Genomic DNA, 223,453 nt, shown 5'->3' on the forward strand with positions numbered 1-223,453 from the left:
TAACGGGGGCCGTGTTCGACCTCCGAGAGCCTTTTCTGCACGTCCATTTTCGCGCGATCGGCACCGACAAGCATGATCCTGCCCGCCGGGTCATAGAACGCGCCTTGACGCGCGAAGGGCTTGTCAAAGCCCGCGGTACCCTTCGACGGGTAGATCCTCGGGACGCGCGATCTGAGGTGGCGGCAGGCCAGATAGACCGTCTCGGAAATGTACCCAGAGTCCACGAGGGTGGCGAAGATCGTCACCTCGTGCTTTCCGTCTTCGGTCACCCAAGTGCCGGTTAGAAGCTCCTCCAGCTGGCGCCACGGCTCAGGGCCGGAGGTGTCGCCGAACAGAATCTTGTGGTCGAGGACCCACGACTCTCCGGTCGCGGCATGTCCGATGATGGTCGCCTCGATTCTGTTTCCCTGAACGTCGCACCCGCATGTCAACGCAACGACTTGATCGGGGATCAGGTCGAGGCTGATCTGTTCTGCCCGGGCCTGTAGGTCCCCGTCCGACAAGGACAGTTCCTCTGCCGAGGTCGAGAGCCCAAGGACCAGATTGTGGAACGCCTGCAGCGCGCCGGAAGCCAAGGCGGCTTCGTATTCCTGAACAATCTCGGATAGCGCCTTCCGAGGGTTGGCGAAGGCGGACAGGTGGAACGAGACGGTGCCGGGCTCGCCTTCTGCATTTGCCTCCCAAAACCCGCTGAGGAGCATTTCTTGGCGTTGGGCCTCGTGAATCTTCTCCAGACATGCCGGGCATTCGAGGTGTGCTGTCTGGGGTTTGCCCTTCGTCCACCGAAGCTCGTCAAAGCCGAATGTCGATATCCCGCCGCAGTGAGGGCATGACGTCCTGTATTCGCGCTGGTCGCCACGATTGAACCATGTCTCAATTCGGCTGCCGCGAAATGTCGGGGTCGAGGCGAGGATGATCTTTTTCGTCTCTGGAAAAGAGGTGGTTCTCGCAATACTTAGCTGCACTGGATCCCCTTCTCCGTTTCCGGTGCCGGATCCTGCGGATTGGGCGAAGCGATCGACCTCGTCGAGGAACAAATATTTTATGGACTTCGATGCCAGATCTTCGGCTTTGTGGGAACTGCCGCTGTGCAGTGTGCCGCCGTCGAAGTTCAGCCGATTTAGGGGGCCGTCGATCCTTGGCAGCGCGCGACAGCCCGCGAAGAGCGGCACAAGCCTAGTCTGCACGTAGCTCTCAACCGCTGAGGTTGTCGGCTGCACCAGAAGCATGGGGCCGGGCTCGTTGGCGACGAGATAAGAGATCGCCGAGTCCATGAGCAACGATTTTCCGATTTGGGCCGCTGTCTTAAGGACGAGGGTTGTTGTCCTAGGATTGTACACCTCATCAAGGATGGCCTTTTGATAAGGGAACAGCTTGATGGGGCCGGGGATGGCGACTGCAGATGCCGGAAGCTCGAGGTTTTTCTCTACCCATTCACCCGGAGTGATGCGCTTCGGCGGGACAAGCGCGGCGAGCATCGCCTTAAGAATATCGTCCGCGTCATTGGTCGCGCGCATGCTTGGGAATATCCTCTAGGTCGGCGAGCGTGCCGAGGGCATCGCGTAGCTCGTCGTCAATGATCCGCGCGATTGATGCCGCGTCCTGCAGGCCGATGAGGCGTGTCGAGACGCGGATCGGCACGGAAAACAGGGCCTGTCGAACGCGGGCCGCGAAGTTGGCACCTGCGCGGCGAGCCGCTTCCCTGTCGATCAGGTTGCCGCGCTCCTTTTCGACAGCCAGCGTCATTTTCGCTGCCTTAGCCTCCTCCGATTGTATCTTGGCCAATGCGAGCCGCTCACTCGCATCGTTGCGCGCATGGATCTTGCCGCCGTTCTCGCCTCGTGGCGTGATGCCGAGGCCCGCAAGGCTGCTGTCCTTGTCGCCTCCAGCTGCGGCGCCCATGGCCTTGCCCACGTCGATCGACGCGATCAATTCCGGCATCACCATGTCGACCAATTCGGAGTCGTAGCGCCCGGGCTCAACCTGGGGCAGCATTTCGCGGATCTTGCGGGCTACCGTCTGGTATGACAGGCCGTATTTGGTTGCGATCTCCTTCGGCCCCATCGTGCCGGGTGATACAGCTTTCGATGGCTTCGTCGGTTTCGTCGTGCTTTTGGACATGGCTCGGAGCGCCTCGGAGGGAACTGGGTGTCCACTTTTGGACCCCTAGCGCCGTAACGACGGCTGCTAAGTAACTGATATTTCGTGAAAAAATGACCAGACCGAACGAAAGAAGTGGGGCCGCGGACCGCAACGCATATCAGCTATGCGCTAGGAGGACCCCAGACGCGTATGACAACGCGTCGAGCCATGCGCTCATTGCGTGGGTGGTTGATGTCGCATGATACAAGTCAGACGCTGCTTCACGTCGTGGCCGGTGATGTCCGGTTGATGCGTCGTGCATGTACACGATGACATCAGGTCAGCTGACACAGGGGGCGGGGGCCGGGCTATCCCCACACCTACAGGGGCGGCAGGTGTGGGGGTCGCCGTGGTCGAGGGCATCACCGATGACCAGACCAAACTGATGTCTCAACTGATCGGTTGACAGCGCAGCTACCGGGCGGGCCGGAGGGCGACTCGTGCGCTAATCGCACAACCATTGTCACAAGGTATCGTGCACCTACACGATAGGGGCCGGGGCCGGGCTTCAACGCCGGTTGTCGAGGGCAGCCTGCACCGCAGTGCCCAGCCGCTCCGAGAGCGAGCGCGTTGCCGTCCGCTTCCACAGCTCTTGGACCGGCCCGGGCTGAGCCAGCGACGTCGCCGGGTGTTCACCGTAGATCGCCTTGATAGGCTTCCTCGCCGAACCCTTGCGGACTGCGATGAATGATCCACCGTTGGCCTTGACCTGGAACGCCTTCGGCAGGCGGAGCGCGGTTGACTTGCCCGGGTTGAGCCGGTGCACCGATGCCGAGAGGCCGCTGCCCTTGCTGATGGACGCGCCAGCCACGTTCGCGATGCCGATCCGCAGCTTGCTCACCCGCCATGTGGCCGTGAGCGTGGCCGCGCTGGAGCCTTGCACGAGAGGCGTGGCGTCGCGGAACCGCGACTGAGGAATGCCCATGTCAGCCGCCATCGCAACCATGGTTTCGCGCCGGGCATCACGCGCCGCGCCGTCAACGCCTGCCCGGATCGCCTTCACGATCTCACCGTTGCTCAGTGTGGCCATGGCCGCGGTGAGCGGGCCGAAGTCAGCCTGAACATGCATGGACACGTTGGCCATGGCGCTATCCTGAGAAGCCCTGCGACTTCACGCCGAAGCCGACGGCCCGGAGCGCGATCTTCAGGTCAAGCATTGTCCAGCCGGGCGCATAGACGAGAGCCGCCTCGTTCAGCATTCCACCCGTCGCGACGGACAGATTGACCGGGCCGTTGGCGCCGGATGCCGCCGTGTTGATGCGGTGCACGTTCACAAATCGCGGCTTCTGAGATCCATCGGTCGCCGCCGGGTCCGACAGCTTGACCATGCCAGCATCGGGGCCGGTGTCGGCCTCTCCGAGCACAGCGCCGGTCGGGAGGATCTGGCCAGCCGCGATGACGCGCGGGACGGTGGAATAGGAGCCCTCGCCGGATTGGAGGAACAGCGGAATGTGCACGAGGGAGTCGACGGTGCCCTGATGGGCACGCTCATTCGGGACGGACATGGTTCAGGATCCTTGATCAGGCCGCGCGGGCCGGGTTGTGAGGGTTGCCAGTGTTGTCCAGCCACTGCCAGCGGCGCGGATCCCATGACCACGATCCGAAAGCCTGCGGAGGCTCGGGCCGGAGGAATTTGGCGACGATGCGAGCCGCCGGGATGTGCGCGCGGGCCTGAACCCACTTTGCCGCCGAAAGACCATCGGTCGCATAGTCGGCCAACTCGACCTTGGGCAGCCGCCGCGAAGCAAAGTCGGCTCGGCAATTGGCCGCGATGTCGAAGTCGCGACAGACCTCCTCGAGGCGTTCCAATGGGATAATCTCAGCCGCCAGCCGTTCACGGGTTGAGGGCTCATTCTTCGCCACCAGGTCGGCATGCGAGGCCGTGGCTTGGTCGAGACGTTCCTGCAGCAGCCGCGCATGGAACGCGTCGATCTTGGCCTGTTCGACTCGCTCTTCCGGGGACAGGGTCGAGTAGACGCCGGGCTCGGCATCATCGGTCGAGAGGGCAGCGTCGGCCATAGCCTCAGCGTCTGCGGCGGCTGCCGTGTGTTTCGTTCGGGACATGGGGTGTTCTCCAGCGCCATAGCGCAAATGGCCCGCGCCGGAGAGCCGGGCAGGGTGGTTAGGTTCAGGTTGTGAGGATGGCGGACCCGTCCCACCCATAGACCGGACAAGGTCTTATCAATAAGGACGGGTCCGCAATTGTCGAGATCCAGCAAGGACGAACCGGCTCAATCGACTATTCAAGAATACAGCCGATCCGCTATCTCGTCAAACTGAGAAAAGCGCGTGATATCAACGGGTTGTCACTTTTATTATATTGACAGCGTGTCAGTATTCAGGGGCACCTATAAGAAAGTCTTACTTGGCAAGGATCGGTTAAACTATCGCCAGAAATAAGCCTAGGACGGGCGATCTCGACTTCTCCGGCATCACCCTAGCCGAGGTGCTGTCAATTGCCGTCCTGCCCCCGTTTCCCGGTCACGGCGGGAGAATGCCGAGCGACCTGGAGCGGATCAAACTGACTTGCGAGAGATCCCGGGACGTGGTCCGCTCAGGTGACATGACGTTGGGGGAACCATGATCCAGAAGTCTCTTGCCGCCGCACTCTTCGCCTTGGCCCTTGCCGCGCCAGCCCAAGCCCAACAGCGTATGGTCTGGGTCCAAGGGCCGGTTATCAGCATCGCGGTTGTCGGCTCGGGTGGAAGTGCGAGCCGCCAATTGCAGGTCAATATCGCTGGAAATTCATTCACGAACGCAGGTGGTGTCGCTACTGGAGCCTTCGCTGGTCTGGTGACCGTGCTGTCCGGGGCATACTTCGCCCGGCAACCGGTTTGCGCTGGAATCTATAACGGCAATATCACGCTGGTTCAGGTCAGCCGGAACCCTGATCCTTGCGGACCAGCAGCGCGCCGCTGACCATCGCTCCGTCGTCGCTCCACCGTCGCTCCGCCTTGCAGCTGCTAGCTATCGGGCGACTGATCGGGAGCCGGTTGCATGACCACGCCGGGTGCGCTGGGTGCCGGGTATCTAGTGGCACCGTGTCAGCCGCGCTCACTCTCAGGTGGTGCCGATATGGGCTTGTCCCGCCGTCCCATTTGTCCCCCTGTTTTGGTGCACTCGCTATACAGGAGCTATATACGGGGTGCGCATGTCACGCTGTCATGTATATCCGGCCTATTATATGTACCTCCCGTATATCTCTATTATTAGGGGACATAGGGGACAGAGTATAAGAATATGAGTTATGGTTTTGATTATACTGGACAATTCCCGTCTCTTTTTCGGTCCCATGAGAGATCTGGTGACAGGGACCGTGGGACATAATTACACGCTGTCCGTGACGTCGTGTCGGAATTTACACGCTGTCCGTGACGTCGTGTCGGCCCGCAAATAGTGAAGACTGTTGGTCTGTCCCCGAAACGTGCTTTCCTGAAAATGGTCCCTACCCGCAGGGGCCAGATCGGAGGCACCGAAGCGCCCCCGATCGTCGCGGCAATCACATGGTCGTCGCCTTGGTGAAGGCTTCTTCGGCCTCGTCCAGAGGTCGGAGGTAGACACCCCACGGCCTCACCCCGGTCTCGGGATCGGCGGGGCCGCGCGACCCTTTCCCCTTGTATCCCGGCGCCACCATGCCGATCCGAACAAGCTCGGGGAATAGCTGGCTCCATTTCGTATGGTAGCGCTCGCCGTGAAGCTTGGTGCCGTCCCGGTAGCGGCTCAGGATCTCCTTGCTGTCGAGGAAGATACGGCCCTTCTCGTCACCGTCCCGGTGCCACAGTTCCTGCTCTCGCAGTTCATCGGCGACCCAGTCCTGCCACGCCGGGCGATTGTGATCGATCTGGTTCTGCAGTTCCTCGGTCACATACGGCTTGTGCAGGTCCGTCGTGATCTGGCGCCGGAGGAGGTGGTGCAAGAGCGCCTCGTACCCTCCGTTCTCCAGTTCAACCATCATGGCCTTGAAGAAGCCCGTGTCCTGCGTCCGCTTCGGGGACACCCTGCAAATTGTCCACCTCCGCTCGCCTACAACGGCGGGGATCGCCGCGTCTGCGTTGGTGGTGACCAGCAACCGGGCGAATTTCCGGGCCGGTGCGGCATCAACCCCCTTGCGCTCGATCTGACCTTCGTCGGCGGAGATCAGATCCTTAAGCTTGTTCTCAGCCTTCTTATCTTTCGACCAGAACGCTTCTTCACCCTGTATCAGAAGGGCATTGCTCTGGGACGCATTGAACCTGCCGAGAAGGTGTTCCGAGCTAGACATGGACGTGTAGTGGTTGCCGAGGAGCCGACCGATCACCTTGCCGAAGATCGTCTTGCCCGTGCCGTGCTCTTTCGAGACTAGCGCCACGGCCACACTGGGCTTTTCCATGGGTGTCTGGAAGATCGACGCCAGCCAGTCCCATATCCAAGTGTCGAGCGCCTTGTCGCCGCTGCAGATGGTATTGAGGACGTGGTCCGTGAACATGTCGAAACTGCCGCCGGGCTTCTCCTTCACCCCCCAGCCCATCCAAGTGTTGAAGGCCGTTCCGCATTCGGCCTGCGGCTTGCCCGGGAGGAACTCGCTCGTTTCGTATTTCCGGGCGACCTTGCTCGCGAGCCAAGCGCTGGCGACCTGGATCGGCTTGCGCGTCTCCTCATCCGATTCCGGGGCATCAACGTCGCGGGAGCCGTGTGCGAGGCTCGCCGCCTTGCTGTCCACATAGAAGACGTCCTCCCCCCTGTGCTGCCTGAAATGCTCATAGGATGAGAGCGTGAACCGGCGGATGCCTCGCGAGTCTTCGACGATTGTCGCGACCTTCGATGCGCCCTCCATGCTCACCCGCGCATATTTGCGATTGTACCGGAGGAACCATCCGCGCAACGTCGTGGGCTCGGCTTCGGGCTCGGTGGCTTTGCCGCCCGCGGTGCGCGTCTGGGGTGCGCCTGCGTCGTCCTCATCGGTCACGGCATTGAACTGCCCAGCGCCGATCACGCGCTTCGACCATCCGGGCGGCAAAGTCCTCTTGCGAGCGAAGCGCTCAACAATATCGCGGATCTCGCCGACCATCTCCTCATCGACGCCGTTCTCGCGGAACAGCTCCTCGAACAGGCCGACCGCCGTGTCCATGGAGAGGTTGTAATCGATCAGCAGGTTGGAGCGCTGCATGATGAACGGTCGGCGCGTTCCTTCGGAACCCGCGCCCGCCTCGCGCCACTCGGATGCCAGCCACGCCTTCATTTCCATGATGGCGTCGAGGCTGTCCTCTTCCTCCTGCACGAGGCGCGCGCCCTCGGTCGTGAACTGGCGCTCCAGATCGGTCTCATCAAGCACGCGCTGCGGCACGGCCACGGCCTCGGCACCATCGAGGAACCCGAAGCGCTTGGGCAGCGGATCCTTGCCGCCACCCTCGATCGCCGGACGCGCGGTATAGATCACCTGACTCGGGCGCCACACCGAGGCGTCAACATGGCGCTCGCCCATCTTGTCGCCGCCGACCCATCGGCGCATTCCGGCCTGTGTGACCTCGGCATCAAGCCAAAAGAACAGGCGAATCTTCCCGATCCCGGCCTTGAGCCCAAAGCCCGCCGTGAGCATGTAAAAACACCGGACCTTATGGAACTCCGGCGGCAGGAAGGATCGACCCAACCGCACGATCTCCTCAGGCTCCTTCATCGGGTCGAAGAGGTCCGGATCGAACGGCAAGCTGTCCATGTCGAACGAGGTCCAGCGCCTCGGCACCTCGCGAAGGGTGGCCGTGCCGCGCTTCGTGTCGGCCAGGTCAATGCCGTCCGCAGGGTGTCCCCACACGATGGAAGTCCGGGGGTCCTTGGACAGGGTGCCGATGAGGATGCCGAGGCTGTTCAGGTCAGTGACCGGCGCGATCTCAAAGGAGAACCGCTTGGCGTTCTCATAGCCTTTGGTGACCTTGCCGGACTTGGTCTTCGGATCCCATTTGATGGTCTTCCGGAGTTCAGGGCCCTTCGACCTCAATACCGTGACGGTGTCGGACTGATCCGGGGTTGATACGCTGTCTGAAATAGGGTAAGTCATTGTCTTGCTTTGTGAATGCGGGCCGGTGCGAGGGTGATTGCCTCGCCCGGCCCTTCTTTTTGTCGCCCGCTCGTGCGGCGACGTTGGTCTCGTGGTTACGCCGTGAACTCGACCCGTTTGGCGAAACGCTGGTAATCTTCGAAAGTCTCAATCGATGCCGCGTCTGGGACGTCTCCGCGCACCGTCCAACGCTGGAGATCCATCACGCTGCGCGCCGGACTGCACCCCAGCCTAGCGCCGCGCCCGATGGTAACGCCGGGGCCGACTTTGACCGGTCCGGAGATGGTGACACCGTCCAACACGCGCGCGCCGAGGCCGATGACCGACTGTCCTCCGACGCGGACCCCGGCGCCCAGTTGCGCCCCTGCCGCCACCACGCTTTCGGCGGCTAAGACCGTGCCATCGCTGATCGTCGCGCCATTGCGAATTGTTGCACCCCGACCGACCTTGACGCCACGGCCTAGGACCACGCCGCGGTCGACTAGGGCATGGGCGTGAACCTCGGAACCGTCGCCGATCACCGCCGATTGATCGATCTGGGCCGCAAGGTGGATGAAGCAAGCGGCACCAATTCGGAACCCCTGTTGCCGCAACGCGTCGACCTTGTTGCACCCGTAATCCATGGTCATGTTCTCCTGTTCTGTGAGGGGTTGCGATCAAGCCGCTATCGACGCGCGCGGATCAAACCGGCTGAGATCTCGGCCCATCAGGTGAGCGAGGAAGCCCCCGGCGCCCGTCTCCAGCTGGGCCTCGATGGCGTTGAACTCGTCCAGCGTGCGCCCGAACCGGCCCGCCGTGATGGGCACTAGCTCAGGCCAATCCGGGGTAGCCCCCGGCGCGGCGGAGAGCATGAAGCGCTGGTAGTTGATCTGAGGCCGGTAATCCCGCTGCGGCCGCACGGCCTCGCCTGCCAGCAACCGCCGAAGCTTCGCCAGTCGCGGCTTGGTGCCGGTGTCGAGAGCTAGCGTCGCGTGACCGATCAGCAGGTCGCGCGACGGGATAGGACCGCCATAGAGGATCGGATCGACGTTGTAGCTGTGCGAACCGGCAAGGCGACGGATGATCCGGGCCAAGAGCAAGGGCACGTCGCTGTCGCCGGTTTCAAGCACCAGTGCCGTACCGGGCCGCTCCGCCGGGCGTTGCACCATCTGAGCCAGCCAATCGAGCACATAGGCGGTCTGGGCTTCTGATCCGCTGGCAATCCGGTCGCGGATAAAGCGCTCGATCAGTGACCAATCGGCCCGACCATCCGGCGCCACGGCCCAGCCGCTCCAGCTGTTCCAGAAGAGCCCCTGATCGCCAGGTGCGAGATCCGGGGTGAACAGGACACCCGCCGGGAAGATCCTCTTGCCGGGCCACGCCTGCCACAGAGCCCTGATTTCCGCTTTGCAGGTGAAGCCGTCGCCGATGACGTCGATCGTCTTCGCGCCGGGGCCGATGGTCAGAAAGTCCCGAACAGACCACAGGCTGTAGGGCAGGCCGTGCCGGGTCCGCAGGATCTGGAGGCCGCGCGACGTGAAGGCGAAGGCATGCTCCAGCCCGAAGGCCTGCAGGTGCGGGATGACATGGGGGTTGCGGTCCCAGAAATGGGGGTCGATCTGCATCAGGGTTCCTTGAAGGGTGCGCGGGGCTGCCGCGATCAGAAGGCGTTGTGTCGGCTGTAGGTCGCGAGCGTCTCGCCATCGGGCCGGGCCATGCCGCACCAGACGGCGGAGGATCCGAGAACGGCCCTGATGCGCTCGGCATCAAGCCTCATCGCCAGCCGGAACCCGACCACGATCGCCGCTTCGATGGGGCCGACCGCGGCGCGACAGGCGCGGCGCGCATGGTCGAGGATCTCGCCGACGCGGCCCGGCTTTGCCTCGCCACGGATCAGGGCGTGACGGGAGAGGTTGGCATCAAGGCGGGCGAAGGTCCGGCCCCGAACCTGGATGGGAGCCCAGCGGCAGCCGCCGGTCCTTTGGATCTCGATTGCCCGGGTCTCCTCCGGGTTCTCTTCCCGCCAGCGCTCGGCATCGCGAGCCACAAGCCACTCCGTCACCGTGTAAGGGCACCGGGCCGCGTCTGGGCCTATGGACTGGGTGAGTCGCCGCGATAGGGCGTCCGGCTCGAGCCCTGCCCGGCGCGCGATATTGGCGAGGAGCGAGACGATAGAGGCGGGGGTGATGGTGTAGCCGTGGCGGGCAGCGCGGGCCTTCAGGCGGTCGGCGGCTGCGATGAGGTCGGCGAGGGCAGGGGCATGCATGGTGGTGTGTCCGGTCTTCTGGGTCTCCGTGCGCCGTCGTCAATCTTCAAGCTTGTGGGCCGCGCATGCCCGGTGGAGGGGAAGGGGCGCGACCTAGAGGCCGCGCACCGTGATGTTCCAAGCGGCGCCGGGGTCGCCCTCAATCGCCGCGATAACAAGGTCGCTCGACGTCTCAAGAATGAAGCCGTGCGTGCCGGGGTCGCTGGCGGGGCTGATTTCCAACCTGACCTTGCCGGGTTGGGGCTGAGGTTCGGCCCGGCGCGCGGCCTCTTCTTCGGCCCGCTCGTGCCGTTCGATGATCTCGCGAAGCTCATCGTGGTGCTTGCGAAGGGCGTCCAAAGGCAACGCCGCAGCGAAGGCCTGCACAGCGCTCGTGAGCGCCCGGCCTGCCGGGCTATCGGCGAGGCGCCGCGCCGCGTCGTGGTCGAGGTCTAGGCCGTCAATCTGCAGGGTCATGACAGGCTCCGTCGATCGCGCGGCGCCTGAGCGTTGACGGCTTCGGCGATTTCGAGGGCGCGGCGGCTGCCGGGCTCGTTGACCTCAGCCGAGGCTTCCGACCAAAGCTCAGTCGAGAGGCCGGACATGGCGGCACCGAGGAGCGCCTTGGACAGGGTCGCCAATGCCTCTTCGTTCGCCTCGGCACCCGCCATGAGACGGAGTTGAGCCCCGACAAATAGGGAGATACCGAACAGTTCGTCTTCGATCACCTCTTGCAGGCGTTCGGTCGCCCCATGAAGGGCAAGGGTCGTGGCCGGGGTGATGAGGTAACGGACGCCAGCGGGGAGGCTTGCGGCGAGCGCGGCCTCGGCAGCGGGGATCAGGGCCGTCTGTTTGCGCTTGCTCATGCTGCCGCTCCCGTGCGCGGGGTATATGCCGGGAGGTTTTCGCAGAACCTGTGGATCTCGCTCACCCGGACGAATGCCCGGCCACCCATCTTGACGGCCTTCAGCTGACCTGAGTTCAGCAAATCATAGAATTTGCCACGCGAAACATGCAAAGCTTCCATCGCTTTGCCAGCGGGAAGAAGAGGAGATTCGATTTCCTTAACGACTGTAGGCAAGAGACACTCTCCATAGAGCGCTGAGGCTGTACATAAGACCTCAGATGACTATGGACGGAAGAATATCATTGAGCACAGGGCAAGTATAGTGACACGGTGTCATTTCTGCATCACTGCGGTGTAATCCGTGTTTACATTGTGCGCCATCAAACGAAAGGCCCGCGCGGCGGGGTGCCGGGCGAGCCTTGTCGGGCCAACTATGTGAGCGCGGGGGTTACCGCAGGAAGCGCCCGTCCTCCGACCAGAGGAACCCAGCCGCCGAAATCATATGGTCAGTCACCAGAATGACCGGATCGCCTTCTTCGGGGGCGCTGTGTTCGATGAACCATGCCCGGGCTCGGGACTTGGCCTCTGCTGAAAGCTCCTCAAAAGAGAAGCCCCAAACCTCGATCGTCATTGCTACAGGCATCGGTTCACCCGCGATAAGAGTTGAAGGGAGCGAGGCCGATCGCGGCCCCGGCAATGAGCGACGTCGCGGCGATGATGGCCGCGCCGACAGGATTGCGGGCCGTGTAGACATTGGCCGACAGGATCGCGGCCCAAAGGGCGCGGCTGCCGTTCACGGCCTGCAACACGGCAAGGCAGGCAGAGAAGCCTAGAACAAGGCCAAGCGGTCCTAGGATCAACCCACCGAAGCCAGTGGCGACGACGATTGACAGAAAGTTGATGGCGCGGACGGTCTCGCTCATTGCACGCTCCGCCGTGCCGCCTGCCCAACTGCAGCCGACTGCATGCGGGCACCTGCAAGGTGCTGCCGCCATATGTCGCCCAAGGCCCTTTCAATGCGCGCCGCGACCTCAAAGCCGGTCCCATCATGGACCGGCAAGCAAGCGCCCGATTCGTCATGAAGCTTGAAGACGCTCGCCGCATGGGCCGCGAATTGGAAACGGTGCGCGCCGATATGCGCGGTGCCCTCAGTGATTCCGCCGGGCATGGCGTGAGTCTCGATCTTCGTCCGCATTTGGTCCCCAGTGCATAAGGAAGGACACAAGGGGGTCGGCGAAGGTCGAGAAACTCAGCGTTTTCAATGGGTTGGGGGAAGGAAGTGGAGGCCTCGCCCGGAATCGAACCGGGGTGCAAGGATTTGCAGTCCTCTGCGTAACCACTCCGCCACGAGGCCGTCCGAGGTAACGCCGGCAAGCCGGCGCGGAGTGGGCTCGCTCTAGCATGGTGATCCCGGCATCGCAACCGAGCTTGGAGGACGGACGAGGTGCCTTGCCTTCCGTCCGGCACACCCGCTAAGACGAAACAGCGCGGCCATCTGAGTGCGGCGCTTCGAGGACATCGCGATGATCGATTACGCGCGCGCCCGCAGAACCATGGTCGACACGCAGATTCGCGTGAACGACGTCACCGACCACAGAATCGTCGACGCCCTGTCGTCCGTCCCGCGCGAGACCTTCGTGCCAGAGGGCCGGCGTGATCTCGCTTATATCGACGATGACGTCATGGTGTCCGATGGCACTGGCACGCCGCGCTACATTCTGGAGCCCATGGCGCTTGCAAAGATGCTTCAGGCCGCGGCGATCGAGCCCGGCGAATCCGTCCTCGATGTCGGCACGGCAACCGGCTACTCCGCCGCGGTTCTTTCTCAGTTCGCCGCCAGGGTCGTGGCTCTCGAGGAAGACGGCGCGCTCGCAGGTCTGGCCCGCCAAAATCTGGCCGGTCTCACCAATGTGGAGCTGATCGAGGGCCCGCTTGCAGCTGGCGCTCAGGCCATGGCGCCGTTCAACGTCATTCTGTTGCAGGGGGCCGTCGAAATCGTGCCGTCCGCGCTCACCAGCCAGCTGGCTGAGGGCGGGCGCCTGGTGGCCGTCGTCGGCAAGGGGCGGTCGGCGAAATGTCTGGTGCACAGCCGCCTCGGCAGCGAAATCAGTGTCCGGCAGGTCTTCGATGCCGCCATTCCGGCTCTGCCCGGCTTTGCCGCCACACGCGAGTTCATTTTCTGACAAAGAGTGTGTCTTTCGCACCGCACTCGCCGACTTAACGTGGCCTAAGCCATCGCGGGCCTTCCATCGCTTTCGTGATTTCGTTAACGAATCAATCATTAGGCTCTGGGCAGTGGCGGACAGCCCGGAGTGACGCCAAAATGCAGGTGTTTCGTATGACCGGAGCCACGTTGAATCGTGTAGGCTCCGCGGCGCTACTTTCCGCCGCGATCCTTTCGCCTATCGCGCTCTCCGCTTCCGCGCGGGCCCAATCCATCGAGCAGACGCTCATTCAGGCGTACCGCAACAATCCAGACCTGAATGCCGCTCGCGCCGGCGTTCGTGTGGCCAACGAAGGCGTACCGGCTGCCCTTTCGGGCTACCGCCCGTCGGTCACCGCGACCGTGACGGCTGCCGGGCAATATGCCGAGTCGAGCCGCGGAGCTACGCCCTACACCAACAGCCCGTTGAGTGGCGCCCAGTCCACGGTGCGCACATTTCCGCGTGCCGCGTCCTTATCGGTTACTCAACCGCTTTTCGACGGCAACCGGACGACCAACACGGTTCGACAAGCCGACCAGAACGTGATGGTGGCCCGGGAAACGCTCCGAAATACCGAACAGACTGTTCTGCTCGCTTCGGCTACGGCCCACATGAACGTGCTGCGCGAGCAGGCCGTGCTCGACCTGCGGCGACGCAATGTTGAGGTGCTTCGCGAGCAGCTCCGCGCGACGCGCGATCGTTTCTCGGTCGGTGAAGTGACGCGTACGGATGTGGCGCTTGCGGAATCGGCCTTGCAGGCCGCCGTTGCAACCGCAAGCGGCGCCGAATCCGATCTGGCTAACTCGCGGTCGGTTTATGTACAGCAGGTCGGAACACCTCCCGCTCGCTTGTCGCCCGCCCGTACGATCGAACGGCTGCTGCCGGGCGCGTTGGAGCCGGCCATCATCGCCGGCCAGTCCGAGCATCCTGCGATTCGAGGCGCCCGGCACGGTGCTGACGCACAGCTTCTCCAAGTGCGTATCGCTGAATCTGCACTTTATCCCACGCTCGGCTTGAGTGCGACCCTGACAAGGGCTGCCGAGCAGGCCCAGACAAGCGGCCAGTCGATGTCGGCCAATGTGGGCGTCACGCTCACCATTCCGATCTTCGCCAACGGTGGCCGCGATTACGCGACGATTCGCTCGGCCAAGGAAACGTTTGGCCAGCGCCGCATCCAGATCGAGACGGCTCAGGCGAGCGTCCGGCAGGCCGTTTCGCAGTCATGGGCAGCGCTCGCTGCTGCCAAGGCACAGATCCAGGCCGCCGAGGTTCAGGTCCGTGCCCAGGAGATTGCGGTCAACGGTATCCGCGAGGAATACAAGGTCGGTCAGCGCACGATCATCGACGTGCTGAATGCGACCCAGAACCTCACCGAAGCGCGCGTTGCTCTCGTTCGCGCCCAGCGCGACCGGGTCGTGCTGTCCTACTCGGTTCTCTCCGCCATGGGCCGCCTCAACGGTTCGCGTCTGGCCCTTGCCACCGAGATATTCGATCCGACCCAGCATTATCAGCAGGTGCGCGATCTGTGGTCAGGCGTGCGGACGCCGGACGGTCGCTGACCGCCGCAAGAGTCTCTTAAATCTTTATCCCCAATCGTAAGGCCCGCTGACAGACCGTTGGCGGGCCTTACGATTGGCCGCGGCACGACTCCCGTGCATAGTTCCAGTTGTTGATTCGCATCGATTCCGGCTGCGCCCCGTGCCTTCGCACCGGCCATCGATCAGCGGCTGCAAGGTAGGAATTGGATGTCACAGGCGGCCAAGGCAAACGAACCGTCGATGGAGGAAATCCTGGCCTCGATTCGACGGATCATCGCCGATGACGAGCCTCAGAAGCCGGCAGCCAAGGCCCCGGCCGCCGCGCCTCCTGCCGCTGCGCCGCCTGCCGCTGCCGAAGAGGCCCCGAAATCCCAGGACGATATCGACGCGCTGCTCGCAGGCTTCGATGCGATGGACGTGGAGCCGGAGCCACCGCCGCCCCCTCCTCCGCCGCCAGTGGTCAAGGCAGCACCTCCGCCGCCGCCGCCCCGGGCCCCCGAGCCCGACATCCTTGAACTCACCAAGGATGATGCGGTGCCGGACATGGTCGGCATGATCAAGCCGATCGCGCAGCGGGCCGATATCGCGTTCATGGATGCGGTTGAGCCCCCGCCGCCACCGCCGCAGCGTCACTATGCGCCGCCGCCCGAACCGGTTGCTGCCGGTCAGCCGCTGCTGTCGGCGGATGCCCATGCTGCTGTCGGCGCGGCCTTCGGGTCGCTCGCCAACACCATGCTGTCGAACAATGCCCGCACCATCGAAGACCTGATCAAGGACATGCTCAGGCCGATGCTGAAGAACTGGCTCGATGACAATCTGCCGCAACTGGTGGAGCGTCTTGTCCGGGCAGAGATCGAGCGGGTCTCGCGCGGCGGCCCGCAGCGCTGAGCCTCAGCGCGCCCAGAGGGCGCCAAGCCGCGAGCGGAACCAGAACACCAGCATTGGCATCAGGATCGCCGCCATCGTGAACAGCGGTGGCGCGCCGAAATGGTCGTAGATCCAGCTGGCCGCTGCCACCCCGACCGTTTGCCCCGCAAAGAACGAGAAGGCGAAGGTTGAGAGCGCCGCGCCGCGGGCTTCCGGATTGATCTGCGTCGCATTGCTCTGCAGCGAATTGTGCAGCAGGACGAAGCCCAGTCCGCCAGCAGTCAGCGCGATCGCGACAACCCAGAGCGGCGGCGTCAGCGCAAGCAGCCCGAAGCTGGCCATCAGGAAGAATGCCGCACTGCCGACCAGTGTCTGCTGGCCGAAGCGGCGCAGCAACATCGGTGCGAATAGCGAATAGGATGCGGCACCCGCGGCGCTGAGCGCCGTCAGGAGGCCGATCGCCGTGTAGCTGACGCCATAGGCCTGGCGCAGATGCGCGCCGACAAACGCCATGGCACCGATATGGATGGCTGCCTCGAGCGTGACCGTGCCGAGGAGCAGACGGGCTGCAGAACTCGTGCGGATCTGCAGGATCTGCAGGAATGCACCGCGAAGACCGCCCTCCGGAACAGCAGTCCGGCGCGACAAGACGGGATTGACCCTGAGCTGGACCCCGAGCACGGCACCCGCAAGGATCAGCAATGTCCCGACCAGCACAAAGGCCGCGTGCCATCCGAAGGCATCTGCCAGGAGGCCGCCGATCGCCTGGCCGCTGATGGCCCCCATGCTCATGAACATGGCATAGCGCGCCATCACGGCCTGGCGATGGGCAAACGGGATGGTGTCGCCAATGAAGGCCAGACAGTTCGGGATGATCGCGGCGCCCGTCAGGCCGGCGAGGAAGCGAAACGTCGCCAACTGGCCGAGGCTGGTCGCATAGGCGGAAAACAGCGTGAACAGCCCGCAGAGGAAGGCGCCGGCAGCGATCATGCGCACCTTCCCGTAACGGTCGCCGAGCGGTCCTGTCAGCAGCTGGAACCCGCCATAGGCCACCGAATAGGTGGTGACGACGATCGCCGCCGATCCGGGCGTTGTCTGGAAGGCATCGGCAATCTTGGGAAGCAGCGGGTCGCAGAAGCGCAGTGCCGAAGACGAGGCGAAGGACGCCATGCCCAGCACGAACAGCGCCCGCCAGGGAACGGCGCCCGTCTCGTCATCAATCGCTGCAACCGCCATCAGGCAGCTATGCGGTCAAGGCTTGCGCAACGGCAAGCGGCGAGGGCGCATGGCAGAAATGTTGACTTCTGGCCGGCAGCGCGGCTTTGGTGCGCTCCCCGACAATGCCGCGTCTGAGCGCCGTCCGCGCCGACGCCCCGACCGACCGGAACGCCATGCTCGAGAAGACCTATACGCCGAAGGATATCGAGGCCCGCATGTCGGCGGCCTGGGAAAAAGCCGAGGCCTTCAAGGCCGGTCGGGCCGACCGCGCCGGCGCCGATCCATTCTGCATCGTCATTCCGCCGCCCAATGTCACCGGCTCGCTGCATATGGGCCACGCGCTCAACAACACGTTGCAGGACGTGCTCTGCCGTTACGAGCGCATGCGCGGCAAGGACGTTCTCTGGCAGCCCGGCACCGATCACGCCGGCATCGCCACCCAGATGGTGGTCGAGCGCAAGCTGGCTGCCGAGAACAAGACCGACCGCCGCACCATGGGCCGTGAGGCGTTCCTGAAGTCGGTCTGGGCCTGGAAGGAAGAATCCGGCGGCACGATAGTCAACCAGTTGAAGCGCCTCGGCGCCTCCTGCGACTGGTCACGCGAGCGGTTCACCATGGATGAGGGCCTGTCCAAGGCCGTGCTCAAGGTGTTCGTCGATCTCTACAAGCAGGGGCTGATCTACAAGGACAAGCGGCTGGTCAACTGGGACCCGAAGCTGCTGACCGCCATTTCCGACCTTGAGGTCGTCCAGACCGAGGTCAACGGCAACCTCTGGTATTTCCGCTATCCCGTCGAGGGCGTGGCCTATGATGCCGAGAACCCGTCGACCTATGTGACGGTGGCGACGACCCGTCCCGAGACGCTTCTCGGCGACACCGGCGTGGCCGTTCATCCCGATGACGAGCGCTTCCGCGAACTGATCGGCCGTAATGTCGTGGTGCCGATCTCCGGCCGGCTGATTCCGATCGTCGCCGACGAATATTCCGACCCGGAAAAGGGCTCCGGCGCCGTGAAGATCACGCCTGCGCACGATTTCAACGACTTCGAGGTCGGCAAGCGCCACGACCTCAGGGCGATCAACATTTTCACCGTCGAGGCCAAGGTCGATCTCACGGACAATCAGGACTTTCTTGAGGGCCTCGAGGCCACGCCGCTGCAGCAGGACCTTTGGGGCCAGTTGCACGGTCTTGATCGCTTCGAAGCGCGCAAGCTGATCGTCAAGATCATGGAGGAGGGCGGTTTCCTCGCCAAGATCGAGCCGCACCGCCACACCGTGCCGCATGGCGATCGCGGCGGTGTGCCGGTGGAGCCCTTCCTCACCGACCAATGGTATGTCGACGCCAAGACGCTGGCTCAGGCGCCGCTCGAAGCCGTGCGCTCGGGCCGTACCGTCTTCGTGCCGAAGAACTGGGAAAAGACCTTTTTCGAATGGATGGAGAACATCCAGCCCTGGTGCGTGTCGCGCCAGCTGTGGTGGGGCCACCAGATCCCGGCATGGTACGGGCCCGACGGCAAGGTCTTCGTCGAGGCGAGCGAGGACGAAGCCTACGAGGCCGCCTTGCCGATCTATGTGCAGGAGGAAATCCTCACGGAAGATCAGGCCTATCGCCTCGCCAGCGAACCCGAGAACCGCGGCGACTTCCTGAAGCGCGACGAGGACGTGCTGGACACGTGGTTCTCCTCCGCGCTCTGGCCGTTCTCGACGCTCGGCTGGCCAGATGACACGGCGGAAGTGAAGCGCTTCTACCAGACGGACGTGCTGGTCACCGGCTTCGACATCATCTTCTTCTGGGTCGCCCGCATGATGATGATGGGCGAGCGTTTCATGGACGAGACGCCGTTCCACACGGTCTACATCCACGCCCTCGTCCGTGACGAGAAGGGCGCCAAGATGTCGAAGTCGAAGGGCAACGTCATCGACCCGCTCGACTTGATCGACCAGTTCGGCGCCGACGCCCTGCGCTTCACTCTGGCCGCCATGGCAGCGCAAGGCCGCGACATCAAGCTCGCGACCAGCCGTGTCGAGGGCTATCGCAACTTCGCGACCAAGCTCTGGAATGCCGCTCGTTTCGCCGAGATGAACGAGTGCAAGCGGGTTGCGACCTTCGATCCGGCCAAGGTGCAGTCCACGCTGGCGAAGTGGATCGTCGGCGAAACCGCCAAGGCGGTCGGTGACATCGAGGCCGGCATCCAGACTTACAAGTTCAATGAAGCTGCAGGCGCCGCCTACCGCTTCGTCTGGAACATCTTCTGTGACTGGTTCCTCGAATTCGCCAAGCCGGTGTTCACCGGCAGCGACGAAGCCGCAAAGGCCGAGATCCGGGCGGCCACCGCCTGGACGCTCGACCAGATCCTGAAACTGCTTCACCCGTTCATGCCCTTCATTACCGAGGAACTGTGGGCAGTGACGGGAGAGGAAGGGCCGGCGCGTGCAGGGGTTCTGGCGCTGGGAGAATGGCCGGTCCTGAGCGGTCTCGAAGACCCGGAGGCCGAGGCCGAGATCGGTTGGCTGGTCGACACCATCACCGCCATCCGCTCGATCCGCGCCGAGATGAACGTCGCGCCCGGCGCGCAACTGCCGCTGGTTCTGGTGGGTGCCTCGGCACGGACCCAGGAGCGTGCTGTCCGCTATGGCGACCTGCTCAATCGCTTGGCCCGTCTGTCCGACGTCACCAAGGCTGATGCCGCGCCGAAGGGCTCGGTGCAGATCGTCGTCCGAGGCGAGACCATCGCGCTGCCGCTGTCCGGGATCGTTGATGTCGCCGCCGAGACCGTCCGTCTCGGGAAGGCGCTCAAGGAGGCCGAGGGCGACATCGCGCGCTGCGATGCCAAGCTCAACAATCCGAACTTCATGGCGCGCGCCGCTGATGACGTGGTCGATGAACAGCGCGACAAGCGCGCGGAAGCGGTGGAGCGCAAGGCCAAGGTGGAAGCCGCGCTGGCAAGGCTCAGCGACCTCGCCTGACTCCTTCTTGACCATCTGACAGATCGACATGGGGCGCCAGGTAACACCGGCGCCTTTCTCTTTGTCGGTGCCTCTGCCTTATCGCGCGGGGCGCTGTTTTCGTCTCCTTTTTGCAACACCTCAAAACTGCGTATGGCCGCAGCCATTGTTCACCATAATCCGCCGCAATCCCGCCACAGCCCAAAGCGACGAGTTTCCCTGCAAATGCTGGGATTTCGGCATGGGCGCTCTCTTTTCGCAGGCGTGGTCAGTCGAGTTGATGCCTTTTCAAGCTCTCCGGTCGATGTCAGGTCTTTCCCCAACGCTTCTCCATGCGGAAGCGATGACGGCACAGTCATGGGGAACGAAATGACCGCACCGACGTTTGATAAGGCGAAGCTTCCGTCCAGGCACGTCACGGAGGGTCCGAGCCGCGCTCCCCATCGCTCATACCTCTATGCGATGGGCCTTACCTCCAAGCAGATCCACCAGCCATTCGTTGGCGTTGCGACCTGCTGGAACGAGGCGGCTCCGTGCAACATTGCGCTGATGCGTCAGGCTCAGGCGGTGAAGAAGGGCGTCGAGTCCGCGCAGGGCACGCCGCGCGAGTTCTGCACGATCACTGTCACCGACGGCATCGCCATGGGCCACGCGGGCATGAAGGCCTCGCTGCCCTCGCGCGAGATCATCGCCGACTCCGTCGAGCTCTCCATGCGTGGCCATGCCTATGACGCGCTGGTCGGCCTTGCTGGCTGCGACAAGTCGCTGCCCGGCATGATGATGGCCATGGTGCGCCTCAACGTGCCGTCCATCTTCATCTATGGCGGCTCGATCCTGCCAGGCACGTTCCGCGGCAAACAGGTCACCGTCCAGGATCTGTTCGAAGCGGTCGGCAGGCATTCGGTCGGCGAGATGTCGGCCGAAGACCTGGACGAGCTTGAGCGCGTCGGCGCGCCGTCCGCCGGCGCCTGTGGCGCCCAGTTCACCGCCAACACGATGGCGACTGTGTCGGAAGCCATCGGCTTGGCGCTGCCCTATTCGGCCGGCGCACCGGCCCCATACGATATCCGCGACGCCTTCTGTTACGCCGCCGGCGAGAAGGTGATGGAACTCATCGCCAAGGGCATTCGCCCGCGCGATATCGTCACCAGGAAGGCCTTGGAAAATGCCGCGACCGTGGTCGCCGCCTCGGGCGGGTCGACCAATGCGGCGTTGCATCTGCCGGCCATGGCGCATGAGTGCGGCATCAAGTTCGACCTGTTCGACGTCGCCGAGATCTTCAAGAAGACGCCTTACATCGCCGACCTGAAGCCAGGCGGCAAATATGTCGCCAAGGACATGTTCGAGGCAGGCGGCATTCCGCTTCTGATGAAGGCGCTGCTCGACGGCGGCTTCCTCCATGGTGACTGCATGACGGTCACCGGCCGCACGATTGCCGAGAACCTGGCTTCGGTGAAATGGAACCCGGACCAGGATGTCGTCTATCCGACGTCGAAGCCGCTGACCAAGACCGGCGGCGTCGTCGGCCTGAAGGGCAATCTGGCGCCTGCCGGTGCGATCGTGAAGGTCGCTGGCATGAAGAAGCTCAGGTTCAAGGGGCCAGCCCGCTGCTTCGACCGCGAGGAAGAGTGCTTCGCAGCCGTCACCGCCCGCACCATCAAGGACGGCGAGGTCATCGTGATCCGCTATGAGGGCCCCAAGGGCGGCCCCGGCATGCGCGAGATGTTGGCGACCACGGCGGCGCTCTACGGCCAGGGCATGGGCGACAAGGTGGCGCTCATCACCGATGGCCGGTTCTCCGGTGCGACCCGTGGCTTCTGCATCGGCCATGTCGGGCCGGAGGCTCAGGTCGGCGGTCCGATCGCGCTTCTTCGCGACGGTGACATGATTGAGATCGATGCCGTCAAAGGAACGCTCAAAGTTCGCCTTACGGCCGCCGAATTGCGGGCGCGTAAGAAGGAGTGGCAGGGCCCGAAACCCACCGAGTACGGGTCGGGCGCCATCTGGAAATACGCTCAGCAGGTCGGCCCAGCGGTCGATGGAGCCGTGACCCACCCGGGTGCGGCAGGGGAAAAGCACGTCTATGCCGATGTCTGACGCCTTCAAGGTTCGCGCATTCGTCCTGGCGCTGGTGGTGGCTCTTAGCCCCGCCGTGCCGACGGGTGCGCTTGCCTTCGATGGCGTGCCGCGCACAGACGACCGCTCGCCGCTGGAAGCGTTCCGGGCAGGCGCGCGGGCGCTGCGCGACGGCCGGACGGATGAAGCGGTGTCGGCGCTTCAGTTCGCCGCGAATGGTGGCCATGCCGCATCCGCCTGGAAGCTCGGGCGGATGTATATGGACGGCGACGGCGTCGCCCAGAACGACCTCAAGGCCTTCGAGACCTTCCGCCGCATCACAATCGAGCGCGGCGACGAAAGCCCGAACTCGCCGGACGCCCGGTTCATTTCGTCCGCCTTCGTGGCGATGGGCAATTATCTGATCGAAGGCATTCCGAACACCTATGTGCGGGCCAATCCGCAGCGGGCCTTCGAACTCTATTTCTACGCGGCCTCCACCTTCGGCGACGCCGATGGCCAGTTCCGCCTTGGCCGCCTGCTGCTCGAAGGGCAGGGGACCACGCGCGATCCCCGCCAGGCGGCGCGCTGGTTGTCGCTGGCCGCCGGCAAAAGCCATTACAAGGCGCAGGCCGTGCTTGGCCACATGCTGTTCACCGGCGCCGGTGTGCCGCGCCAGGCACCGCGCGGCCTGATGTTCCTGACGCTGGCCAAGGAAGCGGCGAGCGAAGAGGATACCTGGGTCACTGTCATGTATGACGAGGCCATGCGGTCGGCCTCCGATGATGAGCGCGGCGTGGCGCTGCGCATGGTGGAAGCCTGGCTCAAGACGGCGCCAAGGCGCTGAGGACGGTATGAACGCGCAGGACATCCAGGCGCGCTTCGCTCCTCAGGGGCTCGATCATCCCGCAGAGCGGCTTGGCCCCTGGCGCTTCCTGCGCACCTTGATCCGCAACCCTCTCGAGACCTGGCCGCGAGCGCTCTTCGAGGAACGCTCGATGCGCCTCGACTTTGCCGGTCGGCCGCTGCTGTTCGTCATGGATCCGGCCGCCGTTGACGATGTGCTTGTCGGCAAGGCTGACATCTTCCCCAAGGCGCCGATTGTCCAGAGGGCCATCGGAGCCGCCGTTGGCACCAAGTCGATCTTTACGGCCGAGGGCGCCGACTGGCGCTGGCAGCGCCGGGCCTCATCCCCACCGTTCCGCCATGGCACCATCCTCGGCTTTGTGCCGGCCTTCGCGGAAGCCGCCGAGGCAACGGCCCGGGACCTCGCCGGCAAGGGCCAGGGGACGGTCGACATCGCCGAGGCGATGATGAAGACGACCTTCGATGTGATCGTCGAGACCATGCTGTCGGGCAGGGGCGGCTTCGACATCGAGCGCTTCGGCACCGAGATCACCCGCTACTTCGATACGATCGGCTGGGTCGCGGCCTATGCGGTGCTCGGCCTGCCGCAATGGGTCCCCTATCCAGGCCGCAAGGGCGCCCGCGCCGGCAACGGCTTCCTGCGCAAGGAGATGGCGCGCGTCGTCGCCGAGCGCCGGGCCCATCCCGGTGAGGTGCCGGATCTGCTCGACTTCATGATCGCCGCCAAGGATCCAGAGACCGGCCGCGCCATGACGGATGCCGAACTGGCCGACAATCTCCTGACCTTCGTCGTCGCCGGCCATGAGACGACCGCGCTGGCACTCACCTGGGCGATCTGGCTGACCGCCAATGCCCCCGAGGTCGAGCGCAAGGTGCTGGACGAGGTGGCATCGGTTGCTGGTGATGGCCCGATCGAGGCTTCCCATGTCGAGGCGCTTGTCTACTGCAAGCAGGTGATCCAGGAGGCGATGCGGCTCTATCCGCCGGCGCCGCTGATCCCGCGCATTTCGACCGAGGCGACGACTCTCGGCGAGGACCAGATCTTCGCCAACATGCCGGTCTATGTGCCGGTCTACGCCATTCATCGCCACAAGCGCCTGTGGGACGAGCCGGAAGCCTTCGCGCCCGAGCGGTTCCGGCCCGATCTCGCCCGCGCGCTGCACCGTGGCGCCTATCTGCCGTTCGGTGCGGGCCCGCGCATCTGCATCGGCGCGGCCTTCGCCCAGATCGAGGCTGTCGTGATCTTCGCGACCCTGATGCGCGCCGTCCGCTTCACGCCTATCCCGGACCACCGGCCGATGCCGACGACGCGGCTGACGCTTCGCCCTGAGGGCGGCATGCCGATGACGGTCGCGCGGCGCTAGAGCCTCAGACCCTGATCTCGCACCAGACCGGCACGTGGTCGCTCGGCTTCTCGAAGCCGCGCACATGCTTGTCGATGCCAGCCGTCACCAGCCGGTCGGCGGCCTGGGGTGACAGCATCAGATGGTCGATCCGGATGCCATTATTTCTGGGCCAGGCGCCCGCCTGATAGTCCCAGAACGAATAAAGCTCCGCGGACGTGTCGCAGGCGCGGATGGCATCGGTAAAACCGAGCGCCGCCAGTTCACGCAGCTTGCCACGGGATTCCGGCTGAAACAGGGCGTCATTGACCCAGTCCTTCGGGTTCCTGGCATCGATAGGCATGGGAATGACATTGTAGTCGCCGCACAGCAGGAACGGCTCCTCGAGCGTCAGCCGGTTGCGGGCATGGGCGATCAGGCGGTTCATCCAGCCGATCTTGTAGGGAAACTTCTCCGTGCCGAGCGGATTGCCGTTCGGCAGATAGAGACTGCCAATCCGCACGGCGCCCGCCGGTGTCGACACCACCGCTTCCAGATAGCGCGCCTGTTCGTCGGCATCGTCGCCAGGAAGCCGAGGGGTCACGTCCTCAAGCGGCAGTTTCGACAGGATCGCCACGCCATTGTAGGTCTTCTGCCCATGGGTCGCGACATTGTAGCCCGCCGCCTCGAAGGCCTCCCGCGGAAACGCCTCGTCGACGCATTTCAGCTCTTGCAGACAAACGACATCGGGGTTGCGCTCCTTCAACCAGGAGATGGTGTTCTCGACGCGGATCTTGATGGAATTGACGTTCCACGTGGCGATGATCATGGCGCTCTCGCGATTCTGGCTTCGACCACCTTAGCGCGACCGGGGGGACATGGGCGATGTGGATCGACACGGAAGCGGATCTGAAGGCCCTCTATGGCACGGTGGGAGAGGCCTCCGTTCTGAAGGAGACCACCAGCCTCACGCCGGAATACCGGGCCCTGATCGCGGCCTCGCCGTTCTGCGTGCTGGCGACGGTCGGCCCCGAGGGCCTTGATGCGACGCCGCGCGGCGATGCGCCGGGCTTCGTCGATGTGCTTGATGAACGCACCCTGGTCATGCCCGACCGGCGCGGCAACAACCGCATCGACAGCCTGCGCAATGTGGTCCGCGACCCGCGCGTCGGCCTGCTGTTCCTGGTTCCTGGGGTCAACGAGACCCTGCGCCTCAACGGGACGGCGCGCATCTCCGCTGATCCAGCTCTGCTTGGCCGCTACGCCGTGGACGGCAAGATCCCGGTGACCGCGCTCGTCATCACCATCACAGAGGTGTTCTTCCAGTGTGCCCGGGCGCTCCACCGCTCCGCGCTCTGGGACGCTGCGCGCCACCGCTCAAGGCGGGAGCTGCCTTCGGCCGGGGATATGCTGAAGGGCGCCTCGGCGGGCCAGGCTGGCGGGGCTGAGTATGACAATGGTCTGGAAGAGCGCCACAAGCAGACGCTCTACTGAGCTTCAGACGGTGAAGCTCGTGCCGCATCCGCAACTTGCGGTTGCGTTGGGGTTCTCCAGCTTGAATGCCGAGCCGATCAGGTCTTCCACCCAGTCGAGCCGGGTACCGGCCATATAGGGCAGGGAAATCTCGTCGACGAGGACGGTCGCGCCCGCCTTTTCGATCACCAGATCGTCGTCGTTCCGGTCAGTGGTGAAATCAAATTTATATTGGAAACCGGAGCACCCGCCGCCCTCCACCGAGATGCGCAGCATCGATCCAGGCGGCTCGGTGCCCAGGATTTTCGAGATGCGCTCGGCGGCGCGATCGGTGACGGTGACGGCTTCGGTCATGTCTGTCTCCCCGGTTCAAGGCCGGAAACACGGCTTCGCTCCTTGCAGGAGCCATGCCCAATAGGTATGTGCGCCTGTGGCAGGGGTCAACGGGTACATCTGCCCGCAATTGGTGCCCGTTCGGGGATCGCATGGCCGTCGCGAGCTACTTCTATCCGCCACTGGCGCCCTATGCCTCGGATTCACGGCAGAGCCGGGGCCGGCTGGTCGCCGAGCCGGTCTCGCCGACCCGCACCGAGTTTCACCGCGACCGCGACCGCATCGTGCACGCGACGGCCTTCCGGCGGCTGAAGCACAAGACCCAGGTCTTCGTCGCCCCCGAGGGCGATCATTACCGCACGCGGCTGACCCATACGATCGAAGTGGCGCAGATCGCCCGCTCGCTCGCCCGGGCGCTGGGTCTGGACGAGGATCTGGCCGAAACCCTGGCGCTCGCCCACGATCTCGGCCACACGCCGTTCGGCCATACCGGTGAGGACGCGCTCGACGAGGTCATGCGGCCCTATGGTGGCTTCGACCACAATGCCCAGTCGCTGCGCATCGTCACCCGGCTGGAGCGGCGCTATGCCGGCTTCGACGGGCTCAACCTCTGCTGGGAGAGCCTGGAGGGGCTGGTCAAGCACAATGGCCCGCTGCTCGAACCGGACGGCCAGCCGATCCCGAAATATCGCGAACGCGGTATTCCCGTTGCAATCCTCGAATATGACGCGCTGAATCCGCTGGATCTTGGCTCGCATGCCAGCGCCGAGGCGCAGGCTGCGGCCATTGCCGACGATATCGCCTATGACGCGGCCGATATCGACGACGGCCTGAGGGCTGGGCTCTTCGCCCTCGACGACCTCGGCCACGCGGTTCCGCTAGCCGGAGCTTTCCTGGAACAGATCAGAGACCTCTATCCGGCTCTCGACAAGGCGCGCGAGATCAACGAACTGACGCGGCGGGTGATCACCCGGCTGGTCGAGGACGTCATCACCGAGGCGACCCGTGCCATCGCCGAGGTGCAACCTGAGACGGTCGATGACATCCGCGGTTGTGGTCGCACGCTGGTCCAGTTCTCCGAGCAGATCCGCGACTATGACCGCGGCATCAAGGATTTCCTATTCGCCAATGTCTATCGCCATGCCCGGGTCATCCCGGTCCGGCGCGAGGCGGCGATGGTGGTCAAGGACCTGTTCAAGGCCTTCTTCGATCACCCCGTCGCCATGCCGCCGCTGTGGTCGGCGGATATCGCCGACCTCGATGAAGCCCGCCGCGCGCGCCGTGTCGCCGACTTCATTGCCGGCATGACCGATCGCTACGCGCTCGACGAGCACCGCCGGCTGTTTGATCGCACTCCCGATCTGCGGTAGAGCCGGCCTCCGTCTATCTCAGGGTCCGGAATGAACATCTTCGCTGCCTTCACCGCCCATGTCCGCGAGGCCGTGGCTTCGCTTGCCGCCGACGGCATCGTTCTGGGGCAGGCCGCCCTTGATCGCGTCGTGGTCGAGGCGCCGCGCGATCCGACCCACGGCGATCTCGCGACCAATGCGGCGATGGTGCTCTCGAAGGATGCCGGCATGAAGCCGCGCGACCTTGCCGACAAGATCGCGGCCAAGCTTGCCGTTCTGCCCGACGTCGCCAAGGTCGACATTGCAGGCCCGGGCTTCATCAACCTGACCCTCACGCAGAGTGTCTGGCCGAAGGTGCTCGAGGCCGCGGTCCGCGAAGGCCAGGGCTTTGGCCGTGGCGCGGTCGGCAACGGGCAGATGGTCAATGTCGAATATGTCTCGGCGAACCCCACCGGCCCGATGCATGTCGGCCATTGCCGGGGCGCGGTGTTCGGCGATGCGCTGGCGAACCTTCTGGACGCTGGCGGCTATTCGGTCACCCGCGAATATTACATCAACGATGCCGGCGCCCAGGTTCAGGTGCTCGGCCGCTCGGCCTATCTGCGCTACCGCGAGGCGCTCGGCGAGACGATCACCATCCCGGAGGGGCTCTATCCCGGCGATTATCTGAAGCCGGTTGGCGAGGAACTCGTCGCTCGCCATGGCCGGAGCCTGCTGGATGCGCCCGAAGTCGAATGGCTGCCGATCTGCCGGGATGCGGCGATCGACCTGATGATGGCGGAGATCCGCGGCGATCTGGCCGCTCTGAACGTGCGTCACGCCGTCTTCTTCTCGGAACGCTCGCTGCAGGCCCCGGTCGACAAGGTGCGCGCGGCCATCGAGACCCTGCGCGCCCAGGGCAACATCTACGAGGGTGTGCTGGAGCGGCCCAAGGGCGCCGATGACGACGAATGGGAAGAGCGCGAGCAGACCCTGTTCCGCTCGACGGCCTTCGGCGACGATGTCGACCGTCCGCTGATGAAGTCGGACGGCTCCTACACCTATTTCGCCTCCGATATCGCCTATCACCAGGACAAGGCGGCGCGTGGCTTCGGATCCCAGATCGACGTCTGGGGCGCCGATCACGGCGGCTATGTGAAGCGCATGCAGGCGGCGATCAAGGCGATCTCCGGTGGCAAGGCGAGCCTCGACGTCAAGCTGGTCCAGCTGGTCCGCCTGTTCCGCAATGGCGAGCCTGTGCGCATGTCGAAGCGCTCCGGCGACTTCGTCACGCTGCGCGAGGTTGTCGAGGAGGTCGGTCCGGACGCCGTCCGCTTCATGATGCTCTATCGCAAGAATGATGCGACGCTCGACTTCGACCTTGCCAAGGTCGTCGAGCAGTCAAAGGACAACCCGGTCTTCTACGTCCAATATGCCCATGCCCGTTGCCGGTCGATCCTGCGCAATGCCAGGGAGGCCATGCCGGATCTCGATCTGTCGCCATCGGCGCTGGGTGACGCTGAGCTCGCCAGGCTCGACGATTCCGGCGAGATTGGCATCATCCAGAGGCTTGCCCAGTACCCGCGCCTGATCGAGACGGCGGCCCAGGCCCATGAGCCGCACCGCGTCGCCTTCTACCTCTACGAGCTTGCCTCCGACTTCCACTCGCAGTGGAACAGGGGAAAAGATTCGCCGCATTTACGCTTCATTATCGAAAATGATCCACTAATGACGACGGCGCGCCTTGCGCTGGTCCAGGGTATCGTGGCCGTTCTGAAGTCGGGACTTGCGATCCTTGGTGTTGAGGCCGTCGAAGAGATGCGTTGATCGCGCCGCGCGTGCTAATGTCGCGGGGCCAACCGACGGCGAGGCCCATGGCCAACGATTCTACTGTGCGCAGCTATCGCGACTATGACGCCTACGAGCGCCAGGACGAGCCAGCGGAGCCCGTCCGCAGGGCGCCTGCGGGCGATCCGTTGGCCGAGCTTGCCCGCATCATGGGGCAGGACAATTCCTATGCCGATCTCTTGAAGAGTGTGGCCCGGACGCGCGGCGATGCCGCGCGCACCGAACCGACCTTCGAGAGTGCACCGCCGCTGGCGGCCGGTGCCGATCATCACGATGATGCGGATGAGATCGATATTCCCGCCATGCCGCTGAGCGGTGCTGGCGAGCCTGAGGCCGTCGACTGGGACGATCTCGAGGCCGAGCTTGAGACTTACGCCCGGTCCGGTGCCGGTCATCATCCCGCAGGCCGTCCGGCCGCTGCTCCGGCGCCTGGTGCCGAGGCCGTCGGTCAGCATGAGCCGATGTTCGACGAGGACGAGGATCGCCATGTTGCGGCGCCGGCGTCCGAGGGATTGCGTGGCACCTATCAGCCCGAGATCGGCAACGAGATCGACGAACTGGAGCGGCTGCTGCGCGAGCACGATGCCGCAGCGCAGCCGTCCGGTCACGGCCGTCAGAACGAGGCCTATGCGCAGTCCGCCGGGATCGCGCCCTATGCCGTCGCAGGCGCCGCCGCTGTCGGCCTGGGAGCCGCTGCCTGGCAGGTCACACGTCCGGCCGCCGTTGCGGCTCCGGCCTCTGAGCCCGCCTATGCCGACGATGCTCACGTCCCGGCGCGCGACATCGACTATTCCGAGCCGGTTGCACCGCGCAGGCGCCGTGCTGGCGTGACCGCGGTTCTGGCCGTGGTCGGCCTGTCTGTTCTCGGCGGCGGCGGTGTCCTTGGTTACCGTGCCTTGACCGGTTCGGCCGGCATGGCCGGTGAGCCGCGCACCGTGCGCGCCAATCCCGAGCCGGTGCGCGTCCCCGTGCAGCAGGCACAGGACCCGAAGCCGGTGACCGATCGTGTTCCCGGTGGCGAGCGCGTCGTGTCCCGCGAGGAGCGTCCGGTCACCCCACGCGAGCAGGCATCCCAGGTTCAGGTTCCGCCGCAACCCCGCGTCATTCCGCTGGCAACCGCGCCCGCAGCGCCCACACCCGCGCCGATCGGCAGCGTCATCGATCCGGGCCAGCCACCCATTCGCAATGTCCAGGCCGTGCCGGTTCCAGGCGGCTCGCCCCAGTCGATCGTGGCCCTGCGCCAGACCGGGCCTGAACCGATCAATCCCGGCGAGGAGCCGCGCCGCGTCCGCACCGTTCCGGTCGGTCCCGACAATGCGCTGTCCGGCCAGGCACTGCGTCCGGCGGTGTCGAGCCCGCTCGTGGCCAGCCCGTCGCCCGTATCCAGCCTGCCGGTGTCCAGCCCGTCACCCATGTCCGTGGTGCCGAGCGCCCCGGCCCAGCCGCAGGCCGCAGCGCCCGCCCTGGCCGCCGCAGATGCCCGGCCGGCATCGGCGCCCGCGCCGCAGCCCCGCCCGGTCGTCACCCAGCGGATCATTCCGCCGGCCCAGGCTGAAGCCAATCGCCAGCAGCAGGCTGCCCAGCGCTCGGTCGTGCCCGCGGCCAACGCGCCGCTGAGCCTGGCGCCCCAGCGCACCGCCGCGCTCGCTCCGCAACAGACTCAGGCGGCCCCCGTGACCACCGCCTCGACGTCAGGTTCCGGCAGCTTCGTCCAGATCTCGTCGCACCAGTCGGAGAGCGAGGCGCGCAACGCCTTTGCCAGCGCCCAGCGCCGCTATTCGGTGCTGCAGGGCCGCCAGCCGAACATCCGGTCGGCGGAAATCCCGGGCCGCGGTACGTGGCATCGCCTGCGGGTTGGCCCGTTCTCCCGCGCCGAGGCCCAGAGCTTCTGCGAACGGCTGAAGTCATCCGGCGGCTCCTGCGTGATCAACTGAGCGATCATGGCCGTCCATGCCGTGATCCTCGGCTGTGCCGGCACAGCCCTGACGCCTGACGAGATCGCCTTCTACCGCGATCTCGATCCCTGGGGCCTCATCCTGTTCCGGCGCAATTGCGCCGATCCCGACCAGATCCGACGCCTCGTCGACAGTTTCCGCGCGATCAGCGGGCGGGCTGACGCGCCCGTCCTGATCGACCAGGAGGGCGGCCGGGTGCAGCGGCTCGGACCGCCGCACTGGCCGAAATATCCGGCAGGCCGGACCTTCTCCCGCATTGCCGCCAATGATCCCATGCTCGGCCGCGAGATGGCGCGCCTCGGCGCCCGCCTGATCGCGCATGACCTGAAGGCGCTGGGCATCAATGTCGACTGCCTGCCGGTGCTCGACGTGCCGGTTCCCGGCGCCCACGACATCATCGGCGACCGCGCCTATGCCGAGGGCCCGGACCCTGTGGCAGCCTTTGGACGGGCGGCTGCCGAGGGCCTGATGGCCGGCGGCGTCCTGCCGGTCATCAAGCACATTCCTGGCCACGGACGGGCAGGGGCCGACAGCCATGCTGCACTGCCGGTCGTCGATGCCGCGCGCGAGACGCTGGAAGCGACCGACTTCAAGCCGTTCCGCACCCTGACCGACATGCCGCTCGCGATGACCGCCCATGTCGTCTATTCGGCGATCGACGCCAAGCGCCCGGCGACCACCTCGCGCACGGTGATGCGCCAGATCATCCGCGGCTCCATCGGCTATGACGGGCTCGTCATGACCGACGACCTCTCGATGAACGCGCTGTCCGGCACGCTCGCCGAGCGCACCGGCGCCGCTCTTGCCGCCGGCTGCGACATGGGCCTCCACTGCAACGGCAAGCTCGCCGAGATGGTCGAGGTCGCCTCGGCCACACCCGTGCTCGCCGGCAAGGCACGCCGGCGCGCGGAGGCGGCACTCGCCCGCATCCGCCACGAGGTCGAGCCCTTCGATCAGCCGGAAGCCGCCAGTCGCTTCTTCGACATCCTGAAGCGCGCGGAGGTTGCGTCATCCACAGCCTTCGCGGCGGGCCACGCGCTCAGCGTCTGAATTTTTCGACAAGCCTTTGGACTTTGCCCGGCCCATGCGGCATTTTCCCGCCATGGCCAAGGGAACCGACCGTGTCGCACCGCGCGCGCTGCCGTTCGACGCAGTCGATCGCGGCGAGGCGGAGCCGTCTTTCGTCGTCGACGTCGACGGTTTCGAGGGCCCGCTCGACATGCTGCTGGCGCTCGCGCGCACCCAGAAGGTCGATCTCGCCAAGATCTCGATCCTCGCGCTTGCCACGCAATATCTGAGCTTCATCGACGAAGCCCGGAAGATGCGGCTGGAGCTTGCCGCCGACTATCTGGTGATGGCGGCCTGGCTGGCCTATCTCAAGTCGCGCCTGATGCTGCCCAATCCCGGCAAGAGCGATGAGCCCTCCGGCCTGGAAATGGCCGAGGTTCTGGCGTTCCGCCTGCAGCGCCTGCAGGCCATGCGGGAAGCTGCCGCCACCTTGATGAACCGCCATCGCCTTGGCCGCGACGTCTTCGCGCGCGGCGCGCCGGAGCCGGTCGTGGCGGTGGCGCAGAGCCGCTGGGACGCGACGATCTACGATCTTCTGACCGCCTATGCCCAGCAGCGCCAGAAGAGCGCGCTGTCCTATGTCCATGTCGCCAAGCGGCAGGTCTGGTCGCTGGGCGAGGCCCGGGAGATCCTGGAGCGGCTGATCGGCACGGCCATGGACTGGACACCGCTCGATGCCTTCCTGATCCAGTATCTGACCACCGACGAGCGCCGGGCGACCGTGCTGGCATCGAGCTTTGCCTCCTCGCTCGAATTGATCAGGGAAGGTGTCCTTGAGGTTCACCAGGACCGGCCGCTGTCGCCGCTCTTCATGCGCAGGCGCCGCGAACCCTCCGGTTCCGCTCCGCCGCGGACGTGATAGAAGCGGCCAGATGAGTTCAGGCGATCCCCATTCAGGGCCCGGCGACCACGAACCGTCCTTCGGCAACCCTCTCGGGATCGTCGAGGGACCGGTTGAGCAATTGCGCATAGTCGAGGCGCTGCTGTTCGCGGCCTCCGAGCCTCTGAGCGAGGAGCAGCTGGCCGAGCGCCTGCCGCGCGGCGCCGATCTGCGTTGGCTGCTGGTCACGCTCCAGGCGTTCTATTCGTCCCGTGGCGTCAATCTTGTCCGGGTTGGCGGAAAATGGACCTTCCGCACCGCCGAGGACCTCAGCTTTCTCCTGCACAAGGAAACGGTGGACGAGCGCAAGCTGTCGCGCGCCGCCCTCGAGACCCTGGCGATCGTTGCCTATCACCAGCCGGTGACGCGCGCCGAGATCGAGGAGGTGAGGGGGGTCGCGGTTGCCAAGGGCACGCTCGACCTTCTGCTCGAGACGGGCTGGCTGCGTATCCGCGGCCGCCGCAAGGCCCCCGGCCGCCCCGTCACCTTTGGCACGACCCAGGCCTTTCTCGAACATTTCGGCCTGGAGGCCATTGGCGATCTGCCGGGCCTCGACGACCTGAAGGCCGCCGGCCTGCTCGATGGCCGCCTGCCGCCTGGCTTCCAGATCCCCATGCCCTCCGACGATCCGACACTCCGCGACGACGAGGAGCCGGACGACCAGGGCCATCTCGACCTGTCGCTGATGCCCGGCCTCGACGATGACGAGGCTGCCCGATGACATTTCCCGGCATCGAGGCCGCCGCGCGCTGGGGCCGCCGCGGCACGGCAGGACCTGCCATCGCGCAGTCGCTCGGTTTCGACCGGGTCTCGCATGCCTATGGCAAGGTGCGTGCGCTGGACGATGTCACGCTGGCCATCGAACCTGGCGAGATCGTTTGCCTGCTTGGCCCATCAGGCTGCGGCAAGACGACGCTGCTGCGCATCGCCTCCGGCATCGAGCAGCCGATCGCTGGCCGCGTGCTGATGGATGGTCGCGAGGTCGCCGGCCCCGGCGGGTTCGTGCCGCCCGAGCGGCGCGGCATCGGCCTGGTTTTCCAGGATTTCGCGCTGTTTCCTCATCTCACCAACCTTGCCAACGTCATGTTCGGCCTCAAGGCGCTGCCAAAGGCGGAAGCCGAGCGCGTGGCGCGCCTGGCGCTCGACCGTGTGGGCCTTGCCGCCCATGCGATGGATTATCCCCATGCCCTGTCGGGCGGCGAGCAGCAGCGGGTGGCGCTGGCGCGCGCTGTCGCGCCGCGCCCCGGCATCCTCCTCATGGACGAGCCCTTCTCGGGCCTCGACAGCCGGCTGCGCGACCTGATCCGCGAGGAAACGCTCGCCGTCATGCGCGAGACGCGCGCCACCTGCATCGTCGTGACCCATGACCCCGAGGAGGCCATGCGCATGGCCGACCGCATCGTGCTGATGCGCGCGGGCCGGATCGTCCAGCAGGGTAGCGCAGGCGATCTCTATCGCCGGCCGATCGACCTCGACGCAGCCCGATTCTTCTCCGATATCAACGAGGTGCCCGGCATCGTCCGTGGCGGGAAGCTTGTCACGCCGGTGGGCTATTTCGCCGCACCGGGCTTTGCCGAGGGGGCCGTTGCCCTGGCCGCGATCCGTCCGCAGGCCATCTTCGCAAGGCCTCCGGGCATGTGTGTTCCGGGCCGTCTGATCGCCAAACGCTTCCTCGGTGAGGTCGATTTCCTCGAAATCGCGGTGGACGGTCTCGACCAGCCGCTCAAGGCGCGGGTGCGCTCCGCGGAAACCTTGATCGAAGGTCGTGACATCGGCGTTGACGTTGCTGCATCCGAAGTCCTTGTTTTTGCCGTACCCGAAGCATAGTTTCCCCCCGACGCGGCTGACACGCCGCAAACGAAACGTGCCGCGCGCCAGGTCGCTCATGACCGCGCAGCGGCTACCGAGGAGTGAATGATGGGTTCCTTTAGCGCTTGGCACTGGATTTTGGTGGCCATCGTCGTGCTGCTCCTGTTCGGTCGCGGCAAGATTTCCGAGTTCATGGGCGATGCCGCCAAGGGCATCAAGGCCTTCAAGAAGGGCATGGCAGAGGACGATACGGTCACTCCGCCGGCGCCGCCCGCCGCGACGCCGCCCTCGACCACGATCGACCATCACCCGGTCGCTCCGCAGACGCCCGAGACGGCTGCTGCCCAGCCGTCGTCTCCCGCCCAGGCCCCCAAGGCCAGCTGAACCGACAAGTGGCCGGTTGGCATTGGCCGCGGGCTGTTCCTGTCCAAGGCCGGTGCTCCGGACGGTGAGATGATATGTTCGACCTGAGTTGGGGCGAAATCGCCCTGATCGGCGTAGTGGCGCTGGTCGTGATCGGTCCGAAGGAATTGCCCGGCGTCCTGCGCGGGCTTGGTCAGGCTTTGACCAAGCTCAGGCGCATGGCGTCGGATTTCCAGTACCAGTTCAACCAGGCCTTGCAGGAGGCGGAGGTCGACAAGGTCAAGTCGTCGCTGTCGAGCGTGACCGACAGCGTCTCGACAACGACGCCGGCGTTCAATCCGATCGATTACGCCCGCGAGCAGATCAAGTCGGCTGTGGACGACGTGAAGGGCACCACGACGCCGGCGCCCGCCGCGCCGTCCGCCAACCTCGTCGGCCCGGTGACGCCAGATGTCGCGGCACAGATCCCGGTTCCGCCGAGCTATTCGGCCGATCCGAACTCGATCCAGAATGCCTTCTCGACCCCTGTGACACCCCCGGCGCCGCCGCCGGTTGTCGAAAGCCCCGCCGAGCCCGAGCCGAAGAAGCAGCGCTCGCGCGCCAAGGCCGCGCCCGCCGAAAGCGCGCCGCCTGAATCCATCCCCGCTGCCGTTGAGCCTGAGCCGGCTCCGGTCAAGCCGAAGCGTGCCCGGAAGACCGCGGAATGACTCTCGCCGACACCAAGGACGACAAGATCAAGCGGGACGAAGAGGCGATCGACGCCTCCAAGGCGCCGCTGATCGAGCATCTGATCGAACTGCGCACACGCCTGATCAAGGCCATGCTCGGGTTCCTGGTCTGCTTCATCTTGTCGTTCGTCTTCGCCAAACAGGTGTTCCAGATCCTCATGCTGCCCTACGAATGGGCGGCGGATTATCTGAAGATTCCGCGCTCGGAAGTGCGCCTGATCTATACGGCGCCGCTGGAATATTTCTTCACCCAGCTGAAGATCGGCATGTTCGGTGGCGCCTTCCTGGCCTTCCCGGTCATTGCGATCCAGCTCTACAAGTTCGTCGCGCCCGGCCTCTACAGCCACGAGAAGGATGCCTTCCGTCCCTATCTGATCTGGACGCCGATCTGCTTCTTTGCCGGCGGCCTGTTCGTCGTGCTGTTCGTCATGCGCGCGCTGATGCTGTTCTCGCTCGGCATGCAGCAGGCGCCGACCGATACCGCCGCGGCCATCCAGTATCTCGGCCGGGTCGAGGACTATCTCAGCCTCATCATGACGCTGGTCTTCGCCTTCGGCATTTCGTTCCAGCTGCCGGTGATCATCGCGCTGCTCGGACAGATCGGCCTGGTCGACACCAAGTTCCTGCGGGCCCAGCGGCGCTATTTCATCGTCATCGCCTTCATCATCGCGGCGGTGCTCACCCCGCCCGACGTGATCAGCCAGCTGTCGCTCGCGATCCCGCTCTGTCTGCTCTACGAGGTCGGCATCTTCGTCGTCGGCCGGATGGAGAAGGGCATGGTCGATTCCGAGGCGGAAGCCGAAGAGGAAGCCGCCAAGGAGGCTGCCAAGCAGGCTGCTGCCGAGGCCGAAGCTGCTGCTGCTGCTGCTGCTGCCGCCGCCGCAACGCCCCCGGTCGATCCGGCGCCGCTCGCCATCGAGCACAAGCCTGGCGATCCGCCCCCGGAGCCGCCCAAGACCGGCGCCTGATCCACCGGCGCCTGATCCACCGGCGCCTGACCTGATGCCGGCCGGACTTCCGGCCGGTTCAGTCACTTATCGCCGTTGACCACGGCCCTTCCCGAGAGCGCGCCCACGGCGCCACGAGGTAGCGATGTCCATTATCGACAGCATCAAGACGACCGTCATCGTTCCGGTTCATCGCGAGGGCTATCCGTTCATCGCGATTGCCGGTGCCGGCACGCTGTTGCTGCTCTGGTTCGGGGCCTGGCTCACCTGGCCGATGCTGGCCCTGCTGGTCTGGGTGATCTTCTTCTTCCGCGATCCCGTCCGGGTCACGCCGGTGCGCGACGGCCTTGTCATCGCGCCGGCCGATGGCCGGGTGTCGCTGGTGTCGAACGTCGTCCCGCCGGTCGAGCTCGGCCTCGGCACGGCGCCGCTGCCGCGCGTCTCGATCTTCATGTCGGTGTTCGATTGCCACGTGAACCGCGCGCCCATCGCCGGCACGATCACCAAGATGGCCTATCGTCCCGGCAAATTCCTCAATGCCGATCTCGACAAGGCCTCCGAGGACAATGAGCGCAACGGCCTCGCCATCAAGACCGCCCATGGCGATTTCGGCGTCGTGCAGATCGCCGGCCTGATCGCCCGGCGCATCGTCTGGTGGGTCGGCGAAAACCAGCCGATCGCCACCGGCGAGCGATTCGGCATGATCCGCTTCGGGTCCCGCGTCGACGTCTATTTCCCCGAGGGCGCGCGTCCGCTGGTCTCGGTCGGCCAGCGGTCGATCGCCGGTGAGACGGTGCTGGCCGACATGACATCGGCCGAGCCGTCCCGCGCCGTGCGTATCGGCTGACGTGATCGCAAATCCCGGCTAAGGTCGCGTCATGTCATCGCTGTTCCAGCCCTTCGCGCCCGACCAGAACGAGCCGCCTCGCCGGCGTTTCCGGCCGGTGCCGCTGCGTCTCCTCATCCCGAACCTGATCACGCTGCTGGCGCTCTGCGCCGGTCTGAGCGCGATCCGCATGGCGTTCGAGGGCCGGATCGACTTCGCGGTCTATCTGATCCTGGCTGGCGCCGTGCTCGATTCGATGGACGGGCGCATCGCGCGCATGCTCAAGGGCACGTCCAAGTTTGGTGCCGAGCTCGACAGCCTTGCCGATTTCGTGTCGTTCGGCGCGGTGCCCGTGCTGGTGCTCTATCTCTGGGGCATGAAGGATGCAGGCCCGATCGGCTGGATTGCCGTCCTGGTCTTCGCGATCTGCGGCGCGCTGCGGCTTGCCCGGTTCAACGTGCAGATCGACGACCCGAACCAGCCGGCCTGGATGGCCAATTACTTCACTGGCGTGCCTATCCCGGCCGGTGCCATCCTCGTCATGCTGCCGATCTATGTCGAGCATGTGGGCGTGCCGCACTGGACGATCCATCCGCTGCTGGTCACCGCCTATACGATCGTGATCGCCCTCTTGATGGTGTCGCGGCTGCCGGTCTTCTCCGGCAAGAAGCTGACCGCGAGGATCCCGCGCGAGCGGGTCCTGCCGCTCTTTGTGCTCGCAATTGCCTTCGTCGCGCTGCTTGTCAGCTATCCCTGGGCGACAATGGCTTTCGGAACGCTCGCCTATCTCGTGTCGCTGCCGTTCGGCGTCCGCAAGGCGCGGGAATTGGCAAGAGCGGATGCCATGGCCGCGGCCCCGCCGCCGGTGTCCGATGCGCCGCCGGAGACACCCCCGGCAGCCTGATCAAGGTCAGGGCTTGCGCCAGCGGGAGATGGCCGCAACGCGCTCGCAGAGCGGTGCCCAGGGAAATGATTTGCGCAGCGCCGAGAAGGCTTCGGAATCCGATTGCGGCATGAGCCGGCCCAGCAGCGCCACCATCTCGTCCGCGCCGACCTCGGCCGGCATGCGGAAGCGATCCGGGATGGGGAGCAATGACTGCGCGTCGGCCATGGATGGTCTCCGAGGTTTACCTGCGGACAACTCGCTCACACTTGCATGCACGTCAGTCTGAAGCCTGACATCGAGAGGTTAACGAAGGGTGAAGCCTGCGACCGTTAACGGTACGCCGACAGTGCCCGATTCTCGCTGATGCCGCTGTGCGCGATTGCCACATCTGCGGTCCACAACGCGCACTGTACCCGGTGGTTCCCCGTCGAATCGCCTCTTCGCGCGGCCTTTGCCCATTTTCCAGGCTTGCCGCCGCATCGGGCGGGCTCCAAGATCGCCTGCGAAGAGGTGGGGCATGACGATTGCGCTGGCGGCCGACTGGGACCGCGCCGCTGCACGGGCCGGGACCGCGGGTGCCATGCAACGCGCCCACGGCGTCGGGCGCCTGTCGTTCCTGCGCCGCGGCGACGTGACGGCCATCCACGATTCGTATCAGGAAGCGGCGCTGCGCCTGCGCATGCCGAAACCCGAGCGCGGCGGCCCGCTCGAGGTCGTGATCATCAACACGGCCGGGGGCCTGACCGGCGGCGACCGTTTCGACCTCTCAATCGATGCCGGTCCCCAGACCCGCGCCGTGGTCACCACGCAGGCCGCCGAGAAGGTCTATCGGTCCAGCGGCGACAAGGGCCGGTTTCATACCACGATCAAAGTGGGCGAGGGCGCCTCGCTCGACTGGCTGCCGCAGGAGGCGATCCTGTTCGACGGTTCTGCGCTCGACCGGCGGCTCGACGTCACCATGGCCACCGATTCGACGTTCCTGGCCGTCGAGGCCGTGGTCTTCGGACGTCTGGCGCGTGGCGAGACGGTCGACAGAGCCTTCCTGTTCGACCGCTGGCGCATCCGCCGGGGTGGCCGGCTGGTCTATGCCGAGGGCCTGGCAGTGGAGGGCGATCTCGCCGACCAGATTGCCCGCAAGGCGGCGGCCGGTGCCGGCCTTGCCATTGCCAGCGTCGTGCTGGCCAGCCCCGATGCTGAGACGAAGCTCGAGGCGCTGCGCGCCGTGCTCGACGCCGCCGCGGCTGACGATGTCGAATCCGGGGCCAGCGCCTTCGACGGCCTCTTGACCTTGAGGCTTGTCTCGGCCGATCCCTTCTCCCTGAGGAAGCTCCTCGTGACGCTGCTCGAACACCTGCGCGGGCCGCTTCCCCGCGTCTGGTCCTGCTGAGGAAATGCCATGAACCTGTCCCCGCGCGAGAAGGACAAACTGCTCATCTCGATGGCCGCCATGGTGGCGCGTCGCAGGCTGGAACGGGGCGTGAAGCTCAATTACCCCGAGGCGATTGCCTTGATCACCGACTATGTGGTCGAGGGCGCGCGCGACGGCCGCATGGTCGCCGACCTGATGGAGGCGGGCGCCCATGTCATCACCCGCGATCAGGTGATGAGCGGCATTGCCGAGATGATCCACGACATCCAAGTCGAGGCCACCTTTCCCGACGGCACCAAGCTCGTCACAGTCCATAATCCCATTCGCTGATCCGGAGGCCATCATGTCCCACCTGCGCTCCAAGCTTGCCCTCCTTGCCGTGGTCGCCGCCAGCTTCGCCTCGACGGCCGCCGAAGCCCATACCGGCATTGGCTCCACCTCGGCCTTCACGGCTGGCCTGATCCATCCCCTGAGCGGCGCCGATCACATCCTCGCCATGGTGGCGGTCGGCCTCTGGGCGGGCCTGCGCGGTGGACCGGCGCTCTGGGTCTGGCCGGCAACTTTTGTCGGCGCGATGCTCGCCGGCGGCGCGCTCGGCATGGCCGGCATGGGCCTGCCCTTCGTTGAGCAGGGCATTCTCGCCTCGGTTCTGGCGCTGGGGGTTGCTGCGGCCCTGGCACTTCGGCCCTCAGTTGCCCTCGGCATGGCGCTGATCGCGCTGGCCGGCCTGTTCCACGGTCATGCCCACGGCACGGAAGTGCCGGCGGACGCCTCTGGCCTCACCTACGCGGCCGGCTTCGCGCTGGCGACTGCTGCTCTTCATGCCGCCGGCATTGCCGCAACAGTGGGCGCAACCCGCTTCGCGCTCCCGGTCGTCGCCCGCATCGCCGGTGCGGTCACTGCGCTCGCCGGTCTCGGCCTGATGATCGCGGGGACCTGACATGATCCCCGGCGAAATCATCACGCCCGAGGGCACGCTGGAGCTCAATGCCGGGCAGAACAGCGTCACGCTTGTCGTGTCGAACACCGGCGACCGTCCTGTCCAGGTCGGCTCGCACTACCATTTCTTCGAGACCAATCCCGGCCTCGACTTCGACCGCGCGCTGGCGCGCGGGATGCGGCTCGACATTCCCGCCGGCACCGCCGTGCGCTTCGAGCCCGGCCAGACCCGCGAAGTGACGCTCGTGCCCTATCGCGGTGCCAAGACCGTCTATGGCTTCCGCCAGGACGTGATGGGCAAGCTCTGACAAGGCCCTGAGGAGAGACGCATGCCCTATCGCATTTCCCGGGCTTCCTATGCCGGCATGTTCGGCCCAACCGTGGGCGACAAGGTCCGTTTGGCCGACACCGAATTGTTCGTCGAGGTCGAGAAGGATTTCACCCTCTATGGCGAGGAGGTGAAGTTCGGCGGCGGCAAGGTGATCCGCGACGGCATGGGCCAGAGCCAGATGACCAACAAGGCCGGTGCGGTCGACACCGTCATCACCAATGTGCTGATCATCGACCACTGGGGCATCGTGAAGGCCGATGTCGGCCTGAAGAACGGCCGCATCGCCGCCATCGGCAAGGCCGGCAACCCGGACGTCCAGCCGGGCGTCGACATCATCATCGGCCCGGGCACGGAAGCGATCGGCGGCGAGGGCAAGATCCTGACCGCCGGCGGCATCGACACCCACATCCATTTCATCTGCCCGCAGCAGATCGAGGAGGCCCTGATGGCCGGCCTCACCACCATGCTCGGCGGCGGCACGGGGCCGGCCTCGGGCACCACAGCCACCACCTGCACGCCGGGCCCGTTCCACCTGACGCGCATGCTGCAGGCGGCCGAAGCCTTCCCGATGAACCTCGCCTTTGCCGGCAAGGGCAATGCCTCGCTGCCGGACGCGCTGGTCGAGCAGATCGAGGCCGGCGCCTGCGCGCTGAAGCTGCACGAGGACTGGGGCACGACTCCGGCGGCCATCGACAATTGCCTGAGCGTTGCCGACGACTACGACGTGCAGGTGATGATCCACACCGACACGCTGAATGAATCCGGCTTCGTCGATGACACGATCGCCGCGCTCAAGGGCCGCACGATCCACGCCTTCCACACCGAAGGCGCCGGTGGCGGCCACGCCCCAGATATCATCAAGGTGGCGATGATCGAGAACGTCATCCCGTCCTCGACCAATCCGACCATGCCCTACACCGTGAACACGCTCGAGGAACATCTCGACATGCTCATGGTCTGCCACCACCTCTCGCCCTCGATCGCCGAGGACGTGGCATTTGCCGAAAGCCGCATCCGCAAGGAGACGATCGCGGCCGAGGACATCCTTCACGACATGGGCGCGCTGTCGATCCTCTCCTCCGACAGCCAGGCCATGGGCCGCATCGGCGAGGTGATCATCCGCACCTTCCAGACCGCCCACAAGATGAAGATCCAGCGTGGGCCGCTGGCGGAGGATGTCGGCACAGGCGCCGACAATTTCCGGGTCAAGCGCTACATCGCCAAGGTGACGATCAATCCCGCGATTGCCCATGGCCTGTCGAAGCACATCGGCTCTGTGGAAGTCGGCAAGCTTGCCGATCTCGCGCTGTGGGAGCCGAAATTCTTCGGCATCAAGCCCTCGCTGGTGCTGAAATGCGGCACGATCGCAGCCGCCCCCATGGGCGACCCGAACGCTTCGATCCCGACGCCGCAGCCGATGCATTACCGCCCGATGTTCGGCGCCTTCGGCAAGGCCATGACGGCCTCATCCGTCACCTTCGTCTCCAAGGCCTTCTACGAGCGCGGCGGCCACAAGGAACTCGGCCTCGACCGGATCGTCCTGCCGGTGGAAAACACCCGCGGCGGCATTTCCAAGAAGAGCCTGATCCATAACAGCGCGACACCCCATATCGAGGTCCATCCCGAGACCTACGAGGTGAGGGCGGATGGCGAACTGCTGACCTGTGAACCGGCGAAGGAGCTGCCGATGGCGCAGCGCTATTTCCTGTTCTGACGATCTCTGTGCCGGCTGCTAGGCGCCGAACTCGGCATGGTCGTCGGCGATCCGCTTCAAGGCGGACTTGGCGCAGTCATGGAGCCAACCGGGCGTCTGGCCTTCGGCATGAAGGCGCGCCTTCTCCGCCAGGCGCGGATTGTCGGCGTGGCAATTGGCGACTTCACGGCCCATGAGGCGCAACATGCGGGCGCGCAACAGCAGATCGAGATCGTGCTTGGCCTCGATCTTCCGGCTGCTGGGTGACAGGCGCCGCACCAGAATGCCGCTGGCCTCCTTGTAATGCGGGTCTGGCGCGCGAGCGCGGCCGCGCGCAATCCTGTTGAGGTGCAGAGTCGTGTCGCTCGGTCGATGGGTTCGGTTCCACGCCGATGAGACGATCGCCTTCGCCTCGCGGACCACCGGTCCGCCGAGCCATTCGGCATGGGCGACAAGGCGCGGCCGCCCGAGACTGCCGGTGCCGCGGTGGCTTGCCTTGAACGCCACATCATGGTGGGAGTCCGGCAGGGCGTCGATCAGCGCCTTGCGGAAGCGTGGCGACGGCTGCTGGGTCGCCAGGCCATCAAGCTTCTCCCAGAAATGCCGGCGCTGGTCGTTCGACAAGGCAAGAGCCTTGCGCAGCCAGGCATTGTCGCGATCGAGGACCACCGGCTCGGGCTGGCAGAGCCCATCGCGATAGCCGTCCAGGATCAGGGTGCAGATCCGCTTGCCACCCAGTTCGTCATCCTTGCCAGCGGTCTTGACGGCCAGTATCGCGCTGCATGCGAGCCGCACGAGGTCCAGCGCATAGGGCATCGTCGCGGCTTCGTCGAAGTCATTGACGCCCCAGATCAGTCGGCCCTCCAGGTCGCGCCATGTCCCGAAATTCTCAAGGTGGACATCGCCGATCGCGAGGACCTGCGGCAGATCGGCGAGTTCGGGGCAATCGGCAAGAATCGTCTCTGCCCACCTCCAATAGGTCGCACGCAGGAAGGAGAACGGGTCGTGGACCATTTTCTCGTGCTTTTTCTCGAGATCGTCTTTGACCAGCCCGCTGCCGATCTGGTCGCGCAACCAAGCTTCATAGGCAGTTGTTGACTGATGGATGTTCATCGTCGCCGTCTCCCGTTATGCGCGAGTTGATCCCGGATAGCGTTCCTTTGCAAAGGCTCGATTACGCTAGGTTAGGTTGACGCCAACAATCCCTGTGGCAGAGATAGGGTCATGATCCGCGCCACCACAGTCCGTCCGCCCCATTCCTTCGCAGAGACCGCCGTGATTGATCGCGTGGTGCTCGATTATGACGACCGGCACCGCCGGCGCATGACCATGGAGGGCGTCGAGGGCACGGAATTCCTGCTCGACCTCGCCGAGGCCATCCCGCTGGTCTCCGATTGCGGCCTGGAATTGGAGAATGGCCGGATCGTCCAGGTCGTGGCCGCTGCCGAGCCGCTGGTGGAGATCCGCACCACCGATCCGAACCACATGGTCCGCGTCGCCTGGCATCTCGGCAACCGGCACCTGCCGACCCAGATCATGGGCTCGAAGCTCCGGATCCGCCGCGACCATGTCATCGAGGACATGGTGCGTGGCCTCGGCGCCAAGGTGGTGCTGATCGAGGCGCCCTTCGATCCAGAGGGCGGCGCCTATGGCCATGGCACGGTGACCGGTCATGACCATGGGCACGGGCATGACCATGGCCATCACGACCATGGCCACGGCAAGCATGATCATGCCGATCACGGCCATTCCCATGCGCCGAAGCCTGCCGCGCGCGACGTCTTGAGCGTCAAGACCGCCGAGCACGTCCACGACGATGCCTGTGGCTGCGGTCATGACCACAGCCACGACCATCACGGCCACGATCACCACGACCATGATCACAAGGGTCACGACCATCACCACGGTCACGGCCATTCCCACGGCCACAAGCATGGCTGACGGATTTCGGCCGGGGGCGCTCTACCGGCTCCTGGCCTGGCTCTCGCCCTCCTATCCGGTCGGTGCCTTCAGCTATTCCCACGGCATCGAATGGGCCGTGGAGACCGGCGATATCGCCAGTCTCGGCAGCCTGACCGACTGGCTGGAGGTGGTGCTGCGCCATGGCTCGGGCCTGGCCGATGCGACCTTCTTCGCCCATGCCCATCGGGCCGTCGCGGCGGGCGATCTGGCCGCGCTGACCGAGGTGGCCGAACTGGCGGTGGCCTTCCAGCCCTCGAAAGAGCGCAGGCTGGAGACGACCGCGCAGGGCAATGCCTTCATGATGGCGACCGAAGCCGCCTGGCCGGCTGCGCCACTGGCTCTTGTGCGGCAGGCCTGGGACGGGCCGGTGGCCTATCCTGTGGCCGTCGGCGCGGCAACCGCCGCCCACGACATCGACCTTGCCATGGCGCTCCACGCCTACCTCCATGCGGTCGCCGCCAATCTGGTCTCGGCCGCGGTGCGCCTCGTGCCGCTCGGCCAGACCGACGGGCAGCGGGCGCTCTCAGCGCTCGAGCCGATCCTGGAGGCCACAGCCGAGGCGGCGCTCCGAACCTCCCTCGAGGATCTCGGCGGCCATGCACTGCGCTCCGATCTGGCGTCGATGCGCCACGAAACCCAATATACCCGCCTGTTCAGGAGCTGATCCGATGACGAGCCCCGCCCAGAAATCGCCCCATGGCCCGCTGCGCATCGGCATTGGCGGCCCCGTCGGCTCCGGCAAGACGGCGCTGATGGACGCGCTCTGCAAGCGCCTGAAATCAACCTACGAGATCGCCGCCATCACCAACGACATCTACACCAAGTGGGATGCCGAATATCTCATGCGCTCCGGCGCGCTGCCGACCGAGCGGATCATGGGCGTGGAGACCGGCGGCTGCCCGCACACCGCCATCCGCGAGGATGCCTCGATCAATCTGGCGGCAGTGGCCGAGATGCGCGCCAAGTTCCCCGAGCTCGATCTCATCCTGATCGAATCGGGCGGCGACAATCTCGCCGCGACCTTCTCGCCGGAACTCGCCGACCTGACGATCTATGTGATCGACGTGGCGGCGGGCGAGAAGATCCCGTCCAAGGGCGGGCCCGGCATCACCCGGTCCGATCTTCTGGTGATCAACAAGACCGACCTCGCCCCCATGGTCGGCGCCAATCTCGACAATATGGCTGTCGATTCCAGGCGGATGCGCGGCGCGCGGCCGTTCATCTTCACGAACATCAAGACCGGGGCAGGGGTCGAGGACGTGGCCCTCTTCGTTGAGTCGAAGGGCGGCCTGAAAGCCGGCTGAGTTGGCAGGCGATCCCCAAGTCCCTGGCGGACCTGCGACCATTTCGCTTTTCTGGGATCGATCCAAAGTCCACTATGCGCGCGTGGACTGGCGCCAAGACGCCAGCCAGACGATCCCCGAGGAGACGGCTCAATGACCACCCAGCCCCGCTTCATCCGCCTGGCCACCGGCGACAATGTCGTCGTCGCCGTCGACACGATCGATGCCGGCAAGCGTGTTGACGGCGTCTCGGCAACCGCGCGGGTGCCCAAGGGCCACAAGATGGCGATGCAGCCAATCGCCAAGGACGCGCCGGTGGTCAAATATGGCCAGATCATCGGCTTTGCGTCCGAGGACATCACGCCCGGCGCCTGGGTCCACACCCACAATTGCGCATTCGCGACCTTCGACCGCGATTATGCCTTCGCCCAAGGCGCCGAGCCCGAGGCGATCCTGCCATTGGCTGACCGCGCGACCTTCCAGGGCTTCCGCCGGCCGACGGGGCGCGCCGGCACGCGCAATTACATCGCGATCCTCACCTCGGTGAACTGCTCGGCCTCGGTCGCCCGCTTCATCGCCGAGGCGGTCAACCGGTCCGGCATGCTGGACGCCTATCCCAATGTCGACGGCGTCATTCCTCTGGTCCATGGCACGGGCTGCGGCCTGGCAGGCGAGGGGGCAGGCTTCGACATTCTGGAGCGCACCATCTGGGGCTATGCCACCAATCCCAACGTCTCCGCTGTCCTCATCGTGGGTCTCGGATGCGAGGTGTTCCAGATCCCCGGCCTGATGAAGCGCTACGGCATCCATCCCGGCGCGCATTTCCAGTCGATGACCATCCAGGAGACCGGCGGCACCAAGAAGTCGATCGAGGCCGGCATGGCGCGGATCGCCGAGATGCTGCCGATCGTCAACCAGACCAAGCGCGAGACGCTGCCGGCCTCCGAACTCTGCCTGGCGCTCCAGTGCGGCGGCTCCGACGGCTATTCCGGCATCACCGCCAATCCGGCGCTCGGCAAGGCGGTCGATATCCTGGTGAAGCATGGCGGCACGGCGGTGCTCTCCGAAACGCCGGAAATCTATGGCGCCGAGCACCTGCTCACCCGCCGCGCCGAGAGCCGTGAGGTCGGCGAAAAGCTCGTTGGCATCATCAAGTGGTGGGAGGACTACACCGCCAAGAACCATGGCTCGATGGACAACAATCCCTCGCCCGGCAACAAGGCGGGCGGCCTCACCACCATTCTGGAGAAGTCGCTGGGTGCCGCCGCCAAGGGCGGATCGACGACGCTGCGCGCCGTCTATCACTATGCCGAGAAGGTCGACCGCGCCGGCTTCGTCTATATGGACACGCCCGGCTACGATCCGGTGGCCGCCACAGGCCAGGTTGCGGGAGGCTGCAACATGCTCACCTTCACCACCGGCCGCGGCTCGGCCTATGGCTGCAAACCGACGCCCTCGATCAAGCTTGCGACCAATTCCGACATCTACACCCGCATGATCGACGACATGGACATCAATTGCGGCGATGTCCTGGATGGCGTGTCGCTGGATGAGAAGGGCCAGGAGATCTTCGAGCTGATCCTGAAGACGGCATCGGGCGAGAAGACCAAGTCTGAGCTGCTCGGTTATGGCGACAACGAGTTCGTGCCCTGGCAGATCGGCGCCACCATGTGATCGCCAGCGGGTTTTCGCCGTCCTTTGGTTGGTTTCGCAACTAATTTGGTTGCGAAGCCCGCGGGCTGGTCGCTAACCTCCGGTGATCGAAGACCAAGAGGCGCCGAAGAGCGCCCAACCGGCACAAGCCGTCCCGAGGAACCGACCCATGACCTCCAAGATACCCCTGTCGCAAAAGATCCTGACCCGCCGTCACGCACTGGCCCTGGCCGGTGCCGCCATTGCCGCTCCTGCCACCCTGCGCTCGGGCTTCGCCCAGGCCCCGCAGGTGACGCTGCGCATGCATCACTTCCTGCCGCCCGTGGCCAATGCCCATGCTCGCTTCCTGCTGCCCTGGTCGAAGAAGGTCGAGGCCGAATCCGGTGGCCGCATCAAGATCGACATCTTCCCGGCCATGCAGCTCGGTGGCGCGCCGCCCCAGCTGTTCGATCAGGCCCGCGACGGCGTGGCCGACATCGTCTGGACCCTGCCGGGCAACACGCCGGGCCGCTTCCCGTCGGTGGAAGCGATGGAACTGCCCTTCATCGCGGGCAAGCGCGGCGTCACCAATTCGCGCGCCATGGCCGAACTGGCCCCGACCCATTTCGTCAAGGAGTTCAGCGAAGTCCACACTCTCTGCCTGTGGGCGCATGACCATGGCCTGATCCATTCGAACAAGCCTGTCCGCAGCCTGGACGACATGAAGGGCCTGAAGCTCCGCTTCCCGACCCGCCAGGCCGGCGAAGCGCTGCGGGCGCTTGGCGCCACCGCCATCGGCATGCCGGTGCCCCAGGTGCCGGAGGCGCTGGCGCAAGGGGTCATCGATGGCGCGGTCGTGCCGTGGGAGGTTGTGCCGTCGCTGCGCCTGCACGAACTGGTGCGCAACCACACCGAATTCCCGGGCTCGCCGACGCTCTACACGGCCACCTTCATCCTCGCGATGAACAAGCCGAAATATGAGGGCCTGCCGGCCGACCTGAAGAAGGTGATCGACGACAATTCCGGCATGGTTGCCGCCGTCATGGCCGGCGCCATGTGGGACGAGCGCGGAACGGCGGTGGCCGAGATGGTCAAGGCACGGCCGCGCAACACCATCATCCAGCTGTCGGCGGACGAGGTCGCCAAGTGGCGCACCGCCACCAAGCCGGTCGAGGAAGCCTGGATCAAGTCCATGAAGGAGCGCAATATCGACGGTCAGAAGCTGGTCGACGACGTGCGCGCGGCTGTCGCCAAGAACATGAATGCCTGATCCTCGATGACGTCCAATGAGCATGATGGCGCGGGTCCCGCCCGCGCGGCGGTGGACAGGGTCGGCGCAATTGCGCGGACCCTGGCCATTTTCGGCGGGGCGCTGATGCTGGTCACCGCCGTGATGGTGACGCTGTCGGTCGGCGGCCGCTGGGCGCTGAGGTCGGCCATTCCCGGCGATTTCGAGCTGGTGCAGATCGCAACCGCGGTTGCGGTCTTTTCGTTCCTGCCGCTCTGCCAGCTCGGGCGCGGCAATGTCTTCGTCGATACGTTCACGCTTCGCGCGCCTGACTGGTTCAACCGCTCGCTCGATATGCTCTGGGACCTGGTCTATGCCGGCTTTGCCTGGCTGATTGCCTGGCGCCTGGCGCTCGGCGCCTATGACGCCATCTCGTCGAAAACCAGTTCCATGGTCCTGGCCTTCCCGATCGGCTGGGCCATTGCGGCCTGCGCGGTCATGGCGGCCTTCCTCGGGCTCGTCACGCTCCTGACCATGATGAAACTCGGACGGGGCGGACGATGAGCGGGGCAGGCGTCGCTCTCACCGGCTTCCTCGGCATGCTGGTACTCCTCGGCCTGCGCATGCCGATCGGGCTTGCCATGCTGACCGTCGGATCGCTGGGCTATGTGCATTTCACGAGCCTGCCGATCTTCATGAACTATCTGAAGACCACGCCCTATCACCTGTTCGCCAATTACACGCTCTCGGTCATCCCGCTGTTCATCCTGATGGGCGCGCTGGCCGAGAAGTCCGGTCTGTCGACCGCTTTGTTCCGGGCGGCGGCGGCCTTCCTCGGGCACAGGCGCGGCGGGCTCGGCATGGCGCTGATTGGGGCCTGCACCGGCTTTGGTGCGATCTGCGGCTCGTCGGTCGCCACCACTGCGACATTCGGGCGGGCGACCCTGCCGGAATTCAAGCGCTACAATTACGATCCGGGCTTCGCCACCGGCATGATCGCGGTCGGCGGCACGCTCGGCATTCTCATCCCGCCATCGGTGATCCTGGTCGTCTATGCGATCACCACCCAGCAGAACATCGCCAAACTGTTCATGGCGGCGCTGATCCCGGGCTTGATGGCGGCGGTTTTCTACTGCGTCGTCATCGCCATCGTGGTCCGGCTGCGGCCGGAGGCGGGGCCGGCCCTGCCGCGCATCGGCTGGGCCGAGCGGCTGTCGGTCGCCGTCACGGTCTGGCCGGTCATGCTGATCGCAATCATTGTGGTTGGCGGCATCTATGGCGGCATCTTCACGCCGACAGAGGGCGCATCCGTCGGCTGCATCGCCATGCTGGCGGTCGGTCTGCTGCAGGGCACGCTCGGCTGGGCCGAGATCAAGCAGTCGATCATCCAGACGGCCGAGACCTCGGCGATGATCTTCATGATCCTGCTCGGCGCCGAGGTGTTCAACGGCTTCCTGGCGCTGTCGCAGCTGCCGGACATGGCGGCGCAGATGGTCGCCCAGTCAGGGCTTCCGGGCTATGGCGTGATCGTCGCGCTGCTGATTTTCTACATCATCCTCGGCGGTGTCATGGACGAACTCGCCATGATCCTCCTGACACTGCCGATCTTCTTCCCGATCGTGACGGCGCTCGACCTCGGCATGCCGGCCGATGATATCGCCATCTGGTTCGGCATTCTCGTGCTGATGGTGGTCGGCATCGGGCTCACCGCGCCGCCGATCGGGCTGAATGTCTTCGTCATCTCGGCCATTGCCCGCGACGTGCCGATCACGCGCACCTATCGCGGCGTGCTGCCCTTCGTGATGGCGGATGTCGTGAGGCTCGCCCTTGTGGTGGCGTTCCCGGCGCTGGCGCTCTGGCTGGTGAACTGGCTGACCTGAATGCGGTCAGCCGCCTGCCGACAGGCGGCGTGCGTTGGCCTTGACCTTGCGGGTCGCCGGCTTGGTGGCGGCAACGCCGATCTTCATCAGGCCGTGGGCGATGTCGTCGGGCGAAACCTGACCCATGGCCGAGCGCATGACGAAACGGCTGGCTTCCGCCGCCGCCGCGAACGAGCCTTCGGCCGCCGCGTCCATCTTCTCGGTGACCATGCGCATGGCCTCCGCGTGATTCTTGCTATCCGACATGGCGGACGGATCGGCCAGCATGGTCATGCGGTGGGCGATCGTCAGGCTGGCGGCCATGGCGGCCGAGGCCGAGACGCTTGCTGCTTGCCAGGCGGCTTCCGTGAAGCGCGGCATGTACCAATTGAACAATCGGGCGTCCTCGTTCGTCCGGTTAACTTGCAGCCGGGCCAATGACTTTGCGACCATTCGCGCCAAATGCAAGCGAAGGTGTTCGGAATGACTAAGGATGTCCCGCATTTTTCCGTGAAGGATCCCGACTACGAGGCGCGGGGACGGCGCAGTTTCGCCAACCAGACCCTGATGACGACGCTGGGTGCAGCACTTGGCGATGTCCAGCCTGGCCATGTCGAGATCGTCATGCCCTTCGCGCCGCAAATCCTCCAGCAGCACGGCTTCGTCCATGCCGGCGCCATTTCGGCCATTGTCGACACGGCCTGCGGCTTTGCCGCCATGACGCTGATGCCCAAAGGGGCAGGCGTGCTCACCACCGAGTTCAAGATCAACCTGATGTCGCCAGCCAAGGGCGAGCGGTTCATCGCGGTCGGCCGCGTCATCAGGCCCGGCAACAAGCTGATCATCACGCTCGGCGAGTGCTTTGCCGAGACCGACGGCAAGCGCAAGCTGATCGCCCTGATGACCGCCTCGATGATGGTCATGGACACACCCGGCATCGTCGACTGACGCCAACAAGGAGACAAGGGCCATGACCGACCTGACGATCGAGCGCAACGGGCCGGTGACGACGCTGATCCGCACGCGCTCGGCGGCACGCAATGCGATGAACCCGGAAGGCGCCATCGCGCTGTTTGAGGCGCTCAAAGCCTTCGATGCCGACGAGACCGCCAGTGTGGCCGTGCTCTGGGGCGCAGGCGGGGCTTTCTGTGCCGGCTTCGACCTCAAGGTTGCGGCCACCGGCGAGACCGACACGGTCGGCGGCGGGCTGGACATCCCGGACGGCGAGGGCGTCTGGCCGCGCGGTCCGATGGGACCGACCCGGCTCATGCTGTCGAAGCCGGTGATCGCGGCCATTGCCGGACCGGCGGTCGCAGGTGGCATGGAGATCGCGCTCTGGTGCGACCTGCGGGTCATGGAGGAGGACGCCTATATGGGCGTCTATTGCAGGCGGTGGGGCGTGCCGCTGATCGATGGCGGCACCGTGCGCCTGCCGCGCATCGTCGGCCAGGGCCGGGCGCTCGACCTCATTCTCACAGGGCGCAAGGTGGAGGCCGAGGAGGCACTCCGCATCGGGCTTGCCGACCGGGTGGTGCCGAAGGGAACGTCACGGGAGGCGGCTGAAGCGCTGGCGCATGAGATCGCCCGCTTCCCGCAGGGCTGCCTGCGCTCCGACCGGGCGTCAGCCTATGCGCAATGGGATCTCAGCATCGAGGACGCGCTGCGCAACGAATGGCGGACGTCCTCGCCCATGGTCGCCAAGGAAGGCGCGGCCGGCGCCGCCCGCTTCGCCGCCGGCAAGGGGCGCGGCGGCGATTTCGGCAATATCTAGCTGGCCAGCAGCGTTGCCTTGATGACGTTGTCGCCAATGCCCAGCCGCTTTGCCGTATCGACGATCGCGTCCCAGGTGCCGTCCGACAGCGGCACGCCGTCCTTCAGCTTCTTCGCCTTGCCGCGCGCCTCGGTCTCGCCCGGCACCAGAACCTCGCCGCCCGCTTCCACCGGCCGCGAACTCTTGTAATAGGCGACATAATCGGCGCATTCGGCCGGGAAGAAGCCATCGGGATCGACGATCTTCGGGTCGATATAGATCGACATCATGCCGTTGCAGAACCTCTTGCCAGGGCCGGTTGCGCCAGCGCCCGTCAGCGCGCCGCCGAGGATCTCGCACATGAAGGCAAGGCCGGAGCCCTTGTGGTCGCCAAAGGCGCGGATGGCGCCAGGACCGGCCTGCGGGTCGCGTGGGCCTGGACCTGAGGGGTAGGGGCCGTAGAGCACGGCCGGGTCATTGCTCTTGGAGCCATCCGGCGAGATCAGCGCGTCGCCGGGGATCGGCTTGCCGCCAAAGGAGGCCACCAGCACCTTGCCCTCGGCAACCAGCGAGGTCGCGAAATCGAGCAGCAGCGGCGATTGGCCGTCCGGCCGCGGCACGCCGATGCAATAGGGGGCGGTCGAGATCCGCCGGTCGACGCCGCCATGGGGTGCGACCAGGATGGATCCGACCACATTGACAAAATGGATCGAGACCAGGCCCTCGGCCGCCGCCATCTCGGCGAAATCGCCGATCCGGCCGAGATGGCCGGCATGGCGCAGCGCCACAGCCGCGAGGCCCTGGGCCTTCGCCTTGGCAATACCGATCCGCACAGCCTGCGGCCCCACCGTCTGACCAAAGCCGTAATGGCCGTCGAGCACCGCGAGCGAAGGCGTGTCGACCACCGCCGTCACCTCCTTGCCGGCCTCCACCTTGCCCTCGGCCAACCAGTCGACATAGCGCGGCACGCGCGCAACGCCATGGCTGTCATGGCCCGCGAGATTGGCCTCGGTCAGATAATGGCCAATGCGGCCAGCCTCCGCCTTGTCGCAGCCCGCAGCTTCAAAAATGGATGTGACCAGCGCCACAAGGCGCCCAGCATCGACCAAGGCCATACGATTCCTCCCGGATTTTTTCCGATGATGGACGGAGCGGCGCGCGATGCAAAGTCCCGCCTGTTGACGGGGAGGATTGCACCATCCGGCCCCTTCCGGCGGGCCGGCCTGTCGGTCTAGGCTCGCCACCCCGGAGGACCGCCATGACCAAGCCCATTCCCGCCTTCACCGCTGCCCGCCTGACCCGCCCCGATGGCGCGGTCATCCAGTACGAGACGGCGGGCGAGGGGCCGGCCATCGTCTTCGCCCATGGTCTCGGCGGCAATCATTTGAGCTGGTGGCAGACAGCGCCGGTCTTCGCCGCCGATCATCGAGTGGTGGTCCTGTCGCACCGCGGCTTCCCGCCCTCGACGACGCCCGGCGGCGTGCCGGAACCAACCCTCTATGCGAGCGACCTCGTGGCACTGCTGGACCATCTCGGCATCGACAAGGCGGTGATTGCCGGCCAGTCGATGGGCGGCTGGACCGCGGTCGAGACAGCGCTCCTGGCGCCTGAGCGGGTCGCCGGCCTCGTCATGGCCTGCACCACCGGCTCGTTCGACTATGACCGGTTTGATGATGCCGAGGTGAAGATCTGGCGCAAGGCCATGCCGGCTTTCATCGCCGATCTGGCGTCACGCGGTATTCATCGCGCCGCCGGCGCCCGCATGGCGGAGGACAATCCGCCTCTGCATGCGCTCTATCAGGCGATCGATCGCCTGTCGCTCGGGCTGAACAAGGAAGAAGTCGGCAACCGCATCCGCGCCATGCGGACCCGTGGCGCCGCGGACGCCGCCCGGATCACCTGTCCGGTCCAGTTCATCATCGGCACCGAAGACCCGCTGATCTGCCCGCGCGGCATCGAACTGGTGGCGGCAACACTGCCCAACGCCAAGTGCCACGTCGTCGCCGGCGCCGGCCATTCCGTCTATTTCGAGAACGCGCTGCTCTTCAACCAGATCGTCGATGAGTTCCTCAACGGGATCGGTTGGTAGTAGCGTTGGGTGTTGCCTGCGGCAATCGGGGTGCAGACCCGCCGTCATGCCCGGGCTTGTCCCGGGCATCCACGCCTTCAACTGGGTTCACAGGGGACGAAAGACGTGGATGCCCGCCACGAGGGCGGGCATGACGACTGGTGAGGGGGCCGCTTGTGCGGACGTCGCTCAGTTGCCGAGGAACTGCCGCGGCGCCACGGGGGCTTCCTTCATCAGAAGGATCGACACGCGGCGATTGGCGGCGAGATAGGGATCGTCCGGGAACATCGGCTCGGTATCGGCCTTGCCGGTGACGGCGAAGATGCGGTCGCCTGGCAGACCGTTCTCCTGCAGGACCATGCGCACGGCATTGGCGCGGTCGGCCGTCAGATCCCACGCGCCATAGCCGGGCTGGCCGAGCACGCGGGTGCTGGAAGTATGACCGGTAATCGTCACGCGGTTCGACAGCTGGCGAAGCGCCGGCGTGAGGGCGGCGATCAGCTGCCGCGTGCGCTCATAGGGTTCGCGCCCGTCGGGCGGGAACATGGCACGGCCGTCCTGATCGACGATCTGGATGTCGAGGCCGTCGGGCCGTTCTTCCATGATGACGTTCTTGGAGATCTCGGCGATCTCCGGCATGGCCTGCATGGCCTGGCGCAGGCTTGCGGCGGCAAGCGCCATCTGGCGGTCGATCGCCTGCTTGAGCGCATCGGGATCGGCCATCTGCAATTGCGGGCCGGGGCGGTCGGTTGGCGATTCCGGGGTGGTCGAGACGTTCTGGATCTGCGGGCGCGTCGGAATGCCGTTCAGCTCGATCATGCCGGTCAGTGCGGTGTTGCTGGTCGTGCCGAAGGCTTCGCGGAACGAGCCGGTCATCATGTGCTTCTTGCGCTCGTCCTGGTTGGACGAGGCGACGATGACGACGAAGAATGACATCAGCAGTGCCATCAGGTCGGCGAAGGTGACGAACCAGCCGTGACCGCCGTGACCGCCACCGTCCTTGCGCTTGGCCATGGGATCCTCAGGCCGGCTCGGCCAGCGAGTGGCGATCGTGCTCGGTCAGATAGGCGAGCAGCATTTCCTTGATCACCTGCGGACTCTTTTGATTGCGGATCTGCACCACGCCATCGATGATGATCTGGCGGGCGATATCCTCTTCCACCATCTTCACGTGGCACTTGTCGGCAATCGGCATGCAGACGAAGTTGGCGACCACGGCGCCGTAGAGGGTCGCGATCAAGGCCATGGCCATGATCGGGCCGAGCTTGGTCGGATCGGTCATGTTGGCGAACATGTTGACCATGCCCAGCAGCGTGCCGATCATGCCGAAGGCCGGTGCGCAATCGCCGATCGAGCGATAGATCTTCTGCGCCTCGTCCAGCTGCATGTAGATGTTGTCCTTGTCCGTCTCCATCGTCTGGCGGATGAAGTCGGCGTCGTAGCCATCGGCGATATAGCGCACGCCCTGGGCGAGCACCGGATCGTTGATCGTCAGCTTTTCCAGCGCGTTCGGGCCCTGTTTGCGGGCGACGTCGGCGATATTGGCGATTTCCTCGACGAGGTCGCGGTGCTGGATGGTGCGCATGGCAAGCGCGCATTTGAAGCCCATCGGCAGGCCATGCATGACGACATGCAGCGGATAGCGCGTCAGGGTCGCGACAGCCGCGCCACCGAAGATGATGATCACCGCGTGCTTGTCGTAATATTGGCCGAAATTGCCGCCATCGATCATGATCAGGATGATGATGACGGCAGCGGCGCCGACAAGTCCGATGACTGTTGCGATATCCATAAGTGTCTCCGCGCAGCGCGCGTTGGCCCTGTTGACTTGAACCCTAGGCGAGGCGGCTTAAAAGGGGCTTAAGGTTGAAGCATCGTTGAACCCAACGGTGGTTCTTGCGACGATTTGTCGATGGCGCCGACGAGAGCGCCGCTTGAAGGGGAGTGCCTATCCATGCCGAAGACGCTCGCGGCCGCCTGCGCCGTCCTCGCACTGACCATTCTCTCCGGGTGTTCGACGGCTGCGCCGCCGGCTCCTCCCGGCCCGCCGGTCGCCAATGCCACGCCGCCGCCGCTGCCGCGCGATCCGGCGCTGGGACAGGCGCCGGCCGAGACGCCGGCTGCCACAGGCCGCCGTGGGCGGGCCCGCGCCGCCCAGCAGAACTGAGCCATCGGGCGGGCCGGCACGCGTGCCTGCCTCGATTTCGACACGGGATGCGGCTTGTTAATGCCGTATCGCCGGTCCCGGAGGAGCGCCTTGCCTGATTTCCGCCTTCACTGCTTCGCCCAGTCCGGCAACGCCAACAAGGTGGCGTTGATGTTGAATCTGGCGGGGCTCGATTGGGAGCCGGTGCCGGTGCAGTTCTTCGCTGGCGCCACCCGCGATCCGGCCTGGCGCGCCGAGGTCAATCCGATGGGCGAGGCGCCGGTGCTGGAACATGACGGGCGCCGTCTGTCGCAATCCGGCGTGATCCTGACCTATCTCGCGCGCCGTTCGGGCAAGTTCGGGCCGGCGAACGAGGATGAGGAACTGGAAATCCTGCGCTGGATCCTGTTCGACAACCACAAATACACCAGCTACTTCGCCACCCACCGGTTCATGTTCTCGCTCGCCGGCAAGCCAGCCGATCCGGCCGTGCTCGGCTTCATGCGGGCGCGCACGGAGACGGCGCTCGGCATTGTCGAGCAGCACCTGGCCGGGCGAAGCTTCATCGTGGCGGAGCGGCCGACCATCGCCGACCTGTCGCTCGCCGGCTATATGTTCTATCCGACCGAGGAAACCGGCTTCGATCTCTCTGTATCCCACCCCAATATCGACGCCTGGCGCCAGCGGATCGCCGCCATGCCCGGCTTCAAGCCTCCCTATGAGTTGATGCCGGCGGCTCAGCCCGCCTCATGATCGGAATGTCCATGCGCCTCGTGTGCCTTTTCGCCTCGTCCCTGACGCTCGCCGGCTGCATGACCAGTTCGGACTTGCCCACGCCGCTGGCGCAGGCGCCCGCCCAGCCTGTTCCGGTCCAGGCCGTGACCAGCACGGCTCTGCCGCCCGTGGGTGGATCGAGCCAGGTGGCGATGCAGTCCGGCGCGTCCACGACCACAACGACCACCAGCACGGCACCGCCCGTCACGACCTCGGCTCTGATGGGCCGGGCGCCGGGTGCCCGCGAGAGCGCGAGCCTGAGCAACGTCAGCCATGTGCGCTCGGGCGCCGCCACCAGCGGCAGCCCTCTCGGCGGCACGATCGTGTCGGGCCAGCAGGCTGGCGCCATTCCGAGCGTCGTCGATCGCAACCGCGAACCGGTGCGCGTGCGCCGGACCGCGCCCGTCGACCCGCTGGGTCCCGGCACGGCGCCGCCGATCATCGCGCCGGAGCTGCGCGACCAGACCGGCAACACGCTGCGCAACCGCCAGCGCGTCGATTTCTGACTTGGTTTCAACGGGCATCGGCTGCTGAAACACGGATTGTGAGCCGGCGTGACGCCGGTGCAGCCTCGCAGTGACACAAGACGGCACTCTCAGGAGCCCGCCATGTCGTCACACAGCATCACCCGACCGCTCGGTCAGCGGATCCGGCCGCTCGGCCTTGCGGCCGCTCTGCTCCTGTCGGCGCCATTGCCCGCCGCCGCTCAGGCCAGCCTTCCGCCGTGTTCCATGGGCGACCGCGACTTTCGCGATGACGCGACCCTGGCTGCAGCGCGCCATATGTCGCAGCGCCACATCAGTCTCAGCCCGCTGACCTGCCAGACCGTTGAGAATCAGGTTCATCCGCTCGGGTCGAGCGAATTGCAGGTGCTCAGGGCCAAGGTCTTCGAGAGCGCCAGCGAAGGGCAGGGTGTCCAGCAGAGCGTCAATCTCATCGTGCTGACGCGCAGATCCCAGGGTCAGGAAATGGTCTTGGCGCGTTTCCTCGTGCCTTACGACGTCTCGCGGGACGAGCCCTATTTCTTTCCCATGGTGAACAAGGTCGGCGACGGCTTCGTGCTCCAGCTCGGCGAGCGCATCCGCACCGCTTACCGGATCACGGGCGAGAACGTCACGCCGTTCGACAGCCATGCTTGGGCCGGTGACGCAGGCATCGCAGCCGGCAGCCGCTGGGTGGCCGGTCAGGTGCGCAGGGTCGATTTCATGCAGATGATCGGCTTCCTCTCGGTTTTCCGCTCGGGTTCGGACGATCCTGCAACACCCGGAAGCGCCTTTGACACCGGCAAGGCCGTACAGGTGGCGCTTGCCTTCGAGGGCGACCGGCTCGTTGGCCGCGAGCCTACGGTCGTCGAGTCGCAGTTCATCCAGGACGTCGAGGACTGGACGGCAATGGTCGAGAGCCAGGAAGAGGCGCGCAAGGCGCGCCGGCGCCTGCCGCCGCGCACCGAACCCTGCGAGATTTCCGGATGGTCGGTCGATGCCGATCCGGCCGGGCTGAATGTCCGCGCCGAGCCTTCCGCCCGTTCGCGCGTCGTCGGCATCGTGCCGCCCGCCTGGGTCGCGCCCGGTCGCGACGGCGACGCCGGCCAAACCTATCGCGCCGAGTTCAGGATCGCCGGCTATCGCGACGGCTGGTTCCTGATCCGCTCGATCAAAGCACCGGGCGCCGAATATGGCGAGCGATATCCCCGTTCGCGCCCGCAGCCCCATCGCGGTCAGGGATGGGTGTCGGCGCGCATGGTCGGCGCGGCGCTCGCCAATGCCAATCTGCCCGTGGGGCAGCTCCTTCAGGCGCCAAGCCGGCATGCGGCGGTCAGGCCGGTCCGTCGTACCAACGGTGAGCCAGCCGGCGCCGGCGACGTGATCCAGCGCCTGCATGCCTGTTCCGGCGGCTTTGGCCTCATCGAGATCGAAGGCGTGCGCGGCTGGTGGAGCGGCCTCTGCTCGAACCAGGTGACCAATTGCAGCTGACGGGCTTGTCATTGCGTGACGGCGCTCCGCCGGGCTATACGGCGTCACCTCTTACAGCAGGCGATGACAGTGGCGGACAATAGCAAGGACAAGGGCGGCATCGGCGAAACCGTCCGCGTGGTCATCCACGCGCTGCTCATCGCCCTGGTCATCCGGACATTCCTGTTCCAGCCGTTCAACATCCCCTCCGGCTCGATGAAGGATACGCTGCTGGTCGGCGATTATCTGTTCGTGTCGAAATTCGCCTACGGCTATTCGAAGTTCTCGCTGCCCTTCTCGCCCAATCTGTTCCAGGGGCGGATCATGGGATCGGTGCCGTCGCGCGGCGATGTCGTGGTGTTCCGCCTGCCGCGCGAGCCTGATGTCGACTATATCAAGCGCGTGATCGGCCTGCCGGGCGAGAAGATCCAGGTGATTGGCGGCGTCGTCCACATCAATGGCGTGGCGGTCAAGCGCGAGCGCGTCGACGACTTCGTCGAGGTGGAGGACGGTCGCGAGACGCGCACAAGGCGCTATCGCGAGACCCTGCCGAACGGTGTCGTCCACTACACGCTCGATCTCTACGAGAACGGCTTCTACGACAACACGCCGGTCTATGAAGTGCCGGCCGGCCATCTGTTCATGATGGGCGATAACCGCGACAACTCGACCGACAGCCGCGTGCTCAGCCAGGTCGGTCCCATCCCCCTCGACAATCTCGTCGGCCGGGCGGAGCTCCTGTTCTTCTCCATCGAGGAGGGCGAGCGCGCCTGGGCGTTCTGGCGCTGGCCGTGGTCGATCCGCTGGACCCGGCTTGCCAATCTCGTCCGGTAACGCGGCCTTGGCTCCCGGGCGCAAGGCGAAACCGACGCGGCCCAGCGTGGAAGAGGTCGAGGCACGCCTTGGTCACATCTTCTCCGACAAGAGCCTGCTCGACCGGGCTCTGACCCATCCGAGCGCGGTCAGCGGTACCGACAAGCGCGACAAGTCCTATCAGCGGCTGGAGTTTCTCGGCGACCGTGTCCTCGGCCTGACTGTCGCGGACCTGCTCTACCGCACCATGCCGGCCGACGACGAGGGCACGCTGTCGCGCCGCCTGTCGGATTTGGTGCGTGCCGAAACCTGCGCCGAGGTCGCCGCCGAACTCGATCTCGGCCAGGCGATCAAGGTCGGCCCGAGCGAGAGCCGCACCGTTGTCGGCGCCCGTGCCAGCGTGCTCGCAGATCTCTGCGAGGCGGTGATCGGCGCGATCTATCTCGATGCCGGCTGGGGCGCGGCGGAAGCTTTCGTGACCCGGCTATGGTTGTCGAGGCTCGCTGCAGGCCCCGCGCTCCAGCGCGATGCCAAGAGCGCGCTGCAGGAATGGGCGCAGGGGCGCGGCCTGCCGACCCCGGTCTATCGCGTCAGCGAGCGAACCGGGCCGGACCATCAGCCGATCTTCACCATGGCCGTAGTCATTCCCGGCATCGAGGACGGTTTCGGCCAGGGCGCCGCCAAGCGCCAGGCGGAGATCGCCGCAGCGACCTTCGTGCTGAAACGCGAGGGCGTCTGGCCTGACGACACGAAGGGCGGAACGCCATGAGCGACCAGACGAACCCGAGCGACCAGACGAACCCGAGCGACAAGACCGTCGCGGACGATCCAACCCGTTGCGGCTTCGTCGCCCTGATCGGTGCGCCCAATGCCGGCAAGTCGACTCTGGTCAATGCACTGGTCGGCGCCAAGGTGACGATCGTTTCGCACAAGGTGCAGACGACGCGCGCGCTGGTGCGTGGCATCGTCATGGAGGGCCAGGCCCAGATCGTGCTGGTCGACACGCCCGGCCTGTTCTCGCCGAAGCGTCGGCTCGACCGCGCCATGGTGACGGCCGCCTGGGGCGGCGCCGCCGATGCCGACCGCGTTCTGGTGCTAATCGACGTGCGCAAGGGCGTCGACGAGCAGGTCGAGGCCATGTTCGAGAAGCTTGGCGATGTCCGCCAGCCCAAGGACTTGGTGCTGAACAAGGTCGACCTTCTGGATCGCCCGAAGCTGCTCGACCTGGCCGCCGATATCAACACGCGCACCCGCTTCGAGAAGACCTTCATGGTGTCCGCCACGACCGGTTCGGGCGTTGCCGATCTCAGGCGCCATCTCGCCGAGATCGTGCCGGCTGGCCCCTGGCACTATCCGGAAGACGAGATTTCCGACGTCCCGGCCCGGATGCTGGCGGCCGAGATCACCCGCGAGAAGCTCTATCACCGCCTGCACGACGAGTTGCCCTACGATTCGACCGTCGAGACCGAGGCCTATGAGGAGCGCAAGGACGGCTCGATCCGCATCGAGCAGACGATCTATGTCGTGCGCGAAGGCCAGCGGAAGATCATGCTCGGCAAGGGCGGCGAGACGATCAAGGCAATCTCCAAGGGCTCGCGAGAAGAGCTGAGCCGCCTGTTCGAGGTTCCGGTACACTTGTTCCTCACCATCAAGGTGCGTGAGGACTGGGGCAACGATCCCGAGCGCTACGAGCGCATGGGTCTCGAATTTCCAAAAGGCAGGTGACGATCATGCTGACCGCGATCTCGTCGAAGAAGACCACCACGCTCTATCGCTACATCACCGGCCCGGACGACAGCGCGTTCTGCCACCGGATCAGCGAGGCCATCAACAAGGGCTGGCAGCTCTATGGCCAGCCGACCCTGACCTTTGATCCGGTCAAGGGCCGGGTCATCTGCGGCCAGGCGATCATGCGCGAGGTCGAGGGCATTTCCTATTCGCCCGACCTCAAGCTCTCGGATTACTGATAAGCCGCCATGCAGTGGACCGACGACGGCATCGTGCTCGGCGTCCGGCTCCACGGCGAGACGAGCGTGATCCTGGAGCTGTTCACCCGGGAGCACGGCCGCCACCTCGGCCTGTTGCGCGGTGGGCGCTCGCGGCGCAACCAGGCCATGCTCCAGCCCGGCAACACGGTGCTGGCCACCTGGACCGCCAGGCTTGACGAGCATCTCGGCAATTACACGATCGAACCGACCATCTCGCGGGCCGCGCGGTTGATGGAGGCGAGGGCAGGGGTCGCCGGCATCACCCATCTCTCGGCGCTTGCCCGTCTGATGCCCGAGCGCGAGGCGAGCCCCGGCCTGTTTGACGTGCTGACCATCATCGCCGATGCCTTGCCGGATGCGAGCCTTGCCGCGCCGCTGATCGTCCGGCTGGAACTTGAAGTGCTGCAGGACCTGGGCTTCGGTCTCGATCTGACCGAATGCGCATCGACCGGCCAGACCACGGATCTCATCTATGTCTCGCCAAAGACCGGCAGAGCCGTATCGCGGGAGGCGGGCGAGCCGTGGAAGGACCGCTTGTTCGCACTGCCAGCCTTCCTGTCCGGGGAGGGGCCGATGGACCGCGACGCAGTCCTCGCGGGCTTCCGCCTGACCGGCCATTTCCTGTCGCGCCACGTCTTCGAACCGCGCGGCCTGACCATGCCGGATGCCCGCGAGGCGTTCCTGCGCGCCTATGGCTGACGGACGGCGCTTGCCAGAGCCCAAGGGCTCGCTTAATCCCGCTTGCTATCGGGGTTGACCGGCGGAATCGCAGTCGGCTTCCCGTCCGTTGCGACCGAGACCGTCATGCACGACATCCGCTGGATCCGAGACAACCCGCAGGCCTTCGACCAGGGGCTTGCCGCACGCGGCCGCGAACCGCTGTCCTCGGCGCTCATCGCCCTCGACGATGCCCGCAAGGCAGCGGTCGGCACGCTCCAGGCCTGCCAGGAGCGCCGCAATGCCGCGTCGAAGGAGATCGGCCAGGCCATGGGCGCCAAGGACATGGCGCGGGCCGATAGCCTGAAGGCGGAAGTGGCCGCGCTGAAGGACCGGATGGCGGAAGCCGAAATCGCAGAGAAGAAGGCCAATGCCGATCTGACAGCAGCCCTCGAAGTGCTCCCCAATCTGCCTCTCGCCGAAGTGCCGCTCGGCCCTGACGAGAGCGCCAATGTCGAGCATCACCGCTTTGGCGCTCCGCGCCAGGTGACCAATGCCCGCGAGCATTTCGAGCTCGGCGAGGCCCTGGGCCAGATGGATTTCGAGGTCGCGGCCAAGCTCTCGGGCTCGCGCTTCGTCGTGCTGAAGAAGCATCTCGCCCGCATGGAAAGGGCGCTGTCGCAGTTCATGCTCGATCTCCACACCGACACGCACGGCTATACCGAGGTCAACCCGCCGGTCCTGGTGAAGAGCGATGCCGTCTACGGCACGTCGCAATTGCCCAAGGCGGCCGAGGACATGTTCCGGACCGAACAGGGCCTCTGGCTCACCCCGACCGCCGAGGTGACGCTGACCAATCTCGTTGCCCAGGAGATCGTGGCCGAGGAGGTCCTGCCGCTCAGGCTCACCGCCGGCACCCAATGCTTCCGGTCCGAGGCGGGTGCTGCCGGCCGTGACACCCGCGGCATGCTGCGCCAGCACCAGTTCCTCAAGGTCGAGCTGGTCTCGATCACCGCGCCGGAACAGTCCAACGACGAACACGAGCGCATGCTCGCCTGCGCCGAGGAAGTGCTGAAGCGCCTCGATCTCCATTATCGCGTGGTGACGCTCTGCACCGGCGACATGGGCTTCTCGGCTCGCAAGACCTATGACATCGAGGTCTGGCTGCCGGGCCAGAAGGCGTTCCGCGAAATCTCGTCCTGCTCCACCTGCGGCGATTTCCAGGCCCGCCGGATGAACGCGCGCTACCGGCCCAAGGCCGTCGATGGCAAGGCGGGCAGCCCGCAATTCGTCCACACGCTGAACGGTTCCGGCACGGCGGTTGGTCGTGCGCTGATCGCGGTGATGGAAACCTACCAGCAGGACGGCGGCGGCATTGCCGTTCCCGCCGTCCTTCAGCCCTATATGGGCGGCCTCCAGATGATCGAGAAAGCCTGATGCGGATCCTGGTCACCAATGACGACGGCATCCACGCAGCCGGCCTGCGCACCGCCGAGCGGATCGCACGCTCGCTCTCCGACGATGTCTGGATCGTGGCGCCCGAGACCGACCAGTCCGGCGTCTCGCATTCGCTGTCGCTCAACGATCCCCTGCGGCTGCGCGAGGTCGGCGAGAACCAATATGCGGTGAAGGGTACGCCGACCGATTGCGTGATCATGGCGGTGAAGCACCTGATGGCCGGCGAGCCGCCTGACCTCGTGCTCTCCGGCGTCAACAAGGGCCAGAACGTCGCGGAGGACGTTACCTATTCGGGCACGATCGCCGGCGCGATGGAGGGCACGATCCTCGGCATCCGCTCGATCGCGCTCTCCCAGGCCTATGGCCCCGAGACGCGCCATCAGGTGCCGTTCGAGACGGCTGAAGCCCATGCCCCCGGCGTCATCCGCACCATTCTGGAAGAGGGTCTGCCCAAGGGGACGCTGGTCAATATCAACTTCCCCAACCGCAAGCCCTCCGATGTCCGGGGCATCAAGGTGACGGCCCAGGGGCGGCGCGACCAGGAAATCCTGACGATCGATCCCCGCCATGATGGCCGCGGCAATCCCTATTTCTGGATCGCTTTCTCGCGGAAGCCCCAGCGCCTCGAGCTTGGCACCGACATCTGGGCGCTGTCGGAAGGCTGCATCTCGGTGACGCCGCTGGAGATCAACCTGACCGACGAGCCGACCATGACGCGGCTCGCCGCTGTCTTTGCCGGCGACCGGCCGCCGGGCACCTGAAGGACCAGCCATGAACGACGGCCCCGGACCGGACCATTTCCTGGCGGCGGCCGAATTCGTTCTGATGCTCCGGCAGAAGGGCCTGAGCGACAACAAAGTGCTGCGGGCCATGGAACAGGTGCCGCGGGTGCCGTTCCTCAGCCCAGGCCTGTTCGCGCTCGCCGACGACGATGTCGCGCTGCCGATCGCCTGCGGCCAGTCGATCCTCGCCCCCTCGCTGACCGGATCGATGATCGAGGCGCTGGATGTTCAGGCCCATCATCGCGTGCTGCAGATCGGCACCGGCTCCGGCTATGCGGCGGCGGTGCTGGCAAGGCTTGCCGCTCAGGTGGTCACGATCGACCGCTGGCGGACGCTGGCCGACCAGGCGCATATCCGGCTCCGCGGCCTGGGCTATGAGACGATCGAGGTGGTGTTCGGCGACGGAATGGGTGGCCATCCGCTGCGCAAGCCCTTCGACCGCATCATGGCCACCTGTGCGCTTCCCGAACTCTCGCCGGGCCTGATCGGGCAGCTGGCACCCGGCGGCATCGTGGTTGCGCCGATCGGCACGGGCCAGGACGTCGAGATCGTCCGCGTCGAGGCCGGTCCGACAGGCGTTGCCAGCCGGTCACTCGGCAAGGCGGTGATCGCGCCGGCGGTTCCCGGCATGGCCCGCAGGCTCTGAGCGGCTCTGACGCACCGGCGCGGACAATCGACCGGTCGTTTACGTTTTTCTTTGGCGCGCAAACCGAACCTTAACCTGAACGGGTCTTAATCATCACGTCTCAAGTTGCGTACCGCGTGAGAGTGCCAATGCGTGCCCGTGCGTTTTTCGGATTGTCGAAAGCAGCCCTTCTCGTGGCTGTTTCGGGTCTGACTGCTGCCTGCAGTTCGGACATGGCCCGGTTCGACGAAAATCCCTTTCGATCCGGCAACGTGGCCCAAAGCCCGCGCCAGGAGGTCGTTGCCTCGGTGCCGACCGCGCGTGTCGACAGCGCGCCGCTCTCGCCAGCCAATGATATCGCAGCGCCGGTCCGCCGGCAGGGTGCAGTCGAGAGTTCGCCCTTTGGCAGCAATTCGGCGGATCCGGGTCTCACCACTGGCACGGTGACACAGCGCTCGACCTTCGGTTCGTCCAATCCGCAGACGCCCGCTGTCCGCCAGATGGCCGCTGCGCGGGCAACCGGCGCCCAGCCGGTCGCCGGCAGTTCAAACGGCTGGTCGGCAGCCGGCGGCACCACCATTCAGGCGAGCTCCGGCGACACGGTCGACAGCCTGTCACGCCGTTATGGCGTGCCGGCGCCCGCCATCGCCCAGGCGAACGGCCTGTCGGCCGGGCAGGGGCTTTCCCCCGGCCAGTCGGTGGTCATCCCCACCTATTCGATCGGTTCCACCCAACAGCGCGCCCCGGTGGCAGCGGCTCCGGCCCCGGTCCAGGCCGCAGCCCCGGCTGCGCCCGTCCGTCAGGTCCGCACCATCGAGCTGCCGCGCGCGCCCGCGCCGGTGGCGACGGCCCGCAACGAGGCCGCAACGGCTCCTGTGCCTGCCGCTCGTGCCGGTTGGCAGGTCGGTGCGCAGCCGCGGGCAGCCGCGCCGTCACAGCCGGTCGCTCAGGCCCAGCCGGTCGCACCGACGCGCCAGGCGACCCGCCCGGTGTCCCACACGGTCGCCATGGGTGAGAACCTCGCCTCGATCGCCACGCGCTACGGCACGACGCCAGCCGAAATCGCACGCACCAACAATATCCCGTCGGGCCGTCCGGTCCGCATCGGCCAGAGCCTGCGTCTCCCCGGCGCGGGTCAGGTCGCCCAGGCGCAACCGGCACCCGATCGGCGAGAACAGGCTCAGCGCACCGTTGCCCAGGTTCAGGCGACGCCTGCCGGCCAGCGCGCCGACCAGCGCGCGACCGCCGCGATCCCACCGGCTCAGCCGGCCGCCCGCGAGGCAGCCCCCGCTCTTGCTGCAGCCCAGACCCAGCCGGCGCCGGCACCCGCCCAGGCGGCGCAGCCGGCTCCGGCCCAGGCTGCTGCGGCCCCGGCCGCAGCTCCGGCCGCCGCATCGAGCGAGCCGCAGTTCCGCTGGCCGGTGCGTGGCCGGGTGATCACCAGCTTCCGGGCCGGCACCAATGACGGCATCAAGATGGCGGTTCCCGAGGGCACGCCGATCAAGGCGGCCGAAGATGGCGTCGTTGCCTATGCCGGCAACGAATTGCGCGGTTATGGCAATCTGGTCCTGGTGCGCCATTCCAACGGCTTCGTCACCGCCTACGCCCACAACAGCAATATCAGCGTGCGGCGCGGCGAACAGGTGCGCCGTGGCCAGACGATCGCCGCCGCCGGCCAGACCGGCAACGTGTCGTCGCCGCAGCTTCACTTCGAGATCCGGCGCGGCGCGACGCCCGTCGACCCCATGACCTATCTCGGCTCCAACTGAGCCGGCACGTCTAGTCGATCGGTCCTCTCCTGCGACCTCCAAAGGGACCGGTCATCTTCGGGGCGGCACGGCGGTGCCGCCCCTTCTCTTTTCAGGACGTCAGATCCGGTGGCCGATGCGGCCCGCCAGATCCTGGATGAACTGCCAGGCGACGCGGCCCGAGCGCGAGCCACGCGTGGTCGCCCATTCCAGAGCCTCTGCGCGGATCGCCTCGTCGTCGTAACGGATGCCGAAATGGCGGGCGTAGCCGAAGACCATGGCGAGATATTCGTCCTGGCTGCACTTGTGGAAACCGAGCCACAGGCCGAACCGGTCCGACAGCGAGACCTTCTCTTCCACCGCCTCGCCAGGATTGATCGAGGTCGAGCGCTCGTTCTCCATCATGTCGCGCGGCAGGAGATGCCGGCGGTTGGACGTCGCGTAGAACAGCACATTGTCCGGACGGCCCTCGATTCCGCCTTCCAGAACGGCCTTCAGCGACTTGTAGGACGTGTCATTGGCGTCGAAGGACAGGTCGTCGCAGAACACGATGAAGCGGTAGTCGGAAGACCGCATCAGCGCCATCAGGCCGGGCAGGGTCTCGATGTCCTCGCGGTGGATCTCGACCAGCTTCAGGATCGCGCGGCCACCACTGGCGACCAGGCTCTGGTTGACGGTCGCATGCGCGGCCTTGACCAGCGACGACTTTCCCATGCCGCGGGCGCCCCACAGCAGCGCATTGTTGGCCGGCAGGCCGGTCGCGAAGCGCTGGGTGTTGTCGATCAGCGTGTCGCGCGCCCGGTCGATGCCGTGCAGCAGGACCATCTCGACGCGGTTGACCCTGGCGACAGGCTCAAGCCTCGGCCCAACCGGGTTCCAGACATAGGCATCGGCCAGCGCCAGATCGGGCACGGACGGGCTCGGAGGGCTCAAGCGCTCAAGCGCCGTTGCGATGCGGGCAAGGGTCTCGGCAAAGGGGGCAGCAAGGCGGGCAAGCTCGTCAGACACGTCAGGTCACTCCGGTCGTTTCGACCGTCCCTTGCACCACCGGAGCAACGCTTTCAATCGTGGTGCTGGCATGATGGCCTCAAAGCGTCCATATGGGGCCTTGCGAACCGGCCGCGGGCGTTGCAATCGACGCCTTGCTGGCTATAGTCCGCGCCCGATTTCCAAGTTCCCGACGCGTCCGCCGAGGGAGTTCCCGAAGAGGATCGTCCATGTTCATTACCCCGGCTTTCGCACAGGCGACCGGAGCGGGATCCACCAACGACATTCTCATGTCGATGCTGCCTTTCGTGCTCATCTTCGTCATCATGTACTTCCTGATCCTCCGCCCGCAGCAGAAGCGGGTGAAGGCCCAGCAGGAGATGATTTCGAATCTGCGCCGTGGCGACCAGGTGACCCTGACCGGCGGCGTGATCGGCAAGATCACCAAGGTTGTCGACGATGCGACGATCGAGATCGAAATTGCCGACAATGTCCGCATCCGTGCGGCGCGTCAGTTCGTCGCGGAAGTTCGCTCGAAGGGCGAACCGGCCGACGAGAAGTAATGCCCGGATCGCGGCAGGCCATCCGGCCTGCCGTTTCGATCGCCTGAGGACCAAGGTTCGATGCTGAACTTCGCGCGCTGGAAATCGTCGCTCATCCTGATCACCGCTTTGGTGACCATGCTGCTGGCGGCCCCCAATGTCATGCCGCAAGCCTGGGTCGACAAGCTGCCAAGGGTGCTGCGCACGCATATGACGCTGGGCCTGGATCTGCAGGGCGGCGTGCATCTGCTGCTGCAGGTCGATGCCGATGCTGTCCGCCGCGACAAGATGGAAGCGCTGCGCGACGATGTCCGCCGCGTTCTCCGCGACGCGCGCGTGCTGGTCCAGAGCATCAATTTCCAGGGCAATGGCGTCATCGTGCGCCTGCGCGAGGGCCAGAACGCCGAACTCGCCAACACCGAACTGCGCAAGCTGCCCCAGCCGCTCGGCGGCCTGTTCGCCACCACCGGCCAGTTCGACTACGAGGTCACCCGCCAGGGCGATGCCTTCACGGTGATCGCCACCGAGGCGGGCCTCCGCGACCGCATTTCCCGCGCCGTCACACAGTCGATCGAGATCGTCCGCCGCCGTATCGACCAGCTCGGCACCACCGAGCCGGTGATCCAGCGCCAGGGCATCGACCGCATCCTGCTGCAGGTTCCCGGTGAAAAGGACCCACAGCGGCTGAAGGACATTCTCGGACAGACCGCCAAGCTGGAATTCCGCCTCGTCGACCAGTCGATGCGCGCCGAGGAAGCGCTGGCTGGCCGCGCGCCCGCCGATTCCGTCGTGATGTATGAAGAGGTCAAGGACGGCAACCGTATCGTCTCGCAGACGCCCTACCTGATCCAGCGCCGGGTGATCGTGGCAGGCGACGATCTGGTTGATGCCCAGGCCGCGTTCAGCGCCCAGCAGGCGGAGTGGATCGTCAATTTCCGCTTCAACTCGATCGGCGGCTCGAAGTTCGCTCGGGCGACTCAGGAAAACGTCAACCGGCCCTTCGCCATCATCCTCGACAACAAGGTGGTCTCGGCTCCCGTCATCCGTGAGCCGATCCTCGGCGGCTCGGGCCAGATCTCCGGCCGCTTCACCGCCGAAAGCTCGGCCAATCTGGCGCTCCTGCTGCGGGCCGGTGCGCTGCCGGCGCCGCTCACCGTCGTCGAGGAGCGCACCGTCGGTGCCTCGCTCGGTGCCGACTCGATTGCGTCCGGCGCCCAGGCGGCAATCATCGGCTCGATCTTCGTGCTGATCTTCATGTTCGCGACCTATGGCTTCTTCGGCCTGCTCGCCAACATCGCCGTCATCGTCCATGTGATCATGATGTTCGGCCTGTTGAGCCTCATGGGATCGACGCTGACGCTGCCTGGCATTGCCGGCGTCGTGCTGACCGTCGGCATGGCGGTCGATGCCAACGTGCTGATCTACGAGCGCATCCGCGAGGAGGCGCGTCTCGGCCGGTCGGTCATTGCCTCCCTGGACGCCGGTTTCACCAAGGCGATCGGCACGATCGTCGACGCCAACGTGACCCAGCTCCTGACCGCCATCATCCTGTTCTTCCTCGGCACCGGGCCGGTCAAGGGCTTCGCCCTGACGCTCGGCCTCGGCATCGTGACCACCATGTTCACCGCGGTGACGTTCACGCGCTATCTCGTCGTCCTCTGGCTGCGTTGGGCCAAGCCCGCACGCATCCCTTTGTGATCGCAGGAGTTTCTAGCTGTGCGCCTTCTGCGACTGGTTCCCGACGACACCAAATTCGGCTTCATGCGCTTCCGTCCGTGGGCGTTTCTGGCGTCCACGCTCGTGTCCGTTTTCACGGTCATCGGCTTCCTGACGCTCGGCCTGCATGTCGGCATCGACTTCAAGGGCGGCACGCTGGTCGAGCTTCAGACCAAGCAGGGTTCCGCCAATATCTCCGAACTGCGCACCCGGTTGGCGGCTGCCAATCTCGGTGAGTTGCAACTGCAGGAATTCGGCGGCCCGAATCTGGTCCTGGTGCGCTACGGCGAGCAGCCGGGTGGTGAGCAGGGCCAGCAGGCGGCGCTCCGCCGCGTGCGCGCGGTGATCGACGCCGATTATGAGGTCCGCCGCACCGAGGTCGTCGGTCCGACAGTGTCAGCGGAACTGGTGCAGATGTCGGTCATCGGCGTCATGCTGTCGATCCTGGTGGTGCTGATCTATCTCTGGTTCCGCTTCGAATGGCAGTTCGCGGTGGGCGCCATGGTGGCGACAGTCCATGACGTCGTGGCCATTATCGCCTTCTATGTCATCACGCGGTCCGACTTCGACATCACGTCGATCGCCTCGGTGCTGACGATCATCGGCTATTCGCTGAACGATACCGTCGTCATCTACGACCGCATCCGCGAGATGCTGCGCAAGCACAAGAAGATGCCGATCGGCGAGCTGCTCGATGTCGCGATCAATTCGACCCTGTCGCGCACGGTGATGACCGCCTCGACGACCTTCCTGGCGCTGCTCGGCCTGTTCTTCTTCGGTGGCGAGGTGATCCGCGGCTTCACGGCCTCCATGCTGGTGGGCGTGATCATCGGCACCTATTCGTCGATCTTCATCGCGGCACCGGTGCTGATCTATCTCGGCCTGCGGTCCGGCGGCTTCGGCGCAACCGCGCCGCGCGACGAGTCGTCGGCGGAGCCGGCGCTGCAGAAGGCCAAAGCCTGACGTGCCGCGCGGCGAACCCCTGCAGAAGCTCTACGAGGGGTTCGTACCCGGCCGGTTTCCGATCGATGCCTATGGCCGCGGCGGTTTCCGCTTCGCCGAGATGAGCCATCGCGGCTCGGTGCTGGCGCTGCCCTCCGGGATTCGTGCCTGGGACGTGACCGCGCCCGGGGAATTGACGGCCGAGAGCCTCGGGCTGGTGCTGGCCGAGGCGGCTGAGATCGATTTCCTGCTGATTGGGACTGGTGTCGCGCCTGTCCTGTTGTCCGATGCCATTGCCTGGCCGCTGCGCGACGCGCGGATCGGTTTCGACGTGATGGCGACGGGGGCGGCGGCCCGCACCTTCAACATCATGCTGGGCGAGCGCCGCCGTGTTGCCGCTGCCCTGATTGCGGTGGACTGAATGGCGGCCGGCGCCGCCCCTGAGCCGGATCTCGCCAAGGCCTTTGCCGCCTGCGACGATCTCGTCCGCGCGGCCGACAAGGACCGCTGGCTCGCCAATCTCTTCGTGCCCGAGCCGTTCCGCGCCGATTTCATGGCGCTGCATGCCTTCAACGCCGAGATTGCGGCAACCCGCGACCGCGTATCCGAGCCGCTGCCCGGCGAGGTGAGGCTGCAATGGTGGCGCGATGTGCTGGGAGCGGAGGGCCGGCGCGAGGCGACGGGGCATCCAGTTGCGGCCGCCCTTCTGGACGTGATTGCCCGTCGTCGGTTACCCGCCAAGCCTCTGATCGACCTGATCGATGCGCGGATCTTCGATCTCTACGACGATCTCGTGCCGACCGTCGGCGATCTCGAAGGCTATTGCGGCGAGACATCCTCGGCGCTGATGCAGCTTGGCGCCCTGATCCTGGCCGATGGACGCGATCCCGGTTCGGCGGATCTCGCGGGCCATGCCGGTATCGCCTATGCGGTGGCGGGGCTTCTGAGGTCCTTCGCCCTGCACGCGGCGCGCGGCCAGGTGTTCATCCCGGCCGACATTCTGGCGGAGACCGGCACGAGCCGTGAGGATGTGATGTCGGGGAAGGCAGGGGCGGCCGTGATGGCGGCGCTCGGGCGGATGCGAGACGTCGGTCTCGATCATTGCGCGCAGGCCGAAGCTCTGGTCGCCCAGGCACCCGGCGAGGTCAGGGCGGCATTCCTGCCGCTGGCTCTGGCCCGACTCTATCTCGACCGCATGGACCGGCTCATCGCCGATCCGTTCGGCACGCGATTGGACGTGCCGCAATGGCGGCGTCAGTGGAGCCTGTGGCGCACGGCCGTCAGGACGCGCTGACGCCCGCAGTCGCTATCAGGCTTCGACTTCGGCCGCCTTGCGGGCCAGGAATTCGATCTCACCGCGCTGGAAGCCCATATCGGCCAGCGACCGGTCGTCGAGCTGGGTCAGCTCCGACTTGGTGCGCTGATAGACGGCATAGGCGTGCAGGCGGGACACAAGGGCGTTGAACAGGTACAGCATGGTCTAATCTCCAGGATCAAGTCGGCTTCAGTCCCGGCTTTCTGCCCCTAGAGATAATCCTCATCTCGCAGATGCGAAGAGATTATGTTGCACTGCAGCTATGCAGGATTTGCGCAGATTAACCAAGGCCTTGGGTGATCCAGCCGTCAGCCTGCCATCCAATAGGCGACTGAACCCGCGGCAACGGCCCCCAGAGAACCGCCGGCGACGACCAGTCCGAACCGTCGGCTGCCCAGGATCACGGCATAGGCCGTCTTGGCCAGCGTGTTGGCGCTCGCACCGATCAGGATCGCGGTGGCGGCAGTCGCTGTTGCGAGACCGGACGGAACCATGCTGCCCACGGCGACCGTGGTCGCATCGACATCGGCCAATGCGCTCAGGGCCGAGGCTATGAACAGTCCCTTCTCGCCGAACCAGGCGGAGGCGGCGCGGGCGGCAAATCCGCAGGCACCGAGAAGCAGTGCCGTCTGCAGGATCTGCGAGAGATCGAAGGGATTGACGTCTTTGGTCCGGCTCCCGCCCTGCGACGTCGTTCGCCCGACCAGCAGGGCGGCAAGCGCCATGACCAGGGCTGCGGCGGCCAGAGCCGGAATGACAGTCGGCGCCAGGGCGGGCACCAGCAGCACGGCAAGGCCCGCGGTTCGGACATGGGCGACGGCGCCTGCTGCAAGCGTCGCAGCCGCCAGCAAGGTCGCGGACGCAGGCGTTGCGGTCTCGCTGATCGACTGCCTGGCATTTGTCACCGTCGTGGCCGTCGACGACAGGAGACCGCCGATCGCGCCTGCGATCAGGGCACCATGGGTCGCTCCGAAGACCCGCGCTGCGAGATAGCCGAGATAGGATATTCCGGCGAGGAGGATCGCCAGAAGCCATATGCGCGATGGCGAGATGCCGCCAAAGGGGCCGATCGGCTGAGCCGGTACCAGCGGAAGGACGATCACCGTCATCACCAGCAGGACGATGGCCGAGCGCAGTTCGGGCCAGGTCACCTTGCGCATCAGGCCGTGCAAGGCTTCGCGGCTCGCGAGCACCGCGGTCAGGGTCACGCCGCCGGCCGCTGCGATCCGCATGTCGCCAAGGATCGCGAGAGCTCCCATCGCGAAAGTGAGCATGGCGGCGACCAGCGAGGTGACGCTGAAATTCTGCTCGGCCACCGCCTCGCGCAGCTTGAAGACGGTCATGGCGGCGGTGAGGCCGAGGAACAGTCCGGCAATCACCAGGCCGTGGTTACCGCCGCCCGTGGCCAGGGCAAGTTCAAGCAGGCCTGCCGCCCCACCCAGCATGCCGACCAGCGTGAAGGTCCTGAGGCCCGCCGTACGCTGCCCGGCCGCCTCGTCACGCTCCTGCCAATGCCGCTCGACACCCACGAGTGCGCCAATGGCGGCCGCGAGCGCGAAGCGCTGGAACAACTCGATATCGCTCATGCGGGCAAAGGCTTTGAGGCGAGGGGGGGCCGCAAACCCTAGTCTATTCGGCCGCTTCCGTCTTCGGCTTCATCGGCCGGCGCTCCAGCACCTCGGCCAGGAACCGACCGGTATGGCTGCGCTTGGCCCTGGCGATCTCCTCGGGCGGGCCGACTGCCACGACCTCGCCGCCGCCATCGCCGCCTTCGGGGCCCATATCGATCACCCAGTCGGCGGTCTTGATGACCTCGAGATTGTGCTCGATGACGACGACCGAATTGCCCTGGTTGACCAGTTCGTGCAGCACTTCCAGGAGCTTGGCGACATCGTGGAAATGCAGGCCGGTGGTCGGCTCGTCGAGAATGTAGAGCGTGCGCCCCGTGGAGCGGCGCGACAATTCCTTCGACAGCTTGACCCGCTGCGCCTCGCCGCCTGACAGCGTGGTCGCCTGCTGTCCCACATGGATATAGCCGAGACCGACTTCCGACAGCGTCCTCAAGATATCGCGCACCCGCGGCACCGCCTTGAAGAACTCCACGCCCTCGTCCACCGTCATGTCGAGCACGTCGGCGATCGACTTGTTCTTGAACACGACCTCCAGCGTCTCGCGGTTGTAACGCTTGCCCTTGCAGACGTCGCAGGTGACATAGACGTCGGGCAGGAAGTGCATCTCGATCTTGATGACGCCGTCGCCCTGGCAGGCCTCGCAGCGCCCGCCCTTGACGTTGAACGAGAAGCGCCCGGCCTCGTAGCCACGCGCCTTTGCTTCCGGCAGGCCTGAAAACCATTCGCGGATCGGCGTGAAGGCGCCGGTATAGGTTGCCGGGTTCGAGCGCGGCGTCCGGCCGATCGGTGACTGGTCGATGTCGATCACCTTGTCCAGATGCTCGATGCCCTCGATCCGGTCATAGGGGGCAGGAGCATCGCTCGCCCCGTTCAGCTTGCGCGCCACCGCCTTGTAGAGCGTGTCGATCAGCAGGGTCGACTTGCCGCCACCCGACACGCCGGTGATGCAGGTGAAGGTGCCGAGCGGGATCTCGACATCGACATTCTTGAGATTGTTGCCGCGCGCATTGACGATCTTCAGAGACCGGCCCTTCTGCGGCTTCCGGCGCTTCGGCGTCGGCACGAACATGGCCCCGGTCAGATATTTGCCGGTGAGCGAGTTCGGATCCGCCATCACCTCCGCCGGCGTACCCTCCGACACGATCCGGCCGCCATGGATGCCGGCGCCCGGCCCGACATCGACGACGTAGTCCGCCTGAAGGATCGCGTCCTCGTCGTGCTCGACCACGATCACCGTATTGCCGAGATCGCGCAGCCGCTTCAGCGTGCCGAGCAGCCGCTCGTTGTCGCGCTGGTGCAGGCCGATGGAGGGCTCGTCCAGCACATAGAGCACGCCGGTGAGGCCTGAGCCGATCTGGCTCGCCAGCCGGATGCGCTGGCTCTCGCCACCCGACAGCGTGCCGGAATTGCGCCCGAGCGTCAGATATTCCAGGCCGACATCGACGAGGAAGCGCAGCCGCTCGCGGATTTCCTTGAGAATGCGGACCGCGATCTCGTTCTGCTTGGACGTCAGCTTCTCGGGCAGGGCCGCGAACCACTCATTGGCGACCCTGACCGAGAGCTGCGAGACCATGCCGATATGCTCACCGCCGATCTTCACAGCCAGCGCCTCTGGCTTCAGGCGGTAGCCCTGGCAGGCTTTGCAGGGCACGGATGACACGTAGCGGGAGATTTCCTCACGCGCCCAGTCGCTCTCGGTCTCCTTCAGGCGGCGCTCCAGATTGCGCACCACGCCCTCGAAGGTCTTCGAGGTCTCGTAGGACCGAAGCCCATCGTCATATTTGAAGGTGACGACCTCCTCGCCGGTGCCGAACAGGATCGCCTTCTGGGCGACCTCCGGCAGCTTGTGCCAGGGCACGGTCAGCGAGAAGCCGTAGTGCTTCGACAAGGCATCGAGCGTCTGGGTGTAGAAGGGCGAGGTGGACTTGGCCCAGGGGCCGATCGCGCCCTTGCGCAGGCTCAGGTCCTTGTCGGGCACGACCAGATCGGCATCGACCCGCTGCTCCACGCCGAGACCGTCGCAGGCAGGACACGCGCCGAACGGATTGTTGAAGGAGAAAAGCCGGGGCTCGATCTCCGAAATGGTGAAGCCGGAGACCGGGCAGGCGAATTTCTCCGAGAACAGCAGCCGCATCGGCTCGCCGCCCTCGGTCTTGGTGTCGGCGAATTCGATCACGGCGATGCCGTCGGCAAGCTTCAGCGCGGTCTCGAAGGAATCGGCGAGCCGGGTCGCCATGTCGTCGCGCACCACCACGCGATCGACCACCACGTCGATGTCATGCTTCAGCTTCTTGTCGAGCGGTGGCACGTCGGCGATCTCGTAGAACGTGCCGTCGACCTTGACGCGCTGGAAGCCCTTCTTCTGCCAGTCGGCGAGCTCCTTGCGATATTCGCCCTTGCGGCCACGCACTGCGGGCGCCAGCAGGTAGAGCCTGGAGCCGTCCGGCAGCGCCAGGGTCTTGTCGACCATCTGGCTGACCGTCTGGCTCTCGATCGGCAGGCCGGTGGCGGGTGAGTAGGGCACACCGACGCGCGCCCACAGGAGGCGCATGTAGTCGTGGATCTCGGTGACGGTGCCGACAGTGGAGCGCGGGTTCTTCGAGGTGGTCTTCTGCTCGATGGAAATGGCCGGCGACAGGCCGTCGATCTGGTCGACGTCCGGCTTCTGCATCATTTCCAGGAACTGGCGGGCATAGGCCGAGAGGCTCTCGACATAGCGACGCTGGCCCTCGGCATAGATCGTGTCGAAGGCAAGCGACGACTTGCCGGAGCCCGACAGGCCCGTGAAAACGACCAGCGAATCCCGGGGAATGGCCAGATCGACATTCTTCAGGTTGTGCTCGCGCGCACCCCGGATGGTGATCTGGCGCTGGTCACGCCTGCGCACGTCGTCGCGAAACTTGTCGAACAGGTCGGTCATGGTCGATCGCTTGTCGGTCCGGGCCCGGATGGAAGCCCTGTTACGCAATGGCGCGGCAAAGGGATCGCGCGAGACGCGGCACCCAGCCCCAAGGTAGAAACGCGGCTACCCCGCCGCCAGTAGCAAGGCGCGGCAGATTGGCAGCTGTGCACAGGTTCGGCCCCGTGCACAGCCGAATTTCGGTGAATCAGCTTGGTTCCACGCTAGCCGGACTTGCGCGGGCCATCAAGAACAAATATAGAACAAGGCGGATTAGGTGGGGATACCGCTCTCTGTTCGGGCTTCGTCACGTGACGCCGGGGCCTGGACGTGGGAAGCCTCGCCACAACGGATTCGACGGGCCGCAGCGCGACCCGGCAGGAGGAGAGCGCCCATGGCTGGCAGCGTCAACAAGGTCATTCTGGTCGGCAATCTCGGCAAGGACCCGGAAGTCCGCTCGTTCCAGAACGGCGGACGGGTCTGCAAGTTCTCGATCGCGACATCGGAGAACTGGCGCGACAAGGCCTCGGGCGAGCGCAAGGAAAAGACCGAGTGGCATAATGTCGTGATCTTCAACGAGAACCTCGTGAAGGTCGCCGAGCAATACCTGAAGAAGGGCTCGAAGGTTTATGTCGAGGGCCAGCTGGAGACCCGCAAGGCCTCCGACAGCTCGGGCGGGCCTGAGCGCTATTTCACCGAGGTTGTGCTCCGGCCGTTCCGCGGCGAGATGACCCTGCTCGACAGCCGCAACAGCGGCGGTTCCTCCGACTATGGCGATGACAGCTTCGGCTCGTCGGGTGCCATGGAGAACCGTTCCGGCATGGGCCGCGCCGAGGCGCCGCGCCGATCGGCTGCCCCCGCCGGTGGCGGCGGCCGCATGGACGATGACGAGATCCCGTTCTGAGCGGGTTCCAGCAAACGGCCGGGGCATCCGCGGCTGTCTCGGTCCGTCCTGCATTCGAAGCCGACATCGGCTTCATCATGGCGGCCGAACGGCTTCCGGCCTACGAGCGTATGATCGGCCGGTGGAGCGAAGAGCGCCACACGGCCGCTCTTGGCTCCGGCGATTTCGCCTATCTCATCGGTCTGGACGGCGAGGGCAGGGCGGCGGGCTTCGCTATCCTGCGCGATCTCCGGGACCCCTCCGACAATATCGGCCTTCAGCGCATTGTGGCGGTCGACGCCGCCAAGGGCTTCGGCCGGCCATTCCTCGCCGCGGTTGTCGATTGGGTTTTCGCCGAAACCGCCTGCCACCGGCTTTGCCTCGAAGTCTTCACCGACAATGCCCGTGCCCGCCACGTCTATCGCTCGCTCGGCTTCGTCGAGGAGGGGCTGATGCGCGAGGTGGTCAAGCGTCGTGACGGCACGCGCGCCGACCAGATGCTGATGTCGGTTCTCAGGTCAGAGTGGCGCGGTAACGCCTGAGCCTGGTGCCTCGAGCCTGGACCGAAACCGGCACAATCGCTCCCGCGCGGCACCCCAAGCCCAATCCCATCCTCGGTCATCGATTTCAGCAACAACCCTGCTTGACGCAACGTAGTGTAATGTGTATTCACATTACATCATCGATTTCCCGAGGCCACCATGACTCTCGCCCCGCTCCTCAATGCGCCGCTCGCCGTCCAGATCCATGCTCTGGCTGCCCTCAGCCTCGTCCCGTTGACCGCTCTCCAGTTCTATCGGCGGAAGTCCGGCCTCTATCACCGCGTCATCGGTTGGGCCTGGGTGGTCTTGATGGCCATCACGGCAGTCAGTTCGTTCTGGCTCCACGGCATCCGGGTGATCGGGCCCTTCAGCCCGATCCATGTCCTGTCGATCATCACGCTCGTGATCCTCGTCCTTGGCATTCGGGCGCGCCGCCAGAATCGCATCAGCGCCCACCGCAAGCACATGATCGGAGTGGCCCTCGGTTGGGCGGCCGCCGGCGCCTTCACGCTGCTGCCGGGGCGCCTGATGCTGCAGGTCGTGACGGGCTGATCGGCGGACCCGAATCGGCCGAAATCGGGGAGGCGTGGCGGCGTGCCATCACCTTTCTTCGATGTATGTCGATAAGTGGCTGAAAACGTGCATGAAATGCCGGTGGATTTCTGGCCGAATAGGTTGGAGATGTCGGGCGGAATCGGCTAGAACCTGAGCCATCCTGCGGGCGTTCTGCCCGCGCCACCGGATCGCTCATTTTGGCTGACGAAAACGACAAGACGGCGGGTTCCCCGCCCTCCGACCCCAGCAATATCCGCCTGATCTCGATCACCGACGAGATGCGGCGGTCCTATCTCGACTACGCCATGAGCGTGATCGTGTCGCGCGCGCTGCCCGATGCCCGCGACGGCCTGAAGCCGGTGCACCGGCGCATCCTCTATGCCATGCACGAGGCGGGCTATGAGTGGAACAAGCCCTACCGCAAGTCGGCCCGCGTTGTCGGCGACGTCATGGGTAAATATCACCCCCACGGCAATCTCGCGATCTACGACGCGCTGGTGCGTCTCGCCCAGGACTTCTCGCTGCGTCTGCCGCTGATCGAAGGCCAGGGCAATTTCGGCTCTGTCGATGGCGATCCGCCGGCGGCCGAACGCTACACCGAGGTGCGTCTGGAGAAGGTCTCGGGCGAAATGCTCGGCGACATCGACATGAACACCGTCGATTTCCGCGACAATTACGACGGTTCCGAGAGCGAGCCGACGGTGTTGCCGTCGCGCTTCCCGAACCTCCTGGTCAATGGCGGCGGCGGTATCGCGGTCGGCATGGCGACCAACATCCCGCCGCACAATCTCGGCGAGGTCATCGACGCCTGCTCGGCCTATCTCGACAATCCGGAAATCGACATCGAGGACCTGATTGCGATCATCCCCGGCCCGGATTTCCCCACCGGCGGCCTGATCCTCGGCCGCTCCGGCATCCGCCAGGCCTATCTCACCGGCCGCGGCTCCATCGTCATGCGCGCCAAGACCTCCATCGAGGAGGTGCGCCGCGAGCGCGAGGCGATCATCGTTCACGAGATCCCGTATCAGGTGAACAAGGCGACGATGATCGAGAAGATGGCGGAACTCGTGCGCGAAAAGCGCGTCGAGGGCATTGCCGAGCTTCGTGACGAGAGCGACCGCGACGGTATGCGCGTGGTCATCGAGCTGAAGCGTGACGCCGTCGCCGACGTCGTCTTGAACCAGCTCTATCGCTACACCTCGCTGCAGCAGAGCTTCGGCGCCAACATGGTGGCGCTGAACGGCGGCCGCCCGGAGGTGATGAACCTCAAGGACCTGATCGTCGCCTTCATCACCTTCCGCGAGGAAGTGGTGTCCAGGCGGACGAAGTTCCTGCTCAACAAGGCGCGCGAGCGCGCCCATGTCTTGTGCGGCCTGGCGACCGCGGTTGCCAATATCGACGAGATGATCCGCATCATCCGGACCGCGCCCGATCCGGCCACCGCCCGCGAGCGCCTGATGGCGCCGGACTGGCCGGCCCAGGATATCGCACCGCTGATCAAGCTGGTCGACGATCCGCGCTATCCGATGAACGAGGACGGCACCTACAAGCTGTCGGATGCCCAGGCTCGCGCCATCCTCGACCTGCGCCTGCAGCGCCTCACAGCCCTCGGCCGCGAGGAAATCGGCGACGAGTTGAAGAAGCTCGCCGAAGAGATCGTCGATTATCTGGAAATCCTGCGCTCGCGTGCGCGCGTCCAGCAGATCATCCGTGACGAGCTCGCCAAGGTGAAGGACGAGTTCGCCACCCCCCGCAAGACCGAGATCATCGAATCCTTCGGCGATCTCGAGGACGAGGACCTGATCCAGCGCGAGGACATGGTCGTCACCGTCAGCCATGCCGGCTATGTCAAGCGCGTGCCGCTCTCGACCTATCGGGCGCAGCGCCGCGGCGGCAAGGGCCGGTCCGGCATGCAGACCCGCGACGAGGATTTCGTCACGCGGCTCTTCGTGGCCAACACCCACACGCCGATGCTGTTCTTCTCCTCGCTCGGCAAGGTCTACAAGCTGAAGGTCTGGCGCCTGCCGCTGACCACGCCTCAGGCGCGTGGCAAGGCCTTCGTCAACATCCTGCCGCTGGAGCAGAACGAGCGCATCACCACGATCCTGCCGCTTCCGGAGGACGAGGAGACCTGGGGCACGCTGGACGCAATGTTTGCGACCACCCGCGGTACGGTCCGGCGCAACAAGCTGTCCGACTTCGTTCAGGTCAATCGCAACGGCAAGATCGCGATGAAGCTCGACGAGGGCGAGGGCATCGTCAATGTCGCGGTCTGCACCGAGGCTGACGACGTGCTGCTGACCACCGATGGCGGCCAGTGCATCCGCTTCCCCGTCGACGAGGTCCGCGTGTTCAAGGGCCGCGATTCCATGGGCGTGCGCGGCATATCGCTGGCCGATGGCGACAAGATCATCTCGATGACGGTGCTGCGCCACTTCGACGCCAATTCGGAGGAGCGCTCGGCCTATCTGAAGATGAGCCGCGCGGTCACCGGCGAAGAGGGCGACGACGAGGAGAGCGTCGGCTCCGGCGAGCTGTCGACCGAGCGCTATGCCGAAATGTCGGCGGCCGAGCAGGTCGTGCTCACCCTGTCCGAGAATGGCTACGGCAAGCGGACCTCGTCGTTCGAGTACCGGATCACCGGTCGCGGCGGCAAGGGCATCACCGCCATGGTGGTCAACGAGCGCAACGGCCGCCTGATCGCGTCCTTCCCCGTGGAGGACAAGGACCAGATCATGCTGGTGACCGACGGCGGTCAGTTGATCCGCTGCCCGGTCCAGGGCATCCGCGTCGCCGGCCGCTCGACCCAGGGCGTCATCGTCTTCGATACGCACGAGACCGAGAAGGTCGTCTCCGTTGAACGCATCACCGATGAAGGTGAGGACGACGAGACTGACGCCGGCGACGAGACTGCCGGCGAGCCGGCCGCATCCTGATCGAAAAAACGGCCAGGGCGCTTGCCGCCCTGGCCGTTCAGATCAGCGGGACTGACCAACGGCCTCAGTCGACCTTGGTCCTGAGGATCGCCAGTGCCAGGGCCTGCGCACGCGGCACCAGGCTGTCGACATCGAGCACTTCTTCGACCGTATGGGCATTGGCCCCGACCGGCCCGACACCGCAGATGGTCGGCGTGCCGACACTCGCGGTGAAGCCTGAATCGGCGCAGCCGCCGGAAAATTCGCCAGATACCGCCAGCCCTGCATCAGAGGCCGCCGACTGGTAGCCCTCGAAGAATGCCTTGGAGATCTCGGTTTCGACCACGGGCGCGAACTCGCCTTTGATCTCGAATTTCGCCGTGGTGCCCGGCACGGTGGCGGTTGCCATGATCTTTTCGATGGCATCAAGCGTGGCCTTGCGGTCGGCCGGCTGGATGTAGCGCATGTCGATCTCACCCTGCGCATGCGGCGCGGTGGTGTTCACCGACTGGCCGCCCGAGACCAGGCCGACATTCAGTGTCACACCCTTGGCGAGATCGGTCAGCGCGTGGATCGCCACGATCTTGTGGGCCATCTCTCCGATGGCCGAGATGCCGGCGGCGAAATTGCCGCCGGAATGGGCGGCCTTGCCAAAGATGTCGAAGCGCATGAACACGCCGCCCTTGCGGCCGGTGACCACATTGCCGGAGGGTCTGCCGGGCTCGGAATTGTAGACGGCGCGGGCGGCGCGGCCTTCGCGCTCGATCACCGGGCGTGACGAGGGCGAGGCGATTTCCTCGTCCGATGTGATCAGCACCTTGATCGGGCAGGGCGCCCCGCCGAACTTCTTGAAGGCAGCCGCGACGAAGACATTCATCACCAGCCCGCCCTTCATGTCGGCGACGCCCGGGCCATAGGCCTTGTTGCCCTCGAGCGAGAAGGGCCGGCGGCCAACCTCGCCTTTGGGGAACACGGTGTCGCGGTGACCCATCAGCAGCACCGGCTTCTCATTGGTGCCCGGCTCGCCGACGCTTGCATGGATCGCGTCGCCGAACACTTCATGCGGTTCGCGCCAGTTGGAGATGTCGTGGGCGTCGAAGAACTCCTGGAACCGGGTGCCGACCGCATCGACGCCGGTCTTGTCGTAGGAACCGGAATCGATGTTCACCACCTCGCGTAGAAGGTCCAACATCTGGTCCTTCTGTTCGGCGAGCCATCCAGTTATCTGGGCTTCGGTGGGGGTGGACATGGTCATTCTCCTGAAGGGCTGCCATTCTTGTAGTTCGTGCCCTCCAGCGCAACGCGGGCACGGGCATGGTTCCCTTGCGCCAATCCTTCATCCTCGCTAAGCGGATGCCCATGACGAAACGCGTCGCTCTCTACACGGGTTCCTTCGATCCCGTCACCAATGGCCACCTTGATGTGGTCCGCCACGCCTGCCGTCTGGCCGACGAGCTGGTGATCGGCATCGGGGTCCATCCCGGCAAGGCGCCGATGTTCTCGGCAGACGAGCGCATGGCGCTGCTGCAGGAGGTCTGCGGACCGATTGCTGCGGCCGAGAACTGCATCCTAAAGATCAATACATTCGACGATCTCGCGATCTGGGCGGCCAAGCGCGTCGGGGCAACCTTGTTCATCCGCGGTCTGCGCGACGGCACCGACCTGGACTATGAGATGCAGATGGCCGGCATGAATGCGGGAATGGCGCCCGACGTGCAGACGGTGTTCCTGCCGGCATCTCCGACCGTTCGCCCCATCACCGCCACGCTTGTGCGTCAGATCGCTCAGATGGGCGGCGATGTCACAAGCTTCGTGCCGCCCGCCGTTGCCCGGGCGCTGGCGGTGAAACTCAAGAAGACCTGACGCCGTTTGTTCAGCCTCAAGGCCATCCCTTTCCCTCCGGAGACCTTCCCGTGACCCGTCGCCTCTTCCTCGCCCAGGCGCTTGCCGCACCGACGCTTCTTTCCGGCCTTGCATCGGCCCATGCCCAGGCAATCCGCCTGCCGGCCGGCCTCGATGCCGAAAACACGCTCGTCATCGAGCTCAAGGACGGGCCGGTGATCATTCGCCTGCGGCCCGATCTCGCGCCGAAGCATGTCGAGCGCATCAAGGTTCTGGCCCGTCAGGGCTTCTACAACGGCATCGTGTTCCACCGCGTGATCGAGGGCTTCATGGCCCAGACCGGCGATCCGCAGGGCACCGGCATGGGCGGCTCGCAGCTTCCGAATGTCCCCGCCGAGTTCTCGCGCGAGCCCTTCGTGCGCGGCACGCTCGGCATGGCGCGTTCGCAGTCGCCGAACTCGGCCAATTCGCAGTTCTTCATCTGCTTCGCCGAATCCTCGTTCCTGAACGGCCAGTACACCGTGTTCGGCCAGGTCGTGCAGGGCATGGACCTCGTCGACAAGATCAAGCGCGGCGATCCGCGCGCCAATGGCACGGTCTCCGCGCCGCCCGACCGCATGGTGCGCGTGCGCATCGCTTCCGACATCCGCTAATCGAAACACCCACCAAGGACTTGTCTTATGGCCCTCGATCCCGAAAACACCATGATCCTCGAGACGACGAAGGGACGGGTGGTCATTGCCATGCGCCCGGATCTCGCTCCCGGCCACGTCGATCACATCAAGAAGCTCGTTCGCGAAGGCTTCTATGACGGCATCGTCTTCCACCGCGTCATCGACGGCTTCATGGCTCAGACCGGCTGCCCGCACGGCACCGGCACCGGCGGCTCGAAGTACCCGGACCTGAAGGCCGAGTTCAACGCCGAGCCCCATGTCCGCGGCATCACCTCGATGGCGCGTGCGCAGAACCCGAATTCGGCCAATTCGCAGTTCTTCATCGTGTTCGAGGACGCCCGCTTCCTCGACAAGCAGTACACCGTCTGGGGCAAGGTCGTGGACGGCATGGACAATGTCGACACGATCAAGCGCGGCGAGCCCGTGCGCGATCCCGACAAGATCGTGGTCGCCAAGATTGCGGCTGACGACACAGCCACCTATGGCGACGTCATCGCCAAGCTCTGATCCATCGTGTTAGGGACGCGGCGCCCGGAGCGATCCGGGCGCCGTTTTCTTTTGTTCAGGCCCTGAGGCCCATGCGCGTCGATCTGTTCGATTTCGACCTGCCGCCCGACCGGATCGCGCTCCGGCCGGCGAACCCGCGCGACTCCGCCCGGATGATGGTGGTCGGCGAGCAGGGGATCGACGATCGGATCATGCGCGACCTGCCGGATCTCCTGCAGCCCGGCGACGCGCTCGTGCTGAACGATACCCGCGTGATCCCGGCCCAGCTCGAGGGCATCCGCGAGCGCGACGGCCAGACCGCGACAATCTCGGCGACCCTGCACAAGCGGCTTGCCCCCGATCGCTGGCTCGCCTTCGTGCGTGGCGCCAAGAAACTGCATCCCGGTGACCGCGTCGAGTTTGGGGCCAAGGCCGAGGCCTGTCTGCTCGGCGCGCTGCCCGCGACCGTGATCTCCAAGGACGATGACGGCGTCGTCTTCGCCTTCGACTTGTCCGGCATTCATCTCGACGAAGCCATCGGCCGGGTCGGCCATGTGCCGCTTCCGCCCTATATCGCGTCCAAGCGTCCGGAGGACGCGCAGGACCGGCTCGATTACCAGACGGTCTTTGCCCGCGATGAGGGCTCGGTCGCAGCGCCCACGGCCGGGCTGCACCTGACGCCGGACCTGATGGAACGGCTGAAGGCCCGCGGCGTCGAACTGCATTTCGTCACCCTGCATGTCGGTGCCGGCACCTTCCTGCCAGTGAAGGCCGACGATACGGCCGACCACCGGATGCATGCCGAGTTTGGCGAGGTAACGGCTGCTACCGCGGCAGCGCTGAATGCGGTGCATGCCCGCGGCAACCGGATCATCGCGGTCGGCACGACATCGCTGCGGCTGATCGAGAGCGCGGCGGCCGAGGATGGCACGATCCATCCCTTTGCTGCCGAAACCGCCATCTTCATCACGCCGGGCTACCGGTTCCGCGCTGTCGACCGGCTGGTGACCAATTTTCACCTGCCGCGCTCCACACTGTTCATGCTGGTCTCGGCCTTTGCCGGGCTTGATCGCATGAGAGCGGCCTATGCCCGCGCCATCGAAACCGGCTATCGCTTCTATTCCTACGGCGACGGCTCGCTGCTGACGCGCGCGGAGGCCTAAGATCCCGTGACCGATCCGACCGGCTTTTCCTTCGAGATCACCGCCCGCGATGGCGCTGCCCGCACCGGCCTCATCACCACGCCGCGCGGACACATCCGCACGCCCGCCTTCATGCCGGTCGGCACCCAGGCGACGGTGAAGGGCATGTATATGGATCAGGTCAAGGCGCTCGGTGCCGACGTGATCCTCGGCAACACCTATCATCTCATGCTGCGGCCGGGAGCCGAACGGGTCGCGGCGCTCGGCGGTCTCCATCAGTTCGGCGGCTGGAAGGGTCCGATCCTCACCGATTCCGGCGGCTTCCAGGTCATGTCGCTGGCCAAGCTCCGCAAGCTGACGGAACAGGGCGTCACCTTTGCCAGCCATATCGACGGCTCCCGCTTCGAGCTGACGCCGGAGCGCTCGATCGAGATCCAGGGCCTGCTCGGCGCCGATATCCAGATGCAGCTCGACGAATGTGTGTCGCTGCCGAACGACCGCGCGACGATCGAGAAGTCCACGCATCTGTCGCTGCGCTGGGCCGAGCGCTCGAAACGCGCCTTCGAGACCCAACCGAAGGGCAGGGCGCTGTTCGGCATCGTCCAGGGCGGCGATATCCCGGATCTCCGTGTCGAGAGCGCCAAGGCGCTGACCGACATGGACTTTCCCGGCTATTCGATCGGCGGACTGGCGGTCGGCGAGCCGCAGGCGGTGATGCTCGCCATGATCGAGACGGTCATGCCGCATCTGCCCGATGCCAAGCCGCATTACCTGATGGGTGTCGGCACGCCGGACGACCTGCTGGGCGCAGTGGCGTGCGGCGTCGACATGTTCGATTGCGTCATGCCGACCCGCAATGGCCGTCACGGCCAGGCCTTTTCGCGCTTCGGCAAGATCAATTTCCGCAATGCCCGCCACGCCGCCGATCCCCGGCCGATCGACGAGGCGTCATCCTGCCCCGCAGCGCGCGACTATTCCCGCGCATATCTGCACCATCTGATCCGCACAGAGGAAATGCTCGGCTCGATGCTCGTGACCTGGATCAACCTCGCCTATTACCAGGACCTGATGGCAGGAGCTCGTGCGGCGATCGCCGCCGGCCGCTACGCCGATTATGCGGCGGAGGTTCGCGAAGGCTGGGCTCGGGGCGATATCGAGCCTATGGCGGTGTAGCAGCGCTTGCTTTGGCGCGAATGGTGTGTCTGGCGGAGCTTGGCCTGTTGGCCCGGCTTTGGCACGTTCGAGCAGCTGGCGCACTCTTCACCTCGCCCCGTTGGGGAGAGGTGAAGGCCGCGCGCGCCGGATGATCAGAAAGCTCGACCATCATCGCCTGCCGGCAGACAGACAACTGCCCATCACGGAATCTCGAAATCCGACGCCTTCCACGGCACCTTCGGATAGTGCGGATCCATGTTCTCCAGCGTATCGCGCACCACCGCCGCCACAATGCAGTTGCGCGCCCATTTGCGGTCGGCCGGCACGATGTGCCAAGGCGCGTGCTCGGTGGAGCAGCGCCCGAGCGCCAGCTCATAGGCCTTCTGGAACTCGCCCCAGAGCAGGCGGTCTTCCAGGTCGCCGGCATTGAACTTCCAATGCTTGGTCTTGTCGTCGAGCCGCTCCTGCAGGCGCTCCGCCTGCTCCTTCTTCGAGATGTGCAGCATGAATTTCAGGATGATCGTGCCATTGTCGACCAGGAGCTTCTCGAAGGCGTTGATCTGGTCATAGCGCGCCTCGATGGCCTCCTTCGGCGCGAATTTCCGCACGCGGGCGATCAGCACATCCTCGTAATGCGAGCGGTTGAAGATGCCGATCGTGCCGCGCCTTGGGGCGGCATGGTGCACGCGCCAGAGATAATCGCGTGCCAGTTCGTCCTCGCTCGGCTTCTTGAAGGCCGTCACCGAGACCCCGAGCGGGCCGGTCTGGTTGAACACGCCGCGGATCGTGCCGTCCTTGCCGGCCGTGTCGGTGCCCTGCAGGACAACCAGCAGCGAGCGCTTGCCTTCGGCATAGAGCCGGTCCTGCAGCCGGTCGATCTCGACGATATCCTCAGCCAGTTGGGCGCGTGCCTTGTCCTCCTTGCCGAGGAAATCGACCTCGCGCGGGTCGATCCGGTCGAGCTTCACCTTGCCGCCGGGCTTCACGACGAGATGCTTGATGTGCTTCGGGCAGGAATGCATGGGAACACCATTTGTCGAAACGCCTCAGCCATTGATCAGCCGGCAATGGGCCTTTGGCAAGGGCAGAGCATTGTGGATGGTCACGGCCCTGTGATGGGTGATCGCCAACGCGGTGCATCCGGGAATGGTTCCCACGGGTTTCCACGTCACAAGCGGCCGTCTGGGCCGCGTCAGGGACGGGAGCCCCACCATGCGCACGACATCGATCTTCCTGATTGCAGCGGCAACGATCGGCTTGGCAACAGCGGCATCCGCACAGTCCTATGACAGTTGGCCGGTGCTGCAGAACCCGTTTCCGAGCACGGGCGGCGGCGGCTTCATGATCGATGGCTATGATCCGGTGGTGGCCGACGGCCGGTGCCGGACCAATTTCAGCGCCATCGATCCCAACGGCACGGTCTACCGCAACCGCGTGGTGTTCGACGCCGTTCCGACCGAGGGCGGGATCCTCTGCACCAACGGCCGTTGGCAGGCGCTCGATGGCAGCGCAGCTGGCACGACGCCGTTCCAGGTCTTCATCAAGGACGGGGTGGTGCGCCGGCTACCCTGACCGGCTAGCGCTTGTAGACGACCTTGCGGCGGCGCTGGATCGGCGCGATCAGCATCCGTCCGCCGAGCCAGCCGGCGCCGAAACCGGACAATGCCAGGACCAGCCCTTCGACCGTCACCGGCACGGCCGGCTCGAAGGCCTGCGCCGCGCGTCGGGCGATGTCGGGGTCATGGTTCTGCGCAAAACTGGCGATCCGCCAGAAGGGACCGGCCGCCTCGTAGTCCTGCAACTGCTTCTGCAGCGTGCCGACACGGACGATATCGCCGCTGATCGCCTCGCCGCGCTCGCGCACGAACGGATCGGCATTGGCGGTCAGCCGCCGGATGCCCTCATCGCGGCTGATATGGGAGCGCGCCGCATCGGCGTCGAACTCGGCGATGATCCGCGCGAGCTCGTCGATCGCGCCGCCCAGCCGCTGCCGGTATTGCTGGGCAAATTCCGGCAATTGGGAAGCGGCCACGCCGGCAAACAGGGCCAGGAAGAAGACGATCCGCCTGAGGATCATCGCGGCCTCCGGGTTGGCGGGGCCGGCTTGTTCGGGCCGGCCCGCATGAGGGTCACATCGCCTCGAAGCGAATGTCCTGCGCGCCTTCCAGCAGCACCTTGCGGCCGAGCGCGTAGAGGTTTTCCAGCCCGGTGGTCAGCGTGAGGAAGTGGTTGCCGGAGAGCTGGCCGGCCTTGGAGGCGAACTGCACACCGCCATAGGCGAGCAGGATCTCGGTTTCGCTGACCCCACCCGGATAGAGGATGAAATGGCCCGGCGCCGGATAGCTGGTGTTGTTCTCGTAGCCCACGCCGAAATCGAGATCGCCCAGCGGCACCCACACGCCTTCGCCGCTCCAGCGCACATGGATGATCTTCGAAACGAAGGGCAGGTGCTTGATGAAGGCCGCGCAGGTCTTTGGCGCGGCTTCCGTCTCGAGCTTGCCGGTGAAGGTGAACGGGCCGGCGGTGACTTTCAGGATCGACATTGCGGTCTCCAAGGGGGCGTCGCGTCGACGCCGACAGGTTGGGCGGCGAAAGTGCCGTGTGCCGGGCGTTCGCGCAAGCCTCACTCAGCTCTGGAACGGCGTGAAAACCGCGACAAGCTCATTGGCATCGCCGGGATAGGCGAGTTCCACCGAGGTTACGGGGCAGCCATCGCTCCAGGTTCGGCGCTCGATGACGAGACAGGCAGTGCCATGTGAGAGCGATAGCGCCTCGGCGGTGGCCGCATCGGCCCCGACCGCGCGTATCCGGTGTTCGGCAGCGGTCCACGGCACGCGCGCCTTCAGCCAGGTGCCGGGAGGCAGATCGAGGAAGGGCTCGGACGTGGCGTCGGGAACGGTTGCGAGATCGATGATCCGCCGTTCGAGGCAGAAGGGCCGGCTGCCGGCAAAATGGCGCACGTGCAGGACCAGAACCGAGGTCGGACCCTCATGGATGAGCCGCTTCAGATCGGACTTGGTGGCAAGCCGCGTCGCGCGGCTCAGGACTTCGAAACGATAGGGCACGCCCAGCGCGGCCACTTCCGCGCCGATATCGGGAATGGCGAGTACGGCCGATTGGGCAGGTGGCTGCGACACGAAACTGCCGGCCTTGCGCCGCCGCTCAATCAGGCCTGCTCGTGCAAGCTCGCCCAAAGCCTTGTTCATCGTCATGCGCGAACAACCATAGGCGAGCGCAAGCTCTTCCTCCGCCGGCAACTTGTACCCCGGCGGCCATTCCCCGGACCGTATCCGCCCCTCGATCTCGCCGAGGATGCGCTGATGCAGGGACAGAGGAGGGGAGGAGGCGTTCATGATTTTCCGTTGAGAGGCGGCCGGAACGGCTTGTCATCGCCATCGTTATGTCTATACATAATAACATGAGATGAACGCGCCTGCCAGCGCGATGACAGGAGTGATCCTCATGCCGGACATCGTGCTGCATCCTGGACAGACCCCACTTGCCGACTGGCGCGCGATCTATCGCCATGCCGGCGCACGGCTCGACGGCGCCTGCTGGCCGAAGGTCGAGGCCGCCGCTGCCGCCGTTGCCCGCATCGTCGCCAAGGGTGAGCCGGTCTATGGGATCAATACCGGCTTTGGAAAACTGGCCAGTGTGCGCATCGAGGCGGCCGATCTCGCTACTCTGCAGCGGAACATCGTGCTCTCCCATGCCGCTGGCGTCGGCGAACCCATGGCGCCCGCTGTGGTCCGCCTGATGATGGCGCTGAAGCTCGCAAGCCTCGCCCAGGGCGCCTCCGGTATCCGGCCGGCCACGTTGCAACTGCTCGAAGCCATGCTGGTCAAGGACGTCATCCCCTTCGTGCCCTGCCAGGGGTCGGTGGGTGCGTCCGGCGACCTCGCGCCGCTCGCCCATATGACGGCGGTGATGATCGGGGTTGGGCGTGCGCTCACCCCCGAGGGTTGGGTTTCGGCGGAAGAGGCGCTCGGCAGGGCAGGGCTCACGCCTGCCGAACTTGGTCCCAAGGAAGGCCTGGCGCTGCTCAACGGCACGCAATTCTCCACCGCCTATGCACTGGCCGGCCTGTTCGAAGCGGAAGTGCTGTTCCAGTCGGCCCTCGTCACTGGCGCGCTATCGACCGATGCCGCCAAGGGCTCGGATGCGCCCTTCGACCCGCGCATCCATGCGCTGCGCCGCCATCGCGGCCAGATCGAGACCGCCGATACCCTGCGTGCCCTGATGGCTGGGAGCGCCATCCGCGCCTCCCATCTCGTCGGCGACGAGCGCGTGCAGGATCCCTATTGCCTGCGCTGCCAGCCGCAGGTGATGGGGGCTGCGCTGGACATCCTGCGCCAAGCGGCCGCAACGCTGGAGACCGAGGCCAATGGTGTCTCCGACAATCCGCTGATCTTCCCGGAGGACGACACGGCGCTGTCCGGCGGCAATTTCCACGCTGAACCGGTGGCCTTCGCCGCCGACATGATCGCCTTGGCCGTCTGCGAGATCGGCTCGCTCGCCGAGCGGCGCATCGCCATGCTTGTCGATCCGGCACTCTCCGGCCTGCCGGCTTTCCTCACCCCGAGGCCCGGGCTCAATTCCGGTTTCATGATCCCGCAGGTGACGGCGGCGGCGCTGGTCTCCGAGAACAAGCAGCGCGCCTATCCGGCGAGCGTCGATTCAATCCCGACCTCCGCCAACCAGGAGGATCATGTCTCCATGGCCGCCCATGGCGCCCGCCGGCTGATCCCCATGGTGGAGAATGCCTCCGCCGTCATCGCCATCGAATTGCTGGCCGCCGCACAAGGCTGCGACTTCCATCAGCCGCTCGCCTCCAGCAGCCCACTTGAAGCCGTGCGCCGGCTCGTCAGGTCGCAAGTGCCGACCCTTGACCACGACCGGCACTTCCATCCCGATATGGCCGCAGCCATCGATCTCGTCCGCACCGGCGCGGTCGCCAGCGCCGTCGCGCCCCTCCATCTCCCCGTCCTGTCCGGAGCCGCCTCATGACCCGCATCGACAATGCCCGCGTGATCCGCGCGCCCCATGGCACCGAACTCTCGGCCAAGAGCTGGCTCACCGAAGCGCCGCTGCGCATGCTGATGAACAATCTCGATCCGGGCGTCGCCGAAAAGCCCGGCGAGCTCGTGGTCTATGGCGGCATCGGCCGCGCCGCCCGCGACTGGGAGAGTTTCGACCGGATCTGCGCTGCGCTGCGCGGGCTCGAGGCGGACGAGACCCTGCTGGTCCAGTCCGGCAAGCCGGTTGGCGTGTTCAGGACCCATGCCGATGCGCCGCGCGTGCTGATCGCCAATTCCAACCTGGTGCCGCACTGGGCGACCTGGGAGCATTTCAACGAGCTCGATCGCAAGGGCCTGATGATGTACGGCCAGATGACGGCCGGCTCCTGGATCTATATCGGCAGCCAGGGCATCGTGCAGGGCACTTACGAGACCTTCGTCGAGATGGGCCGCCAGCACTATAACGGCGATCTCTCCGGCCGCTGGATCCTGACCGCCGGCCTCGGCGGCATGGGTGGCGCCCAGACCCTGGCCGCCACCATGGCGGGCGCCTCCTGCCTTGCGGTCGAATGCCGCCCGTCCTCCATCGAGTTTCGGCTCCGCACCGGCTATGTCGACGTCCAGGCTCGCGACCTCGACCATGCGCTGGAGATCATCGAGGACGCCAAGCGCACGAAGAAGGCGGTCTCCGTGGCGCTCCTCGGCAATGCGGCGGATGTCTTCCCCGAGCTCTACCGGCGCGGCGTCCGCCCGGATTGCGTCACCGACCAGACCTCGGCCCATGATCCCGTCAACGGCTACCTGCCCAAGGGCTGGACGCTGGACGACTGGGAGCGCAAGCGCGAGAGCGATCCGGCCGGCGTGACCAAGGCGTCCAAGGCCTCCATGGCGACCCATGTGCGCGCCATGCTCGACTTCCACAAGGCCGGCGTGCCGACCGTCGATTATGGCAACAACATCCGACAGATGGCGCTGGAGGAGGGGGTCGCCGACGCCTTTGCCTTCCCGGGCTTCGTGCCGGCCTATATCCGCCCGCTGTTCTGCCGCGGCATCGGCCCGTTCCGCTGGGCGGCGCTCTCGGGCGATCCGGAGGATATCTACAAGACCGACGCCAAGGTGAAGGAGCTGCTGCCGGACAACAAGCACCTGCACAACTGGCTCGACATGGCGCGCGAGCGCATCAAGTTCCAGGGCCTGCCGGCGCGCATCTGCTGGGTCGGGCTCGGCGACCGCCACCGCCTCGGCCTCGCCTTCAACGAGATGGTGGCGAAGGGCGAGCTGAAGGCACCGGTGGTGATCGGCCGTGACCACCTCGATTCAGGCTCGGTCGCATCGCCCAACCGCGAGACGGAATCCATGCGTGACGGCACCGATGCCGTCTCCGACTGGCCGCTGCTCAATGCCCTGCTCAATTGCGCGTCCGGCGCCACCTGGGTGTCGCTGCATCACGGAGGCGGCGTCGGCATGGGCTTCTCCCAGCATGCCGGCATGGTCATCGTCGCCGATGGCACGCCGGAAGCGGCGAAGCGGCTGGAGCGGGTACTTTGGAACGATCCGGCCACCGGCGTCATGCGCCATGCCGATGCCGGCTACGAGGACGCGATCGCCTGCGCGCGGGAGCACCAACTCAACCTGCCGGGCATTCTCGGCTGAGCCTGCTGAAACAGAAAAGGCCGCCCGAGGGCGGCCTCTTCGATGCACGACCAAGCTTTGGTCAGTAGCGAGCGACGACGGCCGACGGACCCGTCGAGAACAGATAGTTCACGCCCAGCTTGACCGTATGCACATCGGACTGAACCGTGCCCACATAGATGGGACCGAGGGTGCGCGTGCCGAAATTGTAGTAGTTATATTCGATCTTGGCGGTCCAGTTCTGCGTGATCGCATATTCGTAGCCGGCGCCAAGGGTCCAGCCGACCCGGCTATATTTCTCCGCTACCCCGCCGATCGTTGTTGCGAAGGAAGCGCCCTGGAAGCCGAGACCGCCAGTCAGGTAGAAGAGCGACCGGTCGACAGCAACGCCGGCCCGCGTGCGCAGGGAGCCGAGCATATGTGTCCTATAGAGGACGTCATTGTTGAAGACATTCACGTTCCGGCCTGAGATCGCAGCAAAGGCGAGATCGGCTTCGACGCCCAGAACGATGTTGTTGACCTGGTAATTGAAGCCAAGCTGGCCACCGATCAGCGGCCCCGATGTATTGGCAGGAAACGGCCCAAGCCCCGGGTCAATGCCAGTGCTGCGACCAAAGCCGTAGCCGGCATGGGCGCCGATATAGAACCCGGTCCAGTTGAACGCCGGAGCGACCACGGCCGCCGCGACCGGAGACCGCGGCGCACCCAGATCGGCAGCAGCGGCGGCGCCTGCGAATGCGACCAGTGCGGTGCTGGCGAGCAGAATGGATTTCATCGGAGAGCCCTCGTTGCTGATACCGATAGAAGATCGAAACGCCGATTTGCACAAGACAGGTAGCGTCCCGTAACGTCAATTGACTTTGAATGTTGCCGCGCAGACACGGATACTGGGTTGGCACGCTGCCGCGGCATCAGTGCTTGACCTTCACTCCATAGGCCACGCCATCGCGACCGGGATCGGCTCCGCCTTCCAGCGTGCCCTCGGGTGTCACGCGGATGCCGTGGACCACGCCGAAATAATAGCTGGCCGGGTTGCGGATCACCTCATAGCCCATGGCCTCCAGGGGCTCGGTGGTCCAGCGCGGAATGCGGTTGGTCACGTCGATGGCGTCCGAGGTCGCCGAGAAGCGCGGCGCGGTAACTGCTTCCTGCATGTCCATGCCGAAATCGACCACGTTGAGGATCGCCTGCAGCACGCCCATGACGATCTGCGTGCCACCCGGCGCGCCGATCACCAGTTCCACCTTGCCCTCGTTGAAGACGATGGTCGGGCACATGGCGGAGAAGCGGCTCTTGCCCGGCGCGATCGAGCCGGCGCGGCCGGGGCGCGGGTCGAACACGCCCATGCAGCCATTGTACATGAAGCCCAGACCTTCCGTGATCACGCCGGAGGGCATGCCGAGCGAATGGGTGACGGTGACGCAATTGCCTTGTGCGTCGACCACGCTGACATGGGTCGTGTCCTTCGGCACCTCGTTGGCCTTGTAGCGCGGCACATGCGCCTTGATGCCGGCGCGGATCTCGGCGGCAGCGGCCTCCGCCGACTGGCGCGACAGCAGGAGGTCGACCGGAATGTCGACGAAGCGGGGATCACCGACATGGGCGTCCTTGTCGATGGTCGAGCGCTTCATGGTCTCGCAGACCACGCGGATATATTCCGGCGAGTTGTGACCCATCGTCTTCAGGTCGAAATGCTCGAGAATGCCGAGCATCTGCAACAGCATGATGCCGCCGCCGGGCGGCTGGTTGGTGGCGATCCGCCGGCCGCGATAGGTGCCTTCCATGGGCGCGTGGCGGATCGGCTCGTAGCGCGCGAGATCGTCTGCGCCCATCAGCGCGCCATGGGCTTCCATGTCGGCGGCGATCGTCTGTCCGATCGCGCCGGTGTAGAAATCCTCGGCACCGACCTCGGCGATGCGCTTCAGGGTCGCGGCATAGCCGGGATTGGTGATGGTCTCGCCGAGGCGGCGCGGCGTGCCGTCGGGCCTCAGATAGAGCCCGCGGCCCTCCGCGGTGAACTTCACCCGGTCGTGGTTGGAGGCGCGCCCGAGGCTCCCCTCGTCGTTCCAGAAGCCATAGACGGCTGGACGCACCATCCAGCCCTTTTCGGCAAAGCGGATCGCCGGCTGGAAGAGATCGCGCCACAGCAGCTTGCCATGGGTGGCGTGCGCGGTAGCGAAGGCCTTCAAGGTCGCGGGAACAGCAATCGAGCCATAGCCGACATCGTTCACCGCGCCCTTCAGGATGAAGCCGAAGCCGTCACGCGTCTCGCCCTCGATCAGGTCAGCCCACATGGTGGGGGTCGCCTTCAGAGGGGCGGGGGCATGGAAATCGACATATTCGTGGACGCCCGCGTCCGGCTTGTAGATCCCCATCGAGCCGAAGCCTGCAATGCCGCACATCAGTGGATCGACCACCGTCTGGACCAGGGCAGCGGCAATCGCCGCATCCACCGCATTGCCGCCCGCCTTCAGGATCAGCGCGCCGGCTTCCGCTGCCTCGGGCTGGGCCGCGACGATCATCGCATTGACGTCGGATTGGATTGTCATCGGGTCGTTTCCTGCGGTCGCGTTGTTATTAAGCCGGCTCAGCGCCAGCGCTGCATGTAGAAGCGCGGGTTCTCGTCGGGCCAGGCGCGGAAGGCCAGATCGCTGGTGAAGGCGGCCACCGACGGGTTGGTGTAGAGCGGCAGAATGTAGACGTTGTCGGCGATCTTGCGCAGGATCTGGCCATAGAGGCGCTTGCGCTCCTCCGGATCGATCGTCCGTGACGCCTGGTCGGCCCAGGCCTTGATCTCCGCGTCCTGCACCATGTCGTCGCCGAGGTGGGTGAAGAACGGATTGATCATCGCCGACGCGTCATTGACCGAATAGGAGCCCCAGGACGTGTCGACGAACCGCGCCTGGCCCTTGTGTTGCCGGTCGCGCACGGCGGAATAGGCCATGAACTGCAGCCGCGTGCGAATGCCGGACGCCGTCAGGAAACCATTCAGCGCCTCGATCCGCGGCCGCGACCGGAAGCCGAGGATCTCGGTGTCGAACCCGTTGGGAAATCCCGCTTCCGTCAGCAAGGCCTTGGCGCGGACGGGATCATAGGCATAGCGCTGGACATCGGTCGTGCAGCCGACCTGCGTCTCGAAACAGAAGGCGTGCCAGACCCGCGATCCGGCCCCGATCAGGTTCGCAACGATCGCCTCGCGGTTGATCGCATGGGCCACCGCCTGGCGCACGCGCAGGTCCTGGAACGGATTGGCGCCCGAGCGGCCCTGCACGTCGAATTGCAGGAAGATGATCCGCATGGTCTCGGAGGCCAGCATCGAGATGTTCGGCACGCTGGCGAGCTGGCGCCCGGCATCCTCGGGCAATTGCCCGATCCAGTCGACGCGGCCCGCCATCAGCTCGGCCATCTGGGTGGCGGCATCAGGAATGACGCGCATCACCACCCGGGGAATGGCCGGCCGCCCCTTGGGACTATCGGCCATATAGGTCGGGTTGGCGTCGAACTGGCCCTCCTTGCCGGGCTCCCAGCGCGTGAATCGATAAGGCCCGGTGCCGATCAGGCGGGCAGCCGGAACAAGCCGGTCAGCGCCGGCGTCCTTGTAGAAATCGACCGGAAGGATGGCGATGGGACCGGCGAGATATTCGATCGCGGCGGGGAAGGGGGCCTTCAGGATCAGCCGCACCTGGTGGCTGGCAGTCTTCTCGGCGCGCTCGATCCAGTTGACGTTGGACGGATTGGTCACCTTGTTCGCGGGATCGATGACGTAGTTGATCGTGTAGACCACGTCGTCGGCGGAGAAGGCCCGGCCGTCGTGGAATGTCACGTCGGTGCGTAGATCCAGCTCCAGCGTCGTAGGGTCGATCCAGCGCCAGGCCGTCGCGAGCAGGGGCTTGTAGGCGGACGTGTCGGGGTCGCGGTGGATCAGCGTGTCCCAGACCATCTGACCGATGAACAGCACGCCCTCGCGGAAGGAATTGTAATAGGGCTCGCCGGAAGCGATCGAGAAGGTCGAGACCCAGCGCAGCGTATTGTCCCGCTTTCCAGCTGTCGCCGGAAGCGGCGCGGCCAGCATGAGCGCCACGACAAGTGTGGCCAGTCTGCTGAGTGCCATCATCATGAGCCGATCCCGTCCCGGTTTTTTGTCGCGTCAGCGATCATCGGGGCAGGAGGGCGCGGATTGCAAACGCTTATGCTGTGTTGGCCCCCGTCCTTGCGGCAGACGACATATGCGTCAGGCAGCCTATGCGCCTGGCAGAGCGCTACTGGGTGCGCCGCCTCTGGCGCCGGATACGGCGGCGACGCGGCTGCGGCGCGGGACGCGACGGTTGGCGCTGGGGCGTTGGCCGAGGGGTGCCGCGGACCTGTGAATCCTGCAGGCCACGTTGCCGATTGGCCGGACTTGGCCGCATCGGCCCCTCGCGTCCGGCCTCGACGCCCTGCGCGTTCTCATCGTCCGCCGACATGCCGCCGCCCATCGCGCCACCGGACGAACTGGAACCGCCGGCTCCGCCATCCGGCTGGACCGGCGGCAGCTGGGCGAGGGCAGGCCCCGTGACCGCCAGTGCGGCCATGAGGGTGAAGAGGTGGCGGCGGTCGATCATGTGGCACATCCCGTTTCTGGCAGGCTCCGACTGTGGAGAGCCCAACGCGTGCCGGCCGCGATCGTTCCCGCGCAGGTTGTCTGGTTGATCCAACAAACTGATGCGCCGGCGCAACAGGCCATCCTCCCATTCGCCCGCTCCTGCCTGCTGCGTTGCCGTGCCGCATTTCTGGGCATAGCGTGATTGTGCAGTGCATCGATTCGCGTGTGCCTCCGGCCGCGTTTCGACATCAGGGCCGTGCATCCTCCCATGATAACTCGGCCCGGAGCCTCTCCCTCCGGGCCGCTTTGTCTCGAGTGCACGGCAGCAACGAACCGTCGCCAGCCCGCATTTCGCCTCGGCCGGACTGCATGGCCGCAAATTCTGACGCGCCTTGGAACGTCTCCGCGAAGCCGACGTTCGCAGCAAGTCCGGAGGGTCCGGCTGGGGGTTTCCTAACGCGAGAGGATTGTGTGATGGCTGCGAAGATCAAAGTGCTCGATGACATGTTTCTTGACATGCTCAAGGATGTCTATTTTGCCGAAAAGCAGATCCTGAAAACCCTGCCAAAGATGGCGAAGGCGGCCAATTCGGCGGAACTCAAGGCGGCGTTCGAAAAGCACCGTGACGAGACCGAAGGCCAGGTCGATCGCATCGAGAACGTGTTCGAGATCCTTGGCGCTCCTGCGCGCGGCAAGACTTGCGATGCCATCCTCGGCATCATCGAGGAGGGCAAGGCGGTAATGGAGGATTTCGGCGACAGCCCGGCGCTGGATGCCGGCCTGCTCGCCACCGCCCAGGCCGTCGAACATTATGAGATGGCCCGCTACGGCACGCTGATCGCCTGGGCCAAGCAGCTTGGCCAGCAGGACGCCGCCAAGCTTTTGATGCAGACGCTTGAGGAAGAGGAAAAGACCGACAAGGACCTTACCTCGCTCGCCAACTCGTCCGTCAATGCCAGCGCGGCGGCGACCAGCAAGGCGGCTTGAGCGAAGCCGTCTGGACAGTGCTTCCTCGGCCGCGCGAGCGGTCGAGGATCACCTGCGGCCATAGCGCCCGAATGCCCATCTGATCTTTGGCAGGGCGGGTCAGAACGATGCTGGCGGTCTCACCGAGCGGACCGACTGTCGTCGATCACTGGATGGTGGCAGGCCGCGCGCCGGCCGTCGGCGAGGTCACGGAGGTCAGGCGCCTCCGTGCGACACCGCTGGTCGGCCGCGGGACAGCGCAGGTGAAAATGACAGCCGGGGGGCGGCGCGAGCGGCGAGGGCAGTTCGCCGCTGATCGGCCGGAAGCTGACGAGTTCGTCGCCCGTCGTCACGAGCTTGGGCACGCTGTCGAGCAGCGCGCGCGTGTAGTGATGGGCGGGGCGCGTGTAGATGTCCTGGGTAGGGCCGATCTCGACAATGCGCCCCAGATACATGATGGCCACCCGGTCGCAGATGTGCCGGACGACCCCGAGGTCATGGCTGATGAACAGCATGGTGAGGTTGAGCTCACGCCGCAGCTTTAGGAACAGATTGATGATCTGGGCCTGGATCGACACGTCGAGCGAGGCGACCGGCTCGTCGCAGACCAGGATGTCGGGCTGCATGGCGAGCGCCCGCGCGATGGCGATTCGCTGGCGCTGGCCACCGGAAAACTGATGCGGAAACCGGTCTGCGGCATCGGCCGGCAAGCCGACGGCCGAGAGCCAACGGGCGACCTCGTCGCGCGCCTCGGCGCGTCGGATCAGGCCGTGGGCGATCGGCCCCTCCGCAATGGTCGCGCCGATCCGGAAACGCGGATCGAGCGAGCCGAACGGGTCCTGGAAGATCATCTGCACGCGCGTCGTCGTTTTCACCCGGCGCCGCGCTCCCCCCATGACGGGTTCGCCGTGGACATAGGCCTCGCCATCGCTCGGCGGGTGAATGCCGGCAATGACCCGGCCAAGGGTGGACTTGCCGCAACCGGACTCGCCGACGAGACCGAGCACATCGCCCGGGGAGATATCGAGGCTGACACGGTCGACCGCATGGACGGTCCGGTTCTCGACCTCAGCCCCGAAAAGCCCCGCGATACGCTCGCCGATCGACGGCGTCGGCGCGAAGCGCCTTGAGACGTTCCGGACCTCGACGATCGCGGTGCTCATGAAACCGGCTCCACGTGCGGATGATGGCACCGCCAGCGGCGATCGAGCATCTGCGTCGGCTCGGGCTCGGCTTCGCAGGCCGCATCCGCCCGCAAGCATCTGGGCGCGAAGGCACAGCCCGGCGGCAACGCCATCATCGACGGGGGTGCGCCCGGAACCTGCACCAGGTCCTCGCCTGCAACGGCCTTGGCGGGCAGGGAATCGAGCAATCCCCTGGTGTAGGGGTGGCGCGGCTCCGACAGAACCTGCCGGATCGGACCTTCCTCGATCACGCGGCCCGCATACATGACGATGATGCGGGAGGCGAGGGAGGAGACCGTCGCCAGATCATGGCTGATCCAGATGAGCGCCGTGCCGGTATCGCGTGCCAGCGCCCGCATCTCGGTGAGGATCTGGGCCTGGACCGACACGTCGAGAGCGGTCGTCGGTTCGTCGCAGATGATCAGCTTTGGCCTGTTGAGCAAGGCGGTGGCAATGGCCACGCGCTGGCGCATGCCGCCAGAGAACTGGTGGGGATAGGCGTCGAGCCGGCGTGCGGCGTCCGGAATTCCGACCAGGGTCAGAACCTCCGCCACGCGGGCCCGCGCCGCCGCGGCGCTGACATTCTCGTGGGCGTGGATGGCCAGCGCCATCTGGTCGCCAATGCGCAGGACAGGATTGAGCGTCGCAGCCGGGTCCTGGAAGACCATGGCGATCTCCCGGCCGCGCATGGCGCGCAGATCGCGGGCGGGCAGGCCGACAAGTTCGCGCCCGGCGAGCCGGACCGAGCCGCCGGTGATGCGCCCGGGTGGATCAATCAGACCGAGGATGGAAAAGCCCGTCACGCTCTTGCCCGATCCGGATTCACCGACCAGGCCGAGAATCTCGCCAGCCTCGACATGGAAGCTGACCCCGCGCACGGCGCGCACGAGGCCGGCCCGCGTCGGGAATTCCGTGGTCAGGCCCTCGACGACGAGAAGGGGGGCGCTCATCGCCTGAGCCGCGGGTTGAGCTGGTCGCGCACCTGGTCGCCGACGAGATTGATCGCGGAGATCAGCACGATCAGCGCGATGCCGGGATAGATGGAAATCCAGTAGCGGCCGGACAGCAGGTATTGAAATCCGTTGGCGATCAGCATGCCGAGCGATGGCTCGTTCACGGGCAGACCGAGACCCAGGAAGGAGAGGGTGGCTTCCAGCGCGATCGAATTGGCCACCTGCACCGTGGCGACGACGATCAGCGGGGGCATGCAATTGGGCAGGATATGGCGGAGCACGACCACGTGTGGCTTCAGCGGCGTCGACAGGGCCGCCTCGACATAGTCCTTCGACCGTTCGGTCGAGGCAGCGCCATGGGCGGTTCGGGCGAAATAGGCATATTGCGCCGTCACCAGCGCTGCCACGAGTTGCCACTTGCCCTGGCCGAGGACCGCAGCAAGCACCAGGGCGAGAAGGATGGCCGGAAAGGAGAGCTGCAGGTCGATGAAGCGCATGATCAACGCCTCGATGCGGCCGCCGAGATAGGCTGCAAAGGTGCCAAGCGTCACGCCCAGCGAGAAGGCGATCACGCCGGCGGCGAGGCCGATCTCGATCGACACGCGAAGTCCGTAGAGGATCGCCGAGAGGACGTCGCGGCCTTGGCCGTCGGTCCCGAGCCAGTGGGTCATGCCCGTGCCGGGACTGACGAAGCCGGGCGGCCGACGGGCGTCGGACAGGCGCAGACTGGCCATGTCGTAGGGGTTCTGCGGGGTGATCCAGGGCGCCACAAACGACACGGCGATGATGATGACGACGATGGCGAGCGCGACCACCGCGACGCGGTTGACGCGAAACTCGCTCCAGAACTGTGCGACCGGACTCGTCGTCATGACGCCGCTTTCAACCTGAGGCGTGGGTCGAGGGCGACATAGAGGATATCGATGGTGAGATTGATGAGGATGAAGAAGAAGGCGACCAGCATGAGGTAGGCGACCATGACGGGCCGGTCGAGCGTGTTGATGGAATCGATGATCAGCTTTCCGACGCCTGGCCAGGAGAAGATCGTCTCGGTGACGACAGCGAAAGCGAGGGTCGAGCCGAATTCGAGGCCGAACACGGTCACGATGGGAATGGCGATCAGGCGCAGCACGTGCCGACGCAGGATCGTCGCCTCGCTTTCACCCGCGGCGCGCGCGAACTTCACGGTATCGGTGAGCATGATCTCGCGGGTGCCGGCGCGGGCGAGGCGCACCATCATGGCGAACTTGAACAGGGCGAGATTGAGCGCCGGCAGGAACAGGTGCTGCCAGCCGTTGGCGGTCAGGAAACTCCAGGAGACGCCGAACATCTCCCGCGTCTCGCCGCGGCTGCCGGCGGGCAGGATTCCAAGCTGCACCGCGAAGATGAAGATCAACACGAGGCCGATCCAGAAGGTGGGGACCGAGAAGCCCAGGATCGATACGCCCATGATGGCGCGGGCTGCGAGACTGTCGGGACGATAGCCGGCATACATCCCGAGCGGGACACCGGCGAGGGTCGCGCCGACAACGGCGACCAGTGTCAGTTCCAGCGTCGCCGGCAGCCGCGAGAGGATGAGCGGCAGGACCGGCGAACCGAAGACGAAGGACCGGCCGAAATCGCCCTGGATGAGCCGACCGAGGAAATCGACATATTGCCGCCAGATCGGCTGGTCGAGGCCGTAGGTGCGGATGGCCTCCTCGCGGATCTGCTGGGTGGCGTCGGGGGAGATCAGCACATCGATCGGGTTTCCCACCGCATAGACGCCGCAGAAGACCAGTACCGAGATGACCAGCATCACGACGATGGCTTGCAGCAGGCGTTGGATGATGAAACCGAGCATGGATCAGGCCCAGCCTTCCGCGATGACCGATCGCGTTTCCTCCACCGCGACGTCCCAGATGGCCAGCATGTCCGCGTCGGACCGCTGATAGAGGCCGCCGTAATTGCCGTCACCGAGCATGGCCTTCTTCGCGCCCGGATCCAGCTGTTGGAAACGCTGGAGATCGAGCATCGGCTTTTGTTCGGAGGGCGCCGCGACATTCGGCAACCGCGTCCACGGGAAATTCTCCATCCAGGAGGCGTGGGACGCCACGGGATCAATGGCCTGGACCTTGGCGAAGGTCTTCGGCGCATTCCACCAATTGTGCCACTTCACCTGGCAGCCGCGATTGCGGTCGAGCCACTCGAGGATTGCGCCGTGGGCCGGCGAATTGCCACCATGGCCGTTGACGAGCGTGATGTGCCGGAAGCCGGAGCGGACCATGCCGTCGAGGACGTCGACGAGGATGGCGCACAAGGTCGACAGGCGCAGCGTCACTGTCCCCGGATAGTCGACGAAGCTCGGCGTGAAGCCGTAGTTCACCACCGGAAAGACCGGTATGGCGAGCGGCGCGGCGGCCTCGACAGCCACCCGCTCCGCCAGAATTGAATCGACACACAGGCTCAGTCCGGCGTGCTGCTCCGTCGAACCAATCGGCAGGATCGCGCGCAGGTCGGCACGGGATCTGGCCTCGACCTGCATCCAGTTCATCTCGGCGACACGCATGGCGGCCTTACTCCCCCGTATCGCCAGAATGGAACATGCCAAGCACGACCTTCGCCATCAGCATGGACAACTGCTCGCGCTCGATCAGGGAGAGCGGCTCCAGCATCTCCTCCTCCAGCGCGATGAAGCGCGGCATGGCCTCGGCCAGAAGGTCCCGGCCGGCCTGCGTGAGGTGCAGCGGCTGGGCCCGGCGATCCGTAGCATCGGCCCCGCGCCCCACGAGGCCGCGCTTGCCGAGCAGCCCGACGGCGCGGCTGAGCGTGTTCTTCGGGAAGGCGGTCGAGGAGGCGATCTCCGAGGCGGTCACGCCGTCCATGATGCCGAGGCTGTAGAGAATGACGAATTCGGCGCGCGACAGGCCGTAGCGTTCCTCGATCCAGCCGTAGAGCGGCTGGTTGTAGCGCAGCGCAAGATAGTTGAACCGGGCCGCGAAGCCGCAGGGGTTCTTCCACAGCCGCGCATGGGTAAAGACGTCGAGACGCCGTTCGGGACTTGCGACCTCTGGTTCGGCGATGCGCTGGGCTGCGACAGTTGGTTCCAAACAGAACTTCCCTTGTTATGCCGCTGATTATATCGGCAGGAAATGGTTCCACAAGGGATTGACTAGGTGGTGTGCACGCCTTTTGAATGGGCATTGACGGGTGATGCCCGCTTCCGGCCCCCGGTATCCCGACCAGGAGATTCCCATGCGAATTCTCAGACGTTCCCTGATGCTCGGCCTGCTCGGCGTCGCGACCCTATTCTCCGGCACGGCGCCGTCCGCCAATGCCCAGACCCTGACCATTGGCGTTCGCGGCGGTCCCGACTCGATCGATCCGCATTTCACGGCGACTGGCACCCATGCCGAGGCCCTGAAGCACGTCTTCGACACGCTGGTCTGGTCCGGCCGTGGCTTGGAACTGGAGCCGCGTCTTGCCGAAAGCTGGCGCGCCATCGACGCCACGACCTGGGAATTCAAGCTGCGTCGCGGAGTCAAATTCCACGACGGATCCGACTTCACGGCAGAGGACGTCAAGTTCTCTATCGAGCGGATTCCCTTGGTTGCCGGGCCCAATCCGACGACGATCTATGTCCGCCGCGTCAAGGAAACGCGCATCATCGATGCCCACACGGTCCATGTCGTCACCGACGGGCCGGCACCGAACCTGCCGAACGATTTCATCCGGCTGTTCATCGTTTCGTCCAAGGCGGCGGCGGGCCTGACGCGCGAGAATGCCAACGAAGCCTTCAATTCCGGCCGCGCCGCCATCGGCACCGGTCCTTACCGGTATGTCTCGTGGCAGCCGCGCGGCGAGCTCGTGCTCGCCCGGTTCGACGGCTACTGGGGCCCGAAGGAGCCGTGGGAGCGCCATGTTCGCCGCGAGATCCCGAACGATGCGGCCCGCGTCGCGCAGCTGCGCGCTGGCCAGCTCGATCTCATCACCCGCGTCCCTGCCTCGGATGTCCCGACGCTGCGTCGCGATAGCCGGCTCACCTTGCAGACGGTCGACACGGTCTATGTCTTCAACCTCGAGATGGATGTCCGTGAGCGGCCAAACGGCCTGACCGCCAAGGATGGCTCGGCCCTGCCGGCCAATCCGCTCCGCGACCTCCGGGTCCGCCAGGCCATCGATCTTGCGATCGACCGCCCGACGCTCGCCGAGGTCGCCATGGAAGGGCTCGGCAAGCCGGTGAACCAGTTGGTGACCTCCACCATCTTCGGTTACAACACGGCGCTTCCGGCGCAGCGCCATGATCCGGCCGAGGCCAAGCGCCTCCTCGCGGCGGCAGGTTATCCCAACGGCTTCCGCATCCCCTTCGCCTTCACCAACGACCGCCTGCCGGGCGACCGCGACGTCGGCACGGCCATCGCCCAGATGCTGGCCGCCGTCGGGATCGAGGCGCAGCCGAATGGCATGCCGGCTGCCGTGTTCTTCCCCGCGCGCACCCGCGGCGAACTCTCCATGTCGATGTCCGGTTGGGGCACGCTGACCGGCGAGGCGCACTACACCCTGTCCTCGCTTGCCCATTCCAACGATCGCGAGCGGCGGATGGGCGCGTTCAATGTGCTTGGCTACGCCAATCCGCAGGTGGACAAGCTTCTGCAAGACGCGGCGATCGAGATGGACGAGGCGAAGCGCCGCAAGCTCCTCGAGGACGCCAATGCCCTGGTCGATGCCGACAAGCAGCGCCTGCCGATCGTCGCGGTCTCCTCCGCCTGGGCCATGAACAAGGCCAAGGTGACATTGTCGCCACGGGTGGACGAGGACACGCTCGCCATGGACATCCGTCCGGCGCGATGACCCGATGCAACGGCGGCCGTCGGGCCGCCGTTTTCGCTCGCATGAAGGACAGGCCGATGGCCGAGACACCCATCCTCATCTGGGGCGCCGGCGCCATCGGCGGGACGCTCGGCGCCTATTGGGCGCGTGCCGGGATGCCGGTGGTGCTGGTCGATCAGGTCGCCGACCATGTCGAGGCCTGCCGCAGCCGCGGCCTGCACATTTCCGGTCCCATCGAGGATTTCACCCAGGTCGTGCCGGCGCTAACGCCGGACCAGGTGACCGGCCGCTTTGACATCATCGTCCTGGCCGTGAAGGCGCAGGCGACCGAGGCGGCCCTGCAACAGCTGTCGCCGCACTTGTCCGCAAACGGCTATGTCCTCTCCGCCCAGAACGGCCTCAACGAGCTCACCATTGCCGACGCGGTCGGCAAGGAGCGGACGATGGGCTGTTTCGTCAATTTCGGCGCCGACTGGCACGGACCTGGCGAGATCCTGTTCGGCAACCGCGCCGCTGTCGTGGTCGGCGAGATCGACGGCTCCGTGCGGGATCGGACAAAGGCAATGCACGAGCGCCTGATGGTCTTTGAGCCGGCGGCGGTGCTCACCGACAACATCTGGGGCTATCTGTGGGGCAAGCTCGCCTATGGCGCGATGCTCTTCGCCACGGCGCTCAACAATGACTCGATGGCGGAGAATCTCGCCGATCCGCGCCGGACTGTCGTCTTCGAACAGCTCGGCCGCGAGGTCATGGCGGTCGCGAAGGCGCGGGGCGTCGTCCCCGTCGGCTTCAACGGCTTCGACCCCGAGCTCTTCGCGCCCGGGGCATCCGAAGCGGGGGCGCGAGCCTCCATCGCGGCTTTGGCCGAATTCAACCGCCACACCGCCAAGACCCATTCGGGAATCTGGCGCGACCTCGCGGTGCGCAAGCGGCGCACCGAAATCGACCCGCAGATCGGGGTGATCGCCAGGCTCGGCGCAGAGGTCGGCGTCGACACGCCGGCAATCGCCAAGCTGGTGGAACTGATCCACGCCATCGAGGACGGCTCGAAGCCCATGGCCATGACGACATTCCAGGAGCTGATCGACACATGCAGATCAACCTGACCGGCCGCGTTGCTCTCGTCACCGGAGCCGCCCAAGGCATTGGCCAGGCCATCGCGCTGGGCCTGCGCGCAGCGGGAGCCACCGTCATCGTCGCCGATCTCGATGCCGACAGGCTCGGCGCGTTCGCGAAGGCCCAGGGCTTCAACGCCCGCGTCATCGACGTGTCCGACAGGGCCGCCGCCCATACCGCCGTGGACGACGTCGTCGCGGCGCACGGGCGGATCGACATTCTGGTCAATGCCGCCGGTGGCGTGCGCGGGCAGGTCGGGCGCCCGATCGCGGCCGTGTCCGAGGATGAATGGCGCGTGTTGTTCGAAGCCAATGTCGATGGTGTCTTCTGGCTGGCCCAGGCCGTCAGCGCTCCGATGGCGAAGGCGGGGCATGGCCGTATTGTCAATATCGCATCGGGCGCCGGGCTCCGCCCGAGCCTCACCGGCATCCAGGCCTATACCGCGGCCAAACATGCGCTGGTAGGGCTCACCAAGCAGCTCAGTCAGGACCTCGGGCCGTCAGGCATCACCTGCAACGCCGTGGCGCCGGGATTCGTGCGCTCCAACCCGGCGACAGAGCGGCAATGGAACGCCTATGGCCTGGACGGCCAGAAGCGTCTTGTCGAATCCATCCATGTCCGGCGCCTCGGCACGGCCGACGACATTGCTCACGCCGTGCTGTTCCTCGCCAGCGATCAGGCTGGCTGGATCAGTGGCCAGATCCTGTCGGTGGATGGCGGTCGCTCCTGAGGCGGTCCCGCTGCTGCCGGCGGGCCGGCCGGCCTCTGCCCGGAAGGTGCCGGATCAACGCACGACGACTGCGGACTCGGTTGCAACTCTGATGCTGGCGCGCCGCGCGGGATCGGGTGGCTTCGAACGCGAGGCCGTCCAGGTGACTTCGGGGCCCTACGTCGCACGCGTGTTGCCAAGGCGTGGTCGCGAGCCACGTGCTGTTTCAGACGCGAGCCAGTCGAGGCCAAGCTGTTTCTAGACAGGCGTGAGCTTCGTGATGCGGCTCGGATTGATCTCGGCGAGGAAGATGTTGCCGCTCCGGTCGCCCCAGATGCCGTGGGCGCCGTTCAGCACCGGTCGGCAGGAGCCGACAAGATTGCCGTCACGATCGTAGCGCGACAGCCGTGGGACCTGGTCCGTCACGAAGATGGACCCGTCGGCGTCGCTCCAGACATCCATGGCCCGCGGCAGGTCCGGCCAGGCGTCCAGCGGCTGCCCGTCGGCCGAAAAGAGCTGAAGGCGGTCGTTCTCGCGGTCCGTCACGAGCACGCGGCCGTCTGCGTCCACCCAGACACCATGCGGCGTGCTGAACTCGCCTGGCGCTTTGCCGCGCCGGCCAAAGCTGCGGATACGATCACCCGCTGCCGAGAAATGCTGGACACGCGAGGCGCCGTATCCGTCGGCAACATAGAAGCTGCCATCCGCCGCGAAGGCGACGGAGGAGGGATGGGAGAAGGGCTCGCCGGGGGTCTCCGGTGACCCGATCCTCCTTATCACCGTGCCGTCGCGGGTGAAGGTGACGAGGCGGTGGGCATCCCGGTCAACGACGACGATGTGATCCTCGGGATCCACCGCCAGCATATGGGCATCAAGGACGTCCTTCGCGCCGAAGGACCTGACGACCCGCCCCTGCGGGTCGAGCTCGATCACGGGGTCCGCGGGTTCATCCACCAAGGGGTCGAGCCGCAACAGCACATAGACATGGCCGCGACTGTCGCAGGCGACGTCACTGACGACAGCGCGTCCGCGGTCAAAACCGCCGAAGGGGCGTTCGACACGGTAGCGCTGCGGTCCCAACGAGACGAAGAGGCTCCTTGAGCCCGATTCAGAGGTCATGGCGGCGCTCCAGGAGCTTGTGGCTAGGGGCTAGATCGAGGCCATCCGCTTCAGGCCCACCAGCCGGTCGCAGACGATCAGGGCAACGATAGTTCCAAGGATGAGCAGTGCGGAGATCGCGGCAACCGTCGGGTCGGGCGACATCTCGACCTGATTGAGGAGCTGGATCGGCAGCGTTTTGGTGCGCACGTCCACAAGGAAGATCGAGACCGGATAATTGTCGAAGGAGGCGATGAAGGCGAAGAGCCCGCCGCTGACAAAGCCCGGCAGGATGTTCGGCACCAGCACCGTCCACAGGGCGGCTGGATAGGAGCGGCCAAGCATGCGGGCGGCGTCCACCATGGCGAAGTCGAACAGCGACAGGCTCGCCAGCACCGTGCGCATGATGAAGGGCATAGTGATGACGACATGGGCGATGAGCAGGGTCGTGTAGGTGTCGCGCAGGCCGAAATCCCTTGCCGCCTGAAGGAAGGCGATGCCAAGCACGAGGCCCGGCAACATCAGCGGCGAGGCCATGAAGGTCGCGACCGCCTTGGCGCCGGGGATCATGCCCCGCGTGATTGCGATGGCGCAGAGCGTACCCAGCATCAGCGAGATGGCCGTGGACAGGGCGGCAATCTGGGTGGAAAGCCAGACAGCCTGAAGCAGCGAGTCAGCCTTGCCGAGGGATGCGTACCACCGCAGCGAGAAGCCGGGCGGCGGAAAGGCGAAAACCGCCGAGGAGGAGAAGGACACCGTCAGGACGATGAGGATCGGCAGGAAGAGAAAGGCGATGACGAGGCCGAGAACGAGACGGCAGAAGAGCGAACCGAACAGGGCCATGGGTCAGCGCCTCTCTCCGCCCGGCGTCCGGACGAGGTAGGAGGAGGCGAGGATCAGCGCCGCCGAGATGACCAGCATGATCACCGCCATGCTTGCTCCCAGCTGGAAGTCGCGGATGTTCAGATAGGCCTTGGCCATCACCTGCGACATGGTCATGAAGCGGTCGCCGACAAGCAGGCCGGGCGTCACATAGGCTGCCACCGAGATTGAGAAGACCAGGGTCCCACCGGCAATGATGCCCGGCATGGTGAGAGGCAGGGTCACCCGCAGGAAGGTGTGGACCGGGCCGGCGCCGAGCGATGCGGACGCGTCGAGCAGCCGCGGGTCCAGCATGCGCATGACCGAATAGAGCGGCAGGATCATGAAGGGCAGGAAGACGTTGACCATGCCGAAATAGAGGCTGAATTCGGTGAAGACGAGCCGCATGGGGCGCTCGATGAAGCCGAGATTGACCAGCAGGAAATTGATGATGCCATCGCGGCGCATCATGATGGTCAGGCCGAAGGTCTTCACGACGATGGACACGGTCAGCGGCAGGAAGATCAGCGCGAAGAGGATCACCTGCCAGGCGCCCCGGATGCGGGCCAGCGCCCAGGCGGCGGGGTATCCAATGGCAAGGCATGCCGCTGTGGTGATGCAGGCAAGCTGAAGCGAATTGCCGATGATCCCGATATAATAGGGATCCCCCAGCACCTTGCGGTAACCGGCCAGGCTGAAGCCGTTCCGGTCGACGAAGCTCTCGCCGACCAGCATCAGAACCGGAACCGCGAAGGCGAGCGCCATGAAGACAAGCCCCGGCACGGCGATCAGTGCCTTGGCGTCGAATTGCGGGCGCGAGATCGGAGCGGATGGCACCGCGATGTCGTCCCTTGCGAGCGTCATTGGGGTGCCTCGGCGGGCGCCGGGAAGAGGCGGCTGTCCTCAATGCGCCAGCGCACGGTCATCTCGGTGCCCGGCTCGACCTGGTCCGGCAGCCGGTTGAGCTCGACATGCAGGCGATCCGTCTCCCGCGACGTGCGGAAATGCAGGAGGGTGCGGGAGCCGAAATAGATGACCTCGGCCACGGTGCCACGCACCATGTTGTAATCGCTGGCCGGCCCTTCGCCCGCCGCGATCGCCTCGGGCCGGACGCCTACGACAACCTTGCTGCCGACCAGGAAATTCCCCGGCGCTCGGATCAGGCCGAAAGGCGTATCGATCTCGACCAGGCCGTCTTGGCCGCCTTTCACGACGCCGGCAATCCGGCTCGACTGTCCCACGAACTCCATCGTGTAGAGCGATTTCGGCCGGGCATAGACCTCCGACGGCGTGCCCAGATGCTCGATCCGCCCTTCGTTCATCACGGCGATGCGGTCACTCATGACCAGTGCTTCGTCCTGGTCATGGGTGACGAAGATCGATGTGATCCCGAGATTGCGCAGGATGTGGCGCAGCTCGATCTGCATGGTCTCGCGCAGTTTGCGGTCGAGGGCCGAGAAGGGCTCGTCAAGCAGGAGGAGGCTCGGCTCGACCACGATCGCACGGGCCACCGCGATGCGCTGCTGCTGGCCGCCGGAGAGCGCGGTGACGGCGCGGTCGGCGAAGGCCTCCATCCGCACGAGGCCAAGCGCCTCGGTGACCTTCTTCGCTTGGTCGGCTCTCGGCACGCCCTTGGCTTTCAGGCCATAGGCGATGTTCTCCGCGACCGTCAGATGCGGAAAGAGCGCGTAGTTCTGGAACACCACGCCGATATTGCGCCGATGGGCGGCGACCCGCGTGAGGTCGCGTCCGCCCACCTCGATGGCGCCCTGGTCAGGCGTCAGGAGGCCCGCGATCAGGCGGAGCAAAGTGGTCTTGCCGCAGCCCGATGGACCGAGCAGCGACACGAACTCGGCCCGGCCCACGGCGAGACTCAGGCTGTCGAGGACAGTGGAGGCCCCGAAACGCTTGATGACGTTCGAAACCGCCAGATAGCTCGGTTCCCGCTCTGCCTCGGTCGCCGGCGGCATCGCCGTCGCCTGCTGGCTCATCGCGAGGAGACTTCCCGCTCGAACCGCTCGATCATCGCGTTCCGGTTGTCGGCGAAATATTCCCAGTCGAGGGCGATGAGCTCGGGGAAGGTGATGCCCGGAGGCAGCACCGTCTTGGCATTGGTGGGCTTGGACCAGAAGGTGCGGGCGATGAGGGCCTGCGTTTCCGGATTGAGCATCTCGTTGATGAAGGCGATGCCGAGATCCTGATTGGGGCCGCCTTCCACCAGCGCGACGCCCGCCGGCATGGCGAGCACGCCTTCCTTCGGCAGCCCCTGATCGACCGGCGCGCCCTGGGCCTTGCGGAACAGCGTGGTGCGCGAATCCGGAGCCATATAGAGGTCGCACTCGCCGGTCTCCAGCAGCTGCTGGGCCTGCGGCGCGTTTGACGAGACCTGAATGACGTTGGGGCGCAATTCCTTCAGTCGCTCGATGCCCGCACCCCATTCCTTCAGGGCCTGGTCGAGAGGCTTCTTGGTGGCGTAGGAGGCGGCGGCGACAAGCGGTGCCACCGCCTGGGTGATCCGCATCGAGATCATGATGATGCGCTCGCGGAATTTGCGGTCCCAGGCGTCGTTGTAGGAGGCGAGACCCTGCGGCAAGGCACGGCTGTTGTAGGAGAACGAGCACATGGGCTGGCACCAGTTCGCCCACATGGCGTCGCGCGGCTTCGCGGCGGCCGGAACATCGGCGAGGTTGGTGATGTCGGCGGGGAGCTTGCGAATCACCTTCTCGCGCTCGGCGAGGACGAGGACCGGATCGTCCATCATGGTCACCGTCATGGTCGGACGGGCCTTGTTGGCGCGGATCTTCTCGAGGTTGATCAGCGAGTTGGTCCCCTCGAAGAGGATCTTCATGTTGTGCTTGCGCTCGATGACGGGAAACAGGATGTCCGTCAGACCCGGAGAGGCCGGCCCACCCACGAAGATCTCGCGGGTCTGACCGCGCACGATATTGGGGAACCCGGTCACTGCGACGAGCGAACCGGCTGCGAATGTACGGCGCGAAATGCGGGTCGGGGAGGCCATTCTGCGTCATCCTTGCGTGAGGTGGCGGCGTTGCGCTCGACCAGGAATACTCGCAAGCGCCGTGCCAGCCGAAGCCGGAGGTGACGTTGGGTTAGATCAGCGTGGCATGGACCGCATTGAACGGCGTTGGGAACCGCTGGAGAGGTGTGATCATGGGGTAGGGGGGACGGGCGATGAAGCGTCCGCCGCCTGCTGCGCCGACGACAGCCGAGCCGTCGAAAACCTGTTGTCCCCGCAGGAAGGTTGCAACCGGATAGCCTTGGGTCTGGTAGCCCTCGTAGGGCGTGTAGTCGCCCCCGTGATGCATCAGCGCATTGGTGAGCGTGACCGTCTTTTGCGGATCCCACAGGATGAAATCGGCATCGCTGCCGACCGCAAGGCAACCCTTCTGCGGAAATAGGCCGAAGAGTTTGGCTGGATTCGTACTGGTGAGCCGCACGAAGGTCGGCAGATCGATGCGGCCCTTGGAGACGCCTTCTGTGAAAAGGACGGGAAGCCGTGCCGCAAGCCCGGGGATGCCATTGGGCACCTTGTTGAAAGGAGCCGGGTCCCCGGCGAACTTCTTGCCCTTGGGATCGTCGAAGCGGGTCGGAGAATGATCCGATGATATGACCTCGATCACACCCCGCTTCAGATAACCCCACAGCGCCTCCTGGTCGGCTTCGGTGCGTGCCGGGGGCCCAAAGATGAACTTCGCACCTTCGAAGCCCGGTCTGTCGAGGTCGTCGGCCGTCAACGTCAGATAGTGGACGCAGGTCTCGCCCCAGACCTTGAGGCCGCGGGCCTGCGCCCGGGCGATCTCCTCGGCGGACTGGGCCCCCGACACATGGAAGATCTGGATGGGCACATCGAGCGCCTCGGCGAGGGCGATGATTCTGGACACTGCCTCCCGCTCGGCGATCATCGGCTTGGCATATGCATGATATTTAGGCGTTGTCAGGCCTGCCGAGACCAGTTGCTCTGTCAGCCAGGCGATGAGGTCGTGGTTCTCCGCATGGACGCAGACCAGCGCCTGGTTGCGGCGGGCGGCCGCCAGCACGCGCAGCACCTCGCGGTCATCGAGACGAACTCCGTCATAGGTCATGAAGACCTTCACCGACCGGCAGCCTTCGGCGATCAGCTGCGGCAGTTCGACCTCCAGGACCTCGGGAGTGGGGTCGGTGACAGTCAGGTGGAAGGAGTAGTCGACCCGCGCCTTCTCAGCCTTGACGCGATAGTCGGCAGCAACCTGCGCGAGCGAGCCGCCCTTCGGTTGCCAGACGAAGCACACGACGGTCGTGGTGCCGCCGGCCGCCGCCGAGGCCGTGCCACTGTCAAAGCCATCGCACATTTCCGGCCCGAGGCCGGTCTGGTCGAGATGGACGTGGGTATCGACCCCGCCCGGCAGGACCAGCATGTCCTTTGCGTCGACGACCTCGGCACTGTCCCCGAGGTCGTAACCGATAGCTGCGACCACGCCGTCCTTGATCGCCAGATCGGCCTGGTAGACTTCGCTGGCCGTCACGATCCTGCCGCCACGAACAATCGTGTCGTATGTTGCCATCGGTCGCTCCTCCTGCCGCGACATCGCGGCGCTGCAGGGTGTCTGGCCAGCAACAGCCGTGCCGACGCTCGCTTGCACGGGCGAATGGAGGCGCCGGGGAGGCGGCGTCCGTGAATGGTGGGACCTGTCGCGCCAGGGGACCTGTTGATGGCGACGTCACCGCTTGTGCAGCCTGCACCAAGGCAACCACTTCAAGCCGGAGCGCCACCTCACCGGCAGGCAGGCACGCAAGGCCCGCCGCCTTCCGCTCTGGTCTGGCGGTGCGAGGCTTGCCCGGCTTGATGCAAGCCGGGGGGCAGATCAGAGGCGATTTTGGTTGGTGTGATAGCCCCCCGAGGCATGACCCCTGATACCCGGCGATATCCGTCGGGGCGGGAGGGCTAGACGCCGCGGAACAGAGCGAGGCCCCAGGGCGAGAATTTCAGCGGCAGATGGAAGTGCTCGGACGCATCGGTGATGATGAACCGGAAGGGCAGGTCATCCAGAAACGGGCTGTCCTGGCCAGATGTTCTATAGAAGGCACCCACGGCGAAGAGGGCCTGGTAGGTGCCGGGTACGATACCCGCGCCCTCCACAACCGGATGGTCCAACGTCCCATGGACGCCAAGCCGGCCTTCGGCGATCAGGGCTGGTTCCGGTGACAGGCGATGGATCGTCACGCCCATGCCAAGAGCGGCGCGTCCGGTGACAACATCAACGGCATGGAGCGAAATTCCGCCGGGCATCTCAGTGTCCTCACGAGGCTTTGGCCAAAGTCCTGATCCGCTCGCCATCCGGCGGCAGGAAACTGCGATCGAAGATCCGACCGCTTTCGGGCCTGGCCGGCAGGTCCTTCACGGCGGTGATCAGATCGATCGCCTCATCGAGACGCAAGGGATCGATGTCGCCAAGTCCGAGCCGTGCTCCCTCGGGATGGGCCATTTCGAGCGCAAGCGTGCCCATCAATCGAGCTTTGTTGGCCGCGACATCGATGGTTGGATCGCGCCGCCGAACTGCCTCGACCGCCGCATCAGGGTCGGCAATCACATCCTTCACCGCGCGATTGACCGCTGAGACGAAGCCCCGGACGGTGTCCGGCCGCTCCGCGACGAGGTCAGGCGACGCGATAATCGCCGCGCCACACAAAGCGGGCACATGCTGGCGCCATTCGAAATGTCGAAGGTCGGCCGGCGCGATGCCGGCCTCGATGGCAGCCGAGGCCAGAGTGTTGACGAAGCCGAACAGGCCGGCCGCCTCGCCGCGCAGGATCGCGGCTGTGAGGTCGCGGTGGTGACGCCGGTCCTCGATGATCGCGATGCCCGAGGCATCGAGGCCGGTCGCGCGGATGAACTCGGGAAACATCCGCAGTGCCGCATCGTTCGGATGGGTCAACAGGTGCTGGCCCGCCAGGTCTTTCGGCGTCCGGATCGGTCCATCCGCGGCAACGGCGATCGTGTAGGGCGACGCATTGTGCATGATGAAGACGGCGACAGGATTGGCCGCATCCGGTCGGGCGCCGTGCAGCTCGATCAGCGCATTCATGTCGCCATAGCCGATGTCATAGGCGCCGCTGGCCACTTTCGGCACGGCATTGGCGAGCGTGTCTCCCGGGGTGAAGACGACCTCGATGCCGTGGTCTGCGAAATAGCCACGGTCCTCGGCCACGAAGAACCAGGCCTGCGGGCCTGACAGAAACGTATTGAGGATGACCCGGAGCGGGCTTGGCATGGGTTCGATCCTCAATCGGCGTTCAAGGCGGTTTCGCGCGTGCGCTTGAAGCTCGGCAAGGCCATGAGCACGAACATGCCCACAGTCAGGACCAGCAGGGTCAGGCTGATCGGGCGTTGGTAGAACGGCTCGAGACTGCCGCCGGACAGGATGAGCGCCCGCTTCAGGTTTTCTTCCATCATGGGCCCAAGGATGAACCCCAGGAGCAGCGGCGTCGGCTCGAAACCCAGCTTGATCATCAGATAGCCGATGATGCCGAAGCCGACCGCCAGATAGACGTCGAAGGCCGAATTGTTGATCGAATAGACGCCGATGCAGCAGAAGAACAGGATCGCCGGATAGAGCAGGCGATAGGGCACCTGGAGCAGCTTCACCCACAGGCCGACCAGCGGCAGGTTGAGGATGACCAGCAGGAAGTTGCCGATCCACATGGACGCGATCATGCCCCAGAACAGGGTCGCATGTTCGGTCATGACCTTTGGGCTCGGCGCGATACCCTGGATGGTCATGGCGCCGGCCATGACCGCCATGATGGCATTCGACGGCACGCCAAGCGTCAGCAGCGGCACGAAGGAGGTCTGGGCACCGGCATTGTTGGCGGCCTCGGGGGCCGCGACACCTTCCACAGCGCCTTGGCCGAAACGCTCCGGTTCGGACGACAGCTTCTTCTCGATCGCATAGGCGCCGAAGGAGGCGAGCAGCGCGCCGCCGCCGGGCAACACCCCCAGGATCGAGCCGATGGCTGTTCCGCGCAGCGTCGGGCCGACCGAGCGCCTGAGCTCGTCGCGATTGGGGAACAGGTCACGCATGGCGACCGGCGCGACGCGCGCAAGATGACCTTCCAGATTGAGGATGATCTCGGAAATGCCGAACAATCCGACAGCCAGGGCCACGAAATTCACCCCCTCGGCGAGAGCTGGAACTCCGAAGGTCAGCCTCGGCATGGGGGAATTGGCGTCCGGCCCGACCAGACCGAGATAGACCCCGACCAGGATCATGACGATCGCCTTTACCACCGATCCCGAAGCCAGGATCACCGAGGCGACGAGGCCGAGCAGCATGAGCGAGAAATATTCGGCCGGGCCGAAGCGCAGCGCGAGCTGGGCCATCAGCGGCCCGGCAATGGCAATCAGGAGCGTGGCGAGCGAGCCGGCCACGAAGGAGGCCAGCGCCGCAATGGACAGGGCCGCGCCGGCCCGGCCCTTCTGGGCCATCGCATAGCCGTCGAGAACGGTTGCGACCGAGGAGGCCTCGCCTGGCAACTTGACGAGGATCGCGGTGGTCGAGCCGCCATATTGGGCGCCGTAATAGATGCCGGCGAGCATGATCAGCGAGGTGGCCGGCGGCAGGTGGAAGGTCACCGGCAGCAGCATCGACATCGTCGCGACGGCCCCGATGCCGGGCAACACGCCGATGAGCGTGCCGAGCAGCACGCCGACAAAGCAGAACAGGATATTGACCGGCGTGATGGCGACCGAGAAGCCGAGCGCGATGTTCGAGACCAGATCCATCGATCACCTCGGCCAGATCGGGATTGCGAGCTTGAGCCCGATGATGAAGACGAGCACGGCGCCCGCAGCGAGCAGACCGGCCAGGATCGGCGTCTCGCGCGGTCGCGAGATGGAACTGGCAAGGCTGGCGATCACGGTCATGGCGACCACGGCGATGACCATGCCGAGGCGGTCGATCATGAGGCCGAAGGCCGCCGTGGCCGCCGAGATGGCCAGGGTCGGCCGCCAGTGGAGATCCGGAAACGGCGGATGATCACGAAAGGCCGCGAGCGCGGTCATCACCGCACCGGTGCCGACCAGAGCCCAGGCAACCAGCCGCGGCAGGTAGCCTGGACCCATATCGTTGGCGACACCCATGTCGAGATTGCCGATGGCGAACAGTCCGCCGGCACCCAGGAGGACGACCAGCAGCCCGGAAGCCACTTCGATATTGAAGATCCGGCCCATGATCGCCCTCATCGTGGTCAGCGCTCCTGTGCGCCGGCCTCAATGATCAGGGGGCGCCAGACCTCGATCTGATCGGCGACGAACTTGGTATAATCCGCGGTGCTCATTGGCTTGCGCTCGACACCCCAGGATTGCAGCCGCTCCTGGACGGCGGGCAGGGCGATCGCGTTGGCCACAGCGGCATGGATGGCTGCAGTCACCGGCGCCGGCATGCCGGCCGGTCCCGATATGCCGAGCCAGTTTTCGAGCACGAGATCCATGCCCTGTTCGCGGAAGGTCGGAACCTCCGGGGCCTGCGAAATCCGTTCGGGCGCCGCGACGCCGACAGCGATCGCCTCATTGGCCCGCAGCATCGGGACATTCTGGGCCACCAGATCGAAGAAGCAGGACAGGACGCCGGCCTTGAAGTCCTGGATCGCCGGCGCGGTGCCGCGATAGGGCACGTGGACCACGTTGATGCCGGCGCGCCGTTTCAAGGCCTCGCCCAGCACGTGATGGATCGAGCCGACGCCCGACGAGCCATATTTGAGCTGGCCCGGCTGCGCCTTGGCCCGGTCGATGAACTCCTTCAGCGTCTTGATGCCGAGCGACGGCTGGACGAACAGGCCAGGCGCCGACGCGCCGATATAGGCGACATGGGTGAAGTCCTTGACCGTGTCGTAGGGCATCTGCCGGAACTGGGTCGGCGAGATGGTGAAGGGCGCATTGTTGGCAAGCAGCAGCGTGTGGCCGTCGGCCGCTTCCTTCTTGACGATGTCGGCGGCAAGCGTTCCGCCGGCACCGGCGCGGTTGTCGATCAGGAATTGCTGGCCAAGCTTCTCGGACATGTACTGGCCGAGCAGGCGGGCGACGATGTCGCTGGTGCCACCCGGCGGGAAGGTCACGAGGATGCGGACCGGCTTGGTCGGCCAGACGGCCTGTCCGGAGGCAAGGCCCGGTGCGGCCAGCGAGGCGGCACCGGCCAGGATCATGGTGCGGCGGGAGAGGCGGTTCATCATGGTTCCTCGTCCTTGATCAGGCGGTTGGGAGGATAGGGAAGGGACCGAAATGCCGGATCAGGCGCCCTCGGGTGACGGCGATGACCTCATTGAGGGCGCAGGCCCTCTCCGTGTCGGGATCGTTGCCCATCCGGGCGTCGAGGTCACGGAAGATGTCGGACAGCGCGCCGTGGCGATGAAGCGCGACGATGTAGGGAAAGCCGAAACGGGCGCGATAGGCGCGGTTGGCCGTGTCGAGGCGGGCGAGGTCGCCGGGGGACAGCCGGTCGAGACCGAGGCGGCCTTGCTCGCCCGTCGATTCCGCCGTCATGCGTCCAGCCCGGGCCTCTGCGCCTGCGAGCTCCGGATGGCCGCCGAGGAGCCTGAGTTGATCGCCGATGTCGGCGGTTTGGATGGTGGATGCCAGGGCGTCCAGCAGAGCGTCGACGCTCGAGAATGGCCGCCGGCCGATCGCGCGCTCGGCGAGCCACGGCGCATTCTCGATGAAAGGGGCCACCAGACGGGATGCTACCTGCGGGCTTGCCGCATTGATCTCGGACAGCAGGTCAGTCGCCGCGCCGGCGCTGGATCGTCCAGAAGGTGAGGCTGCCGTCCGGGTGCTCATGGCAGCAGGATGAGCGAGGTCCGCATTGCCCGCCATCACAAAATCAGCGATGCTCCATTCGCATTTTAAGAATGGATGACCATGTCGCTTCAACTGGTGCCGAGAGCCCTGCGCTATGTCGAGGAAGTCGCGCGCCATGGTTCGATCCAGGCGGCATCGCGCGAACTGGGCATTGCGGCGTCGGCGATCGACCGCCAGATCCTGATGATCGAGCAGGAGCTGGGCGCGCCGCTGTTCGAACGGCAATCGACCGGCATGCGCCCGACGCCGGTCGGTGGTCTGGTCGTCTCGCTCGCCAGGCGCTGGCGCAGCGATGCCGGGGGACTGTTCACCGCCGTTCGTCAGATGAAGGGCCTCGATATCGGCCACGTCAGGCTGGCGGCCATGGACAGCCACGCCAATGGGCTGCTGCCCGCCCTTCTGGCCACGGTCAGCGCCGCCTATCCGAAAGTGGCGCTCGAGGTCGACATCCTGTCGACCGATGCGGCGGTCGAGGCGCTGGTGGATGACCGCGCCGATCTCGCGCTCATCTTCAACCTGAGGGCCCGGCGCGAACTGCATGTCCTGTGGTCGGTGGATCTGCCTCTGGGATGTACGGTGGCGCCGGGCCATGCGCTGGCCGGGCGGTCGTCGGTGTCGCTGAAGGAGGCTGTGGCCTACCCGATCGCCACCCAGAGCCGGTCGCTGGCGATCCGCCGCTATCTGGAGGACAAGCACGCCTGGATGTTCTCCGAGCGCGACCCGCCCGTCGTCACCAATTCGCTGCAGCTGGTCAAACGTCTGGCGGTCAGTGGCGCCTATGCCGCCATCACGTCGGAACTCGACATGGCTCCGGAGATCCTGGCGGGAGATCTGGTCTTCGTGCCGATTTCCGACGAGGGAGCACGGCCACAGACGATCTCGATCGCCATCAGCGCCCGGCGCCCGCTACCACGGCTGGCGCAGATCGTGGCCGATCTCGCCCAAGGCGAGATCCTGACGGTGCTCAGAGCGGTCAGGAGCCGCATTTCCGGCACGGCCATTACCGCTTCAACATCATGAGCCTGAGTGGATGGAAACGCACCGCAGTCGCTGCATTGCAGGCCAAAATGGCGAGCGGGGAGGGGATCGAGCCCTTGACCACATGACGCCGCCCCAGTCCTGCAAGGAGCCGATTGCGCAGCGAGGTCAGGCGGCAGTTTCGCCTCGACCTCATGTGTTCCTTCGCCGAGATTGATCTCGGCAACATCCCGCGATGCGCAGAACGGTTGGTCCGATCAGCGAATGTGTCCAAGGTTCGCTTGGCCGATTGCCCTATTCCGACAATTGCACCTGCGTGCCGACGACGCCGATATTGTTCGGCACTGGTACGTCCGTCGCGCCGTAGCTGGAATTCATGATGAGGTTTGGCCCGGCGTCGAGCTCCATCCAGCGGGCGACGATGATGGTGTAGGCCGACTGGTCAGCGACCGGCTTGTTGGCGTCAACCCTGAGGCGTCCGTTCGGCAGGTAGATCGTGCCGAGCAGAAGGCGAGCGTCGTCGCTCGAGATCAGGTGACGGCGTCCGACGGGAGCCGCCCGGTCTTCGAAGAAGAGAAGGGAAGCCAGCGCGCCATCGCGCGGCGCCGACAGGCTGATCGTGCTCTGCGCTGCGAAGCGGATCGTGCTGGCGTTGCCGGTCAGATAGAAGCCAACGTAGCTTCCGCTCAGCGACGCGCCACCGTCGACCCAGAGAGAGCCGTCCTTGATGATGTACTCGCCGGGCGCCAGGCGCACATTGGCACCCTGGGTGATCTTCAGACCGCCGCAATAGACGCCGGGCCGCAAGGTCATGCTGATACCGGAGACAACGAGGTTGGTCTGGTTGCAGCCGCCGACGTAAGGCGCCGGCCGAGCGCTCAGCGGGTCGCGGAGCTGCGCTTCGTGACGGCTGCCGGAGTTCATTTCCTTCAGGGCTACCGGTTTGGCCGATCGATGACTGCAGAGGCCTTGACGGAGCTTTGGCGCCAGAAGCAGGGTGTCCATATTGGCCAGAGGCGTGCGCATTGAGCCCGAGTGCTCGGTGCCCTGCGTCACGAGTTGGCACGTCTCTGCCATAGCCGTGCGCTGCTACTAACATACCGCGTCGCTCACCGGCCCTTCGGCAGTTGACAGTTCCTATGCCGCCGGGAGATACCTTGACCAAGGGGTCCTTCCGCGACGTCCCCGTGAGGCGACAGCCCAAAGTTCGCGTCCCAACCTCCATCCCAGGAGCCGGACGCTATGCCGTCAACCACCGAAATCACCGTATCCCAGCTCTCCCGTCGTATCGGCTTGCCCGACGCGCCGACCATCATCGACGTCCGCATTGACGACGACGTCGCGATCGACCCGAGGATGATCCCTGGATCGATCAGGCGAGACTTCCGGACCGTCACAGTTTGGGCCAAGACGTTCACCGGCCAATCGGTCGTGGTGAGTTGCCAGAGGGGCCTCAAGCTCAGCCAGGGCGTCGTCGCATGGCTCCGGCACGAGGGCGTCGAGGCCGACAGCCTGGAGGGTGGCTTCGAGGCGTGGCGGGACGCCGGAGCTCTGCTCGTTACCCCCGACAAGGTACCTCAGCCTGACAGCCAGGGCCGGACCGTCTGGGTCACCAGGGCTCGCCCCAAGGTGGACCGCATCGCCTGCCCATGGCTCATCCGGCGCTTCATCGACCCATCGGCGGTCTTCCTGTTCGTCGCGCCAGCCGAGGTCACGGCGGTCGCTGATCGCTTCGCGGCCACCCCCTTCGATGTCGATGGCGTCTTCTGGACCCACAGGGGCGACACCTGCACCTTCGACACCATGCTGACGGAGTTCGGCCTGAAGTCCGTGACGCTGGACCGGCTGGCGACCATCGTCCGGGCGGCCGATACCGCGCGTCTGGACCTCGTGCCCGAGGCTGCCGGCTTCCTGGCCGCGTCGCTCGGCCTGTCGCGGATGTTCCGGGATGACCTCGAACAGCTGGACGCGGGAATGCTGCTCTACGACAGCTTCTACCGCTGGTGCCGAGACGCCACCGACGAGACGCACAACTGGCCGACCCCGACCAGCGGGGCCTGATCACCATGACCATTGTGTCTGCAACGGACGCGGCCGACGCGGCCTCCATCGCTCACCCCACGCCTGGCGAGGCGTTCTCCGTCTTCGCCAAGATCGGGTTCCTGAGCTTTGGCGGCCCTGCCGGCCAGATTGCCCTCATGCACAAGGTGCTGGTTGAGGAGAAGCGGTGGGTCTCGGAGGAGCGGTTCCTCCATGCCCTGAACTACTGCATGCTGTTGCCGGGTCCCGAGGCGCAGCAGCTCGCCACCTATATCGGCTGGCTGCTCCACGGCGTCAGGGGCGGCATCGTCGCCGGCACGCTCTTCGTCATCCCTGGGTTCCTGGTCATCCTGGGGCTCAGTTCGGTCTACGCCCTGTACCAGGGGACAGCGCCGGTCGATGCCGTGTTCTTCGGCCTGAAGGCTGCGGTCCTCGCCGTCGTCATCGAGGCGGTGCTCCGGGTCGGCAAGCGGGCGCTCAAGAACCGGTTCATGATCGGGCTGGCAACCGCGTCCTTCGTGGCCATCTTTGCCTTCCAGGTGCCGTTCCCCATCATCATCCTGGCAGCGGGTGTCATCGGCTATGTGGGCACCCGCCTGAGGCCTGAACTGTTCAAGGGGGAGGGCACGGCGGTGCCAAGGTGATCGATGGCGCCTTCCTGGAGCTTCGGGAGCCGGAGGTGCAGCCGGGCTGGGGACGGGCTGCCAAGGTCCTCCTGATCTGGGGTACGCTGTGGGTCGCGCCTGTGGCGCTGCTGGCCTGGGTGTTTGGCGGGCACAGCGTGTTCATGTCCATCGCAGGCTTCTTCTCCCAGATGGCGGTGGTGACCTTCGGGGGCGCTTACGCGGTGCTCTCCTACGTCGCCCAGGCGGCTGTGACCGGCTTCGGCTGGCTCAAGCCCGGAGAGATGCTGGATGGGCTCGCCATGGCCGAGACCACGCCCGGTCCTCTGATCCTCGTGCTGGTCTATGTCGGCTTCCTGGCAGCCTTCCGGGCACCTCCCGGCATCGATCCGCTGCTCAGCGGCATCATCGGGGCCACCCTTACGACCTGGGTGACCTTCGTGCCGTGCTTCCTGTGGATCTTCCTCGGGGCGCCCTATATCGAGACGCTGAGGTCCAACAAGGCGCTGTCCGGGGCGCTGACGGCGATTACCGCGTCAGTGGTGGGCGTGATCCTCAACCTTGCCGTCTGGTTCGGCCTCCACGTCATCTTCCGGAAGGTCGGCCTTCTCTCGGCGGGACCTCTCGCCATCGCGTGGCCGGAGTTCACATCGCTCGACCCCTATGCTGCTGTCCTGGCGGTTGCGGCGGCGGTGGCGATGTTCCGGTTCAAGGTCGGCATGATCCCCGTCCTGGCCGGCGCTGCGGTGGCCGGGCTGGCTCTTCGGCTCCTGGTGGGAGGGGGAACGTAAGGGGTAGGCGGAACGCCGTCAGGTCAGTTCCCGCAGGCTGACCGCGATGAGTGTGACCCCGGCCAATAGGTCGATCACCCGTGCCGCTTTCTCGACGGCTTCTCCGTGCCGGGCCGTCAGGTCGATGAAGCGGTCACGGGCGAAAACCGATGGCAACGCCCTGTCCGCCCCAGGTGACGATCGGGTCGGATCCGATTGATCAAGGGCTGGGCATCCGGAGAGATTGCGCATCTTTTCGGCCGGATTGCGTTTGATCTCGCGGCAATCCAGATCGTCCGATGAGCACGGAGGTCGGTCTGGAGCCGGACCTGACGTGCGATTTGGCTCTTGACCTTGCTATCGTGGGAAGGTCTATGAATGCGGTTGTGGCGTTCGACCTTGCCACTATGGATGCTTGATGTCGGTAGTGCTGAACCATCTGCAGCGAGTCTTGGCTATGGCGATCGTCATGATCGCTCTCGCAGCCTTTGATCGCCCGGCAATGGCTCATGGAGCCGGTGGTCATCACCACCATGGCCCGGATGTCCACGCCACCAGCGTCTCCAAGCATGTCCATCACGACGTCAAGCCGGTCATTGTGGCAGCAAGGGCTGCCGACGGTATGACCGTGACCCAGGCCATGCCCCCATGCCTGCCTGGCTGCTGCCAAGGGGCGGCCGGCATGTGCTGCGGTGCGCTTCTGTCTGAAGCCGCGACCTGCGGTCCCACCAGTCGGACGATGAGCACAGCCGCGCCGGAACGCTCAGCCGGTGGCCCATCGACTCTATCCGAGCGATTGCCACGCCCTCCACGAACCTTCGCCTGACGATGCGCGCTGCCTGAGGCGGCGCGCGGCCCGTGCCGTTTTTGCGGCATTGCGTCTTGTGAAGGACCGTTTCCATGGAATTCCGCACCTTGATTGCGGCGGGCTGCTTGCTCGCTGCGAGCGTCGTCGTCGGCCGAGCCCATGATGGGCATGATCATGCCCCACCCCCTGTCGTCGCCGATAGCGTCGCCGCGCCCCGTGGTGAGGCCGCCTCGGATGCGTTCGAACTGGTCGCGTCGCTGCGCAATGGCGAACTCATCGTCTTCATCGACGACTTCGCCACCAACGCACCTGTGACATCGGCGACTGTCGAGGTCGACACGCCCGCGGGCACCCTTGCCCTTTCTCCCAGGGCCGATGGCGGCTTTGGCGCGCCTGTCGCGTGGGCAACGACACCAAGTCGGAAAGACCTGATCATCACGGTGACCGCCGGCGACGTGATCGACATCCTGACAACGGCGCTGGATGTGCCGGCCGAGGCCGTCGCCGCACCGCCAGTTTCCCAGTCAGGCTGGCGCAATCTTCAAGCTGTTGCTCACGCTGTTCGCGACCGCCTCGAACCGCTGTCCGCAGCCATCCTGCCGGCAGGGCTTGGTCTGATCGCCGGCATCCTCCTGACGTTGCTGTTCCGTCGGCGGGGGACCCGGATTGCAGGTCTCGCACTGATGCTGCTGGCCGGCACCGGCTCACCGCCTGCCAAGGCGCATGACGGCCACGACCACGGCCCAGCCACGCCGGTCGTTTCGGTGACCGGCGATCTTGCCCGGCGCCTGCCTGATGGGACGATCTTCGTCCCTAAGCCAACGCAGCGCATTCTCGCCATCCGGACCGCAATGTCCGCAGAGGCCCAGCACCGCCGGGTAGTCGAACTGCCGGCGCGCGTCATTCCCGATCCGAACGCAAGCGGCTATGTCCAGGCCTCTGCAGGCGGTCGGATCGAGCCGCCGGAGGGTGGCTTTCCAAGGCTTGGTACCCGTGTGTCGCGTGGCGATGTGCTCGCGTTCGTGTCACCGCCGCTCCAGGCGATCGATCGCAGCGACATGCGCCAGCGGCAGAGCGAGCTCGATCAGGCCATCGCGGTGGCTGAGCGCCGGATCCTGCGGTTCGAAACGCTCGCTCGCAGCGGAGCGGGAACCCAGGTCCAGCTCGACGAGGCGCGTCTCGAGCTTCAAGGCCTTCGTGATCGCCGCGCAGCCCTCGACCAGGCCCGCCGCGAGCCGGAACCGCTCGTCGCACCTGTTGCCGGCGTCATCGCGGATTCGTCGGCCGTGACCGGGCAGATGATCCAGCCCAGCGCCGTGGTGTTCCAGATCGTCGATCCAGACCGGCTCTGGCTGGAAGCCTCCAGTTTCGAGGCGCTGCCCGGGATTGGCAACGCGACCGCCAGAACCGCGAATGGAACGTCTCTCGGGCTGGCCTACCAGGGCGCGGGTCTTGCCAGCCGCAACCAGGCGGTTTCGGTCCACTTTGCTGTCACCGCGGGGAGCACCGTTATTCGCCTCGGCCAGTTCGTGACCGTACTGGCGTCCCTTCACGATGAGATCAGTGGCATCGCGATCCCGCGAGCGAGCCTGGTGCGTGCCACCAACGGGCAGACGATCATCTACGTACATCGCTCGGCGGAACGGTTCGAGCCGCGCCAGGTACGGTTCGTGCCGCTCGATGGCGACAGGGTCCTTGTGCAGGCCGGCCTTGAGGCTGGCCAGCGCGTGGTGACCCAGGGTGCCGAACTCATCGATCAGGTCAGGTGAGGCGCGGCCATGTTCACCTTCCTTGTCACACAATCGCTGCGCAACCGGATGCTCGTGCTGGCGCTGGCGGCCGGCCTCATCGTGCTCGGCGTCATCAGCATCGGCCGCCTGCCGGTCGATGTCTTCCCCGACCTCAACCGGCCAACTGTCACAATCATGACCGAGGCCGAGGGGCTCGCGCCGCCCGAGGTCGAGCAGCTCGTCAGCTATCCGATCGAAACCCAGATGAACGGATTGCCCGGCGTTCGCCGTGTGCGCTCCGTGTCGGGCGTCGGTCTGTCGATCGTCTATGTCGAGTTCGACTGGGGAACGGAGATTTTCAGAAACCGCCAGCAGGTTGCTGAACGGCTTTCGTTGGTGCGCGACCAGCTTCCGGCCTCGGCCGTGCCGCAGATGGGGCCCGTCAGCTCCATCATGGGCCAGATCCTCATGGTCGCCGTCACGGGCGATGTGGCCTCGCCAATGGATTTGCGCGATGCGGCCGACTTCCTCATCAGGCCCCGCCTGCTCACCATTCCAGGTGTCGCCCAGGTCATTCCGATGGGTGGGGAGGTCCGCCAGTACAGGGTGGCTCCGAACCCGGCGGCGCTTCGTGCCTTCGGCGTCGGCTATGAGCAGGTGGAACGGGCGCTCGCCCTGTTCGGTACCAATGCCGGTGGCGGCTTTTCCGACCAGAATGCGCGCGAATTTCTTATCCGCAATGTCGGCAGGACGACCAGTATCGATGACCTGCGCAATCTGGTCGTGGCCAGCTCGGACGGACGCCAAGTGTATCTCCGACAGGTTGCGGACGTCGATTTCGCTGCGCGGGTCAAGCGCGGCGATGCCGGCTTCATGGGGCGTTCTGCTGTCATCGTGTCGATCGAAAAGCAGCCGAATGTCGATACGATCAGGCTGACGCGCGAAGTTGAGGCGGCCCTGAAGGAGCTTGCCGGCGCGCTGCCCAATGGCATCCGCGCAAGCGACCTGGTGTTCCGCCAGGCGAACTTCATCGAGACGTCGATCCGCAACGTCGAGACGGTGCTGCTGGAAGCCATTCTCGTGGTCGCTGTCGTGCTGTTCGTCTTTCTTTTGAACGTGCGCACCACCGTGATCTCGCTCACCGCTATCCCGCTGTCGATCCTTGCCACCGCAGTGGTGTTTCACCTGGCCGGCCTGTCGATCAACACGATGACGCTCGGCGGCCTCGCCATCGCCATCGGCGAGCTCGTCGATGACGCGGTCGTGGATGTGGAGAACATCTTCCGGCGCCTGCGCGAGAACCGGGCCAAAGGCAATCCACGCAGCGTCTTCGACGTGGTGATCTCGGCCTCGCAGGAGGTCCGCTCGGGGATCGTCTATGCGACGTCGATCATCGTGCTGGTGTTCATTCCCCTGTTCGCCCTCTCCGGCATCGAGGGGCGCCTGTTCGCGCCGCTGGGACAGGCCTACATCATCTCGATCCTCGCGAGCCTCGTGGTCTCGATCACCGTGACCCCGGTCCTGGCCTATTTCCTCCTGCCCGGACTGAAGCGGCTGGACCATCGCGAAAGCTGGCTCATCCGGCTGCTCAAGCGGGGCAATGCCGGGGTGCTGGCGGTGGCACTGCGGCGCCCCCGGGCGCTGATGGCCATGACGGTTCTCGCTGTGATGGCCGCAGGAACCGGCGCGGTGTTGCTGCCACGGTCCTTCCTGCCCGCGTTCAACGAGGGCAGTTTCACCATCAACATGGTGTTCAATCCCGGCATATCGCTGTCGGAGAGCCATCGCGTCGGTCTTATCGCCGAGCGGCTTCTCATGGACATGCCGGAGGTCCGCGTGATCGGGCGGCGCACCGGCCGCGCCGAGCTCGACGAACATGCCGAGGGCGTCCACTCCTCCGATATCGAGCTTGAGCTGAAGCCCGGTGGTCGCCCCAGGGTGGACATCATTGCCGACCTTCGCACACGCCTCGCGGTCCTGCCGGTCGCGGTCAATGTCGGTCAGCCGATCTCGCACCGGCTTGATCACATGCTCTCGGGCGTCCGCGCCGAGATCGCGATCAAACTGTTCGGTGACGACCTCGATACATTGCGCAGCAGCGCCGAAACGCTGCGTGCGCGCCTCGCCACGGTTCCCGGACTGACCGACCTTCAGGTCGAGAAGCAGGTGCGGATCCCACAGCTCGATATCCGCGTCGATTACGGCCGGGCTGCCCTTTACGGCATCCAGCCCGCCGCCCTGGTGGACCAGCTTGGCCGGCTGTCCAATGGCCGGGTCGTGTCGCGCGTGGTGGATGGCGCCCGCCGCTTCGATGTGGTGATGCGCCTGCCGGATCGGCTGCGTACCACGCAGGGCCTGGGCGATCTCCTGATCGAGACGCCATCGGGATGGGTGCCTGCCCGGCAGATCGCCGATATTCGCGAGACCGACGGCCCCAACCAGATCCTGCGGGAAAACGGGCGGCGGCGGATCATCGTGCAGGCCAATTCCGACGGCCGAACCGACATGGCCAGCATCGTTGCGGCCATCCGGCGGGAGATCGCCGGAGCGACGCTGCCATCGGAGATATCCATCAGTCTGGAAGGGACATTCCAGGCGCAGGAAGAAGCGACCCGCACCATCGGACTTCTGTCGCTGATGTCGCTCGCCATGGTGTTTGCGATCCTCTACAGCCGCTACCGCTCGGCCCTGCTCGCGATCATCATCATCGGCAGCGTGCCGCTGGCCTTGATCGGCAGCGTCGCGGCCCTGTGGCTGGCGGGGCAGACCCTTTCGGTTGCGTCGATGATCGGGTTCATCACGCTGACCGGCATTGCCGCACGCAACGGCATCCTGAAGATCAGCCACATCATCAATCTGGCGATCCACGAGGGACTGCCGTTCGATCGGGACCTGGTGGTCCGGGGAAGTCTCGAGCGTCTGCCCCCCGTGCTGATGACGGCGTTCTCCGCCGGCGTTGCCCTGGTGCCCCTGCTGATCGGCGCCGACGCACCGGGCAAGGAGATCCTGCACCCGGTCGCCGTGACGATCTTTGGCGGCCTGATCAGCGCCACCCTGCTCGATGCAGTCCTGACCCCGGTCCTGGTGCTTCGCTATGGCCGGGCAGCGGTCGAGCGCCTGGTCGCCGATGCCACCGCACAACCCGCGTCACCCAGCATCGGCACTGCCGCCGAAGCTTACTGAAGGAGAGAAAGATGATCCTGAGAACATTCGCATTCTGGGGTGCATTGATGATGGCCGGCGTCGCACAGGCGCACGCCCCGGGCGTCGGTCCCAACGGTGGGCGTCAGGTCGATGCCGGCTCCGTCCATATGGAGATGGTCGTCAGGGGCGACGCACTGACGATCTACCTGCACGACCACAGCGACAAGCCGGTTGCCACGGCCGGAGGCCAGGGTGTCGCCATTCTCGCGATCGATGGCCGCACTCAGCGCATCCCGCTCGCTCCCGCAGGTGGAAACGCGCTCAAGGGCACAGCGACCGCGCCCCTTCCGCCGCAGCCCAAGGGGGCCGTTCAGGTGACCTTGGCCAGCGGCGGAACAGTGCAGGGCCGCTTCAACTGATTGTCACGTCAAACAACGAGGAAACAGCCATCACATTCCCAAACCCCCTCCTTGCCGTCGCAGGCGTCCTGCTGATGGCAGGCTTCGCCTCGGCAGCTCGGCTGAGGCCGGTCGCGACACTTCAGTGTGAATTGAGTCATTCAAACTGACGCAACGACCGAGGCACGATCTTTTGGCGGGCCTGGACATATGCAGTGCGCCGCCAAAAGCGGCATTGACGGCGGTGTCCTAAGCGGACGCTTTCGCGATGCCGTGCCAGTTGACCGACAGCGCACAGACGACGTCAGGGACGAAGGACGATCTTGGCGGCCGGCGTCGTGCCGGCGTCGATGGCTTCGAAGGCCGCGGCGCCCGCGCTCAGCGGCCGTTCCTCGAACCAGCCGAGCCCACCCAGGCGCCGGTCGCTGAGCGCCGCGACGGTGTGAGCGAAATCGACCGGCGTGTAGCAATAGGTACCGGTCAGCGTGATCTCCTGGAGGGTGATCTTGCGGATGTCGAGACCCTCGTGGCCCGGCAGCAGGCCGGCATGGACGATGACACCGCCTGGGCGAACCATAGCGCAGGCCGCCGCCCGGCTGGAACGGGCGCCGACAGCGTCGATGACGAGGTCGATGGAGTTCTCGGCCGGCTCGCCATCCGTTCCGGGTTCGTAGACCGCGAAGCCTTCGCCACTGGCGATCGTCTGGCGTCGGAGCGGGTTCGGCTCGCCAATGCGGATGTCGGCCGCGCCGAAGAGACGGCTGACCAGGGCCGCAGCAAGGCCGATCGCGCCGCCGCCGAGGATGGCCACGCGAGCGGTCGCGAAGGGTTGCTGAAGCTTCTGTGCTCCGAGCCACACCGCATGCCAGGAGACCGCGATGGGCTCTGCCAGCGCCGCGTGTTCGATCGGCAGGCTGTCGGGGATCGCCACGACATTACGCTCGGGGATGCGGACGAACTCAGCAAAGGCGCCGGGCCGCGGCGGCATGGAGAGGATCTGCCGCGAGGGCGAGAGATGTGGGCGCCCCGCAATCGCGGAGGGGCAGGCGGGATCGATGACCAGCGGATTGATCGTCACGCGCTGGCCATCGCGCGGTCCGCCGACGATCCGCCCCGCGGCCTCATGGCCGAGGATCAGCGGCGCGGGGCGTCGGGCGTCGTGCCCGTGATAGGCATGCATGTCCGAACCGCAGATGCCGACCGCCTCGACGCGGACGATAACCTCTCCCGCTTCGGGGACGGGGTCGGGTTCGTCACGAAAGGCGAGGCTGTGCGGGGCCGTGTAGACGAGCGCCTTCATGGGCAGGATTCCGTATCACTTGGCGGTGAAGCCGCCATCGACCGCGAGGGTCTGGCCGGTCACATAGGCAGAGGCGTCCGAAGCGAGGAACACGGTCGCCCCAGTGAGGTCCGACAATTCGCCGTTCCGGCCGATCGCGGTCTGCTCCGCATTGCGGGCCGAGCGCTCTGGATCGGCAAAGACCGGGGCGGTGAGGGGAGTTGGGAAGAACCCCGGCGCGATGGCATTGCAGGTAATACCGCGGCGCGACCACGCCTCGGCAGTGGCGCGGGTCAATTGGACCACGCCGCCCTTGCCGGCACCGTAGGGCGCGCTGTTGGGAAAGGCGCGATAGCTCTGCAGCGACGCGATGTTGATGATGCGGCCCCACCCGCGGTCCGCCATGGCCGGCGCCAGCACCTGGGTGAGCAGGAAGGGTGCCCGCAGGTGCAGGGCCATGTGCAGATCGAAACCCTCGGCCGTGACCTCGGTGAAGGGCTGCCGCAGATTCACCCCTGCGGCATTGACGAGGATGTCGGGAGACAGGTCCTGCGCCGCCAGCGTCTCCGTGACTGTCGTTGCACAGGTGGGGGTCGCAAGATCGACGACGAGGCGGCTGGCCTTGATGGCGTCTGCCTGAAGGCTCGCGACGGCTGCGGCTGTCTCCTCCGCACGGCGCGCGGCGAGCACGACCATCGCCCCCGCCTCGCCGAGGGCACGGGCCATGGCAAGGCCGATGCCGCTGTTGCCGCCGGTCACCAGAGCGGTGCGGCCTGTGAGGTCGAAGAGCGCTGTGAGGCGGAACATGGCTCAGGTCTCGACTGGCCGTCCGAGATCGAAGGCGCGGTCGCCTGAGAACTTCGCCAGCCGCACATCCGAGGTGCGGGCATGGGCCTCCATCCCCTCCAGCCGCGAGATGCGGGCCGAGAGCGGTGCGATCACCGTGCAGGCCTCGCGGGTCATCTGCTGCCAGGTCAGCGGCTTCAGGAACTTGTGCACCGAGAGGCCGGCGGAATAGCGCGCGGCGAACTTCGTGGGGAGGATGTGGTTCGGCCCCGAGGCCTTGTCGCCGAAGGCGACGTTGGTCTCCTCGCCGAGAAACAGCGAGCCGTAATTGGTCAGGTTGGCGTGCCACCAGGCGAGATCGGCGCAATGGACCTCCAGGTGTTCGCAGGCATAGGTGTCGGACACCGCCACCATCTCCTCGCGGCTGTCGCACAGGACGACCTCGCCATAGTCCCGCCAGGCTGCGGCCGCCGCATCGCGCGCTGTCGGCGGCAGCTTGTCGATGAGCAGCGGCATCTGCCGCGACACCTCCTCGGCGACCGCCCGCGAATTGGTGATCAGCCAGGCCGGGCTTTCGTGGCCATGCTCGGCCTGTCCCACGAGATCGGTGGCGACGATCATGGGGTCGCAGGTCTCGTCGGCGATGACGCAGACCTCGGAGGGGCCGGCGAAGACGTCGATGCCGACCTTGCCGAACAGCATGCGCTTGGCCTCGGCGACGAACTTGTTGCCTGGCCCCACGATGATGTCGGCCTTCCGGCCGGTGAAGAGACCGTAGGTCATGGCGGCGATGGCCTGGACGCCACCGAGGCACATGATGACGTCGGCCCCGGCGACCGTCATGGCATAGAGCACCTCGGGATGGATGCCCTCGCCGCGATAGGGAGCCGAGCACGCGACGACGGTCTTCACACCCGCCGCCTTGGCGGTCGCGATCGACATGTAGGCGGAAGCGATGTGGGCGTAGCGGCCGGTCGGCACATAGCAGCCGGCGGTGTTGACCGGGACGAGCTTCTGGCCAAGCGTCAGACCGGGGGTGATCTCCAGCGAGAAGTCCTGGACAGAGGCGCGCTGGGCTTCGGCGAACCGGCGGACCTGAGCGGCCGCGAAGGCAATGTCGTCCTTCACCGATGCCGGCACCTCGGCGATGCGGGCGGCGATGGCCTCCGGGCTCATCAAGATGTCGCCGGACCATTTGTCGAGGCTGAGCGCATAGTCGCGAACGGCGCGCTCGCCGCCGGTCTCGATGGCCGCCAGCATGTCGGTCACGACCTTTCGGGCGGTGTCCGTCTCCGTTTCGGGCGTCTTCGTCGCCGTTTTCAGGTGGGTGATGGCCATGGCTGATTGCCTCCGGGAAACGTCACTCGGCATGCGCACGGGCCAGGTCCTGGCCCGTGCAGGTTTGGGATCGACGCGGTGCTCAGCGCCGGTCGAACTCGGTGGCGAAGGCGCGCAGCTGCGGGTTTGCCGCCACCCGCTTCAGGAAGTCGTCACTGATATAGCTGGCGGCCGCGGGGTTGGCGGGGATCGTGCCCACCTCGGCGGCGAACTTGCCGATCTCGCCGAACCAGCCGTCCACGACGGAGGGTGTGGCGCCGTTGCGGGCCATGATCCGGAGCTGCTCGTCGAGCCCGAAGGTCGGCCGCAGCGCGAACTCCTGGTCCATAGCCCGCTCCGAGACCTCAAGGCCGCCCTGCTTGTAGAAGTCCAGCGCCAGTCGCCGCGCCTCGGCGGGGTTGGCCTTGGCCCATGACCAGCCGCGCAGGTAGACCGCCAGGAACTTGGCCACATCGTCCGGGCGCTCCTTTGCGAAGTCCGAACGCACGATCAGCGCGCCAGGGACGATGGCGTTGGCCTCGGCCCCTGAGCACAGGTAGCGGGCGTTGGCGCGCTCTTCCAGCGTATAGGTATTCGGCGCCCAGACGCCGGCGATGTCGCCATTGTTGGAGGTCAGCGCGGTGATGATCTGCGCCTGGCCGAGATTGACGAACTGCATGTCGGCGGCGTTGACGCCGAGGCGTTCGAGGCAGCGGCGTGCCGCGAAATGCACGGTCGAGTTGGTGGTCAGCAACAGGCGCTGGCCGCGCAGCGAGGCCGGGTTGGCGCGGATGGCGTCGAACCGGTCGCCGCGCACCATCACCGCATTGGTCTTCGACTCGTCGTTGGTAATGCCGATCGTCATGATGTTGAACCGCACCGCGCCAAGGACGGCCGGCACAGAGCCTGTGCCACCGACGTCCCATGAGCGAGCCGCGGCGGCGGCAACCTGCGGCGCGCCAGCCGGGAAGGTGGAGAAGTTCGGGTTGAGCCCGGCCTGGGCCCACCAGCCCTTCACGGTGGCGTAGTGGAACGGCAGCGCCCAGTAGAGCGAGGGCTGGTAACTGACGCCGATGGCGGCAGGCGCCTGGGCCGCCGCGGGTGTTGTTGCGAGGCCGAGTGCGAGGGCCATTGCGGCCAGGGTCTTTTTCATCATGTTCCTCCCGGGTGTTGGTGGCGGGACCCGCTCCGTACCGGGGCGGTGTCGTGCCGTTCGGCTGCGGTTGATCCGCAGGCCACTGCTTCGAGGCTTTCGCGGACGATGTCCGCGATCAGGTCGCACTCCTCGTCGGTGAGCGACACCGGCGTGCGGATGTCGCAGAGGGTCCCGAGGATGCGATGGCTGTCGTCGAGCCCGCTCTGGCCCGGCGCGTAGCGCCAGTGACGTGGTGCGCTCGTGAAACCGGCCTGCTCAGCCGCACCGAACCACTTGATCGGCAGGCCGCGGGCCCGCGCGAGATCGAGGACGGCCATGATCTCCTGAGGCGACAGGCCGGGCAGGGAGAACTGGATCGAGGTCGCGGTGAAATGCTCCTGGGGCGGGCGGAGTGGCAGCCGCACGGCCTGCGCGCGGGCGAGACCTGCCGCGATGCGCCGGTAGATGGTGTTCCAGCGCTCGACACGTTCGGGCAGATCGTGAAGCTGCGGCCGCAGAACCGCTGCCGCCAGAGCCGTCATGCGGAGGCTGAAATTGGGTGTCCGCTCCGTCCAGTGCGCCATGATCTCGGGCGAAGGCGGATCGAGATGCTGCTGGTGCAACATGTAGCTGCCGGAATGCAGGATGGCGCGGGCCGCCAGATCAGGGTCGTCGACCACGAGAAAGCCGCCCTCACCGGCGTTCAGGTGCTTGTAGGTTTGCGCGCTGAACGCCGCGGCAACGCCGAAAGTCCCGATCGTCTGCTCGCCCCAGCGTGCGCCGAGCGCATGGGCGCAATCCTCGACAAGCAGCAGGCCGAGGTCGTCACAGGCCGCCATCACGGCGTCCATGTCGGCGAGGTGGCCGCGCATGTGCGACAGCATGAGCACGCGGGCGCCACTGTCGCGCGCCTTCCGCCGGAGGTCGGCGACGTCGATCTTATAGTCGGGGCCGATGGCAACGATGACGGGCCGCGCGCCCGTATGGACAATGGCGCCCGGCACCGGGGCGAGAGTGAAGGCATTGACGAGGACAGGCTCGTCGGGGCACACGTCGAGCACCTTCAGCGCCAGGAACAGGGCGCCGCCGCCGGAATTCACCGCGATGCAGTGCCGGCGCCCGACAAGGGCCGCGAACTCGCGTTCGAGCAGCGCCGCATCGGCCTGATCCGCGCCGAGCTCGCCATAGCGGAAAAGCCGCCCCGACCGCATGAGCTCGACGGCGCGCGCGATCCCGGCCTCCGGCACGGGGGGAGGTTCGGTCAGGTCGCGGGTCAGGCGGCGCGGCTCAGACACCCAACGGACCCTTCTCCTCGCGCAGCGACCGCCAGATGTGGGTGCGCAGATGGACGAAAGAGTCCAGGTCCATCACGTCCTCGATCTTGCTGAAGCTGTCCCAGTTCTCCGCCTGGCGGATCGTCCTGACGTCGATGATCTCCTTGATGCGCCCTGGACGCCGGGTCATGATCGCGACACGGTCAGCCAGATAGACGGCCTCTTCCACGGCATGGGTGATGAAGAGGACGGTGCGCGGATTGACCCGGGCCAGCCGCACCAGCTCCTCCTGCATGACGACACGCGTCTGGGCGTCGAGCGCGCCGAAGGGCTCGTCCATCAGCAGCACCTCGGGATCGAGAACATAGGCGCGGGCAATGGCGACGCGCTGCTGCATGCCGCCCGACAGCTGATGCGGGAACGCCTCCGCGTGGCTCTCGAGGTTCATCAGCTTGAGAGCGCTTGCGATCAGCTCGTCGCGCTGGTCCTTTGGCAGGTTCTTGTTGCGCAGGCCGAGATCGATGTTGGCCCGCACGGTCTTCCACGGGAACAGCGCGAACTGCTGGAAGACGACGGCCCTGTCCGGGCCTGGCTGGGTCACCGTCCTGCCGCTGACGCTGACGATGCCGGAGCTCGGTGCCTCGAAGCCCGCCGCCATCCTCAGACAAGTGGTCTTGCCGCAGCCCGACGGGCCGACGATCGCCACGAATTCACGTTCCGCGATATCGAGATTGATATCGTCGAGAACCTTCACGCCGGAGTTCTCCGGCCCGAAGACCTTGTTGACACCCTGGAAGCGGATCGATCCCATCTGGCGCGTCCTCAGTTTTCGAGCCCGCGCCGGCGGCGCAGCCAGCCTTCGCCCTGGCGCAGGGCCATGTCGATGGCCATGCCGACCACGCCGATCGCGATCATTCCGCTCATGACGGTTGCGGTCTGAACGCTGCCCTGGGCCTGCACCATCATGAAGCCAACGCCGGCGGCGGCGACGATGAGTTCTGCGCCGACAAGCGACTGCCAGCCGAGGCCGGCCGAGACGCGCAGCCCCGCGATGATCGAGGGCACGGCGGCCGGCAGAAGGATCTCCACGATCATTCTCATGTGGCCGGTGCCCAGCATGCGCGCGGCCTCGATCAGCCGCGGCTCGACGAAACGCGCGCCGCGATAGGCGTTGATCAGGCAGGGCGGGAAGGCGCCTGCAAAGATGATCATGACCGGTCCGCCCACGCCCGTGCCGAACCAGAGGGCCGCGAAGGGCACCCAAGCGATGGGTGCGATGAAGCGAAGGCCGTCGAAGATCGGCGTGACGATGTCATCGAGCAGGCGGAACCAGCCCATGAGCAGTCCGAGCGGAATGCCGACAGCCGCCGCAAGGACCACGCCATAGGCATAGCGCTGGAAGCTCGAGGCGAGATGAACCGGCAGGGTGGCTCCCGCGAAGGGCGAGGTCAGCAGCGTCAGGAACCGGCTGGCGACCTCCAGCGGCGAGGGCAGAAACTGCCGCGGCACAAAACCCGTCGCAGTCAGCAGCGTCCAAAGCCCGATGATCAGCGTCACGCCGAGGAGACCCCAGCCCAGCCTTTGCGAAAGAGACAGCGCGGACTGCTTCATCGCCTAGTCCCTCGCCGCGACATTCCAGGCGAGCGCGCGGCGCTCCACCTGTCCGAGAAGCCATGTCGTCGCCCAGCCAAGGAGGCCGACGGCCACCATCCCGACGAGGATCATGCCTGGATAGATGTCCTGCTGGGCCATGTTCAGGATGAAGCCGAGGCCAACCAGCGCCCCCACCAGTTCGGCCGCGACGAGCGTCGTCCAGCTTGCCTGCAGGGACAGCCTGAGCCCCGTGAAGATCATGGGGGCGGCGGCCGGCGCGATGATCTCGTGGACCATCCGCCAGCGTGGCGTGCCGAGCATCCGGGCCGCCTCGATGACCGGCCGGTCGATGTTGCGCACACCGGCGAAGGCGTTGATCACCGAGGGTACGAAGGCGGCGAACCAGATGACCATGATCTTGGCCGCATCGCCGAGGCCCAGCCACAGGATGGCAAGCGGGATCCATGCGAGCGGCGGAATGGGTCGAATGATGAGGAAGATCGGGTTGATACAGGCCTCCACACGCCGGTCCCAGCCCATCCACAGTCCGAGCGGGATGCCTGTCGCCACCGCCACGGCGAAGCCCATCACCACCAGTTTCAGGCTGTGCACCGCGTGCTGCGCAAGACCAGCGCCGGCATAACCCCGGGTGAGGATCTGGTTGAGAGAGACCCAGAATTCCGCCGGCGATGGAAAGCGCGCCGAGCCGACGAGCCCCGTCACGGAGGTCAGCAGCCACCACGTGACGCCGACCGCGCCCACCGTCGCCAGGCCGATTGTTGCCCTGCGCCCGAGCATACGGGTCGCCTCCCTGATGCGCTCTTTATGAAAGCGCTTACATTCATTGCGACATAGCCGGTGAGGCTTGTCAACGCAGATAATACCGTATTGTGTCGATCCACCGATCATTGCGACTGAAACAAATTTCAGTCATGGATGAAGCATGAAGTCCAACCGCAAGGCCCGGATCATTGATGTCGCCCGCGACGCCGGCGTGTCTGCGGCGACCGTCTCGCGAGCCCTGTCACACCCGCAACTGCTCAATGCCGAGACATTGGCCCGCGTCCGCCAGAGCGCCCTGCGCCTCGGTTATCGCCCGGATGCCGCCGCGCGCGCCCTGGCCTCGGGGCGCTCCATGACGATCGGCGCCGTGGTGCCGACCCTCGACAACGCCATTTTCTCGCGCGCCCTGCAGAGCATGCAGGCGGTTCTCGCCGGGAGGGGCTACCAGCTCCTCGTTTCCTCCCACGACTACAATGCCGCCGCGGAGGCCGAAGCGGTGAAGATGCTGGTCGGCCGCGGCGTTGACGGGCTCATGCTGGTGGGGGCCGAGCGAGCCCCCGAGACGGAGGCCATCCTCGCCGACACCCACGTCCCTGTGGTCCTGACCTGGCGCGGCATGGCCGGCCATGCGGCCGTCGTGGTCGACAACGAGAGGGCAGGAGCGCTGGCGGCGCGGCATCTCGTTGAGCTCGGCCATCGGAGGATCGGGGTCATGACGGGCAGCCACGCCTTCAACGACCGCCAGCGCGCCCGCCAGGACGGCGCGCGGGCATTCCTGGCTGCCGCGGGCCTGCCCGTCCCGGATTGGCTCGCAATCCAGGTTCCGACCACGTTGGCCGGTGGGCGCTCCGGCTGCGCGAGCCTTCTGGGTCTTGCCGAGCCGCCGACCGCCATCATCGGCGGCATTGACCTGATCGCCATCGGCTGCATGGTCGAGGCACAGGCGCGGGGACTGTCCGTCCCGGACGATCTCTCCGTGGTCGGCATCGATGACCTGGACATGTCGGCCCACCTGTCTCCGCCGCTCACGACGGTGCACGTGCCGACGGCCCGGATCGGCACGACCTGCGCCGAGATGATCTGCGACCTTATCGAGGAGAAGCCGACCGAGGGGGAGGTTGAACTACCGGTCGATCTCGTCGTCCGGCGATCTACTGTCAGTCGCACTGTGGCTTGAGCACACTTGGCGACGTGGTTGGGGTCGATGTCGCGCCTCGCGTCGCCAATGCAGATATGGGGTCACTTGCGAAAGCGGACCTGGCAGCAGTGCGGGCGGTGCCCTGACATAAGACCAGAGTTGCGTGGAACGCGCCGCGGGGCATCCAATGAGCGAAGGTTCAACTCCTGCGTCATCTGCGCCGTACCAGGCCCCGAGTGTGAATCGGGCAATTCACGCTGAAGCTCCGCCTGGGCGCCTTGGCACTGGGCAGCCAGATGAGCCGGAAAGCCTCGGCCTGTTGCTCGAATCGTGATCCCGGTTGTGACCCTGGGACCATTGCCGCTTCGACGTCATGTGACCGAGAGGATGGAAACTCACCGCAGCCGCTGCATTGCAGGCTAAAATGGTGAGCGGGGAGGGGATCGAACCCTCGACCACATGATTAAAAGTCACGTGCTCTACCGCTGAGCTACCCGCCCATCCGGCGGGGGGTTTGGCGGATCGCGGCCGGGAAGTCAACGCGTCCTGGCCGCGACCTCGCGTCTCAAAGCGAGAAGCCGCCATCCGCGATGTGGATCGTGCCGGTGGTGTAGGCGCTCTCGTCCGCTGCCAGATAGACCGCGAGCCAGGCGATTTCTTCCGCCGTCCCGAGCCGTCCGATCGGCTGGCGGTCGATGAAGGCCTGGCGGGTGGCGGCCTCGGTCTGCTTGGTGGCCTTGGCCAGCGCCGTGATCCGGTCGTCGAGCGAGGGCGACTGGATCGTGCCCGGGCAGATGGCATTGGCGCGGATGCCCTTGCGGATGAAATCGGCGGCCACAGACTTGGTCAGCCCGATCACCGCTGCCTTGGAGGACCCATAGGCATAGCGGTTCGGTATGCCGCGCACCGACGAGGCGCCCGACGCGATATTGATGATCGAGCCGGCGCCTCGCTCCAGCATGCCCGGCAGGAAGGCCTTGATCGTGCGGTGCATCGACGTGACGTTGAGGTCGAAGGAGCGGGCCCAGTCGGCTTCCGACGTGTCCAGCACATTGCCGTGGTGCACCCAGCCCGCCGCGTTCACCAGAATATCGATCTGTCCGATCTTGGCCGCCAGCGCATCCACCGCACGCGTCGATGTGACGTCGAGCTTCAGCTTCTTCGCCTTCTTGATGCCCTCGAGCCGCGCCTTGTCGATATCGGTCGCATAGACGGTCGCGCCCTCGGCCACGAAGGCCTCCGCGATCGCCCGGCCGATGCCGTGCCCCGCCGCCGTCACGAGTGCGATCTTGCCCTGAAGCCGCTTGGCCATGCCGATATCCTCCTCTGCCGCCTCGTTCATCCCGGGCGTCCTGACGCCAAGAGGTGGCATGGCGGGAAGGGGCCTGTCCAGCGGGCGAGCTATCCGCCGAACCGCTGGGAGAGTTGCGTGTCGTAGCCCTTGAGATCGGTCAGCACCCGTTCGAGCAGGGCCGGGTCGCGCAGACGGATCGCCGTTGCGGCGACATCAAGGGCTGCAAAGACGGCTTCCGTCAGCCGCCGGTAGTCGGAATCCGACGAGAGGTCGGCATTGGCGAAGCTTTCGCAACGTTTGACCGCATAGCGATAGACTGCCGCCTTGGCGATGATGTCGCCGCGCACCTCGCCACGGGTCAGATCCGGAGCGGTCCGCCGCATCGCCTGCAGGGGCCCAAGCACGGTGCTCGCCTCGTCGAGGCATTCGACAATGCCGTAGAACCCTGCCGCACGGCGCAGGTTCATCCAGTCGCGCTTCAGCGGCAGAATGGTCTCGAGCGCTGCGTCGGCACGGCCATCGGCAAGGTCGTCGGCCGCCCGCTTGAGCCGCGCGCCGGTCCCTGCGATCAGTTCGGGAAACAGGTTGATCTGGCCAAACAGGGCCGGCGGCTTGTCGCGCACCAGCGTGCTGATCTGCGCCCAGAGCTGCGTCAGCTTCTTCAGCGACGCCTCGGCATCCTCGTTGCGGCCGGCACGCAGCAGCGTGGTGGTGGTGCGGTACTGGACCTGCGCCTCGCCGAGGCGGGCAAGGAACGGTTCGAGCGCATTTGCCCGCGCGCCCGAGGGGGCGCCGATCAGGGCGGACATGAGAGCTGCGAGCAGCAGGAAAGGCCGGATAGGTGAAATCACGGGCCGCACCATAGCGGATGTATCCGGCGCGTACATCCTGTGCCGCACGCTCAGGAGCCTTTCAGAAAATGATCGAGTGCGCTCCGCGTCGGCATGCCCTTGCGGCCGCCGAATTCAGTGCATTTGAGCGCCGCTGCTGCGCTGGCAAAGCGGATGGCCCGGCCAAGCGGTTGCGCCTCGGCGAGTGCGACGGCCAGCGCCCCATGCCAGGTGTCGCCGGCACCAAGCGTGTCGACAGCATTCACCGCGAAAGCCGGCACGTGATGGACGCGGCCGCCCTCCATGTACCAGCAGCCGCGCGGCCCATCGGTGACGATCAGGATATTGACCGCCGCGGCCGCAGCCTGAGCGAGCGCGACCGGCAGATCGTGAATACCGGTGAATTCGCGCAGCGCCTGGGCCGAGAACCCGACATGGCTGGCAAGCCCGATCACCTCGGGTCTCGTCGGCTTGCGGTCGGCGTCCAGCACGGACGGTTTGCCGGCTTTGCGCGCTTCGGCCAGCACGGCCAGCGCGGCCTCGATCCAGCGCGTATCGGTATGGGCGGCATCCATCCACTGGCCGAGATCGGCCGGGAACCAGTCGGTGCCGGCCGGGATCGTGTCGTCGGAATAGCTGACCACCATGCGCTCGCCGGCGGGATCGACCATCACCGCTGAGACCGGCGACCGATGGCCGGCAAACAATCTGATGCCGCTGGTGTCGACACCCTCGTCATGGAACTCGGCGAGGATCGATTGTGCCACCGGATCATCGCCCAGCCGCGCGATCAGGCGAACGTCGCAGCCAAGCCGGGCGCAGGCGGTCGCGGCATTGCCGGCGAGCCCGCCGCCGGATGTGGTCAGGGCCTTCGAACGATATTTCAGCGCCTCGCTCGGCATGACATCGACAGAATAAATGAAATCCAGCGTGGTGATGCCGGCTGCAACGATCCGGGTCATGAATTGGGTCTCGTTCCCACATAGAGCGCCGACAGCGCCAGGCAGATGCCGGAGGCGGCAATGCCGATCGGCGGCGCGGTCAGCCAGACCAGGCCCCAGGAGAAAGCCATCGAACCGATCGCAATCATCTTGATCCGCGGCGCGATGGCGCCGCTTTCGCGCCAGCGCAGCACGGGCGGCCCGAGCTTGGGATGATGGACCAGCCAGTGTTCGAAGCGCGGCGACGAGCGCGTGAAGCACCAGGCCGCCATGATCAGGAACACCGTGCCAGGAATGCCCGGCAGGATCACGCCGATCACGCCGATGGCGGTGAACACCCAGCCGACGCAGAAGAGGACCCAGTTCCAGGTGCGCCGGACCATCTCTAGCCTGCCTTGACGAGGCGGATCGCCTCATGCCGTCCGAAGAGATAGAGAAGATCGCGCAGGGCCTCGCCGCGTGGGCCTTCCAGCTTCGGATCGGTCTCGACGATCAGCTTGGCGTCATTGCGGGCGATTTCGATCAGCGGCGCGTGGTGCTCGAGCCGCGCCACGCGGAAGCCGGGCAGGCCCGATTGCTTGGTGCCGAGCAGGTCGCCTTCGCCGCGCAATTTCAGGTCTTCCTCCGCGATGCGGAATCCGTCCTCGGTTTCCCGCATGATGTCCAGCCGCTTCGCCGATGTCTCGCCGAGCGGGCCCTTGTAGATCAGGATGCAGGTCGAGGCGGTCTCGCCGCGGCCGATCCGCCCGCGCAGCTGGTGGAGCTGGGCAAGGCCGAAGCGTTCGGCATGGTCGATCACCATGATGGAGGCCGCCGGCACGTCGACACCGACCTCGATCACCGTGGTGGCGACCAGAAGGCGGGCATCGCCCGACTGGAAGCGGGCCATCGCGGCATCCTTGTCGGGGCCCTTCATCTGCCCGTGAACCAGGGCCACGGCCTCGGCGAAGCGCTGGCGGAACATCTGGTAGCGCTCTTCCGCCGCGGCGAGATCGCCGGCCGCGCTGTCGGGATCCTCGGATTCGGCGACCAGCGGGCAGACCCAATAGACCTGCCGACCGGCCTCCAGCGCCCGGCCCACGCCATCGATGATGTCGGGGAGCTTCTCCAGCGAGATGACGCGGGTATCGACCGGCTTGCGGCCTGCCGGCTTCTCGGTCAGCTGCGACGACTCCATGTCACCGAAATAGGTCAGCACCAGGGTGCGCGGAATGGGAGTCGCCGTCATCACCAAAAGGTCCACCGCCTCGCCCTTGGCGGCGAGCGCCAGGCGCTGATGGACGCCGAACCGGTGCTGCTCGTCGATCACCGCCAGGCCCAGGTCGTGGAACCGAACGCTCTCCTGGAACAGCGCGTGCGTCCCGACCACGATCGGGATCGTGCCGGAGGCCAACCCCGCCAGGATCGCCTCGCGTTCGCGGCCCTTCTCACGCCCTGTGAGAATGGCGACCTCAAGCCCGACCGAGCCGGCAAGCGCCTTGAGCGTCTTCGCATGCTGGCGGGCCAGCAATTCTGTCGGCGCCATCAGGGCCGATTGCCGGCCGGTCTCGGCGGCCGCCGCCATGGCCATCAGCGCGACCACGGTCTTGCCGGAGCCGACATCGCCCTGCAGCAGCCGGAGCATCCGCGTTTCGGCTCCCATGTCCGCGGCGATTTCGGCGACCGCCTTCTGCTGCGATCCCGTCAGCGCGAAGGGCAGGGCGGCCGCGAGCCTTGCGCGAAGCGCCCCGTCGCCGACATTGCGCCGGCCGGCCGGGCGCCGGAGATTGGCGCGCACAAGCGCCAGCGCCAGCTGGTTCGCCACCAGTTCGTCATAGGCAAGCCTCGACCAGGCCGGCCCCTCGGGCGCGAAATCGCGGATATCGGCCGGCGCATGCAGGGTCCGGAGTGCGGTCGCAAAATCCGGCCAGGCCTTCTGGCTGACGAGATGCGCATCCAGCCATTCCGGAAGTTTCGGCAGCCGGGTGAGCGCTGCTTCCTCCGCTCGCCGGATCAGGCCGGCGCCGAGACCCTCGGTCATCGGATAGACCGGCTCGATCAGCGGCATGGTGGCGAATTGCTCCGCCGTCATGACGCGATCGGGGTGGACCATCTGGCGAATGCCGTCGAACAGCTCGATCGTGCCTGAGACGATCCGCGTCTCGCCGACCGGGCACATCTGTTCCATGCGCGCCTTGTGGGCATAGAACCAGACGAGCGTCAGGTCGCCGGTCTCATCCGAGGTCAGGATCCGGTAGGGCGCGCGGCTCTTCGAGGCTGGCGGCGCGCGATGCTTCTCGATCAGCACCTCGACAGTGACAATCGTGCCTGGCACCGCCTCGGCCAGCGTCGGCCGGGCCCTGCGGTCGATGATGCCCGACGGCAGATGCAGCAACAGATCGACCACCCGCGGCGCCGCTTCCGTGCCGAGCAGCCGTTGGTACAGGGCCTCCAACTTGGCGCCGACGCCTTTGAGCGTGACGAGGGGGGCAAAGAGTGGATCGAGTCGCGCTGGACGCATGGCGGGAATGTATCGACAACTTGTCCCACTGACAGGGGCTTTGGCGTTTGCTAGTCAGTCGGCGTGAACCGGGCGGCGCCGACAAGGGCGTCCCCGGCTTTTGCCGTTTTCATCCGCGAGGCCCGCCATGACCGGAACCACCCGTTCTTCCGCCGATCTCGATCCGCGCCGCCGCAAGATCCTGTTCCGCTCCTGGCATCGCGGCACTCGCGAGATGGACCTGATCATGGGCCGCTATGCCGATGTCCATATCGGTGAGTTCTCCGAGGCCGAGCTCGACGATTTCGAGCGGCTGATCGAGGTGCCGGACCGTGACCTGTTCGCCTGGGTCACCGACAAGGCTGACACCCCGGCCAATTACGACACCGCCGTGTTCCGCTCGCTGAAGACCTTCCACACCGAGGGACGCGGAGCCTGGGTCGGCTGATGGCCAAACGTTCGCCTGCCGATGTCGTCGCCTCGCGCGGCCGCCTGACCCTTGGCGGCGTGCCGCAGGGCTTCGATGCGCTCGTCATCGCCGATCTCGCCCGCCAGCTCCACGCCAAGGGCAACCAGGCTTCGCCCGAACTGGTGGTGGTCTGCCGCGACGGCCCGCGCATGCAGGCGCTGGAGGCAGCCCTCGGCTTCTTCGCGCCCTCGATCGAGATCCTGACGTTCCCGGCCTGGGACTGCCAGCCCTATGACCGCGCCTCGCCGAACGGCGCGCTGATGGCCAGGCGCATGCTGACCTTGTCGAGGCTTGCCCGCGTCACCGGACGCGCCACGCCGGCGATCGTGCTGACCACCATCAATGCCGCGCTCCAGCGCGTGCCGGCCCGCGCCTTTGTCGGCGCGCAATCGCTGTCGGCTGCCCCCGGCAATGTGCTCTCCATGGCGCAGCTCGGGTCCTGGCTCGAGGTCAACGGCTATCTCCGCACCTCCACCGTCCGCGATGTCGGCGAATATGCGGTGCGCGGCGGCATTCTAGACCTGCATCCGCCGGGCCTGGAGCTGCCGATCCGGCTCGATTTCTTCGGCGACACGCTGGGATCGATCCGCACCTTCGATCCCGAGAGCCAGCGCACCTCCGGGAGCCTGCGTCGGCTCGACCTCGTGCCGACCTCGGAAGTGCAGATCACCACCGAGACCATGGTGAAGTTCCGCCTGGCCTATGTCCGTGCCTTCGGTGGCTCGACCAAGGGCGATCAGCTCTATGAGGCCGTCTCGGAGGGCCGCCGCCATCCGGGCGTCGAGCACTGGCTGCCGCTGTTCACCGACCGGCTCGATACGATCTTCGACTATCTGCCGGGCTCCGGCGTGGTGCTGGAAAACCAGGTGGAGGAGGCCGCCAAGGAGCGGCTCACCACCGTTGCCGACCATTACGATGCGCGAAAGTCGGCGCTCGACCACGATCCCGCCCACACCTCCTACAAGCCGCTGCCGCCGGACCTGCTCTATCTGACGGAGAAGGAATGGGACGCCGTCCGCGGCGCGGAATCCGTCGTCAAGCTGTCGCCCTTCGCGCTGGCAGGCGCGTCTTCAGGCCAGATGATCGATCTGGAGGGCCGGCGCGGGCGCTCGTTTGCCGCCGAACGCGCCGACGAGAACGCCAATGTCTTCGACGCCGTGGTCGCCCATGTCGCCGAGCTCCGGAAGGAGAAGAAGCGGGTTATCCTCGCCGCGTGGTCCGACGGGTCGCGCGAGCGCCTGTCGCAGATCCTGGCCGACCACGACCTGAAGAACCTGAAGACCGTCGAGAGCTGGACGGTTGCCCAGGCTTTGCGCGGCGACGAGATCGCGCTCGCCGTCCTCGGCATCGAGGAGGGTTTCGAGACGCCCGACATCGCCATCATCGGCGAGCAGGACATTCTCGGCGACCGCCTCGTCAGGACCCAGAAGAAGCGCAAGCGCGCGCAGGATTTCATCCTCGAGGCGACCAGCCTCTCGGCCGGCGACCTCGTCGTCCATGTCGATCACGGCATCGGCCGGTTCATCGGGCTGAAGACGGTGACCGCCGTCGGCGCGCCGCATGATTGCGTCGAGATCCACTATGCCGGCGGCGACAAGCTGTTCCTGCCGGTGGAGAATATTGAGCTCCTGTCGCGCTATGGCTCGGAGGATACCGAGGCCCAGCTCGACCGGCTCGGCGGCGGCTCCTGGCAGGCGCGCAAGGCGCGGATGAAGAAGCGCATCCTCGAGATGGCGGCCGGTCTCATCAAGATCGCCGCGGCTCGGGCGCTGCGCGAAGCACCGAAGCTCGTCGCGCCCGACGGCGCCTATGACGAATTCGCGGCGCGCTTCCCCTATGACGAGACCGAGGACCAGCTCTTCGCCATCGAGGCGGTGCTGGAGGATCTGGGCGCCGGCAAGCCGATGGACCGCCTGGTCTGCGGCGATGTCGGCTTCGGCAAGACCGAAGTGGCGCTGCGCGCGGCCTTCGCTGCGGTCATGAGCGGCAAGCAGGTGGCGGTCGTGGTTCCCACCACGCTGCTTGCCCGCCAGCACTTCAAGACCTTCACCGAGCGCTTCAAGGGCTTGCCGATCAATGTGGCGCAGGCGTCCCGCATGGTCGGCTCGGCCGATCTCGCGGCCGCCAAGAAGGGCCTCACCGAGGGCACGGTCGACATCGTCGTCGGCACCCATGCGCTGCTCGGCAAGGCGATCGAGTTCAAGGATCTCGGCCTCGTCATCGTCGACGAGGAGCAGCATTTCGGCGTCGGCCACAAGGAGCGCCTCAAGCAGCTGCGCGCCGAGGTCCATGTCCTGACGCTGACCGCAACCCCGATCCCGCGGACCCTGCAGCTCGCCATGACCGGCGTGCGCGATCTCTCGATCATCGCGACGCCGCCGGTCGACCGGCTGGCTGTGCGCTCCTTCGTGACGCCCTTCGACCCGCTGATCATCCGGGAGGCGCTGCTGCGCGAACGCTATCGCGGCGGCCAGGCGTTCTTCGTCTGCCCGCGCATCGAGGATCTCGGCGAGGTCGAGGCCTTCCTGCGCGACCATGTGCCGGAGGCGAAGTTCATCGTCGCCCATGGCCAGATGACGCCGACGGAACTCGAGGACCGCATTGGTGCCTTCTATGACGGCAAGGTCGACATCCTCGTCTCCACGACGATCGTCGAGTCCGGGTTGGACATCCCCTCGGCCAACACGCTGATCGTCTGGCGCGCCGACATGTTCGGGCTTGCCCAGCTCTACCAGCTGCGCGGCCGCGTCGGCCGCTCCAAGACCCGCGCCTATGCCCTGTTCACGCTGCCGGAGAACAAGCCGGTGACGCCGCAGGCCGAACGCCGCCTGAAGGTTCTGCAATCGCTCGACACGCTGGGTGCAGGCTTCCAGCTCGCCTCCCACGATCTCGACATCCGCGGCGCCGGCAACCTGCTCGGCGACGAGCAGTCGGGCCATATCAAGGAGGTCGGCTACGAGCTCTACCAGCAGATGCTTGAAGAGGCGGTCGCCCTGATGAAGCAGGGCTTCGTTGAGGACACGGTGGCCGACAAGTGGTCGCCGCAGATCACGGTCGGCACGCCGATCCTGATCCCGGAGACCTATGTCGAGGACCTGACGCTCCGGCTGCAACTCTATCGCCGCCTCGGCGATCTTGAGACCGACGAGGAGATCGATTCCTTCGCCGCCGAGATGATCGACCGGTTCGGCCCGCTGCCGCCGGAAGTCGAGCATCTGGTCAAGGTCGCGGTCATCAAGGCCTATTGCCGCAGAGCCAATGTCGACAAGGTCGATTCCGGTCCGCGCGGCATCGTCATGTCGTTCCGCGACGGCAAGTTCGCCAATCCGGCCGGCCTCGTCCGCTATATCGGCGAGCAGGGGTCGCTCGCGAAGGTGCGCCCCGACCAGAAGATCGTCTTCATCCGCGACTGGTCGCGCGCCGAGGACCGGCTGAAGGGCACAACCGTGATCCTGCGCAATCTCGTCAAGATCGCCGAGACGAAGAAGGCGGCGTGACGGGGAGGGCGGTGCGCGAAATCGTTCGCCCGTCCGGTGATAGACTTGCCGCCGGGTTCGCATGTCCCGGCGAGGACCGGGATGTCTTGTCAGGTCAAGAGAGACGCGCTTTGATGATGCGGGGCCTTGGAGAGGCAATGATTACACTTCGAAATGCAGGATTTGGTGCCGCCGCGCTCGCCCTGATCGCCATGGCGGCCTTCGGGCAGACGTCGGCTCACGCGCAAAACCCGCCGCCGATCACCCGGCCGCCGACCATCCATCCGCCGATCACCCGGCCGCCGACCATCCAGCCGCCGAGAACCCAGCCGCCGAGAACCCAACCGCCGACCATCCAGCCTCGCAGGCAACCGTAGAGCCTGCCCTGCCGCGCAACCGGTCGTGCCCGCCGGGCGAACGGGGCCCTGCCAAGCCCTGACAGCACACCCCATCCGTCATGCCTGGGCTTGTCCCGGGCATCCACGCCTTCATATAGCCACCAGACGAACCGGGGGCGCGCCCCCGCAACCCCGCCGGAGACCCGTTTCCGGACCTCTCCACGACAGCTCCGGCAAAATGTCGCGGGAACGGCGGGCTTTCGCAGGGGTTGGCAGGCGTCAGCAGGAAAGAGGTGTCGCTCGTGTTCCACGACGAATCGCGTTCAAGGCCGCCGGGCGTCGAGATCGAGGGCCATGCCATCGTCTCGGCCGACGGGAATATCTCTGAGGCCGATGGCACGATGCCGAAGGCTCTGATGAACGAGGCCGACTGGGCTCTGTTCCAGTCTGCCCTCGACCGGGCGGCCATCGTGGTGCTGGGCCGTCTCGGCCATCAGGCCCATCCCAATCCCGGCCGGCGCAGGCTGGTGCTGACCGGTTCGGTGGTGGGGCTCGTGGCCGATCCGGCCGACCCTCTCGCCTGGTGCTGGAACCCGGCAACGCTCGCCTTCGAGGACGTGCTGGAACGCCTGGAGATTGCTGCGGGCACCGTGGCGGTCACCGGCGGGACCCGGGTGTTCGATCACTTCCTCGGGATCGGTTACGATCGTTTCGCGCTCTCGACCGCGACAAAAGTCCTGATTCCGGACGGCCGTCCCTGCTTCACCTCCGACCGACCCGAACCGGTACTGGAGCGCCATGGCCTGGTCTCGGAAGGCGGTCGCCTGATCGACGCCGTTAACGATGTCACAGCCGCGCTGTGGACGCGGCGACACGCCGCCGGGACGGTTTGACCCGGACCCTAGCGAGCGGGCCGAGGGATGCCTATTATTGATCCAACCCCGGCTGAGGGGGACGGCATGATTCTCGCATCCGCTATCCTTGAGCCCTTTCGGGCGTGCCGGGCACGCCGGCACGCAAGTGACACATGACGACAGACGCAACGCCAGACAGAGACCGCAAGCCAGTGCGCCAGGATCCCCGGATGGCCGGCAAGCGGGACGAGCGCGACCAGGATCCGGGCGGGCCCGGCACCTCGGTCATCACCAAGACCAAGCCGCAGACAAAGCGGCCCAGCCTCTATCGCGTCCTGCTGCTCAACGACGACTACACGCCCATGGAGTTCGTGGTCCACGTGCTCCAGAAGTTCTTCAACAAGGACACCGACGCCGCCACCCGCATCATGCTGCACGTCCATCAGAACGGCGTCGGCGAATGCGGCACCTTCACCTACGAAGTCGCCGAGACCAAGGTGACCCAGGTCATGGATTTCGCCCGTAAGAACCAGCATCCGCTGCAATGCGTGATGGAAAAGAAGTGACGATCCCGCCGTTCCGCCTTCCATCGATGCACTGAACGCTCAAGAGGTTCCCTTGCCCTCATTCTCACGCAGCCTGGAACAATCGCTCCATCGGGCGCTGGCGCTCGCCAACGAACGTCGCCACGAATATGCGACGCTCGAGCATCTGCTGCTGGCCCTGATCGAGGACCAGGACGCAGCCGCCGTCATGAAGGCCTGCTCGGTCGATCTCGACAAGCTGAAGCGCAGCCTGGTCGGCTATATCGATGCGGAGCTCGAAAACCTGATCACCGACGGCTCGGAGGATTCCAAGCCGACGGCCGGATTCCAGCGCGTCATCCAGCGCGCGGTCATCCACGTCCAGTCGTCCGGCCGCGAGGAAGTGACGGGCGCAAATGTCCTCGTTGCGATCTTCGCCGAGCGCGAGAGCCACGCCGCCTATTTCCTGCAGGAGCAGGACATGACCCGCTACGACGCGGTCAATTATATCTCCCACGGCATCGCCAAGCGGGCAGGTTTGTCCGAGCCGCGCGCGCCGAAGGGTGCCGACGAGCCCGAGGAGACCAAGGGCAGCGGCGAGAAGACCTCCGACGACAAGAAGAAGGGCGACGCTCTCGACACCTATTGCGTCAATCTGAACAAGAAGGCGCGCGAGGGCCGGATCGATCCGCTGATCGGCCGTGACAGCGAGATCAGCCGCACCATCCAGGTGCTGTGCCGCCGTCAGAAGAACAATCCGCTGCTGGTCGGCGATCCCGGCGTCGGCAAGACCGCCATCGCCGAGGGCCTGGCCAAGCGCATCGTCGAGAACGACGTGCCGGACGTGCTGCGCGAGGCGACCGTCTTCTCGCTCGACATGGGCACGCTGCTCGCCGGCACCCGCTATCGCGGCGATTTCGAGGAGCGCCTGAAGCAGGTGATCAAGGAGGTGGAGGCCCACCCCAACGCGATCATGTTCATCGACGAAATCCACACGGTGATCGGTGCTGGCGCGACCTCGGGTGGCGCGATGGATGCGTCCAACCTTTTGAAGCCGGCGCTCGCCCAGGGCACGCTGCGCTGCATCGGCTCGCCCACCTACAAGGAATACCGCCAGTATTTCGAGAAGGACCGGGCCCTTGTCCGTCGCTTCCAGAAGATCGACGTCAACGAGCCGTCGGTGTCCGATGCGATCGAGATCCTGAAGGGCCTCAAGGTCGCCTTCGAGACCTATCACAAGTTGCGCTACACCAACGAGGCCATCAAGGCCGCAGTGGAACTGTCGGCACGCTACATCCATGACCGGAAATTGCCCGACAAGGCGATCGACGTGATCGACGAGAGCGGCGCGGCGCAGATGCTGGTGCCCGAGGGCAAGCGCAAGAAGACGATCGGCATCAAGGAGATCGAGGCGGTCATCGCGACCATGGCTCGCATCCCGCCGAAGACCGTCTCCAAGGACGATGCCGAGGTTCTGCGCAATATCGAGACCACGCTGAAGCGTGTGGTCTATGGCCAGGACAAGGCGATCGAGGCGCTGTCGGCCTCGATCAAGCTTGCCCGCGCAGGCCTCCGCGAACCTGAAAAGCCGATCGGCAATTACCTGTTCTCGGGGCCGACCGGCGTCGGCAAGACCGAGGTCGCCAAGCAGCTTGCCGCTGTCCTTGGTGTCCAGCTGCTGCGCTTCGACATGTCGGAATATATGGAGCGCCACACAGTCTCGCGGCTGATCGGCGCGCCTCCCGGTTATGTCGGCTTCGACCAGGGCGGCCTGCTGACCGATGGCATCGACCAGAATCCCTATTGCGTCCTCCTCCTCGACGAGATCGAGAAGGCGCATCCGGATCTGTTCAACATCCTTCTGCAGATCATGGATCACGGCAAGCTGACCGATCACAACGGCAAGCAGGTCGATTTCCGCAATGTCATCTTGATCATGACGACCAATGCGGGCGCCTCCGACCTTGCAAAGCCGGCGATCGGCTTCACCCGCACCAAGCGGACCGGCGACGATACGGATGCGATCAACCGGCTGTTCGCGCCGGAATTCCGCAACCGGCTCGATTCGGTCATCGCCTTCGGCCATCTCTCGTCCGAGGTGATCGGCAGCGTGGTCGAGAAGTTCGTCATGCAGCTCGAAGCGCAGCTGGCCGATCGCCAGGTGACGATTGAACTGTCGCCCGATGCGAAGGAATGGCTGGTCGAGCGCGGCTATGACGAGCAGATGGGCGCGCGGCCCATGTCGCGCGTCATCCAAGAGTATATCAAGAAGCCCTTGGCTGAGGATTTGTTGTTTGGCCGGCTAAAGAACGGCGGCCACACGCGGGTTGTCGTGGTCAAGGACGACGAGGGCTTCCCGATCCTCGGCTTCGAGTATCCCAAAGGTCCGGTGACCCCGAAGCAGGAGCCTGTGGTTCCCGACATCCTGAAGATCGCAAAGAATGCCGCGACCAAGAAGAAGGCGGCGGCGGCCCGTGCCAAGCGCAAGCCGAAGGGCGACGGCGGCGGTACGGGCGGGACCCCGGCCTCCGGTGGTCCCAAGCGGCCCTCCGGCTCGGTGCCGAAGGTGCCGCTGAAGGCCGACTGACCGCATCGCCTCTCGACCAGAACCCCGGCCTCGCGCCGGGGTTTTGTCGTTCAGGGCGCTGGGAGATGGGCCGCATGCATGGTGGGGGCTTGCCATGGGCGGGTCTCTCGCCGACTGATCGTGACATGATCGAACCTGCACCCATTGGCCCCCGTGCAACGGCTGCTGGCTGGTACGCCAGTGGGCTGAAGGCGGCGCTCGGCCTGCCGGCCGTGATCCTGGCCGCAACCTTCATCGGCATCGGTTCGGTCTGCGCCGGCTTCGGCATGCCGCTCGCCTGGGCGATGATGGCAACCGTGCTGATCTGGGCCGGGCCGGCTCACCTGATCCTGGTCGGCGGGCTGGGGTCCGGTGCGTCCTGGTTCGCGATTGCGCTCGCCGTGGGCCTGTCATCGGTGCGCCTCCTGCCGATGACCATGTCGCTGATGCCCTATCTCAAGGCCGGCAGCCGCCGGACGCCAGTCTTGCTTGCCTGCGGCCATCTGGTGGCGATCTCGATCTGGGTCGAGGGCCTGCGCCTGCTGCCGCGGGTCGCACCCGCCGGCCGAATCCCGTTCTTCTTGGGCCTCGGCACCGGCTATCTCTGTTCGGCGACCTCAGCGACGGCGATGGGCTATGTGCTCTCCGGTACCATCCCGCATGCCTTTGCGGCTGGCTTGCTGTTCCTGACGCCGATCTTCTTCCTCCTGTCGCTGCTCACCACCGCGCGGCTCCTGTCGGATCGCCTGGCGATCGGCGCGGGCTTTGCCGGGCTGCTGGCCGCATCCCTGCTGGGTGACGGGCTCGACCTGCTCTGGGCCGGTCTCGGCGGCGGAACGCTGGCCTACGCGGCCGCCCGTCTCACCAGCCGGAAGGCTGTCGCCGAATGACCTTCTTCGGCTCCGACATCATGCCCTATGTGGCGCTCATCATCTGCGGCTTCCTGCCGAGCGAGATCTGGCGCTGGCTGGCCGTGCTAGTCGGCCGCGGGCTCGACGAAACGTCGGAACTGCTGACCTGGGTGCGCGCGGTCGCCACTGCGACGCTGGCAGCCGTTGTCGCCAAGCTCGCCTTCTTCCCCGCGGGTGCGCTGGCCACCGTGCCGACGGGATGGCGCGTGGCAGCACTTGCCTCCGGCGTGGTGGTCTTCTTCGTCTTCCGGCGGTCGGTCCTGCTGGGTGTCGTCGTCGGCGAAGCTATCCTGGTCGGCAGCGCCTGGTATCTCGGACTGGGGCCGGCCCGCTAGCGATCAGCCGCCGGCCTGCATGGCTGTCAGAGCCGCCCGGATCGTCGCGGCATGCTTGGCCAGGATGTCCTTGTTCTCCATCGCGCCGGTGTGCGGGCGCAGCGACACTCCGGTCCAGCGCGGCAGGACATGGACGTGGATGTGGAACACGACCTGGCCCCCGGCGGCCTCGTTGAACTGCTGAACGGTGATGCCATCGGCCGCCATGGCCTTCATCACGCCCTTGGCGACGAACTGGGCCGCCTTGGCGAGTTCGGCGAGCTCATTCGGGTCGATGTCGAGGATGTTGCGGGCCGGCGTCTTGGGGATCACCAGCACATGGCCATCGGCGCGCGGCATGATGTCCATGAAGGCGAGCACCTTGTCGGTCTCGTAGACCGTCTCGGCCGGCATCTCGCCGCGCAGGATCTTGGCGAACACATTGGACGGGTCATAGGCGGTCACGGACATGGCAAAACCCTCGCGCGGACAGGCGCGAGGGTTTCGCAATCATCGGCTGCGCCGTCAAGCGGCGCGATGGCTCTTACCAGTAGCCGCGGCGGCGCCAGACACGGCGGCGCCAGAACCGGCGGCGGCGACGCCAGCGCCAGTACTGCATCTCCTGCGGGGCTTCTGCGGTAGCGCCCGCGGCAGGCGCGGCCGAGGCCGGAGCCGCGACGGGGGCGGCCTCGGCGCCTGACAGGCCGGCGGAGGCGGCAAGCGCCACGCCACCGGCGAGGGTTGCGAACAACATGCGACGGTCGAGCATGGGGGCTCCTCTGGTTGGGGTTCGAAGGATCCAGCGGTGTGCCGGACTGTCATTCACGCTAGCAGCCGTCTGGCCCGGCAATGCGTCGCCGGGCGGCCTCGGCTGTTTCCGAAAACGCCGACGCGGAAACACTCCCGCGCCGGCTCATCGGCTTACCAGTAGTAGCGGCGGCGCCAGAACCGGCGGCGCCAGGGCCTGCGCCAGCCCCAGCGGCGGCGGCGGCGCCAGCCCCAATACTGCATCTCGCGCGGCCCCTCAGCCGATGTGGCTGCTGCAGGCTCGACGGCAAGCGGAACCGGGGACTGGACGGCAGGAGACGCTTCCGCCTGCTGGGTGGTGGCGACGGCGACGGCCAATCCGCCGGCAACAAGCGCCAGGAATGAGCGACGTTGGAGCATGTGCATTCCTCCATTCATGATCCCGCGTCAGTGCGGGTGCGAGATTGAAGCTAGCTGAGAGGCTGAGCGGTTGCATTGATCCCGGCCAACTCAACCGCAGGCCGGTCGCCCGCCCGGGCATTCAGCCCGGGCGGACCGTCAATCGATCAGCTGTGCGTGGCGCGGCGTGCCGCACGATGGGCCCGGCGGGCAGCGCGACGGTGGCGGCGATGGGCAACGCGACGGTGATGGCGGGCATGACGGCGGCCGCGCATTTCGAGGGCCTCGCCGGCGGGCGCAGCAGCCTCGACAGGCGCGGCAGCGGGCGTCAGCACCTGATCGATGAGGGTGGCCGCCTCGGCGCCCTTGGTCTGGGCAAGAGCGGCTGCGGCAGCGGCGCCACCGATGACGGCAGTGAAGAACGCGCGACGATTGAACATGGAAGGCTCCCTGGGGTTTGAGCCGGTCGATCCGGCGTAACAGGAGACTGCGCTTCTCAATCTGAATTGGCGCGTATCGCCGCGTTTAGGAACCATTCATGTTGGCGGCACCAGCTCGCCATCAAGCTATTGAAGTCAAAACGGAAAATCCCGTCCCCCCGCTTTGGGCGCTGCCAGCTGCCTATTCAGTTTCGACATCGCCCTTGCGGAACGGTGCCAACTGGCCGAGCTCGTCGATCGCCTCGTCGACATAGCGGCGTTCGCGTTCAAGATAGTCGGCGACGGCGCGGCGCAGTCCTGGGTCAGCGATATAGTGCGCAGAATGGGTCGCGACGGGACGATAACCCCGGGCCAGCTTGTGCTCGCCCTGTGCCCCGGCTTCGACCCGGCTCAGGCCCTTGCTGATCGCATAGTCGATCGCCTGATAGTAGCAGACCTCGAAATGCAGGAACGGGTGCTCCTCGATCGCGCCCCAATGGCGGCCATAGAGGACGTCGCGGCCGATGAAGTTGATCGCGCCGGCAATGTAGCGACCCTCCCGCTCGGCCATGACCAGCAGGATCCGATCGGCCATGCGCTCGCCGATGACGGAATAGAAGGAGCGGGTCAGATAGGGCCGCCCCCATTTCCGCGAGCCGGTGTCCATGTAGAAGGCGTAGAACGCATCCCAGACCTCTTCGGTCAGATCCTTGCCGGTGAGATGGCGGATCGTGATGCCGCGCCCCTCCAGGGCATCGCGCCGCTCGCGCCGGATTGTCTTGCGCTTGCGCGATGACAGCGCGGCCAGGAAGGCATCGAAATCCGCGTAACCCTGGTTCTCGAAATGGAACTGGGTATCGGTGCGCTTGAGGAAGCCGGCCTCGCCGAGCAGGTTCCATTCGGGTTCGGTGCAGAAGGTGACATGGAGCGAGGAGGCGCCGCGCCTTAGCGTGACGTCTGCGGAGGCTTGGGCCAGGGCGGATTCGACATCCGCAGCGTTCGGTCCCCGGCGGACCAGCAGCCGGCGCCCGGTTGCCGGCGTGAACGGCACGCTCGCCTGAAGCTTGGGGTAATAGCGGCCACCGGCCCGCTCATAGGCTTCGGCCCATCCGGCATCGAAGACATATTCGCCGCGCGAATGGCTCTTCAGGTAGCAGGGCAGGATTGCCTGGATGGTGCCGGCCTCATCCTCAAGCACCATATGATGGCCAAGCCAGCCGGTGGCGCGGACGGCCGAACCGGACTCCTCGAGCGCCGCGAAGAAGGCATGGTCGAGAAACGGATCGACCGCGCCGGTCTCGTCGGCGGCGCAGGCGTTCCAGTCTGCGGCGGAAATATCGGCGAGGCTGGAGGCAATGCGGAGTGTGTAGGGCGCGCTCATCGCTGCGACCTTAAGCCAGATAGCCCTCGAACGTCACTTGGTCGGCATGTCGCGCCGCTAATGCGCGATCCTCGTCATTGCGCACCGTCCAGCAGATCACCGGGCGTTTCAGCGCCGATCGGTACAGCACGGTTGCCGCGCTCGGCATATCGGCAACCCGCCAGGACAGGAAATGCGGATCAGTCGTATCGAAATGAGCGATGGCGGCAAGATCACGTTTCATCGCTGAAGGGAGGCGATCCCAGTGCGCTCCGGCATAGGCGGATTCCGCCACGATCCCGCGGACGAGGCCCGGCGCATGCGCCTTCAGCCAGGCAATGGGGGCGGGATCAAACGACATCAGCGCGAGCCTGCCACGATAGTCTGCCGCCAGTTCGGCCACGCGCTTCGTCAGGCCGAGCTTGCCGTCGAATTCCGACTTGATCTCGACAACCAGGGGCACCTTGTCATCGACCAGCGCGAACAGCTGGCTGAGTGTCAGCATCCGGTCGGTGGTCGCCTTGAAGGGGATGGCCTGGAGTTCCGCGACAGATCGCTGGTCGACACGGCCCGTCTGGACCGTCAGCCGGTCGAGGGTCGGGTCATGGAACACAATGGCGTCGCCATCAGCCGTCGGCTGGACGTCGCATTCGATGGCATAATTGCCGGCAATGGCGGCCTGGAACGCCTGAGGACAGTTCTCAAGCACGCCTTTGGCTGCATCGTGCAACCCGCGATGAGCGACCGGGCGCGTGGTCAGCCAGGCGAGATCGGCCATCAGGCCACCTCGACCATGGCCTCGACCTCGACGGCGGCGTCGGCGGGCAGGGCGGCAACGCCGATCGTGGAACGGGCATGGCGGCCCTTGTCGCCGAACACTTCCACCATCAGGTCGGACGCGCCGTTCATCACCTTGGGCGCATCCAGGAAGTCGGGCGTGCAGTTGATGAAGCCACCGAGCCGGACGATGCGCACGACATTGTCGAGATTGCCGACCGCCGACTGGATCTGCGCGATGACATTGAGACCGCACTGGCGCGCTGCCTTCTGGCCGTCCTCGATCGACACGCCGCCACCGAGCTTTCCAGCCATCAGGCCATTGGACCCAAGCGAAATCTGCCCCGACACGACGAGGCTGTTGCCGCTGCGCACAAACGGCACATAATTGGCGATCGGTGCTACCGGCGTCGGCAGGATGATTCCAAGTTCGGCGAGACGTTGAGCGATCAGCGACATGGGCTATCCTGGCGATTATCGGATTGTGATGGCGCGGACCCTGCCTCAACGTGTCTGGCTGTGCAAGGCGCCGTGCGCCGACACATCCATGCCGCGTTGTTGCCTCTGATTGGCCTGCCTGTCCTGTCTATTCGGACCTCTGTCTGCGGAGAATCCACCATGATGCGTCGCCTCCCCATCCTGTTCGCCGGTCTCGCCGGTCTGATCCTCATGGGATCACCGTCCGCCCGTTCCGAAGAGGTGGTGCTGGCGCCCCATCGGGCTGTCTACGAACTGAAGCTCGACAGCGGCCGGCCAGTGCGCGGCATTGACGATGCGCGGGGGCGCATCCTGTTCGAGACCCTTGGCAATCTGTGCGAAGGCTACACGACCAATTTCCGCCAGGTGGTGGAACTGTCGGTCGCTGGCAACCAGGTGGTGATGGATGTCCGCACCGCCAATTTCGAGGAGGCCGACGGAAACGGCTTCCGCTTCTCGTCCCGCTCGACGGAAAATGGCCGGCCGCGTGAGGAAACCGACGGCAGCGCGCAGCGCCGTGACGGCATTGTCCGGGTCGCGGTCACCAAACCGCAGGCTCTGAACCAGGACATCGATGGCGGCACGATCTTCCCGACCGAACATTTGCGCCGGCTGGTCACGGCGGCAAGGGCCGGTTCGACGATCCTGGAGGTCAAGGTCTATGACGGCGCCGAGACCGGCGCGAAGCTCTACAATTCGACAGCCGTCATCGGCCGCCGCATCGAGCCGGGTGCTGGCGATGTCGAGGCCGCGGCCCGCAATCCGGGCCTCCTCAGCCAGGCGCGTTGGCCGGTGACCATCAGCTATTTCGAGGCTGACAAGGAGAGCGCCACGCCGGCTTATTCCATCTCTTTCGAGCTCTACGAGAACGGCGTCTCACGGCAATTGGCGATCCACTACGGCGAATTCTCGCTGCGCGGAACGCTCGCCTCGATCGAGATGCTCACCGACACGAGCTGCAACCGCTGATGGTCAGTCGTCGAGGGTGATGCCCTTGACCACGGCCGTTTTGCCGAATTTGGCTCGAAGCGCATCGACGGCACCTTCAACCTTGACGTTGCGGGCGATCGACGTGTCGACGAGATCGGAGGGGTCGGCCTTGTCGAGGGTGGTCAGGTCGCTCAGTCCGATGCCAATCAGCCGATAGGCCGTGCCATCGATTTCCTTCGCCAGCATCTCGCGGCCGGTCTCGAACAGGCGCGCGGCAAGCACCGTCGGTGAACCCAGCGCCCGCGAGCGCGTCCTGAGCCTGAAGTCGCTGCTTTTCAGCTTCAGCGTCACCGTCGATCCGGCGATGCCCTGTGCCTTGGCACGTGACGTCACCTTCTCGCAGAGCGGAAACAGGCGCTTTTCCAGCGTGCGGCCGTCGCGGATGTCCTCGTCAAAGGTCGTCTCCGCCGAAACAGACTTGGCTTCCTCGTCCGGCGACACCTTGCGTTCGTCGATCCCGCGCGACAGCCGGGCAAGCCGGAGCCCCATGGCACCATAGCGCCGCATCAAGGTGGCCTCGTCATGCTGGCGAAGGTCGGCGATGTGCCGCAAGCCATCGCGCTCCAGGGTCTCCTGCATGGCCTTGCCGACGCCCCAGATGAACGAGACTGGCTTTGGACCGAGGAAAGCGAGCGCTTCGGCCCGACCGATCGCCGCGAAGCCCCTGGGTTTGTCGAGGTCGGAGGCAATCTTGGCGAGGAACTTGTTGTAGGACAGCCCCAGAGACACGGTGATACCGATGTCATGCTCGATCGATCTGGCGAACCGCGCCAGAACGCGGGCAGGGGAGGCGCCATGGAGCCTCGCCGTGCCGGTCAGGTCGAGGAAGGCCTCGTCGATGGAGATGGGTTCGACCAACGGGGTCAACGCCCTCATGGCCGCCCGGACTTCGCGTCCGACCCGGACGTATTTCTCCATGTTGGGCTTGATCACCACCGCCTCGGGGCAGAGCGCGAGCGCCTTGAACATGGGCATGGCCGAGCGCACGCCGTGGATACGCGCGACGTAGCAGCAGGTCGACACCACGCCACGCTTGCCGCCACCGACGATCACGGGTTTGTCGGCGAGGGAAGGGTCGTCGCGCTTCTCGACCGATGCGTAGAAGGCATCGCAATCGACATGCGCAATGGACAACGTATCGAGCTCGGAATGGCGCATGACACGCGGTGAGCCGCAGGCCGAGCACCGCAGCGCGCTGTCATCGACCTCGCTGAGGCAGTCGCGGCAGAAGGCGATGGGACTCATCGGTCGAATCTGAACCTGCCAGCAAGGGACAGCAAGGCCAGGCCGCGCATTCCCGTGGCGGCGTGGCGGATCATGCGCTGTCGCGCTCCCATGGACCGCCGCCAAGCAGATGGGCGCACCGCACGACCACCTCGGGTTTCACGCCCTTGTTGGCGGCAAAGGCGAGCAGCAGCGGCTCGTCGGACATGAGATGGTCCAAGACAGCGGCCAGAAAGGCCGAATCGCGCGCGACTTCGCGGATCGTCGACAGATCGATGCCGGCCAGGGCCATGAACCGCTCCAGCCGTTCCGGCTCCGCCGCGAGGAAGCCAAGCGCATCGATGCCCATGGCCTCCGCGTGCTCCCGCTGATTATCGCCACGCCGCAACGTCATGGTTTGCCTTTCTGAAAGGAATAGCCGCTAGCTTGAAGGTCACCCGTCAAGGTCCGGCAACCATCCGGTCCGCGCCGAAGCGAGTCTGAGATGCCCAAGACCGTGATGATTGTGGAAGACAACGAGCTCAATATGAAGCTCTTCCACGATCTCCTCGAAGCCAACGGATATGACACCATCCAGACCCGGAATGGCACCGAGGCGCTGTCGCTCGCCCGCAGCCACAAGCCGGATCTCATCTTGATGGATATCCAACTGCCCGAGGTCTCCGGCCTCGATGTGACACGCTGGATCAAGGAAGACGAGACAATCCGGCACATTCCGGTCATCGCCGTCACCGCTTTCGCGATGAAGGGCGATGAGGAGCGCATTCGCGCTGGTGGTTGCGAAGCCTATCTCTCCAAGCCGATTTCGGTCGCCAAGTTCATCGAGACAGTCCGCCATTTCCTCGGGACCGCCTGAGCAGCAAGGAACAGCAACGTGACAGCGCGCGTCCTCGTCGTCGACGACATCCTGGCCAACGTGAAACTGCTCGAGGCTCGGCTGTCTGCCGAGTATTTCGACGTCATCACCGCCATGTCCGGCCCGGAAGCCTTGTCGATCTGTGACCGCGGACAATGCGACATTGTCCTGCTCGACGTGATGATGCCCGGAATGGACGGGTTTGAGGTCTGCCGTCGGCTGAAGGCCAATCCCGCCACCCACCATATTCCCGTCATCATGGTCACGGCGCTCGATCAGCCTGCAGATCGCGTGAAGGGATTGGAGGCCGGTGCCGATGATTTCCTGACCAAGCCCGTCAATGACCTGGCGCTGGTCACCCGCGTCCGCTCGCTCGTGCGCCTGAAAATGGTTCAGGATGAACTGCGCATGCGCGCAGTGACGTCCAAGGAGATCGGCATGCGTGACCCGCTCGCCGAGGCTGTGTCGGAGAGCGGTCTGAATGGCCGCATCCTGCTCGTCGATGACCGTTCATCATCGTCCGAGCGCATCGCGCAGGCGCTGGGCCATCAGCATCAGGTCGATGTCGAATCCAAGCCACAGGAAGCGCTCTTCAAGGCCGCCGAGCGCGATTATGACCTCGTCATGGTCTCTCTTGGTCTCGCCGATTTCGACCCGCTCAGGCTCTGCTCGCAGATTCGCTCGCTCGATCGGACCCGCGGCCTGCCGATCCTGGTCATGGCCGATCCGGAGGACGAACCCCGTCTGCTTCGCGGGCTCGATATCGGCGTCAACGACTACGTCATGCGTCCGATCGACAGAAACGAGATGGCGGCGCGCGTTCGCACGCAGGTGCGCCGGAAGCGCTACACCGAGCGGCTGCGCGACAATGTTCAGCAGTCCATGGAAATGGCGATCACCGACGGGCTGACCGGCCTACACAATCGCCGCTACATGGAGAGCCATTTGGCGACCCTGGTCGAGCAGGCGTCGATGCGCGGCAAGCCGATCTCGCTGCTGGTTCTCGACATTGATTTTTTCAAGGCGGTCAACGACACCTATGGCCATGATGCTGGCGATGATGTCCTGCGGGAATTCGCCCAGCGGATGCGCAAGAGCGTGCGCGGCATCGATCTCGCCTGCAGGCTTGGTGGCGAAGAGTTCGTCGTCGTCATGCCGGACACCGATGCGGGCGTGGCCTCGATCGTCGCCGAGCGCATTCGCTCGAAGGTCGCCGCCGACAAGTTCCCGATCCACAAGGGCGAGCGGGCAATCGACGTGACAGTGTCGATCGGCATTTCGCAGCGGGAAGGCGCGACCGATGGCGCTGACGCCCTGCTGAAGCGCGCTGATCAGGCCCTGTATCGGGCCAAGCGCGATGGGCGCAACCGGGTCGTGCTGGACGCTGCCTGACCCTTCGACCCTTTCACCTTAACGATGAATATAAACCTTGTCTTTTTAGGTTAAGATGAGGTGTATCTGATTGAATCTGACTGCGTCATTGAACAGTCGCCATGTCTTGGCTAGCGTGCGGCCAGTTCAGATCGCAATAGACACAAGCTGTTCTTCGCGATCTGGAGCGCCGGGTTTGAAAACCCTGTGGAGTGCTCAGGTCCGCCGCAACTTTCCTGGGTCCACGGGGTCGGCCGGTCGAGTTCGGCACGGATGGCCTCTCCGTAATGCCGCAGGCTCGACCGGCCACCCGCCGGGGCGTCATTCCTCAAGAAACAGCAGCGCACAGACGAAAAAGGCCCCGCAAGCGGGGCCTTTTCAACGTCGGAAGCGGCGGTCTTGGCCGCCGGCGATCACTTGATCTTGGCTTCCTTGAATTCCACGTGCTTGCGCGCAACCGGATCGTACTTCTTCTTCGACAGCTTGTCGGTCATCGTGCGCGAGTTCTTCTTGGTCACGTAGAAGAAGCCGGTGTCGGCGGTCGAAATGAGCTTGATCTTGATCGTGGCGGCTTTGGCCATTGTCGGTCCTCTCGGGATCGGAATTGGTGCCGAAGCAGGAGAATAGCGGGCTCACGCCCGCCGCGTCGCCGCCGGCTGGTCGGGGCGCGGTGTGACAGGTCGATTGTCTGTTGTCAAGGATGGAGCGCTGGCGTCGCGCCGTGTTGGAGGCGGTTTGCTCCTGCAAGGACCGCCATGGGCGCGATCTCGCCAAACGCCTCTCCGAAAAGGACGAGGACCGGCCCGTCGAAGCTCGCCGCGGCCAGTCGTTCGCCAAGCGTCGCAACGGTCGCAAGAATCACGTCCTGATCCTTGCGCGTGGCATTGGCCACCGCGATGGCCGGCATGTCGCCCCTCACACCGCGCAAGGCAAGGCCGGCGGCCATCTCATGCCATGTGCCGCCCGGCATATAGACGACTGTCGATGCAGCGGGGTCCGCCAGCGCATCCCACGACAGGTCCCTGGGTAACCGGCCATCCTTGCCATGCGCGGTGACATATTGCACCCGCCGGGCATGATCCCTGTGAGTCAACGAGACGCCGAGCGCGGCAGCAGCGCCTTGCGCGGCGGTAATTCCGGGTACGACCTCGATCGGGATGCCGGCCGCGCGAGCCGCGGCAATTTCTTCGCCCGCACGGCCGAAGATCATGGGATCGCCCGACTTCAGCCGGACCACCCGCTTGCCTTGGCTGGCCAGGGTGACAATCAGCTCGTTGATGTCGACCTGCTTGCAGGAGGGCCCGCGGCCACGCTTGCCGGCCGCAATGCGGATCGCCTCGCGCCTCGCGGTATCGAGGATCGCGGCGGGCACCAGATCGTCATGGACAATGACATCGGCCGATTGCAGCGCACGCACCGCCTTCAGGGTGAGGAGTTCAGGGTCACCGGGCCCTGCGCCGACGAGGATCACCCGGCCGGCTCCTTCGTGGGCGACCTTGTCGGCCTCTCGGATTAGGTCATCGACAAGCGCTTCCTTCGGCTCCGCTTCGGGAGAGGCCAGCGCCTGGGCCGAGAACAGCTCCCAGAATCGCCGCCGTGCCTGGAATGGCAGATGACGGCTCTGGACCTTCTCGCGCCAGGACTTGGCGGCAATGGCCCATCGCGTGAAGCCCTGGGGCAGGATGGCCTCGATCTTGGCTCGAACCGCCTGTCCGAAAACGGGCGCCGCGCCATCCGTTGAGATGCCGATGACCAGCGGCGAGCGGTTGACGATTCCGCCGAACTGGACGTCGCAGAGAGCCGGCTTGTCGACGACATTCACCAGCACGCCGGCTGCCTTGGCCGCGTCGCGGAAGGCGAGGCCCTCTTCATCGTCCTCGATCGCACCAATCGCGAAGGCCGCGTCGGTCAGGTCCTCAGGACGCCATGTCCGGTGGTGGATCGCGATGCTGCCCGCAGGCGGGTCTGCCGCCAGGGTTGTCATGGCATCAACGGGCTCCGCGGCGAAGACGGCGACATCAGCGCCTGCCGCGGCCAGGAGTTCGGCTTTCCAGACGGCCGCATCGCCGCCGCCAGCCAGCACGACGCGGCGACCGCGCAGTTTCAAGAAGAGGGGGAGGGTGGCGAGCGGGGCCATGCGAGCTGCCCACCTTGCCTCGGGCTTCCTCGGAGCGCCGGACGCGACCATTGTCACCTCAGTAGACGTCGGCCTGATAGCGGCCGGATTTCTTCAGTCCCTGCACGAAGGCGATCGCTTCGTCGATCGAACGGGCGCCATGCTGGGCAACCACGTCGACAAGCGCCGCTTCGACATCCTTGGCCATGCGCTTGGCATCGCCGCAGATGTAGAAATGCGCGCCTTCCGCAAGCCAGCGCCAGAGTTCGGCCCCCAGTTCGCGCATGCGGTCCTGAACATACACCTTCTCTGCCCCGTCGCGCGACCAGGCGAGCGACAGGCGCGTGAGATGGCCATTGCGCTTCATCATGTCCAGTTCGTCGGCATAGAAGAAGTCCGTGGCCTGGCGTTGATGGCCGTAGAACAGCCAGTTTGCCCCAGGCGCCTTGTCGACCATCCGGTCCTGGAGAAACGCCCGGAATGGCGCGACGCCTGTGCCAGGGCCAACCATGATGACCGGTGTCGCCGGATCAGACGGCAATGCGAAAGCGTGCGCCCGCTGCACATAGACATTCAGTCTGTCGCCGGGTTCGATACGGTCGCCGAGAAAGGTCGATGCTACGCCGAACCGGAGACGTTTATTGATCTGGTAGCGCACCGCGTCGACGGTGAGCGAGACGCGGCCTGGATTGGCCTTGATTGACGACGAGATCGAATAGAGGCGGGGCTGGAGCGGTTCCAGGGCCTCGACAAAGGCTTCGGGATGGGGCCGGACGCCGGAAAATTTCTGCAGGACCGCGAGCACGTCCAGCTGAGCGGCATCGCCATCTGGATCCTCTCCGGTGGCGAGCGCGCGAGCCTTGGCGCGCAGGGCGCCGCCAGTGAGAAAGGACATCAGTTCGAACAACGAATCCGGTGCCGGCGACAAGGCCACCTCATCGAGGAGCACGCTCCGGAGCGGCCTGCCACGGACTTCTGTGACATGAGAAGCGCCAAGCATCGCGATGATTTGGTCGACAAGGCCAAGATGGTTCCGTGCGAATATTCCGAACGCATCTCCAACCACATAGTCGAGACCGCTTTCGCTGAGGTCGAACTCGACATGGAAGGTTTCCTTCTCCGATCCTTCGGCATTGAGCCGTCGGCGAGATAGGAAGGTCGCCGCGACCGGCGCCTCGCGGGAACGGCCTGGCGCGCTTGGGGGCGCAGGGGGAGGTGGCGCGGCATCGGTCTTCACCGCAGGGGCAGCAACGCCCACGTCGATGTCCGCCGACAGCGTCTTCAGCATGCGCAGCGTTTCCTTGCCGCCGGGCACACAGAGATTGAGCCGCTCCTCCGACTTCACCGCCAGTGCATTGGCGTAGTCGGCGCAATTGTAGCCGCACTGCCCGCAATCCTGTTGGGCCATGGCGGCCATCAGGCGGGGGGCGATCGGCTTGCCGTCGGCAAGCTTCATCCGCTCATCGAGCGCCATGGACGGGTCGTGCCATGGGGCATCGTCATTGGATGCGAGGACTGGGCCGGTTCCGGCCGCTATGTCCGTGGGCACGCCGACCGCGATAGCACCGGGAGCGCCACCCGGTGCTAGAGCCGCGGAAAAGAAGCCCGACAGCCACATGCGCTGCTCGGCGGAAAAGGGTGCGCTGTCCGGAATGAGCGACAGGATCGGAGTGGTCGGTTGTACCGTCATTCCGCGGCCTCCCGCATGACCGCGATCGAGGGTTGCACGAGGGCATCCAGGGCCTCGATCTCGTGCCGGACGGTGAACGCCTGGAAGCTCTCGTCGGCTCCGGTCCGGTGCGCAAGGTAAGCCTTCAGAAGGGCCTCGACATGACGGGGCGCGTCCGTGGCCTTCACCGCCGTCCAGAGGCTGCGTCCGATGCGGGCATTCTCGGCGAAGCCGCCGCCGACCACGATGTCGTAGCCCTCGACCGTATCGCCATCTTCGTTGATCGGCACGCGCGCGCCGATGAGCCCGATATCGCCGATATAGTGTTGAGCGCAGGAATGGTGACAGCCCGTGAGGTGGATGTTGACGGGGACATCGATCGGCACGCGCGCCTCAACGTGATCGGCGATGTCCAAGGCGTGCTGCTTGGTGTTGGATGCCGCGAACTTGCAGCCGGCATTGCCAGTGCAGGCGACGAGCCCCGCGCGGATCGGCGTCACGGCCGTCGAGAGCCCGAGCGCCTCGATCCGTGCCTGGACGGCCACGACCGCTGCATCGGGGACGCCTGACAGGATCAGGTTCTGCCAGACTGTCAGCCTGACATCGCCATCGCCCGAGGTCCGGGCGAGATCGGCAAGTCCTGTGGCCTGGTCACAAGTGAGCTTTCCAACGGGTACGCCAACACCGACCCAGTTGAGACCCGCTTGCTTCTGGGGGTGGACGCCGACATGGGCATAGCGGTCGGTGGGTGGCCGTGGCGCGATGTCAGCCTCGGCGATCCGCTGCAGCGCGCGGCCGAGTTTCTCCTCCACGGCCTCAAGGAATTTTTCAAAGCCCCAGGCGTCGAGAACATATTTCAGGCGGGACTTGTTGCGGTTCGTCCGGTCGCCATGATCGATGAACACACGGATGATTGCATCCGCGACCTCTGTTGCCTCTTCAGGCCTGCAGAACGTGCCGGTCGGGCGTGCCAGATCGTGATGGCCTGAAATGCCCCCCAGCACCACGCGCATCCAGATTCCCGGATCAACCTCGGAACCATCGAGGACGCGGACCGCCTGGAAGCCGATATCGTTGGTTTCCTCGAGTGCTGGCGAGACGCCGGCCCCGTCGAACGAGACATTGAACTTGCGCGGCAGGCCGTAGAGCGTGCGATCAGCCAGGATGTGGAAATGCCACTGGCGGCAGAGCGGCCGCGTATCGAGCAATTCCTGGCCATCGATGCCGGCAAGCGGCGAGCCCGTCACATTGCGGATATTGTCGGCGCCCGATCCGCGCGCCACCAATCCCAGATCCATCATCTCCTCGAGAAGCGGTTGCGCGTTCTCCGGACGGATCTCGCGCATCTGCAGATTGGCGCGGGTGGTCACATGCAGGTAATCGCCGCCATATCTGCGTGCGAGTTCTGCTGCGCCTTCGAACTGGTGGGCCTTCAGGATGCCGTTCGGGATGCGCATCCGCAGCATGAAGCTGTCCTGCGCGGGGGCCACGTTGAACAGGCCGAAATAGCGCCAGCGGAAATTGTCTGCCGGACCAGGCAGCTTGCCTGTCGCGGCTTCGCGCACCAGCCGTGGATAGGCCTCGAACGGGTGCTGCTCGCGCTTCCACTTTTCCTGGTCGACCAGCTTCTTGCCCGCGGCGACCTGCGCGTCCTGCGCCCGAATGTGCTCTGCATCAGGGCCGGCGGGTCCGGCAAGCGTCTGCGCCGCGCCCGTACCGAGGCCACCCACCGCGCGGGACGCCGCGGCACCGGCTACGAATCCTTCGAGATAGCGCTTCTGATCAGCGCTGAAATCCTGTGACATCCGATCCCCGTTGCAACAAGCGAGGGGCCGGCGTCATTGGCGGCCTGTGAGAGATAGCTTCACAAGGCAAATCAAGTGCCAGCGCCGCGGCGTCGGGAATGTTCTGGATTATCAAATGGATGAACGGCGCGAACGGTCTGCGAGCGCATCGCAAGTGCTCAATCGATACGCCGGTATAGCGCCAGTGCCTGGAAATTGTGCATTGCACCAATCTCTGCAGCCGCCTCATGCCGCCTTCGGCTCTCCATGCGGCAGGGCGGCGAGGAGGGCGATCAGCGCCCGGTCATGGAGCACGAGCATCGTCTCACGTGGCGACAGCCAGGCCCGCGCATCCTCGATAGATTGCGCATCGGTGAGCTTGGCCTCCGCGATCACGCGGTCAGTGTCGATCCGGCCACGCACCCGGGGGGCAGGCACCTGAATGATCTGCTGATGCAGGTCACGGAACTCCGCGTCGGCATGGACGAGGTCAAGCGCCTTGCGATCCTCGAGTTCCAGGGTGTCGAACTCCTTGCCATGCCGGAAAGCGCGCTCGGCGATATCAGGCGGGCTGCTCTCTTCCGGGATCAGCAGCAGCCTGGCCCGGCGCAGACCCCAGCCGATGCCGGCCGAAGCCGAGGCCCATGATGTCGGTACAGCCATCCAGAGGCCGATGATCGTCGGCGACATCCAGGCGAAGATGTAGGGCGAGATGGAGAAGGCGGCGATGGCCGCGATCACACCGAGAAGCGTGTGGCGCCAATGCTGGGCGATGATGGCCTTGACCGGGATGGACCCGTCGTCACGCCGCTGCGGCTTCCAGCCGGTATCGCGCCCGAACAGGATCGAGAAGACCGAGCTCGACTGGATCAACATCATCACTGGCGCGATCAGGGCCGAGAGGAAGATCTCCAGGATGGTCGACAGGGTCAGCATGAAGAAACCGCCGGAACCGCGGCGGGCAGGGCCGTTCAGGGCCGTCACGAGCCAGCCGAATATCTTTGGCGCGAGCAGAATGGCCATGGTGAAGATGAAAAGGTTGAACGCCCGCTCGGCATCGAATACCGGCCATGCTGGAAACAGCGTGAACTGGTTGGTGAAATATTCCGGGCGAATGAACGCCGCCTGCAGGGCGAGAAGCAGTCCGACCAGCAACTGGGTCAGCCAGAGCAGGCTCGACACATAGCTCATGATGCCGGTGGCAAAGTGCTGGCGCGTGGCCCAGTGAAGGCCAGTCGCTCCGATGACCCGTGAATGCTGCAGATTGCCCTGGCACCAGCGACGATCGCGGATCGCAAGATCCATCAGGGATGGCGGGCTTTCCTCATAGGACCCGGCAAGCTGAGGCAGCATGTAGACCGCGTAGCCGCGTCGGCGAATGAGCCCGGCTTCAACGAAGTCATGGCTGAGAATATGCCCGCCAAACGGCGGCTTGCCCGGCAGTTCCGGGAGCCCGGCGGAGCCAGCAAAGGCTTCCATGCGGATGATCGCATTGTGGCCCCAGTAATTGCCGTCACGGCCGGACCAGACGGCAAGCCCCGCCGCGCAGACCGGTCCATAGATGCCCGCCGCGAACTGCTGGAGTCGCGCGATCAGCGTGTTTCGATTGATCAGGCGGGGGAGCGTCTGGATGATGCCGGAGTCAGGGTCCTTCTCCATGGCATCAGCGAGCGCGACAATCGTCTCGCCCGTCATCAGGCTGTCCGCGTCGAGCACGACCATATGGGCGTAGTTGCCGCCCCAGTTGACGACGAAGTCACCGATATTGCCGGCCTTGCGCGCCGTGTTCTTGGGGCGATGGCGATAGAAGATTCCGACGCCGGGCAGTCGCTCGCGCAGCGCGACGAAAGCGCGCTCCTCTGCGACCCACACATCCGGATCGGTCGTGTCGGATAGAAAGAAGAAGTCGAAGGACGCGCCATGCCCCGTCGCAAGAACATCTTCGACAATGGCCTGGACGGTGCCGAACACCCGTCCGGGGCTCTCATTGTAGATCGGCATGACCACGGCCGTGCGCTCGCGTAGCGCGTCTGGTAGAACAGGTTTGACTGTCAGGCCCTTCCACATGAGGTAGCCGGCCCCCAGGACGCCGGTTGTGAAGGCCAGCGCGATCCAGGAGAAATTGACCGCGAATAGCGCGAGGAATAGCCATTCCAGCGCCGTTACGCCGCCAGCCTCGACCACCTTGTACATCTGGTAGCCACCGAAGAGCGCGATGGCCGCCATTCCGCCAAAGGCAATGAGGCGTGCAAACGCGGGCTCGCGCCAACCCTTGGGATCGACGCGCGGCCTCCGTTCCGACCGGCTCCACGAGCGCAGCGAAGCGGCGGGCATGGCGAGCGGGGCCGGGGCGGGCATTGCTGTCCGGTCGCGCGAAATCGCGACGGCAGGGGGACGTTCAGTCAGGGCGTCCATCGATAGAGCCATGTCTCGCTTTGCGCCTGTCCTTCACGCTCCAGGACCAACCGCAGTTCGACCTGATTGGCGGCCTCCGGGTCAAGGTCGAAAGTAACGCGATAGATGCGCGATTCCGGAACCAGCCGTCCATCGACATTGCTGACCCGCCCGCGCTGATTGGTCAGCATGGGCTTGAGCCCGGCGCTTTTGGCGGGATCGCCGAAGTCCTCGGCACTGAAATCCACCAGAAACTTCCGCCGGCGGCCGCCGCCCGTGCCACGTCCAGTGCGGGTGGCGGTCACAGAGGCAAGCGGCGGGCGTTCCGGCGGAGACCAGCACCAGTGCATGCGGTAAGCGAAGGAATGTTCGGCGCCCTTGGCAAGGGCCACGCGCGGCCGCCAATAGGCGAGAATATTCCGGTTCATCTCGTCGTTGACCGGGATTTCCATCAACTGGACCTGTCCCTGTCCCCAGTCGCCGAGCGGTTCGATCCAGACGCTGGGACGCCGCTCAAAACGCTGATCGAGGTCGTTGAAGGCATCAGCGCGCCGGTCGCGCTGAAGCAGGCCGAATCCCTTGGGGTTCTGGTCGACAAAGGCGGATATCTGGAGCGTGTCCGGATTGTTCATCGGCCGCCAGATCCATTCGCCGTTGCCGTTCCAGATCTGAAGGCCATTCACGTCATGGACTGCGCCACGCACGTCGTCGGCGCCGCCGCGATCATTGGGCGCGAACAGGAAATTGGCAGTCAGTGGCGCTAGTCCGACGTGGCCGAGATCGACGCGCGGGAACAGCGTGACCTCGACGTCGCAGACAGTGATGTCGCCGGGACGCACGGCGAAACGATAGAGCCCGGTGACACTATCGGAATCGAGGAGCGCATGGACCACCAATGTGTTGCCGCCAGGCCCGGGGCGCTCGATCCAGAAGGCCCTGAAGGCGGGGAATTCCTCGCCTTGGGCCTCGGCCACATTGAGCATGAGGCCGCGCGCGAGCAATCCGAGCGTCTGCCCCCTGGCAAGCGAGCGAAAGAAACTGGCTCCCTGAAACACCAGCACCTCGTCCTGTCCGTCCGGACGATTCAAGGCTGTGAAGGCGCGGAACCCTGTGAACGGCAGCACCGCATCGACGGGCGGCGGTGTCACCTGACCGTATTCGAACATGGCGGCAGAGAACCGTTGATCGCGGATGATCCCGCTCTCGACAGTCCGGATGGCCACAGGCGTCGTGAAGACATTGCCCGGTGGCAGGTAGGCGAGCGCGAAGCCGCGGTTTTCGCCGGTCCAGACACGCCGTTCGGGCCGAAACTGAATCTGACGGTATTGGTCGAGCGTCAACTGACCCCAGCCACGGGGCAGGTCGGCCTGGCGCGGCGCGAGATAGGGCGCTTTCGACACCTCACGCGCCACGTCCAGCAGCGCCTGGCGCGAGATGGGCTGGCCGTCCGAGACGGCGTCAGCTGCCGCCTGCAGGGGCGTTGCCTGCGGAGCGTTCTGCGCCCGCGCGGCTGCGGTGATCGCAGCCAGCGCCGAGGAGGCCATCAGATGGGCTAGGACTTGGCGGCGGCTCGGCATTCTCTGGGCATTTCAGGCGCTGTGAGACCAACGACGCGCGCCTGCCGGCGCCGTCGCAACAACCTGGGCGCGTTTATAGCCCAAATTGCGGCGTTGAGGAGGGGCATCTCTCGTCTCATGGCACAGGCCCCCGCCAGCCGAGACGCGCCAGAACAGAGGCGGCGAGGTGGGCTGGCGCGGTCGCGGCCACAAGTCCCGACAGGACCAGGGTCATGCCGGCGAGATGGTGAGGTTGGAGGGATTCGCCCAGGAAGACCACGGCCATGCCGACACCATAGACCGGCAGGAGATAGAGGAAACACGAGGTGACCGCTGGCCCGACCACCTTCACGCCATACTGGTAAAGCGAGAAGGCTCCCACCGCCGAGAATATCGCAAGCGCCAGGATGCCGGTCCAGGCCTTCGGGGTGGTCGGGAATCCACCGACAAGAGCAAGCTCGGCAAGGCTGAAGGGCAGGAGCAGAAAGGCGCCGGCCATCGCAATGGTCGCGAAGAGGGTCAGCGTCGGCACGCGTGACAAGCCCTCTTCCTTCAGCACCAGCGAATAGAGCGCCCAGGCAAACGCGGCGGATGCCATGCCAAGGTCGCCGATATTGAGATCCAACCGGAGGATCGCGCCGAGATCGCCCTTCAGCACGATGACCGCGACCCCGATCATGGCCAGCACGATACCGGCCAGCCTCGGCCCCGACAGCTTCCGACCGAAGACCAGGGTCTCGATCAACAGGACGATCACTGGCGACGTCGTATAGATCAACGTCGCGTTCGTTGCGGTGGTCACGCCAAGGGCCAGGTAGACAAGTGCGCCGCAGATCCACATGCCGAGGAACGCGAGCAGCAGGATGCGTCCCAAATGGGCCCGCAGGACAGGAGCCTCCATCTTGAGCGATGCGAAGGTGAATGGCAGGAGCACCAGCGCGGCGACGCCCCACCGCAACAGGGCGAGCGTGAAGGCGGGTACGGCTTCGCCCATCCCGCGCGCAATGACGAGATTGGACGAGAACAGGAGTGGCATGACGAGGAGCAGAAGATAGGCGCGCCTCGTCTCGTTGGGTTGGGCCATCGAGGCTCCACGGCGCGACAATGCTATGCAGTCAGCATGACCGGCCCCATCCGATCAAGCACCGCAACGGGCATGGCAGCGGCGCGGCCGCTCCGGGCTGCGGGGCAGGGGCTCTCCCGCTAGGGTTTCCAGGCAGATTCGCCAGAGGCCTTCGATTGTTCGTTTCGCTGTCCAGATCAGTCCGGGCTTTGCTGGGAAACGGACCCCTTGTGCTCACGATCGGGGTCCTGGCCGGGCTGGTCTTGCCCTCGCTTGCCGACGCCTGCCGGCCCTTGCTGGCACCGTGTGTCTTCATCTTCGTCGCAGGGACTTTCCTGCGCCTCGATGTGGCCGCGGTCCTTCTGGCGCTTCGCAATCCGCTTTTCGCTCTGGGCCTGCCCTTCGTCGCAATCGTTCTGATTCCGCTATCCGTCGGCTGGGTGAGCACTCTTGTCGGATGGGAGGCTCCCATTGCATCGGCTCTTGTGCTCAGCCTCGTCGCGCCACCATCCAGCGCCAATGCTGCCATTGCACGCATGCTGAAAGCGGACGATTCCGTCGCTTTCGTTGTCACGACCGTCGCGACCCTGGCCCTGCCGCTGGTGGCGCCGGCGGTCCTTCTGGCCGTTGGCAGCTCGGCGGCTTCGCTGAACCCGCTCGACCTCGCCTTACGGCTGTTCCTCCTTCTCGGTGGCGCAGGGCTCCTGGCAGTTGCCCTGCGCGGACTGGCACCGGTCGTCGTTGCGCGCAGCGGCTCGTTGTTTGATGGCCTGGTGGTTGGCGCGCTGTTTATTTTCGCGCTCGCGACCATGAGCGGGGTACCGCAATTGATCGCGGCCGATCCTGTTGCTGTTGCCGGCGTCGTTGCGCTCGCCTATGGCGTCAATGTCGGGCTCATGGTGATCTTCACGGCGCTCACTCCGGGCTCCATGGCGACGCGGCTTGGCGTCGGCATCAGCATGGGCAACCGCAATGTCGGGCTGATCTGGGCCGTACTCGGCACGGCGATCGATCCGCTGGTCGCGCTCTATTTCGCGGCCGCCCAGTTCCCGATCTTCACGACGCCGCTGCTGATCCGCTGGGTCATTGGCGTTCTGCCGGCGAGGTTCCAGCCGGATGGCTGACCCTGTGCCTGCGCCCAGGTGTCAGGCGCCGGCTTTGACCTCATTGCGCAGTTCCGCGCGCGACAGCTTGCCCACAGTCGTCTTTGGCAGGCTGTCACGAAATTCCAGTCCTGCCGGCATCTCGTGCCGCCCAACCTTGTCCTTGAGGAACGCCTTGAGCTCATCCAGCGTGAAGGGGGAGGCTCCCGATCGCAGGCTGACATAGGCCTTGGCCGCTTCGCCGCGATAGCCATCAGGCACGCCGATGACGATGACCTCACCGACGGCTGGGTGTTCATAGATCGCCTGCTCGATCATCTGCGGATAGACGTTGAAACCGCCGGAAATGATCATGTCCTTCTTGCGGTCGACAATGAAGAAGAAGCCATCCTTGTCCATATAGCCAATGTCGCCGGTCAGGAAATAACCGTCGGCATAGGAGGCCTTGCTTTCCTCGTCGCGATTCCAGTAGCCGCGCGTGACATTCGGCCCCTTGATCCGGATTTCGCCGACCTCGCCCACCGGCATCACCCGGTGGGGATCGTCGAGCGCGCAGATATCCATCTCGAGGCCCGGCAACGGCAGGCCGATCGTGCCGGGCCGCGGCTCGCCATAATTGGGCACATTGGTGCCGGCGGGCGACGTCTCGGTCATGCCCCAGCCGCCAGTCAGCCGCAGCCCGGTGCGGGTCTCGAACCGCCGCGCGATTTCCACCGGCAGCGCCGCGCCGCCTGACGCGGCATAGACCAGCGAGGACAGATCAGCCGTTGCGAATCGCGGATGATTGACCAGAGCGATCCACATGGTCGGGACGCCTGGAAAGATGGTGGCCCGCCGCTTTTCGAAATCGTCGAAGGTCTGGTCAGGATCGAACCGCATCCGGAGCATCAGGCACGAGCCGCGGGTCAGTTGCCGCAGCATGACGCTCGTCAGTGCGTAGATGTGGAAGAGCGGCAGAACCAGGATGATCTTGTCGTTGATCGGATCACCGGTCGGCAATGCCATCTGCCAGGCATCATAGATGGAAACGGCCGCGGTCAGGTTGCCGTGGCTCAGCATGGCGCCCTTCGGCATGCCGGTGGTGCCACCGGTATATTGCAGCAGAGCCACCCGATCCGGGGAAAGGCTTGGCCATTCCGCCGGCGCAGTGGCGCCCGCCACGAAGTCGGAGAAGCGGATGATGCCCGGCTTCTCGGGGATCGGCAGGGACGGGATACCGGAGGTTCCCCAGGCGGCATCGTCTGCGACAATCAGGCGGTCGATCAGCCCGGCTTCATGCAGCTTCAGCGCCATGCCGAACAATGGCGCGATCGAACTCGTTACCAGCACCCGCGCGCCGGCATCCTTGAGCTTGTAAGCGAGTACCCGTTCGGCATCGAGCGGGCTCAGATGGACCAGCCTGATCCCGGCTTTGGCAGCACCGAAGAAGCTAATCGGATGATCCGGCGTGTTCGGCAGATAGAGCGCGACGGTTGTCTCATCGCCAAGGCCGGCCCGAAGCAGCGCCGAGCCAAAGGCCTCGGCCCGCGTCACCAGGTCGGAATAGGTCAGGATATTGTCGCGAAACTCCAGCGCCGGCCTCGGCCCGAACGCCGCTGCTGCGCCATCCAGCAAGTCGCCAAGTGTGGTGATCCGGATCGGCGTGTCCCACGACACGCCCGGCGGATAAGACTTCTCCCAAGCAAACGGCCTGGATGCCATGCGACGTCCTCCCTGGCTGCCATTAGGCCAGATCTTCTTGGGCGCAGCGGCCTCTCAAGCAGCCAGCCCGGATCTGTTCCTATCGCAATGCCAACCTTTGTCCGTCGAAAGCCGCCGGTTTGCAATTCACTCCTGCGGCGGAGAAGGTCGCGCATAGCCGCGTGGCTGCGTTGGCGTTCGACAAGGGTCCGACGATCAACCGCAATTCAACCGAACCGGGCCGGCTGGCGGCCTCCTGCACGGTGATCACGGGACGCAAGCCATCCAGAATGGGGCCATGCTGGGCGCGCAACTGCTGCCAGCGGGTCCTCAAGGCCTCGATAGAACTCTCGCCTGCGAGGTCGACGCCGAATTCGGTCCTGATGGCCGTCGAGTCCTGTGCACCTGGCGACGGCGTCAGCGCCGCGTTGGGCGCTGGAACGGGTACGGGGGCAGTTGCCGGAGCGCCGCCATCGGTTGCGCCGCCGCCAGTCTCCGCTGACGACACATTCGAAGGACGGGGAGGCGGTGGCGCGGTCTCAATCACGCGGATTGCTTGCCGGGGGATAGGCGTTTCCCGGTTCGGCGCGGATTCAGGGGAGGGTGCGGCCACACGGTCGCGCGGAATGGAAGCGGTCACATCGCCGACCGTGCGCTCCATGGCGGCGATCCGGTCGGTCAACTGCTCCCGTTCCGCAGCGAGCAGGCGCACCTGATCGGCAAGCCGGCGTGTCTCGTAAATGGCTAGCGGATCCGCGGCGACGGTACGAGGCGGCTCGCTCCTTTGCGCTACCTGAACGGCGGCTGGTTGCGGCGCACCGAGCCTTGCGATCCTCTGCTGGCCGGTTTCTGTCCGCGCCGCCATGATGGCCGCGCCCATGAACAGCATGGCCACCCCCGCCCACGTCGCGAGCCGCGAGACAAGGCGCTGGGGCGGCTCATCGGTCAGCCCTTCGAGCCCGATCTCTTGCGATGCCTCGCTCTTGTCGCGCTTGGCCTTCAACAGCATGGCGCGCCGGCCCCTCCGAATCGATGCCGGAGTGTAGCAGACGGCGCAAGGCGCGGCTCATCCCCGTCCGCGATAGGCGGCCACCCCCTGATCGGGAAGCCAGACGCCCTGCAGCGGCTCGCCCGTCTGCCAGAAGACATCGATGGGAATGCCGCCTCGGGGGTACCAGTAGCCTCCGATGCGAAGCCAGCGTGGCGCGAGCAGACCGACCAGTGTCCTTCCGACCGCGACGGTGCAGTCTTCGTGGAACGCGCCGTGATTGCGGAACGACGACAGGTAGAGCTTCAGCGATTTCGATTCGACCAGCCACTGATCCGGCACATAGTCGATCACCAGATGCGCGAAGTCGGGCTGACCGGTGACCGGGCACAATGACGTGAATTCCGGGACGGCGAATCGCGCGACATAGTTGGTATCGGGGTGCGGGTTCGGCACCCGGTCGAGTTCGGCCTCCTCCGGTGAGGCGGGAATGCCGACAGTCTTGCCAAGCTTCAGGTCGGCCATGATCGAGCCTCTGGGTCCATTCGAATTCCGCCGCAGGTTTGTGAAATTTGCGACGCGGCACGGCCACAATGGGCCGACAGCCTGTGATGATGCGGGTCATAGCAGATCGGCTCACTGCAAGTGTAGCCCGGAGACGGCGGCCTCCAGAGCATTGCAGATCGTGGGGTGAAGTCCGCCTGTGACCAGGATTGACGAGTACGATTTCGGCATCGCGCATCCGGCAGACCGCGACCTGACGGCGGCAGCCTTCCGATGCGAGCCCCTCGGCATCGTGAGAGCGCTTCGGCAGGGCGCCCTGGTCGACGTCGCCAGCCGCAACGGCTTCACACCCCTGATGTGGGTCGCATTCCGCAGCGCCGTGGGTTTTGACCCGATCGGCGCCGCCCGATGGCTGATCGCCGCTGGCAGCGACATCAACCGCTCGGGCGGCAAGCCGCCGACGGTCGCGCTCACGCTGGCCTGCGAAATGGGTTCGACCGCGCTGGTGGAGCATATGTTGCTGAGTGGCGCCGATCCCAATCCGCCTGCCCATGTCGATCCGCCCCTGCACAGTGCGCTGCCGCAACTCGACATCGTTCGCCTGTTGCTCTCGGCCGGGGCGGAACGCACGCGTCTCTGGAACGGGCTGACAGCGCTCGATCGCTACGAGGAATTATGGCGCGATCCGCGCCATGGCGATCCTGATCAGGATGCCTTGATACGGCATTTGCTGGGATAGGCCGGCCGGCGCGCGAAAAGACGCCAGTCCTGCAGGCATTCGGCTTGAACCGTCGGCCCCATGTTGTAGAACCCACGGCAATTCCCTCCCTGACCCGCGCCAGAGGCCGCCATGACCGCCATCATCGACATCGTTGCCCGTGAGATCCTCGACAGCCGCGGCAATCCGACGGTTGAGGTCGATGTGGTACTCGACGATGGGTCCAGCGGACGGGCGGCGGTTCCCTCGGGCGCTTCCACCGGCGCCCACGAGGCGGTCGAACTGCGCGACGGGGACAAGTCCCGCTACATGGGCAAGGGCGTGCTGAAGGCGGTGGACGCCGTCAACGGCGAGATCTTCGACGCGCTGTCCGGTTTCGACGCGACCAACCAGGTCCAGATCGACAACACGATGATTGCCCTCGATGGCACGGCCAACAAGTCGCGTCTCGGTGCCAATGCGATCCTCGGCGTGTCGCTGGCCACCGCCAAGGCGGCCGCGATCTCGCGAGAGTTGTCACTCTACAAATATGTCGGTGGCGCCTTCGCCCATGTTTTGCCCGTGCCGATGATGAACATCGTCAATGGCGGCGCCCATGCTGACAATCCCATCGACTTCCAGGAATTCATGATCATGCCGGTCGGCGCGCCGACCTTCGCCGACGCGGTGCGCATGGGTTCGGAGATCTTCCACACCCTGAAAGCCGGCCTCAAGAAGGACGGCCACAACACCAATGTCGGCGACGAGGGTGGCTTTGCGCCGAACCTCAAGTCGGCTCAGGCCGCGCTCGACTTCGTCATGGCCGCCATCGACAAGGCTGGCTACAAGGCGGGCGACGACGTGGTCATCGCCCTCGACTGCGCCGCAACCGAGTTCTTCAAGGACGGCGCCTATGTCTATGAGGGCGAGCGCAAGACGCGCGATCCCAAGGCGCAGGCGAAATATCTCGCCAAGCTGGTCGCCGATTATCCGATCCGGTCCATCGAGGACGGCATGGCGGAAGATGATCTGGAAGGCTGGAAGATCCTGACTGACCTCGTCGGGTCCAAGTGCCAGCTCGTCGGCGACGATCTGTTCGTCACCAACACCAAGCGCCTCTCGATGGGCATCGACAAGGGGCTGGCCAATTCCATTCTCGTGAAGGTCAACCAGATCGGCACGCTGACCGAGACCCTCGCGGCCGTGTCGATGGCGCACAACTCTGGCTATACGGCGGTGATGTCGCATCGTTCGGGCGAAACCGAGGACGCGACGATCGCCGATCTCGCGGTGGCGACCAATTGCGGGCAGATCAAGACCGGCTCGCTCGCGCGCTCGGACCGCACCGCAAAGTACAATCAGCTCATCCGCATCGAGGAGGAGCTTGGTCCCCAGGCGCATTACGCCGGCCGTGGCGCATTGAAGGCCAAGGGCTGATCGGTTGACCGCCATGGAGCGTCAGCTGGTGTCGTCCGGCTCCTATCTGGAGCCGGAAATCGGGTTCTCGCGGGCTGTGCGGGTTGGGCCACACGTGGTCGTCGCCGGCACCGCCCCAATTGCCCCGGCAGGCGGAACAGCGGCCATCGGCGACGTCTATGGTCAGACCGTGCGCTGCCTTGAGATCGCGATCGAGGCTCTTGCCAAGGCAGGGGCGACAGCCGCCCACGTCACGCGAACCCGCATGATGCTGACGGACATCACCCAGTGGCGCGAGGCTGCGCGCGCCCATGGCGAGATCTTTCGGGATGTGCGGCCAGTCTGCACCTTCGTTCAGGTGTCAGCTTTCATTGACCCCGACTGGCTGGTCGAGGTCGAGATCGACGCGGTGATCGCCTGAACGACCGGGCGATCACGTCCGACGTTCGCCAGGCCGTTCCACGCCCGATCCGCCCTTGCCACCGGTTGCCGGCGGCGGGACGTCGCTCGGCGGGGCCGACCGTCCCGACGGGCCCTGCCCATCGCTCGGACCACGCCCCCGGGAGCCGCCGGGCGTCGCATCACGCGGTGTGAACCGGTCGAAGGCGCCGAGCATGGTCTGGAAGGTCTGGACCGATTCCGAGATGAACGGCACCGACACGCCGCCGTCGAGATCGACGTCCCATTCGAGGACGAGGTCGCCGTCATTGTCGAGATAGGTCTTCGCGAAGCGCTTCTCGTAGTTCCAGGCATTCACATAGGCGAGCGTGTAGCGGTCGTTGCGTTGGAAGACCGCCCGGTACTGAATCGACTGGCAGCCTCCATCGTTGCAGGCATAGAAGAAGACCGTGACCCGGCGTCCGCCGATCTGTGTGCGGATCCGCGAGCGGTTGTTCTCGCTGACAATCTCCGCCGTTGCCCCACGGTTGCGCAGGACGCCGGCCATCTGCTGCGGCGTGATGCGGCCGATCGTCTCGCCGAGCGGGGCGCCGTCATCGCGCTGCGGCGGGCGTTCCTGCTGTGGCGCGCGCTTCTGGGCGTAGGCATCCGGCATGGCGCTGGCGAACGCCAGGGTTGCAGCAATGGCAGCGAAGACCGGCAGGCGTTTCGTCATCGTCGGCTCCCGAATGTGGTCCGGCGGGCCCGGCCCAAAGAAAACCCCAGGGTGACACTGGGACGAGATCGTTTCGATCGCATGTCGTGGCACGGCAACGATGTTGCACCGGGTTCGGCGTGTCGCCAAGTCCGGCAGCGCACATCGCCATCCCGCACATGACCCAGATCGATCCGCACATGGCGTACCTGCGTCAACTGCCTTGCGGGCGAGCGCATTTGCTGAAAACACGGAGAGCATGGCCCTGTTCCACCCCCGTCTCCTCGCGCTGCTGGCCATGGCCCTGACCGTCTCCATCTATGGCGGCCAGTTCGTCTCTGTCCGGCTTGGTTACCAGTCCGATCTCACACCCTACGACATCGCAGCGCTGCGGTTCCTGTTTGCTGGCGTCGTCATGCTGCCGTTCTTCCTGACGCAGGGCGGACTTGTCGATTGCATGGGGATGGGCTGGCGGAGAGGGCTCGCCATTGTCGTTCTTGGCGGTGCCCCACTTACCGTATTCTCGAATATCGGGCTCGGCTACGCGCCGGCCGCCCACGCCGCTGCGATCCAGCCTGGAATGGTGGCGGTGACCGCGACGCTTTTTGCCTATCTGTCAGCCGGCCGTCGGGTTCCGGGCGGTGTCGTCGCCGGGTTTGCCGTCGTACTGGGCGGGCTGGCCGCCATCGCGCTGGCGGGCTCCCGCGGCGAGGCAGGGCAGGGGACGGTGGTCGGCGATCTGATCTTCATCATCTGCGGGCTGGCCTGGGGCTTCTTCACGTCGCTGTGCGCGCGCTGGAAGGTGGGATCGCTCGCCGGGGCAGCCGTTGTGTCCACCGTCTCCATGCTGACCTACGTGCCGATCTATGTCGCTTTCCTGACGCCTCGCATCATGGAAGCCCCGTGGAGCGTGATCCTGTTCCACGGCATCAACCAGGGACTGTTGAACGTGGTCGTGGGGATCCTGCTCTGGACTTATGGCACCCGCGTGCTGGGCGTTGCCGTCGCGGCCCGTTTCCCGCCCGTCATCCCGGTTCTCGGTACGCTGATCGGCATACCGGTTCTTGGCGAGGTTCCTGGGCCCGTGGCGGCAATCGGCGTGGTGGCTATTGTCGCCGGGCTTGCCATTGTCGCCATTGTCGGTGCGCGCGCCGCCCGGCGCCTTGAGGGTTAACGCTTCGGAAACGGTCCCTGTCGCACGATACGGCATGGTCGTCCGCACACGATTCCACCGCTTCTTGCAGACCGTCGCGCTCTACGTCCTCGCGGCGGGTGCAATCTCGTATTTCGGCTTCCATGCCTATCACGGCGACCATGGTATCCGGGCCCGCGAGCAGTTTCTGACCGAAATGTCGGATCTTCGGCGCGAACTGCGGGACCTGAAGCGCGAGCGAGCGGAGGTCGAGCGCCGCGTCACCCTGATGAGCGGTACCGCGATCGATCCTGACATGCTGGACCAGCGTGCACGTGAAATCCTCAATTATGTCGATCCCCACGACCTCGTGCTGGTGGACCGCAACCGCCGGTGAGCGCTGCGGCGTTGTGAACTGAAAATCGGTTCACAGGCTTTCATCAACTGCAATCCAGTTAACTCGTTGATTGTGCTGTAGCGTCAATGGTTTGTGCGATGCAGCATGAAATTCGCGCAGTCTTCCCACCGGCCTGCCTCCGCGCTAGAACTATCTGAGACATCAGATGCGCAGGGGACTTTTCATGGCCGCCGTCCGGACCAAGAGCGCACCAGCCGCCAAGCCAGCCAGCCGAACCGCAGCCAAGACGGCCTCGAAACCGACCTTGTCGCGCGATCAGGAGATTGCGGCCTACCGCGAGATGCTGCTGATCCGCCGCTTCGAGGAGAAGGCCGGCCAGATGTACGGCATGGGCCTGATTGGCGGGTTCTGCCATCTCTATATCGGCCAGGAAGCGGTCGTGGTCGGCATGCAGATGGCGTCAAAGCCGGGCGATCAGGTCATCACCGGCTACCGCGACCATGGCCACATGCTCGCGACCGGCATGCAGGCGAATGGCGTGATGGCGGAGCTGACCGGCCGGCGCGGCGGATATTCCCGCGGCAAGGGCGGCTCCATGCACATGTTCTCGTCGGAGAAGCACTTCTACGGCGGGCATGGCATCGTCGGTGCGCAGGTTTCGCTCGGCACCGGGCTCGCCTTCGCCAACCGCTATCGCGGCAACGACAATGTCTCGCTGACCTATTTCGGCGATGGCGCGGCCAACCAGGGCCAGGTCTACGAGAGCTTCAACATGGCGGCCTTGTGGAAGCTGCCGGTCATCTACGTGATCGAGAACAACCGCTACGCCATGGGCACGGCGGTGTCGCGCGCCTCGGCGCAGACCGATTTCTCCAAGCGCGGCCTGTCGTTCAACATTCCGGGCGAGCAGGTCGACGGCATGGATATCCGCGAGACCTATGCTGCTGGCCTGCGGGCGATGGAATGGTGCCGGGCCGGCAAGGGTCCCTACATCCTGGAGATGCAGACCTATCGCTACCGTGGTCACTCCATGTCCGACCCGGCCAAGTACCGGACCAAGGACGAGGTGCAGAAGATGCGCACCGAGCACGACCCGATCGAGCAGGTGCGCGAGCGGCTCCTTGAGGTCTGGAAGGTCTCCGAGGACGAACTCAAGAAGATCGATTCCGCTGTCCGCGACATCGTCGCGGAGTCGGCTGAATTCGCCACCAATGATCCCGAGCCGGATGTGTCCGAGCTCTGGACCGACATCCTCAAGTGAGGAGCATCGGGCGATGACGCTTGGCGCAATCGGCCTGGGACTTGCGGCGCTCGTCGCAGCGACGGCCTGGCTGGTCGCGCTTGTGTCGTTCGTTCGTGCCTGGCTGATCGCCGAGCGGCATCCGCCGTTCCAGGCGCTTGGCCCCTCGCGCTACTTCAACTGGATGGGCGCGCTGCCGAGCATGCCGCCCGAAGCCCGGCCGCATCTCGGTCGGGCGTTCCGCGCCTTCGTCTGCTTCTTCGCCGCTGTCATCGCGGTGGCCGTGGCCGGCATCGTCTTCGCAGCGCCCAAACCTGCTCTCTGAAACCCATAACGGGAAGCGTTTCATGCCTATCAACATCCTGATGCCGGCGCTCTCGCCCACGATGGAGAAGGGCAATCTTGCCAAATGGACCAAGAATGAGGGCGACAAGGTCAAGCCCGGCGACGTGATCGCCGAGATCGAGACCGACAAGGCCACCATGGAGGTCGAGGCGATCGACGAGGGCATCCTGTCCAAGATCATCGTGCCCGCAGGCACCCAGGATGTTCCGGTCAACGAACTGATTGCCATCCTGACCGCGGAGGGCGAGGATGCATCCGCCGCTGCGGTTCCCGCAGCGAAGGCGGCCGCGCCGACCCCTGTGGCCGCGCCTGCCATCCAGACGGCCCATGCGGCAGCACCCGCTCAACCGGCTCCGGTGTCAGCTGCATCCGACGAAATTCCGGCCGGCACCGAGATGGTGACCCAGACGGTGCGCGAGGCGCTCCGCGATGCCATGGCGGAGGAGATGCGCAAGGACGAGACCGTCTTCGTCATGGGCGAGGAAGTCGCGGAATATCAGGGCGCCTACAAGGTCACCCAGGGTCTGCTGCAGGAGTTCGGCGCCCGTCGCGTCATCGACACGCCGATCACCGAGCATGGCTTTGCCGGTATCGGCGTCGGCGCGGCCTTCACGGGGCTCAGGCCGATCGTCGAGTTCATGACGTTCAACTTCGCCATGCAGGCGATCGACCAGATCATCAATTCGGCGGCCAAGACGCTCTACATGTCCGGCGGCCAGATGGGCTGCCCCATCGTGTTCCGCGGCCCGAATGGTGCAGCCTCGCGCGTTGCCGCGCAGCACAGCCAGGACTATTCGGCCTGGTACTCTCACATTCCCGGCCTGAAGGTGGTCGCGCCCTATACGGCAAGCGACGCCAAGGGCCTGATGAAGGCAGCGATCCGCGATCCGAACCCGATCATCTTCCTTGAGAACGAGATCCTCTACGGCCAGAGCTTCGAAGTGCCGAAGCTCGACGATTTCGTCCTGCCCATCGGCAAGGCGCGCATCGCCCGGCCGGGCAAGGACGTGACGATCGTCGCCTGGTCGATCGGCATGAGCTATGCGCTGAAGGCCGCGGCCGAACTTGAGAAGCTCGGCATCGATGCCGAGGTGATCGACCTGCGCACCCTGCGCCCGCTCGACACCGACACCGTCATTGCCTCGGTCATGAAGACCGGCCGGGTCGTCACCATCGAGGAAGGCTGGCAGCAGTCGGGCGTTGCGGCCGAAATCTCGGCCCGCGTGGTTGAGCGCGCCTTCGACTATCTCGATGCACCGCCAGCCCGCGTCTCGGGCAAGGACGTGCCGATGCCCTATGCCGCCAACCTCGAGAAGCTCGCGCTGCCGACGGTTGCCGACGTCATCGAGGCCGTGAAGGCCGTGACCTACAAGTGATCCGGAGGCGGGCGTGACCGCAGTCTTCGATGCCCTCGCCGTGCCGCCGACCGCCCAGGAGAAGGGCGGAGTGGAGATCGTGCGCGGGGTGATTGTCGAGGGCGGCCTTCATATCTCGATCCGTCGGGCCTTCGACGATCCGCAGGCCTGGGGCATGGTTCTCGCCGACATCGCCCGTCACGCTGCCCGCATCCATGCCCTGGAAACCGGCGCCGCCGAGAGCCAGACCCTCGACCGCATCCGCTCCATGCTGGAGGCCGAACTCGACACCCCGTCGGATTTGGGCTCCACCCACGCCATCAGCTGAACCGGACCCGTCCGGAGGACCGACCATGCCGATCGACATCCTGATGCCTGCTCTCTCGCCGACCATGGAAAAGGGCAACCTTGCCAAGTGGCTGAAGAAGGAAGGCGACACGATCAAGGCGGGCGACGTGATCGCCGAGATCGAGACCGACAAGGCGACCATGGAGGTCGAGGCGGTCGACGAGGGCATTCTCGCCAAGATCATCGTCGCCGAGGGTGCGCAGGACGTGCCGGTGAACCAGCTCATCGCTGTGATCGCTGCCGAGGGCGAGGATCCGAAGTCGATCACGGGTGGGGCAGGGGCCAAGAAGTCGGCCGCGCCTGCCGCTGCTCCGGCTGCACCTGCCGCCGCAACTTCTGCCGCTCCGGCACCGGCAGCGCCGACACTCCTTCCGCCGGCCCCCGCCAGCATTGCCCAGGCGGCCTCCGGCATCCGGCTGTTCGCCTCGCCCCTTGCTAAGCGCATTGCCAGCCTCGAGGGCATCGACCTCAGCCAGGTAGTGGGCTCGGGCCCGCACGGTCGCATTGTCGAGCGCGACGTGAAGGCCGCGGCAGCCGGTGGTGCGGCGAAGGCTGCTCCGGCAGCGGCACCGTCTGCGGCAGCACCAGCGACGGCGCCGAAGCCTGCGGCCGTCGCCGGCCCGTCGGACGAGGCCATCAAGAAGCTGTTCGAGCCGGGGTCCTACGAGGAGATCCCGCACGACAACATGCGCAAGGTGATTGCCCGCCGCCTGATGGAGGCGAAATCCACCATTCCGCATTTCTACCTGACGATCGACTGCGAGCTGGATGCCTTGCTGGCGCTGCGCGAGCAGATCAACAAGGCCGCGCCCGTCAAGGACGGCACACCCGCCTACAAGCTGTCGGTCAATGACATGGTCATCAAGGCCCATGCCATGGCGCTGCGCGCCGTGCCCGACGCCAATGTCTCCTGGACCGATGGCGCGATGCTGAAGCACAAGCATGCCGATATCGGCGTCGCCGTCTCGATCCCCGGCGGGCTGATCACGCCAGTGATCCGCGATGCCTGCCACAAGACCCTGTCGACCATTTCAAACGAGATGAAGGACCTGGCCGCCCGCGCCAAGGCCCGCAAGCTGAAGCCCGAGGAATTCCAGGGCGGCACGTCGGCGGTGTCCAATCTCGGCATGTTCGGCATCAAGGACTTCGCGGCCGTCATCAACCCGCCGCACGCGACCATTCTCGCGGTAGGCGCTGGTGAGCAGCGCGTGGTCGTCAAGGCCGGTCAGCCGGCTGTCGCGATTGTCATGAGCGTGACGCTATCGACCGACCACCGTGCGGTCGATGGCGCGCTCGGCGCAGAGCTGCTTCAGGCCTTCAAGCGCTACATCGAAAATCCGATGGGGATGCTCGTCTGAGGGCGGAGCCGGGCGGTGCGATGAAGACCTTCCTGACCCTGGTACTGGCCTTCGTCCTCTCGCTGTTCGCTGGCGGCATGGTCGTTCAGATCGTTGCCGAGGCCGTCCGCGGCGACGAGGCCTTCATCATCGCCTATGCGGTCATGCCGGTTTTCGTCACCCTTTCCATGCTGGTGCTGACCATCGTCTACAAGATCACCCATCGCGCCAGGGCGGTAGGCCTGGCCGCCGGCGTGATGGCAGGCCTGCTGCTCCTGGCCGCGACTGGCGCCATCCTGTTCGACTACGCCGCCACGGGCAGCCGGATCTGGGCGCGCAGCGTGCCGTTATTCGGAAGCGTCGCGGTGGGCGGCAGTCTGGCGGTAGCCATTCAATATTGGCTCCTCCGCCGGCGCGCGCTCCAGCGAGCCGGTGAGACTGGCGGGATCGCGCCATGAACGGAGCCGGTCGCAATCTCTTGCCGATCGTCTCGCTCTGCGTTGCGGGAATGTCGTTTGCCGCCGCCGGCTATCAGTCCTATTCGCACCACCGCAATCTCGAGATCGTCCAGCGCAACGTGATCCGCGCCGAATTTCTGCGCACCTGCCGCGAGATCATCGAGGCCTATTTCGCGGTGAAGATGCGCGCCTATGCGATGAACGAAGCGGTCATCGCGCAGGGCCGCGGGCCAGACGTGGTCGATCCCCTGATCCAGCGCGAGGTTGAGGGGCAGGTTTTCAAGTTCGGCGCTCTCGGCACGTTCCTCGCCAATTTCCGTGAGGATGGCAGTATCCGCGAGCGCTACACACAACTGTCCTGGAAGCTGCTCGCCATTGTCCGCGAGAGCTACAAGCAGCCGCGCGTGACGTTCGACCAAGCCTATGCCGAGGCCGATACCCTGTTCGGCGACATGAACGAGGACTGCGCAAGGACCGCGCGGCTCTCCATCCTCTGACCCGTATCGATCAGTAGAAAGGCCCAGCGCCATGTCCTCTTACGACATCATCGTCATCGGCGGCGGCCCCGGCGGCTATGTCGCGGCGATCCGCGCGGCACAGCTTGGCTTCAAGACGGCCGTCATCGAGCGCGAACATCTCGGCGGCATCTGCCTCAACTGGGGCTGTATCCCGACGAAAGCGCTGCTGCGCTCGGCGGAGGTGTTCCACTACGCGACCCACGCCAAGGATTACGGCCTGACGCTGAACGGCACGATGACCTTCGATCCGGCTGCCGTGGTGAAGCGTTCCCGTGGCGTCTCGGCGCAGCTCAACGGCGGTGTCGGCTTCCTCCTGAAGAAGAACAAGGTGGATGTCATCTGGGGCGAGGCGAAGATCGCCAAGGTCGGCCAGGTCGTGGTTTCCGCTCCCACCAAGCCCGCTGTGCAACCGCAAACGCCGCCGCCCAAGGGCACGCTGGGCGCTGGCACCTATTCCGCGAAGAACATCATCGTCGCAACCGGCGCCCGGCCGCGGGTCCTTCCGGGCATCGAGCCGGACGGCAAGCTGATCTGGACCTATTTCGAGGCCATGGTTCCGGAAACCTTCCCCAAGAGCCTGATCGTCATGGGCTCGGGCGCCATCGGCATCGAGTTCGCCTCGTTCTATCGCACGATGGGTGCCGAGGTGACGGTGGTCGAGGTTCTCCCCCAGATCATGCCGGTGGAGGATGCCGAGATCGCGGCCATTGCCCGCAAGCGCTTCGAGAAGCAGGGCATCAAGATCCTGACCTCGACCAAGGTGACCAAGGTCGAGAAAAGTGCCAATGGCGTCACCGCCACGGTCGAGGACGAGAAGGGTGCGAAACAGACACTCTCAGCCGATCGCCTCATCTCGGCCGTCGGCGTGGTCGGCAATATCGAGAACCTCGGGCTGGAGGCCCTTGGCGTCACGATCGATCGGGGCACGGTCAAGACCGATGGCCTCGGCCGCACCAATGTTCCCGGCATCTATGCCATCGGCGATGTCGCCGGCCCGCCGATGCTCGCCCACAAGGCCGAGCATGAGGGCACGCTCTGCGTCGAGGCGATCAAGGGCCTGCCAGCCCACGCCATGGACAAGCTGAAGATCCCAGGCTGCACCTATTGCCACCCGCAGGTCGCCTCCGTCGGCCTGACGGAAGCCAAGGCCAAGGAGGCCGGCTATTCCCTGAAAGTCGGGCGCTTCCCGTTCGTCGGCAATGGCAAGGCCATCGCGCTTGGCGAGCCGGATGGTCTGGTGAAGACCATTTTCGACGCCAAGACCGGCAAGCTTCTCGGGGCCCATCTGGTCGGCGCCGAAGTCACCGAACTGGTGCAGGGCTTCGTCATCGCGATGAATCTGGAGACGACGGAAGAAGACCTGATCCATGCGGTCTTTCCGCATCCGACGCTGTCGGAGACCATGCACGAGAGCGTTCTCGATGCCTATGGCCGCGTGATTCACACGTGATCGCTCCATCATCCGGATGCCTCCCGAGTAGACGCCCGAGATAGGGCATTTACGCTTGGTCCTTCTGGGGGACGGTTGGAGGCCAATCATGACGAGGGCGATCGCGCGGGCGGCAATTGGTTTGGTCATGATGCTGACTGGCATGTCTGGCCTTGCCCATGCCTGTTCGGCGCCCAGTTGTGCCAACGGCCTTGCTTACCAGGCCTATGGGCCTGCTCAGGCACGAACCTTGGCCGTGTTCGTGCATGGCGATGTCTCCTCCGGCGGTCCGGCCGACTATATGTATCGCTACGCGCAATCCTTTGCGGCGGGGCGGCGCGACGTGGCGGCGGTGGCCCTGCTTCGGCCGGGCTACTATGATCGGGTGGGCAACCGGTCCGCCGGATCGGACGGCGGTCGTCGCGACACCTTCGATGCTGGATCCATTCGCACCATCGCGGGCGCCATCCGCGAGCTAAAGGCAAAGTACGGAGCCCAGCGGGTTATCGCGCTGGGACATTCAGGCGGCGCTGGTGTCCTAGGCGTCATCGCCGGAAACTCCGGCGGCCTGCTCAACGGCGTGGTGCTCGCCTCCTGTCCATGCGACGTCCAGGCTTGGCGCGCGTCGCGCGGCAGTGGGCGCGGCTTCTCGTCCCTGTCACCGGTTGACTACATCAGCGGTGTGCCAAGCTCTACGGCCATCGTCGCTGTAACCGGCGCAGGTGACACCAATACGCGACCGGCCTTGGCCGAAGATTACGTGGCCCGCGCCAGGGCGGCCGGACGGAACGCCCGGGTGGAGATCGTTGCGGGCGGCCATGGCTTCGGCAGCGTCGCCGGCCCCTCAGTCCGCGCGCTCACCGGCATGGCGCGCTAATCATTCGTCCCGTACCGAGCGCGCCGTCCTGCTCCAAGCCCTGGTAGCGAAGGTCACCCGTGCCATTCATCACGACATTGAATGGGATCGCGGTCCTATGGGGTCAAAGTCCTATCTCCAGGCGCATTTCTGCCGCATGTCGGATCGCTGCAAAGCGCCTGCGGCGCTTAGCAGCGCTCCGCCATCAGGCGCCAGCCGTTCCTGGCAGGATCACTGCACGGGTACCGGTCGGCACACGCCGGTAGAGGTCGATGATGTCCTGGTTCATGAAGCGGATGCAGCCGGACGACACCATCGTTCCAATCGTCCAGGGCTCGGTCGTGCCATGCAGACGATAGAGCGTGTCGCGATTGCCCCGATAGAGATAGAGCGCCCGCGGCCCGAGCGGATTGGTCGGACCAGGCGGCATGCCGGCGGAGAAGGGTCCGTAACGCTCCGGTTCGCGACGGATCATGTCCTGCGTCGGGGTCCAGCGGGGCCATTCGGCGCGGCGACCGATAGTGGCCTCGCCCGTCAGGTTGAATCCTTCTTCCTTGCCGACACCGACGCCGTAGCGCATGGCCCGGCCGCCTTCCATGACGAGATAGGCATGGCGTTCGTTGGGATCGACCACGATTGTGCCCGGTTGCTCCCGCGTCTGATAGCGGACTTCGCGGCGCCAGAAGCGCTCGTCCACCTGGCTGAGGTCGACCGCTGGGACAGGGTAGGGCTCACCCGTCACTTCGCCATACATGGCCAGATAGGCCGGGTCGAACTGCGGACCGATGGCGGTTTCGGGGCGGGGACCGGTGGCGCATCCGGTCAGAACGACGGGCGCTGCGGCGACGAAAAGGCGACGGGATATGATCATTGCGACGAAGAACTCCGGAACCGACGAACAGTTCCCTGCGGGGAAAGGCTCGTTAGCACCGGAGAATGGGGAGGAAAGATGACGATCGCGTGAGGCATCAGCACCACGCTTTTACCTGTTGCTGCAATGCATCACAGGCTGGCGTGGAGATCGTATTCCGTCGCCCGGTCGATTTTGACAGTCACGAATTCGCCAAGCTGAAGCTTGCGCTTGGTGTGGATGTAGACGGCACCGTCGATCTCCGGCGCATCGCCCTTGGAGCGAGCCTTGACGACGGTTGTCCCGAGCTCGTCGACCATCACCTGCTGGCGGGTACCCACCTTGCGCTTCAGGCGTTTGGCCGAAATTTCGGCCTGCTTCTTCATGAAGCGGTGCCACCGGCGGTCCATGACCTCGGGCGCCACGTGATCTGGCAGGTCGTTCGAGGTCGCGCCAGCAACCGGCTCGTATTTGAAGCAGCCAACGCGATCGAGGCCGACCTCGTCGAGCCAGTCGAGCAGGAACTGGAACTCCTCTTCGGTCTCGCCGGGAAAGCCTGTGATGAATGTGGAGCGGATCGTCAGGTCGGGGCACATGTCGCGCCAGCGACGGATACGCTCAGCGGTCTTTTCCTGATGCGCCGGACGTTTCATGCGCCTGAGCACGTCGGGATGGGCATGCTGGAAGGGAATGTCGATATAGGGGAGGATCTTGCCCGCGGCCATCAACGGGATGACCTCGTCGACATGCGGGTAGGGATAGACATATTGCATCCGCACCCAGACGCCGAGCTCGCCGAGGGCCTGGGCGAGGTCCAGGAACTTCGTCCGCCAGTTCCGGTCGCGCCAGCGGCTTTCGGCATATTTCACATCGACGCCATAGGCGGATGTATCCTGGCTGATCACCATGATTTCTTTGACGCCGGCGGCGACCAGCTTCTCCGCCTCGACCATCACCTCGCCCAGCGGGCGTGACACGAGATCGCCGCGCAGCTTCGGAATGATGCAGAACGTGCAGCGATTGTTGCAGCCTTCGGAAATCTTCAGATAGGCGTAGTGGCGCGGCGTCAGCTTGATCCCCTGCGGCGGCACCAGATCGAGGAACGGCTTGTGCTGCGGCGGTACGGCTTCATGGACAGCCGCAAGCACGCTTTCATATTGCTGCGGTCCGCTGATCGCGAGCACGGAGGGGTGAACCGCGCGAATCTGCTCCGGCTCGGCGCCCATACAGCCGGTGACGATGACCCGGCCATTGTCCTTCAGTGCATCGCCGATCGCCGCCAGGCTCTCAGCCTTCGCACTGTCGAGGAAACCGCAGGTGTTGACCAGTACCAGGTCGGCGCCCTGATGCGTGCGCGACAGGTCATAGCCTTCGGCACGCAGCCGGGTGATGATGCGTTCGCTGTCAACAAGCGCCTTCGGGCACCCGAGCGAAACGAAGGAAATCTTAGGGGCGGCAGTCATCGCGGCAGCTTTCGGGGCGGCGGCAGCCCAAGGCTGCCTGCGGAGCGCGGCACATAGGCGAAAGCAGCTCCATGCACAAGGCAAACGCGGGTCAGTGACCCGCTACTCGATGTTGCAGGCCTCATGAATGAGTTCTGAGCGCTGACGCAGAGGTGTGAGGTCGTAGGTCTGTTCGACACCGGCAAAGGAGAAGAAAACCTTGGTTGCGCCCGTGAGGTCACTCAGCAGGCGCTGCGTATCGGGGGCTGCTACAAGCGCGAGGTTGCCGGAGATGCGCCAACGCAGCGGCCGCGGCGGCTCCGCGTCCACCCGGTAGATCCCCTCGACCAGCAAGGTGCTCGGCAGCATCCGGTAACCCGGCGAAAACGACACGAGACCGATGCCGTGGCTGCAGACGATGCTCAGGCGCTCGCCGGAACTGCGATAGGAGATTTCGAGGCTTGCAGACGATTGCGGGGTGGCCGGGACATGCTGAATGTCCCACTGCGCCCATGCCAGCGTCGGGCACAGGCAGAGCGCGGCGACGAGACAGATAAAGGGGGGCTTCGACAGGCGTGCCATCGGGTTCCGCGGGGGATAGATCAACTCATATAGCAGGAGCCCTGTTGGCGAGGGAACCCTGACGACGGCACCGTCAGCACCCGTCCTTGGCTATGTTTCACGGGATATAGCCGGTCACGATTGGTTGAGCCTGCAATCGATTGACGCACCGGCACCCGCAGACCAGACTTCGACCCAAGAAGGTTTCTGATGAACCGGGGCGGCGCTCCGGTCGCAGCCGTCAATGTCAAGGTTGCCGCAAGCGAACTGGCAAGCCCTGCCACTTCGCCAAGCACCGCAAGACGATCCCAGGGGAACGCCATGCCGAAGCTCTCGATCAACGGGAAGATCCACGACATCACCGTCGAGGACGATACGCCGCTGCTGTGGGTCATCCGCGAGCAGGTTGGTCTCACAGGAACCAAATATGGTTGCGGCGTTGCGGCTTGTGGAGCCTGCACGGTGCATATCGACGGGCAGCCGGTGCGCTCCTGCTCGATGCCGGTGAGCGCCGTGACTGAAACCCAAAAGATCACCACGATCGAGGGCCTGTCGGCGGATTCGACCCACGCCCTGCAAAAGGCCTGGGTGGCGCTCGACGTTCCCCAGTGCGGCTATTGCCAATCGGGGATGATCATGGCCGCAGCGGCCCTGCTGGCAACCAATCCGAAGCCGACTGACGCGGATATCGACGCCGAAATGACCAATATCTGCCGCTGCGGCACCTATAATCGGGTGCGCGCCGCCATCCACATGGCCGCCAATAACGGTTGAACCGACAGGATCTGAGGAGGCTCTCAATGACTGCGCTCGATGTCTCGCGCCGCTCGTTCCTGGTCGGCGCTGCCGCTGCCGGGACCGGCTTTTCGCTCGGTTTCCACATTCCTTTCGCCGAGGCCCAGGGGCTTCCGCCCGAGGTGAACGCCTGGGTCGTCATCAAGCCGGATGACACCGTCGTCATCCGCATCGCGCGCTCCGAGATGGGGCAGGGTACCCTCACAGGCCTCGCCCAGCTGGTCGCCGAAGAACTCGAATGCGACTGGTCCAAGGTCACGACAGAATATCCGACTCCGGGTCAGAACGTCGCCCGCAACCGCGTCTGGGGCAATTTCTCGACCGGCGGCAGCCGCGGCATCCGCGAAAGCCACGATTACGTCCGCAAGGGCGGCGCTGCCGCACGCATCATGCTGGTGGCCGCTGCAGCTCAAGGCTGGGGCGTGCCAGCTTCCGAATGCCGGGCCGCCAAGAGCCGCATCACCCATGCAGGCTCAGGCCGTTCGGTCAGCTATGGTCAGGTCGCCGAGGCCGCTGCCAAGATCACACCACCAGCCGACATTCCGCTCAAGGATCCCAAGACCTGGACGATCGCCGGCCAGTCGGTGAAACGCCTCGACACGGCCGACAAGGTCAATGGCCGGCAGGTCTATGGCGCGGATCTCAATCTGCCAGGCATGCTGAATGCCGCTATCAAGGATTGCCCGGTCTTCGGCGGCAAGGTGAAGAGCTTTGATGCCGCCAAGGTGGCCTCAATGCCCGGCGTGAAGAAGGTCGTGCAGGTGGAAGAGACCGGCGTCGCCGTGATCGCCGACACCTGGTGGCGGGCAAAGACCGCCTTGGACGCCCTTCCCATTGTCTGGGACGAGGGGCCGAACGCCAATGTGACCTCGGCCTCCATCGACGCGATGCTGAAGGAGGGCCTCACTGCGGCCCAGGCCGTCGTCGGCAACGAGGCAGGCGACGCCAAGAAGGCCATTGCGGGCGCCGCCAAGGTTGTCGAGGCAACCTACAACTATCCATTCCAGAACCATGCGACCATGGAGCCGATGAACGCCACGGCGCTGTTCACGGCCGACAAGTGCGAGGTCTGGTGCCCGACGCAGAACGGTGAGGCGGCGCTTGCCGCCACCGCAGCCGCGGCCGGACTGCCGGTCGCCAAATGCGACGTCTACAAGATCAATCTTGGCGGCGGCTTCGGCCGGCGCGGCGCCACCCATGATTTCGTCCGCCAGGCCGTGATGATCGCCAAGCAGATGCCGGGTGTTCCGATCAAGCTGCTCTGGTCGCGCGAAGAGGACATGCTCCACGGCCGCTACCATCCCATCACCCAGGCGAAGATGGTCGGAGGGCTCGACGCCAGCGGCAAGCTTGTCGGTCTGCACATGCGCATTTCCGGCCAGTCGATCCTGGCCGGCCTTGCCCCCGGTGGCGCCTTGCCGGGTGGTGCTGTCGATCGCGTGGTGTTCCAGGGCCTCAATCCGGGCGGGCCGGAAGCTTCGTTCGGCTATACGATCCCGAACCTGCTGATCGACCATGCCATGCGCAACCCGCATGTGCCGCCAGGATTCTGGCGCGGCGTCAACGCCAACCAGAACGCCATCTATGTCGAGTGCTTCATGGATGAGCTCGCCAAGGAGGCCGGCAAGGATCCGCTCGCATTCCGCCGTGAGATCATGTCGGGCAATCCGAAGAACCTCGCGGTTCTCAATGCGGTTGCCGAAAAGGCCGGCTGGGGAACACCGGCGCCAGCTGGGGTCTTCCGCGGCCTTGCCCATCTCCATGCCTTCGGCAGCTACATTGCGGCCTGCGCAGAGGTGTCGGTGACCGGTGGACGGCTGAAGATCCACCGGATCGTCGCTTCCACTGACCCTGGCTACGTCGTCAATCCGCAGCAGGTCGAGGCCCAGATCGAGGGCTCGTTCGTCTACGGGCTGTCGGCGCTGCTCTATGGCGAGTTCACCGTGAAGGGGGGCCGCATGGAGCAGGAGAACTTCGACACCTACAACGTCATGCGCATGGACGAGATGCCGAAGGTCGAGACTGTGCTGGTGCCGTCGGGCGGGTTCTGGGGCGGTGTTGGCGAACCGACCATTGCGGTCGCTGCACCGGCGGTGCTCAACGCCATCTTCGCGGCGACCGGCAAGCGCATCCGCTCGATCCCGTTGAAGAACCATCAGCTCGCCTGACATGGCGGGCCAATGGCTCCTGCATGTCGCGGTCCTCGGGGCTGCGGCATGGCTTGCCGGGATGTCGCCGGGAGGCGCCCAGTCCATCCCTCCGGGTGCGGTCGCCTGCAGCGGCTGCCACCCGCCATCGGCCGGCGGCGCCATCCCCCCTCTCGCCGGCATGTCATCCGAGGCGATCACCGCCTCGATGCTGGCTTTTCGAACAGGCGCGCGGCCGGCAACCGTCATGGACCGCATATCCAAGGGCTTTTCGGACCAGGAGGTGCGCGCCATCGCTGACTGGTTCGCACTGGGTAAGCTGCCGTGAGCCGCTCAAGACTCACCCGGCGCGCCGCCATGTTGGCAGCGGCCAGCCTCGCTGCCCCCTGGGCGGCACGTGCCCAGGCACGACCAAGCATCGTTGTAATCGGCGGTGGATTTGGCGGCGCGACAGTCGCCCGCGCACTCGGCCTTGCAGGCATGGCCGTGACACTGGTCGAACGCGACCCGACCTTCCTGGCCTGTCCCTTCAGCAATGCCGTGCTGGTCGGAATGCGCAGTCTCGAGCAGCAGCGCTTCGGCTATGACGCGCTCCGGAAGGCCGGCATCACTGTTGCCATCGACACGGCGACGGCCTGTGATCCCTCGGCCCGAAGGGTGACGCTCGCGGCAGGCCAGACACTCAGCTACGACCGACTGATCCTGTCGCCGGGCATTGATCTTCATTTCGCGGGGCTGCCCGGCTATTCGGAACAGGCCGCCGAAACCCTTCCGCATGCCTGGAAGGCGGGTGCGCAGACGGCGCTGCTGGCGCGCCAGCTCGCGGCAATGGACGATGGCGACACGGTGCTCATGTCGGTGCCTGCCAATCCCTATCGATGCCCACCGGGCCCTTATGAGCGCGCCAGCCTGATCGCCTGGTACCTGAAGACCCGCAAGCCGCGCTCAAAGCTCATCGTTCTGGACGCCAAGGATACGTTTTCGAAGCAACGCCTCTTCATGGAGGCCTGGAGCACGCTCTACCCCAACCAGATCGAGTGGATCGGGCAGTCCAAGGGCGGCGCGGTGACATCGGTCGAGGCTGGAGATCGGACACTGGTCACCGATTTCGGTCGGCACAAGGGCTCGGTGGTGAATGTCATTCCACCGCAGCGGGCAGGGCGCATTGCCGAGGCCGCCGGCGCGGCCGATCGCTCGGGCTGGTGTCCGGTGGACCCGGTGACATTTGAATCGCGTCGCCAGCCGGGCATCCATGTCATCGGCGATGCCGGCATCATGGGCGCCATGCCGAAATCGGCCTTTTCGGCCCATGCCCAGGCCAAGGCCTGCGCTCTGGCCGTGGCCGCACTGGTGCGCGGTGAGGCTCCGCCGCCGGTGAAGCTGATCAATACCTGCTACAGCCTTGTGGCACCCGAGTACGGAATTTCGGTTGCGGGTGTCTATCGTCCGGCCAATGGCCTGCTCGCCGATGTCGAAGGCGCCGGTGGTACCAGTCCGCTCGGCGCGCCGGCAGGGCAGCGGGCTCTGGAAGCCCGCTATGCGGAGAGCTGGTTCTCGACCATCACGAGCGACGTCTATGGCTAGGTTGATCGCGCTCTGGATTGTGCTGGTCTCGCTGACCGACCCCACGTTCGCCGATGCACGGCTGGCGGCGCCAGCTGGCCTGACCGGTGATGCCGTACGCGGACGCGCGCTCGTTGGCGACCGGCGCAAGAGCTTCTGCCTCTTGTGCCACACCGGGCCCTTTCCGGAAGAGCGGTTCATGGGCAATCTGGCCCCGCCGCTGGACGGTGCCGGCAGCCGCTGGAGCGTCGACGAATTGCGCCTGCGCCTCGTCGATTCCACCCGTCTCAACCTGGACACGATCATGCCAGCCTATGGGCGGGCCGATGGCCTGGAGCGGGTTGCGCGGCAGTTCCAGGGGCAGCCCCTGCTGTCGCCGCAGGACATCGAGGATATTGTCGCCTTTCTCGCGAACCTGAAGGAGTGAGCCATGGGTCCCCCGCCTGATGCGCGCCCGATCGATCGTCGAACCGTGCTCGGCGCGGCAGCGGGTCTGCTCGTCCTGACCGCCCTGCGTCCGGTCGGCGCCACACCGGCCGAAATGGCCGACGCGATCCGCGCCTTCACCGGTGGGGCTCCCGTCATCGCCGGGCGCGTCAAGCTGGACATTCCGCCCCTGACCGAGAACGGCAATGCCGTGCCGCTGGCGGTCACGGTCGAGAGCCCCATGACGCTTGCGGATCACGTCACAGCCATTGCCGTGTTCAACGAGAAGAACCCCCAGCCTCATGTCGCAACCGCCACATTCGGGCCTCGGGCGGGCAGGGCGGGCTTCCAGACCCGTATCAGGCTGGCCGATTCCCAAATCGTCACGGCAGTCGCGCGGATGAGTGACGGGCGCTTCTTTTCCGACAGCGCCGAAGTGGTTGTCACCCTTGCCGCCTGTCTGGAGGGGTGACCATGGCCGCCTTGCTCAATGTGCCGAAGACGGCAAGACCCGGCGAGATCATCGAGATCAAGACGTTGATGTCGCATCCCATGGTAACGGGTTATGGCCGCGACGACGAGGGCAAACCCATGGCGCGCGACATCATCCGCCAGTTCGTCTGCCGCTACGACGGCGAGGAGGTCTTCCGCCTCGAGCTCACCCAGGCCATCGCCTCGAACCCGTTCATCGTGTTCTCTACCCGGGCAACGCAGACCGGCACGCTGGTCTTCGAATGGACCGACGAGAAGGGCGAGACCTGGCGCGAGATCGCCGTGCTGACCGTCACCTGATGCGGGCGATCCTGGCTGCACTCCTGATCGGCTGGGCGAGTGTGGCCAGCGCGGGCGAAATCCCGCTGGATCAACGGCTGTCCGGCTTCGACCAGATGCAGCCCGAGACGCAGGCCATGCAGCGCGACGATACCGCCAATCCCGGCATGCTCGCCGTCAGGCAGGGCGAAGGCTTGTGGCGCCGGCCGGCCGGCACCAGCGGCAAGGCTTGCGCGGATTGCCACGGCGCCGACGGGACGTCGATGCGCGGTGTCTCGGCCCGCTACCCTGCCTTCGACGAGGCGCGCGGCCGGCCAATCGATCTCGCGGGCCGCATCAACCAGTGCCGCACCGAGCGGCAGGGCGCTCCGGCGCTGGCATCTGAAGCGGGCGATGCGCTGGCGTTGGCCGCCTTCGTCGGCCGCCAGTCACGCGGCAAAGCCGTGGCGCCACCGGACGATGCGCGCCTCGCCGCATTCACGGCCAATGGTGAGCGCTTGTTCCGCGCGCGCATGGGTCAGCTCAACTTCTCCTGCAGCCAGTGCCACGACGACAATTGGGGACGCCGGCTCGGCGGCTCGACCATTCCCCAGGGCCACGCCAACGGCTATCCGATCTACCGCCTGGAATGGCAGTCCATGGGATCGCTGGCACGCCGCCTGCGCAACTGCATGGTCGGGATGCGGGCGGAGCCGTTCGCGGCCGGGTCTGCCGAGGCCATCGATCTCGAACTCTATCTCGCGAGCCGCGGCCGCGGTCTGACGGTGGAGACGCCGGCTGTGCGGCCCTGATCAGCAGGGCGCCTCTGCCTTGGCGGCACTCCTCGCCAGCTCCGGGATGAGCACAATGGCGTTCGAACCACCCGCGGAGACCCATGACAATGATTGCCCACGATTCCCAAGCCGCCCTCGATCGTCTGATGCGCTTTCTCCGCGTGGAAGGTGTCACCGGCCAGGAAAAGGCGATCGGCGAGGACGTCGCCCGCGCGCTTGTCGAGGTTGGCGTTCCCGCCGCCGTGATTGCCTATGACGATGCCAATACCCGCATCCCCGTGCCGACCGAAACCGGCAATCTGATCGTCAAGCTGCCGGGGCGCGGTGCACTCGCCAACAGCCCGCCCTTGCTGTTCATGACCCATCTCGACACCGTGCCGCTCTGCGCCGGTGCCAAGCCGCGGATCGACGGATCCCGGATCGTCAGCGGCGGCGACACAGCGCTTGGAGGCGACAACCGGACCGGCTGCGCCGTGCTGGTCACCATGGCCGCCGAGCTTGCTCGGCACAATCTCGACCACCCACCGCTCGTTCTGGTCTTCTGCGTCCGCGAGGAAAGCGGATTGTGGGGCGCGCGCCATATCGACCTCGACATGGTGGGGCCGGTGGCAATGGGTTTCAATTTCGACGGCAGCAAGCCGTCCGACATCGTCACGGGCGCTGTCGGTGCCGACAGCTGGGAGGTCGAGATCTTCGGCCGCGCGTCCCATGCCGGCGTCGCACCGGAGCGGGGCATCTCCTCCACCATGATCGCAGCGCTGGCTCTCGCTGACGCGCGCGCCGGCGGCTGGTTCGGCAAGGTGGTGAAGGGCGACAAGGCCGGTACGAGCAATGTCGGCACGGTCGCGGGCCGTGGCGGACGGGCCGCGGGCGACGCGACAAACGTCGTCACCGACTATGCCTTTGTCGAAGGCGAGAGCCGCAGCCACGACATGAGCTTCGTCGACGAGATCACCAATGCTTACGAGGCGGCCTTCCAGAAGGCGGTGAAGACGGTGACCAACAGCGAGGGCAAGACCGGCACGATCACCTTCACCCGTCACCGGAAATACCATGCCTTCTCGCTCGACCGGACGCTGCCCGTGGTTGCCCACGGCACAGCCGCGGTGGCGAGCCTCGGCCTCACCGGAAATCCGCGTCTCGCCAATGGCGGGCTCGACGCCAACTACCTGACCCTGCATGGCATCCCCACCATCACCTTCGGCGCGGGCCAGAATGAACCGCATACTGTCGACGAGTGGGTGGATATCGCCGCGTTCCAGGACGCGTGCCGGGTCGCCATCGCACTGGCCACTCTGCGCTAGACGTAAGCCGGACAAGCCGGCATTCGCGGAGCAGGCTGGTGGCCGATCGGATCTTGATCGGGTCAAGCCCCCTGCCTCTGGCCGGCTGCGCAAAGCCGGACTTGGTCCGTTTTGTGCCTTGTTCGCCGAGCGAATGAGGGGGATGCGGTCCGGCGCTCTTGCCGAAGCCGGTCCGTGCCCCATAGGTTCGCAACATCGTGTGGCGCCCCGCGCCCACGCAGCATTTCCGAGGATTTCAGGACATCATGGCGAACGCACAGCGGATAAGTGACCAGGTGAGCGGCGCGGCAGTCACCCAGGCATCGCCCGTTCTGTCCGTACAGAATCTGACCACCTCGTTCATGCGCGAGGGTGAGTGGCGGCAGGTTGTGCGCAATGTCTCGTTCGACGTGGCACCGAAGGAAACGGTCGCGATCGTCGGCGAATCCGGCTCCGGCAAGAGCGTCACCGCGCTCTCCATCATGCGGCTCATTCCTCAGTCAAACGGCCGGATCGAGGGCGTCATCAAGCTCGGCGGCACGAACCTTCTGACCCTGCCGGAAAAGCAGATGCAGGCGGTGCGCGGCAACGACGTCGCGATGATTTTCCAGGAGCCGATGACGTCGCTGAACCCGGTTCTGACGATCGGCTTCCAGATTTCGGAAGCGCTGATCTGGCATCGCGGCATGTCGCGGTCAGAGGCCGAGGCCGAGACCGTCCGTCTTCTGGAGAAGGTGCGCATTCCCGCGGCAAAGTCGCGCTTCCACGAATATCCCCACCGCTTTTCCGGCGGCATGCGCCAGCGCGTGATGATCGCCATGGCGCTCGCCTGCAAGCCGAAGCTCCTGATCGCCGACGAGCCGACCACTGCCCTCGATGTCACCATCCAGGCGCAGATCCTGCAGCTTATCAAGCAGTTGCAGGAGGAGGAGGACATGTCCGTCCTCTTCATCACTCACGACATGGGCGTGGTCGCCGAAATCGCCGATCGCACGGTGGTCATGTACAACGGCCAGGCTGTCGAGGCAGGCCAGACCGAGGATATTTTCGCAGCCCCCGCCAATCCCTACACGATGGCACTGCTCTCGGCCGTGCCGAAGCTCGGTTCGATGGGCGGGCATGACCGTCCCATGCGCTTCCCGATCGTCGACAAGACGACGGGTGAGTCTAACGTCCCGGTTGAGACCCCGGACACGGTAAAGGCGGCCGAGCGGCCGATCCTGGAGGTCGCCAACCTCACCACACGCTTCGACATCACCTCTGGTCTGTTCGGCAAGGTGTCGGGGAGGGTGCATGCCGTTGAGAATGTCTCGTTTAGCCTGCATGCCGGCGAAACGCTGGCGCTGGTCGGCGAATCCGGTTGCGGCAAGTCGACCACCGGCCGTTCCATCCTCCGGCTGATCGAGCCCAATTCCGGCACGGTCGTGGTCGATGGCGAGGATCTCTCCAAGCTTGGCAAGCGCGAGCTGCGCGACATGCGCAAGCGCATGCAGATCATCTTCCAGGACCCCTTTGCCAGCCTCAACCCGCGCATGTCAGTGGGAGCAGCCATTGCCGAGCCGCTTCTGGCCCATGGCCTGGTCTCGAGCTCCAAGGCGAGCGAGCGGGTGGCCGACCTGCTCACCCAGGTCGGTTTGCTGCCGGACATGGCGTCGCGCTTCCCGCACGAATTCTCCGGCGGCCAGCGCCAGCGCATCTGCATCGCGCGCGCCCTGGCGCTCGAGCCGAAGCTGATCGTCGCCGATGAATCGGTCTCTGCGCTCGATGTGTCGGTCAAGGCGCAGGTCATCAACCTGATGCTCGACCTGCAGGCGCGCATGGGCCTCGCCTATCTGTTCATCTCTCACGATATTGCTGTTGTCGAACGCGTCAGCCACCGTGTGGCCGTCATGTATCTGGGCGAAATCGTCGAGATCGGCCCGCGCGCCTCGGTCTTCGCCAATCCGACACACCCCTATACCAAGCGGCTCATATCGGCGGTGCCGATCCCGGATCCGGCCCGCCGCCACGAGAAGCGCGAAGTCACCAACGACGAGATCAAGAGCCCGGTCCGTGCGCCCGACTACGTGCCGCCGGCGCGCCAATATCGCGAAGTCTCGCCCGGTCACGTGGTCCAGATCTGGGGCGAGGAATGGGAGGCCCGTCCGGCCTCCTGATCGGCGACGCACCGCCCACGGCAGAACCCTCAGGGCCTGCAACCTCACGCTGGTGCCAGCAGTTGCGCAACTGCGGTCAATGCGCGACCGTATCAGGGTGGACGCTTGACCACCGGTTGCATGGCACCCCTGCCGTGCCGTGCCTGTCCCTAGGGCATGCTTGTCCTGAAAAATGGATTGGCTCACTATTGGGTCAGATTGATCCGGCATTGATCAGTCCATGTCGCGCTGGAATGACCGATGAAAATTCGAGACCTGTCCTTCGTTGCCATTCAGGCGCCATTGCCCGAGGGCAAGGCCTATGGGATGGCGAAGTCGCTGGCGACGGCGCGCGCGACCACTCTGGTTCGGCTGGTTCTGGAGGACGGCACCGAAGGCAACGGCGAATGCTGGGGCATGCCGCTGGTCAATCTGGCCATGCTACCGCTGCTCAAGGGCTACCTGATCGGCGTCAACGTGCTGGATGTCGAGCACGCCTTCGCCCAGATGTTCGCCCGGCATTACCATTTCGGCGTCCAGGGGCCGATGACCTGGTGCATCTCCGGCATCGACATGGCCGCCAAGGACGCTGCCGGCAAGATGCTCCGCCAGCCGGTTCACCGGCTGATCGGTGGCAAGCAGTCGGACCACGTGCACATCTATGCCTCGGGCGGCTATCTGACCGAGAACAGCACCCGCGACTTCGAGCCTCAGATCGAGCTGATGGCCAGGGGCGGCCACAAGGCGGTGAAGATCAAGATCGGCGTGTCGCCGGCCAATGACGAGGAGCGCGTCGGCATCGCGCGACGCATTCTCGGCCCCGATGTCGAGATCATGGTCGACATCAATTCAAACTACACCCTGGATCTTGCCCGCGAGAGCATCACGCGCATGGCGCCTCACGGTCTCGGCTGGATCGAGGAGCCGCTCAGCCCGCAGGATTTTTCCGGCTATGAATTGTTGCAGCGCTGGAGCCCGGTACCGATCGCAACCGGCGAAGCGCTCTACAGCGTGTTCGACTTCAAGCGCCTCGTCGACCGACGCTCCGTGGATGTCGTCCAGCCGGATCTCTCGCTGTGCGGCGGCTTCTGGCAGGGCCGGCAGATCGCCCAACTCGCAGCGCAGGAGCATTTGCGCCTGTCGCCCCATGTCTGGGGTAGTGGCATTGGCCTTGCGGCGGCGATCCATTTCGTCGCATCGCTGCCGGTCTCGCCGCATTCCCACAACATTCCGCGCCCGACGCTGGTCGAATATGACCTCGGCACCAATCCGCTGCGTGACGGCATCCTGCGCAATCCGCCGAAGGCAGAGGGCGGCCGCATCGCGGTCTCCGACGCGCCAGGTCTCGGGATCGAGATCGATTGGGACGCAGTGGAACACCATGTCATCCGGTAGCCAGACGCCATGACAGCAGCGGGCTCCGACGACCTCGCAGGCCACACCGTGCTTGTCGCGGGCGGTCGAGGCTTCGTCGGTTCCCACGTCGTTCGCGCATTGGTCTCGGCCGGCGCAAGGCCTGTCGTGTTTGGCCCGCCCATGGCGGACGACCTGCTTGCCGACATCACGGGGCATTTCGACGACATCACGGGATCGGTTGAGGACGACGACGCGCTGGACCAAGTCTTCGCCACGACCCGACCGCCCCTGGTCATCTCCTGCATTGCCCATGGTGCCGGGAAGCTCGGCCTGATGCGCACCGGCGAGGCGGATCTGCAGGCCTCGCTGGCCGTCAATGTCGCAGGCTTCGCCAAATTGCTCGATGCCGCACGGCGAGCCCATGTCAGACGCGTGGTCTGGACCAGCTCGACCGTCGTCTATGGCCCGGCCTCCGCCTATGGTGGCCGCACGGTCAACGAGGCAGATGCAACAGGGCCAGTAACCAATTACGGGCTCACCAAGGAACTGGCTGAGACGGTCGCCGCCTATCATCACCGCCGGCATGGCCTCCACGTGGTCGGCCTGAGGCTGCCTTTGGTGCTGGGGCCAGGCCTTTGGTACCAGGGCGTCGCCAGCACGATTGCCGGCCTGTTCGCCACTATCCGCGAGGGCAGGGCGGCGCATATCGCCTTCCACGACGACGCCATGGACCTGATGGAAGTCGGCGATGTCGCCAGGGCGCTGCTGATTGCCGCCCAGCACCCCCGAAAGCTTGATCCCATCTACAATCTCGCCGGTTTTACCGCCGCGATGAGCGACATCGTCGCCGCCGTCTCGCGGTTACGTCCCGACGCTCGTATCACCCGCGATCTGGTCCCCGCCGCACAGACCTTTCCACCGATCGATGGCCGCCGTTTCAGTCAAGCGACCGGCTTCACCGCCACGCACGATCTCGACAGCCTCGTCGCATCGCTGCTCACCCCGGAGGCCGAGACGGCCCATGTTTGAAAAGCGCCTTGCCGAACTTGGTCTCATCCTGCCTGACGCCGCCGTACCCGCGTTCAACTATGTTCCGGTGACGCTCCATCGCGGCCTCGCCCATGTCTCTGGCCAATTGCCCAAGATCGGCGGCGACATCCAGGTGCGTGGCAAGGTCGGCGCCGAGGTGTCGCTCGAAACCGCCCAGGGTGAAGCGCGCATCTGCATTCTTCAGGGCCTTGCATGTCTCAAGCAGGCGCTTGGCTCGCTCGACCGGATCGAGCGGATCCTGAAAGTGGGTGGCTTCGTCGCGTCCGCGTCAGGCTTCAACGACCAGCCGAAGGTTCTCGACGCTGCGTCGAACCTGCTTGGCGACATTTTCGGCGAGGCCGGGCGCCATGCGCGATCCGCCATCGGCGTTGCCGAGCTTCCACGCAACGCGGCCGTCGAGATCGAGATGACGGTCGCCTATCGCGAATAGTCAGTGCCTGCAATGCGCGTCGGCGCCCTGGGCTTGGGCGGCGATGACGACGGGATCACGGCCCTTTGGAGAAGAGACCACCATGACCAAGCCGACCATCTTCGATCTCCTCGATCGCCGTACCGTGCTGGCGCTCGGCGGCATGGCTGCGGCCGCTGCGCTCGTTGGGCCGGCACACGCCGAAGACCTCTACGGTCCCAATGTGACCGGGGCCAAGTCAGGCGGCACGCTCAATATGGGCCTGCTGCTGGAGCCGCCGGGTCTCGATCCCTTCCATCAGGGCGCGGAAGCCCGCATTCGCATCACCGTGCTGATCTATCAGGGCCTGTTCTATGAGAGCCCGACCGGCCAGCCCCTGCCGCTGCTCGCCGAGGGCTTCGATCTCTCGGCCGACAAGCTCACCTACACAATGCGCATCCGCAAGGGCGTCAAGTTCCACACCGGTCAGCCGATGACCGCCAAGGACGTCGCCTACAGCTACAATTACATCCGCGATTCCAAGAATGGTTCGCCCGGCGCCGGCGATTTCGGCCTGATCAAAACGATCGAGCCGACCGACGACCATACGATCAAGATCACGTTGTCGGCCCCCAATGCCGCGCTCCCCATGACCATGGGCAACAAATATGGCGGCGTGGTTCCGGCGGGTTATTTCGACGCAGCGGATGCCAAGGCGAAGATGAACCAGGTGACGGTCGGCACCGGCCCGTTCAAGCTCGCCGAGTTCAAGGCGAACAGCAATGTGACGCTGGTGCGCAATCCCGATTACTGGGAGCCGGGCGTGCCCTATCTCGACCGGATCAACTTCGTCATCGTGCCGAATGGTGCAAGCCTGCTCGTCGGCCTGCGCAATGGCCGCATCGACATCGCGCCCCTGACGCGCCCGCAGGACATCCGGCAGGTCGAGAATGTCCGGGGCCTGGTGGTCGAGCGGAAGCCGTCATTCAACCAGAAGGCGCTCGATCTCGGCTCCGAGCTGAAGCCGCTCGACGACGAGCGCGTGCGCCGTGCCATCGCGCTCGCCATCGACAAGGACGAACTGATGCGCGCGTCCGTCGGTGGCTTTGGCGTGGTCATCGGGACCATGGTGGCCAGCATGCAGGACGCCTGGGGCGTGCCGCTCGACAAGCTGCCGAACCAGAAAGTTGATCTTGCGGCGTCCAAGAAGCTGCTCACCGAGGCCGGCCACCCCAACGGCTTCGATCTGACGCTGACCTCGATCATCGGTTACGACTGGATGGACGCGGCCTCCGTCACGCTGAAGGAGCAACTCGCCAAGGTCGGCATCCGCTTGGCCATCCAGCGCGTCGAGATCGGCGTCTGGATCAAGAATTTCCAGTCGAAGCAGATGGGCTTCACCTTCAACGACTGGGCGACCGTTCCCGATCCGAGCCTGCTGTTCTACCGGCATTTCCGCAGTGCGCCGGAAGGCGCCGATTTCCGCAACTGGAAGAATGCCGAGGCGAGCAAGCTCCTGGACGAAGGCCGGACTGAGAGCGACCTTGCCAAGCGCAGGGCCATCTATGCCCGCTTCCAGCAGATCATGGCCGAGAGCGTCCCGACGGTGATGATGTTCAGCGCGGATCATGTGACGGTTCGCGCCGACAAGGTCCGCAATTACGACCAGCACGCGACCGGCTGGTTCTACGGTCTCGCCAAGACCTGGATCGCGACCTGAGCGAGCTTGCCGACCCAAGCCCGTGGCGCCCATGGTGCCGCGGGCCTTGTCCCCCAACCAGCGTGACATGAGGCGATGGCCGTCTATCTGATCAAAAGGCTCGCCGCTTCGGTCCTCACCGCGATCCTCGCCTCGATCGTCGTGTTCATGATGATGCGCAGCGTGCCCGGCGACGTCGTGGGGCAGATGCTCGGCCAGACCAGCGACCCCGTAGCGGCCGCAGCGCTGCGCGAATTCTTCGGTCTCGATCAGCCCGTCTGGCGGCAATATCTGGGTTGGCTCACGCGGGTGGTGAGCGGTGACCTTGGAACCAGCTGGACGCGCGGCCAGCCGGTCGCTGGCATGATCGGATCGGCGCTTGGCGTGACGCTTCAACTCTCGGCCGCCACGCTGGTGCTCGCAACACTTGTCGGCGTGCCGCTCGGTGTGGTCGCCGCCATGTACGAGGGACGCACGATCGACCGGATCGTCCAGTCGTTCAGCCTGTTCGGGCTGGCGGCACCCGTGTTCTGGATCGGGCTGATGATGCTGGTGGGCCTGTCCGCGATATCCGGCTGGTCGCCGCCACTTCTCTACGTGCCGCCAACGGAGTCGCTGGTCGAGAACGCCTCCATCATGGCGCTTCCGATCCTCAGCCTCGCGGTCCTTCAGGCCGCCGCCTATAGCCAGTTCGTGCGCCAGAGCGTCGTCGCGGCCTTCTCCGAGGACTATGTCCGCACGGCCGTCGCCAAGGGCGTGCCGCGCCGCTCGGTATTCTTTACCCACGTCCTGCGCAATGTGGCGATCCCGCTTGTCACCTTCATGGGCCTGATCCTCATCCAGATCCTCGGCGGCGCGGTGATCATCGAGAGCCTGTTCTCATTGCCGGGGCTCGGCCGCCTCATGCTGTCGGCCATCGAGACCCGCGACTATCCGGTGCTGCAGGGGGCGCTGCTGATCGTTGTGGTGCTCGCCATGGCGGTCAATCTGGCGGTCGACCTGTTCTATCGCGTCATCGATCCACGCGTGCGGCTGGGCTAGGCGGGCCAATGACCTCTCTTGATCAACAGGCGCCAAGGCCGGGCTTTCTCTCCGTGATGCTCCGCAAGGCGCGCCACGAACCTGACCTGGCGGTCGGGCTGGTCATCTCGGCATTCATCGCTGTCGTGGTGATCTTTCCAGGACTGTTTTCCAGCCAGTCGCCGCTCGCAATCGACATCGCGCGGTCGCTCGAGGCCCCCTCGGCACTCAACATCTTCGGCACCGATGATGTCGGCCGCGACGTGTTCGCCCGCATCGTCCACGGCGCGCGCATCACGCTGCTGATCTGCGCCGGTGCGCTGGCTGCGGCTGCTTTCATCGGCGGCGCGCTCGGCATTCTGTCGGGCTTCGTCGGCGGCCGGCTGGACATGCTGCTCGGGCGGCTGATCGACGTGGTGCTGAGCTTTCCACCGATCATCCTCGGCGTGATGGTCACCGGTATCCTGGGGCCCAAGACCGCCAATCTCGCCTTCGCGCTGACCGTCGTCTATGTCCCGGCCTTCTTCCGCATCGCCCGCTCCGGCGCCATTTCGGAGGCAAGCCGGTCCTATGTGGAGGCTGCCCGCAGCGGCGGTCTGTCGGAGCCGCGAATCCTAGTCAATCATGTGACGCGCAACGTGCTGCCGCTCATCATGATGCAATGCGTTGTGCTGTTTCCGCTCGTCCTGCAGATCCAGTCGGCGCTCGGCTTTCTCGGGCTTGGCGTCCAGCCGCCGACGCCCGACTGGGGCTCCATCCTGCAGCAGGGCAAGGACTACATCCTGTTCGCGCCGTGGATGTCGGCCTTTCCCGGCTTCGCCATCCTGATCACGGCGCTGGCCTTGATGCTGGTCAGCCGTGGCGTCCAGCGGCGGTTCGACCGCCGCTAGGCGATCAGCTGCCGCCGACCGACATCAAGGTCCGCAGAAGGTAGGTGCGGATGAGTTCGCGGGCCACCTCGGTGTCCCGACGGACCAAAGCGTCGACGATCGCCTCGTTGTCCTTGGCGGCCGCCTCGCGCCGAGCGGCGATGATGGTTTCGAACATGGCGACCAGGAAGCTGTTGCCGGAAGCGCGCACGATCGCCAGATGCAGCGCGTATTTGGCCTCCTTGAACTCGATCCAGCTGGTCGCGCGCCGCAACGCCTCCAGATAGGAGGGGAGCCCGGCGAGTGTCTCGTCGCTGGCGCGCTCGGCCACCAGCTCGGCCAGCATGGGCTCGAACATCAGGCGCGCCTCCAGCAGTTCGCCGAGGCTGAACTGCGGCTCGTCGGTTGCCGTCTCCTGGGGCTTCACGTCCGGCGCGACGAAGGTTCCGCGCCCGACATGGCGGATGATCAGACCCTCCGCGGCAAGCCGGTTCATCGTGCGCCGAACCGTGTTGCGCGCAGCCCCGAAGCGGCTGGCCAAAGCCCGTTCCGTCGGCAGGCGCGCGCCCGAGCGCAGATGCCCCCCGGCGATCGACCCGGAGAGGCTTTGATAGATCGCCTGGCCATCGGAATCGGATTTGGCGCGCGTGCTGACCTCTTCCGGTCCGCCCTGCGGGCGCAATGGCTCGAACATGGTCTGGTTTGGTCCCAAGGGTCAAAAAGCTCGATACACGATCCGCTTCGAATGTTCAAAAGGCGGATCGCGCGCTCTGCTGTCATGCAAAATGGCTGCCTATTGGGCGCGATTGCGATGATATTGGTTGGTGATCGTGTCGATTGAAGAAAGCGCAACGCGCCATGGGGAATGATGGTCCGCTCTGGTCCGGCCTGACGCCTGAAGAGCACGAATTCCAGTACAATCCGCAGGCGGCTTTCCCCAATTTCAAGGACGCCCAGGCGGGCCGCGCGGCAATCAATGAGGCGGCGCTCAAGGCGCTCGAGCGCCAGACCGACCTGGCCTATGGCGACCATCCGCTGCACAGGGTCGATGTCTATCCGGCGACCGGCGGGGCAGCCGGGCCACGCCCCGTCCACATCTTCTTCCACGGCGGCTACTGGCGCGCGCAGGACAAGCAGAACTTCGCCTTCATCGCGAGGCCCCTGGTGGCACAAGGCATCACGACGGTTATTGCGAATTACGAGCTCTGTCCGGCATCCACGCTGGATGGCGTTGCCAACTCGGCCATCGCGGCGGTCGCCTGGGTGCATCGGAACGCCGCGAGCTTCGGCGGCGATCCCAGCCGGATCACACTGTCGGGCCATTCAGCGGGTGCGCATCTGGTCGCGGAGGCGATGGCGCATGACTGGGCAGGCGCCGGTATCAGCCCGTGGTTCATCAGGGGCGCCGTGCCGATCAGCGGCATCTTCGACCCGCGCCCGGTCATCGGGACGACCGTGAATGCCGATGTCCGCCTGACCGAGGAGATCGCGGCGAGACGGGATGTCGAGCGCCGCAAGGTCACCGTCGCCTGTCCGACGTCGATCTTCGTCGGCGGCCTCGAACCCTGGCAATGGATCGACCAGTCCTACCGTTATGGCCATCATCTGCATCGCAGCGGAGTGAACCCCGAAGTGCACGTTCTGCCGCGCTGGGGTCATTTCGATATTCTCGGCGAGTTCATGGAACCCTCAAGCCCCATCCTCAACGCGGTCCTCCGCCACGCCACTGCGTAATGCAACATTTCTATTGGAGAGCCGATGACCACCCAATCCTGGCGCCTGTCCGTCTATGACATCAAACCCGGCGCGATCTACACGGTGCCTGGCGACGCCCACCATTTCCTCTATGTCGAGAAGGGAGAGGCCATGGCCGCTTCCGCCTCCGGCATGGTGACGCTCCCGACCGAGAGCGGGCACTTCCCGGTCGGCGGCGAGATGATCCATGCGGGCGAGCGCACCTGGCTCTACGAGGTTCGCCCCGGCGCCCCCGGCTTGCGCACCCATGAAGACCTGACACCGGTTCTGTCGCGCACGATTTCGATCGGGGAGGGGGCCATGCTGCTTCGGGCCGACCGCATCGACCAGCCGGCTGGAATGGTGACGCCCTCCCATCACCACCGCGGACCGGGCATCCGGCGCCTGTCCGCCGGCTTGCTGCTGGCCGAGGTCGGCGACCATGTCGACCTGATCCAGCCGGGCCAGGCCTGGTTCGAAACGGGCCGCGAGGCCGTTGTCGGCTCCAACATCAGCGACAAGACCAATATCTTCATCCGCATCATGCTGCTGCCGGCCGAACTTGAGGATGGCAAGAGTTCGTTCGTGGCGACAACGCCGGCCGATGCCGCGCGACCGCGGGGCGTGGTGCCGCGGGTCTTCGGAGAGCGCATGCTTGCGTGAGGGCAGGAACCTGAGCCGAGTTGAATTCGCGTTGAGTAAGCTCGATTCGATACATCGGAGAGTTCTCTCCCAACCGATCTCGATTGGCGGCGGACCGCAAAGCCATGTGCAACCTCTACAGCCTCACCAAGGGCCAGCAGGCCATCATCGCTTTGGCTCGGGCGATGAACGATCGCACCGGCAACCTCCCGCCCATGCCGGGCATCTTCCCCGACTATCCGGCGCCGATCGTGCGCCAGGTCGGCGGCGAGCGGGAATTGGCCATGGCGCGTTGGGGGATGCCGTCGCCGGCCTTCGCGCTCGAGGGCAAGAAGACCGATCCGGGCGTGACCAATGTGCGCAACACGACCTCGCCGCACTGGCGGCGCTGGCTGAAGCCCGAGAATAGGTGCCTGGTTCCGTTCACGTCGTTCTCGGAGTTCAATCGCGAAGCCGGGGGAGACGTTTGGTTCGCGCTCGACGAAAGCAGGCCGCTCGCATGCTTCGCTGGCATCTGGACAGCCGGTTGGACCAGCACCCGCAAGGTCAAGGAAGGCCCGGTCACCACCGACCTCTACGCCTTCCTCACCACCACGCCCAATGCCGAGGTCGGCGCCATCCACACCAAGGCCATGCCGGCCATTCTCACCGAGCCGGATGAGTTCGAAATCTGGATGAATGCGCCCTGGGAGATCGCCAGGGATCTGCAGCGTCCCTTGCCCGACGGTGCACTCAAGATCGTCGCCAAGGGCACGAAGAAGGACGCTACCCATGCCTGAAGTGATGCTCGCGGCCAGTCTCGCCGGCTGCGCAGCAAGCGACTATCGCGACAGCACCGCGCCGCGCACCGCACCATTTTGAATCTCAGCTGACGGAATCGGACGTCAGTGGCACTGAAGGTCAGCCTGTTGCAATCCGTTACCCAATGCTCGGCCAGCCGCGATCAACGCGCAATAGGGAGCTAGACGGGGAAGACGTCCCTTGCTCGCAAAAAGAGACGCGATTCCAGAGGGGTATGGCGGAGGAGGTGGGACTAGTAGTGTAGATTTCGCCTGTCTCCCCCTGTTTCAGAGTGTTGCGATAAGCCATTGAAAAGACGCTTATTTGGCTCGACCCGGCGCGAAATTGAGACCGGATAACGGCCGTTGTGTTTCAGCCTGTTCCGTGCAATTTCGAGCCCGTGGCCCTGTGGTGGCCCTGCGGCTTGGGAATGACACGATGGAAAAAGGCATGGCGAAGCTCTCGGCGCGCAAGGTCGCGTCGGCCGGGAAGGGGGAGCATGCGGATGGCGGCGGGCTGGTCCTGCAGGTCACCGGGACGGGCCATAAGTCATGGCAATTCGTGTTCAAGAGGGGCGCGCGCGGTGAGGCGAAGCGGGTGCGCCTGTCCCTCGGCTTGCTCGCTGACATGACCTTGGCCGACGCGCGCGCCAAGGCTTCCGAGCTTCGCGCCGAGCTTGCAGCCGGCCGCGATCCCGGCTTGCTCTTGGCCCCGGCTCCTAGAGCAGCATCACCTACCACGTCACCGGAACAAGGCCCGGACACGTTCGGCCATTGGGCGGAACTCAAGATTGCCGCGATGGCTGATGAGCTTCGAAACCGGAAGCACCATGACCAATGGAAGATGACGCTTCGGACCTATGCGGGCGATCTGTTCCCCAAGCCGCTGGCTTCGATCACACGCGGCGACGTGGTCGAGGTCATCAAGCCCCGCTGGTTGACCACGCCAGAGACGATCCAACGAACGCTTGGCCGTATCGCTGCGGTCTTCGACTATGCGGCTGCCCATGACGCCTATGACGGGGGCAATCCGGCGCGGTGGGATGCCGCAATGAAGCTGAGGCTCGGTCCACGGCTCAAGCTCTCCCGCGGACATATGGAGGCCATGCCATATGGGGACGTCCCGGCGTTCATGGTCAGGCTAGCGCAGGTCAAGGGGACCGGCGCGCAGGCGCTGGCCCTTGTGGTGCTCACCGGGGCGCGATCTGGCGAAGTCCGACTCGCGACGTGGGGTGAGATTGATCCCGAGGCGGCAGTGTGGAGCGTCCCGGCGGAGCGCATGAAGGCCAAGAAGCCGCACAAGGTTCCGTTGTCACCGGCAGCGCTGGCGATCCTCGGCGAGCCCGGCGAGCCCGATGACTATGTATTCCACGGCAGGAAGCACGGCCGGCCGCTGTCCGACATGACGCTGTCGAAGCTGCTGCACTCGCTCGATGACGGCGGGTATGTGCCGCACGGCTTCCGCACTTCGTTCCGCATGTGGGCACAGGACAACGGCATCCCCTATGAGGTCGCCGAGCGCTGTCTTTCGCACGAGGTCGGAAACAAGGTGTCGCGCGCATATGCCCGGTCGGACATTCTAGAGGTGCGCAGGCCGATTATGGCCGATTGGGCGGCGCACGTGATGTCTGCGTTTGGGCAGGAACCGGCGGGCATGGTGACGGACGAACACGGGTTCATCGTGGCGGCGTGAGGCCCGGCGCGTCATGGTGCTCGATTGGACGGCGTATGTTTTAAGATAGCAAACCCCTTAGCCGCATTGACCCATAATTGAAGCTAAGCGCGTCCCCCCTCGCAACTGCGAGCAAATCTGTCTGCCGTTGGCCAGCCAAATCCGCTTCCGAGCGCCGGGGGATATCTGGTCATTTTGGATGCGGGTCCCAATTCTGTCTGTTAAATTTCGACTCTGTCGATTGTGACTGGTCGGGGAACGCATGCACATCCTGTTTACTGATGAGTCAGGAACTCCGCCGAAGCGCAACGCGGTCAAAGGCCCCCGCTACTTCACTATTGCCGGCGTTGCCATTCCAATTGAACTATGGCGACAGGTCAACGATGCGTTCTGCGCACTGAAGGACGACCCCCGTTATCAAATCGTCGGCGAGGTCAAGTGGAAGCATTTTGGCGAGCGTAGACCGGGCGTCACCAACAACGTCACGCACCTATCTATGGATGAACGCATCTCGTTTCGGCGAGAACTATTTGATATCATTACGAAACGGGAACGCATCAAGATAATCAGTTGCGTTTGCTCGGCCGCTGCTGCCTATGAAACGTCGTATATTAAAGACGAAAACGATCTATATGAATATACTTACAAGCCCGTTTCAGAGAGATTCCAATATTATCTACAGGACATCAGCACACCCGAGCATATCCAGTATGGTCTCATCGTCTGCGACCACAGAGATCGGCACCAAGACGACCGACTTCGGCGGAGACATCAATCATTTGTCAATTCGACATATAAGAATTTCTCGAACTATAATAATCTTGTTGAAGGACTATTCTTGACCCAAAGCGACAAGAGCGTCGGCGTACAGCTCGCCGATATGGTAGCCGGCGCGATTGGGCGCTATTTTAACAGCGACGACAAGCATTTCGCATTGCAGCTTAAGCCCTCATTTCGTAGCGGCCCCGGCAAGAAGGTGCTCGGATATGGCATCGTGAAATTCCCAAAGGCCGGTTGGCGGTAATCACACTTCTGGTGCGGCGGGACCTTCGTTGGCAGGCCGAACATGCGGCCGAATCCACACGTCCCGCGAGCCGCACCGCGAGCACCGAAGCCTATGACGGTAACGTAGGTCTTCTAGCTCGGCGAGGATCGGCACCCGCATGGCTTGCCATGACAGCCAAGCCCGATGCCGGCAGCGCTGGCACGAGCACCACGCGCCGGGCACGCCTTGGTGTGCCATCTGCAAAACCGTGATCCGCCGCCGAGTCCCCATGCGGGGATGTTCGCATTTTGTTCTCACCGGAGGAAGCCGCTTCCAAGACAAGCGGGGATGCTTGCCGCCCTAACGGTCACCGGACCCTCGCGCATGCGCGCGCGCGAAACCACGTCAGCTCCCATCGTCGGCCGGGCTCAACTCGTGGCCGCAAGGAAGCAACATGGCCACGCTTAGCACCATCATCTCCGTATCAGCCCAAGACCAAGCGTCAGGCGTCCTCAATACCCTTGCCTCGAATATCCAGCGGCTCGCTGGCCAGACGGCAAGCGCTACCGCGTCCATGGCGCGCAACGTCGCGACCGTCGCGGCAGTGCAGGCAAGCCAAGCTGCGCAGGCAGTCGCGGCCCCGATCCAGAACGCAGCCCGATCCATGCTCAATGGTGAGGTCACGTGGCAGCGCGCCGCGAACCGCTATGCGATGGCCACGGAAAACTTGCGCGAGGCCGAAGCCCGGTCATGGGGCGCAACCGATCGGCAGATTGAAGCCCGGCGCGAACAGATGGTCGGTGCGAACATGCGCCGTCACCGGGAAGCCTTGGCGCTGGCGCATCAGGTCGCGCGTGAGTCCGGCATTTCGGCAGGCCAAGTCCTGAACGGCATGGCCGATCTGGCGTTCGCAGGTATGCGGGATCACGTCGTGCGAGCGCTCATGCCGGGCATCGCCAAGTATGCCTTGGCCGGTGACACGGACTTGCAGACGGCAGCGACTGCCACGCGGCAGAGCGTCATGGCCATCGGCGGCGAAGACGCCTTGAACAATGCGCAGCGCGCCACGGAAATTGCGCGCCGGGCGAACACTCAGACGGCAGCCGCAGCCAACGCTACCGCCGCGAAGGTGCAGGACATCGAAATGGCGATGCGGTCGGGCGGTAATGCCTACGTCGCGAACGCTCGCCGTGCTGCCATCGCCGATGCCGATCAGCGCGGGCTGTCCGGTGCTGAACGTCAGCGGATCATTGACGAGGCGGTCTTTAAGGCCCGGCGCGAGGCTGTCGCCGATGCAGGCCAGTTGATCGACCGTGGCTTTGAGCCGGGTCAGGCCGGCCGCGCGGTCGGTGCCATGACCAATCGTCTGTCAGCGATGACACCGCAGGGTCGCCGTGCGGCGCTCGATGCCGGCGTCAATCCGCTCGATTACATGACGCTCCCGCCGAACGTCGGCCAGAAGATCATGGAGTCGGTCGTCCGCTCTTTGCCGCAGCTTCCCGAGGCCACGCGGCGCGCGGCCGAAGCGGTCTGGAATGACACGACCAAGTCCGTTCGTCAGCGGTACGATGAGGCCAACGCCATCATTGCGCAGCGCGGCGGCGCTGGCGGGACGGCAATGACCGTGCGCGATAGCTTGAAGGCGCAGCGGCTCGCGCAAGAGGCAGTCGAGAATAACGCGGTCTCGGTCGATATCCGCCGGATGTACAACGAATTGAAGGCGCGTGGCATGAACGAGGCCACTATGCGCCGCGTGTTCGGTGCGCACTATTCCCCCGAGATTGCCGAGCTTGATCCGGCGCGAAGCGCTGCAATCGCCAAGCAGATTGAGGGCGCGGAAAACAACCCGCTCTATCTGGAGTCGCTGTCGAACATCATGAAGACCGGGCTTCCCGCTGCGGTTCATGCCCTGTCAGCGGTCTTTGACGAGTTCCAAAAGAAGCTGTTCGAGACGTTCGGCCCCGAGGTCATCGCCGGCATCAGCAAGTTGCGCGAAATGCTGACTTCGGTGACGGATGCGATCAGCGCGAAGGACGGAAACGGGGATTTCATCTCTCCCGGCCTGCGGGAGGTCGTGAAGTGGGCATCGCTGGCAGCGGCCGGGCTTGCCGTGGTCGCTCCTATCATTGCCGGCATTGCCCTTGCGGCTTTGGGCTTGAAGGTGGTGTGGGGCGGCTTGATGGCCATCGCAGCCGGGGCGCTGGCGGTGGTCAAGTTCGGCGCTGCCATCGTCGGGGCGTTGATGTCGATCCCGGTTGCTATCGGCGCGGTCGTCGCGGCTGCGGCCGGCCTCGCGATCTTCAATGACCTTGGCGGGTCGCTCGCTCCGTTCATGGCCGCTATCGAGGCTGCCAAGGCCGCATGGGCGTCTCTGGTCGAGGCCGGCAAGGCGGCGCTGTCCGGTGACTGGTCAAAGGCCGGGGAACTGGCCATGAGCGCGCTGCGGTCGATTGGGTCGGGTCTGTGGTCCCTCGGCGAAAGCCTTGGCCGTGCGGCGCTCGGCGCTGTGCAGGCTGCAGGTCCGGCAATCTCGTCATGGGCGTCCGAGGTCTGGCAGTCCATGAAGCAGCTCGGCAAGAACATGGAGGCTGATTTCGACGCGGCGGTCATGCGCTTCGGCGAGTCCGTGCGGTCTGGCGTCGGTGCCACGGTCGAATGGCTGACAGGGGCTTGGGATAGCGCGGTGGCGTCGGTCTCTGCCAAGTTCACGGCTCTCGGCGATGCCATCAAGTCGGCGATCCAAGGGGCTCTCGATACCGTCACCGGGACCTTTGACCGGTTCATGGCCCGCATTGACGGTTGGATTGCGAGCCTGCGCTCGCGCCTGCCTTCCTTCCTCGGTGGCACGCCTGCGGAGCCGGCAACGCCTGCGGTGCCGAGCGTGCCGCAGTTGCAGGGTCCGGCCGGTGCTGATTGGACGGAGCCTTTCAAGCGCATGGGCGGGGCTGCTTCCGAGGCCGAACGGCAGGTGACGCCTGTCAGCACGGCCATCCGTGATGTCGGCACCAACGCAGGTTCGGCTGCAGGCCAGCTTGACGCAGTGCGAAATGCACTTTCTGCCATCGCCCGCATGCCGGTCCCTGCCATGCCGTCTATGCCGGCAGCCCCGTCGCCTGCCGCTCCCGCGGTCCCGGCCGTCCAGCCCGTCAATGCCGGCCAGTCCGCATCGGTGCAGGGCTTTAGGTCTTTCCAAGAGGCGGGCGTAGAGCCGCGCGCGCAGCGTGTCGAGATTGGTTCGGGCTCGATTGACGTGAGGGTCAGGGCGGAGCGTGGCAGCGAGGCGTTTACCTCCGCGCAGACGTCCGGCCGGATCGCAGCCAAGCTTGATGCCGGGGTCAACGATAGCGCTTGGATTTAAGCGAACAGCGAGCGCTTAGGCAGGCCATGTCCTAAGCGTTCTAGCGGTCGGTGACGGATTGAGCCCTGTCACCGGCCGCTCAATTCCAAGCCCGGCGGGGCCATGTCCATCCGGTGCTATGACCATAATACAATTCACGGGTCCCTCCTACCGCAAAAAGAGCCTGCGGAGCGCGCAGCCCCCTTCCTATGTGGAGGATAAGGCCATTTTTAGACTCCTAAATGCCGATTTTGGCCCCGAAAACCGTAATACAAAGTGGGAAAAATGACCGATTTTCTGACGCGGAAGGCACTGTCGAAGGCCCTCGGAATCTCCGAGCGGCGGATTTCTCAGTATGTCGAGGAAGGCCGATTGAGCCGGACGGCCGAAGGGCTCTATTCGCTCGCCGAGGCGCGGGAGCTTCGCGCAACCGGCGTTGATCACGAGCGGAACAGGGGCGGGGGAGCGCGCACCGGGCGTCCGGTGACTGCCAACCCGGCAACCGGCGTTGCGACCAAGGCGAAGCTGCACGAGCTGGCCTATCGGGCGAAGTCGAGGGAGCTGGCCTATAAGAACGAGGCCAGTGACCTAGTGGAAGCGGCTGCGGTGACGGAAACCTGCGAGGCCATGGCCGGCGTGATCACTGCCAAGCTGGACTCGTGGAATCCCGCGTTCCTAGAACACCTGAACGAGCGCGGGCTCGCGGTCTTCCGGGCTCTGATTGACGAGCTGCGTGACGAGACGGTCGAGGCTTTGCGCAAGGTCGCCTAGAACCGGCTTCGCGCTCGCCTGTGCAAGCTCGCTGGCAGCGCAGCGCCAACGCTCGCCGGTATCGCTCCGCAAGTCATAGACGCTGATCGTCAGGCCGGGCTCGGCTTGCGAGTGCCAATCCCATCGCTCGGCGACGGTCCAGCGATGCCCCCGGCCCGTCAACTCGTCACCGACTTCGAGCTTGGGGAAGGGCAGGCGCTTGGCCGGCCGGATTTCGTTGCGGTCGAAAGCCTCCCGCGGCTGCGGATCGGTGGCGAACAGGGGCGGCAGGGTGTTGCGTGTCATCGGCCCCATGTGCGGTGCGCCGGCCGATCCGCAAGCCGCGCATAGCAGATATTCCTAGTTGTTACGTCCACAGTCCTAGGAATGTGTGCCAATCGGCCGGCACGCGCGGCGGGTCGAGCCCGATGACTTGAATAGGCCCGCAATCGGCCGGAAACGGGGGTAGGAGCGGCGCGGGCGGGGTCTCGGCTAGGTCTTTGGCTGTCAGTCGTCGGCAGGGACACGCTGCGGCGAAACGGCTCCGGTCAGAAATGCGCGAAATTCCTTCCCGTCGTCATAGCGGTCGATCCCCTGCATTTCGTCCAGAGACGAGCGCTTCGGGGTGTGCTCCCAACGAATGTCGCACCAATTGCCGCGCTGCGTGCCAGCGGCGCTATGGGATGCCCACAGGCCATCGCGCCCGCGCCGGTAGACGACATCAGGCTTCTCGCCTCGGAACGTAGCGACTTCGATCACGTCAGGATCGACCCGGCGGAAATAGTTGATGGCGCCGGACATGTCAGTGCTGCCGAACTCGTCCAGCACCACACGGCCAGCGCGCGCGCGGAAGTCGTAGGTCAGCGAAACAACGTTGCACATAAGTTCCATGCTGTAAGTGGTCATTGATATCCCCCGATAGATGATAATCGAAAGTCGCCTGCAACTGAGGCAGAAGGGCGGCATGCCCACACTTGGAGTCCGGTGACTGTGGGAAGGCGCGGCTCCGATACTAGGCATCCTAGACGGTCGTCTCGGCGCGGGGCAGGAAGTTTAGCCCCCTATATATAGGACACCCCCCTTAAACAGCATGATCCTTGAAATAATGTTGCGCAGAACACCAACTTAGAGAGGGGGGTATAGAACTAACCGATATAACCGAAGATACTATATAACCCTTTATAAAAACTAGGTTTTCAAGGGGTCTGTTTGTTCGCGGATTGGGTCGGATGAACCCGAAGGAAGCCCTTCCGACAAATCCCCCTTCTGTCGGGGTTACGTCCCCCCCTTTTCAGGGGTTACTTCGGGCACAAAAAAGGCCCCGCCAGAACGAGCCGGCAGGGCCATCAACACGTCATAGGATTGGGTCTCAGGCGGTCTTATTCAGCTTATAGACCTTGCCCGGCCGGCCACCCTGTTCGCCCGGCTTAACGGTCTCCTCGGCAACCTCTCCGCCGTCGATCAGAAGCCGCACCGCGTCATCAAGGTCGCGTGCCTTCATGGTGCCGTCCAAGGCGCGAACGAGCTTGGTCCGTGTCATGGTCCCGCCGGCCTTCCTGATGATCCGGCGCACCTCCTTAAGGTTGGCCTGATGCTCGCTGTCGGCGATGAAGTCGACTCCGTTGCTGGCCATTGCCGTGGTCGAGAGGCCGACAATCCACGAGCCCCATTCGAGGTCAGCGACGGTGATGACAGGCTGCAGAGGATTGATGCCGATGGCCCTGATCTGCGCAACGCGAAGCGACATTTCAGCGGCCCGGCGGAAGAACAGGCCAATAGCCGGGTTGGCTGCCCTCGTGGCAAAGCCGTCGCGCATCCTCGTCCAGTAGTCTTCGGCTCCGTCGCCGAACGGGATGTCGATAACGTGTCCAAGGCTCTCCCGGTCATTGCGATCAGGATACATCTGGTCCCCATAGATCGCCTTAAGCAGGGTCACGATGCGATCTGGCACCCCCTCGTCACAGGGCTTGTGCGACGGGTCATGCTTGCCCGGTTCGGCTGTCAGAACGAGCATGCGATTCAGCGTGCCGTCTTCGACATTCGAGCCGCGCAACGAATGCCAGAACTGCTTGGGCGTCGAAGCGCCGATGATCGAAAAGTGAGGGGCGATAATGGTGACGCTGGCGTCCAGTGCCTTGGCGGTGGTTTCCAGCGATCCGAAGTTCTTGCCCCATTGCGTGCGCATGTAACGGGCGATCTTGCCCATCCAAGGCATGCGCTGATTGTTCATGTCGCTCCAAACGCTGCCGAACTCGTCAACGGCGGAGAAGCCGAGCGGCTGCTTGGTGACGGTCTTCATGAACGCTTCGCCCGATGCGAACTCGCCGGGACCGATATGCTGTCCCAAGCCGGCCTTGCGCATGATGACCTTGGCCGTGTCCATAGGGTGTTCCTTGCCGGTGCCGGACTCCGCGATATTGGCGACGTACAGGACGCAAGAGCACTTGGTCGGCCCGCGATAGCGACGGCCGGCAGCGGTGCCAATGGCGACGAGGGCAGCCCCAAGGGCGTGCAAGGGCATCGGCTGCAAGGCGGTATCGCAGATATAGCGAGTGATGGCCCCCACGAGCCCCGGAACGTCATAGAGCGCGGCGTAAGGGTCGGCCGCGGGAGGCGCGGCGGGCGCGGGTGCGGGGACGGGTGTGGCGGCGGCAGCTTCCTTGTCCTTGTAATCGAGCCATGCTTGTGCGGCTGCTTCGATCCGTTCGGCTTCGGCTGCCTCGGCTTCGGCCTCTGCCTTGATGGCCTCGGCGATGCCGGCCTTGCGATCCTCGTCAAACTGCCGTTCTGCGGCGACGTCTTCGGCTGTC

General features: G+C 65.4%; 219 protein-coding genes, 2 tRNA genes and 2 pseudogenes (2 of these 223 cut by a window edge). 125 read left to right on the forward strand and 98 right to left on the reverse strand.

The window, feature by feature from the left end; translation table 11 throughout:
- The 5 genes from E8L99_RS16540 to E8L99_RS16560 all read right to left on the reverse strand — a co-directional run.
- Positions 1-1,517, reverse strand: partial view of a terminase gpA endonuclease subunit gene (locus E8L99_RS16540; RefSeq protein ID WP_137100579.1) — the 5' portion only. Its footprint begins 352 nt before the window's first position; 1,517 of the gene's 1,869 nt are visible here — the first part of the coding sequence; the start codon lies at positions 1,515-1,517; its stop codon lies beyond the left edge, outside the window.
- The gene (locus E8L99_RS16545) at positions 1,501-2,121 is read right to left on the reverse strand and encodes a hypothetical protein (RefSeq protein ID WP_137100580.1); all 621 of its coding nucleotides are present in this window, start codon (positions 2,119-2,121) and stop codon (positions 1,501-1,503) included. The genes E8L99_RS16540 and E8L99_RS16545 overlap by 17 nt, the downstream gene beginning before the upstream one ends.
- Before the next feature lie 529 nt (positions 2,122-2,650).
- On the reverse strand, positions 2,651-3,226 hold the full coding sequence (locus tag E8L99_RS16550; RefSeq protein WP_137100581.1) for a hypothetical protein: 576 nt from the start codon (positions 3,224-3,226) through the stop codon (positions 2,651-2,653).
- A 4-nt stretch (positions 3,227-3,230) separates the two neighbouring features.
- On the reverse strand, positions 3,231-3,647 hold the full coding sequence (locus E8L99_RS16555) for a head decoration protein (protein ID WP_137100582.1): 417 nt from the start codon (positions 3,645-3,647) through the stop codon (positions 3,231-3,233).
- A gap of 16 nt (positions 3,648-3,663) precedes the next feature.
- Positions 3,664-4,206: a hypothetical protein gene (locus E8L99_RS16560; RefSeq protein WP_168201703.1), complete on the reverse strand. Its 543-nt coding sequence runs from the start codon at positions 4,204-4,206 to the stop codon at positions 3,664-3,666.
- A 516-nt stretch (positions 4,207-4,722) separates the two neighbouring features.
- On the opposite strand from E8L99_RS16560, the gene E8L99_RS16565 reads away from it, so the two are divergent.
- A complete protein-coding gene (locus E8L99_RS16565) occupies positions 4,723-5,061 on the forward strand; it encodes a hypothetical protein (protein ID WP_137100584.1) in 339 nt (112 codons plus the stop codon).
- A 580-nt stretch (positions 5,062-5,641) separates the two neighbouring features.
- Here E8L99_RS16565 and E8L99_RS16570 read toward each other — a convergent pair.
- The 10 genes from E8L99_RS16570 to E8L99_RS16615 all read right to left on the reverse strand — a co-directional run bounded on the left by E8L99_RS16570 (position 5,642) and on the right by E8L99_RS16615 (position 12,598).
- Entirely contained in the window at positions 5,642-8,173 is a 2,532-nt protein-coding gene (locus E8L99_RS16570; RefSeq protein WP_137100585.1) for a primase-helicase family protein, read from the reverse strand.
- A 95-nt stretch (positions 8,174-8,268) separates the two neighbouring features.
- Positions 8,269-8,802, reverse strand: a complete 534-nt coding sequence (locus E8L99_RS16575) for an LbetaH domain-containing protein (protein ID WP_137100586.1) — start codon at positions 8,800-8,802, stop codon at positions 8,269-8,271.
- A gap of 27 nt (positions 8,803-8,829) precedes the next feature.
- Positions 8,830-9,777 (reverse strand): hypothetical protein, encoded by a 948-nt coding sequence (locus E8L99_RS16580; RefSeq protein WP_137100587.1) that lies wholly within the window; start codon positions 9,775-9,777, stop codon positions 8,830-8,832.
- 35 nt (positions 9,778-9,812) lie between these two features.
- Positions 9,813-10,418, reverse strand: coding sequence for a hypothetical protein (locus E8L99_RS16585; RefSeq protein ID WP_137100588.1), 606 nt, complete (start codon positions 10,416-10,418; stop codon positions 9,813-9,815).
- Between the two features lie 93 nt (positions 10,419-10,511).
- The gene (locus E8L99_RS16590) at positions 10,512-10,874 is read right to left on the reverse strand and encodes a hemerythrin domain-containing protein (RefSeq protein ID WP_137100589.1); all 363 of its coding nucleotides are present in this window, start codon (positions 10,872-10,874) and stop codon (positions 10,512-10,514) included.
- A complete protein-coding gene (locus E8L99_RS16595) occupies positions 10,871-11,263 on the reverse strand; it encodes a hypothetical protein (protein WP_137100590.1) in 393 nt (130 codons plus the stop codon). The genes E8L99_RS16590 and E8L99_RS16595 overlap by 4 nt, the downstream gene beginning before the upstream one ends.
- On the reverse strand, positions 11,260-11,424 hold the full coding sequence (locus tag E8L99_RS24150; RefSeq protein WP_391527496.1) for a helix-turn-helix transcriptional regulator: 165 nt from the start codon (positions 11,422-11,424) through the stop codon (positions 11,260-11,262). The genes E8L99_RS16595 and E8L99_RS24150 overlap by 4 nt, the downstream gene beginning before the upstream one ends.
- 268 nt (positions 11,425-11,692) lie before the next feature.
- Positions 11,693-11,875 (reverse strand): hypothetical protein, encoded by a 183-nt coding sequence (locus E8L99_RS16605; protein WP_137100592.1) that lies wholly within the window; start codon positions 11,873-11,875, stop codon positions 11,693-11,695.
- Positions 11,876-11,891: 16 nt separating this feature from the next.
- Positions 11,892-12,167, reverse strand: a complete 276-nt coding sequence (locus E8L99_RS16610) for a hypothetical protein (RefSeq protein ID WP_137100593.1) — start codon at positions 12,165-12,167, stop codon at positions 11,892-11,894.
- Positions 12,168-12,524: 357 nt separating this feature from the next.
- Positions 12,525-12,598: transfer RNA gene (locus tag E8L99_RS16615), tRNA-Cys, on the reverse strand.
- Between the two features lie 169 nt (positions 12,599-12,767).
- Here E8L99_RS16615 and E8L99_RS16620 point away from each other — a divergent pair.
- From E8L99_RS16620 to E8L99_RS16630, 3 genes are all read left to right on the forward strand, one after another.
- The gene (locus E8L99_RS16620; RefSeq protein WP_137100594.1) at positions 12,768-13,427 is read left to right on the forward strand and encodes a protein-L-isoaspartate O-methyltransferase family protein; all 660 of its coding nucleotides are present in this window, start codon (positions 12,768-12,770) and stop codon (positions 13,425-13,427) included.
- Between the two features lie 140 nt (positions 13,428-13,567).
- On the forward strand, positions 13,568-15,007 hold the full coding sequence (locus E8L99_RS16625) for a TolC family outer membrane protein (RefSeq protein ID WP_215907006.1): 1,440 nt from the start codon (positions 13,568-13,570) through the stop codon (positions 15,005-15,007).
- Positions 15,008-15,193: 186 nt separating this feature from the next.
- On the forward strand, positions 15,194-15,874 hold the full coding sequence (locus E8L99_RS16630; protein WP_137100595.1) for a PopZ family protein: 681 nt from the start codon (positions 15,194-15,196) through the stop codon (positions 15,872-15,874).
- Between the two features lie 3 nt (positions 15,875-15,877).
- Here the strand turns inward: E8L99_RS16630 and E8L99_RS16635 are convergent, their stop codons facing one another.
- Complete coding sequence (locus E8L99_RS16635; RefSeq protein ID WP_137100596.1) at positions 15,878-17,089, reverse strand: MFS transporter; 1,212 nt, start codon at positions 17,087-17,089, stop codon at positions 15,878-15,880.
- A gap of 155 nt (positions 17,090-17,244) precedes the next feature.
- Between E8L99_RS16635 and E8L99_RS16640 the strand changes: the two genes are divergently transcribed.
- The 4 genes from E8L99_RS16640 to E8L99_RS16655 all read left to right on the forward strand — a co-directional run bounded on the left by E8L99_RS16640 (position 17,245) and on the right by E8L99_RS16655 (position 24,302).
- Complete coding sequence (locus tag E8L99_RS16640) at positions 17,245-20,037, forward strand: valine--tRNA ligase (protein ID WP_137102157.1); 2,793 nt, start codon at positions 17,245-17,247, stop codon at positions 20,035-20,037.
- 348 nt (positions 20,038-20,385) lie between these two features.
- The gene (ilvD, locus tag E8L99_RS16645) at positions 20,386-22,113 is read left to right on the forward strand and encodes a dihydroxy-acid dehydratase (protein WP_137100597.1); all 1,728 of its coding nucleotides are present in this window, start codon (positions 20,386-20,388) and stop codon (positions 22,111-22,113) included.
- Complete coding sequence (locus E8L99_RS16650; RefSeq protein WP_137100598.1) at positions 22,100-22,918, forward strand: tetratricopeptide repeat protein; 819 nt, start codon at positions 22,100-22,102, stop codon at positions 22,916-22,918. The genes ilvD and E8L99_RS16650 overlap by 14 nt, the downstream gene beginning before the upstream one ends.
- A gap of 7 nt (positions 22,919-22,925) precedes the next feature.
- Positions 22,926-24,302: a cytochrome P450 gene (locus E8L99_RS16655; protein ID WP_137100599.1), complete on the forward strand. Its 1,377-nt coding sequence runs from the start codon at positions 22,926-22,928 to the stop codon at positions 24,300-24,302.
- 4 nt (positions 24,303-24,306) lie between these two features.
- Here the strand turns inward: E8L99_RS16655 and xth are convergent, their stop codons facing one another.
- Complete coding sequence (gene xth / locus E8L99_RS16660) at positions 24,307-25,089, reverse strand: exodeoxyribonuclease III (RefSeq protein ID WP_137100600.1); 783 nt, start codon at positions 25,087-25,089, stop codon at positions 24,307-24,309.
- A gap of 56 nt (positions 25,090-25,145) precedes the next feature.
- Between xth and E8L99_RS16665 the strand changes: the two genes are divergently transcribed.
- The gene (locus E8L99_RS16665) at positions 25,146-25,754 is read left to right on the forward strand and encodes a pyridoxamine 5'-phosphate oxidase family protein (RefSeq protein WP_137100601.1); all 609 of its coding nucleotides are present in this window, start codon (positions 25,146-25,148) and stop codon (positions 25,752-25,754) included.
- A 3-nt stretch (positions 25,755-25,757) separates the two neighbouring features.
- On the opposite strand, the gene erpA is transcribed toward E8L99_RS16665, so the two are convergent.
- A complete protein-coding gene (erpA, locus tag E8L99_RS16670) occupies positions 25,758-26,087 on the reverse strand; it encodes an iron-sulfur cluster insertion protein ErpA (protein WP_137100602.1) in 330 nt (109 codons plus the stop codon).
- A gap of 131 nt (positions 26,088-26,218) precedes the next feature.
- On the opposite strand from erpA, the gene E8L99_RS16675 reads away from it, so the two are divergent.
- The 12 genes and pseudogenes from E8L99_RS16675 (at position 26,219) to pssA (ending at position 38,722) form a co-directional block, all read left to right on the forward strand.
- Positions 26,219-27,436, forward strand: coding sequence for a deoxyguanosinetriphosphate triphosphohydrolase (locus tag E8L99_RS16675; protein ID WP_137100603.1), 1,218 nt, complete (start codon positions 26,219-26,221; stop codon positions 27,434-27,436).
- 30 nt (positions 27,437-27,466) lie between these two features.
- Positions 27,467-29,221 (forward strand): arginine--tRNA ligase, encoded by a 1,755-nt coding sequence (argS, locus tag E8L99_RS16680; RefSeq protein ID WP_137100604.1) that lies wholly within the window; start codon positions 27,467-27,469, stop codon positions 29,219-29,221.
- A gap of 47 nt (positions 29,222-29,268) precedes the next feature.
- Positions 29,269-31,176, forward strand: a complete 1,908-nt coding sequence (locus tag E8L99_RS16685) for an SPOR domain-containing protein (RefSeq protein ID WP_168201704.1) — start codon at positions 29,269-29,271, stop codon at positions 31,174-31,176.
- Positions 31,177-31,182: 6 nt separating this feature from the next.
- Positions 31,183-32,247, forward strand: coding sequence for a beta-N-acetylhexosaminidase (gene nagZ / locus E8L99_RS16690; protein WP_137100606.1), 1,065 nt, complete (start codon positions 31,183-31,185; stop codon positions 32,245-32,247).
- A gap of 52 nt (positions 32,248-32,299) precedes the next feature.
- Positions 32,300-33,124, forward strand: coding sequence for a segregation and condensation protein A (locus E8L99_RS16695; RefSeq protein WP_137102158.1), 825 nt, complete (start codon positions 32,300-32,302; stop codon positions 33,122-33,124).
- A gap of 13 nt (positions 33,125-33,137) precedes the next feature.
- Entirely contained in the window at positions 33,138-33,866 is a 729-nt protein-coding gene (gene scpB / locus E8L99_RS16700; RefSeq protein ID WP_137100607.1) for an SMC-Scp complex subunit ScpB, read from the forward strand.
- Positions 33,863-34,972: an ABC transporter ATP-binding protein gene (locus E8L99_RS16705; protein WP_137100608.1), complete on the forward strand. Its 1,110-nt coding sequence runs from the start codon at positions 33,863-33,865 to the stop codon at positions 34,970-34,972. Before scpB ends, E8L99_RS16705 begins: the two co-directional genes overlap by 4 nt.
- A gap of 90 nt (positions 34,973-35,062) precedes the next feature.
- Positions 35,063-35,338, forward strand: a complete 276-nt coding sequence (locus E8L99_RS16710; RefSeq protein ID WP_137100609.1) for a twin-arginine translocase TatA/TatE family subunit — start codon at positions 35,063-35,065, stop codon at positions 35,336-35,338.
- 74 nt (positions 35,339-35,412) lie between these two features.
- On the forward strand, positions 35,413-36,024 hold the full coding sequence (gene tatB / locus E8L99_RS16715) for a Sec-independent protein translocase protein TatB (protein ID WP_137100610.1): 612 nt from the start codon (positions 35,413-35,415) through the stop codon (positions 36,022-36,024).
- The gene (gene tatC / locus E8L99_RS16720) at positions 36,021-37,013 is read left to right on the forward strand and encodes a twin-arginine translocase subunit TatC (protein ID WP_137100611.1); all 993 of its coding nucleotides are present in this window, start codon (positions 36,021-36,023) and stop codon (positions 37,011-37,013) included. The genes tatB and tatC overlap by 4 nt, the downstream gene beginning before the upstream one ends.
- A 112-nt stretch (positions 37,014-37,125) precedes the next feature.
- Positions 37,126-37,839, forward strand: a pseudogene (locus tag E8L99_RS16725) (phosphatidylserine decarboxylase); the annotation flags it as partial.
- A 31-nt stretch (positions 37,840-37,870) separates the two neighbouring features.
- A complete protein-coding gene (gene pssA, locus E8L99_RS16730; protein ID WP_137100613.1) occupies positions 37,871-38,722 on the forward strand; it encodes a CDP-diacylglycerol--serine O-phosphatidyltransferase in 852 nt (283 codons plus the stop codon).
- A 6-nt stretch (positions 38,723-38,728) separates the two neighbouring features.
- Here pssA and E8L99_RS16735 read toward each other — a convergent pair whose 3' ends face one another.
- Positions 38,729-38,929 carry a hypothetical protein gene (locus tag E8L99_RS16735; protein ID WP_137100614.1) on the reverse strand — a complete coding sequence of 67 codons (201 nt, stop codon included), beginning with the start codon at positions 38,927-38,929 and terminating at the stop codon, positions 38,729-38,731.
- A 292-nt stretch (positions 38,930-39,221) separates the two neighbouring features.
- Here E8L99_RS16735 and E8L99_RS16740 point away from each other — a divergent pair, with 292 nt between their 5' ends.
- From E8L99_RS16740 to ureC, 5 genes are read left to right on the forward strand one after another with little or no spacing between them, the layout of a single operon-like run.
- Positions 39,222-40,091 carry an urease accessory protein UreD gene (locus E8L99_RS16740; protein ID WP_137100615.1) on the forward strand — a complete coding sequence of 290 codons (870 nt, stop codon included), beginning with the start codon at positions 39,222-39,224 and terminating at the stop codon, positions 40,089-40,091.
- 9 nt (positions 40,092-40,100) lie between these two features.
- On the forward strand, positions 40,101-40,403 hold the full coding sequence (locus E8L99_RS16745) for an urease subunit gamma (protein ID WP_137100616.1): 303 nt from the start codon (positions 40,101-40,103) through the stop codon (positions 40,401-40,403).
- A gap of 13 nt (positions 40,404-40,416) precedes the next feature.
- Positions 40,417-41,013, forward strand: a complete 597-nt coding sequence (locus E8L99_RS16750; protein ID WP_137100617.1) for a HupE/UreJ family protein — start codon at positions 40,417-40,419, stop codon at positions 41,011-41,013.
- Position 41,014: 1 nt separating this feature from the next.
- Positions 41,015-41,320 (forward strand): urease subunit beta, encoded by a 306-nt coding sequence (locus E8L99_RS16755; protein WP_137100618.1) that lies wholly within the window; start codon positions 41,015-41,017, stop codon positions 41,318-41,320.
- Between the two features lie 21 nt (positions 41,321-41,341).
- Complete coding sequence (ureC, locus tag E8L99_RS16760) at positions 41,342-43,057, forward strand: urease subunit alpha (protein ID WP_137100619.1); 1,716 nt, start codon at positions 41,342-41,344, stop codon at positions 43,055-43,057.
- Between the two features lie 18 nt (positions 43,058-43,075).
- Here the strand turns inward: ureC and E8L99_RS16765 are convergent, their stop codons facing one another.
- Entirely contained in the window at positions 43,076-44,149 is a 1,074-nt protein-coding gene (locus E8L99_RS16765; protein WP_137100620.1) for a DUF2252 family protein, read from the reverse strand.
- Between the two features lie 111 nt (positions 44,150-44,260).
- Between E8L99_RS16765 and E8L99_RS16770 the strand changes: the two genes are divergently transcribed.
- From E8L99_RS16770 to E8L99_RS16800, 7 genes are all read left to right on the forward strand, one after another.
- Positions 44,261-44,977 carry an urease accessory protein UreE gene (locus E8L99_RS16770; protein WP_137100621.1) on the forward strand — a complete coding sequence of 239 codons (717 nt, stop codon included), beginning with the start codon at positions 44,261-44,263 and terminating at the stop codon, positions 44,975-44,977.
- Positions 44,871-45,662 carry an urease accessory protein UreF gene (locus E8L99_RS16775; protein WP_252511138.1) on the forward strand — a complete coding sequence of 264 codons (792 nt, stop codon included), beginning with the start codon at positions 44,871-44,873 and terminating at the stop codon, positions 45,660-45,662. Before E8L99_RS16770 ends, E8L99_RS16775 begins: the two co-directional genes overlap by 107 nt.
- A gap of 4 nt (positions 45,663-45,666) precedes the next feature.
- The gene (gene ureG, locus E8L99_RS16780; RefSeq protein WP_137100622.1) at positions 45,667-46,302 is read left to right on the forward strand and encodes an urease accessory protein UreG; all 636 of its coding nucleotides are present in this window, start codon (positions 45,667-45,669) and stop codon (positions 46,300-46,302) included.
- 132 nt (positions 46,303-46,434) lie between these two features.
- Positions 46,435-47,955, forward strand: coding sequence for a UxaA family hydrolase (locus E8L99_RS16785; protein WP_137100623.1), 1,521 nt, complete (start codon positions 46,435-46,437; stop codon positions 47,953-47,955).
- 148 nt (positions 47,956-48,103) lie between these two features.
- On the forward strand, positions 48,104-49,183 hold the full coding sequence (locus E8L99_RS16790; RefSeq protein WP_215907007.1) for a TRAP transporter substrate-binding protein: 1,080 nt from the start codon (positions 48,104-48,106) through the stop codon (positions 49,181-49,183).
- A 6-nt stretch (positions 49,184-49,189) separates the two neighbouring features.
- Positions 49,190-49,705: a TRAP transporter small permease gene (locus E8L99_RS16795; protein WP_137100624.1), complete on the forward strand. Its 516-nt coding sequence runs from the start codon at positions 49,190-49,192 to the stop codon at positions 49,703-49,705.
- Positions 49,702-51,021, forward strand: a complete 1,320-nt coding sequence (locus E8L99_RS16800; protein ID WP_137100625.1) for a TRAP transporter large permease — start codon at positions 49,702-49,704, stop codon at positions 51,019-51,021. Before E8L99_RS16795 ends, E8L99_RS16800 begins: the two co-directional genes overlap by 4 nt.
- A gap of 6 nt (positions 51,022-51,027) precedes the next feature.
- Here E8L99_RS16800 and E8L99_RS16805 read toward each other — a convergent pair whose 3' ends face one another.
- Positions 51,028-51,453: a hypothetical protein gene (locus tag E8L99_RS16805; protein WP_137100626.1), complete on the reverse strand. Its 426-nt coding sequence runs from the start codon at positions 51,451-51,453 to the stop codon at positions 51,028-51,030.
- 30 nt (positions 51,454-51,483) lie between these two features.
- Between E8L99_RS16805 and E8L99_RS16810 the strand changes: the two genes are divergently transcribed.
- Positions 51,484-51,948: a PaaI family thioesterase gene (locus tag E8L99_RS16810; RefSeq protein ID WP_137100627.1), complete on the forward strand. Its 465-nt coding sequence runs from the start codon at positions 51,484-51,486 to the stop codon at positions 51,946-51,948.
- A gap of 22 nt (positions 51,949-51,970) precedes the next feature.
- On the forward strand, positions 51,971-52,771 hold the full coding sequence (locus E8L99_RS16815) for a crotonase/enoyl-CoA hydratase family protein (protein ID WP_137100628.1): 801 nt from the start codon (positions 51,971-51,973) through the stop codon (positions 52,769-52,771).
- Here E8L99_RS16815 and E8L99_RS16820 read toward each other — a convergent pair.
- Entirely contained in the window at positions 52,768-53,865 is a 1,098-nt protein-coding gene (locus tag E8L99_RS16820; protein ID WP_137100629.1) for a malate/lactate/ureidoglycolate dehydrogenase, read from the reverse strand. The two genes, E8L99_RS16815 and E8L99_RS16820, sit on opposite strands and share 4 nt — an antisense overlap.
- Positions 53,866-54,008: 143 nt before the next feature.
- Here E8L99_RS16820 and E8L99_RS16825 point away from each other — a divergent pair, with 143 nt between their 5' ends.
- Positions 54,009-54,839, forward strand: coding sequence for an alpha/beta fold hydrolase (locus tag E8L99_RS16825; protein ID WP_137100630.1), 831 nt, complete (start codon positions 54,009-54,011; stop codon positions 54,837-54,839).
- Between the two features lie 168 nt (positions 54,840-55,007).
- On the opposite strand, the gene E8L99_RS16830 is transcribed toward E8L99_RS16825, so the two are convergent.
- Positions 55,008-55,832: an OmpA/MotB family protein gene (locus tag E8L99_RS16830; RefSeq protein WP_137100631.1), complete on the reverse strand. Its 825-nt coding sequence runs from the start codon at positions 55,830-55,832 to the stop codon at positions 55,008-55,010.
- 7 nt (positions 55,833-55,839) lie between these two features.
- Positions 55,840-56,610, reverse strand: a complete 771-nt coding sequence (locus E8L99_RS16835; RefSeq protein ID WP_137100632.1) for a motility protein A — start codon at positions 56,608-56,610, stop codon at positions 55,840-55,842.
- A 162-nt stretch (positions 56,611-56,772) separates the two neighbouring features.
- Between E8L99_RS16835 and E8L99_RS16840 the strand changes: the two genes are divergently transcribed.
- From E8L99_RS16840 to E8L99_RS16900, 13 genes are all read left to right on the forward strand, one after another.
- On the forward strand, positions 56,773-56,985 hold the full coding sequence (locus E8L99_RS16840; protein WP_137100633.1) for a hypothetical protein: 213 nt from the start codon (positions 56,773-56,775) through the stop codon (positions 56,983-56,985).
- A gap of 90 nt (positions 56,986-57,075) precedes the next feature.
- Positions 57,076-57,717 (forward strand): glutathione S-transferase family protein, encoded by a 642-nt coding sequence (locus tag E8L99_RS16845; protein WP_137100634.1) that lies wholly within the window; start codon positions 57,076-57,078, stop codon positions 57,715-57,717.
- 11 nt (positions 57,718-57,728) lie between these two features.
- Positions 57,729-58,244 (forward strand): hypothetical protein, encoded by a 516-nt coding sequence (locus E8L99_RS16850; RefSeq protein ID WP_137100635.1) that lies wholly within the window; start codon positions 57,729-57,731, stop codon positions 58,242-58,244.
- Between the two features lie 102 nt (positions 58,245-58,346).
- Complete coding sequence (locus E8L99_RS16855) at positions 58,347-59,711, forward strand: hypothetical protein (RefSeq protein ID WP_137100636.1); 1,365 nt, start codon at positions 58,347-58,349, stop codon at positions 59,709-59,711.
- 63 nt (positions 59,712-59,774) lie between these two features.
- A complete protein-coding gene (gene lepB / locus E8L99_RS16860) occupies positions 59,775-60,524 on the forward strand; it encodes a signal peptidase I (protein WP_137100637.1) in 750 nt (249 codons plus the stop codon).
- A gap of 46 nt (positions 60,525-60,570) precedes the next feature.
- Positions 60,571-61,272, forward strand: a complete 702-nt coding sequence (gene rnc, locus E8L99_RS16865) for a ribonuclease III (RefSeq protein ID WP_215907008.1) — start codon at positions 60,571-60,573, stop codon at positions 61,270-61,272.
- Complete coding sequence (gene era / locus E8L99_RS16870) at positions 61,269-62,228, forward strand: GTPase Era (protein WP_137100639.1); 960 nt, start codon at positions 61,269-61,271, stop codon at positions 62,226-62,228. Before rnc ends, era begins: the two co-directional genes overlap by 4 nt.
- Positions 62,229-62,233: 5 nt before the next feature.
- Positions 62,234-62,470 carry a DUF1737 domain-containing protein gene (locus tag E8L99_RS16875; RefSeq protein WP_137100640.1) on the forward strand — a complete coding sequence of 79 codons (237 nt, stop codon included), beginning with the start codon at positions 62,234-62,236 and terminating at the stop codon, positions 62,468-62,470.
- 9 nt (positions 62,471-62,479) lie between these two features.
- Complete coding sequence (gene recO, locus E8L99_RS16880) at positions 62,480-63,190, forward strand: DNA repair protein RecO (protein ID WP_137100641.1); 711 nt, start codon at positions 62,480-62,482, stop codon at positions 63,188-63,190.
- 105 nt (positions 63,191-63,295) lie between these two features.
- The gene (gene serS / locus E8L99_RS16885) at positions 63,296-64,585 is read left to right on the forward strand and encodes a serine--tRNA ligase (protein WP_137100642.1); all 1,290 of its coding nucleotides are present in this window, start codon (positions 63,296-63,298) and stop codon (positions 64,583-64,585) included.
- Positions 64,585-65,367 carry a 5'/3'-nucleotidase SurE gene (surE, locus tag E8L99_RS16890; RefSeq protein ID WP_137100643.1) on the forward strand — a complete coding sequence of 261 codons (783 nt, stop codon included), beginning with the start codon at positions 64,585-64,587 and terminating at the stop codon, positions 65,365-65,367. Before serS ends, surE begins: the two co-directional genes overlap by 1 nt.
- Positions 65,368-65,377: 10 nt before the next feature.
- On the forward strand, positions 65,378-66,034 hold the full coding sequence (locus E8L99_RS16895; protein WP_137100644.1) for a protein-L-isoaspartate O-methyltransferase family protein: 657 nt from the start codon (positions 65,378-65,380) through the stop codon (positions 66,032-66,034).
- Positions 66,035-66,246: 212 nt separating this feature from the next.
- The gene (locus E8L99_RS16900) at positions 66,247-67,782 is read left to right on the forward strand and encodes a LysM peptidoglycan-binding domain-containing M23 family metallopeptidase (RefSeq protein WP_168201705.1); all 1,536 of its coding nucleotides are present in this window, start codon (positions 66,247-66,249) and stop codon (positions 67,780-67,782) included.
- Positions 67,783-67,881: 99 nt separating this feature from the next.
- On the opposite strand, the gene E8L99_RS16905 is transcribed toward E8L99_RS16900, so the two are convergent.
- The gene (locus E8L99_RS16905; protein ID WP_137100646.1) at positions 67,882-68,769 is read right to left on the reverse strand and encodes an ATP-binding protein; all 888 of its coding nucleotides are present in this window, start codon (positions 68,767-68,769) and stop codon (positions 67,882-67,884) included.
- A gap of 209 nt (positions 68,770-68,978) precedes the next feature.
- Here E8L99_RS16905 and yajC point away from each other — a divergent pair, with 209 nt between their 5' ends.
- Genes yajC through E8L99_RS16930 form a run of 5 tightly spaced genes read left to right on the forward strand, consistent with a single transcriptional unit; the run spans position 68,979 to position 73,242 of the window.
- Positions 68,979-69,311: a preprotein translocase subunit YajC gene (gene yajC, locus E8L99_RS16910; RefSeq protein ID WP_137100647.1), complete on the forward strand. Its 333-nt coding sequence runs from the start codon at positions 68,979-68,981 to the stop codon at positions 69,309-69,311.
- Positions 69,312-69,371: 60 nt separating this feature from the next.
- Positions 69,372-70,988, forward strand: a complete 1,617-nt coding sequence (secD, locus tag E8L99_RS16915; protein ID WP_137100648.1) for a protein translocase subunit SecD — start codon at positions 69,372-69,374, stop codon at positions 70,986-70,988.
- An 18-nt stretch (positions 70,989-71,006) separates the two neighbouring features.
- The gene (gene secF / locus E8L99_RS16920) at positions 71,007-71,969 is read left to right on the forward strand and encodes a protein translocase subunit SecF (protein WP_137100649.1); all 963 of its coding nucleotides are present in this window, start codon (positions 71,007-71,009) and stop codon (positions 71,967-71,969) included.
- Position 71,970: 1 nt separating this feature from the next.
- On the forward strand, positions 71,971-72,369 hold the full coding sequence (locus E8L99_RS16925) for an Mth938-like domain-containing protein (protein ID WP_252511139.1): 399 nt from the start codon (positions 71,971-71,973) through the stop codon (positions 72,367-72,369).
- On the forward strand, positions 72,370-73,242 hold the full coding sequence (locus tag E8L99_RS16930; RefSeq protein ID WP_137100650.1) for a phytoene/squalene synthase family protein: 873 nt from the start codon (positions 72,370-72,372) through the stop codon (positions 73,240-73,242). It begins immediately after the preceding gene.
- Between the two features lie 15 nt (positions 73,243-73,257).
- Here E8L99_RS16930 and E8L99_RS16935 read toward each other — a convergent pair whose 3' ends face one another.
- The 3 genes from E8L99_RS16935 to uvrA form a co-directional block, all read right to left on the reverse strand.
- Positions 73,258-73,425: a DUF1127 domain-containing protein gene (locus tag E8L99_RS16935; RefSeq protein ID WP_137100651.1), complete on the reverse strand. Its 168-nt coding sequence runs from the start codon at positions 73,423-73,425 to the stop codon at positions 73,258-73,260.
- A 146-nt stretch (positions 73,426-73,571) separates the two neighbouring features.
- Entirely contained in the window at positions 73,572-74,849 is a 1,278-nt protein-coding gene (locus E8L99_RS16940; protein ID WP_137100652.1) for an MgtC/SapB family protein, read from the reverse strand.
- 43 nt (positions 74,850-74,892) lie between these two features.
- The gene (gene uvrA / locus E8L99_RS16945; protein WP_137100653.1) at positions 74,893-77,814 is read right to left on the reverse strand and encodes an excinuclease ABC subunit UvrA; all 2,922 of its coding nucleotides are present in this window, start codon (positions 77,812-77,814) and stop codon (positions 74,893-74,895) included.
- Between the two features lie 373 nt (positions 77,815-78,187).
- Between uvrA and ssb the strand changes: the two genes are divergently transcribed.
- The 4 genes from ssb to gyrA all read left to right on the forward strand — a co-directional run bounded on the left by ssb (position 78,188) and on the right by gyrA (position 82,709).
- Positions 78,188-78,697, forward strand: a complete 510-nt coding sequence (ssb, locus tag E8L99_RS16950; protein WP_137100654.1) for a single-stranded DNA-binding protein — start codon at positions 78,188-78,190, stop codon at positions 78,695-78,697.
- A 77-nt stretch (positions 78,698-78,774) separates the two neighbouring features.
- Positions 78,775-79,218, forward strand: coding sequence for a GNAT family N-acetyltransferase (locus tag E8L99_RS16955; protein ID WP_137100655.1), 444 nt, complete (start codon positions 78,775-78,777; stop codon positions 79,216-79,218).
- A gap of 159 nt (positions 79,219-79,377) precedes the next feature.
- Complete coding sequence (locus tag E8L99_RS16960; RefSeq protein ID WP_137100656.1) at positions 79,378-79,770, forward strand: DUF2306 domain-containing protein; 393 nt, start codon at positions 79,378-79,380, stop codon at positions 79,768-79,770.
- A gap of 200 nt (positions 79,771-79,970) precedes the next feature.
- A complete protein-coding gene (gyrA, locus tag E8L99_RS16965; protein ID WP_137100657.1) occupies positions 79,971-82,709 on the forward strand; it encodes a DNA gyrase subunit A in 2,739 nt (912 codons plus the stop codon).
- Between the two features lie 64 nt (positions 82,710-82,773).
- Here gyrA and E8L99_RS16970 read toward each other — a convergent pair whose 3' ends face one another.
- Positions 82,774-83,937 carry a M20 family metallopeptidase gene (locus E8L99_RS16970; protein ID WP_168201706.1) on the reverse strand — a complete coding sequence of 388 codons (1,164 nt, stop codon included), beginning with the start codon at positions 83,935-83,937 and terminating at the stop codon, positions 82,774-82,776.
- Between the two features lie 110 nt (positions 83,938-84,047).
- Here E8L99_RS16970 and coaD point away from each other — a divergent pair, with 110 nt between their 5' ends.
- From coaD to tgt, 5 genes are all read left to right on the forward strand, one after another.
- The gene (coaD, locus tag E8L99_RS16975; RefSeq protein ID WP_137100658.1) at positions 84,048-84,551 is read left to right on the forward strand and encodes a pantetheine-phosphate adenylyltransferase; all 504 of its coding nucleotides are present in this window, start codon (positions 84,048-84,050) and stop codon (positions 84,549-84,551) included.
- Between the two features lie 50 nt (positions 84,552-84,601).
- Positions 84,602-85,183: a peptidylprolyl isomerase gene (locus E8L99_RS16980; protein ID WP_137100659.1), complete on the forward strand. Its 582-nt coding sequence runs from the start codon at positions 84,602-84,604 to the stop codon at positions 85,181-85,183.
- A 27-nt stretch (positions 85,184-85,210) separates the two neighbouring features.
- A complete protein-coding gene (locus E8L99_RS16985; protein WP_137100660.1) occupies positions 85,211-85,711 on the forward strand; it encodes a peptidylprolyl isomerase in 501 nt (166 codons plus the stop codon).
- A gap of 71 nt (positions 85,712-85,782) precedes the next feature.
- Entirely contained in the window at positions 85,783-86,853 is a 1,071-nt protein-coding gene (queA, locus tag E8L99_RS16990; protein WP_137100661.1) for a tRNA preQ1(34) S-adenosylmethionine ribosyltransferase-isomerase QueA, read from the forward strand.
- Between the two features lie 6 nt (positions 86,854-86,859).
- Entirely contained in the window at positions 86,860-88,005 is a 1,146-nt protein-coding gene (tgt, locus tag E8L99_RS16995; protein ID WP_137100662.1) for a tRNA guanosine(34) transglycosylase Tgt, read from the forward strand.
- Between the two features lie 182 nt (positions 88,006-88,187).
- Here tgt and E8L99_RS17000 read toward each other — a convergent pair whose 3' ends face one another.
- A complete protein-coding gene (locus tag E8L99_RS17000) occupies positions 88,188-89,009 on the reverse strand; it encodes a polyphosphate kinase 2 family protein (protein ID WP_137100663.1) in 822 nt (273 codons plus the stop codon).
- Positions 89,010-89,199: 190 nt separating this feature from the next.
- Here E8L99_RS17000 and E8L99_RS17005 point away from each other — a divergent pair, with 190 nt between their 5' ends.
- Positions 89,200-89,559: a hypothetical protein gene (locus E8L99_RS17005; protein WP_137100664.1), complete on the forward strand. Its 360-nt coding sequence runs from the start codon at positions 89,200-89,202 to the stop codon at positions 89,557-89,559.
- Positions 89,560-89,563: 4 nt separating this feature from the next.
- Here E8L99_RS17005 and E8L99_RS17010 read toward each other — a convergent pair whose 3' ends face one another.
- From E8L99_RS17010 to hutC, 3 genes are all read right to left on the reverse strand, one after another.
- Positions 89,564-90,064, reverse strand: a complete 501-nt coding sequence (locus tag E8L99_RS17010) for a DUF2937 family protein (RefSeq protein WP_137100665.1) — start codon at positions 90,062-90,064, stop codon at positions 89,564-89,566.
- A gap of 52 nt (positions 90,065-90,116) precedes the next feature.
- Positions 90,117-90,530 carry a DUF3830 family protein gene (locus tag E8L99_RS17015; protein WP_137100666.1) on the reverse strand — a complete coding sequence of 138 codons (414 nt, stop codon included), beginning with the start codon at positions 90,528-90,530 and terminating at the stop codon, positions 90,117-90,119.
- A gap of 84 nt (positions 90,531-90,614) precedes the next feature.
- Complete coding sequence (gene hutC / locus E8L99_RS17020; protein ID WP_137100667.1) at positions 90,615-91,340, reverse strand: histidine utilization repressor; 726 nt, start codon at positions 91,338-91,340, stop codon at positions 90,615-90,617.
- Between the two features lie 109 nt (positions 91,341-91,449).
- Between hutC and hutH the strand changes: the two genes are divergently transcribed.
- On the forward strand, positions 91,450-92,994 hold the full coding sequence (gene hutH, locus E8L99_RS17025; RefSeq protein ID WP_137100668.1) for a histidine ammonia-lyase: 1,545 nt from the start codon (positions 91,450-91,452) through the stop codon (positions 92,992-92,994).
- Complete coding sequence (hutU, locus tag E8L99_RS17030) at positions 92,991-94,658, forward strand: urocanate hydratase (protein WP_137100669.1); 1,668 nt, start codon at positions 92,991-92,993, stop codon at positions 94,656-94,658. Before hutH ends, hutU begins: the two co-directional genes overlap by 4 nt.
- A 61-nt stretch (positions 94,659-94,719) precedes the next feature.
- Here hutU and E8L99_RS17035 read toward each other — a convergent pair whose 3' ends face one another.
- From E8L99_RS17035 to E8L99_RS17050, 4 genes are all read right to left on the reverse strand, one after another.
- Positions 94,720-95,412 carry an outer membrane protein gene (locus E8L99_RS17035; RefSeq protein WP_137100670.1) on the reverse strand — a complete coding sequence of 231 codons (693 nt, stop codon included), beginning with the start codon at positions 95,410-95,412 and terminating at the stop codon, positions 94,720-94,722.
- Between the two features lie 136 nt (positions 95,413-95,548).
- Positions 95,549-97,186, reverse strand: a complete 1,638-nt coding sequence (gene ggt / locus E8L99_RS17040) for a gamma-glutamyltransferase (protein ID WP_215907009.1) — start codon at positions 97,184-97,186, stop codon at positions 95,549-95,551.
- Positions 97,187-97,224: 38 nt separating this feature from the next.
- Positions 97,225-98,754, reverse strand: a complete 1,530-nt coding sequence (locus tag E8L99_RS17045; RefSeq protein WP_215907010.1) for an ABC transporter substrate-binding protein — start codon at positions 98,752-98,754, stop codon at positions 97,225-97,227.
- A 142-nt stretch (positions 98,755-98,896) separates the two neighbouring features.
- The gene (locus E8L99_RS17050) at positions 98,897-99,238 is read right to left on the reverse strand and encodes a hypothetical protein (protein ID WP_137100671.1); all 342 of its coding nucleotides are present in this window, start codon (positions 99,236-99,238) and stop codon (positions 98,897-98,899) included.
- A 455-nt stretch (positions 99,239-99,693) separates the two neighbouring features.
- Here E8L99_RS17050 and E8L99_RS17055 point away from each other — a divergent pair, with 455 nt between their 5' ends.
- Entirely contained in the window at positions 99,694-100,206 is a 513-nt protein-coding gene (locus E8L99_RS17055) for a YciE/YciF ferroxidase family protein (protein WP_210421771.1), read from the forward strand.
- 119 nt (positions 100,207-100,325) lie between these two features.
- Here the strand turns inward: E8L99_RS17055 and E8L99_RS17060 are convergent, their stop codons facing one another.
- The 6 genes from E8L99_RS17060 to E8L99_RS17085 are packed head-to-tail and all read right to left on the reverse strand — an operon-like array spanning position 100,326 to position 105,411.
- The gene (locus tag E8L99_RS17060; RefSeq protein WP_137100672.1) at positions 100,326-101,348 is read right to left on the reverse strand and encodes an ABC transporter ATP-binding protein; all 1,023 of its coding nucleotides are present in this window, start codon (positions 101,346-101,348) and stop codon (positions 100,326-100,328) included.
- Positions 101,345-102,319, reverse strand: a complete 975-nt coding sequence (locus tag E8L99_RS17065) for an ABC transporter ATP-binding protein (protein ID WP_137100673.1) — start codon at positions 102,317-102,319, stop codon at positions 101,345-101,347. Before E8L99_RS17065 ends, E8L99_RS17060 begins: the two co-directional genes overlap by 4 nt.
- Positions 102,316-103,194: an ABC transporter permease gene (locus E8L99_RS17070; protein ID WP_137100674.1), complete on the reverse strand. Its 879-nt coding sequence runs from the start codon at positions 103,192-103,194 to the stop codon at positions 102,316-102,318. The genes E8L99_RS17065 and E8L99_RS17070 overlap by 4 nt, the downstream gene beginning before the upstream one ends.
- A complete protein-coding gene (locus E8L99_RS17075; RefSeq protein ID WP_137100675.1) occupies positions 103,191-104,165 on the reverse strand; it encodes an ABC transporter permease in 975 nt (324 codons plus the stop codon). The genes E8L99_RS17070 and E8L99_RS17075 overlap by 4 nt, the downstream gene beginning before the upstream one ends.
- A gap of 3 nt (positions 104,166-104,168) precedes the next feature.
- A complete protein-coding gene (locus E8L99_RS17080) occupies positions 104,169-104,870 on the reverse strand; it encodes a creatininase family protein (protein ID WP_137100676.1) in 702 nt (233 codons plus the stop codon).
- A 7-nt stretch (positions 104,871-104,877) separates the two neighbouring features.
- Positions 104,878-105,411 (reverse strand): MarR family winged helix-turn-helix transcriptional regulator, encoded by a 534-nt coding sequence (locus E8L99_RS17085; RefSeq protein WP_137100677.1) that lies wholly within the window; start codon positions 105,409-105,411, stop codon positions 104,878-104,880.
- Between the two features lie 145 nt (positions 105,412-105,556).
- Here E8L99_RS17085 and E8L99_RS17090 point away from each other — a divergent pair, with 145 nt between their 5' ends.
- The 3 genes from E8L99_RS17090 to E8L99_RS17100 are packed head-to-tail and all read left to right on the forward strand — an operon-like array spanning position 105,557 to position 108,977.
- Complete coding sequence (locus E8L99_RS17090) at positions 105,557-107,152, forward strand: ABC transporter substrate-binding protein (RefSeq protein ID WP_137100678.1); 1,596 nt, start codon at positions 105,557-105,559, stop codon at positions 107,150-107,152.
- Positions 107,153-107,208: 56 nt separating this feature from the next.
- Entirely contained in the window at positions 107,209-108,237 is a 1,029-nt protein-coding gene (locus E8L99_RS17095; protein WP_137100679.1) for a ketopantoate reductase family protein, read from the forward strand.
- On the forward strand, positions 108,222-108,977 hold the full coding sequence (locus E8L99_RS17100) for an SDR family NAD(P)-dependent oxidoreductase (protein ID WP_137100680.1): 756 nt from the start codon (positions 108,222-108,224) through the stop codon (positions 108,975-108,977). The genes E8L99_RS17095 and E8L99_RS17100 overlap by 16 nt, the downstream gene beginning before the upstream one ends.
- A 237-nt stretch (positions 108,978-109,214) precedes the next feature.
- Here E8L99_RS17100 and E8L99_RS17105 read toward each other — a convergent pair whose 3' ends face one another.
- The 12 genes from E8L99_RS17105 to uraD all read right to left on the reverse strand — a co-directional run bounded on the left by E8L99_RS17105 (position 109,215) and on the right by uraD (position 120,882).
- On the reverse strand, positions 109,215-110,075 hold the full coding sequence (locus E8L99_RS17105) for an NHL repeat-containing protein (RefSeq protein ID WP_137100681.1): 861 nt from the start codon (positions 110,073-110,075) through the stop codon (positions 109,215-109,217).
- 30 nt (positions 110,076-110,105) lie between these two features.
- Positions 110,106-110,897, reverse strand: coding sequence for an ABC transporter permease (locus E8L99_RS17110; protein ID WP_137100682.1), 792 nt, complete (start codon positions 110,895-110,897; stop codon positions 110,106-110,108).
- A 3-nt stretch (positions 110,898-110,900) separates the two neighbouring features.
- Positions 110,901-111,779, reverse strand: coding sequence for an ABC transporter permease (locus E8L99_RS17115; RefSeq protein ID WP_137100683.1), 879 nt, complete (start codon positions 111,777-111,779; stop codon positions 110,901-110,903).
- Positions 111,776-112,906: an ABC transporter ATP-binding protein gene (locus tag E8L99_RS17120; RefSeq protein ID WP_252511140.1), complete on the reverse strand. Its 1,131-nt coding sequence runs from the start codon at positions 112,904-112,906 to the stop codon at positions 111,776-111,778. The genes E8L99_RS17115 and E8L99_RS17120 overlap by 4 nt, the downstream gene beginning before the upstream one ends.
- Positions 112,903-113,934, reverse strand: a complete 1,032-nt coding sequence (locus E8L99_RS17125; protein ID WP_137100684.1) for an extracellular solute-binding protein — start codon at positions 113,932-113,934, stop codon at positions 112,903-112,905. The genes E8L99_RS17120 and E8L99_RS17125 overlap by 4 nt, the downstream gene beginning before the upstream one ends.
- A 91-nt stretch (positions 113,935-114,025) precedes the next feature.
- Complete coding sequence (gene hydA / locus E8L99_RS17130; protein ID WP_137100685.1) at positions 114,026-115,477, reverse strand: dihydropyrimidinase; 1,452 nt, start codon at positions 115,475-115,477, stop codon at positions 114,026-114,028.
- Positions 115,478-115,857: 380 nt separating this feature from the next.
- Positions 115,858-116,202, reverse strand: a complete 345-nt coding sequence (locus E8L99_RS17135; RefSeq protein WP_137100686.1) for a hydroxyisourate hydrolase — start codon at positions 116,200-116,202, stop codon at positions 115,858-115,860.
- Between the two features lie 10 nt (positions 116,203-116,212).
- Positions 116,213-117,184 (reverse strand): ABC transporter substrate-binding protein, encoded by a 972-nt coding sequence (locus tag E8L99_RS17140; protein ID WP_137100687.1) that lies wholly within the window; start codon positions 117,182-117,184, stop codon positions 116,213-116,215.
- 11 nt (positions 117,185-117,195) lie between these two features.
- Positions 117,196-118,695, reverse strand: coding sequence for a tripartite tricarboxylate transporter permease (locus E8L99_RS17145; RefSeq protein WP_137100688.1), 1,500 nt, complete (start codon positions 118,693-118,695; stop codon positions 117,196-117,198).
- 3 nt (positions 118,696-118,698) lie between these two features.
- Positions 118,699-119,142 (reverse strand): tripartite tricarboxylate transporter TctB family protein, encoded by a 444-nt coding sequence (locus E8L99_RS17150; protein WP_168201708.1) that lies wholly within the window; start codon positions 119,140-119,142, stop codon positions 118,699-118,701.
- Positions 119,143-119,159: 17 nt separating this feature from the next.
- Positions 119,160-120,140, reverse strand: coding sequence for a Bug family tripartite tricarboxylate transporter substrate binding protein (locus E8L99_RS17155; RefSeq protein ID WP_137100690.1), 981 nt, complete (start codon positions 120,138-120,140; stop codon positions 119,160-119,162).
- 16 nt (positions 120,141-120,156) lie between these two features.
- Positions 120,157-120,882, reverse strand: a complete 726-nt coding sequence (gene uraD / locus E8L99_RS17160) for a 2-oxo-4-hydroxy-4-carboxy-5-ureidoimidazoline decarboxylase (protein ID WP_137100691.1) — start codon at positions 120,880-120,882, stop codon at positions 120,157-120,159.
- Here uraD and E8L99_RS17165 point away from each other — a divergent pair.
- Positions 120,826-121,785 (forward strand): LysR family transcriptional regulator, encoded by a 960-nt coding sequence (locus E8L99_RS17165; protein ID WP_168201709.1) that lies wholly within the window; start codon positions 120,826-120,828, stop codon positions 121,783-121,785. The two genes, uraD and E8L99_RS17165, sit on opposite strands and share 57 nt — an antisense overlap.
- A 252-nt stretch (positions 121,786-122,037) precedes the next feature.
- On the opposite strand, the gene E8L99_RS17170 is transcribed toward E8L99_RS17165, so the two are convergent.
- Positions 122,038-122,769: a hypothetical protein gene (locus tag E8L99_RS17170; RefSeq protein ID WP_137100693.1), complete on the reverse strand. Its 732-nt coding sequence runs from the start codon at positions 122,767-122,769 to the stop codon at positions 122,038-122,040.
- Positions 122,770-122,985: 216 nt separating this feature from the next.
- Here E8L99_RS17170 and E8L99_RS17175 point away from each other — a divergent pair, with 216 nt between their 5' ends.
- Positions 122,986-123,804, forward strand: a complete 819-nt coding sequence (locus E8L99_RS17175; protein WP_137100694.1) for a chromate resistance protein ChrB domain-containing protein — start codon at positions 122,986-122,988, stop codon at positions 123,802-123,804.
- A pseudogene (gene chrA / locus E8L99_RS17180) lies at positions 123,804-125,197 on the forward strand (chromate efflux transporter). Before E8L99_RS17175 ends, chrA begins: the two are co-directional and overlap by 1 nt.
- An 18-nt stretch (positions 125,198-125,215) precedes the next feature.
- On the opposite strand, the gene E8L99_RS23820 reads toward chrA, so the two are convergent.
- Positions 125,216-125,353 carry a hypothetical protein gene (locus tag E8L99_RS23820; protein ID WP_168201710.1) on the reverse strand — a complete coding sequence of 46 codons (138 nt, stop codon included), beginning with the start codon at positions 125,351-125,353 and terminating at the stop codon, positions 125,216-125,218.
- A gap of 723 nt (positions 125,354-126,076) precedes the next feature.
- Here E8L99_RS23820 and E8L99_RS17185 point away from each other — a divergent pair.
- From E8L99_RS17185 to E8L99_RS17195, 3 genes are read left to right on the forward strand one after another with little or no spacing between them, the layout of a single operon-like run.
- Positions 126,077-127,753 (forward strand): efflux RND transporter periplasmic adaptor subunit, encoded by a 1,677-nt coding sequence (locus E8L99_RS17185; RefSeq protein ID WP_137100695.1) that lies wholly within the window; start codon positions 126,077-126,079, stop codon positions 127,751-127,753.
- Positions 127,754-127,762: 9 nt separating this feature from the next.
- On the forward strand, positions 127,763-130,897 hold the full coding sequence (locus tag E8L99_RS17190; RefSeq protein WP_137100696.1) for an efflux RND transporter permease subunit: 3,135 nt from the start codon (positions 127,763-127,765) through the stop codon (positions 130,895-130,897).
- 11 nt (positions 130,898-130,908) lie between these two features.
- Positions 130,909-131,277 carry a hypothetical protein gene (locus E8L99_RS17195; protein WP_137100697.1) on the forward strand — a complete coding sequence of 123 codons (369 nt, stop codon included), beginning with the start codon at positions 130,909-130,911 and terminating at the stop codon, positions 131,275-131,277.
- A 283-nt stretch (positions 131,278-131,560) separates the two neighbouring features.
- On the opposite strand, the gene E8L99_RS17200 is transcribed toward E8L99_RS17195, so the two are convergent.
- From E8L99_RS17200 to E8L99_RS17235, 8 genes are all read right to left on the reverse strand, one after another.
- Entirely contained in the window at positions 131,561-132,556 is a 996-nt protein-coding gene (locus tag E8L99_RS17200; RefSeq protein WP_137100698.1) for a zinc-dependent alcohol dehydrogenase, read from the reverse strand.
- A 15-nt stretch (positions 132,557-132,571) separates the two neighbouring features.
- On the reverse strand, positions 132,572-133,342 hold the full coding sequence (locus E8L99_RS17205) for an SDR family NAD(P)-dependent oxidoreductase (RefSeq protein ID WP_137100699.1): 771 nt from the start codon (positions 133,340-133,342) through the stop codon (positions 132,572-132,574).
- A 3-nt stretch (positions 133,343-133,345) separates the two neighbouring features.
- Positions 133,346-134,659, reverse strand: a complete 1,314-nt coding sequence (locus tag E8L99_RS17210; RefSeq protein ID WP_137100700.1) for a sulfopropanediol 3-dehydrogenase — start codon at positions 134,657-134,659, stop codon at positions 133,346-133,348.
- An 82-nt stretch (positions 134,660-134,741) separates the two neighbouring features.
- Positions 134,742-135,791: an ABC transporter substrate-binding protein gene (locus tag E8L99_RS17215; RefSeq protein WP_252511141.1), complete on the reverse strand. Its 1,050-nt coding sequence runs from the start codon at positions 135,789-135,791 to the stop codon at positions 134,742-134,744.
- Complete coding sequence (locus tag E8L99_RS17220) at positions 135,791-137,068, reverse strand: DegT/DnrJ/EryC1/StrS family aminotransferase (protein ID WP_252511142.1); 1,278 nt, start codon at positions 137,066-137,068, stop codon at positions 135,791-135,793. The genes E8L99_RS17215 and E8L99_RS17220 overlap by 1 nt, the downstream gene beginning before the upstream one ends.
- Positions 137,061-137,858, reverse strand: a complete 798-nt coding sequence (locus tag E8L99_RS17225; protein WP_137100702.1) for an ABC transporter ATP-binding protein — start codon at positions 137,856-137,858, stop codon at positions 137,061-137,063. The genes E8L99_RS17220 and E8L99_RS17225 overlap by 8 nt, the downstream gene beginning before the upstream one ends.
- Before the next feature lie 11 nt (positions 137,859-137,869).
- A complete protein-coding gene (locus tag E8L99_RS17230; RefSeq protein WP_137100703.1) occupies positions 137,870-138,658 on the reverse strand; it encodes an ABC transporter permease in 789 nt (262 codons plus the stop codon).
- A 3-nt stretch (positions 138,659-138,661) separates the two neighbouring features.
- Positions 138,662-139,438 (reverse strand): ABC transporter permease, encoded by a 777-nt coding sequence (locus E8L99_RS17235; RefSeq protein ID WP_137100704.1) that lies wholly within the window; start codon positions 139,436-139,438, stop codon positions 138,662-138,664.
- A gap of 145 nt (positions 139,439-139,583) precedes the next feature.
- Between E8L99_RS17235 and E8L99_RS17240 the strand changes: the two genes are divergently transcribed.
- On the forward strand, positions 139,584-140,600 hold the full coding sequence (locus tag E8L99_RS17240; RefSeq protein WP_137100705.1) for a LacI family DNA-binding transcriptional regulator: 1,017 nt from the start codon (positions 139,584-139,586) through the stop codon (positions 140,598-140,600).
- A 386-nt stretch (positions 140,601-140,986) separates the two neighbouring features.
- Here E8L99_RS17240 and E8L99_RS17245 read toward each other — a convergent pair.
- The 6 genes from E8L99_RS17245 to recG form a co-directional block, all read right to left on the reverse strand.
- Positions 140,987-141,061, reverse strand: a tRNA-Lys gene (locus tag E8L99_RS17245).
- A 65-nt stretch (positions 141,062-141,126) separates the two neighbouring features.
- Positions 141,127-141,873: an SDR family oxidoreductase gene (locus E8L99_RS17250; protein ID WP_137102168.1), complete on the reverse strand. Its 747-nt coding sequence runs from the start codon at positions 141,871-141,873 to the stop codon at positions 141,127-141,129.
- 89 nt (positions 141,874-141,962) lie between these two features.
- On the reverse strand, positions 141,963-142,664 hold the full coding sequence (locus E8L99_RS17255; RefSeq protein ID WP_137100706.1) for a hypothetical protein: 702 nt from the start codon (positions 142,662-142,664) through the stop codon (positions 141,963-141,965).
- Positions 142,665-142,756: 92 nt separating this feature from the next.
- Positions 142,757-143,647 (reverse strand): PfkB family carbohydrate kinase, encoded by an 891-nt coding sequence (locus E8L99_RS17260; protein WP_137100707.1) that lies wholly within the window; start codon positions 143,645-143,647, stop codon positions 142,757-142,759.
- Positions 143,644-144,009 carry a YbaN family protein gene (locus tag E8L99_RS17265; protein ID WP_137100708.1) on the reverse strand — a complete coding sequence of 122 codons (366 nt, stop codon included), beginning with the start codon at positions 144,007-144,009 and terminating at the stop codon, positions 143,644-143,646. Before E8L99_RS17265 ends, E8L99_RS17260 begins: the two co-directional genes overlap by 4 nt.
- A 2-nt stretch (positions 144,010-144,011) precedes the next feature.
- Positions 144,012-146,126, reverse strand: coding sequence for an ATP-dependent DNA helicase RecG (recG, locus tag E8L99_RS17270; protein ID WP_137100709.1), 2,115 nt, complete (start codon positions 146,124-146,126; stop codon positions 144,012-144,014).
- Positions 146,127-146,253: 127 nt separating this feature from the next.
- On the opposite strand from recG, the gene E8L99_RS17275 reads away from it, so the two are divergent.
- From E8L99_RS17275 to E8L99_RS17305, 7 genes are all read left to right on the forward strand, one after another.
- Positions 146,254-146,553, forward strand: a complete 300-nt coding sequence (locus tag E8L99_RS17275; protein ID WP_137100710.1) for an FAD assembly factor SdhE — start codon at positions 146,254-146,256, stop codon at positions 146,551-146,553.
- Entirely contained in the window at positions 146,553-150,071 is a 3,519-nt protein-coding gene (gene mfd / locus E8L99_RS17280; RefSeq protein ID WP_137100711.1) for a transcription-repair coupling factor, read from the forward strand. The genes E8L99_RS17275 and mfd overlap by 1 nt, the downstream gene beginning before the upstream one ends.
- 610 nt (positions 150,072-150,681) lie before the next feature.
- The gene (locus tag E8L99_RS17285) at positions 150,682-151,281 is read left to right on the forward strand and encodes a hypothetical protein (RefSeq protein WP_137100712.1); all 600 of its coding nucleotides are present in this window, start codon (positions 150,682-150,684) and stop codon (positions 151,279-151,281) included.
- A 191-nt stretch (positions 151,282-151,472) separates the two neighbouring features.
- Complete coding sequence (gene clpS / locus E8L99_RS17290) at positions 151,473-151,808, forward strand: ATP-dependent Clp protease adapter ClpS (RefSeq protein WP_215907011.1); 336 nt, start codon at positions 151,473-151,475, stop codon at positions 151,806-151,808.
- A 52-nt stretch (positions 151,809-151,860) separates the two neighbouring features.
- Positions 151,861-154,353, forward strand: coding sequence for an ATP-dependent Clp protease ATP-binding subunit ClpA (gene clpA / locus E8L99_RS17295; protein WP_137100714.1), 2,493 nt, complete (start codon positions 151,861-151,863; stop codon positions 154,351-154,353).
- A 125-nt stretch (positions 154,354-154,478) separates the two neighbouring features.
- Positions 154,479-155,222, forward strand: a complete 744-nt coding sequence (locus E8L99_RS17300; protein ID WP_168201711.1) for an AzlC family ABC transporter permease — start codon at positions 154,479-154,481, stop codon at positions 155,220-155,222.
- On the forward strand, positions 155,219-155,578 hold the full coding sequence (locus tag E8L99_RS17305) for an AzlD domain-containing protein (RefSeq protein WP_137100716.1): 360 nt from the start codon (positions 155,219-155,221) through the stop codon (positions 155,576-155,578). The genes E8L99_RS17300 and E8L99_RS17305 overlap by 4 nt, the downstream gene beginning before the upstream one ends.
- A 3-nt stretch (positions 155,579-155,581) precedes the next feature.
- Here the strand turns inward: E8L99_RS17305 and E8L99_RS17310 are convergent, their stop codons facing one another.
- The 7 genes from E8L99_RS17310 to E8L99_RS17340 all read right to left on the reverse strand — a co-directional run bounded on the left by E8L99_RS17310 (position 155,582) and on the right by E8L99_RS17340 (position 159,718).
- Complete coding sequence (locus E8L99_RS17310) at positions 155,582-156,028, reverse strand: HIT family protein (RefSeq protein ID WP_137100717.1); 447 nt, start codon at positions 156,026-156,028, stop codon at positions 155,582-155,584.
- 73 nt (positions 156,029-156,101) lie between these two features.
- Positions 156,102-156,326, reverse strand: a complete 225-nt coding sequence (locus tag E8L99_RS17315; RefSeq protein WP_137100718.1) for a hypothetical protein — start codon at positions 156,324-156,326, stop codon at positions 156,102-156,104.
- 152 nt (positions 156,327-156,478) lie between these two features.
- Entirely contained in the window at positions 156,479-156,724 is a 246-nt protein-coding gene (locus tag E8L99_RS17320; RefSeq protein ID WP_137100719.1) for a hypothetical protein, read from the reverse strand.
- A 146-nt stretch (positions 156,725-156,870) separates the two neighbouring features.
- Entirely contained in the window at positions 156,871-157,143 is a 273-nt protein-coding gene (locus tag E8L99_RS17325) for a hypothetical protein (RefSeq protein ID WP_137100720.1), read from the reverse strand.
- 181 nt (positions 157,144-157,324) lie between these two features.
- A complete protein-coding gene (locus tag E8L99_RS17330) occupies positions 157,325-158,503 on the reverse strand; it encodes a GNAT family N-acetyltransferase (RefSeq protein ID WP_137100721.1) in 1,179 nt (392 codons plus the stop codon).
- Between the two features lie 10 nt (positions 158,504-158,513).
- Positions 158,514-159,260: a glycerophosphodiester phosphodiesterase family protein gene (locus tag E8L99_RS17335; protein WP_137100722.1), complete on the reverse strand. Its 747-nt coding sequence runs from the start codon at positions 159,258-159,260 to the stop codon at positions 158,514-158,516.
- Complete coding sequence (locus E8L99_RS17340; RefSeq protein WP_137100723.1) at positions 159,260-159,718, reverse strand: RidA family protein; 459 nt, start codon at positions 159,716-159,718, stop codon at positions 159,260-159,262. The genes E8L99_RS17335 and E8L99_RS17340 overlap by 1 nt, the downstream gene beginning before the upstream one ends.
- Positions 159,719-159,877: 159 nt before the next feature.
- Here E8L99_RS17340 and E8L99_RS17345 point away from each other — a divergent pair, with 159 nt between their 5' ends.
- On the forward strand, positions 159,878-160,705 hold the full coding sequence (locus E8L99_RS17345; protein WP_137100724.1) for a cell envelope integrity EipB family protein: 828 nt from the start codon (positions 159,878-159,880) through the stop codon (positions 160,703-160,705).
- A 3-nt stretch (positions 160,706-160,708) separates the two neighbouring features.
- On the opposite strand, the gene E8L99_RS17350 is transcribed toward E8L99_RS17345, so the two are convergent.
- Both E8L99_RS17350 and E8L99_RS17355 read right to left on the reverse strand, forming a co-directional pair.
- Positions 160,709-161,971, reverse strand: a complete 1,263-nt coding sequence (locus tag E8L99_RS17350) for a DNA polymerase IV (RefSeq protein WP_137100725.1) — start codon at positions 161,969-161,971, stop codon at positions 160,709-160,711.
- Positions 161,972-162,041: 70 nt separating this feature from the next.
- Positions 162,042-162,344, reverse strand: coding sequence for a DUF3572 domain-containing protein (locus E8L99_RS17355; protein ID WP_137100726.1), 303 nt, complete (start codon positions 162,342-162,344; stop codon positions 162,042-162,044).
- A 90-nt stretch (positions 162,345-162,434) separates the two neighbouring features.
- On the opposite strand from E8L99_RS17355, the gene E8L99_RS17360 reads away from it, so the two are divergent.
- Together E8L99_RS17360 and E8L99_RS17365 are read left to right on the forward strand one after the other, a co-directional pair.
- Positions 162,435-162,806, forward strand: a complete 372-nt coding sequence (locus E8L99_RS17360; RefSeq protein WP_137100727.1) for a response regulator — start codon at positions 162,435-162,437, stop codon at positions 162,804-162,806.
- An 18-nt stretch (positions 162,807-162,824) separates the two neighbouring features.
- Entirely contained in the window at positions 162,825-164,198 is a 1,374-nt protein-coding gene (locus E8L99_RS17365; protein WP_137100728.1) for a PleD family two-component system response regulator, read from the forward strand.
- A gap of 392 nt (positions 164,199-164,590) precedes the next feature.
- On the opposite strand, the gene rpmG is transcribed toward E8L99_RS17365, so the two are convergent.
- The 7 genes from rpmG to E8L99_RS17400 all read right to left on the reverse strand — a co-directional run bounded on the left by rpmG (position 164,591) and on the right by E8L99_RS17400 (position 174,780).
- Positions 164,591-164,758, reverse strand: a complete 168-nt coding sequence (gene rpmG, locus E8L99_RS17370) for a 50S ribosomal protein L33 (RefSeq protein ID WP_137100729.1) — start codon at positions 164,756-164,758, stop codon at positions 164,591-164,593.
- A 113-nt stretch (positions 164,759-164,871) separates the two neighbouring features.
- Entirely contained in the window at positions 164,872-166,314 is a 1,443-nt protein-coding gene (gene cysG, locus E8L99_RS17375) for a siroheme synthase CysG (RefSeq protein ID WP_137100730.1), read from the reverse strand.
- 58 nt (positions 166,315-166,372) lie between these two features.
- Complete coding sequence (locus tag E8L99_RS17380; RefSeq protein WP_137100731.1) at positions 166,373-167,983, reverse strand: sulfite reductase subunit alpha; 1,611 nt, start codon at positions 167,981-167,983, stop codon at positions 166,373-166,375.
- Positions 167,980-169,767 (reverse strand): NirA family protein, encoded by a 1,788-nt coding sequence (locus tag E8L99_RS17385; protein ID WP_137100732.1) that lies wholly within the window; start codon positions 169,765-169,767, stop codon positions 167,980-167,982. Before E8L99_RS17385 ends, E8L99_RS17380 begins: the two co-directional genes overlap by 4 nt.
- Positions 169,768-169,992: 225 nt before the next feature.
- Positions 169,993-172,161, reverse strand: a complete 2,169-nt coding sequence (gene mdoH, locus E8L99_RS17390) for a glucans biosynthesis glucosyltransferase MdoH (RefSeq protein WP_137100733.1) — start codon at positions 172,159-172,161, stop codon at positions 169,993-169,995.
- Positions 172,149-173,717 carry a glucan biosynthesis protein gene (locus tag E8L99_RS17395; protein ID WP_252511144.1) on the reverse strand — a complete coding sequence of 523 codons (1,569 nt, stop codon included), beginning with the start codon at positions 173,715-173,717 and terminating at the stop codon, positions 172,149-172,151. The genes mdoH and E8L99_RS17395 overlap by 13 nt, the downstream gene beginning before the upstream one ends.
- 115 nt (positions 173,718-173,832) lie before the next feature.
- Positions 173,833-174,780, reverse strand: a complete 948-nt coding sequence (locus E8L99_RS17400; RefSeq protein WP_137100734.1) for a DMT family transporter — start codon at positions 174,778-174,780, stop codon at positions 173,833-173,835.
- A 209-nt stretch (positions 174,781-174,989) separates the two neighbouring features.
- Between E8L99_RS17400 and E8L99_RS17405 the strand changes: the two genes are divergently transcribed.
- Positions 174,990-175,883 (forward strand): hypothetical protein, encoded by an 894-nt coding sequence (locus E8L99_RS17405; RefSeq protein WP_137100735.1) that lies wholly within the window; start codon positions 174,990-174,992, stop codon positions 175,881-175,883.
- A 21-nt stretch (positions 175,884-175,904) separates the two neighbouring features.
- Here E8L99_RS17405 and pimA read toward each other — a convergent pair whose 3' ends face one another.
- The 3 genes from pimA to queF all read right to left on the reverse strand — a co-directional run bounded on the left by pimA (position 175,905) and on the right by queF (position 179,055).
- Positions 175,905-177,563: a dicarboxylate--CoA ligase PimA gene (gene pimA, locus E8L99_RS17410; protein ID WP_137100736.1), complete on the reverse strand. Its 1,659-nt coding sequence runs from the start codon at positions 177,561-177,563 to the stop codon at positions 175,905-175,907.
- A gap of 79 nt (positions 177,564-177,642) precedes the next feature.
- Positions 177,643-178,551: an SPOR domain-containing protein gene (locus E8L99_RS17415; RefSeq protein WP_137100737.1), complete on the reverse strand. Its 909-nt coding sequence runs from the start codon at positions 178,549-178,551 to the stop codon at positions 177,643-177,645.
- 57 nt (positions 178,552-178,608) lie between these two features.
- Entirely contained in the window at positions 178,609-179,055 is a 447-nt protein-coding gene (gene queF / locus E8L99_RS17420) for a preQ(1) synthase (RefSeq protein WP_137100738.1), read from the reverse strand.
- Positions 179,056-179,233: 178 nt separating this feature from the next.
- On the opposite strand from queF, the gene E8L99_RS17425 reads away from it, so the two are divergent.
- From E8L99_RS17425 to E8L99_RS17435, 3 genes are all read left to right on the forward strand, one after another.
- Positions 179,234-179,773: an ankyrin repeat domain-containing protein gene (locus E8L99_RS17425; RefSeq protein ID WP_137100739.1), complete on the forward strand. Its 540-nt coding sequence runs from the start codon at positions 179,234-179,236 to the stop codon at positions 179,771-179,773.
- A 111-nt stretch (positions 179,774-179,884) separates the two neighbouring features.
- On the forward strand, positions 179,885-181,168 hold the full coding sequence (eno, locus tag E8L99_RS17430) for a phosphopyruvate hydratase (RefSeq protein ID WP_137100740.1): 1,284 nt from the start codon (positions 179,885-179,887) through the stop codon (positions 181,166-181,168).
- 13 nt (positions 181,169-181,181) lie between these two features.
- The gene (locus tag E8L99_RS17435) at positions 181,182-181,568 is read left to right on the forward strand and encodes a Rid family hydrolase (RefSeq protein WP_137100741.1); all 387 of its coding nucleotides are present in this window, start codon (positions 181,182-181,184) and stop codon (positions 181,566-181,568) included.
- 12 nt (positions 181,569-181,580) lie between these two features.
- On the opposite strand, the gene E8L99_RS17440 is transcribed toward E8L99_RS17435, so the two are convergent.
- Positions 181,581-182,261 (reverse strand): YbjN domain-containing protein, encoded by a 681-nt coding sequence (locus tag E8L99_RS17440; RefSeq protein ID WP_168201712.1) that lies wholly within the window; start codon positions 182,259-182,261, stop codon positions 181,581-181,583.
- Positions 182,262-182,499: 238 nt separating this feature from the next.
- Between E8L99_RS17440 and E8L99_RS17445 the strand changes: the two genes are divergently transcribed.
- From E8L99_RS17445 to E8L99_RS17495, 11 genes are all read left to right on the forward strand, one after another.
- Complete coding sequence (locus tag E8L99_RS17445) at positions 182,500-183,414, forward strand: DMT family transporter (RefSeq protein ID WP_168201713.1); 915 nt, start codon at positions 182,500-182,502, stop codon at positions 183,412-183,414.
- 34 nt (positions 183,415-183,448) lie between these two features.
- Positions 183,449-183,769, forward strand: a complete 321-nt coding sequence (locus E8L99_RS17450; RefSeq protein WP_137100744.1) for an FtsB family cell division protein — start codon at positions 183,449-183,451, stop codon at positions 183,767-183,769.
- A 184-nt stretch (positions 183,770-183,953) separates the two neighbouring features.
- Positions 183,954-184,991 carry a pyruvate dehydrogenase (acetyl-transferring) E1 component subunit alpha gene (gene pdhA / locus E8L99_RS17455; RefSeq protein ID WP_137100745.1) on the forward strand — a complete coding sequence of 346 codons (1,038 nt, stop codon included), beginning with the start codon at positions 183,954-183,956 and terminating at the stop codon, positions 184,989-184,991.
- A gap of 13 nt (positions 184,992-185,004) precedes the next feature.
- A complete protein-coding gene (locus tag E8L99_RS17460) occupies positions 185,005-185,295 on the forward strand; it encodes a hypothetical protein (protein WP_137100746.1) in 291 nt (96 codons plus the stop codon).
- Between the two features lie 22 nt (positions 185,296-185,317).
- Complete coding sequence (locus E8L99_RS17465; RefSeq protein ID WP_137100747.1) at positions 185,318-186,691, forward strand: pyruvate dehydrogenase complex E1 component subunit beta; 1,374 nt, start codon at positions 185,318-185,320, stop codon at positions 186,689-186,691.
- A gap of 13 nt (positions 186,692-186,704) precedes the next feature.
- Entirely contained in the window at positions 186,705-186,998 is a 294-nt protein-coding gene (locus tag E8L99_RS17470; RefSeq protein WP_137100748.1) for a DUF5076 domain-containing protein, read from the forward strand.
- A gap of 25 nt (positions 186,999-187,023) precedes the next feature.
- Positions 187,024-188,376 carry a pyruvate dehydrogenase complex dihydrolipoamide acetyltransferase gene (locus E8L99_RS17475; protein WP_137100749.1) on the forward strand — a complete coding sequence of 451 codons (1,353 nt, stop codon included), beginning with the start codon at positions 187,024-187,026 and terminating at the stop codon, positions 188,374-188,376.
- A gap of 20 nt (positions 188,377-188,396) precedes the next feature.
- A complete protein-coding gene (locus E8L99_RS17480) occupies positions 188,397-188,813 on the forward strand; it encodes a hypothetical protein (RefSeq protein ID WP_137100750.1) in 417 nt (138 codons plus the stop codon).
- Positions 188,810-189,310, forward strand: coding sequence for a hypothetical protein (locus tag E8L99_RS17485; protein ID WP_137100751.1), 501 nt, complete (start codon positions 188,810-188,812; stop codon positions 189,308-189,310). Before E8L99_RS17480 ends, E8L99_RS17485 begins: the two co-directional genes overlap by 4 nt.
- A gap of 31 nt (positions 189,311-189,341) precedes the next feature.
- A complete protein-coding gene (lpdA, locus tag E8L99_RS17490; RefSeq protein ID WP_137100752.1) occupies positions 189,342-190,781 on the forward strand; it encodes a dihydrolipoyl dehydrogenase in 1,440 nt (479 codons plus the stop codon).
- Between the two features lie 88 nt (positions 190,782-190,869).
- Positions 190,870-191,637: an alpha/beta fold hydrolase gene (locus E8L99_RS17495; protein ID WP_137100753.1), complete on the forward strand. Its 768-nt coding sequence runs from the start codon at positions 190,870-190,872 to the stop codon at positions 191,635-191,637.
- Positions 191,638-191,821: 184 nt separating this feature from the next.
- Here E8L99_RS17495 and E8L99_RS17500 read toward each other — a convergent pair whose 3' ends face one another.
- The 3 genes from E8L99_RS17500 to E8L99_RS17510 form a co-directional block, all read right to left on the reverse strand.
- A complete protein-coding gene (locus E8L99_RS17500) occupies positions 191,822-192,487 on the reverse strand; it encodes a L,D-transpeptidase (protein WP_137100754.1) in 666 nt (221 codons plus the stop codon).
- A gap of 131 nt (positions 192,488-192,618) precedes the next feature.
- Complete coding sequence (gene rimO / locus E8L99_RS17505; RefSeq protein WP_137100755.1) at positions 192,619-193,929, reverse strand: 30S ribosomal protein S12 methylthiotransferase RimO; 1,311 nt, start codon at positions 193,927-193,929, stop codon at positions 192,619-192,621.
- 102 nt (positions 193,930-194,031) lie between these two features.
- Positions 194,032-194,490: a hypothetical protein gene (locus E8L99_RS17510; RefSeq protein ID WP_137100756.1), complete on the reverse strand. Its 459-nt coding sequence runs from the start codon at positions 194,488-194,490 to the stop codon at positions 194,032-194,034.
- Between the two features lie 300 nt (positions 194,491-194,790).
- On the opposite strand from E8L99_RS17510, the gene E8L99_RS17515 reads away from it, so the two are divergent.
- The 16 genes from E8L99_RS17515 (at position 194,791) to E8L99_RS17590 (ending at position 210,765) form a co-directional block, all read left to right on the forward strand.
- Positions 194,791-195,243 (forward strand): (2Fe-2S)-binding protein, encoded by a 453-nt coding sequence (locus E8L99_RS17515; RefSeq protein WP_137100757.1) that lies wholly within the window; start codon positions 194,791-194,793, stop codon positions 195,241-195,243.
- A gap of 26 nt (positions 195,244-195,269) precedes the next feature.
- On the forward strand, positions 195,270-197,432 hold the full coding sequence (locus E8L99_RS17520) for a xanthine dehydrogenase family protein molybdopterin-binding subunit (protein ID WP_137100758.1): 2,163 nt from the start codon (positions 195,270-195,272) through the stop codon (positions 197,430-197,432).
- Position 197,433: 1 nt separating this feature from the next.
- On the forward strand, positions 197,434-197,739 hold the full coding sequence (locus tag E8L99_RS17525) for a c-type cytochrome (protein WP_210421772.1): 306 nt from the start codon (positions 197,434-197,436) through the stop codon (positions 197,737-197,739).
- 29 nt (positions 197,740-197,768) lie between these two features.
- Complete coding sequence (locus tag E8L99_RS17530; RefSeq protein ID WP_137102171.1) at positions 197,769-198,995, forward strand: NAD(P)/FAD-dependent oxidoreductase; 1,227 nt, start codon at positions 197,769-197,771, stop codon at positions 198,993-198,995.
- A complete protein-coding gene (gene soxX / locus E8L99_RS17535; RefSeq protein ID WP_137100759.1) occupies positions 198,988-199,401 on the forward strand; it encodes a sulfur oxidation c-type cytochrome SoxX in 414 nt (137 codons plus the stop codon). The genes E8L99_RS17530 and soxX overlap by 8 nt, the downstream gene beginning before the upstream one ends.
- A 3-nt stretch (positions 199,402-199,404) precedes the next feature.
- Positions 199,405-199,872 (forward strand): SoxY-related AACIE arm protein, encoded by a 468-nt coding sequence (locus E8L99_RS17540; RefSeq protein ID WP_137100760.1) that lies wholly within the window; start codon positions 199,405-199,407, stop codon positions 199,870-199,872.
- Between the two features lie 2 nt (positions 199,873-199,874).
- A complete protein-coding gene (soxZ, locus tag E8L99_RS17545; protein ID WP_137100761.1) occupies positions 199,875-200,192 on the forward strand; it encodes a thiosulfate oxidation carrier complex protein SoxZ in 318 nt (105 codons plus the stop codon).
- Positions 200,192-200,962: a sulfur oxidation c-type cytochrome SoxA gene (soxA, locus tag E8L99_RS17550; RefSeq protein WP_137100762.1), complete on the forward strand. Its 771-nt coding sequence runs from the start codon at positions 200,192-200,194 to the stop codon at positions 200,960-200,962. Before soxZ ends, soxA begins: the two co-directional genes overlap by 1 nt.
- A gap of 92 nt (positions 200,963-201,054) precedes the next feature.
- On the forward strand, positions 201,055-202,248 hold the full coding sequence (locus E8L99_RS17555; RefSeq protein ID WP_137102172.1) for a M20/M25/M40 family metallo-hydrolase: 1,194 nt from the start codon (positions 201,055-201,057) through the stop codon (positions 202,246-202,248).
- A 245-nt stretch (positions 202,249-202,493) separates the two neighbouring features.
- Positions 202,494-204,383, forward strand: coding sequence for an ABC transporter ATP-binding protein (locus E8L99_RS17560; protein WP_137100763.1), 1,890 nt, complete (start codon positions 202,494-202,496; stop codon positions 204,381-204,383).
- A gap of 240 nt (positions 204,384-204,623) precedes the next feature.
- Entirely contained in the window at positions 204,624-205,757 is a 1,134-nt protein-coding gene (locus E8L99_RS17565) for a mandelate racemase/muconate lactonizing enzyme family protein (RefSeq protein WP_137100764.1), read from the forward strand.
- A gap of 9 nt (positions 205,758-205,766) precedes the next feature.
- Positions 205,767-206,747 (forward strand): NAD-dependent epimerase/dehydratase family protein, encoded by a 981-nt coding sequence (locus E8L99_RS17570; RefSeq protein ID WP_137100765.1) that lies wholly within the window; start codon positions 205,767-205,769, stop codon positions 206,745-206,747.
- Entirely contained in the window at positions 206,740-207,198 is a 459-nt protein-coding gene (locus E8L99_RS17575) for a RidA family protein (protein WP_137100766.1), read from the forward strand. The genes E8L99_RS17570 and E8L99_RS17575 overlap by 8 nt, the downstream gene beginning before the upstream one ends.
- A gap of 82 nt (positions 207,199-207,280) precedes the next feature.
- The gene (locus tag E8L99_RS17580; protein WP_137100767.1) at positions 207,281-208,876 is read left to right on the forward strand and encodes an ABC transporter substrate-binding protein; all 1,596 of its coding nucleotides are present in this window, start codon (positions 207,281-207,283) and stop codon (positions 208,874-208,876) included.
- Between the two features lie 75 nt (positions 208,877-208,951).
- Complete coding sequence (locus E8L99_RS17585; RefSeq protein ID WP_137100768.1) at positions 208,952-209,896, forward strand: ABC transporter permease; 945 nt, start codon at positions 208,952-208,954, stop codon at positions 209,894-209,896.
- Between the two features lie 8 nt (positions 209,897-209,904).
- The gene (locus E8L99_RS17590; protein ID WP_137100769.1) at positions 209,905-210,765 is read left to right on the forward strand and encodes an ABC transporter permease; all 861 of its coding nucleotides are present in this window, start codon (positions 209,905-209,907) and stop codon (positions 210,763-210,765) included.
- A gap of 4 nt (positions 210,766-210,769) precedes the next feature.
- Here E8L99_RS17590 and E8L99_RS17595 read toward each other — a convergent pair whose 3' ends face one another.
- A complete protein-coding gene (locus E8L99_RS17595; RefSeq protein WP_137100770.1) occupies positions 210,770-211,438 on the reverse strand; it encodes a FadR/GntR family transcriptional regulator in 669 nt (222 codons plus the stop codon).
- 164 nt (positions 211,439-211,602) lie between these two features.
- Here E8L99_RS17595 and E8L99_RS17600 point away from each other — a divergent pair, with 164 nt between their 5' ends.
- The 7 genes from E8L99_RS17600 (at position 211,603) to E8L99_RS17630 (ending at position 220,664) form a co-directional block, all read left to right on the forward strand.
- Positions 211,603-212,478 carry an alpha/beta hydrolase gene (locus E8L99_RS17600; protein WP_137100771.1) on the forward strand — a complete coding sequence of 292 codons (876 nt, stop codon included), beginning with the start codon at positions 211,603-211,605 and terminating at the stop codon, positions 212,476-212,478.
- A gap of 24 nt (positions 212,479-212,502) precedes the next feature.
- Entirely contained in the window at positions 212,503-213,141 is a 639-nt protein-coding gene (locus E8L99_RS17605; RefSeq protein WP_137100772.1) for a hypothetical protein, read from the forward strand.
- A gap of 104 nt (positions 213,142-213,245) precedes the next feature.
- The gene (locus E8L99_RS17610) at positions 213,246-213,899 is read left to right on the forward strand and encodes an SOS response-associated peptidase (protein ID WP_137100773.1); all 654 of its coding nucleotides are present in this window, start codon (positions 213,246-213,248) and stop codon (positions 213,897-213,899) included.
- 439 nt (positions 213,900-214,338) lie between these two features.
- The gene (locus E8L99_RS17615) at positions 214,339-215,592 is read left to right on the forward strand and encodes a tyrosine-type recombinase/integrase (protein ID WP_137100774.1); all 1,254 of its coding nucleotides are present in this window, start codon (positions 214,339-214,341) and stop codon (positions 215,590-215,592) included.
- Positions 215,593-215,833: 241 nt separating this feature from the next.
- Complete coding sequence (locus tag E8L99_RS17620) at positions 215,834-216,595, forward strand: DUF3800 domain-containing protein (protein ID WP_137100775.1); 762 nt, start codon at positions 215,834-215,836, stop codon at positions 216,593-216,595.
- Between the two features lie 415 nt (positions 216,596-217,010).
- Positions 217,011-219,914, forward strand: coding sequence for a hypothetical protein (locus tag E8L99_RS17625; protein WP_137100776.1), 2,904 nt, complete (start codon positions 217,011-217,013; stop codon positions 219,912-219,914).
- A 264-nt stretch (positions 219,915-220,178) separates the two neighbouring features.
- Entirely contained in the window at positions 220,179-220,664 is a 486-nt protein-coding gene (locus E8L99_RS17630) for a hypothetical protein (protein WP_137100777.1), read from the forward strand.
- Here E8L99_RS17630 and E8L99_RS17635 read toward each other — a convergent pair.
- The 3 genes from E8L99_RS17635 to E8L99_RS17645 form a co-directional block, all read right to left on the reverse strand.
- On the reverse strand, positions 220,569-220,949 hold the full coding sequence (locus E8L99_RS17635; protein ID WP_137100778.1) for a hypothetical protein: 381 nt from the start codon (positions 220,947-220,949) through the stop codon (positions 220,569-220,571). The two genes, E8L99_RS17630 and E8L99_RS17635, sit on opposite strands and share 96 nt — an antisense overlap.
- A 201-nt stretch (positions 220,950-221,150) precedes the next feature.
- Positions 221,151-221,549 carry a hypothetical protein gene (locus E8L99_RS17640; protein WP_137100779.1) on the reverse strand — a complete coding sequence of 133 codons (399 nt, stop codon included), beginning with the start codon at positions 221,547-221,549 and terminating at the stop codon, positions 221,151-221,153.
- 463 nt (positions 221,550-222,012) lie between these two features.
- Positions 222,013-223,453, reverse strand: the 3' portion of a protein-coding gene (locus E8L99_RS17645; RefSeq protein ID WP_137100780.1) for a lipase chaperone. Its footprint extends 755 nt past the window's final position; 1,441 of the gene's 2,196 nt are visible here — the last part of the coding sequence; its start codon lies beyond the right edge, outside the window; its stop codon occupies positions 222,013-222,015.

The organism is Phreatobacter aquaticus, from assembly GCF_005160265.1.
Classification (GTDB): Bacteria; Pseudomonadota; Alphaproteobacteria; order Rhizobiales; family Phreatobacteraceae; genus Phreatobacter; species Phreatobacter aquaticus.

What these genes read in the sequence shown, in the direction of transcription:
- E8L99_RS17070 (WP_137100674.1), bottom strand. Translation starts at nt 103,194, where the DNA reads ATGACGACGAGTCCGGTCGCACAGTTCTGGAGCGAGTTTCGCGTCAAC.
- queF (WP_137100738.1), bottom strand. Translation starts at nt 179,055, where the DNA reads ATGGCCGACCTGAAGCTTGGCAAGACTGTCGGCATTCCCGCCTCACCG.
- E8L99_RS17000 (WP_137100663.1), bottom strand. Translation starts at nt 89,009, where the DNA reads ATGCATTCCTGCCCGAAGCACATCAAGCATCTCGTCGTGAAGCCCGGC.
- E8L99_RS17515 (WP_137100757.1), top strand. Translation starts at nt 194,791, where the DNA reads ATGCCGAAGCTCTCGATCAACGGGAAGATCCACGACATCACCGTCGAG.
- E8L99_RS17165 (WP_168201709.1), top strand. Translation starts at nt 120,826, where the DNA reads ATGTCGCTTCAACTGGTGCCGAGAGCCCTGCGCTATGTCGAGGAAGTC.
- E8L99_RS16795 (WP_137100624.1), top strand. Translation starts at nt 49,190, where the DNA reads ATGACGTCCAATGAGCATGATGGCGCGGGTCCCGCCCGCGCGGCGGTG.
- E8L99_RS16625 (WP_215907006.1), top strand. Translation starts at nt 13,568, where the DNA reads ATGCAGGTGTTTCGTATGACCGGAGCCACGTTGAATCGTGTAGGCTCC.
- E8L99_RS17540 (WP_137100760.1), top strand. Translation starts at nt 199,405, where the DNA reads ATGGGTCCCCCGCCTGATGCGCGCCCGATCGATCGTCGAACCGTGCTC.
- serS (WP_137100642.1), top strand. Translation starts at nt 63,296, where the DNA reads ATGCACGACATCCGCTGGATCCGAGACAACCCGCAGGCCTTCGACCAG.
- E8L99_RS16820 (WP_137100629.1), bottom strand. Translation starts at nt 53,865, where the DNA reads ATGGCCTTGGTCGATGCTGGGCGCCTTGTGGCGCTGGTCACATCCATT.
- E8L99_RS17045 (WP_215907010.1), bottom strand. Translation starts at nt 98,754, where the DNA reads ATGATGATGGCACTCAGCAGACTGGCCACACTTGTCGTGGCGCTCATG.
- E8L99_RS16640 (WP_137102157.1), top strand. Translation starts at nt 17,245, where the DNA reads ATGCTCGAGAAGACCTATACGCCGAAGGATATCGAGGCCCGCATGTCG.
- E8L99_RS17120 (WP_252511140.1), bottom strand. Translation starts at nt 112,906, where the DNA reads ATGAGCCAGCAGGCGACGGCGATGCCGCCGGCGACCGAGGCAGAGCGG.
- E8L99_RS17150 (WP_168201708.1), bottom strand. Translation starts at nt 119,142, where the DNA reads ATGGGCCGGATCTTCAATATCGAAGTGGCTTCCGGGCTGCTGGTCGTC.
- E8L99_RS17170 (WP_137100693.1), bottom strand. Translation starts at nt 122,769, where the DNA reads ATGCGCACGCCTCTGGCCAATATGGACACCCTGCTTCTGGCGCCAAAG.
- E8L99_RS17005 (WP_137100664.1), top strand. Translation starts at nt 89,200, where the DNA reads ATGCGCACGACATCGATCTTCCTGATTGCAGCGGCAACGATCGGCTTG.
- E8L99_RS16800 (WP_137100625.1), top strand. Translation starts at nt 49,702, where the DNA reads ATGAGCGGGGCAGGCGTCGCTCTCACCGGCTTCCTCGGCATGCTGGTA.
- E8L99_RS17145 (WP_137100688.1), bottom strand. Translation starts at nt 118,695, where the DNA reads ATGGATCTGGTCTCGAACATCGCGCTCGGCTTCTCGGTCGCCATCACG.
- E8L99_RS16575 (WP_137100586.1), bottom strand. Translation starts at nt 8,802, where the DNA reads ATGACCATGGATTACGGGTGCAACAAGGTCGACGCGTTGCGGCAACAG.
- E8L99_RS16695 (WP_137102158.1), top strand. Translation starts at nt 32,300, where the DNA reads ATGGCCAAGGGAACCGACCGTGTCGCACCGCGCGCGCTGCCGTTCGAC.
- lpdA (WP_137100752.1), top strand. Translation starts at nt 189,342, where the DNA reads ATGTCCTCTTACGACATCATCGTCATCGGCGGCGGCCCCGGCGGCTAT.
- E8L99_RS16685 (WP_168201704.1), top strand. Translation starts at nt 29,269, where the DNA reads ATGGCCAACGATTCTACTGTGCGCAGCTATCGCGACTATGACGCCTAC.
- E8L99_RS17450 (WP_137100744.1), top strand. Translation starts at nt 183,449, where the DNA reads ATGGTCGTCCGCACACGATTCCACCGCTTCTTGCAGACCGTCGCGCTC.
- mdoH (WP_137100733.1), bottom strand. Translation starts at nt 172,161, where the DNA reads ATGGACGCCCTGACTGAACGTCCCCCTGCCGTCGCGATTTCGCGCGAC.
- E8L99_RS17585 (WP_137100768.1), top strand. Translation starts at nt 208,952, where the DNA reads ATGGCCGTCTATCTGATCAAAAGGCTCGCCGCTTCGGTCCTCACCGCG.
- E8L99_RS17260 (WP_137100707.1), bottom strand. Translation starts at nt 143,647, where the DNA reads ATGACCCGGATCGTTGCAGCCGGCATCACCACGCTGGATTTCATTTAT.
- E8L99_RS16940 (WP_137100652.1), bottom strand. Translation starts at nt 74,849, where the DNA reads ATGAGCGATATCGAGTTGTTCCAGCGCTTCGCGCTCGCGGCCGCCATT.
- E8L99_RS16810 (WP_137100627.1), top strand. Translation starts at nt 51,484, where the DNA reads ATGACTAAGGATGTCCCGCATTTTTCCGTGAAGGATCCCGACTACGAG.
- coaD (WP_137100658.1), top strand. Translation starts at nt 84,048, where the DNA reads ATGACGAAACGCGTCGCTCTCTACACGGGTTCCTTCGATCCCGTCACC.
- E8L99_RS17125 (WP_137100684.1), bottom strand. Translation starts at nt 113,934, where the DNA reads ATGGCCTCCCCGACCCGCATTTCGCGCCGTACATTCGCAGCCGGTTCG.
- E8L99_RS16985 (WP_137100660.1), top strand. Translation starts at nt 85,211, where the DNA reads ATGGCCCTCGATCCCGAAAACACCATGATCCTCGAGACGACGAAGGGA.
- E8L99_RS17440 (WP_168201712.1), bottom strand. Translation starts at nt 182,261, where the DNA reads ATGACGAAACGCCTGCCGGTCTTCGCTGCCATTGCTGCAACCCTGGCG.
- E8L99_RS17105 (WP_137100681.1), bottom strand. Translation starts at nt 110,075, where the DNA reads ATGACCTCTGAATCGGGCTCAAGGAGCCTCTTCGTCTCGTTGGGACCG.
- E8L99_RS17640 (WP_137100779.1), bottom strand. Translation starts at nt 221,549, where the DNA reads ATGACCACTTACAGCATGGAACTTATGTGCAACGTTGTTTCGCTGACC.
- E8L99_RS16665 (WP_137100601.1), top strand. Translation starts at nt 25,146, where the DNA reads ATGTGGATCGACACGGAAGCGGATCTGAAGGCCCTCTATGGCACGGTG.
- E8L99_RS16895 (WP_137100644.1), top strand. Translation starts at nt 65,378, where the DNA reads ATGAACGACGGCCCCGGACCGGACCATTTCCTGGCGGCGGCCGAATTC.
- E8L99_RS17240 (WP_137100705.1), top strand. Translation starts at nt 139,584, where the DNA reads ATGAAGTCCAACCGCAAGGCCCGGATCATTGATGTCGCCCGCGACGCC.
- E8L99_RS16595 (WP_137100590.1), bottom strand. Translation starts at nt 11,263, where the DNA reads ATGAGCAAGCGCAAACAGACGGCCCTGATCCCCGCTGCCGAGGCCGCG.
- ilvD (WP_137100597.1), top strand. Translation starts at nt 20,386, where the DNA reads ATGACCGCACCGACGTTTGATAAGGCGAAGCTTCCGTCCAGGCACGTC.
- E8L99_RS17100 (WP_137100680.1), top strand. Translation starts at nt 108,222, where the DNA reads ATGCAGATCAACCTGACCGGCCGCGTTGCTCTCGTCACCGGAGCCGCC.
- E8L99_RS17630 (WP_137100777.1), top strand. Translation starts at nt 220,179, where the DNA reads ATGACCGATTTTCTGACGCGGAAGGCACTGTCGAAGGCCCTCGGAATC.
- eno (WP_137100740.1), top strand. Translation starts at nt 179,885, where the DNA reads ATGACCGCCATCATCGACATCGTTGCCCGTGAGATCCTCGACAGCCGC.
- E8L99_RS16930 (WP_137100650.1), top strand. Translation starts at nt 72,370, where the DNA reads ATGGCGGCCGGCGCCGCCCCTGAGCCGGATCTCGCCAAGGCCTTTGCC.
- E8L99_RS17565 (WP_137100764.1), top strand. Translation starts at nt 204,624, where the DNA reads ATGAAAATTCGAGACCTGTCCTTCGTTGCCATTCAGGCGCCATTGCCC.
- E8L99_RS17350 (WP_137100725.1), bottom strand. Translation starts at nt 161,971, where the DNA reads ATGAGTCCCATCGCCTTCTGCCGCGACTGCCTCAGCGAGGTCGATGAC.
- E8L99_RS17090 (WP_137100678.1), top strand. Translation starts at nt 105,557, where the DNA reads ATGCGAATTCTCAGACGTTCCCTGATGCTCGGCCTGCTCGGCGTCGCG.
- E8L99_RS17400 (WP_137100734.1), bottom strand. Translation starts at nt 174,780, where the DNA reads ATGGCCCAACCCAACGAGACGAGGCGCGCCTATCTTCTGCTCCTCGTC.
- E8L99_RS17635 (WP_137100778.1), bottom strand. Translation starts at nt 220,949, where the DNA reads ATGACACGCAACACCCTGCCGCCCCTGTTCGCCACCGATCCGCAGCCG.
- E8L99_RS17530 (WP_137102171.1), top strand. Translation starts at nt 197,769, where the DNA reads ATGTTGGCAGCGGCCAGCCTCGCTGCCCCCTGGGCGGCACGTGCCCAG.
- E8L99_RS17475 (WP_137100749.1), top strand. Translation starts at nt 187,024, where the DNA reads ATGCCGATCGACATCCTGATGCCTGCTCTCTCGCCGACCATGGAAAAG.
- E8L99_RS16550 (WP_137100581.1), bottom strand. Translation starts at nt 3,226, where the DNA reads ATGGCCAACGTGTCCATGCATGTTCAGGCTGACTTCGGCCCGCTCACC.
- E8L99_RS17315 (WP_137100718.1), bottom strand. Translation starts at nt 156,326, where the DNA reads ATGCTCGACCGTCGCATGTTGTTCGCAACCCTCGCCGGTGGCGTGGCG.
- E8L99_RS16815 (WP_137100628.1), top strand. Translation starts at nt 51,971, where the DNA reads ATGACCGACCTGACGATCGAGCGCAACGGGCCGGTGACGACGCTGATC.
- E8L99_RS16835 (WP_137100632.1), bottom strand. Translation starts at nt 56,610, where the DNA reads ATGGATATCGCAACAGTCATCGGACTTGTCGGCGCCGCTGCCGTCATC.
- E8L99_RS16605 (WP_137100592.1), bottom strand. Translation starts at nt 11,875, where the DNA reads ATGACGATCGAGGTTTGGGGCTTCTCTTTTGAGGAGCTTTCAGCAGAG.
- E8L99_RS17320 (WP_137100719.1), bottom strand. Translation starts at nt 156,724, where the DNA reads ATGCTCCAACGTCGCTCATTCCTGGCGCTTGTTGCCGGCGGATTGGCC.
- E8L99_RS17055 (WP_210421771.1), top strand. Translation starts at nt 99,694, where the DNA reads ATGGCTGCGAAGATCAAAGTGCTCGATGACATGTTTCTTGACATGCTC.
- pssA (WP_137100613.1), top strand. Translation starts at nt 37,871, where the DNA reads ATGTCATCGCTGTTCCAGCCCTTCGCGCCCGACCAGAACGAGCCGCCT.
- E8L99_RS17185 (WP_137100695.1), top strand. Translation starts at nt 126,077, where the DNA reads ATGGAATTCCGCACCTTGATTGCGGCGGGCTGCTTGCTCGCTGCGAGC.
- E8L99_RS17460 (WP_137100746.1), top strand. Translation starts at nt 185,005, where the DNA reads ATGACGCTTGGCGCAATCGGCCTGGGACTTGCGGCGCTCGTCGCAGCG.
- E8L99_RS16620 (WP_137100594.1), top strand. Translation starts at nt 12,768, where the DNA reads ATGATCGATTACGCGCGCGCCCGCAGAACCATGGTCGACACGCAGATT.
- E8L99_RS17010 (WP_137100665.1), bottom strand. Translation starts at nt 90,064, where the DNA reads ATGATCCTCAGGCGGATCGTCTTCTTCCTGGCCCTGTTTGCCGGCGTG.
- E8L99_RS17395 (WP_252511144.1), bottom strand. Translation starts at nt 173,717, where the DNA reads ATGCCGAGCCGCCGCCAAGTCCTAGCCCATCTGATGGCCTCCTCGGCG.
- uvrA (WP_137100653.1), bottom strand. Translation starts at nt 77,814, where the DNA reads ATGACCGACCTGTTCGACAAGTTTCGCGACGACGTGCGCAGGCGTGAC.
- E8L99_RS16585 (WP_137100588.1), bottom strand. Translation starts at nt 10,418, where the DNA reads ATGCATGCCCCTGCCCTCGCCGACCTCATCGCAGCCGCCGACCGCCTG.
- E8L99_RS17015 (WP_137100666.1), bottom strand. Translation starts at nt 90,530, where the DNA reads ATGTCGATCCTGAAAGTCACCGCCGGCCCGTTCACCTTCACCGGCAAG.
- E8L99_RS17340 (WP_137100723.1), bottom strand. Translation starts at nt 159,718, where the DNA reads ATGTCGCTGATCGCTCAACGTCTCGCCGAACTTGGAATCATCCTGCCG.
- E8L99_RS17275 (WP_137100710.1), top strand. Translation starts at nt 146,254, where the DNA reads ATGACCGGAACCACCCGTTCTTCCGCCGATCTCGATCCGCGCCGCCGC.
- E8L99_RS17620 (WP_137100775.1), top strand. Translation starts at nt 215,834, where the DNA reads ATGCACATCCTGTTTACTGATGAGTCAGGAACTCCGCCGAAGCGCAAC.
- E8L99_RS17235 (WP_137100704.1), bottom strand. Translation starts at nt 139,438, where the DNA reads ATGCTCGGGCGCAGGGCAACAATCGGCCTGGCGACGGTGGGCGCGGTC.
- E8L99_RS16705 (WP_137100608.1), top strand. Translation starts at nt 33,863, where the DNA reads ATGACATTTCCCGGCATCGAGGCCGCCGCGCGCTGGGGCCGCCGCGGC.
- E8L99_RS16650 (WP_137100598.1), top strand. Translation starts at nt 22,100, where the DNA reads ATGCCGATGTCTGACGCCTTCAAGGTTCGCGCATTCGTCCTGGCGCTG.
- E8L99_RS17480 (WP_137100750.1), top strand. Translation starts at nt 188,397, where the DNA reads ATGAAGACCTTCCTGACCCTGGTACTGGCCTTCGTCCTCTCGCTGTTC.
- E8L99_RS17415 (WP_137100737.1), bottom strand. Translation starts at nt 178,551, where the DNA reads ATGCTGTTGAAGGCCAAGCGCGACAAGAGCGAGGCATCGCAAGAGATC.
- secD (WP_137100648.1), top strand. Translation starts at nt 69,372, where the DNA reads ATGCTGAACTTCGCGCGCTGGAAATCGTCGCTCATCCTGATCACCGCT.
- E8L99_RS17175 (WP_137100694.1), top strand. Translation starts at nt 122,986, where the DNA reads ATGCCGTCAACCACCGAAATCACCGTATCCCAGCTCTCCCGTCGTATC.
- pimA (WP_137100736.1), bottom strand. Translation starts at nt 177,563, where the DNA reads ATGGCATCCAGGCCGTTTGCTTGGGAGAAGTCTTATCCGCCGGGCGTG.
- ggt (WP_215907009.1), bottom strand. Translation starts at nt 97,186, where the DNA reads ATGACAATCCAATCCGACGTCAATGCGATGATCGTCGCGGCCCAGCCC.
- clpS (WP_215907011.1), top strand. Translation starts at nt 151,473, where the DNA reads ATGGCCGGCAAGCGGGACGAGCGCGACCAGGATCCGGGCGGGCCCGGC.
- ssb (WP_137100654.1), top strand. Translation starts at nt 78,188, where the DNA reads ATGGCTGGCAGCGTCAACAAGGTCATTCTGGTCGGCAATCTCGGCAAG.
- E8L99_RS24150 (WP_391527496.1), bottom strand. Translation starts at nt 11,424, where the DNA reads ATGGAAGCTTTGCATGTTTCGCGTGGCAAATTCTATGATTTGCTGAAC.
- era (WP_137100639.1), top strand. Translation starts at nt 61,269, where the DNA reads ATGAGCGACCAGACGAACCCGAGCGACCAGACGAACCCGAGCGACAAG.
- E8L99_RS17360 (WP_137100727.1), top strand. Translation starts at nt 162,435, where the DNA reads ATGCCCAAGACCGTGATGATTGTGGAAGACAACGAGCTCAATATGAAG.
- E8L99_RS17465 (WP_137100747.1), top strand. Translation starts at nt 185,318, where the DNA reads ATGCCTATCAACATCCTGATGCCGGCGCTCTCGCCCACGATGGAGAAG.
- nagZ (WP_137100606.1), top strand. Translation starts at nt 31,183, where the DNA reads ATGGCCGTCCATGCCGTGATCCTCGGCTGTGCCGGCACAGCCCTGACG.
- E8L99_RS17300 (WP_168201711.1), top strand. Translation starts at nt 154,479, where the DNA reads ATGATCGAACCTGCACCCATTGGCCCCCGTGCAACGGCTGCTGGCTGG.
- E8L99_RS16825 (WP_137100630.1), top strand. Translation starts at nt 54,009, where the DNA reads ATGACCAAGCCCATTCCCGCCTTCACCGCTGCCCGCCTGACCCGCCCC.
- E8L99_RS17095 (WP_137100679.1), top strand. Translation starts at nt 107,209, where the DNA reads ATGGCCGAGACACCCATCCTCATCTGGGGCGCCGGCGCCATCGGCGGG.
- E8L99_RS17110 (WP_137100682.1), bottom strand. Translation starts at nt 110,897, where the DNA reads ATGGCCCTGTTCGGTTCGCTCTTCTGCCGTCTCGTTCTCGGCCTCGTC.
- E8L99_RS16970 (WP_168201706.1), bottom strand. Translation starts at nt 83,937, where the DNA reads ATGTCCACCCCCACCGAAGCCCAGATAACTGGATGGCTCGCCGAACAG.
- hutC (WP_137100667.1), bottom strand. Translation starts at nt 91,340, where the DNA reads ATGAACGCCTCCTCCCCTCCTCTGTCCCTGCATCAGCGCATCCTCGGC.
- E8L99_RS16675 (WP_137100603.1), top strand. Translation starts at nt 26,219, where the DNA reads ATGGCCGTCGCGAGCTACTTCTATCCGCCACTGGCGCCCTATGCCTCG.
- E8L99_RS16850 (WP_137100635.1), top strand. Translation starts at nt 57,729, where the DNA reads ATGCGCCTCGTGTGCCTTTTCGCCTCGTCCCTGACGCTCGCCGGCTGC.
- E8L99_RS16830 (WP_137100631.1), bottom strand. Translation starts at nt 55,832, where the DNA reads ATGGCCAAGCGCAAGGACGGTGGCGGTCACGGCGGTCACGGCTGGTTC.
- E8L99_RS17575 (WP_137100766.1), top strand. Translation starts at nt 206,740, where the DNA reads ATGTTTGAAAAGCGCCTTGCCGAACTTGGTCTCATCCTGCCTGACGCC.
- E8L99_RS17255 (WP_137100706.1), bottom strand. Translation starts at nt 142,664, where the DNA reads ATGTCCGCCCTGATCGGCGCCCCCTCGGGCGCGCGGGCAAATGCGCTC.
- E8L99_RS17520 (WP_137100758.1), top strand. Translation starts at nt 195,270, where the DNA reads ATGACTGCGCTCGATGTCTCGCGCCGCTCGTTCCTGGTCGGCGCTGCC.
- ureC (WP_137100619.1), top strand. Translation starts at nt 41,342, where the DNA reads ATGCCCTATCGCATTTCCCGGGCTTCCTATGCCGGCATGTTCGGCCCA.
- hutH (WP_137100668.1), top strand. Translation starts at nt 91,450, where the DNA reads ATGCCGGACATCGTGCTGCATCCTGGACAGACCCCACTTGCCGACTGG.
- E8L99_RS17610 (WP_137100773.1), top strand. Translation starts at nt 213,246, where the DNA reads ATGTGCAACCTCTACAGCCTCACCAAGGGCCAGCAGGCCATCATCGCT.
- E8L99_RS17335 (WP_137100722.1), bottom strand. Translation starts at nt 159,260, where the DNA reads ATGGCCGATCTCGCCTGGCTGACCACGCGCCCGGTCGCTCATCGCGGG.
- E8L99_RS17510 (WP_137100756.1), bottom strand. Translation starts at nt 194,490, where the DNA reads ATGGCACGCCTGTCGAAGCCCCCCTTTATCTGTCTCGTCGCCGCGCTC.
- tatC (WP_137100611.1), top strand. Translation starts at nt 36,021, where the DNA reads ATGACTCTCGCCGACACCAAGGACGACAAGATCAAGCGGGACGAAGAG.
- E8L99_RS17060 (WP_137100672.1), bottom strand. Translation starts at nt 101,348, where the DNA reads ATGAGCACCGCGATCGTCGAGGTCCGGAACGTCTCAAGGCGCTTCGCG.
- E8L99_RS16635 (WP_137100596.1), bottom strand. Translation starts at nt 17,089, where the DNA reads ATGGCGGTTGCAGCGATTGATGACGAGACGGGCGCCGTTCCCTGGCGG.
- E8L99_RS16590 (WP_137100589.1), bottom strand. Translation starts at nt 10,874, where the DNA reads ATGACCCTGCAGATTGACGGCCTAGACCTCGACCACGACGCGGCGCGG.
- E8L99_RS17605 (WP_137100772.1), top strand. Translation starts at nt 212,503, where the DNA reads ATGACCACCCAATCCTGGCGCCTGTCCGTCTATGACATCAAACCCGGC.
- E8L99_RS17380 (WP_137100731.1), bottom strand. Translation starts at nt 167,983, where the DNA reads ATGACGGTACAACCGACCACTCCGATCCTGTCGCTCATTCCGGACAGC.
- E8L99_RS17325 (WP_137100720.1), bottom strand. Translation starts at nt 157,143, where the DNA reads ATGTTCAATCGTCGCGCGTTCTTCACTGCCGTCATCGGTGGCGCCGCT.
- E8L99_RS17595 (WP_137100770.1), bottom strand. Translation starts at nt 211,438, where the DNA reads ATGTTCGAGCCATTGCGCCCGCAGGGCGGACCGGAAGAGGTCAGCACG.
- lepB (WP_137100637.1), top strand. Translation starts at nt 59,775, where the DNA reads ATGACAGTGGCGGACAATAGCAAGGACAAGGGCGGCATCGGCGAAACC.
- scpB (WP_137100607.1), top strand. Translation starts at nt 33,138, where the DNA reads ATGAGTTCAGGCGATCCCCATTCAGGGCCCGGCGACCACGAACCGTCC.
- E8L99_RS16855 (WP_137100636.1), top strand. Translation starts at nt 58,347, where the DNA reads ATGTCGTCACACAGCATCACCCGACCGCTCGGTCAGCGGATCCGGCCG.
- E8L99_RS16745 (WP_137100616.1), top strand. Translation starts at nt 40,101, where the DNA reads ATGAACCTGTCCCCGCGCGAGAAGGACAAACTGCTCATCTCGATGGCC.
- E8L99_RS16750 (WP_137100617.1), top strand. Translation starts at nt 40,417, where the DNA reads ATGTCCCACCTGCGCTCCAAGCTTGCCCTCCTTGCCGTGGTCGCCGCC.
- E8L99_RS17580 (WP_137100767.1), top strand. Translation starts at nt 207,281, where the DNA reads ATGACCAAGCCGACCATCTTCGATCTCCTCGATCGCCGTACCGTGCTG.
- E8L99_RS17485 (WP_137100751.1), top strand. Translation starts at nt 188,810, where the DNA reads ATGAACGGAGCCGGTCGCAATCTCTTGCCGATCGTCTCGCTCTGCGTT.
- pdhA (WP_137100745.1), top strand. Translation starts at nt 183,954, where the DNA reads ATGGCCGCCGTCCGGACCAAGAGCGCACCAGCCGCCAAGCCAGCCAGC.
- E8L99_RS17355 (WP_137100726.1), bottom strand. Translation starts at nt 162,344, where the DNA reads ATGACGTTGCGGCGTGGCGATAATCAGCGGGAGCACGCGGAGGCCATG.
- E8L99_RS16785 (WP_137100623.1), top strand. Translation starts at nt 46,435, where the DNA reads ATGACCACCCAGCCCCGCTTCATCCGCCTGGCCACCGGCGACAATGTC.
- E8L99_RS16770 (WP_137100621.1), top strand. Translation starts at nt 44,261, where the DNA reads ATGATCCGCGCCACCACAGTCCGTCCGCCCCATTCCTTCGCAGAGACC.
- E8L99_RS17035 (WP_137100670.1), bottom strand. Translation starts at nt 95,412, where the DNA reads ATGAAATCCATTCTGCTCGCCAGCACCGCACTGGTCGCATTCGCAGGC.
- recO (WP_137100641.1), top strand. Translation starts at nt 62,480, where the DNA reads ATGCAGTGGACCGACGACGGCATCGTGCTCGGCGTCCGGCTCCACGGC.
- E8L99_RS17495 (WP_137100753.1), top strand. Translation starts at nt 190,870, where the DNA reads ATGACGAGGGCGATCGCGCGGGCGGCAATTGGTTTGGTCATGATGCTG.
- erpA (WP_137100602.1), bottom strand. Translation starts at nt 26,087, where the DNA reads ATGACCGAAGCCGTCACCGTCACCGATCGCGCCGCCGAGCGCATCTCG.
- E8L99_RS16875 (WP_137100640.1), top strand. Translation starts at nt 62,234, where the DNA reads ATGCTGACCGCGATCTCGTCGAAGAAGACCACCACGCTCTATCGCTAC.
- E8L99_RS16840 (WP_137100633.1), top strand. Translation starts at nt 56,773, where the DNA reads ATGCCGAAGACGCTCGCGGCCGCCTGCGCCGTCCTCGCACTGACCATT.
- rimO (WP_137100755.1), bottom strand. Translation starts at nt 193,929, where the DNA reads ATGACTGCCGCCCCTAAGATTTCCTTCGTTTCGCTCGGGTGCCCGAAG.
- E8L99_RS16545 (WP_137100580.1), bottom strand. Translation starts at nt 2,121, where the DNA reads ATGTCCAAAAGCACGACGAAACCGACGAAGCCATCGAAAGCTGTATCA.
- xth (WP_137100600.1), bottom strand. Translation starts at nt 25,089, where the DNA reads ATGATCATCGCCACGTGGAACGTCAATTCCATCAAGATCCGCGTCGAG.
- E8L99_RS17050 (WP_137100671.1), bottom strand. Translation starts at nt 99,238, where the DNA reads ATGATCGACCGCCGCCACCTCTTCACCCTCATGGCCGCACTGGCGGTC.
- hutU (WP_137100669.1), top strand. Translation starts at nt 92,991, where the DNA reads ATGACCCGCATCGACAATGCCCGCGTGATCCGCGCGCCCCATGGCACC.
- hydA (WP_137100685.1), bottom strand. Translation starts at nt 115,477, where the DNA reads ATGGCAACATACGACACGATTGTTCGTGGCGGCAGGATCGTGACGGCC.
- E8L99_RS17345 (WP_137100724.1), top strand. Translation starts at nt 159,878, where the DNA reads ATGATGCGTCGCCTCCCCATCCTGTTCGCCGGTCTCGCCGGTCTGATC.
- cysG (WP_137100730.1), bottom strand. Translation starts at nt 166,314, where the DNA reads ATGGCCCCGCTCGCCACCCTCCCCCTCTTCTTGAAACTGCGCGGTCGC.
- E8L99_RS16900 (WP_168201705.1), top strand. Translation starts at nt 66,247, where the DNA reads ATGGCCCGGTTCGACGAAAATCCCTTTCGATCCGGCAACGTGGCCCAA.
- E8L99_RS16740 (WP_137100615.1), top strand. Translation starts at nt 39,222, where the DNA reads ATGACGATTGCGCTGGCGGCCGACTGGGACCGCGCCGCTGCACGGGCC.
- E8L99_RS17500 (WP_137100754.1), bottom strand. Translation starts at nt 192,487, where the DNA reads ATGATCATATCCCGTCGCCTTTTCGTCGCCGCAGCGCCCGTCGTTCTG.
- E8L99_RS17075 (WP_137100675.1), bottom strand. Translation starts at nt 104,165, where the DNA reads ATGCTCGGTTTCATCATCCAACGCCTGCTGCAAGCCATCGTCGTGATG.
- E8L99_RS16790 (WP_215907007.1), top strand. Translation starts at nt 48,104, where the DNA reads ATGACCTCCAAGATACCCCTGTCGCAAAAGATCCTGACCCGCCGTCAC.
- yajC (WP_137100647.1), top strand. Translation starts at nt 68,979, where the DNA reads ATGTTCATTACCCCGGCTTTCGCACAGGCGACCGGAGCGGGATCCACC.
- E8L99_RS17435 (WP_137100741.1), top strand. Translation starts at nt 181,182, where the DNA reads ATGGAGCGTCAGCTGGTGTCGTCCGGCTCCTATCTGGAGCCGGAAATC.
- tatB (WP_137100610.1), top strand. Translation starts at nt 35,413, where the DNA reads ATGTTCGACCTGAGTTGGGGCGAAATCGCCCTGATCGGCGTAGTGGCG.
- E8L99_RS16960 (WP_137100656.1), top strand. Translation starts at nt 79,378, where the DNA reads ATGACTCTCGCCCCGCTCCTCAATGCGCCGCTCGCCGTCCAGATCCAT.
- surE (WP_137100643.1), top strand. Translation starts at nt 64,585, where the DNA reads ATGCGGATCCTGGTCACCAATGACGACGGCATCCACGCAGCCGGCCTG.
- E8L99_RS17155 (WP_137100690.1), bottom strand. Translation starts at nt 120,140, where the DNA reads ATGATGAACCGCCTCTCCCGCCGCACCATGATCCTGGCCGGTGCCGCC.
- E8L99_RS16935 (WP_137100651.1), bottom strand. Translation starts at nt 73,425, where the DNA reads ATGCTGTACCTGTTCAACGCCCTTGTGTCCCGCCTGCACGCCTATGCC.
- E8L99_RS17135 (WP_137100686.1), bottom strand. Translation starts at nt 116,202, where the DNA reads ATGCCCGGCGGAATTTCGCTCCATGCCGTTGATGTTGTCACCGGACGC.
- E8L99_RS17625 (WP_137100776.1), top strand. Translation starts at nt 217,011, where the DNA reads ATGGCCACGCTTAGCACCATCATCTCCGTATCAGCCCAAGACCAAGCG.
- ureG (WP_137100622.1), top strand. Translation starts at nt 45,667, where the DNA reads ATGACGAGCCCCGCCCAGAAATCGCCCCATGGCCCGCTGCGCATCGGC.
- E8L99_RS17205 (WP_137100699.1), bottom strand. Translation starts at nt 133,342, where the DNA reads ATGTTCCGCCTCACAGCGCTCTTCGACCTCACAGGCCGCACCGCTCTG.
- E8L99_RS16775 (WP_252511138.1), top strand. Translation starts at nt 44,871, where the DNA reads ATGACCACAGCCACGACCATCACGGCCACGATCACCACGACCATGATC.
- E8L99_RS16805 (WP_137100626.1), bottom strand. Translation starts at nt 51,453, where the DNA reads ATGGTCGCAAAGTCATTGGCCCGGCTGCAAGTTAACCGGACGAACGAG.
- E8L99_RS17385 (WP_137100732.1), bottom strand. Translation starts at nt 169,767, where the DNA reads ATGTCACAGGATTTCAGCGCTGATCAGAAGCGCTATCTCGAAGGATTC.
- E8L99_RS16710 (WP_137100609.1), top strand. Translation starts at nt 35,063, where the DNA reads ATGGGTTCCTTTAGCGCTTGGCACTGGATTTTGGTGGCCATCGTCGTG.
- soxZ (WP_137100761.1), top strand. Translation starts at nt 199,875, where the DNA reads ATGGCCGCCTTGCTCAATGTGCCGAAGACGGCAAGACCCGGCGAGATC.
- E8L99_RS16565 (WP_137100584.1), top strand. Translation starts at nt 4,723, where the DNA reads ATGATCCAGAAGTCTCTTGCCGCCGCACTCTTCGCCTTGGCCCTTGCC.
- soxA (WP_137100762.1), top strand. Translation starts at nt 200,192, where the DNA reads ATGCGGGCGATCCTGGCTGCACTCCTGATCGGCTGGGCGAGTGTGGCC.
- recG (WP_137100709.1), bottom strand. Translation starts at nt 146,126, where the DNA reads ATGCGTCCAGCGCGACTCGATCCACTCTTTGCCCCCCTCGTCACGCTC.
- E8L99_RS16610 (WP_137100593.1), bottom strand. Translation starts at nt 12,167, where the DNA reads ATGAGCGAGACCGTCCGCGCCATCAACTTTCTGTCAATCGTCGTCGCC.
- E8L99_RS17570 (WP_137100765.1), top strand. Translation starts at nt 205,767, where the DNA reads ATGACAGCAGCGGGCTCCGACGACCTCGCAGGCCACACCGTGCTTGTC.
- E8L99_RS16735 (WP_137100614.1), bottom strand. Translation starts at nt 38,929, where the DNA reads ATGGCCGACGCGCAGTCATTGCTCCCCATCCCGGATCGCTTCCGCATG.
- rpmG (WP_137100729.1), bottom strand. Translation starts at nt 164,758, where the DNA reads ATGGCCAAAGCCGCCACGATCAAGATCAAGCTCATTTCGACCGCCGAC.
- E8L99_RS16560 (WP_168201703.1), bottom strand. Translation starts at nt 4,206, where the DNA reads ATGTCCCGAACGAAACACACGGCAGCCGCCGCAGACGCTGAGGCTATG.
- E8L99_RS17615 (WP_137100774.1), top strand. Translation starts at nt 214,339, where the DNA reads ATGGAAAAAGGCATGGCGAAGCTCTCGGCGCGCAAGGTCGCGTCGGCC.
- E8L99_RS16755 (WP_137100618.1), top strand. Translation starts at nt 41,015, where the DNA reads ATGATCCCCGGCGAAATCATCACGCCCGAGGGCACGCTGGAGCTCAAT.
- mfd (WP_137100711.1), top strand. Translation starts at nt 146,553, where the DNA reads ATGGCCAAACGTTCGCCTGCCGATGTCGTCGCCTCGCGCGGCCGCCTG.
- E8L99_RS16630 (WP_137100595.1), top strand. Translation starts at nt 15,194, where the DNA reads ATGTCACAGGCGGCCAAGGCAAACGAACCGTCGATGGAGGAAATCCTG.
- E8L99_RS16555 (WP_137100582.1), bottom strand. Translation starts at nt 3,647, where the DNA reads ATGTCCGTCCCGAATGAGCGTGCCCATCAGGGCACCGTCGACTCCCTC.
- E8L99_RS16765 (WP_137100620.1), bottom strand. Translation starts at nt 44,149, where the DNA reads ATGAACATCCATCAGTCAACAACTGCCTATGAAGCTTGGTTGCGCGAC.
- E8L99_RS17600 (WP_137100771.1), top strand. Translation starts at nt 211,603, where the DNA reads ATGGGGAATGATGGTCCGCTCTGGTCCGGCCTGACGCCTGAAGAGCAC.
- E8L99_RS17330 (WP_137100721.1), bottom strand. Translation starts at nt 158,503, where the DNA reads ATGAGCGCGCCCTACACACTCCGCATTGCCTCCAGCCTCGCCGATATT.
- E8L99_RS17195 (WP_137100697.1), top strand. Translation starts at nt 130,909, where the DNA reads ATGATCCTGAGAACATTCGCATTCTGGGGTGCATTGATGATGGCCGGC.
- E8L99_RS17200 (WP_137100698.1), bottom strand. Translation starts at nt 132,556, where the DNA reads ATGAAGGCGCTCGTCTACACGGCCCCGCACAGCCTCGCCTTTCGTGAC.
- queA (WP_137100661.1), top strand. Translation starts at nt 85,783, where the DNA reads ATGCGCGTCGATCTGTTCGATTTCGACCTGCCGCCCGACCGGATCGCG.
- E8L99_RS17065 (WP_137100673.1), bottom strand. Translation starts at nt 102,319, where the DNA reads ATGAGCGCCCCCCTTCTCGTCGTCGAGGGCCTGACCACGGAATTCCCG.
- E8L99_RS17250 (WP_137102168.1), bottom strand. Translation starts at nt 141,873, where the DNA reads ATGGCCAAGCGGCTTCAGGGCAAGATCGCACTCGTGACGGCGGCGGGG.
- E8L99_RS16955 (WP_137100655.1), top strand. Translation starts at nt 78,775, where the DNA reads ATGGCGGCCGAACGGCTTCCGGCCTACGAGCGTATGATCGGCCGGTGG.
- E8L99_RS17225 (WP_137100702.1), bottom strand. Translation starts at nt 137,858, where the DNA reads ATGGGATCGATCCGCTTCCAGGGTGTCAACAAGGTCTTCGGGCCGGAG.
- soxX (WP_137100759.1), top strand. Translation starts at nt 198,988, where the DNA reads ATGGCTAGGTTGATCGCGCTCTGGATTGTGCTGGTCTCGCTGACCGAC.
- E8L99_RS17210 (WP_137100700.1), bottom strand. Translation starts at nt 134,659, where the DNA reads ATGGCCATCACCCACCTGAAAACGGCGACGAAGACGCCCGAAACGGAG.
- E8L99_RS17265 (WP_137100708.1), bottom strand. Translation starts at nt 144,009, where the DNA reads ATGGTCCGGCGCACCTGGAACTGGGTCCTCTTCTGCGTCGGCTGGGTG.
- E8L99_RS16655 (WP_137100599.1), top strand. Translation starts at nt 22,926, where the DNA reads ATGAACGCGCAGGACATCCAGGCGCGCTTCGCTCCTCAGGGGCTCGAT.
- E8L99_RS17590 (WP_137100769.1), top strand. Translation starts at nt 209,905, where the DNA reads ATGACCTCTCTTGATCAACAGGCGCCAAGGCCGGGCTTTCTCTCCGTG.
- E8L99_RS17230 (WP_137100703.1), bottom strand. Translation starts at nt 138,658, where the DNA reads ATGAAGCAGTCCGCGCTGTCTCTTTCGCAAAGGCTGGGCTGGGGTCTC.
- E8L99_RS17190 (WP_137100696.1), top strand. Translation starts at nt 127,763, where the DNA reads ATGTTCACCTTCCTTGTCACACAATCGCTGCGCAACCGGATGCTCGTG.
- E8L99_RS17140 (WP_137100687.1), bottom strand. Translation starts at nt 117,184, where the DNA reads ATGCCAAGCCCGCTCCGGGTCATCCTCAATACGTTTCTGTCAGGCCCG.
- E8L99_RS16570 (WP_137100585.1), bottom strand. Translation starts at nt 8,173, where the DNA reads ATGACTTACCCTATTTCAGACAGCGTATCAACCCCGGATCAGTCCGAC.
- E8L99_RS17560 (WP_137100763.1), top strand. Translation starts at nt 202,494, where the DNA reads ATGGCGAACGCACAGCGGATAAGTGACCAGGTGAGCGGCGCGGCAGTC.
- E8L99_RS17310 (WP_137100717.1), bottom strand. Translation starts at nt 156,028, where the DNA reads ATGTCCGTGACCGCCTATGACCCGTCCAATGTGTTCGCCAAGATCCTG.
- E8L99_RS17115 (WP_137100683.1), bottom strand. Translation starts at nt 111,779, where the DNA reads ATGACGCTCGCAAGGGACGACATCGCGGTGCCATCCGCTCCGATCTCG.
- E8L99_RS17305 (WP_137100716.1), top strand. Translation starts at nt 155,219, where the DNA reads ATGACCTTCTTCGGCTCCGACATCATGCCCTATGTGGCGCTCATCATC.
- E8L99_RS17080 (WP_137100676.1), bottom strand. Translation starts at nt 104,870, where the DNA reads ATGCGTGTCGCCGAGATGAACTGGATGCAGGTCGAGGCCAGATCCCGT.
- E8L99_RS17215 (WP_252511141.1), bottom strand. Translation starts at nt 135,791, where the DNA reads ATGAAAAAGACCCTGGCCGCAATGGCCCTCGCACTCGGCCTCGCAACA.
- uraD (WP_137100691.1), bottom strand. Translation starts at nt 120,882, where the DNA reads ATGGCGCGCGACTTCCTCGACATAGCGCAGGGCTCTCGGCACCAGTTG.
- E8L99_RS16580 (WP_137100587.1), bottom strand. Translation starts at nt 9,777, where the DNA reads ATGCAGATCGACCCCCATTTCTGGGACCGCAACCCCCATGTCATCCCG.
- E8L99_RS17445 (WP_168201713.1), top strand. Translation starts at nt 182,500, where the DNA reads ATGGCCCTGTTCCACCCCCGTCTCCTCGCGCTGCTGGCCATGGCCCTG.
- E8L99_RS17525 (WP_210421772.1), top strand. Translation starts at nt 197,434, where the DNA reads ATGGCGGGCCAATGGCTCCTGCATGTCGCGGTCCTCGGGGCTGCGGCA.
- argS (WP_137100604.1), top strand. Translation starts at nt 27,467, where the DNA reads ATGAACATCTTCGCTGCCTTCACCGCCCATGTCCGCGAGGCCGTGGCT.